183 protein-coding genes, 10 tRNA genes, 1 other RNA gene and 1 other annotated feature (1 of these 195 running past the window's edge) are annotated in these 207312 nt (G+C 51.1%); of the genes, 120 read left to right on the top strand and 74 right to left on the bottom strand.

Annotated features, from left to right (window positions below):
• The 4 genes in view from BZG72_RS07780 to BZG72_RS07795 are tightly spaced (at most 10 nt apart) and all read left to right on the top strand, a layout consistent with a single transcriptional unit that may run on beyond the window.
• A protein-coding gene (locus BZG72_RS07780; protein WP_046074025.1) for a protein-glutamate methylesterase/protein-glutamine glutaminase crosses the window boundary here: on the top strand, window positions 1–415 show its 3' portion. Its footprint begins 638 nt before the window's first position; only the last 415 of its 1053 coding nucleotides appear in the window; the start codon falls outside the window, past its left edge; it ends in the stop codon at window positions 413–415.
• A complete protein-coding gene (locus BZG72_RS07785) occupies window positions 405–1571 on the top strand; it encodes a methyl-accepting chemotaxis protein (RefSeq protein ID WP_077666498.1) in 1167 nt (388 codons plus the stop codon). Before BZG72_RS07780 ends, BZG72_RS07785 begins: the two co-directional genes overlap by 11 nt.
• A gap of 9 nt (window positions 1572–1580) precedes the next feature.
• On the top strand, window positions 1581–1880 hold the full coding sequence (locus BZG72_RS07790; RefSeq protein ID WP_046074027.1) for an STAS domain-containing protein: 300 nt from the start codon (window positions 1581–1583) through the stop codon (window positions 1878–1880).
• Between the two features lie 10 nt (window positions 1881–1890).
• Entirely contained in the window at window positions 1891–3579 is a 1689-nt protein-coding gene (locus BZG72_RS07795; RefSeq protein WP_077666499.1) for a SpoIIE family protein phosphatase, read from the top strand.
• A 60-nt stretch (window positions 3580–3639) separates the two neighbouring features.
• Here BZG72_RS07795 and BZG72_RS07800 read toward each other — a convergent pair.
• The 7 genes from BZG72_RS07800 to mutY form a co-directional block, all read right to left on the bottom strand.
• A tRNA-Asn gene (locus tag BZG72_RS07800) sits at window positions 3640–3715 on the bottom strand.
• 4 nt (window positions 3716–3719) lie between these two features.
• Window positions 3720–3795: transfer RNA gene (locus BZG72_RS07805), tRNA-Phe, on the bottom strand.
• Between the two features lie 2 nt (window positions 3796–3797).
• Window positions 3798–3873 (bottom strand) — tRNA-Thr (locus BZG72_RS07810).
• 45 nt (window positions 3874–3918) lie between these two features.
• Window positions 3919–3994, bottom strand: a tRNA-Phe gene (locus BZG72_RS07815).
• Between the two features lie 135 nt (window positions 3995–4129).
• Window positions 4130–5272, bottom strand: coding sequence for a membrane-bound lytic murein transglycosylase MltC (gene mltC / locus BZG72_RS07820; protein WP_108743034.1), 1143 nt, complete (start codon window positions 5270–5272; stop codon window positions 4130–4132).
• Between the two features lie 99 nt (window positions 5273–5371).
• Window positions 5372–5644, bottom strand: a complete 273-nt coding sequence (locus tag BZG72_RS07825; protein ID WP_046074030.1) for an oxidative damage protection protein — start codon at window positions 5642–5644, stop codon at window positions 5372–5374.
• The gene (gene mutY / locus BZG72_RS07830; RefSeq protein ID WP_077666500.1) at window positions 5641–6729 is read right to left on the bottom strand and encodes an A/G-specific adenine glycosylase; all 1089 of its coding nucleotides are present in this window, start codon (window positions 6727–6729) and stop codon (window positions 5641–5643) included. The genes BZG72_RS07825 and mutY overlap by 4 nt, the downstream gene beginning before the upstream one ends.
• 201 nt (window positions 6730–6930) lie before the next feature.
• On the opposite strand from mutY, the gene trmB reads away from it, so the two are divergent.
• Both trmB and glsB read left to right on the top strand, forming a co-directional pair.
• A complete protein-coding gene (trmB, locus tag BZG72_RS07835; protein WP_077606121.1) occupies window positions 6931–7647 on the top strand; it encodes a tRNA (guanosine(46)-N7)-methyltransferase TrmB in 717 nt (238 codons plus the stop codon).
• 88 nt (window positions 7648–7735) lie between these two features.
• Entirely contained in the window at window positions 7736–8656 is a 921-nt protein-coding gene (gene glsB, locus BZG72_RS07840) for a glutaminase B (RefSeq protein WP_077666501.1), read from the top strand.
• Between the two features lie 121 nt (window positions 8657–8777).
• Here glsB and hemL read toward each other — a convergent pair whose 3' ends face one another.
• Complete coding sequence (gene hemL / locus BZG72_RS07845; RefSeq protein WP_077666502.1) at window positions 8778–10070, bottom strand: glutamate-1-semialdehyde 2,1-aminomutase; 1293 nt, start codon at window positions 10068–10070, stop codon at window positions 8778–8780.
• Between the two features lie 213 nt (window positions 10071–10283).
• Here hemL and erpA point away from each other — a divergent pair, with 213 nt between their 5' ends.
• Complete coding sequence (gene erpA, locus BZG72_RS07850; protein ID WP_021022145.1) at window positions 10284–10625, top strand: iron-sulfur cluster insertion protein ErpA; 342 nt, start codon at window positions 10284–10286, stop codon at window positions 10623–10625.
• 77 nt (window positions 10626–10702) lie between these two features.
• Here the strand turns inward: erpA and BZG72_RS07855 are convergent, their stop codons facing one another.
• Entirely contained in the window at window positions 10703–12025 is a 1323-nt protein-coding gene (locus tag BZG72_RS07855) for a peptidoglycan DD-metalloendopeptidase family protein (RefSeq protein WP_077578759.1), read from the bottom strand.
• Window positions 12026–12269: 244 nt separating this feature from the next.
• On the opposite strand from BZG72_RS07855, the gene tyrS reads away from it, so the two are divergent.
• Window positions 12270–13457: a tyrosine--tRNA ligase gene (tyrS, locus tag BZG72_RS07860; protein WP_077578760.1), complete on the top strand. Its 1188-nt coding sequence runs from the start codon at window positions 12270–12272 to the stop codon at window positions 13455–13457.
• A gap of 114 nt (window positions 13458–13571) precedes the next feature.
• Here tyrS and BZG72_RS07865 read toward each other — a convergent pair whose 3' ends face one another.
• The 7 genes from BZG72_RS07865 to gltB form a co-directional block, all read right to left on the bottom strand.
• Entirely contained in the window at window positions 13572–14135 is a 564-nt protein-coding gene (locus tag BZG72_RS07865) for a flavodoxin family protein (RefSeq protein ID WP_077606124.1), read from the bottom strand.
• Window positions 14136–14236: 101 nt separating this feature from the next.
• Window positions 14237–14851 carry a TRIC cation channel family protein gene (locus BZG72_RS07870; RefSeq protein WP_046074211.1) on the bottom strand — a complete coding sequence of 205 codons (615 nt, stop codon included), beginning with the start codon at window positions 14849–14851 and terminating at the stop codon, window positions 14237–14239.
• 20 nt (window positions 14852–14871) lie between these two features.
• Window positions 14872–15720: a vitamin B12 ABC transporter substrate-binding protein BtuF gene (btuF, locus tag BZG72_RS07875; protein WP_108743035.1), complete on the bottom strand. Its 849-nt coding sequence runs from the start codon at window positions 15718–15720 to the stop codon at window positions 14872–14874.
• Between the two features lie 12 nt (window positions 15721–15732).
• Window positions 15733–16692: a cobalamin biosynthesis protein gene (locus tag BZG72_RS07880; RefSeq protein ID WP_046074046.1), complete on the bottom strand. Its 960-nt coding sequence runs from the start codon at window positions 16690–16692 to the stop codon at window positions 15733–15735.
• A gap of 12 nt (window positions 16693–16704) precedes the next feature.
• Window positions 16705–17400: a 5'-methylthioadenosine/S-adenosylhomocysteine nucleosidase gene (gene mtnN, locus BZG72_RS07885; protein ID WP_046074047.1), complete on the bottom strand. Its 696-nt coding sequence runs from the start codon at window positions 17398–17400 to the stop codon at window positions 16705–16707.
• Between the two features lie 137 nt (window positions 17401–17537).
• On the bottom strand, window positions 17538–18950 hold the full coding sequence (locus tag BZG72_RS07890; protein ID WP_046074048.1) for an FAD-dependent oxidoreductase: 1413 nt from the start codon (window positions 18948–18950) through the stop codon (window positions 17538–17540).
• A 12-nt stretch (window positions 18951–18962) separates the two neighbouring features.
• Window positions 18963–23429, bottom strand: coding sequence for a glutamate synthase large subunit (gltB, locus tag BZG72_RS07895; RefSeq protein ID WP_077666503.1), 4467 nt, complete (start codon window positions 23427–23429; stop codon window positions 18963–18965).
• 614 nt (window positions 23430–24043) lie between these two features.
• On the opposite strand from gltB, the gene BZG72_RS07900 reads away from it, so the two are divergent.
• Window positions 24044–25837 (top strand): GGDEF domain-containing protein, encoded by a 1794-nt coding sequence (locus BZG72_RS07900; protein WP_077578958.1) that lies wholly within the window; start codon window positions 24044–24046, stop codon window positions 25835–25837.
• A 9-nt stretch (window positions 25838–25846) separates the two neighbouring features.
• Window positions 25847–28201, top strand: a complete 2355-nt coding sequence (arcB, locus tag BZG72_RS07905) for an aerobic respiration two-component sensor histidine kinase ArcB (protein ID WP_077666504.1) — start codon at window positions 25847–25849, stop codon at window positions 28199–28201.
• A 127-nt stretch (window positions 28202–28328) separates the two neighbouring features.
• On the opposite strand, the gene arcA is transcribed toward arcB, so the two are convergent.
• Window positions 28329–29048 (bottom strand): two-component system response regulator ArcA, encoded by a 720-nt coding sequence (gene arcA / locus BZG72_RS07910; protein ID WP_046074051.1) that lies wholly within the window; start codon window positions 29046–29048, stop codon window positions 28329–28331.
• A 434-nt stretch (window positions 29049–29482) separates the two neighbouring features.
• Between arcA and BZG72_RS07915 the strand changes: the two genes are divergently transcribed.
• Window positions 29483–29905: a DUF3293 domain-containing protein gene (locus BZG72_RS07915; RefSeq protein ID WP_077666505.1), complete on the top strand. Its 423-nt coding sequence runs from the start codon at window positions 29483–29485 to the stop codon at window positions 29903–29905.
• A gap of 33 nt (window positions 29906–29938) precedes the next feature.
• Complete coding sequence (locus BZG72_RS07920) at window positions 29939–30421, top strand: putative 4-hydroxy-4-methyl-2-oxoglutarate aldolase (protein ID WP_077666506.1); 483 nt, start codon at window positions 29939–29941, stop codon at window positions 30419–30421.
• A gap of 13 nt (window positions 30422–30434) precedes the next feature.
• On the opposite strand, the gene BZG72_RS07925 is transcribed toward BZG72_RS07920, so the two are convergent.
• The gene (locus tag BZG72_RS07925; RefSeq protein WP_077666507.1) at window positions 30435–30908 is read right to left on the bottom strand and encodes a hypothetical protein; all 474 of its coding nucleotides are present in this window, start codon (window positions 30906–30908) and stop codon (window positions 30435–30437) included.
• A gap of 233 nt (window positions 30909–31141) precedes the next feature.
• Window positions 31142–32881: a bifunctional isocitrate dehydrogenase kinase/phosphatase gene (gene aceK, locus BZG72_RS07930; RefSeq protein WP_046074055.1), complete on the bottom strand. Its 1740-nt coding sequence runs from the start codon at window positions 32879–32881 to the stop codon at window positions 31142–31144.
• Window positions 32882–33046: 165 nt separating this feature from the next.
• Window positions 33047–33163: a sequence feature (Thr leader region), on the top strand.
• Between the two features lie 24 nt (window positions 33164–33187).
• On the opposite strand from aceK, the gene thrA reads away from it, so the two are divergent.
• From thrA to thrC, 3 genes are read left to right on the top strand one after another with little or no spacing between them, the layout of a single operon-like run.
• Window positions 33188–35647: a bifunctional aspartate kinase/homoserine dehydrogenase I gene (gene thrA, locus BZG72_RS07935; protein ID WP_077666508.1), complete on the top strand. Its 2460-nt coding sequence runs from the start codon at window positions 33188–33190 to the stop codon at window positions 35645–35647.
• A gap of 2 nt (window positions 35648–35649) precedes the next feature.
• Window positions 35650–36609: a homoserine kinase gene (gene thrB, locus BZG72_RS07940; protein WP_077666509.1), complete on the top strand. Its 960-nt coding sequence runs from the start codon at window positions 35650–35652 to the stop codon at window positions 36607–36609.
• Window positions 36606–37889: a threonine synthase gene (gene thrC / locus BZG72_RS07945; RefSeq protein WP_046074058.1), complete on the top strand. Its 1284-nt coding sequence runs from the start codon at window positions 36606–36608 to the stop codon at window positions 37887–37889. The genes thrB and thrC overlap by 4 nt, the downstream gene beginning before the upstream one ends.
• A gap of 96 nt (window positions 37890–37985) precedes the next feature.
• Here thrC and grcA read toward each other — a convergent pair whose 3' ends face one another.
• Window positions 37986–38363 (bottom strand): autonomous glycyl radical cofactor GrcA, encoded by a 378-nt coding sequence (gene grcA / locus BZG72_RS07950; protein WP_046074059.1) that lies wholly within the window; start codon window positions 38361–38363, stop codon window positions 37986–37988.
• A 597-nt stretch (window positions 38364–38960) separates the two neighbouring features.
• Here grcA and ung point away from each other — a divergent pair.
• The gene (gene ung, locus BZG72_RS07955; RefSeq protein ID WP_046074060.1) at window positions 38961–39644 is read left to right on the top strand and encodes a uracil-DNA glycosylase; all 684 of its coding nucleotides are present in this window, start codon (window positions 38961–38963) and stop codon (window positions 39642–39644) included.
• A 73-nt stretch (window positions 39645–39717) separates the two neighbouring features.
• On the opposite strand, the gene BZG72_RS07960 is transcribed toward ung, so the two are convergent.
• A complete protein-coding gene (locus tag BZG72_RS07960; RefSeq protein ID WP_046074061.1) occupies window positions 39718–39897 on the bottom strand; it encodes a DUF3545 family protein in 180 nt (59 codons plus the stop codon).
• Window positions 39898–40140: 243 nt separating this feature from the next.
• Between BZG72_RS07960 and BZG72_RS07965 the strand changes: the two genes are divergently transcribed.
• Window positions 40141–41565, top strand: coding sequence for an alanine/glycine:cation symporter family protein (locus BZG72_RS07965; RefSeq protein WP_077578952.1), 1425 nt, complete (start codon window positions 40141–40143; stop codon window positions 41563–41565).
• A 94-nt stretch (window positions 41566–41659) separates the two neighbouring features.
• Window positions 41660–42433 carry a peroxide stress protein YaaA gene (gene yaaA / locus BZG72_RS07970; RefSeq protein ID WP_077666510.1) on the top strand — a complete coding sequence of 258 codons (774 nt, stop codon included), beginning with the start codon at window positions 41660–41662 and terminating at the stop codon, window positions 42431–42433.
• Between the two features lie 71 nt (window positions 42434–42504).
• Here the strand turns inward: yaaA and serA are convergent, their stop codons facing one another.
• The 5 genes from serA to zapA form a co-directional block, all read right to left on the bottom strand.
• The gene (gene serA, locus BZG72_RS07975; protein ID WP_046074064.1) at window positions 42505–43737 is read right to left on the bottom strand and encodes a phosphoglycerate dehydrogenase; all 1233 of its coding nucleotides are present in this window, start codon (window positions 43735–43737) and stop codon (window positions 42505–42507) included.
• Window positions 43738–44090: 353 nt separating this feature from the next.
• Entirely contained in the window at window positions 44091–44750 is a 660-nt protein-coding gene (gene rpiA, locus BZG72_RS07985; protein WP_077666511.1) for a ribose-5-phosphate isomerase RpiA, read from the bottom strand.
• Window positions 44751–44806: 56 nt separating this feature from the next.
• A complete protein-coding gene (locus BZG72_RS07990) occupies window positions 44807–45406 on the bottom strand; it encodes a 5-formyltetrahydrofolate cyclo-ligase (protein ID WP_046074067.1) in 600 nt (199 codons plus the stop codon).
• A gap of 33 nt (window positions 45407–45439) precedes the next feature.
• A non-coding RNA gene (gene ssrS / locus BZG72_RS07995) (6S RNA) lies at window positions 45440–45622 on the bottom strand.
• A 3-nt stretch (window positions 45623–45625) separates the two neighbouring features.
• Complete coding sequence (gene zapA / locus BZG72_RS08000; RefSeq protein WP_046074068.1) at window positions 45626–45931, bottom strand: cell division protein ZapA; 306 nt, start codon at window positions 45929–45931, stop codon at window positions 45626–45628.
• 458 nt (window positions 45932–46389) lie between these two features.
• On the opposite strand from zapA, the gene BZG72_RS08005 reads away from it, so the two are divergent.
• The 4 genes from BZG72_RS08005 to gcvH all read left to right on the top strand — a co-directional run bounded on the left by BZG72_RS08005 (window position 46390) and on the right by gcvH (window position 49994).
• Window positions 46390–46965: a UPF0149 family protein gene (locus BZG72_RS08005; RefSeq protein ID WP_046074213.1), complete on the top strand. Its 576-nt coding sequence runs from the start codon at window positions 46390–46392 to the stop codon at window positions 46963–46965.
• A 57-nt stretch (window positions 46966–47022) separates the two neighbouring features.
• Window positions 47023–48213 (top strand): 2-octaprenyl-6-methoxyphenyl hydroxylase, encoded by a 1191-nt coding sequence (gene ubiH / locus BZG72_RS08010; protein ID WP_046074069.1) that lies wholly within the window; start codon window positions 47023–47025, stop codon window positions 48211–48213.
• The gene (locus BZG72_RS08015) at window positions 48210–49445 is read left to right on the top strand and encodes an FAD-dependent 2-octaprenylphenol hydroxylase (RefSeq protein WP_077606135.1); all 1236 of its coding nucleotides are present in this window, start codon (window positions 48210–48212) and stop codon (window positions 49443–49445) included. The genes ubiH and BZG72_RS08015 overlap by 4 nt, the downstream gene beginning before the upstream one ends.
• A 159-nt stretch (window positions 49446–49604) precedes the next feature.
• Complete coding sequence (gcvH, locus tag BZG72_RS08020) at window positions 49605–49994, top strand: glycine cleavage system protein GcvH (protein WP_321166657.1); 390 nt, start codon at window positions 49605–49607, stop codon at window positions 49992–49994.
• A gap of 99 nt (window positions 49995–50093) precedes the next feature.
• Here gcvH and BZG72_RS08025 read toward each other — a convergent pair whose 3' ends face one another.
• From BZG72_RS08025 to ygfZ, 5 genes are all read right to left on the bottom strand, one after another.
• On the bottom strand, window positions 50094–50339 hold the full coding sequence (locus BZG72_RS08025) for a DUF1107 domain-containing protein (RefSeq protein ID WP_077606136.1): 246 nt from the start codon (window positions 50337–50339) through the stop codon (window positions 50094–50096).
• A 118-nt stretch (window positions 50340–50457) separates the two neighbouring features.
• Window positions 50458–50994, bottom strand: coding sequence for a GNAT family N-acetyltransferase (locus tag BZG72_RS08030; protein WP_077666512.1), 537 nt, complete (start codon window positions 50992–50994; stop codon window positions 50458–50460).
• Window positions 50994–51965, bottom strand: a complete 972-nt coding sequence (locus BZG72_RS08035) for a LysR family transcriptional regulator (RefSeq protein WP_046074074.1) — start codon at window positions 51963–51965, stop codon at window positions 50994–50996. Before BZG72_RS08035 ends, BZG72_RS08030 begins: the two co-directional genes overlap by 1 nt.
• 8 nt (window positions 51966–51973) lie before the next feature.
• Window positions 51974–52477 carry an aminoacyl-tRNA deacylase gene (locus tag BZG72_RS08040; RefSeq protein WP_077666513.1) on the bottom strand — a complete coding sequence of 168 codons (504 nt, stop codon included), beginning with the start codon at window positions 52475–52477 and terminating at the stop codon, window positions 51974–51976.
• Between the two features lie 3 nt (window positions 52478–52480).
• Complete coding sequence (ygfZ, locus tag BZG72_RS08045) at window positions 52481–53458, bottom strand: tRNA-modifying protein YgfZ (protein WP_077666514.1); 978 nt, start codon at window positions 53456–53458, stop codon at window positions 52481–52483.
• 216 nt (window positions 53459–53674) lie between these two features.
• Between ygfZ and BZG72_RS08050 the strand changes: the two genes are divergently transcribed.
• The 3 genes from BZG72_RS08050 to BZG72_RS08060 all read left to right on the top strand — a co-directional run bounded on the left by BZG72_RS08050 (window position 53675) and on the right by BZG72_RS08060 (window position 56257).
• Window positions 53675–53938, top strand: coding sequence for an FAD assembly factor SdhE (locus BZG72_RS08050; RefSeq protein ID WP_046074077.1), 264 nt, complete (start codon window positions 53675–53677; stop codon window positions 53936–53938).
• 52 nt (window positions 53939–53990) lie between these two features.
• On the top strand, window positions 53991–54299 hold the full coding sequence (locus tag BZG72_RS08055; RefSeq protein WP_077578944.1) for a hypothetical protein: 309 nt from the start codon (window positions 53991–53993) through the stop codon (window positions 54297–54299).
• A gap of 125 nt (window positions 54300–54424) precedes the next feature.
• Window positions 54425–56257 carry a methyl-accepting chemotaxis protein gene (locus tag BZG72_RS08060; RefSeq protein WP_077666515.1) on the top strand — a complete coding sequence of 611 codons (1833 nt, stop codon included), beginning with the start codon at window positions 54425–54427 and terminating at the stop codon, window positions 56255–56257.
• A gap of 81 nt (window positions 56258–56338) precedes the next feature.
• Here BZG72_RS08060 and nadB read toward each other — a convergent pair whose 3' ends face one another.
• On the bottom strand, window positions 56339–57955 hold the full coding sequence (gene nadB / locus BZG72_RS08065; RefSeq protein ID WP_077578942.1) for an L-aspartate oxidase: 1617 nt from the start codon (window positions 57953–57955) through the stop codon (window positions 56339–56341).
• Between the two features lie 332 nt (window positions 57956–58287).
• On the opposite strand from nadB, the gene rpoE reads away from it, so the two are divergent.
• From rpoE to acpS, 11 genes are all read left to right on the top strand, one after another.
• On the top strand, window positions 58288–58869 hold the full coding sequence (rpoE, locus tag BZG72_RS08070) for an RNA polymerase sigma factor RpoE (protein WP_046074081.1): 582 nt from the start codon (window positions 58288–58290) through the stop codon (window positions 58867–58869).
• Between the two features lie 32 nt (window positions 58870–58901).
• Window positions 58902–59534 (top strand): RseA family anti-sigma factor, encoded by a 633-nt coding sequence (locus BZG72_RS08075; RefSeq protein WP_046074082.1) that lies wholly within the window; start codon window positions 58902–58904, stop codon window positions 59532–59534.
• Window positions 59531–60514 (top strand): sigma-E factor regulatory protein RseB, encoded by a 984-nt coding sequence (rseB, locus tag BZG72_RS08080; protein ID WP_046074083.1) that lies wholly within the window; start codon window positions 59531–59533, stop codon window positions 60512–60514. The genes BZG72_RS08075 and rseB overlap by 4 nt, the downstream gene beginning before the upstream one ends.
• Window positions 60511–61008, top strand: coding sequence for a SoxR reducing system RseC family protein (locus BZG72_RS08085; protein WP_077666516.1), 498 nt, complete (start codon window positions 60511–60513; stop codon window positions 61006–61008). The genes rseB and BZG72_RS08085 overlap by 4 nt, the downstream gene beginning before the upstream one ends.
• A 78-nt stretch (window positions 61009–61086) precedes the next feature.
• Window positions 61087–62883, top strand: coding sequence for a translation elongation factor 4 (gene lepA, locus BZG72_RS08090; protein WP_046074085.1), 1797 nt, complete (start codon window positions 61087–61089; stop codon window positions 62881–62883).
• A 14-nt stretch (window positions 62884–62897) separates the two neighbouring features.
• Window positions 62898–63794, top strand: coding sequence for a signal peptidase I (gene lepB / locus BZG72_RS08095; RefSeq protein ID WP_077578940.1), 897 nt, complete (start codon window positions 62898–62900; stop codon window positions 63792–63794).
• A gap of 12 nt (window positions 63795–63806) precedes the next feature.
• Complete coding sequence (gene rnc / locus BZG72_RS08100) at window positions 63807–64478, top strand: ribonuclease III (RefSeq protein ID WP_046074214.1); 672 nt, start codon at window positions 63807–63809, stop codon at window positions 64476–64478.
• Complete coding sequence (era, locus tag BZG72_RS08105) at window positions 64478–65383, top strand: GTPase Era (protein ID WP_046074087.1); 906 nt, start codon at window positions 64478–64480, stop codon at window positions 65381–65383. Before rnc ends, era begins: the two co-directional genes overlap by 1 nt.
• A gap of 43 nt (window positions 65384–65426) precedes the next feature.
• Complete coding sequence (gene recO, locus BZG72_RS08110; RefSeq protein ID WP_046074088.1) at window positions 65427–66122, top strand: DNA repair protein RecO; 696 nt, start codon at window positions 65427–65429, stop codon at window positions 66120–66122.
• A 2-nt stretch (window positions 66123–66124) separates the two neighbouring features.
• Complete coding sequence (gene pdxJ / locus BZG72_RS08115) at window positions 66125–66856, top strand: pyridoxine 5'-phosphate synthase (RefSeq protein ID WP_077638533.1); 732 nt, start codon at window positions 66125–66127, stop codon at window positions 66854–66856.
• A complete protein-coding gene (gene acpS / locus BZG72_RS08120) occupies window positions 66857–67237 on the top strand; it encodes a holo-ACP synthase (RefSeq protein ID WP_077666517.1) in 381 nt (126 codons plus the stop codon).
• Between the two features lie 47 nt (window positions 67238–67284).
• Here acpS and barA read toward each other — a convergent pair whose 3' ends face one another.
• Window positions 67285–70041 carry a two-component sensor histidine kinase BarA gene (gene barA / locus BZG72_RS08125; RefSeq protein WP_077666518.1) on the bottom strand — a complete coding sequence of 919 codons (2757 nt, stop codon included), beginning with the start codon at window positions 70039–70041 and terminating at the stop codon, window positions 67285–67287.
• 146 nt (window positions 70042–70187) lie between these two features.
• Here barA and rlmD point away from each other — a divergent pair, with 146 nt between their 5' ends.
• From rlmD to rpoS, 13 genes are all read left to right on the top strand, one after another.
• Window positions 70188–71519, top strand: a complete 1332-nt coding sequence (gene rlmD, locus BZG72_RS08130; RefSeq protein WP_077666519.1) for a 23S rRNA (uracil(1939)-C(5))-methyltransferase RlmD — start codon at window positions 70188–70190, stop codon at window positions 71517–71519.
• Window positions 71520–71595: 76 nt separating this feature from the next.
• Window positions 71596–73812: a GTP diphosphokinase gene (gene relA, locus BZG72_RS08135; RefSeq protein ID WP_046074093.1), complete on the top strand. Its 2217-nt coding sequence runs from the start codon at window positions 71596–71598 to the stop codon at window positions 73810–73812.
• 50 nt (window positions 73813–73862) lie between these two features.
• Window positions 73863–74660, top strand: coding sequence for a nucleoside triphosphate pyrophosphohydrolase (gene mazG / locus BZG72_RS08140; protein ID WP_046074094.1), 798 nt, complete (start codon window positions 73863–73865; stop codon window positions 74658–74660).
• 151 nt (window positions 74661–74811) lie between these two features.
• Window positions 74812–76446 (top strand): CTP synthase, encoded by a 1635-nt coding sequence (locus BZG72_RS08145; protein WP_046074095.1) that lies wholly within the window; start codon window positions 74812–74814, stop codon window positions 76444–76446.
• Window positions 76447–76522: 76 nt separating this feature from the next.
• Window positions 76523–77821 carry a phosphopyruvate hydratase gene (gene eno, locus BZG72_RS08150; protein WP_046074096.1) on the top strand — a complete coding sequence of 433 codons (1299 nt, stop codon included), beginning with the start codon at window positions 76523–76525 and terminating at the stop codon, window positions 77819–77821.
• A gap of 158 nt (window positions 77822–77979) precedes the next feature.
• The gene (ftsB, locus tag BZG72_RS08155) at window positions 77980–78258 is read left to right on the top strand and encodes a cell division protein FtsB (RefSeq protein WP_046074097.1); all 279 of its coding nucleotides are present in this window, start codon (window positions 77980–77982) and stop codon (window positions 78256–78258) included.
• A gap of 42 nt (window positions 78259–78300) precedes the next feature.
• A complete protein-coding gene (ispD, locus tag BZG72_RS08160; protein WP_046074098.1) occupies window positions 78301–79017 on the top strand; it encodes a 2-C-methyl-D-erythritol 4-phosphate cytidylyltransferase in 717 nt (238 codons plus the stop codon).
• Complete coding sequence (gene ispF, locus BZG72_RS08165; RefSeq protein WP_077666520.1) at window positions 79014–79496, top strand: 2-C-methyl-D-erythritol 2,4-cyclodiphosphate synthase; 483 nt, start codon at window positions 79014–79016, stop codon at window positions 79494–79496. Before ispD ends, ispF begins: the two co-directional genes overlap by 4 nt.
• Window positions 79493–80527: a tRNA pseudouridine(13) synthase TruD gene (gene truD / locus BZG72_RS08170; RefSeq protein ID WP_077666521.1), complete on the top strand. Its 1035-nt coding sequence runs from the start codon at window positions 79493–79495 to the stop codon at window positions 80525–80527. The genes ispF and truD overlap by 4 nt, the downstream gene beginning before the upstream one ends.
• Window positions 80511–81248 (top strand): 5'/3'-nucleotidase SurE, encoded by a 738-nt coding sequence (surE, locus tag BZG72_RS08175; protein ID WP_046074101.1) that lies wholly within the window; start codon window positions 80511–80513, stop codon window positions 81246–81248. Before truD ends, surE begins: the two co-directional genes overlap by 17 nt.
• Before the next feature lie 85 nt (window positions 81249–81333).
• The gene (locus BZG72_RS08180; RefSeq protein WP_046074102.1) at window positions 81334–81954 is read left to right on the top strand and encodes a protein-L-isoaspartate(D-aspartate) O-methyltransferase; all 621 of its coding nucleotides are present in this window, start codon (window positions 81334–81336) and stop codon (window positions 81952–81954) included.
• 34 nt (window positions 81955–81988) lie between these two features.
• The gene (locus BZG72_RS08185; protein ID WP_077666522.1) at window positions 81989–82891 is read left to right on the top strand and encodes a peptidoglycan DD-metalloendopeptidase family protein; all 903 of its coding nucleotides are present in this window, start codon (window positions 81989–81991) and stop codon (window positions 82889–82891) included.
• Between the two features lie 101 nt (window positions 82892–82992).
• A complete protein-coding gene (gene rpoS / locus BZG72_RS08190) occupies window positions 82993–83967 on the top strand; it encodes an RNA polymerase sigma factor RpoS (protein WP_046074104.1) in 975 nt (324 codons plus the stop codon).
• A gap of 126 nt (window positions 83968–84093) precedes the next feature.
• Here the strand turns inward: rpoS and mutS are convergent, their stop codons facing one another.
• Entirely contained in the window at window positions 84094–86697 is a 2604-nt protein-coding gene (gene mutS / locus BZG72_RS08195; RefSeq protein ID WP_443508080.1) for a DNA mismatch repair protein MutS, read from the bottom strand.
• Between the two features lie 87 nt (window positions 86698–86784).
• Here mutS and BZG72_RS08200 point away from each other — a divergent pair, with 87 nt between their 5' ends.
• The 22 genes from BZG72_RS08200 (at window position 86785) to BZG72_RS08310 (ending at window position 108116) form a co-directional block, all read left to right on the top strand.
• Window positions 86785–87270 carry a CinA family protein gene (locus BZG72_RS08200; RefSeq protein ID WP_077578961.1) on the top strand — a complete coding sequence of 162 codons (486 nt, stop codon included), beginning with the start codon at window positions 86785–86787 and terminating at the stop codon, window positions 87268–87270.
• Window positions 87271–87402: 132 nt separating this feature from the next.
• Complete coding sequence (gene recA, locus BZG72_RS08205) at window positions 87403–88452, top strand: recombinase RecA (protein WP_046074105.1); 1050 nt, start codon at window positions 87403–87405, stop codon at window positions 88450–88452.
• A 26-nt stretch (window positions 88453–88478) separates the two neighbouring features.
• The gene (locus BZG72_RS08210; RefSeq protein WP_077578960.1) at window positions 88479–88919 is read left to right on the top strand and encodes a regulatory protein RecX; all 441 of its coding nucleotides are present in this window, start codon (window positions 88479–88481) and stop codon (window positions 88917–88919) included.
• A gap of 128 nt (window positions 88920–89047) precedes the next feature.
• Complete coding sequence (alaS, locus tag BZG72_RS08215) at window positions 89048–91630, top strand: alanine--tRNA ligase (protein WP_077666523.1); 2583 nt, start codon at window positions 89048–89050, stop codon at window positions 91628–91630.
• A gap of 442 nt (window positions 91631–92072) precedes the next feature.
• On the top strand, window positions 92073–92270 hold the full coding sequence (gene csrA / locus BZG72_RS08220) for a carbon storage regulator CsrA (RefSeq protein ID WP_046074107.1): 198 nt from the start codon (window positions 92073–92075) through the stop codon (window positions 92268–92270).
• A 199-nt stretch (window positions 92271–92469) separates the two neighbouring features.
• Window positions 92470–92562: transfer RNA gene (locus BZG72_RS08225), tRNA-Ser, on the top strand.
• Between the two features lie 24 nt (window positions 92563–92586).
• Window positions 92587–92663, top strand: a tRNA-Arg gene (locus tag BZG72_RS08230).
• Between the two features lie 8 nt (window positions 92664–92671).
• Window positions 92672–92764: transfer RNA gene (locus BZG72_RS08235), tRNA-Ser, on the top strand.
• Window positions 92765–92795: 31 nt separating this feature from the next.
• Window positions 92796–92872: transfer RNA gene (locus BZG72_RS08240), tRNA-Arg, on the top strand.
• A 55-nt stretch (window positions 92873–92927) separates the two neighbouring features.
• Window positions 92928–93004 (top strand) — tRNA-Arg (locus tag BZG72_RS08245).
• A gap of 26 nt (window positions 93005–93030) precedes the next feature.
• A tRNA-Arg gene (locus BZG72_RS08250) sits at window positions 93031–93107 on the top strand.
• 511 nt (window positions 93108–93618) lie between these two features.
• On the top strand, window positions 93619–93873 hold the full coding sequence (locus tag BZG72_RS08260; protein ID WP_077666525.1) for an OadG family transporter subunit: 255 nt from the start codon (window positions 93619–93621) through the stop codon (window positions 93871–93873).
• Between the two features lie 32 nt (window positions 93874–93905).
• Window positions 93906–95696 carry a sodium-extruding oxaloacetate decarboxylase subunit alpha gene (gene oadA, locus BZG72_RS08265; protein ID WP_077666526.1) on the top strand — a complete coding sequence of 597 codons (1791 nt, stop codon included), beginning with the start codon at window positions 93906–93908 and terminating at the stop codon, window positions 95694–95696.
• Window positions 95697–95705: 9 nt separating this feature from the next.
• Complete coding sequence (locus BZG72_RS08270; RefSeq protein WP_046074111.1) at window positions 95706–96836, top strand: sodium ion-translocating decarboxylase subunit beta; 1131 nt, start codon at window positions 95706–95708, stop codon at window positions 96834–96836.
• A gap of 183 nt (window positions 96837–97019) precedes the next feature.
• Window positions 97020–97976 carry an NADP-dependent oxidoreductase gene (locus BZG72_RS08275; protein ID WP_077666527.1) on the top strand — a complete coding sequence of 319 codons (957 nt, stop codon included), beginning with the start codon at window positions 97020–97022 and terminating at the stop codon, window positions 97974–97976.
• Window positions 97977–98069: 93 nt separating this feature from the next.
• Window positions 98070–98492, top strand: a complete 423-nt coding sequence (locus BZG72_RS08280) for a YqaA family protein (RefSeq protein WP_077666528.1) — start codon at window positions 98070–98072, stop codon at window positions 98490–98492.
• A 10-nt stretch (window positions 98493–98502) separates the two neighbouring features.
• A complete protein-coding gene (locus BZG72_RS08285; protein WP_077666529.1) occupies window positions 98503–101352 on the top strand; it encodes a M16 family metallopeptidase in 2850 nt (949 codons plus the stop codon).
• 97 nt (window positions 101353–101449) lie between these two features.
• Complete coding sequence (gene gshA, locus BZG72_RS08290; RefSeq protein ID WP_077666530.1) at window positions 101450–103027, top strand: glutamate--cysteine ligase; 1578 nt, start codon at window positions 101450–101452, stop codon at window positions 103025–103027.
• A gap of 14 nt (window positions 103028–103041) precedes the next feature.
• A complete protein-coding gene (locus tag BZG72_RS08295) occupies window positions 103042–103659 on the top strand; it encodes a transglycosylase SLT domain-containing protein (RefSeq protein ID WP_046074116.1) in 618 nt (205 codons plus the stop codon).
• 29 nt (window positions 103660–103688) lie between these two features.
• Window positions 103689–104207 carry an S-ribosylhomocysteine lyase gene (luxS, locus tag BZG72_RS08300; protein WP_046074117.1) on the top strand — a complete coding sequence of 173 codons (519 nt, stop codon included), beginning with the start codon at window positions 103689–103691 and terminating at the stop codon, window positions 104205–104207.
• Between the two features lie 303 nt (window positions 104208–104510).
• Window positions 104511–105557, top strand: coding sequence for a substrate-binding domain-containing protein (locus tag BZG72_RS08305; RefSeq protein ID WP_077666571.1), 1047 nt, complete (start codon window positions 104511–104513; stop codon window positions 105555–105557).
• 3 nt (window positions 105558–105560) lie between these two features.
• Complete coding sequence (locus BZG72_RS08310) at window positions 105561–108116, top strand: LuxQ periplasmic sensor domain-containing protein (protein ID WP_077666531.1); 2556 nt, start codon at window positions 105561–105563, stop codon at window positions 108114–108116.
• A gap of 149 nt (window positions 108117–108265) precedes the next feature.
• Here the strand turns inward: BZG72_RS08310 and BZG72_RS08315 are convergent, their stop codons facing one another.
• Window positions 108266–109552 (bottom strand): HlyC/CorC family transporter, encoded by a 1287-nt coding sequence (locus BZG72_RS08315; RefSeq protein WP_077666532.1) that lies wholly within the window; start codon window positions 109550–109552, stop codon window positions 108266–108268.
• Window positions 109553–109653: 101 nt separating this feature from the next.
• Entirely contained in the window at window positions 109654–110451 is a 798-nt protein-coding gene (locus BZG72_RS08320; RefSeq protein ID WP_077578920.1) for a cytochrome C assembly family protein, read from the bottom strand.
• Window positions 110452–110632: 181 nt separating this feature from the next.
• Here BZG72_RS08320 and ffh point away from each other — a divergent pair, with 181 nt between their 5' ends.
• The 7 genes from ffh to BZG72_RS08355 all read left to right on the top strand — a co-directional run bounded on the left by ffh (window position 110633) and on the right by BZG72_RS08355 (window position 116363).
• Window positions 110633–112015 carry a signal recognition particle protein gene (gene ffh / locus BZG72_RS08325; RefSeq protein ID WP_046074121.1) on the top strand — a complete coding sequence of 461 codons (1383 nt, stop codon included), beginning with the start codon at window positions 110633–110635 and terminating at the stop codon, window positions 112013–112015.
• Window positions 112016–112220: 205 nt separating this feature from the next.
• A complete protein-coding gene (rpsP, locus tag BZG72_RS08330; RefSeq protein WP_046074122.1) occupies window positions 112221–112469 on the top strand; it encodes a 30S ribosomal protein S16 in 249 nt (82 codons plus the stop codon).
• A gap of 28 nt (window positions 112470–112497) precedes the next feature.
• A complete protein-coding gene (gene rimM / locus BZG72_RS08335; protein WP_077666533.1) occupies window positions 112498–113025 on the top strand; it encodes a ribosome maturation factor RimM in 528 nt (175 codons plus the stop codon).
• A gap of 25 nt (window positions 113026–113050) precedes the next feature.
• Window positions 113051–113806, top strand: a complete 756-nt coding sequence (gene trmD, locus BZG72_RS08340; RefSeq protein WP_046074124.1) for a tRNA (guanosine(37)-N1)-methyltransferase TrmD — start codon at window positions 113051–113053, stop codon at window positions 113804–113806.
• 28 nt (window positions 113807–113834) lie between these two features.
• A complete protein-coding gene (gene rplS / locus BZG72_RS08345; protein WP_046074125.1) occupies window positions 113835–114188 on the top strand; it encodes a 50S ribosomal protein L19 in 354 nt (117 codons plus the stop codon).
• 214 nt (window positions 114189–114402) lie between these two features.
• Window positions 114403–115827: a carbon starvation CstA family protein gene (locus tag BZG72_RS08350; RefSeq protein WP_077666534.1), complete on the top strand. Its 1425-nt coding sequence runs from the start codon at window positions 114403–114405 to the stop codon at window positions 115825–115827.
• A gap of 149 nt (window positions 115828–115976) precedes the next feature.
• Window positions 115977–116363 (top strand): DUF2799 domain-containing protein, encoded by a 387-nt coding sequence (locus BZG72_RS08355; RefSeq protein ID WP_077650551.1) that lies wholly within the window; start codon window positions 115977–115979, stop codon window positions 116361–116363.
• A 13-nt stretch (window positions 116364–116376) separates the two neighbouring features.
• Here the strand turns inward: BZG72_RS08355 and btsR are convergent, their stop codons facing one another.
• Both btsR and BZG72_RS08365 read right to left on the bottom strand, forming a co-directional pair.
• Window positions 116377–117093 (bottom strand): two-component system response regulator BtsR, encoded by a 717-nt coding sequence (gene btsR / locus BZG72_RS08360; RefSeq protein ID WP_077666535.1) that lies wholly within the window; start codon window positions 117091–117093, stop codon window positions 116377–116379.
• Window positions 117090–118787, bottom strand: coding sequence for a sensor histidine kinase (locus BZG72_RS08365; protein ID WP_077666536.1), 1698 nt, complete (start codon window positions 118785–118787; stop codon window positions 117090–117092). The genes btsR and BZG72_RS08365 overlap by 4 nt, the downstream gene beginning before the upstream one ends.
• A 180-nt stretch (window positions 118788–118967) precedes the next feature.
• On the opposite strand from BZG72_RS08365, the gene BZG72_RS08370 reads away from it, so the two are divergent.
• The 4 genes from BZG72_RS08370 (at window position 118968) to BZG72_RS08385 (ending at window position 122289) form a co-directional block, all read left to right on the top strand.
• Window positions 118968–120044, top strand: a complete 1077-nt coding sequence (locus BZG72_RS08370; protein ID WP_046074130.1) for a 3-deoxy-7-phosphoheptulonate synthase — start codon at window positions 118968–118970, stop codon at window positions 120042–120044.
• A gap of 3 nt (window positions 120045–120047) precedes the next feature.
• A complete protein-coding gene (tyrA, locus tag BZG72_RS08375; protein WP_077666537.1) occupies window positions 120048–121181 on the top strand; it encodes a bifunctional chorismate mutase/prephenate dehydrogenase in 1134 nt (377 codons plus the stop codon).
• A 419-nt stretch (window positions 121182–121600) separates the two neighbouring features.
• The gene (locus BZG72_RS16600; RefSeq protein WP_077666538.1) at window positions 121601–121831 is read left to right on the top strand and encodes a DUF3800 domain-containing protein; all 231 of its coding nucleotides are present in this window, start codon (window positions 121601–121603) and stop codon (window positions 121829–121831) included.
• On the top strand, window positions 121822–122289 hold the full coding sequence (locus tag BZG72_RS08385) for a DUF3800 domain-containing protein (RefSeq protein ID WP_198930061.1): 468 nt from the start codon (window positions 121822–121824) through the stop codon (window positions 122287–122289). The genes BZG72_RS16600 and BZG72_RS08385 overlap by 10 nt, the downstream gene beginning before the upstream one ends.
• 69 nt (window positions 122290–122358) lie before the next feature.
• On the opposite strand, the gene pheA is transcribed toward BZG72_RS08385, so the two are convergent.
• From pheA to BZG72_RS08405, 4 genes are all read right to left on the bottom strand, one after another.
• Entirely contained in the window at window positions 122359–123543 is a 1185-nt protein-coding gene (gene pheA, locus BZG72_RS08390) for a prephenate dehydratase (RefSeq protein ID WP_046074132.1), read from the bottom strand.
• 259 nt (window positions 123544–123802) lie between these two features.
• Window positions 123803–124153 carry a ribosome hibernation-promoting factor, HPF/YfiA family gene (gene hpf, locus BZG72_RS08395; RefSeq protein ID WP_046074133.1) on the bottom strand — a complete coding sequence of 117 codons (351 nt, stop codon included), beginning with the start codon at window positions 124151–124153 and terminating at the stop codon, window positions 123803–123805.
• Between the two features lie 394 nt (window positions 124154–124547).
• Window positions 124548–125579, bottom strand: coding sequence for a 2,3,4,5-tetrahydropyridine-2,6-dicarboxylate N-succinyltransferase (dapD, locus tag BZG72_RS08400; protein ID WP_074213325.1), 1032 nt, complete (start codon window positions 125577–125579; stop codon window positions 124548–124550).
• A gap of 223 nt (window positions 125580–125802) precedes the next feature.
• Entirely contained in the window at window positions 125803–126111 is a 309-nt protein-coding gene (locus BZG72_RS08405; RefSeq protein WP_046074135.1) for a YebG family protein, read from the bottom strand.
• 83 nt (window positions 126112–126194) lie between these two features.
• Between BZG72_RS08405 and BZG72_RS08410 the strand changes: the two genes are divergently transcribed.
• From BZG72_RS08410 to BZG72_RS08420, 3 genes are all read left to right on the top strand, one after another.
• A complete protein-coding gene (locus BZG72_RS08410) occupies window positions 126195–126878 on the top strand; it encodes a DNA-3-methyladenine glycosylase I (RefSeq protein WP_046074136.1) in 684 nt (227 codons plus the stop codon).
• 134 nt (window positions 126879–127012) lie between these two features.
• On the top strand, window positions 127013–130393 hold the full coding sequence (recC, locus tag BZG72_RS08415; RefSeq protein WP_077666539.1) for an exodeoxyribonuclease V subunit gamma: 3381 nt from the start codon (window positions 127013–127015) through the stop codon (window positions 130391–130393).
• A gap of 525 nt (window positions 130394–130918) precedes the next feature.
• The gene (locus tag BZG72_RS08420) at window positions 130919–133165 is read left to right on the top strand and encodes a CehA/McbA family metallohydrolase (RefSeq protein WP_046074138.1); all 2247 of its coding nucleotides are present in this window, start codon (window positions 130919–130921) and stop codon (window positions 133163–133165) included.
• 131 nt (window positions 133166–133296) lie between these two features.
• On the opposite strand, the gene BZG72_RS08425 is transcribed toward BZG72_RS08420, so the two are convergent.
• The gene (locus BZG72_RS08425; protein WP_077666540.1) at window positions 133297–134907 is read right to left on the bottom strand and encodes a methyl-accepting chemotaxis protein; all 1611 of its coding nucleotides are present in this window, start codon (window positions 134905–134907) and stop codon (window positions 133297–133299) included.
• 404 nt (window positions 134908–135311) lie between these two features.
• Here BZG72_RS08425 and recB point away from each other — a divergent pair, with 404 nt between their 5' ends.
• Together recB and recD are read left to right on the top strand one after the other, a co-directional pair.
• Window positions 135312–138893, top strand: a complete 3582-nt coding sequence (recB, locus tag BZG72_RS08430) for an exodeoxyribonuclease V subunit beta (protein WP_077666541.1) — start codon at window positions 135312–135314, stop codon at window positions 138891–138893.
• Window positions 138890–140728 carry an exodeoxyribonuclease V subunit alpha gene (gene recD, locus BZG72_RS08435; protein WP_077666542.1) on the top strand — a complete coding sequence of 613 codons (1839 nt, stop codon included), beginning with the start codon at window positions 138890–138892 and terminating at the stop codon, window positions 140726–140728. Before recB ends, recD begins: the two co-directional genes overlap by 4 nt.
• A gap of 15 nt (window positions 140729–140743) precedes the next feature.
• Here the strand turns inward: recD and argA are convergent, their stop codons facing one another.
• On the bottom strand, window positions 140744–142069 hold the full coding sequence (gene argA / locus BZG72_RS08440; RefSeq protein WP_046074142.1) for an amino-acid N-acetyltransferase: 1326 nt from the start codon (window positions 142067–142069) through the stop codon (window positions 140744–140746).
• A gap of 252 nt (window positions 142070–142321) precedes the next feature.
• On the opposite strand from argA, the gene BZG72_RS08445 reads away from it, so the two are divergent.
• Window positions 142322–142678 carry a DUF2850 domain-containing protein gene (locus BZG72_RS08445; RefSeq protein WP_046074143.1) on the top strand — a complete coding sequence of 119 codons (357 nt, stop codon included), beginning with the start codon at window positions 142322–142324 and terminating at the stop codon, window positions 142676–142678.
• Between the two features lie 30 nt (window positions 142679–142708).
• On the opposite strand, the gene BZG72_RS08450 is transcribed toward BZG72_RS08445, so the two are convergent.
• Window positions 142709–142933, bottom strand: coding sequence for a hypothetical protein (locus BZG72_RS08450; RefSeq protein WP_046074144.1), 225 nt, complete (start codon window positions 142931–142933; stop codon window positions 142709–142711).
• 235 nt (window positions 142934–143168) lie between these two features.
• Between BZG72_RS08450 and mltA the strand changes: the two genes are divergently transcribed.
• Window positions 143169–144248 (top strand): murein transglycosylase A, encoded by a 1080-nt coding sequence (mltA, locus tag BZG72_RS08455; protein ID WP_077666543.1) that lies wholly within the window; start codon window positions 143169–143171, stop codon window positions 144246–144248.
• 75 nt (window positions 144249–144323) lie between these two features.
• On the opposite strand, the gene BZG72_RS08460 is transcribed toward mltA, so the two are convergent.
• The 3 genes from BZG72_RS08460 to BZG72_RS08470 all read right to left on the bottom strand — a co-directional run bounded on the left by BZG72_RS08460 (window position 144324) and on the right by BZG72_RS08470 (window position 147632).
• Window positions 144324–145295, bottom strand: a complete 972-nt coding sequence (locus tag BZG72_RS08460; RefSeq protein WP_077666544.1) for a TAXI family TRAP transporter solute-binding subunit — start codon at window positions 145293–145295, stop codon at window positions 144324–144326.
• A 142-nt stretch (window positions 145296–145437) separates the two neighbouring features.
• Window positions 145438–146265 carry a 3-keto-5-aminohexanoate cleavage protein gene (locus tag BZG72_RS08465; RefSeq protein WP_077666545.1) on the bottom strand — a complete coding sequence of 276 codons (828 nt, stop codon included), beginning with the start codon at window positions 146263–146265 and terminating at the stop codon, window positions 145438–145440.
• A gap of 41 nt (window positions 146266–146306) precedes the next feature.
• Window positions 146307–147632 carry an aspartate aminotransferase family protein gene (locus tag BZG72_RS08470; RefSeq protein WP_077666546.1) on the bottom strand — a complete coding sequence of 442 codons (1326 nt, stop codon included), beginning with the start codon at window positions 147630–147632 and terminating at the stop codon, window positions 146307–146309.
• A gap of 99 nt (window positions 147633–147731) precedes the next feature.
• Between BZG72_RS08470 and BZG72_RS08475 the strand changes: the two genes are divergently transcribed.
• Complete coding sequence (locus BZG72_RS08475) at window positions 147732–148649, top strand: LysR substrate-binding domain-containing protein (protein WP_158075456.1); 918 nt, start codon at window positions 147732–147734, stop codon at window positions 148647–148649.
• A gap of 32 nt (window positions 148650–148681) precedes the next feature.
• Window positions 148682–149497 carry a tRNA cyclic N6-threonylcarbamoyladenosine(37) synthase TcdA gene (gene tcdA / locus BZG72_RS08480; RefSeq protein ID WP_077666548.1) on the top strand — a complete coding sequence of 272 codons (816 nt, stop codon included), beginning with the start codon at window positions 148682–148684 and terminating at the stop codon, window positions 149495–149497.
• Between the two features lie 7 nt (window positions 149498–149504).
• Here tcdA and BZG72_RS08485 read toward each other — a convergent pair whose 3' ends face one another.
• The 8 genes from BZG72_RS08485 to BZG72_RS08520 form a co-directional block, all read right to left on the bottom strand.
• Entirely contained in the window at window positions 149505–150284 is a 780-nt protein-coding gene (locus tag BZG72_RS08485; protein WP_046074150.1) for a substrate-binding periplasmic protein, read from the bottom strand.
• A 38-nt stretch (window positions 150285–150322) separates the two neighbouring features.
• Window positions 150323–151039, bottom strand: a complete 717-nt coding sequence (locus BZG72_RS08490) for a substrate-binding periplasmic protein (protein ID WP_158010031.1) — start codon at window positions 151037–151039, stop codon at window positions 150323–150325.
• A 179-nt stretch (window positions 151040–151218) separates the two neighbouring features.
• Window positions 151219–153042: a class I poly(R)-hydroxyalkanoic acid synthase gene (gene phaC / locus BZG72_RS08495; RefSeq protein ID WP_046074152.1), complete on the bottom strand. Its 1824-nt coding sequence runs from the start codon at window positions 153040–153042 to the stop codon at window positions 151219–151221.
• A 79-nt stretch (window positions 153043–153121) separates the two neighbouring features.
• Window positions 153122–153469: a phasin family protein gene (locus BZG72_RS08500; protein WP_046074153.1), complete on the bottom strand. Its 348-nt coding sequence runs from the start codon at window positions 153467–153469 to the stop codon at window positions 153122–153124.
• Window positions 153470–153527: 58 nt separating this feature from the next.
• Window positions 153528–154739: an acetyl-CoA C-acetyltransferase gene (locus BZG72_RS08505; RefSeq protein ID WP_046074154.1), complete on the bottom strand. Its 1212-nt coding sequence runs from the start codon at window positions 154737–154739 to the stop codon at window positions 153528–153530.
• A 15-nt stretch (window positions 154740–154754) separates the two neighbouring features.
• On the bottom strand, window positions 154755–155495 hold the full coding sequence (locus tag BZG72_RS08510; protein WP_046074155.1) for an SDR family oxidoreductase: 741 nt from the start codon (window positions 155493–155495) through the stop codon (window positions 154755–154757).
• Between the two features lie 504 nt (window positions 155496–155999).
• On the bottom strand, window positions 156000–156425 hold the full coding sequence (csdE, locus tag BZG72_RS08515; RefSeq protein ID WP_046074156.1) for a cysteine desulfurase sulfur acceptor subunit CsdE: 426 nt from the start codon (window positions 156423–156425) through the stop codon (window positions 156000–156002).
• Window positions 156426–156444: 19 nt separating this feature from the next.
• Window positions 156445–157656: an aminotransferase class V-fold PLP-dependent enzyme gene (locus tag BZG72_RS08520; protein ID WP_077666549.1), complete on the bottom strand. Its 1212-nt coding sequence runs from the start codon at window positions 157654–157656 to the stop codon at window positions 156445–156447.
• Window positions 157657–158012: 356 nt separating this feature from the next.
• On the opposite strand from BZG72_RS08520, the gene BZG72_RS08525 reads away from it, so the two are divergent.
• The 4 genes from BZG72_RS08525 to rlmM all read left to right on the top strand — a co-directional run bounded on the left by BZG72_RS08525 (window position 158013) and on the right by rlmM (window position 161126).
• A complete protein-coding gene (locus BZG72_RS08525) occupies window positions 158013–158918 on the top strand; it encodes a transcriptional regulator GcvA (protein ID WP_046074158.1) in 906 nt (301 codons plus the stop codon).
• Entirely contained in the window at window positions 158915–159553 is a 639-nt protein-coding gene (locus tag BZG72_RS08530; RefSeq protein WP_077666550.1) for an alpha/beta family hydrolase, read from the top strand. The genes BZG72_RS08525 and BZG72_RS08530 overlap by 4 nt, the downstream gene beginning before the upstream one ends.
• Window positions 159550–159930, top strand: coding sequence for a DUF423 domain-containing protein (locus tag BZG72_RS08535; protein WP_077666551.1), 381 nt, complete (start codon window positions 159550–159552; stop codon window positions 159928–159930). Before BZG72_RS08530 ends, BZG72_RS08535 begins: the two co-directional genes overlap by 4 nt.
• A gap of 119 nt (window positions 159931–160049) precedes the next feature.
• Window positions 160050–161126: a 23S rRNA (cytidine(2498)-2'-O)-methyltransferase RlmM gene (gene rlmM, locus BZG72_RS08540; protein ID WP_077666573.1), complete on the top strand. Its 1077-nt coding sequence runs from the start codon at window positions 160050–160052 to the stop codon at window positions 161124–161126.
• 85 nt (window positions 161127–161211) lie between these two features.
• On the opposite strand, the gene xni is transcribed toward rlmM, so the two are convergent.
• The 5 genes from xni to queF all read right to left on the bottom strand — a co-directional run bounded on the left by xni (window position 161212) and on the right by queF (window position 168480).
• Window positions 161212–162003 carry a flap endonuclease Xni gene (gene xni / locus BZG72_RS08545; protein ID WP_108743037.1) on the bottom strand — a complete coding sequence of 264 codons (792 nt, stop codon included), beginning with the start codon at window positions 162001–162003 and terminating at the stop codon, window positions 161212–161214.
• A gap of 116 nt (window positions 162004–162119) precedes the next feature.
• The gene (gene ppnN / locus BZG72_RS08550; RefSeq protein WP_077607288.1) at window positions 162120–163475 is read right to left on the bottom strand and encodes a nucleotide 5'-monophosphate nucleosidase PpnN; all 1356 of its coding nucleotides are present in this window, start codon (window positions 163473–163475) and stop codon (window positions 162120–162122) included.
• A 119-nt stretch (window positions 163476–163594) separates the two neighbouring features.
• Window positions 163595–165151 carry a GGDEF domain-containing protein gene (locus BZG72_RS08555; protein WP_077666552.1) on the bottom strand — a complete coding sequence of 519 codons (1557 nt, stop codon included), beginning with the start codon at window positions 165149–165151 and terminating at the stop codon, window positions 163595–163597.
• Window positions 165152–165228: 77 nt separating this feature from the next.
• Window positions 165229–167574 (bottom strand): tetratricopeptide repeat-containing diguanylate cyclase, encoded by a 2346-nt coding sequence (locus BZG72_RS08560; RefSeq protein ID WP_077666553.1) that lies wholly within the window; start codon window positions 167572–167574, stop codon window positions 165229–165231.
• Between the two features lie 57 nt (window positions 167575–167631).
• Entirely contained in the window at window positions 167632–168480 is an 849-nt protein-coding gene (queF, locus tag BZG72_RS08565) for an NADPH-dependent 7-cyano-7-deazaguanine reductase QueF (protein WP_046074164.1), read from the bottom strand.
• A 63-nt stretch (window positions 168481–168543) separates the two neighbouring features.
• On the opposite strand from queF, the gene syd reads away from it, so the two are divergent.
• Both syd and BZG72_RS08575 read left to right on the top strand, forming a co-directional pair.
• Window positions 168544–169092 (top strand): SecY-interacting protein, encoded by a 549-nt coding sequence (gene syd, locus BZG72_RS08570; RefSeq protein ID WP_077666554.1) that lies wholly within the window; start codon window positions 168544–168546, stop codon window positions 169090–169092.
• Entirely contained in the window at window positions 169089–169868 is a 780-nt protein-coding gene (locus BZG72_RS08575) for a Zn-ribbon-containing protein (protein WP_046074166.1), read from the top strand. The genes syd and BZG72_RS08575 overlap by 4 nt, the downstream gene beginning before the upstream one ends.
• On the opposite strand, the gene BZG72_RS08580 is transcribed toward BZG72_RS08575, so the two are convergent.
• From BZG72_RS08580 to BZG72_RS08595, 4 genes are all read right to left on the bottom strand, one after another.
• Complete coding sequence (locus BZG72_RS08580; RefSeq protein ID WP_077666555.1) at window positions 169865–170143, bottom strand: hypothetical protein; 279 nt, start codon at window positions 170141–170143, stop codon at window positions 169865–169867. The two genes, BZG72_RS08575 and BZG72_RS08580, sit on opposite strands and share 4 nt — an antisense overlap.
• Window positions 170144–170179: 36 nt before the next feature.
• Entirely contained in the window at window positions 170180–170413 is a 234-nt protein-coding gene (locus BZG72_RS08585; RefSeq protein ID WP_046074168.1) for a DUF2789 domain-containing protein, read from the bottom strand.
• A gap of 876 nt (window positions 170414–171289) precedes the next feature.
• Window positions 171290–171613 (bottom strand): DUF3301 domain-containing protein, encoded by a 324-nt coding sequence (locus tag BZG72_RS08590; protein ID WP_046074169.1) that lies wholly within the window; start codon window positions 171611–171613, stop codon window positions 171290–171292.
• Window positions 171603–172655 (bottom strand): DUF3549 family protein, encoded by a 1053-nt coding sequence (locus tag BZG72_RS08595; protein WP_046074170.1) that lies wholly within the window; start codon window positions 172653–172655, stop codon window positions 171603–171605. The genes BZG72_RS08590 and BZG72_RS08595 overlap by 11 nt, the downstream gene beginning before the upstream one ends.
• Window positions 172656–172794: 139 nt before the next feature.
• Here BZG72_RS08595 and BZG72_RS08600 point away from each other — a divergent pair, with 139 nt between their 5' ends.
• Together BZG72_RS08600 and truC are read left to right on the top strand one after the other, a co-directional pair.
• Complete coding sequence (locus BZG72_RS08600; protein WP_046074171.1) at window positions 172795–173112, top strand: YqcC family protein; 318 nt, start codon at window positions 172795–172797, stop codon at window positions 173110–173112.
• Entirely contained in the window at window positions 173109–173861 is a 753-nt protein-coding gene (truC, locus tag BZG72_RS08605) for a tRNA pseudouridine(65) synthase TruC (protein WP_227986324.1), read from the top strand. Before BZG72_RS08600 ends, truC begins: the two co-directional genes overlap by 4 nt.
• 60 nt (window positions 173862–173921) lie before the next feature.
• Here the strand turns inward: truC and BZG72_RS08610 are convergent, their stop codons facing one another.
• The 3 genes from BZG72_RS08610 to map all read right to left on the bottom strand — a co-directional run bounded on the left by BZG72_RS08610 (window position 173922) and on the right by map (window position 177845).
• Window positions 173922–174299, bottom strand: a complete 378-nt coding sequence (locus BZG72_RS08610; RefSeq protein ID WP_046074172.1) for a DUF3461 family protein — start codon at window positions 174297–174299, stop codon at window positions 173922–173924.
• Between the two features lie 78 nt (window positions 174300–174377).
• The gene (glnD, locus tag BZG72_RS08615) at window positions 174378–176996 is read right to left on the bottom strand and encodes a bifunctional uridylyltransferase/uridylyl-removing protein GlnD (protein ID WP_077666556.1); all 2619 of its coding nucleotides are present in this window, start codon (window positions 176994–176996) and stop codon (window positions 174378–174380) included.
• Window positions 176997–177050: 54 nt separating this feature from the next.
• On the bottom strand, window positions 177051–177845 hold the full coding sequence (map, locus tag BZG72_RS08620; protein WP_046074174.1) for a type I methionyl aminopeptidase: 795 nt from the start codon (window positions 177843–177845) through the stop codon (window positions 177051–177053).
• 446 nt (window positions 177846–178291) lie between these two features.
• On the opposite strand from map, the gene rpsB reads away from it, so the two are divergent.
• The 19 genes from rpsB (at window position 178292) to BZG72_RS08715 (ending at window position 200297) form a co-directional block, all read left to right on the top strand.
• Window positions 178292–179020, top strand: a complete 729-nt coding sequence (gene rpsB / locus BZG72_RS08625) for a 30S ribosomal protein S2 (RefSeq protein WP_046074175.1) — start codon at window positions 178292–178294, stop codon at window positions 179018–179020.
• A 132-nt stretch (window positions 179021–179152) separates the two neighbouring features.
• Entirely contained in the window at window positions 179153–179995 is an 843-nt protein-coding gene (gene tsf, locus BZG72_RS08630) for a translation elongation factor Ts (RefSeq protein ID WP_077666557.1), read from the top strand.
• 82 nt (window positions 179996–180077) lie between these two features.
• Complete coding sequence (gene pyrH / locus BZG72_RS08635; RefSeq protein WP_046074177.1) at window positions 180078–180806, top strand: UMP kinase; 729 nt, start codon at window positions 180078–180080, stop codon at window positions 180804–180806.
• Window positions 180807–180859: 53 nt separating this feature from the next.
• A complete protein-coding gene (gene frr, locus BZG72_RS08640; protein WP_046074178.1) occupies window positions 180860–181417 on the top strand; it encodes a ribosome recycling factor in 558 nt (185 codons plus the stop codon).
• A gap of 75 nt (window positions 181418–181492) precedes the next feature.
• Window positions 181493–182263: an isoprenyl transferase gene (locus BZG72_RS08645; protein ID WP_046074179.1), complete on the top strand. Its 771-nt coding sequence runs from the start codon at window positions 181493–181495 to the stop codon at window positions 182261–182263.
• Between the two features lie 15 nt (window positions 182264–182278).
• Window positions 182279–183130 (top strand): phosphatidate cytidylyltransferase, encoded by an 852-nt coding sequence (locus BZG72_RS08650; protein WP_046074180.1) that lies wholly within the window; start codon window positions 182279–182281, stop codon window positions 183128–183130.
• Window positions 183131–183148: 18 nt separating this feature from the next.
• On the top strand, window positions 183149–184345 hold the full coding sequence (gene ispC / locus BZG72_RS08655; protein WP_077666558.1) for a 1-deoxy-D-xylulose-5-phosphate reductoisomerase: 1197 nt from the start codon (window positions 183149–183151) through the stop codon (window positions 184343–184345).
• On the top strand, window positions 184342–185697 hold the full coding sequence (gene rseP, locus BZG72_RS08660; protein WP_077666559.1) for a sigma E protease regulator RseP: 1356 nt from the start codon (window positions 184342–184344) through the stop codon (window positions 185695–185697). The genes ispC and rseP overlap by 4 nt, the downstream gene beginning before the upstream one ends.
• 33 nt (window positions 185698–185730) lie before the next feature.
• Window positions 185731–188163: an outer membrane protein assembly factor BamA gene (gene bamA, locus BZG72_RS08665; RefSeq protein ID WP_077666560.1), complete on the top strand. Its 2433-nt coding sequence runs from the start codon at window positions 185731–185733 to the stop codon at window positions 188161–188163.
• A gap of 20 nt (window positions 188164–188183) precedes the next feature.
• On the top strand, window positions 188184–188693 hold the full coding sequence (locus BZG72_RS08670) for an OmpH family outer membrane protein (protein ID WP_046074184.1): 510 nt from the start codon (window positions 188184–188186) through the stop codon (window positions 188691–188693).
• A 14-nt stretch (window positions 188694–188707) separates the two neighbouring features.
• The gene (gene lpxD / locus BZG72_RS08675) at window positions 188708–189733 is read left to right on the top strand and encodes a UDP-3-O-(3-hydroxymyristoyl)glucosamine N-acyltransferase (RefSeq protein ID WP_046074185.1); all 1026 of its coding nucleotides are present in this window, start codon (window positions 188708–188710) and stop codon (window positions 189731–189733) included.
• Between the two features lie 83 nt (window positions 189734–189816).
• Window positions 189817–190269, top strand: coding sequence for a 3-hydroxyacyl-ACP dehydratase FabZ (gene fabZ, locus BZG72_RS08680; RefSeq protein ID WP_046074224.1), 453 nt, complete (start codon window positions 189817–189819; stop codon window positions 190267–190269).
• A gap of 2 nt (window positions 190270–190271) precedes the next feature.
• Window positions 190272–191060 carry an acyl-ACP--UDP-N-acetylglucosamine O-acyltransferase gene (gene lpxA, locus BZG72_RS08685; RefSeq protein ID WP_046074186.1) on the top strand — a complete coding sequence of 263 codons (789 nt, stop codon included), beginning with the start codon at window positions 190272–190274 and terminating at the stop codon, window positions 191058–191060.
• Window positions 191060–192214: a lipid-A-disaccharide synthase gene (gene lpxB / locus BZG72_RS08690; protein WP_077666561.1), complete on the top strand. Its 1155-nt coding sequence runs from the start codon at window positions 191060–191062 to the stop codon at window positions 192212–192214. The genes lpxA and lpxB overlap by 1 nt, the downstream gene beginning before the upstream one ends.
• Window positions 192207–192806: a ribonuclease HII gene (gene rnhB / locus BZG72_RS08695; RefSeq protein WP_077666562.1), complete on the top strand. Its 600-nt coding sequence runs from the start codon at window positions 192207–192209 to the stop codon at window positions 192804–192806. The genes lpxB and rnhB overlap by 8 nt, the downstream gene beginning before the upstream one ends.
• A 46-nt stretch (window positions 192807–192852) precedes the next feature.
• A complete protein-coding gene (dnaE, locus tag BZG72_RS08700) occupies window positions 192853–196332 on the top strand; it encodes a DNA polymerase III subunit alpha (protein WP_077578863.1) in 3480 nt (1159 codons plus the stop codon).
• A 55-nt stretch (window positions 196333–196387) separates the two neighbouring features.
• Window positions 196388–197347 carry an acetyl-CoA carboxylase carboxyl transferase subunit alpha gene (accA, locus tag BZG72_RS08705; protein ID WP_046074190.1) on the top strand — a complete coding sequence of 320 codons (960 nt, stop codon included), beginning with the start codon at window positions 196388–196390 and terminating at the stop codon, window positions 197345–197347.
• Between the two features lie 95 nt (window positions 197348–197442).
• Entirely contained in the window at window positions 197443–198753 is a 1311-nt protein-coding gene (tilS, locus tag BZG72_RS08710; protein WP_108743036.1) for a tRNA lysidine(34) synthetase TilS, read from the top strand.
• 194 nt (window positions 198754–198947) lie between these two features.
• On the top strand, window positions 198948–200297 hold the full coding sequence (locus BZG72_RS08715; RefSeq protein ID WP_046074192.1) for a sodium-dependent transporter: 1350 nt from the start codon (window positions 198948–198950) through the stop codon (window positions 200295–200297).
• Window positions 200298–200366: 69 nt separating this feature from the next.
• Here BZG72_RS08715 and BZG72_RS08720 read toward each other — a convergent pair whose 3' ends face one another.
• The 4 genes from BZG72_RS08720 to BZG72_RS08735 form a co-directional block, all read right to left on the bottom strand.
• Window positions 200367–200555 (bottom strand): DUF4250 domain-containing protein, encoded by a 189-nt coding sequence (locus tag BZG72_RS08720; protein WP_077666564.1) that lies wholly within the window; start codon window positions 200553–200555, stop codon window positions 200367–200369.
• A gap of 1 nt (window position 200556) precedes the next feature.
• Window positions 200557–200760, bottom strand: a complete 204-nt coding sequence (locus BZG72_RS08725) for a YaeP family protein (RefSeq protein WP_046074194.1) — start codon at window positions 200758–200760, stop codon at window positions 200557–200559.
• 62 nt (window positions 200761–200822) lie between these two features.
• Entirely contained in the window at window positions 200823–201677 is an 855-nt protein-coding gene (locus tag BZG72_RS08730; RefSeq protein WP_077578858.1) for a GGDEF domain-containing protein, read from the bottom strand.
• 120 nt (window positions 201678–201797) lie between these two features.
• On the bottom strand, window positions 201798–202928 hold the full coding sequence (locus tag BZG72_RS08735; RefSeq protein ID WP_077578856.1) for a patatin-like phospholipase family protein: 1131 nt from the start codon (window positions 202926–202928) through the stop codon (window positions 201798–201800).
• 165 nt (window positions 202929–203093) lie between these two features.
• Between BZG72_RS08735 and BZG72_RS08740 the strand changes: the two genes are divergently transcribed.
• Window positions 203094–203714, top strand: coding sequence for a superoxide dismutase (locus BZG72_RS08740; protein ID WP_077666565.1), 621 nt, complete (start codon window positions 203094–203096; stop codon window positions 203712–203714).
• A 67-nt stretch (window positions 203715–203781) separates the two neighbouring features.
• Here BZG72_RS08740 and BZG72_RS08745 read toward each other — a convergent pair whose 3' ends face one another.
• Both BZG72_RS08745 and tsaA read right to left on the bottom strand, forming a co-directional pair.
• The gene (locus BZG72_RS08745; RefSeq protein WP_077666566.1) at window positions 203782–205497 is read right to left on the bottom strand and encodes a proline--tRNA ligase; all 1716 of its coding nucleotides are present in this window, start codon (window positions 205495–205497) and stop codon (window positions 203782–203784) included.
• A gap of 44 nt (window positions 205498–205541) precedes the next feature.
• The gene (tsaA, locus tag BZG72_RS08750; RefSeq protein WP_046074199.1) at window positions 205542–206267 is read right to left on the bottom strand and encodes a tRNA (N6-threonylcarbamoyladenosine(37)-N6)-methyltransferase TrmO; all 726 of its coding nucleotides are present in this window, start codon (window positions 206265–206267) and stop codon (window positions 205542–205544) included.
• A 121-nt stretch (window positions 206268–206388) separates the two neighbouring features.
• On the opposite strand from tsaA, the gene gmhB reads away from it, so the two are divergent.
• Window positions 206389–206943, top strand: coding sequence for a D-glycero-beta-D-manno-heptose 1,7-bisphosphate 7-phosphatase (gmhB, locus tag BZG72_RS08755; RefSeq protein ID WP_077666567.1), 555 nt, complete (start codon window positions 206389–206391; stop codon window positions 206941–206943).
• Window positions 206944–207312 lie beyond the last annotated feature (369 nt).

A 207312-nucleotide genomic window follows, 5' to 3' on the forward strand; every position in this document is an offset into this window, starting at 1 on the left:
TTTGCAGGTTGAAGAAGTGACTTCGGAAAGGGTGCCTTTGGTACAAGGGCATGTCTATGTGGCGCCGGGAAACCAACACCTTACCGTCGTTAATCGACAAGGGCATTTGTATTGTCAGCTCTCTAATAGTGACCCGGTTGAGCGACATCGTCCATCGGTTGATGTGATGTTCTCATCCATCGCAGAGTCGGTGGGAGGGAAATCTATTGGTGTGATATTAACCGGGATGGGCAGAGACGGCGCAAATGGTTTGCTGCAAATGTATCAAACCGGTGCACTTACTGCTGCGCAAGACCAAGCGAGTTCTGTGGTATGGGGAATGCCAAGAGTTGCGATCGAACTTGGTGGCGTGGCAAAGACGCTGTGTTTAACCGAAGTGGCAAATTTTTTAGTGGAGGCCGTGTATGGACGCTAATCGCTACACATTTATTTGGCCACCTGCGCTGACGATGGTCAGTGTGGTTGCGTTAGCGCTTTGGTCAATGTCTTGGCAGACCATGGCGCTTGCTGGGCTTGTGCTCGTCAGCATGAGTTGGCACCTGTGGACATTACGCCACACAGCGCAATCTATCACTCAGCATGGCGCCTCTGACAGCACTGAGACGGGCGATGAGCCTCAGCAAATTTTGCGTCGTATCCACCATATTCTGTCTATTGAACTCGTCCCTATCCGTGAGCAACTCTCTCGCCAACGTGAGGTGATTGATCACTCGGTAGAAAGCCTTAACAACAGCTTTTTCACGATGCAAAGTGCTTGTCGTGAACAGGTCAACACTGCCACCAAAATGGCCAATGAGCTGCTCTATAATGATGAGAGTGAATACAGTCTCACCAAGGTATTGCCAGCCACTGAGAAAGCCATTGATGGCTATATCGACATCATGGTGAAGGTCAGTGATAAAAGCGTGGCGTCGATTTACATCATCGAAGAGATGTCCGGCAAGCTCAATGAAGTGTTCCAGCTGTTGGATGATGTGCAGGCCATGTCGGAGCAGACCAACTTATTGGCGCTTAACGCGGCGATTGAAGCGGCGCGAGCGGGGGAGAATGGGCGCAGTTTTGCGGTGGTGGCGCAAGAAGTGCGTTCCCTCGCGATTAAAGCGACCGATCTGAATACCGAAATTCACAAACACATCGATTTGGCCCAAGACAGCGTCGATAAAACAAAGTCGACAGTGGGGGAGATCGCCTCGCTCGATATGACCGAATCAATTCGCTCGAAAGACTATATTGATTCGCTCCTTGAAGGGGTTAAAGAGGTCAATGATGAAGTGGGTAAAGAGATAGAACGTGTTTCCTCTCTGGGCGAGCAAGTGCAAAGTGAAGTGAACACATGTATCAAAAACCTCCAGTTTGCCGACATTGTATCGCAACAAGGTGGGCACATACTCGATAACTTGCACATCTTAGAAGAATTGAACGAGCTCATTGTTAACACCATGGCGGACGATACCATCGACTGGCCGCAACTCAACCAACAGGTCAATGAGATAGAGGAAAAAGCGGGGTCTGCGGCGCGAGCGCCAGCGAAACAAGCCTCGTTAGACGAGGGTGACATTGAATTATTTTAAGGATGCTTCATGAATATCAAACGCGACATATCGAGTGATGAAAAACAAGCCGTTTTGCATGTAAAGGGCGAGTTTAACTTCGCTTTGGTTCAGGAAGTGCGTAACGCCTATGTGGATCTTAAAGGGAAGGACGTGATCGTCGATTTACGGGAAGCGACTTATATGGACAGTGCGGGACTGGGGATATTGCTCAATATGCAAGATTATCTCGATAAGCCTAATGGTGCGATCAAGCTGGTCAATTGCTCTGATGCGATAAAACGGGTGCTATTGATTGCCAAGTTTGAAAAGAAATTCCACATTGAGTGAGTAAGCGCCTATGAACGTCTTGGTAGTGGATGATGAACCGGCATTAGTACATTATATTGCCGCGGCATTAAAGAGCGAAACAGACAATATCAGTATGGCGATGAATGGCCAAGAAGCGTTATCGCTCCTCGAGAATATTGATCCTGGAATGTTTCCTGATCTCATCATTTCAGATGTGAATATGCCCAAGCTCAATGGCTTTGACATGGCGCAAGAGATAAGGAATCGCTATCCGCAAAAATTGCTGCCGATTGTGTTCCTTACCGGGGTGAGTGATCCTGATATCTTTGCTAACTGCTTAAAAGCAGGGGATGACTTTGTCAGCAAACCCGTTGACACCGCCGTGCTGATCGCCAAGGTGCGCACGCATTTGCGCCATGTTCGCTTATTCCGAGAAGTTAGTCACCAACGCGACCAACTCAAGCAATTCCAAGAAACCACCGTTTACGAACATGCCATGGCTAGCCAGATATTTGAACGCTTGATGTCGTTCAATGTTGATGGCGTGCCGGGTGTCGAGACGTTCTCAGGCGCATTTAGCCTTTTTAATGGTGATGTGACCATGGTTCTCCGCCGACCATTTGGTGGACTCTATATTATGATTGCGGATGCCACTGGGCATGGCCTACCCGCCGCTATCAGTACTATTCCTGCGGTTAAAACTTTTATCGCCACGGCAAAACGAGGGTTGCCTGTGGGTGATATGGCCATTGAAATAAATGAGCATATCTGTACTTTTATGCCTGTTGGCACCTTACTTGCCGGCGCGTTGGTGGAGGTGATGCCAGATGGTCTGACGGTTAACGTTTGGAGTGGCGGGCTACCCGATGCGTATTGTCTGGATAAACACGGGCAAGTACTCGCCGCATACCAAGGTCGGCATATGGCATTAGGCGCACAAGCAAAAGGGCAGTTTGATGCCACTATCACTCGATTAGCACTTCAGCCGGGCCAACGCTTGTTTTTTGCTACCGATGGCGTAACAGAAGCACGTAATAGCGCAGGTAAGCAGTTGGGCGAAGTAGGGCTGATTCGGACCTTAAGTGGCTGTCAAGGCAGTTTGATAGCACAAACCAAGCGTACCTTAACTGCCTTTGCCGGTGATAATGGTGTCACGGATGATGTGTCCATGCTCGAGCTGACCTTCCCGCTGATAGCCCCTCCTCGTGAGCCGCTTTCCGAAAAGGACGCGACTTATTCGGTCGTCCCTTCAACAACTCACATCGTGTTTGATACGGCTTTGCTAAAAGAAGCGGATATTGTTAGGGACTTGCGCGGCCGTGTAAAAGGGATGGTCGGCGAGAGTACTGACTTAGATTTGATTTGTACCGTGGCGTCAGAGCTTATCACCAATGCGCTGGACTATGGCATTTTAGGCATGCAGTCGGTGAGTAAAGACGATGTGGATGGCCTACTGCATTACTTTAGCGAGCGGCAAGCCAAGCTCAACGCGTTGAGCGGGGATTACGCCATTAAACTTGATTTGGTTTATCAGCCTGTAGAAGGCTTCTTTAACATGCGTTTGTCACACACTGGAGACGGGTTCGACTATCAGTGGCACTTACATGATAAAAATCATGATGCAGATAGCCTTTCCGGTCGAGGGATTACTCTGGTGCAATCAATCTGTGAGGAGGTCATTTACAGTGATGAAGGGCGTCAAGTCGATGTGGTATTCAAATTACAGATGAATGAGTGACATAGTTGGCGATAGCCAAACAAAAAAACGCTAACCTTTCGGCTAGCGCTTCTTTAAAGGTGGCTCCCCCAACTGGACTCGAACCAGTGACATACGGATTAACAGTCCGCCGTTCTACCAACTGAACTATGGGGGAATAATGGTGCCTCGAGGCGGAATCGAACCACCGACACGGGGATTTTCAATCCCCTGCTCTACCAACTGAGCTATCGAGGCAATGGTGCCGGCTGCCGGAGTCGAACTGGCGACCTACTGATTACAAGTCAGTTGCTCTACCAACTGAGCTAAGCCGGCACACAAATCGCGAAATACTGTGTGTCACACCATTATTTCATTATATGGTGCCCGGAGGCGGAATCGAACCACCGACACGGGGATTTTCAATCCCCTGCTCTACCGACTGAGCTATCCGGGCTAACGGGGCGCTATTAAACGGATTTTCCGTGTCACCGTCAACTGTTTTTTTGAAAAAAGTGCTGATATCGCATTGTTTGGATAAAAACCCAGCGAAGTGCGATAAAAACAAGCAAAAATCGGCGCTCACCACCCTTTATTGGGGGAGTTTAGAAAACGCTTTTTGATAGCGGGTGACCTTTTGCAAGTAGCGCCGAGACTCCGAAGAGGGGTGGCGGTGAGTCAATGCCCAATAGACTTGATTCGGGCGCAGCTTGTTTAAATCCTGCATGGCTCGGCGTCTATTGCTGTCAAACGTGCGCAGGACATTCCCTGTTCCGCCGTTATAAGCGGAGATCATGCTGTAGTGCAGAGACAGTGGATCGCGCACGGCTTTAAGATAGCGGTTTTTAAGAATGTAAAAATAGGCAGTGCCTGTATCAATATTTCGCTCAGGATCAAAAAGGTACTTAGGCGTAGGTTGACCACTACGCTTCTTTACCAGCTTGAATACATCGCGGCCAGCCGTTTTGGGAACCACCTGCATTAATCCATATGCATTGGCCCAACTCACTGCATAAGGATTAAAACTGCTTTCGGTTTTGATGATCGCATAAATCAGTTTTTCAGAGATGCCGTAACGCTTGGATGCACGGCGGACGATATCGGCATATTGATAACTGCGCTTGGCAACATGATCGTTCACCATGGGAATGGTGACGTAATACATGTTTTGAAAACGCACTTTTTTCTTTTTTAACCGCTTGTCAATTAGGTAGTTAGCAAAGCGATTGGCGCGCCACTCCCAAGTAATTGTTTTTCCTTCATGATCCACCACTTGTCCTTCGAGAAATGGGCGCCCATTGAGTGGCACTTTCGCTGCAGAATACAGATCGACGGAAGCCGGATCTCGGGGCGTGAGTAAGGTGGTTACGATGGCTTGTTTGAGGTGAGACTTCGGTGCATCAGTGGCGACGGTTTCCACGCGGATAACACCGCGTTCAAAATCAATGCGCGCCCGACTTTTGTAATTGTCCGTGTATTTGACGTAATCCCGTTTGCCTGACACGAACACTTGGTTTTCGCCCCAGCGCACCTCAATGTTGCCGGTGAACTGGCTAATCAGTTGATTCAGGGCGTCGATGTCTTTTTCGAACTGGCCGGGGATAGGCGCTAGATTTTTAGCAAACCGATTGGTGGTTTGATAATCCACGCCTACGTATTTTTCTACGCTTTCGCGGCTACAACCGGACAGCAAGGTGCTAAAACAGCACACCAACAAGCAAAGTATTCGCGTCATCGTTATTGCATTAGTATAAAAAACACCCGCACTGAGATTAACACAATGCGGGTGCTTTGTAGCCTCGGCGATGCCCGAGTGTGGACGGGGCCGCGTTAATTAGGCCTCGGGTGGCACATAACCGTCGATATGCACATCTTGGCCTTCGAATAGAAACTTCACCATTTCTTCTTCGATCACCTTACGGTGCTCAGGATCCATCATGTTGAGTTTTTTCTCGTTAATGAGCATGGTCTGCTTTTTCTGCCACTCAGCCCAGGCTTCTTTGGAAATGTTGTCATAAATGCGTTTGCCGAGCTCGCCGGGATAAAGCTGGAAATCTAGCCCGTCGGCTTCTTTTTGTAGACGTTGGCAAAATACGGTACGGCTCATAATCTAGGCTCCTTGTCATCGCCTGTGAGATGTTGTTGGCGCTCGTGTTCTACTAAGGTTAACAGCTTTTTCACTGGTGCCGCTAACCCAACTTTTGCTGGTTGCGACAAGTTATACCAAAGCCCTTGGTTCGCTTCCATGATGATTTGCGGCCGTTCATTAACACGCACCTTGACGGGGACAATATCGAGGTGAAAGTGGCTAAACGTGTGTCTAAACGCGGTGAGCACCTCAGTGTGAGTCGGTTTGATCCCCTGCAGCTTGTCGGTAATATCGACATCAAGTGTCTGCTCTGATGCTTCCGGTAAGCACCATAGCCCGCCCCATAGCCCACTGGGCGGACGCTGCTCTAACCAGATATCGTCTTGGTATTGAATGAGTAAAAAGCTGACTTGCTTTACGGGCAGAGTCTTTTTGGGCTTTTTACCGGGAAAATCAAGCTGACGACCTTGCGCGCGCGCTTCACAGCGCTCTGCGACTGGGCAAAGTTCGCACTTAGGCTTGCTGCGGGTACAGACCATGGCACCCATATCCATCATCGCTTGGTTGTATTTATCGGTATCCGTGGCGGGCGTGAGTGCCTCAGCGATGTCCCAAAGCTTGTTTTCTACCGGCTTTTTTCCCGGCCACCCCTCGATGGCATAGCAACGTGCCAAGGTGCGTTTGACGTTGCCATCCAAAATAGGGTGGGGCTGATTAAGCGATAATGATAGTACCGCGCCGGCAGTTGAGCGCCCGACACCAGGTAGCGCCATGACTTGCTCAAGCGTGGTAGGAAACACGCCGTTGTGTTCGCGTGCGATCACTTGTGCCGCTTTGTGTAGGTTGCGCGCGCGGGCGTAATAGCCAAGTCCTGTCCATAGGTGCAACACTTCGTCTTGTTCGGCATTCGCTAAATCGGTGACTGTTGGAAAGCGCGTCATAAAGCGCTCAAAGTATGGGATCACCGTGCTCACTTGGGTTTGCTGCAGCATGATCTCGCTGAGCCAGACCTTATACGGGGTTTTGTTTTGCTGCCAAGGCAGGGTTTTACGGCCATATTGCTCGTACCAGTTTAAAATGGCGTCGGAAAAAGATTGACTCACTGTGCTCTCTCTTATTGTTTTGCTCACACGTGCACAAAGGCAGGTCACAGGGTACACTAACCCGAGGGCGCACTAATAGGATCCGTGCTGCCAACTTGCGCAATGGCGAAAACTTTGCATAATGCGCAGTCCGTTTAGATTTCCAACAATCGATGGTCTTTTTCACCACCATCACTAACACTGCATCACAGGCACTCAATCATGACTGAAGTCACTAAAACCGAACTGACCGAGGATGGCAAAGTTATTCGTAAAGTACGCAGCTTTGTGCGTCGCGAAGGCCGTTTAACCAAAGGCCAAGAGCAAGCGCTCAACGAGTCCTGGCCGACCATGGGCATTGACTTCGAGGCGACCGAACTGGATTGGCAGCAGGTGTTTGGCAACGATAACCCAGTGGTGCTGGAAATCGGTTTTGGTATGGGCGCATCCCTGGTGGAGATGGCTAAAAATGCGCCTGAGAAAAACTTTGTGGGTATTGAAGTCCACACCCCAGGCGTGGGTGCTTGTTTGATGGCCGCGCGCGAAGCGGGCGTTAGCAATCTACGTGTGATGTGTCATGATGCGGTGGAGGTGTTTGAGCAAATGTTGCCGAAAGACAGCCTCGACACGGTTCAGCTGTTTTTCCCTGACCCTTGGCATAAAAAACGTCACCATAAGCGCCGCATTGTCCAATTGCCATTTGCAGAAATGGTACGCGACAAATTGAAAGTGGGCGGCGTTTTTCATATGGCGACCGACTGGGAAAACTATGCCGAACATATGATTGACGTGATGGAGGCTGCGCCTCACTATCAGAACGTGGCGCAAGATGGTCTTTATGTGCCACGCCCTGACGATCGTCCTCTCACTAAATTTGAGCAGCGTGGGCAGCGTCTTGGCCACGGTGTTTGGGATATCAAATACACGCGCACCGCATAAAAACGCGCGTGTGATTCGGTGTCACAGACACGCTTAAAGCCAACCTAGCGTTGGCTTTTTTGTCCTATGTTGTAGAAGGATCCTGCCGGTGAAACCCAGTGCGCAATTACTCGAGCAAATTCTTGCTGATGTTCGGCCATTAATTGGACAAGGCAAGGTGGCTGACTATATTCCGGCATTATCGGATGTGGCTAATCACAAGCTCGGTATCGCCGTGTGTTATAACGATGGCGATGTGATCCGTGCCGGTGATGCGGATGAGGTATTCTCTATTCAATCGATCTCCAAGGTGTTGAGCCTGACACTGGCGATGCAAAACTATCAAGCCGAGGAGATCTGGACGCGTGTGGGCAAAGAGCCCTCGGGACAAGCGTTTAACTCGTTAATTCAGCTTGAGATGGAGCAAGGGATCCCACGTAATCCCTTTATTAACGCCGGTGCCTTGGTGGTCAGCGATATGCTACACACGCGCCAATCTGCGCCGCGCCAACGTATGCTAGAGTTTGTTCGCCATCTCGCTGACAACCCGCACCTTTGTTATGACAAAGGGGTGGCGGATTCAGAAATGCTGCACAGTGACAGAAACGCGGCGATTGCGTACCTGATGCGCGCGTTTGGTAACTTTGATAACGATGTTGTGCCGGTATTAACCAACTACTTTCATTACTGCGCGTTAGAGATGAGCTGTGTCGATTTAGCGAAGGCGTTCTTTTATCTGGCCAATAAAGGGACACCGCTGTCTGACAGCGCCGCGATTTTAAGTCCTACACAAAGTAAACAGATGAATGCCTTATTGGCCACTTGTGGCTTGTATGATGGTGCGGGTGAATTTGCTTATCGCGTAGGCATGCCGGGTAAGTCTGGCGTGGGGGGAGGCATTATTGCCATTGTACCTGGCGAGATGTCGATTGCCGTCTGGTCGCCGGAGCTAGACCCTTCAGGTAATTCACTGGCAGGGACGGCCGCGTTGGAGCTATTGTCGGCGAGAATTGGTCGCTCGATATTCTAATGTGTCTCGATTGTTGTGCCGATCATAAGGACAATATTCACGCCGCTTTAACCTATAAAGGCCTCGCAGCACGCTGCGGGGCCTTTTTACTGGGCAAATACGCTCTGATGTCGTAATGAGTTTACGCGTCAGCCGCCAATGTCGCGAAAGCGTGATCGGCCGCGGCGAGCGTAGCGTCCACTTCTTTTTGACCGTGAGCTAAGCAGGTAAAGCAGGCCTCAAACGCGGAAGGTGCCAAGTAGACCCCTTGCTCGAGCATTAAGTGGAAGAAACGCTTGAAGCGCTCGGTGTCACACTGTTGCACATCTTTAAAGCAGGTGACGGTCTCTTGCTCGGTGAAGAAGAAGCCAAACATCGCGCCTGCTTGGTTGGTGGTCAGCGCAATACCGTGTTTGTCAGCCAAGGACTTAAACCCTTCTGCGAGCTGATTGGTAACATGGGTCAAGTAATCGTGGTTACCTGGCTGACGTAGCTCAGACAAACAGGCGTGCCCGGCCGCCATGGCGACGGGGTTCCCCGCCAGTGTTCCCGCTTGGTATACCGGACCTGTCGGTGCCAAGTATTCCATCACTTCGCGACGTCCGCCAAAGGCACCCACCGGCATACCACCACCGACAATTTTACCCAGTGTGGTTAAGTCAGGTTTTACGTCGTAGTAAGCTTGTGCGCCACCTAACGCCACGCGGAAGCCAGTCATGACTTCATCAAAAATCAGTAAGGTACCGAACTCGTCGCACAGCTCGCGCAGCCCTTGTAAGAAACCCGGTTGCGGCGGCACACAGTTCATGTTGCCCGATACCGGCTCAACAATGATACAGGCAACATCTTCAGGGTAGGTTTCGAATGTGTGGCGTACCGACTCAAGATCGTTATAGGTGCAGGTCAGTGTGTGCTTGGCAAAGTCGGCCGGCACTCCTGGCGAGTTGGGCTCACCGAGGGTGAGGGCACCAGAGCCCGCTTTGACCAGCAAGCAATCGCCATGGCCGTGATAGTTGCCCTCAAATTTAATGAACTTATCGCGTTTGGTAAATCCGCGCGCAAGACGAATAGCGCTCATGGTCGCCTCAGTGCCTGAGTTCACCATGCGTACCATTTCCATCGAAGGCACTAGCTCTGCAACCAGCTCCGACAAGGTTGTTTCACTCTCGGTTGGCGCACCAAAGCTGAGGCCACGCTGTGCGGCATCCACCACGGCTTCGCGGATAGCACTGTGATTATGGCCTAAGATCATCGGGCCCCACGAGCCGACAAAATCGATATAGGCTTTGCCGTCGGCATCAAAAATATACGCGCCGTCAGCACGCTCCATGAAGACAGGGTCGCCGCCGACACCGGCAAAAGCACGCACGGGAGAATTCACGCCACCGGGAATGGTGCGTCTAGCTTGTTGAAAAAGTTGTGCTGATTTGGTCATGACATATCCTGTTTGGTAAGGCTTGGCCTAAATTGCGTTGGCGTATTTTAACCAAAGATACGGAACACTGGCGAGGTAGAGTATGATTTCGTTAAGACAAGATTGGCAATTAATACGTACTGATCACAGTTGCGATCAAACGCGCAATACTTGAACACTTTACTCAGGTATTAGATAATCCCATACTTAGCACAAAGAGCATGTGAGGTAACAATGAGCGAAGCACCTTTGCCGTTAGAGTTTTCTGAGGCCGCGGCAACCAAGGTAAAGACGCTGATTCAGGAAGAAGAAAACCCCAACCTGAAGTTGCGCGTCTATATCACCGGTGGTGGCTGTAGCGGCTTCCAATATGGTTTTACCTTCGATGAAAACGTCAATGAAGGGGATATGGAGATCGAAAAAAGCGGCGTGATGCTGGTGGTTGATCCTATGAGCTTACAGTACCTGATGGGCGGTAAGGTCGACTACACCGAGGGCCTTGAAGGATCGCGCTTTTTCATTGATAACCCTAATGCCACGACCACCTGTGGCTGTGGTGCATCGTTTAGCGTCTAACCTTTTTATGGCGACGTTCAGCTTTTTGAGATAAAAAAACGGCGCCTTTGAGCGCCGTTTTTTATGCGCCAAGGCGATTAGCCACCTCGGTTGTAATGATTCAAGCTGCCCACGGTGGCCAGTAACTGATTAAACTTACTTAGCTGAGCCATACGCGATTCGGCCAGTCGCACAAACGCCTTTTTCTGTTCGCCTTGCAACGACTTCGCCTCAGGCAGCTTTACCGTCCGCGGGTTTTTGTGTACCCCATGGACGAGAAACTCATAGTGCAAGTGTGCGCCCGTCACGCGCCCTGTTGAGCCTAGCGTACCAATGATATCCCCTTGTTTGACTCGCTGGCCGGTTTTCACTTTACGCTTGGTCAGGTGCAAATATTTGGTGATATAGGTCGAGCTGTGGCGGATAAACACATAGTTGCCGTTGAAGCGGTTATACGAGGCTTTCATCACCACGCCGTCCCCAGCTGCTTTAATGGGGGTACCCACTGGCGCAACATAGTCGGTACCACGGTGAGGCTTTACACGACCAGTGACCGGGTGCAAACGACGTGGGTTGAAGTTTGAGCTAACATAGCGGAAGTTAACCGGTGAGCGTAAAAACGCTTTTTTCATCGCTTTACCACTCGGCGTGTAGTACTTACCATTTTTTGCGCGTACTGCCGTAAAGGTATCTCCTCGGTTAGTGAAGGTCGCGGCGAGGATATTACCACTGCCAATATGCTCCCCTTCCACAAACTCTTCTTCATACAACACGGAGAAGCTATCACCATTGCGAATATCAAGGGCAAAATCCACATCCCAACCAAAGATCCCCGCCAATTGCATGATCTGATTTGGGTTTAATCCAGCATCCGAGGCTGCTTGCCAGAAGTTTGACTTGATGGTCGCGCGCGCAAAGTTTAGCTGCGTATCCACGTGCTTGGTTTCAATACGTGATTGATAGCTATCATCAATTTTGTTGACGATCAGCGTTTCATTACTGCCTCGAGGCTGAATGAGCTGCACCAGTTCGCCGTCATCGTCTACCCCTAGGCGTACTTCATCGCCTGGATTTAAGTAAGCGAGGGTTTGCGTTCTTTCGTCGGCATTCACAAGGCGATAAAGGGTCGTTGGGCTTAACCCCGCACGGCTGAACAGTAGCGCCATGCTCTCGCCAGGCTGCACTTCATAGGTTTGCCAGTTGATATTGCGCTTAAACTGCGCGGGCATCTCTTCTTTGGGAGGCAGTAATGAGACCGCTTTAACCGGTAAAGGGTAATGTTTACCCGGTTCGAAATTAGGTTTAGGGCGCGGCGTATCGGCGCCGTCTGGTACCAAGATTAATAAGACAATGAATGCGCTCAATGCACCGATAACGAGTTTATGTAACTTAGGTAAGGCTGCGAGTTTATTTAACGGCATGAAGACTATGTTGAATCACTACGAATAAAGTTATGACAGTCAGACACCCAATCGGTTTTATTGGGGATGATGCCCTGAAGTAGATTTGACACGGCTGACACAAAGACCACAAACATCTTTTGACGGCAGCCGCTGCGCGCACCCTGTACACACTCTATCAGTTTAACTGGTTTCAAAAACTGTCGCTATTCGAGTAGTATGTCGGTTTATCACATTTTTGCCTATTGGGTAGGAGCAAGAGACTATGGCGAGCCTGGAAGCTGCGCTAGCAGAACTAAAACGTGGCGTAGATGAAGTAATCCCGGAAGACGAGCTGGTGGCAAAGCTGAAAGAGGATCGTCCTCTTCGCATCAAACTTGGCGCGGACCCCACCGCACCCGATATCCACCTGGGTCATACAGTGATCCTTAATAAGCTGCGAGCTTTTCAAGCGCTTGGCCACGAAGTGATCTTCTTGATTGGTGATTATACCGGTATGGTGGGTGATCCAAGTGGTAAAAATACTACCCGTCCACCATTGACACGTGAACAGGTGCTGCAAAATGCAGAGACCTATAAAGAGCAGGTGTTCAAAATTCTGGATCCGGCGAAAACGCGTATCGAATTCAACTCGAAATGGCTAGGGGAGCTGGGCACAGATGGCATGATCCGTTTGGCGGCAAGCTCGACCGTGGCTCGCATGCTTGAGCGTGATGACTTTAAAAAGCGTTATACCAGCAACCAAGCCATTGCTATCCATGAGTTTATCTACCCACTGCTTCAAGGGCACGATTCGGTGGCATTGGAAGCTGACGTTGAGCTGGGCGGCACTGACCAAAAGTTCAATTTGCTGATGGGGCGAGAGCTACAAAAGCAAGCAGGACAGAAGCCGCAAGTGGTGATGACCATGCCACTGTTGGTTGGATTAGATGGCGTTAAAAAGATGTCGAAGTCAGCACACAACTACATTGGTGTGAGCGAACGCCCGGATGATATGTTCGGTAAAATCATGTCGATTTCTGACGATCTGATGTGGGATTACTATGAGCTGCTGTCTTTCCGTCCCCTCGAGGAAATCGTCCAATTTAAGCAGGACGTACAAGCGGGTAAAAACCCACGTGATATTAAGATCCTGCTAGCCAAAGAAATCATCGCGCGTTTCCACTCCGAAGCCGACGCCGATGCCGCTGAGCAAACGTTCGTCAATCGCTTCCAAAAAGGCGCGATGCCGGATGAAATGCCAAGCTTCACCTTCGAGCAAGGTATGGCGATTGCTAACCTATTAAAAGAGGCGGGGTTGGTTAACTCCACCTCCGATGCGCTGCGTATGGTTCGCCAAGGCGCGGTGAAAATTGATGGCGAAAAAGTCGAAGATACCAAGTTAGTGCCTGCCGCGGGTGAAGCCGTTTACCAAGTGGGTAAACGCAAGTTTGCTCGGGTGACGCTCAGCTAAACCGCACCCTAGCTGGCGTATTCAGCAGCCACTGAGAGTGCAAAACCCTCGCATGACGCGAGGGTTTTTTTATATCAAATACTCAACACCGATAGTGGGACTGGCGCTTAGCCACTAGGTGTGCCAAACGCCTTTTAGTGCACGTACCATGTGTTGACCAAGATAAAACGCCGTTTGTAGGCAGGCTTCGTTAGGTTGATCATCGTCTGGCGTGTGTGCGGTCACTCCAAGGCTTGTGCCACTTGGATTAATCTTTTCCACCCCTATGTTGGCGCGACCTAGACTTAACCACAGCATGTCATGCTGGCTGGCTAAGGTTTGGAAATACTGCAGTGTCTGTGGCTGGTCACCTCCTGGGTAGGTGCCCACCGTAAAGCCAGCCGCGTACTTTCCTCGCCAGTCTTGGCGCTCCCAGGTGGGGCTAGAAGCGTCGGCAAACGCCTTAAATTGGGCGCTCGGTCCACCCATATAGGTGGGGGCACCAAAAATAATCGCATCAACGTCTTTAAGCTTTTCAAACACCTTGTCATCGACAAAGCGTCCGTTTTCAATCATGTCTGGCTCAATGCGGTAAACCACAGGTTCGGCATCGCCGGCATGAATGCCTTCCGCAATCGTGGTGGCTAGCGCATGAGTATGATCGTCGACAGAATGATAAATAATGGCAATGCTGATCATAGTGGCTCCTTTACTGAGACTGTACGTCAGACCTTAGGGTGTGTTGTCTAAATTTCAACCACTGTCTATTCAGGCTCGGCATACTGTCCCAATCATGGCTTTTAAGACCTGTCTAGCGCGAACGGTGGCAAGGACAAATGCCAGCGGATCGCCGCTAAGCGAATCAATAGTGTGGTGACCATACCCACAATAGAGGCAGTCACAGAGCCCGGGCTGACTTGAACGGCGAGCGTATGAACGATGCCGCCAGCAATACAGGCAGTGGCATACACTTCTGTTCTCAGCACCATAGGTACTTCGCGCGCGAGCACATCACGAATAATGCCGCCGCCACACGCGGTGATCACGCCCATGATCACCGCTACCAAGGGAGATGCGCCATAACTCAGGGCTTTATCGACACCGATACCCACAAAGACCGCCAACCCAATGGCATCGGCACAAGGCAGCACGTACCAGGGGAGACGACGAGGGTGACGGATAAGTAGCATAGTGGCCACACAGGTGGCTAAAATCACCCAGATATAGGTGGTGTCGGTGATCCAAAACGCAGGTGTGGCGCCCATCGCCATATCTCGCACTGTCCCGCCGCCAATGGCGGTTGCACAGGCGAGAACGACCACGCCAAAGGGATCCATACGCAGACGGCCCGCCACCAGCACCCCGGAAATTGCGAACACGGCCGTACCGAATAAGTCGAATAAATACAAAATCATGGTCTGAGTCATGCTAAATCCTATTGTGCCTGACGGACTTCATCGAGGGCGGTACAAATTTGCTCGGCGGCGTTTAATGCACGAGGGGTCGCGCGAGTCAGCCAATCCGGGTTAAGTGACCAAGTAAACTGGCGCGTCGCCTTAGGCAGCAACTCAGCCATTGAATGCCAACTGTCTGGTAGCTGCTCGCCTGTGTGGAAAAGCACTTTGGGGGCACGTGTGATGACTTGTTCCATATTGACTTGTGGATAGGCGGCGGGGCTGTCGGCGAAGATATTTTTCCCTCCACATAAACGAAATAACTGACTCGGCCAGGCTCGGTTACTGGCGGTCATCAGTGGCGTGTCACTGAGTAAGTAAAAGTAGGGAACGGGCTCTGCACTGCGGTACTGGGCGTTTAATTGCGCCAGCTTTTGATCAAAGGCGTTAGCATTGCGTGTGGCGATGTCTGGGTTCTCGCTATAATGACCCAGCTCGCGAATAAACTGACCAATATCACTGAGCGTGTCTGGGTTGAGGTAACGGATGGTAAAGCCTAATTCCGCCAAGGTTTCCAGAGGTTTGGGCGGATTCCCGCCGCGCCAAGCTAAAATAAGATCCGGTTGCAGGGCGATAATGCGTTCGAGTTTGACTCCCCGATAGTTGGCCACGCGCTCGAGCGACTGAGCCGGCTGCGGATAATCACTGTAGGCACTTGCAGCGACCATATTGGGGCCAAGCCCAGCGGCATAAGCCAGCTCTGTGGCGTGGGGGGCGAGACTAATCACTCGCAACGGAGTGGCGTGAGCAAAAGGCATCCATGTTAAGGCCAAGACAAGCCAACAGGCTTGCAAGCGAAAAAGGGTACAAAGGGCACGAAAACGTGGCATCAATCAGTGTCCTTAAACGATTAAAACCAAGGAGCATAACCCGAGCCAGATTAAAACACTGTGGGTTAACTTCAAGCGCAGCAATAAAAGGTGATAACAAGCAGGGGTGACCCCATAGCCAATTTTGGTTCTCAAGGTCTTAGTACCTTGATAAACAGCCGGGCCGCCTAGAGAGAGCTGGAAGCGACTACCTGCACACGCGAGTAGCCAACCTGAACCAGGCGTTCGCCAGCGTCTGCCCTGCTGCCAGCCGGTTTTTAGGTGTGACCAAGGTTGACGGCTCATTGCCACGATCACAGCAAACAGCCCCATTGGCACTATATCCAACAGGTTCAATAAGCGGGCGCTGGCGAGCCCAAACGGGTAATAGCTTAAGCGGCTTGGGGTCCAAACGCGGTGAAGGTGTACCAAGCTGGTGTATAGCAAGGCACCCACACCCCCTGCGAGCAGATAATAAAATATCACGCAAACACAGTGCCGCGCTGTGCCAAGAAGCAGTGTTTCCGCGCCCGCTTTCCCTATTCCGATCAATGACAGAGACTCGGTTTCACGGTTGACGCGTGTGGCGAGCAACGCGCGCGCTGCGCCCTTATCATGTTGGTCTATCGCATGGGCGATGGTGTGGCCAAACTTATCGATTGGCCGCCAATCAAGTGCGAGCCAGAGCAATATGGCATCGAACAGGGGACGCGACCAAACGAGCTCTCGGGTGGCGATTAAAAAAATGGCGAGGGTGCCACCCATCAACATTAAGGCGAGCGCACCGGCAAGCTTACGCTGGCGCTTAGGGTCTGTATCTTTGTTGACTTGGCTCGCGAGCAAGTCGGCATACTGTCGCCAGTATTGAAACGGAGAGTATTGACTGGGCAATGGGAGTAGCCAGTGCACTAATACCGCCAACCACAGCGCCCATAAGCGGCCTTGGTCGGCGGCGTAGATCATCCATTGTTGCGGATTGAGCAAATCATCCATGGGGTTGAGTGATCAGGCGTCGATCATTGCGATCATGTTTTCCACCATGGCCGATGAGCTTTTGGCCGCTAACGGCAGAAACTCTTCAAAGGTCATGGGTGACTCTTTTTCTGCCACGACATCGGAGATGGCGCGCACTACCACAAAAGGCGTGGCAAACTGGGCACACACTTGCGCGATCGCTGCCGCTTCCATTTCGGCGGCCACCGCATCTGGGAAGTGGGTATAGATATGTTGGCGGTGGGCATCGGTGTGCACAAAGGTATCGGCGGTACAGATCAAGCCACGCACCACATGTGTTTGGCTGTCCACTGCTTTTTCTGCGAGTTGCATTAATGCTTCATCGGACTCGAAGACCGCCGGTTGCTGCGGCACTTGTCCCATTTGATAGCCGAATGCAGTGGCATCCGCATCGTGATAGCAGACTTTGGAAGACACTACCACATCACCCAGATTGAGTGAGGGCTCAAACGCACCGGCCGACCCTGTGTTGATCACCCAGTCAGGTTTGAATTGTGATAGCAGCAAGCTGGTACCAACGGCAGCAGCAACCTTACCGATGCCAGACTGAAGTAACACGATATCATGGCCTTGCAAAGTGCCAGTATAAAAGGTGCAGCCGCCTTCTTGGTGCGTGGCGCTGTTTTCCAGCTTGTCGCGCAGTAGAGTGACTTCTTGCTCCATGGCGCCAATAATGCCGATTTTCATGCTGATAATCCTGTTCGTGTAAATGCCGTTAGTGTACATGAGGCAATAAAAAAGTGCCTCCCTGAGGCACTTCTGGATAGATAACATCGATGTCTACGTGAACGATGTCGGACGATGCCTTTGGTGCGTCGCCCGCGCTATACTTCTAGGTAGTCCATGATGCCTTCTGCTGCTTTGCGACCTTCATCAATGGCCGTCACCACCAAATCGGAGCCGCGCACCGCATCGCCCCCGGCAAAAATTTTGGGGTTCGTAGTTTGGTACAAGATATCACCTTTTGCGGGCGCTTGGATTCGTCCGCGCTCATCAAGGGCGACATCGTAAGGTTCTAGCCACTCCATCGCGTGTGGCTGAAAACCAAAGGCCATGATCACCGCGTCCGCTTCCAGCACATGCTCACTGCCCTCAATTGGCTCTGGGCGGCGGCGACCCGCAGCATCAGGCTCTCCGAGCTGGGTTTTCACCACAGTGACGCCGCTAACATTGCCATTACCGTCGACTTCAATCCCTAACGGTTGCAGGTTGAACATAAAGTTCACCCCTTCTTCGCGGGCATTTTTGACCTCACGGCGCGAGCCAGGCATGTTTTCCTCATCACGACGATAGGCACAAGTGACACTGGCGGCTTGTTGACGAATCGAGGTACGGACACAGTCCATCGCGGTATCTCCCCCTCCAAGCACCACGACACGTTTCCCCGCCATATCGATGAACGGTGGAGCGTTGTCCAGAGCCATCACCTTATAGGTGTTGGAGACTAAGAAGGGCAGCGCATCAAAGACGCCGGGCGCATCTTCATTGGCGAGGCCTGCACGCATATACTTGTAGGTGCCAACCCCTAAGAAAACCGCATCGTAGTCATCGACCAAGGTTTGCATGTCGATATCTTTACCTACTTCGGTGTTGAGGCGAAACTCAACCCCCATCTCGGTAAAGACACGCTGACGATGCCGCATCACATCTTTTTCCAGCTTAAAAGATGGAATGCCAAAGGTGAGCAAGCCCCCAATTTCTGGGTAGCGGTCAAAGACCACGGGTTTTACCCCGTTGCGGACCAGTACATCGGCGCAGGCGAGTCCTGCTGGGCCGGCACCAATCACAGCGACTTTTTTATCTGTCCACTCAACATGTGACATGTCAGGCTTCCAGCCCATCTCAAAGGCTTTGTCCGTGATGTACTTTTCGACATTGCCGATGGTGACGGCGCCAAAGTCGTCGTTGAGGGTGCAGTCCCCCTCGCAGAGACGGTCTTGTGGGCACACGCGACCACATACCTCGGGCAGGCTATTGGTTTGGTGCGACAGCTCAACCGCTTCTATAATCCGACCCTCGTTGGCGAGCTTGAGCCACTGCGGAATATAGTTGTGCACTGGGCACTTCCATTCACAGTAGGGGTTGCCACAGTCAAGACAACGATCCGCTTGTGCTGACACCTCTTTTTCAGTGAAGGGTTCATAGATTTCAACGAACTCAATTTTGCGCGTTTCAATCGCTTTTTTGCGCGGGTCAATGCGCTGCACATCAATAAACTGATAGATGTTCTGGCTCATGGGTCCCTCCTTTTACTGCGCCTGAACGCGCAGCTCAGCAGCGCTGCGACTTTGGTGGCCTAATAAGGTATTCACATCAGCGGCTTTCGGTTTGACGAGGTAGAAACGGTGTACCCAAGTGTCAAAGTCATCGAGCAGCTGTTGCGCACGATCCGAGCCGGTCAGCTCGAAGTGTTGGGCTATCAGGCCACGTAAGTGCTCTTGATGGATAGCCAAAGCCTCCAACGACAGGGCTTCAACCAACTCAGGGTTGATACGACCGTTAAAATCGCCCTCTTCATCCAGCACGTATGCGAAGCCACCGGTCATCCCAGCGCCAAAGTTGACCCCGGTGCGACCGAGAATGGCCACAATGCCTCCCGTCATGTATTCACACGCATTGTCGCCCGCGCCTTCCACAATGGCATGGACGCCTGAGTTACGCACGGCAAAACGCTCACCGGCTTTACCGGCCGCAAACAATTTGCCCCCAGTGGCACCGTATAGGCAGGTGTTACCCATGATGGTGGACTCATGGCTGGCAAATGCTGAGCCGATAGGGGGCCGGATCACAATCTGTCCGCCGCTCATGCCTTTTCCGACGTAGTCGTTAGCATCCCCAATAAGGGTGATGTTCACTCCCGCGGCATTCCATACCCCGAGCGATTGGCCGGCGGTGCCTTGCAGCTGCACATCCAGCGGGTTAGCAGCCATACCGGTATTGCCGTAACGTTTGGCAATCGCACCAGACAAGCTGGCACCGACTGAACGGTCGGTATTACGAACAGACTTGTAGACACTGGCACTGTGGTTGGCCGCAATAGCTTCACCCAGTTCACTAAGCAGGGCTTGGTTAAGTTCAGCCTTGTCAAATGGCGTGTTAGGCTCACTGCAATACAAGGTCTTACCTGGCCACGGCGTTGGTGCATCGAGAATATGGCTTAGGTCGAGCTTCAGTTGCTTGGCGGTAAAGCCATCAACTGCCTCAAGGAGGTCGGTTCGACCAATCAGATCGGTAAGCTTTTCCACCCCTAGTTCGGCCAGCAGCTCGCGCACTTCTTCCCCTAGGCCTTTGAAGAAGTTCATCACTTGCTCGGGCAGGCCTTTAAAGTACTCACTACGTAAGGTTTCATCCTGAGTAGCAACGCCAGTTGCACAGTTATTGAGGTGGCAAATACGAAGGTATTTACAGCCAAGTGCGACCATAGGGGCGGTACCAAAGCCAAAGCTTTCTGCGCCTAAGATAGCGGCTTTGACAATGTCTAAACCGGTTTTTAGGCCCCCGTCGACTTGTAAACGGATCTTATGGCGCAAGCCGTTTTCAACCAGTGCTTGCTGAGTTTCAGCGAGCCCCAATTCCCACGGGCTACCTGCATATTTTACCGAGGTGAGCGGGCTGGCACCTGTCCCACCGTCGTACCCTGAGATGGTTATTAGGTCGGCGTACGCTTTGGCCACCCCGGTGGCAATGGTGCCTACGCCCGGCTCTGAAACCAGCTTAACCGACACGAGTGCCTGCGGATTAACTTGTTTGAGATCGAAGATCAGCTGGGCTAAATCCTCAATCGAGTAAATATCATGATGCGGCGGTGGCGAAATCAAGGTCACGCCGGGGACGGAGAAACGCAGTTTAGCAATTTCTGCCGTCACCTTATGGCCAGGCAGTTGTCCACCTTCTCCGGGCTTCGCGCCTTGGGCAACCTTGATTTGCAGCACATCCGCATTGGTCAGATAGTGCGGGGTGACGCCAAAACGGCCAGATGCAATCTGCTTGATGCGTGAATTGCGTTCGCTATTGAAACGACGTGGGTCTTCGCCTCCTTCGCCGGAGTTTGAGTGGCCACCTAGACGGTTCATGGCAATAGCCAGCGCTTCGTGCGCTTCCGGGCTCAAGGCACCGATAGACATCGCCGCCGAGTCAAACCGTTTGAACAGCTCCGTTGCCGGCTCTACACGCTCGAGCGCAACCGGTGAGGCCGCTTTTTTCAGTTGCATTAAATCGCGCAAGGTTGCCACAGGACGCTCATTCACGGTTTTAGCGTAGGTCTTGTAATCCATGGCCTCGCCAGATCGCACCGCGCTTTGCAAGTTGGTCACCACATCTGGGTTATACGCGTGGTATTCACCATCGTGGACATACTTAAGCAGACCGCCATGTTCAAGCGGTTTACGCTTGATCCATGCTCGGCGAGATAGGTTGATCAAATCTTGTTGGAAATCATCAAAATTGGCCCCTTGAATGCGGCTAGCCACGCCTTTAAAGCAAAGCTCAATCACATCTTGGTGCAAGCCAACCGCCTCGAACAACTGCGAGCAACGGTAAGAGGCAATGGTCGAAATCCCCATTTTTGACATGATCTTGTAAAGGCCTTTATTAATGCCATTACGGAAGTTGACCATCACATCGCGATACGGCTTATCGACGGCGCCAATATCGACCAAGTTCGCCAGTGTTTCATAGGCTAAGTAAGGATAAACCGCCGTGGCACCAAACCCGAGTAACACCGCAAATTGATGGGGATCGCGAGCACTGCCGGTTTCGATAATGATGTTGGCATCACAGCGTAGGTTTTGGTTAACCAAGCGTTTTTGCACCGCACCGACCGCCATTGCCGCAGGAATCGGCAGCGTATTTTTATTGATACTGCGGTCAGAGAGCACCACAAGAACGGTGCCATCACGGACACAACGCTCGGCCTGATCGCATAAATCGAGGATGGCTTGATGAAGATCTTTTTCGTTCGGATCGTAATTAATATCTAAAATGCTGTTGCGATAATAGGTATCGTCCAGCTCAAGCAGTTGCACCAGATCCGAGAACAAAAGAACCGGAGACTTAAACGCGACCCGCTCGGCGTGCCCATCGGTTTCACAGAACACATTCATTTCACGGCCAATACAGGTGGCCAGAGACATCACGTGGTTCTCGCGCAGCGGATCAATCGGTGGGTTAGTCACCTGGGCAAATTTTTGCCGGAAGTAATCGCTCACACAGCGTGGACGCGACGATAATACGGCCATTGGCGTATCATCACCCATGGAGCCAGTGGCTTCTTGGCCAATATCACCCAGCACTTTGACGACTTGATCCACTTCCTCATTCGACATCCCAAACAGCTTTTGATAGGTCTTAAGCTGGGCATCTTTAAGGTTACGGCTGCCTTCACTGGTGTCAGGATCTAAGTCTTCAAACGGTGTGAGACGACGGACATGTTGGTCCAGCCACTCACGATACGGATGACGGCTTTTTAGCTCATCATCGATTTCACCTGAGTGCCAAATCTTCCCTTCGCGGGTATCGATCACTAAAAGCTCACCCGGGCCCACGCGGCCTTTTTCTGACACTTCGTCAGGTGCGTAATCCCAGATCCCAATCTCGGAGGCGAGGGTAATAAACTTATCTTTGGTAACCACATAGCGCGCCGGACGCAGGCCGTTGCGGTCAAGATTACAGGCGGCATAGCGGCCGTCTGACATCACGATGCCCGCCGGCCCGTCCCATGGCTCCATATGCATGGAGTTAAAGTCATAAAATGCGCGCAGTTCATCATCCATGTCTGGGTGATTTTGCCATGCGGGCGGCACCAGTAAGCGCATAGCCCGGAATAAGTCCATCCCACCGGCGAGAAAAACTTCCATCATGTTGTCGAGGCTTGAGGAATCAGATCCTGATTCATTCACAAACGGGGCGGCTTGATGTAAGTCAGGCAACAAAGGGGAGTTAAATTTGTATGCACGTGTGCGTGCCCACTGACGGTTCCCCTCAATGGTGTTGATTTCGCCGTTGTGGGCAAGGTATCTAAAGGGTTGTGCGAGCGGCCAGCGTGGTTGAGTATTGGTACTGAAACGCTGGTGGAACAAGCAGATAGATGACTCTAAGCGCAGATCCGCGAGATCGGTGTAAAAACGTGGCAGATCCGCTGGCATACACAACCCTTTGTAAACAATGGTTTGTGTGGATAGGCTGGTGACATAAAAGTCAGCATCGTCTGCCAAGGCTTGTTCTGCACGGCGACGCGCAATATACAGGCGTCGCTCTAAATCGCGTGCGCGCCAGCCTGCTGGACCATTGATAAACACTTGTTCAATGACCGGTTGAGACTGTTTGGCGATATCCCCGAGTACATCTGGGTTGGTCGGTACGGTTCGCCATCCCACCACTGATAGCGTTTCAGCGTTGATTTCTTGCTCGAAGCGTTGTTTGGCTTGTTGGGCTTTTGCCGGATCGGCACTGAGAAAAATCATGCCGACCGCATATAGGCGGCTCAGCTTCCATTGGTTTTGCTCAGCAATAAGGCGGAAAAAGCGGTCGGGCTTTTGCAGTAGTAGCCCACAACCATCGCCTGTCTTGCCGTCAGAGTTGATGCCACCTCGGTGGGTCATGCGGTCAAGTGCAGCGATAGCAGTACGAACCAGTTTGTGGCTGGGCTCCCCCTCTTGATGGGCGATAAGGCCAAAACCACAGTTATCTTTTTCCAGCATTGGGTTGTACAGCGACATTGCAATTCTCCCTTGCTACTGCGTTACGCGCAGTGATTGCATTTATTGTCGTGATCCTCCTGACCACTCTGAACAGATTCGCTTTGTGACTGTGCGCTCGTTATGTTGTGATTTTTTAACGAGAAAAGTCGGTGATTTACACTCTAACTCACTGTTTTATCGATGGATTGACAGAGAATACACAGGCAAAGCGCTATTCAGCGACCTTCCAAATTAACGGTAAACCTTGCAAAGGTCAAATTTTTATATGCATCCTTTATGCATGGCAATAGAAGTATGTCTTTATTGTAAATAACTGATATAAAAGTGTTTATTGTGGTTTTCTTGATGAATAATATCTATTCGCAATTATGCCATTTTGTTAAATAATTATTAAATAAAAGGCGAATTCGAGTAGATATTCTAGCTTTGATGATGAATAAAGAAGGGTGCGTTATATGCTTTCTCTTTCATAGCAAAAAGCACTGTCAATTGATGTAATAAAATAACAAATGATATTCGCAAAGCTGTGAACAGGACAATCACGCGTTCTATCAAAACTGTGGCAGAATACGTCGCCGGTAAGGTAGGGCGTGAATACGATCAAGGACAGTAATAAGGCAGACAGGAGTGGCATGGCGTTTTTTAGTTTTAGCTTGGTTTTCGTGTTAGGCGCTTTGCTTGGCTACGGTTGGCGCGCGCGTCGAGCGACACTGGCGTTATCCGATTGGCGGGTTTACATGGCCGGGTTAGACACGCCACATGCGATTGTCACGGCCGATGATGGTGATATCTTGTATGCCAATGCACCTTGTGTGGAGTCTTTTTCGCTGGTAGGTAGCCACAACCGGTTTAAAACCGCCAATGAAAAACAACAGCAAGCGGTGCGCGCTTTTATTGTGGCGCAGCGTTGGCCTCAGCCATTTTCTAATGTTGAAGCCAAAGTCAGAGCCCCGGGCGCGAATCGGGTGCGGGTTGAGGTGACCTTATCTGGCTTGCCGATCCGCTGTCGCGGCAAGCGTGCCTGGCTCATTTCATTTTCTGCCTCTGAGTCCAACACGCAATGGCACCTGCAGCAACAAGAACAAGGTGTGCTTTTAAGCGTGATTAATTCCTTGGCGGAGCTCGTATGCTTTCAAGATGTTGAGGGAAACGTGGTGGGTACGAACGCCGCCTTTGACCGCTTCTGGCAGGGCCGAGAGCAGGAAGCAGTGCTTTGGCAAGCCGGTGAGCCGCTTTCCGAGCCGCGAACAGTACGTACCTGGGCGACACAACATCATGATCAGAGCTGCTTATTGGAAACGAATATCACAACGCTTAAAAATGATAAGCAGGAAGTGATAGGCACATTGAGTATTAGCCATGATGTGACCAATTGGCACCAGATGCAGGAGCGGTTACAAAAAGAAGCACAACAGCGTCACTCGGTTGAGCAAGTGCTGGAGCAGCGAAGTAACTTGCTCAGTGCGATTTTCCAAGCGAGTGTCGACCCTATCGGTATTTTTGATCAAGACTATTATCACTTGGCGTGTAATCAAGCGTATGCCGATGCGCTTGGCACCACCATTGAAGCGCTCGAGAATGCACCGGCGCAATATGTGGTAGATCCGGAGATATTTGATCAACACAAAGCGCGTGATAAACAGGTGCTAGAAACGGGTGGAACCATTACCTATGAAGATGTCATTTTAACGGATACGGGTGAGCAAACTTGGTATGAGGTGACCAAGTCACGCATTCAAGATCCGGTCACGTTGGCACCGGCTGTGCTGCTGATGGCACGAGATATCACCGAACGGAAAGAGACACAACAACAGTTAGCCGATGCCATCATGGCACTGCAGGAGCTCAGCTTTGTTGATAGCCTTACTCAAGTGGCTAACCGACGCAGTCTTGACGAGCAATTGAGCACGCTGTGGCGTTCACACGCCAGAGAGCAGACCCCCCTGGCGTTTATTCTTTGCGATATAGATCATTTTAAGCTTTACAACGATCACTATGGTCACCAGCAGGGTGACTGGGCCTTACAGCAAGTGGCCAAGGCGCTAAAATCGTCCGTTCATCGCCCGATGGATATGGTTGCCCGTTATGGGGGGGAAGAATTTGCGATTGTCTTACCACAGACAGGGCTAAACGGCGCGATGGATGTGGCTGAACGGGCGAGGCAAGCGATATTAGCGGCGAACATCGAACACTTGGACGCGGCATCCACCCAGCAACTGACGATGAGCCTGGGGGCGGCGTGTATGATCCCAGCGCCGGATCAAGATTATGGCGATTTGGTACAATGCGCGGATCGTGCGTTATATCAAGCCAAGCGACATGGCCGCAATCGTGTGAGTGTGCTGCAAGGTGCCTCTCATTCTCGCCCATCAAACAAGCAACGAGCCTCGGTGGCTGAATCAATTCACTTCGAATCTGGCGGTTAATAAGCCTATATGAAACAACTTAAAGTCCTTGCCCAATATTACGTCGACTTGCTGGTCAAGTTAGGCATAGTGCGCTTTAGCATGCTACTGGCTTTGGCGCTCGTGGCGCTCGCGGTAGTGGTGCAAGTGGGGATTACCTTAGTCCTTGAGGGCACGGTTCAAAATATTGATATCATTCGCTCGGTTTTCTTTGGACTGGTGATCACGCCGTGGGCGGTTTATTTTTTGTCGGTGGTGGTTGATCAACTGGAGGAGTCTCGTCAGCGGTTATCAAAACTGGTTTCTAAGCTGGAAGAAATGCGTGCGCGTGATATGCGCCTTAACCGCCAACTCACCGAAAATATTGAGCAACTCAACTCGGAAATAGAAGAGCGTGAGAAAGCGGAGAGTGCGCGGCAGCAGGCGATTAAAGATCTTGAAAATGAAGTTTATCAGCGTGAAAAAGCGCAGTTGGAGCTGGCGGAGCAAACCGCCTTACTCCGCTCTTTCATTGATGCTTCCCCGGATTTGATTTATTACCGCAACGCTGATGGTCAGTTCTCGGGTTGTAACCGAGCGATGGAAGAGCTAACCGGTTATGACGAGAAAACGCTCAAAGGGCTGACACCTTGGGACGTTTATCGCGAAGATATCGCTGAAAAAGTGGTCGAAACCGACCAGCAAGTGTTTGACGCCAATGTGTCGATAACCTACGAGCAATGGCTTGAATATCAAGACGGGCGTAAAGCCTATTTTGAATTGCGCAAAGTGCCTTTCTTTGCCCGAGATGGGCGGCACCTTGGACTGCTTGGTTTTGGGCGAGAAATTACCGAGCGTAAGCGCTACCAAGATGCGCTGGAAAAAGCGAGCCGAGAAAAAACAGCGTTTATTTCCACCATTAGTCATGAATTGCGCACCCCGCTTAACGGGATTGTTGGCCTAAGCCGCATGTTGCTGGAGTCAAACTTGGATGATAAGCAACGTAATTATCTGCGGACGATTTATGTCAGTGCGATCACTTTGGGAAATATTTTTAACGACATCATCGATTTAGACAAATCTGATCGCAAACGTCTTTCTCTGCATCCCACCAGTGTGGATTTAAATGAATTTGTTACCGAAATCGACAATATTTCAGGGTTGATGGCCGAGCAAAAGGGCTTACGTTTTGAACTTGAGCGAGTGACCGAACTCCCTGACTATGTGGCGGTTGATACGACGAGGCTGCGGCAAATCCTATGGAATCTCGTCGGTAATGCGGTCAAATTTACCAAGCAAGGCTGTGTGATCATTACAGTCAGCGCGGAAGTGGACGGTGACCAAGTCCATTTATGCTTTGACGTTGAAGACAGTGGTATCGGGATCCCCGCGGATGAACAAGACAAGATTTTTGCCATGTATTACCAAGTTAAACAGGCAGGGGAAAACCTACATGCCGTTGGGACAGGTATTGGCTTGGCGGTATCGCGCAAATTGGCCCGTTTGATGGGGGGGGATATTACCCTCGACAGTGAAGAGGGCGAGGGGAGTACCTTTACGGTTACCGTCAAGGTGCCATTGAGTGAGCCTGGAGAAGACGAAACACCGGCACTCACCCCAGTGGAAAGCAGGCTGCGTATTTTATTGGTGGAGGATATTGAGCTCAATATTACTGTTGCTACCAGCTTGCTTGAGAGTTTGGGGCACCAGGTGACCGTCGCTCGCGATGGGCAGTCGGCGTTAGATGTGTTCTCGCCAGACGCGTTTGATCTGGCGCTGCTCGACATTCAACTGCCCGATATGACCGGTTTTGATATCGCGGCTACTTGGCGAGAGCAGTATGCGCAACTGCCACCTTTAGTTGCGCTGACCGCCAATGTTATTAATGACAAAAATAGCTATCTTGCCAACGGAATGGACGATGCGATCAGCAAACCCATTAGTGTGAGTGCGCTTAACCAGGTGATTGAGCAGTATGCTTTGTCATCAAACATGGTGACAGACGTCGAGAGTGTGAATGAGCCCGCGCCGAGCCGTCCTATCGCGAATGAACAAGCAGAGCGGTTACTCGATATGGATATGCTCACTGGGTATGTGGAGTTAGTGGGTATAGACCCTGTGAAACAAAGCATTGAGATGTTTGAGTCAACCATGCCAGAGTACATCGCCATCCTCGACTCGAATATGACGGCACGAGATCAAGAAGGCATTGTTTCTGAAGCGCACAAAATTAAGGGCGCTGCAGGATCGGTGGGACTCAAGCATATTCAAAAAGTGGCGCAAAAAGCACAGTCACCCGACCTCCCCGCGTGGTGGGAAAACATTGCGGATTGGATTGATGAAATCAAAGATGGTTATCAGCACGATCTGGATGTGCTCAAAGCATGGTTAGACGAGCAAGCGTAGCGCTTCTGGCTGGCGAGCCCACTGAGAAACCAGCAAGCGACAAAGAGAAAAAAGGCGCCTTAATCGGCGCCTTTTTCTTGAGTTCGACACGCAGTCATTAAACCATGCACTGTCTCTCAACGACTCTTTATTGCTCTTCGATTTCACCGCAGAAGCGATAACCTTCACCATGAATGGTCGCAATGATCTCTGGTGTGTCATTGTGCGATTCGAAATGTTTACGGATCCGGCGGATCGTGACATCCACGGTACGATCGTGCGGCTTAAGTTCACGACCCGTCATTTTCTTAAGCAGCTCAGCACGCGTCTGAATTTTGCCTGGGTTTTCACAGAAGTGAAGCAGGGCGCGGAACTCAGAGCGAGGCAGCTTAAAGGTTTCCCCTTCTGGGTTAATGAGCGAGCGACTGTTGATGTCGAGTGTCCAACCGTTAAAGACATACACGTCGACGTTACGCTTTTCTTCGCTGTCGTTGACACTGCTCATGGCACGTGTGAGCAGGTTACGCGCACGGATAGTCAGTTCGCGTGGGTTGAATGGTTTGGTAATGTAGTCGTCGGCACCGATTTCGAGCCCGAGAATCTTGTCGACTTCATTGTCACGCCCAGTGAGGAACATCAGCGCCATGTCACCTTGTTCACGCAATTCGCGCGCGAGCAACAAGCCGTTTTTACCTGGCAAGTTAATATCCATGATCACTAAGTGAACATGATGGTTAGACAGGACTTGATGCATTTCGTCGCCATCGCTGGCTTCAAACACATTGTAACCTTCCGCTTCAAAGATACTTTTCAGCGTGTTACGTGTGACCTGTTCATCTTCTACAATCAGAATTTGCGGGGTTTGCATTGGCGATACCTAATATCTAAATAGAATCCGGTTGCACTTCACAGTCTAGACCGTCTAGCCTGTGAAAAAAATTTACAAAAATGCGAGGAGTGTCTACCGCGAACCTCGCAACTAACATATGGCACGCCATCCATAGAGAAGTGTTCGTCGATGCTAGACAACGCACCGTGAGTTCCAGCTTAAGACGGGGCGTGGCAGTATGAGTGCACCACCAAGCCAATCACTCTGATATCCATTAATTATCGCCAATTGTATTCATTTAACAGCACGCTAACAATATATTAGGATAAGGGTTGATGATTTTTTTCATCCTTTATTGACCCCAATCAAAAGCATGTTAAATGTCAGTTAGCGACGCGTTTTAACTTAACTTTCTGAATAATGACGCATAATTAGTCACTAAGCATAGTATGCGTTACGAGTAGGTGTAAACAATGTGTGATCCTGATAACCAGCAAGAATTGTGGAAAACTTACCAATCTATCGCGTTTCACGCTCCTCAAGCGCCAGATGCCGAAGCATTTGCTATTCTTACCGCATTTAATCCGCGTAGCCAACCTTTATCTGAGAAAGAGAATCAATCGCGTAATGCTCAGCTTGAAAGTGCAATGACACAACAAGGGATACGCTATTGGCCAATGAATGGTGGGGCGCCGGATGGGAGTTGGTATGAGCCGGGTTTTGCGGTTGCTTTGGATAAGCACGAAGCCATGTTATTGGCGCAACAATGGCAACAAAATGCCATCTATTGGGTAGAGAATGATAGTTTATGGTTGTTGCCTGTTTTGATGGATGCGTTCACACCGCAATCACTGAACGTGCGTTTTTCATCCTTGTTCACGGCAGCCACACATTAACTCTTTCCCTCAACGAAAAAGGAGAAAGGCATCATGGACGATAAATTGCCGGACTTATGTGACAGCCACCCGGAGGCGGTGCAATGGATCCCACTGCAGTGGCAGGACTATGGGGCCCAGTGCTGCTTTGAAGGCCGAGTTCGTACAGTACGTTGCTATCACGATAATTCCAAAGTGAAGGCGATGCTGGCTACCCCAGGTGAGGGCCAGGTGCTGGTAGTGGATGGCTCTGGTGCGATGGATAGAGCCTTGCTGGGCGATCTTATCGCACAAAGCGCTGTTGATAATGGGTGGGCAGGCGTCGTCATCGTTGGGCCGGTTCGCGATACGGCGACGCTAGCGACCTTGCCGATCGGTATTAAGGCACTGGGTGTCTGTCCAATTAAAACGCAAAAACGCGATCAGGGCGATGTGGATGTTGCGTTAGCGTTAAACGGCGTATCTGTGAGAGCAGGTGATTATCTGTATGCCGATCAAAATGGCGTGATTGTGTGTGCAGAGCCACTGGTCAGTTAATCTGGGCGGCGGGTTAAAAGTGCAATCCAACCCCGAGTTGATAAATCGATTCGGGGGAGGTTTCGGGACGAAACTCGACATCTAGCCCGGCATTCACATCAATCGACTCACTCAACTGGTAGCGACTGCTGACGCCCCACTGATCGATCAGGGTATCGTCATTATCGCGGCTAATTTGGCTCGAAAGACGCAGCTTGTCGGTAAAACGGTACTCAATCCCGCTTAACAACCCTTGTTGCGTGGTGTGTTGGTCGTTTTCGCTTTTCAGTTGCGTGCCCATATAAACAGATACATTACTGAGTGGGTAACGATAGCCTGACTGAATGGTCCAACTGTCAAAACCTTGTGTGGCCGATGGGATAGACTGAATAAAGAAGTGATCAGCTGTCCCAGCTGGCAGCGTTTGCCAAGTTAACGGTTGGCCCCACGCAGGCGCTGCCACAGCTTGTAAGACGAGGGTCAACAGTCCTAGTTGTTTTATACTCAAATCCTGTGCCTCATTGTTCTTTTTAGGCTTAGCTCAGTCTTAGAAGACGCTGATGCGTTGCGATCAGTGTAGACAAAAAATAGATACTACTGCCGAATTTTGTCTCTCTCCTCACACGTGCCGATAAAGGTCGATAGACTAAGATGCCAATATATTGACGGTTTGCCACTTTATTGGCGCAAAAAGGCGGTAAATCGCCAGTGTGCGGTTAACACATGATGACTGAGCAAATATTAGGCCGTTTTTGGTGAGAGCGTCGCGTGTCCTAACCGGTTTTCTTCACTGTAGGGACGCACATCATGAAAATGCCCGGCCTTTACCTGGCTTTGCAGTTGCTGCCAGTAACCAGCTTCGAACAGCTCTGGGTGGAGGCGATCAAACTCGTCGGCAACGGTACGATTAACCAGTAAAAATGTGCGAAATTCTTCTGGGAATACGTCATTTTCGCCCACGCTGTACCAAGGCTCTGCAGCCAGTTCATCTTCTGGGTAGCGAGGTGGCGGAATATGGCGAAAGTTTACCTCAGTGAGATACGCTATTTCATCGTAATCATAGAAAATGACCCGATTGTGACGACTGACCCCAAAGTTTTTAAACAGCATATCGCCGGCAAAGATGTTGGCGGCGGCTAATTCTTTGAGTGCATCGCCATATTCTTGTACGGCTTGGGTGATCGCGTCCGGCTCGGCTTTTTCGAGATAAATATTTAACGGGATCATGCGCCTTTCCATGTAGAGATGGCGAATGCGCACTTCGTTGTCGGTGACGTTAACGCAGGAGGGGGCAACCTCGAGGAGTTCATCAATTAAGGCGTCACTAAAGCGGTCACGGGGAAAAATAAAGTTACGGTATTCTTGGGTATCGGCCATGCGTCCAACCCGATCGTGTTCTTTAACCAGGCGGTACTTTTCCCTTACTTGGGCGTGGGTCATTTGCTTTTGCGGGGCAAACTTGTCTTTGATGATCTTAAACACAAACCCATAGGAAGGCAGAGTAAATACTGACATCACCATTCCTTTGACCCCAGGCGCGATATCAAACAAGTCATCCGAGTTATCCAGGTGGTAAAGAAACTCACGGTATAACTCGGTTTTTCCGTGCTTTTGGCAGCCGATSGCGGTGTAGAGCTCKGCGGGCGTTTTGTTGGGCATCAGCTGGTTAAGGAAGTCCACCAACGCCGCCGGCACAGGGGCGTAGACCATGAAGTACGAGCGGGCAAAACCAAACACGATGCTGACATCATCACTGTCGGTAATACAGGCGTCGATGTACAGCTCCCCTTGCTCGGAGATCGCGAGCGGCAGCACCAAAGGCCGGCGCTGGTTAGCCATATCGAGTCGGCCGATAAGGTAAGCGCCTTTATTACGGAAAAAAGGCTGACGAACCATTTCGAGGGTAAAGCTCATGGTAAGTTGCGGGCCAAACCGCGCTTGGAGTATTTGTGTCACACGTTTGAGATCGCCGCTTTTATCCCGCCAAGGTAGGGTAAACGGGGTGCTATCGAGCATCCGCTCTAAGGTGGCGTAAATGCCGGCTTGCGATTGGAAGCGTCTTAATAAAGGGGTTGGATATTTGGGGATCCGCCCCCCTTGGGAGCTTTGCACGAACAGCTTATCGCGACGGATATTGCGGTGTTCAAAGATCCGGCAATACACAGAGTTAAAGAAACTCTCAGCGATATCGTAACGCGGGTAATCATCAAGCAAGGTGACATAAGCCGCTTTGACTGCCATCAAAAAGGAGCGTGTGGCGTGCGCTTTGCCGAGCATGGCTCCTAGTTGTTGACTGACCAAACCAACATGATGGTCGTAGAACTGGATACGCGTTTTAAGCGCTTGTTGAACACTTTTCCAGTCTTGTTGCTCAAAGCGCTCCTGCGCACCGGAGGTGACATCGAGAAACCGGCCATACATAGCATCCGAGCCTTGTAGTATGGTATTGGCGACTAACTGGGCCATCGCTTCTTGGGTCATTCGCGCTCCTTGCGATCTGGTTGCTCCCTTGTTCAAGCTCGCAGAGTTTTGTTGAAAAAGCAATCAGGATAACTTTTTTGTTGACCTAAGCAACATGATTCGATACACCTAGAGAGAATCAAACAAAACAAATGATATACGCAACACACATGCAACTAACGATCAGCACCCAGACCACCACAACCACCATTATTATTACTGGCACATCATGTGTTGGTGCGGGCTGATACGCACAGAATTTCCAAAAAAGCCCGTACCTTCCCAGGTACGGGCTTTTTTTTATCTTAAAAGAGAGGTCCCAAACGGATGCGAGTTTTAAAATTTGGTGGCACGTCGCTGGCCGATGCTGAGCGCTTCAGTCGCGCTGCCGATATCATTGTCAGTAACCAGGGGCAGAGCGAGGTGTCTGCCGTGTTATCCGCCCCAGCGAAGGTGACAAACATCCTCGTTTCAGTGGTTGAGAACACGGTCAAACATGGTGAAGCGGAATTGCCGCTTAAAGAGCTAGAGCAGCTTTTCGTCGGCTTGTTTCATGGCCTAGCGGAGCGTCAACCCAACCTCGATACCCAGCCACTTTTCGATAAATTAACGCGCAGTCTCGGCCAGCTTCGCCAATATGTGCATGGCATGAGCTTATTGGGCTTATGCCCAGATAGCACCTATGCACGTGTCGTCAGTAAAGGTGAGCGTTTGTCGGTCGCAGCGATGCATGCTCTACTCGAGGCGCGTGGGTATGCAGTGTTCGACATTGACCCGGTGGAATACTTTGCCGCGTCGGGCAGTCACTTAAGTGCTGAAGTCGACATCGAAGTCTCATCGCAACGCTTCAAACAATCGCCCATCCCGGCGAAACACATTGGTCTAATGCCAGGGTTTATGGCGGGGAATGAAAATGGCGAGCTGGTGACCCTAGGACGGAATGGCTCAGACTACTCTGCCGCGGTACTCGCAGCGTGTGTACGTGCCGAGTGTTGCGAGATTTGGACAGATGTCGATGGGGTGTACAACTGTGACCCTCGCCTCGTACCGGATGCGCGCTTGCTAAAATCGCTGAGCTATCAAGAAGCGATGGAGCTGTCTTACTTTGGCGCGAAAGTGTTACACCCCAAAACCATCGCACCGATTGCGCGCTTTCATATCCCTTGTTTAATTAAAAACGCGGCGAACCCGCAAGCAGAAGGCACCTTAATTGGTGAGGATAGCGGGGAGGACAAGCTTGCGATTAAGGGCATCACTACCTTAAGCGATTTGAGCATGGTCAACCTATCAGGCCCGGGTATGAAAGGCATGGTAGGGATGGCATCACGCGTATTTGGTGCGATGTCATCGGCGGGGGTGTCGATTGTGTTGATTACCCAATCCTCTTCTGAGTACAGCATCAGTTTTTGTATTCAAAGCCAGGACAAAGAAAAAGCCGACAAGGTGCTGAGTAATCATTTTGAGCTTGAACTGAAAGATGGTCTGCTTGAGCCTGTCGAGTTTATGGATAATTTGTCGATTGTCTCTTTGGTGGGCGATGGCATGCGCACATCGAAAGGTGTTGCCTCGCGCTTTTTCACCTCGTTGGCAGAAGTCAATGTCAATATCGTTGCGATTGCTCAAGGTTCATCGGAACGCGCTATTTCTGCGGTGGTGCCTTCAGAGCGAGTCTCTGAGGCGGTTAAAGCCTGTCATGAGAACTTATTTAATAGCCAGCATCATTTGGATGTGTTTATCGTCGGTGTCGGTGGTGTGGGGGGGGAGCTGATTGAGCAAATCCGCCGCCAACAAGCCAAGCTCCAGCAACAAGGCATTGTGATGCGGGTCTGTGGCTTAGCGAACAGCAAAGGGATGTGGCTTAACAGCCAAGGCATTGATCTAAATAGCTGGCGTGATGAACTCCCCAACCACCTGTCTACGTTCAGCTTAGCGGGGATGATCCAGCTAGTTCAGCGTAATCATATCATTAACCCTGTGTTGATCGATTGCACCGCTGATCAACAGGTCGCCGATCAATATGCTGATTTCTTGCGTGCAGGCTTTCACGTGATTACCCCTAATAAGAAAGCCAATACCAGCAGCATGGCTTACTATCACCAGTTGCGTCAGGCGGCCCGCGCGACGCACCGCAAATTTATGTATGAGACTACAGTGGGCGCAGGCCTGCCGGTAATTGAAAACCTACAAAACTTGATTGCGGCAGGGGATGAGCTGTCACGCTTTTCTGGGATCTTATCGGGATCGCTTTCCGACATTTTCGGCAAGTTAGATGACGGCGCCAGCTTTAGTGAGGCGACCAAGATCGCGCGTGAAAACGGTTTTACTGAGCCGGATCCGCGTGACGATCTATCGGGCATGGACGTGGCACGTAAGCTGTTGATTCTGGCACGTGAAGCTGGCATGGAGCTTGAGCTTGATGATGTTGAGGTCGAACCTGCGCTTCCGCCTGGCTTTGATCAGTCCGGTGATGTGGAAACCTTTATGGCGCGTTTGCCGCAAGCCGATGAATATTTTAAACAATGGTCCGAGGCTGCCGCCAAAGAAGGCAAAGTATTGCGCTATATTGGTGGTATCGAAGAAGGACGCTGTTTCGTCAAAATCCAAGCGGTATCTGACGATGACCCCATGAACAAAATCAAAGAGGGTGAGAACGCATTGGCTTTTTATAGCCGGTACTATCAGCCGATTCCTTTGGTGCTGCGAGGCTATGGCGCGGGAACCGCAGTGACCGCCGCCGGGGTGTTTGCGGACTTAATGCGTACACTGGGTTGGAAGTTAGGAGTCTAGTTATGGCAGTCCGTGTTTATGCACCTGCATCGATTGGTAATGTCAGTGTGGGATTTGATGTCTTAGGGGCAGCGGTGAGTCCTGTCGACGGCAGTTTATTGGGCGATGTGGTGGAAGTGGCAGACGGTGGAAACCACGCTTTTTCATTGCGCTGCCAAGGCCGCTTTATCGATAAGCTACCCGCTAATCAGCAGGATAATATCGTTTATCAGGCGTACTTGGCCTATGCCGAGGCGCTTAAAAGCCATGACTTGGCGGTGAAACCCGTTGCCATGGTGCTTGAAAAGAATATGCCGATTGGGTCAGGACTTGGCTCCAGTGCATGCTCGATTGTCGCCGCGCTCGAAGCGTTGAATCGCTTTCATGACCATGCGCTCGATGAGACTCGCATGTTAGCGCTGATGGGAGAAATGGAAGCGTCCATCTCCGGTAGCTTACATTATGACAATGTCGCGCCTTGTTATCTTGGTGGCGTGCAGCTCATGCTGGAAAGCCAAGGGGTGATCAGTCAAGCGGTGCCACACTTTGAAAACTGGTATTGGGTGATGGCGTATCCGGGCATCAAGGTGTCGACGGCAGAAGCACGCACCATCTTGCCCGCCCAGTATCGCCGGCAAGATGTGATCGCCCATGGGCGCTATCTCGGCGGCTTTATTCATGCGTGTCACACGCAACAGCCTAAGCTCGCGGCGAGTTTAATTTGCGATGTGATTGCTGAACCGTACCGACAAAAACTGCTGCCGGGGTTTGTTGAAGCGCGCGAGTATGCCGCCAGTTGTGGCGCATTGGCGACGGGGATTTCCGGTTCAGGGCCAACCCTATTTAGCATTTGTGACGATAGACAGGTGGCAGAGCGTGTCGCGCAATGGTTACGCGAGCACTATATACAAAATGATGATGGCTTTGTTCATGTATGTCGCATTGATGGACAGGGCGCGAAAGAAATAGGAAGTCAGGCATGAAGCTTTATAACATCAAAGATCACAGTGAAACCGTGTCATTCTCTCAGGCGGTCCAGCAAGGTTTAGGTCGTGGCCAAGGGCTCTTTTTTCCCGAGAGCTTGCCCCACTTCGAGGACATTGAGGCATTACTGGCCATGCCTTTGGTGGCGCGCAGTAGCGAAATTTTATCTGCATTAATTGGCGATGAGCTGCCTAAACAGCAAGTGAGTGAACTGGTTAAAAACGCATTTAGCTTTGCTGCACCGCTTACCCAGGTGAAAGATAATATTCACGCGCTAGAGCTTTTCCATGGCCCGACGCTCGCCTTTAAAGACTTTGGTGGCCGTTTTATGGCGCAGTCGCTGGCAGCGGTCTCTGATGGCAAAAAGATCACCATCCTCACGGCAACATCTGGGGATACCGGGGCGGCTGTTGCCCATGCGTTCTACGGTATTGATAATATCGATGTCGTCATCTTGTACCCGAAAGGCAAAATCAGCCCGCTGCAGGAAAAACTCTTTTGCACACTCGGCGGCAATATCCATACGGTCGCGATTAATGGCACCTTTGACGATTGTCAAAGCTTGGTCAAGCAAGCCTTTGATGATAGCGAGCTTCGTCAGGCCATTGGTCTTAACTCGGCTAACTCCATCAACATTAGCCGCTTAATGGCCCAGATTTGTTACTACTTCGAGGCGGTGGCGCAGCTCCCTCCGCATAAACGCGATCAGGTGGTGATATCGGTGCCAAGTGGTAACTTTGGTAACCTCACGGCCGGTTTGCTTGCTAAAGCGATGGGGCTGCCGATTAAGCGCTTTATTGCGGGTACCAATGCCAATGACACGGTACCGCGCTATTTGGACTCGGGGGAATGGTCTCCGCAGCAAACGGTCGCCACCTTATCCAATGCCATGGACGTGAGTCAGCCTAACAACTGGCCACGTATCGAAGAGCTTTTCCGCCGAGAGCAGTGGACGTTGAGTGAACTTGCCTCAGGGCGTGCTGACGATGAGGAAACGGCTGAGAGCTTAAAATCGCTCTCTCACGCGGGCTATTTGTGTGAACCGCATGGTGCGATTGCTTACCGTCTGCTGGCTGAGCAGCTTGAACCAGGAGAAGAGGGGATCTTCTTGTGCACCGCCCACCCGGCGAAATTTAAAGAGTCGGTGGATGCCATTTTGGATAAAGATATCCCCCTGCCTGGGCCGCTCGCGAAACACGCGAAAATGACGCTGCTTTCTCGTGAGCAAGAGGCGGATTTCCAAGTGCTACGAGACTACCTATTAGACATTAATGGCTAACGGGTAGAAGCAACGCACTCCAGCCTATGCCTGAAAAAAAACAGCCCGCGATAGCGGGCTGTTTCAGTGTAAGCGCTCTTGCGAAAAGCAATGCGCTTATAGTGAGCTGGTAAAGGTACGTGTAATGACGTCGCGCTGCTGTTCAGGCGTCAGTGAGTTAAAACGTACCGCATAACCGGAGACGCGAATGGTCAGCTGTGGGTATTTCTCTGGGTGCTTTGCTGCATCTTCCAGCGTTTCACGCTTCAATACGTTGACGTTAAGATGCTGGCCGCCTTCGTTGACCGCTTGTGTCTCGATATTCACCTCGCGGTAATCGAATTCACCCAAAGAAGATAGGGCAACTTCCTGATCCGCTTCAAAGCCTTGTTTAGCACAAACACAACGCGCTTGATCGGTGTCTTTATCAATCAACCAAATAGAATTAACGAGTTCATCATTGGCCGCTGAGGTTACTTGAATACCAGTGATCATGGCCTATCCCCTTTTATGATAGTGACTTTTATGATGTAAGATTTCATCATTTAGAGTGCCTATATATACCCTTTAAAGAGTGGGGTTTTATTGACCTAAATCAAGTTTATCTCATAATTAACATTATGATATTTATCTTATATCAATCTTTTTTGAACTACAGTGAGGACTGTAGCACGGCCGCTTCCGCACTGCGAGTCTTACGGGTAATTTTTGATTTGTAATGTAGTAATTAAATTACAAATGAAAGTGGCGTGTGCGCAAACAAGTGTGTGCAAAAAAGAGGCAAATTTGCACCACTTGTGCTCATTGTGTGACTTAGGCTGATCAGCTTATAGGCTAACACCATGAATTTGTTGCTTTTATAAAGTTGGCATTAAAATTTCATTGCTAATGATGAATCCACAATGATGAGGAATGCCCCATGATTAAGCCAACCATGACGCGTGCGAGCTTACCGACCCCTAACCGCGCGGTACAAGGCCGCTGTCAGCGTCATTACCACTCACACACCGAACGAACAAAAGATCGTTGCACACACTGATTTTGCCATGCTGCCTCGTTAGAATAGCGCCAATATAATCAAAAGGAGCAACCATGACTCAGGCGCAAACGTGGCAGCAAGTATTGGCTGATGAGAAACAACAAGCGTATTTCCGAGAAACCCTTGCCTATGTTGAACAAGCACGTGCCAAGGGGGTGACGGTTTTTCCTCCGAAGGAAGATGTGTTTAATGCCTTTCGTTACACCGAGTTGGGCGAGGTGAAAGTCGTGATTCTGGGTCAAGATCCTTATCACGGGCCGAACCAAGCGCACGGGCTGTGCTTTTCTGTGCGACCGGGTGTGAAAACACCACCGTCATTGGTCAATATCTACAAGGAGCTTGCCACCGATATTGAAGGCTTTACGCCACCTTCTCACGGTTACTTGAAAAGCTGGGCGGAACAAGGTGTGTTGTTGCTTAATACTGTGCTCACCGTTGAGCAAGGAAAAGCGCACTCACACGCCAAACTGGGTTGGGAAACCTTTACTGATCGTGTCATCGATGCGGTAAACCAGCAGTGCCAAGGCGTGGTGTTCTTATTATGGGGCGCGCACGCCCAGAAAAAAGGTAAAGCGATCGATCGTCAGCGCCACCATGTGCTCACCGCGCCTCACCCGTCACCGCTGTCTGCGCATCGTGGCTTTTTTGGTTGTCAGCACTTTTCACAAACCAATGCGTTGCTTCAGGCGCAAGGGAAGACGCCCATTGATTGGCAGCCTTATCTCGAGGCGGAGTAGGCGCAGTCGCTGAGGAGCGATGAAAAAAAGGTGCTCGGTGAGCACCTTTTAGCAATCCTATGTTGAGGGTGAGTTAATCGAGGTCCAGTTGAGAGAAATCGCCAAAAATATCGATTTCTTCCAATTCTTTTTTTAGCCGCTGTTTGTCTTTCAGCGCTTCAATTTCTCTCCATTTACGTTTGACTGGTTTCGCGCGTCCGTTGCGTTGTGGCTTGTCTTGCTCGAACAGATCGTTAAAGGCAATGTTTTCCATAGTCACCTCTTTTTCACCTTGCGGTCAGATTTTAAATACCACAGCTACCCCTAACGTAAAATTGAAGTATTTCTCATTTGTGGCAGTCCGATGAAGTTTTTATGAGACCGCAATCACTGATTTTTAAAATGAGTGACTGTTGCCCCAGCCGTGATGGGTTTGAATTGACCTAGAAGGTGGTTCACGCGAAGATTGCGCCGCATTGATCATTATCCTTACTTAATCACGACGAGGGACAGTCCATTGAGCCTACTCACTTTTATTAATGATCTGATTTGGGGGTCGGTGCTCATTTATGTGCTCATCGGTGGCGGGATCTTTTTTACCTTAAAATTAGGCGGCATTCAGTTTCGTCACTTTTCTCATATGTTTTCTGTCATGCGTCATAGCCGACGCCGTGAGGGGAGCAGCATTTCCTCTTTCCAGGCCTTGTGTACCGGGCTCGCCGCGCGTGTAGGGACGGGCAACATGGCCGGGGTGGCGGTCGCTCTGTCATTAGGTGGCCCGGGGGCAATCTTTTGGATGTGGCTGATGGCATTTCTCGGCATGGCCACGGCCTTTGCAGAGAGTACGCTGGCGCAAGTGTATAAGGTACGGGATCCGGACGGCTATTTTCGCGGTGGTCCTGCCTATTACATGGAACATGGCCTAGGAATGCGTTGGATGGGGGTACTCTTCTCCCTATTACTGATTTTGGCATTTGGGCTAGTGTTTAATTCGGTTCAAGCCAACTCTATCTCACAAGCGGCACAAGTGGCATTTTCATGGCCACCGGCCTATGTCGGCGCGGGGTTGGTGCTGGTTAGCGGGTTAATCATTTATGGTGGATTACGTCAGATAGCGCGCACGGCAGAAGTGATTGTGCCCGTGATGGCGCTGTTATACTTGTCCTTGTCTTTGTATGTGGTGTTAACCCATCTTGATAAAGTGCCAGCGGTATTTTCTTTGATCATAGAAAGTGCATTCGGTCTCCACGAAGCGGCATCAGGCGCTTTGGGCTACACCTTGGCACAAGGCATGATTCAGGGGATTAAACGCGGATTATTCTCTAACGAAGCAGGCATGGGCTCCGCGCCTAATGCGGCGGCTTCAGCGACGCCTTATCCTCCTCATCCTGTTTCTCAGGGTTACGTGCAAATGCTTGGCGTGTTTGTGGATACCTTGGTGATCTGCACTGCTACCGTGGCGATTATTCTGCTATCAGGTGAGTACATTCCCGGCGGCGAAATCACGGGGGTTGAGTTGACTCAGCGGGCGTTAAGCGCACAAGTTGGGGAATGGGGCGAACAGTTTGTGGCGGTCGCCATTTTCTTTTTCGCTTTTACCTCGATCATTGCCAATTATTCGTATGCAGAAACCAATCTGTTGTTTATCAATCATCGGTGTCGTCCGGCATTGCCGTACTTCCGTGCCTTAGTCTTGGGTATGGTCATGTTTGGGGCGCTGGCGGAACTGCCGCTGGTTTGGACTCTCGCGGATGCGTCTATGGGAATGATGGCGCTGGTAAACATGATTGCGATTTTTTTACTTTCGGGCATCGTCAAGCGGCTGGCAAAGGACTATCACACTCAGCGCTCATTGGGGCGGGTACCTGTGTTCGACAGTCGCCGCTTTCCCGAGCTGCACAGTCAGCTTGACGATAAGGCGTGGCCGCTCCCCAAACGTTAGTCACTGATACGCATGATGTGTGGTGGCGGGCGGTGGTTTTTTTATGCGGGAATGATAGGCTTAGCAAAAGATAAATAACAAAAGGGCGAGCAACATGCTGATAGTGGTTTCTCCTGCAAAAACCTTGGATTATGAAACGCCATTGCCGACAGACCGTTATACTCAACCTCAGCTTACTGAACACTCAGAGGCGTTGATTAAGGTTTGCCGTCAGCTTACACCGGCAGACATTGCCTCGCTTATGAAAGTCAGTGATAAAATCGCCAGTCTTAATGCTGTGCGTTTTTCTGAATGGTCTCCTTCTTTTACCCCAGATAATGCACGACCTGCGGCGCTTGCATTTAAAGGGGATGTGTACACAGGGTTAGATGCCAATTCGATGTCCGAGCAAGATTTTGATTGGGCACAAGATCATTTTCGTATGTTATCAGGCTTGTATGGGCTATTGCGGCCGCTCGATCTGATGCAACCGTACCGGTTGGAAATGGGGACCAAGTTGTCGACACCACGAGGCGACAACTTATATCAGTTCTGGGGCGATATCATCACAGAGGCACTGAATGATGATTTGGCGGCACAGGGCAGTGAGCTATTAGTCAACCTTGCCTCCAATGAATACTTTAAAGCGGTCAACAAGAAGGTGCTTAAAGGCGACATCATCACCCCAGTGTTTAAAGATTATAAAAACGGTCAATATAAGGTGATTAGCTTCTATGCCAAAAAAGCCCGTGGCATGATGGCGCGGTATTTGATTGATAAGCGCGCGAGCTCAGTGGCGGACATTAAAGCGTTTAATGTGGCAGGCTATTACTTTAGTGAAGCCGACTCGAAAGGCAATGAGCTGGTATTTCTGCGCGACGAGCAATAAGCGGCGCCAGTGATAAAACGCGAACAATTCGAAAAAGCCCCAACAGGGGCTTTTTTCATTTCTGGCTCGAATCAGTGCAATATCCGCGCGCGGATGGTGCCTTCGATCGCTTTAAGCTTTTTCAGTGCCTTGTAGGCATGATCACTGTCTTCAACATCAATCACCACATAACCAATTTGCGACGATGTTTGTAAGTACTGTGCGGCGATGTTGACACCTTCGTCGGCAAAGGTGGTGTTGATTTTGGTCAGCACCCCAGGTCGGTTGGCGTGTATATGCAGTAAGCGCGAGCGACCTTGATGTTCTGGCAGTGACACTTCAGGGAAGTTGACGCACGACAGCGTCGAGCCATTGTCAGAATACTTCACCAGCTTACCGGCTACTTCCAGGCCGATGTTTTCCTGTGCTTCTTGGGTTGAGCCACCAATGTGTGGTGTGAGTAACGCATTATCAAACGCTTGTAGCGGAGAGCTAAATGCGTCTTTATTGGTTTTTGGCTCAACGGGGAAAACATCGATTGCCGCCCCAGCCAAATGCTTGCTTTCTAGCGCGCCGCATAAAGCATCGATATCGACCACCGTACCGCGTGAGGCATTAATAAAGATCGCCCCTGGTTTCATGCGGGCAAAGGCCTCAGCATCAATCATGTTCTGCGTGCTTGGCGTCTCGGGGACATGAAGCGAGACAATATCACTGCGATTAAGCAGCTCTGTGAGCGAGTTAACTTGGATGGCGTTCCCTAACGAGAGCTTGTTATCAACATCGTAGTAATACACTCGCATCCCCAAGTTTTCTGCCAAGATACTTAGCTGGGTGCCGATGTGGCCATAGCCAATAATGCCGAGCACCTTACCGCGAGCCTCAAAGGAGCGATCAGCGGATTTTTGCCATTCACCGCGATGCGCTTTGGCATTTTTTTCGGGGATCCCGCGTAGGAGCAGTAGGATCTCACCTAAAACCAGCTCTGCGACACTGCGGGTGTTGGAGAAAGGTGCGTTAAAAACGGGGATCCCGCGCTTGGCTGCCGCATCAAGGTCTACTTGATTGGTGCCGATACAAAAACAGCCAACCGCGACCAACTTTTTCGCTTTTGCAAAGACGGCTTCCGTTAACTGGGTGCGAGAGCGTAGTCCCACAAAGTGTGCATCTTGGATAGCTTCTTCGAGATCCTCACCGGTGAGTGAGCCTTTATGGTACTCGATGTTGGTGTATCCGGCCTGCTTGAAGGCTTCAACAGCAGTGGGATGGACGCCTTCGAGTAATAGGATTTTGATTTTATTCTTGTCCAGTGAATAGTGTGACATGCGGGCTGTTCTCTTCCTTAGAAACAATAATGGTAGCAATGTTGCGCCTGAGTGCCGGGGCGCATCGTACCTTATTCCCGCGCACGATGGCGACGAGGAGATGCGGTTGATTGACCTGGTCATTAGGTTGATCTTTTACGTCAAAAGACCGCTGGGCATGCGATGTGCCGGTATCAGAACAGTGACCAAGATAACAAAAATTCACATAAGGGGTAAGAATTATCCGTTCTAGGCCATAAAAAAAGCACCTTAAAAAAGGTGCTTTTAACTTATTGATTACACTTAACGCAAACGTTTGGCTTTTCTGGTTACTCACCACCGCGTATAAGCCTCTGATTTGCGGTATTATGCACTCAGTTTGCTACTTTTTTCACACCGGTGTCGGTACCGGTTAACACAATATCTGCGCCGCGATTGGCAAACAGTCCAACGGTGACGACGCCAGGAATGGCATTGATGGCATCTTCTAATCCTTTGGGATCTTGGATTTTCATATTGTGTACGTCGAGAATCACGTTGCCATTGTCCGTGATCACCCCTTGACGGTAACACGGGTCGCCCCCTAGTTTGAGTAATTCACGCGCGACATAAGAGCGTGCCATGGGGATCACTTCAACGGGAAGTGGAAACTTACCCAGTACATCCACATGTTTAGTGTCGTCGATAATACACACAAACTTATCTGCGATCGCCGCGACGATTTTCTCACGCGTCAAGGCAGCACCACCGCCTTTAATCATATGATGACGCGCGTTAATTTCATCCGCACCATCCACATAGATGTCTAAGCTTGCCACTTCATTGGCATCGAGTACCTCAATGCCCAACGCTTTTAGTCGCTCGGTGGAGGCTTCTGAACTTGAGACCGCGCCTTTGATGTGCTCTTTAATGGGCGCAAGGGCATCAATAAAGTAATTAACGGTAGAACCGGTTCCCACGCCGATAATACTGCCCGGCTTGACATATTCCACCGCGGCTTCGCCCGTGGCTTTTTTCTTTTCGTCTTGGGTCATGATAACTCCTGAATCTAGGGGAATGGGCGTGATTATAGCGAAGCCAATAGATGGCGTCAGGGTTTAGGTCGCGAAATACGCGTCGGCCACTGCCAATGTTGGCTGGGGGTCAAAATATGTGGCAAAGGCACATCCCACTGTTCGGTGGGTAACGCTGGCCATTGCTGGCAGTCATGCGCGAGCCCAACCGCGACCGCATCAGGCGCACATAAGCCGAGCGTGCGATCGTAGTACCCCCCTCCCATGCCCAAGCGTTGTCCTTTCGCGTCAAACGCCACCAGCGGCGTCGCAATCACGTCCAGCTTTGCAGTTGGGATTAACGCATTGATATTGAGTGTCGGCTCGGCAATACCATAACCATTAACCCGCATTGGGGTGGTCGGGGTGTAGTGAAGAAACAGTAAGTGACCACGGCTAAAGGGATGAATGACGGGCAAGTAGACATTTTTGTTCGCTTTCCAGCACGCCTCAATGACAGGTGTTGTATCTAGCTCGCCATCAAATGAGAGATACAGGGCGATGTCCGTGGCTTGCTCAACATCAGCAAGCGCCGTAAATCGTTTGGCAACCGCGTCTGCGGCGAACGTTTGTTGCTCTGGAGAAAGCTGACGACGTGCTTCGCGAATAGCGTGTCGTATTTGTTGTCTAGGCTGCATAACTGTCCTTGATGCTAGCCGAAGGGTAGAGAAGAGGACCCCGGGGTGCCGTTGGGATCGATGGCCCTTGAACCCGCTGGTTCAAGGCGGGTGGGTAGTATAAGCCGTAGGCTTCTCGGTGCATGCCGAGCTTGCTCAGTAGCCTATAACAACGCACCCTTAGTTTTGCTTATCGGCTCAGGGACGTAGATCCGCTGACAAACACCCCAGGGAATTGGGTTATTCTTGCGATCCTTGCGCTGCCATTGCTTTGTCTAGTTGTGACGTCATCAGGGCGGTCCGTTGCGTGACCTGATCTTGCAATGTCTCTAACGACTGTTTGGCATCATTTAATTCGTGGCAAACATTGAGAGCGGCAATGGCAATTAGCTGCTCTGTATTGCTTACTTTAGTGCGCTCAGCCAGCCGATGCAACCGTTGATCGAACTCGCTTGCTGCATCTTTAAGCGCTTGCTCTTGCCCGGGTGGGCAATTGACGCGAACAAGACGATCTAGAATTTTGATTTCAACCGGTTGTGTGCTCATAGTCCCACGCTGGCTCCTCATCCGGCCCGATTTGTCGAGGGCCCAGTACACAATAATATGGCGCTATTCTAGCAATTATTCTGGTGAATACACTACATCGAAAATCATCTCTGCTACTTATGCAGGGAATTTGACCAAGACACGACAGCGACATCGCGTCTCGGTAAAGCGGTACCTAGGGCGTAGCGCTAGAGGCGTCGTGAGGTTTGCTCCTTTTCACGACCAAGCGCGCACATTTTTAGACACAAATGTGAGGCGGCTCGCTTGCGACAGTGGCTTCTCGCGGCCAGGGTTGATCCTTGTCATCGTGAGGGCGTCATCTGCACTTATACACTGTCTTGCGTCATCAGTCATGCGTGGTGGGGCATCATACCGTTTTTTATCGCGGTGATTCAGCCTGATGGTGTGAAATGCTAGACTGTGCTTCTTATTTTGATGGCACAGCAAGGGGCAAGATTGTGACTGATACCCGTTTACCCGCTTATGCGACAACAGCAGACACACTGAGGGCTGACAGTTTGGCGGTGACGCCTGCAGAGATGCACGGTTTAATCGCAGGCATGCTCAGTGGTGGACTAGAGCTGGAAGATGGTAGCTGGTTAACCATGCTTTATGATTACACCCACCAAGGGATGGGGTGGCCAACAGAGTCTAAGACGCTTGCCTTGCAAAGCTATCATCAGCTAAAAGCGCAGCTTACCGGCAGTGATCTTGATTTAGATATTTATGTCCCTGACGACGAGCAGTCGGGTGTCGTTGCCCGTGCCGAAGCGCTGGTGGAGTGGATTAACGCGTTTTTAGCGGGGGTGGGACTGATCGGAACCAAAGGGCGTACCTTATCTAAGGATGTGACAGAAGCATTGGGCGATCTCAAAGATGTTGCGCAGCTTGGTGTCGATGAAGATGGCGACATGCAAGAGCAAGCCGAATTACTTGAGCAGGTTGTCGAGCATGTACGCGTATGCAGCATGGTGGTGCACGCAGAACTTGGGGCGCGTCCGGACCGTGACGATACGCCTAAAACATTGCATTAATCTCAATGACGCGTTCAGATTGAGGCGTTAAGTGACTCAGGGTGAGGTAAAAGTGGGATGAAAGCCTATGACATAGTGATCGCAGGCGGCGCAATGGCCGGTGCGACTGCCGCATTGGCCTTAGACACATTGAGTGGCGGCACACTGCGTATTGCCGTGGTCGAGGCAATGGTGCCCGATCACCGCGAACACCCGGGTTACGATGCACGCAGTATCGCATTAGCACAAGGCAGCTGTGCAGCCTTTGCGAGCTTGGGACTGTGGGACTCACTCGCCCCTTTTGGCACGCCGATTCAGCACATTCATGTGTCTGATCGTGGCCACGCCGGACAAACCCATATTGACGCACAGTCGCAGGGAGTGCCTTATCTTGGCCAAGTTATCGAACTAGCGGATGCCGGTGCGGTGCTTCACCAAAAGTTACAACACCGCGAGGCGATCGATGTGTTTTGCCCAGATGCCGTGATGGCGATTGAGCGAACGCCGGCGGCGGTAACGGTGAGATTAAAACAGGGGGAGTCACTGACCGCTTCGTTACTTATTGCGGCTGATGGTGGGCGCTCGTCTTGTTGCGCGCAGTTGAAAATGCCACGCATGCAACACAATTTTGGCCAAGTGGCGGTGATTGCCAATGTCTCGACCGCACTTCCTCATCAAGGACACGCCTTTGAGCGCTTCACGCAAACAGGCCCTGTGGCGCTGTTACCCATGTCGCAAGGACGGTGTTCGTTAGTGTGGTGTGTCACCGCAGAGCAAGCTGATGCGCTGATGCAAATCAGCGATGACGCCTTTCTTCAGCGCCTGCAGCAGGTGTTTGGCTGGCGTTTGGGCAAATTGCTGCATGTTGGAGAGCGCCATGCGTATCCATTGACGCTTAACCAAGTGGTTCGTCCGGTCAGTCATCGTGTGGCCGTGGTGGGGAATGCGGCACAAAGCCTACATCCTATTGCCGGACAAGGCTTTAACCTTGGTTTGCGAGATGTGATGACGTTAGCGCACACGCTGACGGAGGCGGTAAGGCGTGGCGATGATATCGGTGCAATGCCAACATTAATGGCGTACGCCAAACAACGAACACCAGACCGAGATGCCACAGTGGCATTGACATCAGGGTTGGTTCACCTCTTTTCCAATGATAGTCCGCTTCTGGCGGGGGCACGTAATGCCGGGTTAGGGCTGATGTCAGCATTAGAGAGTATGAAGCAACCGCTTGTGCAACGCACCATAGGATGGGTAGAACCGAGATGAAAATGATCAATGCCGACGTGGCCATTGTCGGTGGCGGCATGGTGGGGCTGACACTCGCCGCCTCCCTTGCCGACACGGATTTACGGGTGGTGGTGATAGAAGGTAAAGCGCCTGAAACGACCTTAAACGACATACCAGAGAACCGCGTCTCGGCGTTGAGCCGAGCGAGTGAGAACATACTGCGCACCCTGGATGTATGGCCGGGCATCGCCTCACGTCGCGCGGCCAGTTACCAGCAGATGCGGGTGTGGGAGAAAGACAGTTTTGCCGATATTCACTTTGATGCGCAGGCGTTTGGCCAGCAAAACCTCGGCCATATTGTTGAAAACCGTGTGATTCAGTTGGCTTTGCTCGATAAAGTACAAAAGCAGGACAATGTGACTGTGTTGATGCCGGAGCAATGCCAATCCATGCTACAAGGAGAGAGCGAAACTTGGTTACAGCTCGCATCTGGGGGCGGTGTGACGGCGAAACTGGTCGTGGGGGCCGATGGGGCGCGCTCTTGGGTGCGTGAGCAAGCACATTTTCCCTTGGTACAGCGCGACTATGGCCATCATGCGGTGGTGGCGACGGTGCGCACGGTGGAGCCGCACCGGGGCGTTGCGCGTCAAGTGTTTACGCCGGACGGGCCGCTTGCATTCTTACCGCTTTCCGACTCGCATCTGTGCTCGATTGTTTGGTCTATCCCCCCAGAACAAGCGACGGATTATGTCGCGATGGAATCAGCGTCTTTTAACCGCGCCCTAACCGCTGCGTTTGATGCGCAACTTGGCCTTTGTGAGGTGGTAGGGCCGCGCGCCAGCTACCCGCTTACCATGCGTTATGCTCAACACTTTGCGGCGGAGCGCCTGGCTTTAGTCGGTGATGCGGCGCACACCATCCACCCTTTGGCTGGGCAAGGGGTGAATTTAGGTATGCTCGACGCGGCCGCCTTGGCGCAAACATTGGCCTCACTCGCCGACAAAGGGAAAGACATCGGGCATTATGCCGGTTTGCGCCAGTATGAACGTTGGCGCAAAGCGGAAGCGGCGCAGATGATTGCAGCGATGCAAGGCTTTCGAAGTTTATTTGCGGGCGATAATCCGGTCAAAAAGCTCGTCCGTGGCGTGGGCATGCGCGCCGTCAATCATTTGCCTGGCGCCAAGCAGCCATTTATGGCGCGTGCGCTAGGCCTTGTGGGGACGTTACCCGAGCTGGCTAAGCCGTGTGAGCGAGGCGCGACTTTTTGGTGATTGCGTGATGGCTGAATTGGCGAAAAATAGAGAATATGCTAAATACCACAAAGACCCTCGCCGAGCAGGCAACGGTTGAATGGTGAGTATGATGTTGAATTTACCGACTGACGGTGCGAGTTGTCATTGGGTGTAACAAGGAACAAGACTATGAGTGATATCCCATCTGAATTAAAATTTACCGCGACACATGAGTGGGTTCGCCCTGAAGGGGAAGGCCTATTTACCATTGGCATTTCTGACCACGCCCAGGCGCTGTTAGGGGACATGGTGTTTATCGATTTGCCTGATGAAGATGACACCTTTGATGCGGGTGACGATTGTGCGGTCGCAGAGTCGGTAAAGGCGGCGTCAGATATCTATGCGCCCATCTCTGGTCAGGTCGTGGCCGTCAATGAAGAGTTAGATAGTGCCCCTGAACTGGTTAACAGCGATCCCTACGGTGATGGTTGGTTGTTCCAGATTCAAGCGACAGATGAGTCTGAAATCGATAGCCTGCTTGATGCGCAAAGCTATGAAGAAACGTTAGGCGATCAAGACGCAGACTAAAACGGTCAGGGGGTAGCACCTGTGCTATCCGTGTCTTTTTGCTCCCGATAACAAACAGGGGCCCGTCCAACGGGCCCCTGTTTGTATTGTGCGGCCAAGTCAGTAAGTGGTCCGCAACGAGCCAGATTGTTCTGGTTCTCGCAGCCCTTCTTGATACACATCTCGAATCAAACCGTTAACTTCCTTCACGGTTTGGTAGTGACAGATAGTGGCGTGATCGGGGGCGCTTAACCAACCATTATTAAAATCAAACCGACCGCGTCCGGCGATATATAGGCGCCCTGAGAATAAGCGTGTGACATGTTTGGCGACAAGCTTGGGTGAGTAGCGATTAAAAACGCGCATAACCTCTTCTTACTCATGTTGGTGGTCGTCACCCGGTAGGGGTGTGAAAACGGCACCGATTGTGAAGTGGGTTTATGTCGCCGTGATGACAATGCCTAAAAAAACATTCACTTTATCCTTACCATAAATCCGCCTGGTTGAAGGCATCGACGCAGCACGGTTTGGAGCCTAATGCCGGCAAGTCACTGTCAGTAAGCGACTGGGCCAGCCAACCGTGTGGGTAGCTTAATGTATGTGGTGGCACGATCTCGGTAGGGTCGGCAGCGCGAAACCCTAGCTGGGTGTAGAAAGCAGGATCCCCGTAGGTCATCACCGCCTGATAACCCAAAGTGCGTAGCTGTTGCAGCCCGGCGTTGATTAATGCTTTTCCATGCCCTTGGCGCTGATAATCCGGGTGGATAGCCATCGGAGAGAGCAGCGCTATCTTATCGGTATGCGGGTAGGTCAGCCGTGAGAAAAAGACAGCGCCCACTAAGCTCTCACCCTCAAGGTATCCCCAGCCATGACAGTCTTCACGGGGCGTTTCACCGAGCAGCTTATCCACCAGTTGTCGGATGACTTCACCGGTGTCGGCCCCCTCACTATGCGTGAACGTTTCACTGACCCGTTGCGCCACGTAATCGGGATTAAGGGTCGATAGAGAGACGATGTTCATTAGGTTTCCTTTTGCGAGTGAGACAGGGTTGATGACGTTTTTAGGGAAGCCACGCGCTTGTCGACAATGGTGGTGATCTGATCAATGAGCCACTGCATTTTGGGGTGACCGCTCGCTTGATGTCGCCATGCCAAGCCAATATCAAACCCTGGCACATCAATAGGGGGAGGGCTGAATGCCAGATGGTTAGCATCGTTAAAGGTATCTAATCGCGCCATAAGCTCTGGGACGGTACAAAGCAGCTGTCGCCCTTTGAGCAGTTGCCTCACCGTGAGAAACCGCTGCGATCCCATCACCACTTGTCGATGATAGCCGAGTGCTGCCAAACGCGCATCTATCGGGCTGGAGAGCTGGCCATATGTGCTAACCAGTGCATGTGGTGTAGCGACAAAATCGGCGAGGGTGATGGGTGTGCCGAGCCCGGTGCTGTGTGGATCAAATAAGCACACATGCTGCTCATGGTATAATACCTGACTATCAAGAATCTCGGTGTTGTCGGGGATCACGCCGATCACCGCGTCGACATCATCGTTTTTAATCGCGTCCAGACAGTGGCGACGGTCAACCGGGCGCAAGCTAAGTTGTGCTAAAGGAAGTTGCTGGTTGAGGGTGTCGAACAGTGCAGGGGCGAAGATAAGCTCAGCGTAGTCGGTGAGCCCAAGGCGGATCTGACCATCAAACAGGACAGGCTCAAAAGCGGGCGGGGTCAGCACGTCCGTGGCGAGGGTGTCGAGTAGCGCCTCAATTTTAGGGGCGATATCCAGTGCGCGAGCAGTGGGTACCATTTGGTGTCCACGCCGCTCAAAAAGGGGATCGTCAAGCATGGTACGCAGACGTGCCAAACTATGGCTCATGGCTGACTGACCCAGTGATAGGCGCTGTGCAGCCCCAGTCACGCTGCGTGTTTCCATTAAAGTGACAAAGGTCACCAACAAGTTGAGATCGTATTTCCGCCAGTGTTTTTGTGCCATCCGTTGGGTCATTCCTTCATTTGATGTGCCCGATTACGACATATTTCGGCACGCAGCGGCTGGCAAAGTGCGAGAAGATCCTTCACGCTCACCCATAATCCGGCATGGGGATCACCGCTGCTAATAGTGACAGTTTCATAGTCCCAGATCTGCTCATCAAAGACCAAGGCCAGATCCGGAGAGAGCCCTAGTGGCGCGACAGTACCGCGTGCGTAGCCGGTAGTGCTTTGCACTTGTTGGGCACTGGCAAGTGTCATCCGTCGCCAGCCGAGTCGTTGGCGCACTTTGGGTGGGCTGACTTGCTGATCGCCTGGGACACAAGCCACTGCATAGCGCCCTCCCATATCACGCAACACCATGGTTTTGAGCATTTGAGAAGGATCAATACCACGTTGTTTCGCGGTTTCCTCAATCGATTGTGTCGCGCGTGACTGCCACAGTATTTGGTAGCGAATATGGGCGCTATCGAGCGCGGCAGTCACCGGGGTTTGCCAATTAGGATCCGCGTACACGGCTCAATCATCGTCCTCAAGTGAATAAGGAAGTGGCTCACGCTGCCATGCGTACGAAGGAGACTCAGCAAGGCGGAAAGCGGTGTCGTCGTCCAAGTTGTTTGGCAGCACGGCTAACACGCTCGCATTGCCATTCACATCGCGATAACCAGCGATCACTGTCCCGCCTGCGCGCCAATTATCACCCACCGCACGTTCGATTTTGTCGCCTGCAACAGGTGTGTGCTCGGCGTGGCCGCTGAGCGTGTACATGGCGCGCTTATTCATGCCTCGATACTTGGCTCGTGCCACGGTTTCTTGTCCGGTATAACAGCCTTTGGTGAAACTGATCGCGTCCAGCGCCTGAAGATTTAGCGATTGCGGGATAAATTCACCGCTGGTCGCTTGCTCGATGCGGGGTAATGCCGCGTCAATATCCCACTTGTCCCAATACTCATGGGTGAGCAATGCGGCTGAGTATTGATGGGTAAGCTCTGTGGCTTTGGCCGCGTCAACCACCAGCAACCAGCGATGTGGTTCAATGTATACAGCGGTGCCTTGTTGCCCTTGGCGAACGTCACCGTGCGCGCCAAAGTGATCAGCCACTACCTTGTCTGCCTGTGTACCAATGACACCGAGCAACACGGCATCGACCTTTTCAAACGCAATCTTGGAAAAAATGGCGTACTTTTTTACTTCTTGAAGCTGGGTGGCTTCAATCGACGCCGGTTGCACCATGGCGAGCCCGTCTTGGTAATGGAAAAAACGCAGTACTGACCAAACTTTACCTTTTGGATCGCAATGGGCGGCGAGGGTCGATTTATCTTCTGCGAGGTTCGCAATATCGCAAGTGAGCTGGCCTTGTAAGTAGCTTTTCGTATCATTGCCGCTCACTTTAGTGATTGCCCAGTTATCAAGGGCAACCATCGCCAGTTCAGGTTGTGGATCACTGGGGTGTGTATCCGCAGGCTCAAAGGCTACGGTTTGATACCATTCACTCATAACACTCACGCTCTCTGTTGAGAAAACATAGACTCTGCCCCGTATACTAATAGGGAGCATAAAGCTTGTCAGCCTTTGTCTTGTCGGGCGATTGCTGTATAAACCGAATTAACGCTAGAGAGCTCTCAGATTCGTGGTTTGTTGCTCAGCAAAAGTAGTCGCCCGATAACGGCATTGATAGTATGCGAGTACTGACATCATCGATAGAGGTAAACAATGGTTAATACCGAGGATAAAGCGCGGGTTCGTTGGGCATGTCGTCGCGGCATGTTGGAACTGGATGTGTTGGTTATGCCGTATTTTGAAGCCTGCTACGACACGCTTAATGAAAAAGAAAAACAGGATTTTGTCGCATTTTTGGAAAGCGCGGATCCTGACTTGTTTGCCTGGCTGATGGGGCATGGTAAACCTGACGACCCGAAGATGAAATCTGTTGTCGATAAGGTCGTCGCTTATAACCGCAGTAAGTTACGTACATAGTCACCTACATTGCCCGCGTTATGTCACTGTCTGTCTGCTTTTGCTAGGAACGATGGTGGCTTGGCTGGCCGTGTCGCATGTTTCCCTTCCTTTGAGTGCTCGTGCTGTGCTAACCGTTTGGGCGGTACGAGACTTGCTCCGCTTCCATGCTCACCTCATCGCTAACGAAGGCCCCTTTCGCTTTTCATCTGACGCTTGGGCGGTCATGCCTAATGGGCAGTATCGAAAACTGACCTGTGTTTATGCGACCCCATGGCTGCTGGTGCTCGCCGCGCGTGCGGATGCCCAATACCTTTATATTTGGCGTTATGGCCTTCCAGACTATCATTTTCGTCTGATTTATCGGCATTGCTGTCAGTAAAGCTGGGATAGCATGTGACATATTTGTGACAAACCGATTGCGTGGCTTTACTTTTTCACGTTATCTCCGATATTCAAGGAACACGGGTTCAATCCATTCTGCTCAGATAACGCTGTAGGGTCGCTATGAATATTAAACAAAAACTCTTGTCACTCACCTTGATGTCGGTGTTGGCGCTACTTGCGGTTGCCGCCGTTGCATGGAAAGCGGAAACGCGACTACAAAAAATGCACAGTCAGCTAACCACGGTCTCTGATCTTGAGGTGATCTTGCTCAATCTACGCCGCAATGAGAAAGACTTTCTCGCGCGCATGGACCCCAAATATCTCTCCCGTTTTGATAACAATGTCGACGCGTTCAATCAGCTGCTGAGTGATTTTCGCGCCCGCAGCGCTTCGTTGGGGCTAGAGACTGCGACCATTGATAAAGTGCAGCGAGCAATGACAGCGTATGCCAACGGCTTTCGCGATCTGGGTAAGGGTTACCAAACATTGGGGTTAACCCCTGAGCAGGGGATCCGAGGACAGATGCAAAACGCGAGCAAGAAAATGGTGGCAGCGACCAAAAATGACATTGTGCTTGAGAGTAGCGCCCGCTTATTAGCCGCAGATGCCAAACTGTTTGTGCAAAGCAGTAACCTTGACTACATCGACGAATATCAAAGCCAAATGCAAGAGCTTGAAGATTACCTTCGCGGTGACCTGCTCGCTTTATTTCAAGCGCATCAGGCGCAAGTGGACAAGATTGTCGCGCAGAAAAAGACATTAGGGCTAGCGGCAGACAAAGGCCTACTGGGGCAAATTCGGGGGAAAACCCACCAAGTTGAGGAAATGTTCGATGTGCTCAGTAAAGAGTATGAGCAGGCCATTTCGCAAGCCTTAAGACAGACCGTGATGATGACCGGATCGGTGGTGGTGATACTGGCACTGGTGATGACAGCGATTTCGTTGTGGATGAACCGTGGCATTCAACAGCGTATTTACCGATTTAGTGAGCAAATGGCCGCCATCACGCAGCAGCGGGATCTGACCTTGAGAGCTGACGAAAACGGTCGTGATGAGATTGCCCTCATGGCGAAAGACGTTAACCAGATGCTCGGCAGTATCCAAACCATGGTTTTGGATGTGAGTCGCGCCATACAAGCGCTTAATCAAAGTGCAGAGCAAGTTGAATCCCGTACTGAAGCCACTGGGGCCGCCATGGCTACCCAGTTAGATGAAACCACTCATGCCGCGACTGCGATGAATGAGATGGAAAGCACCATTCGCGATATTGCGGGTAATACCGATCAGGCCGCGGAGAATGCGCGCACCAGCTTAAGCCGTGCGGAGAACGGGCAAAAAGTGGTGGATGACACTAAAGCGATGATCATGACACTGGCAGAAACCCTCAGTGATACCAGCAACGAGGTGCTTGAACTGAGTAAGCTGTCTGAAACCATCGGCTCAGTATTAGATGTGATTAAAGATATTTCCGAGCAAACCAACTTATTGGCACTGAACGCGGCGATTGAAGCGGCGCGCGCTGGTGAGCAAGGACGTGGCTTTGCGGTCGTGGCTGATGAGGTGCGCCAGTTGGCGACCCGTACGCGTGAATCAACCGATGAAATATCTGGCATTATTACGTCGTTGCAAGCGCAAACTCAGTCGGTTTCTGAGCGTATGGAGCAAAGCCGAGAAGACGGGGAAACATCCGTGGGTAAGGTGGAAGCGGCCTCGCAAGAGCTCTCGCAGATCATGGAAGATATGCAAAACATCATGGATATGAGCACCCACATTGCCACGGCGATCGAGCAGCAAAGCTCGGTGGCAAAAGAAGTCAATCAAAACGTGCACAATATTCAAGATATTGCGCAAAACAGTACTGAACGCGCCAACCAGAACCGCGAAGCGGCACACAAGGTGGCCGAAGAAGCCGCACACCTTGAGCGTGCGGTGAGCGAGTTTAAAAGCGAATAACCGCGATGATATCCAGTAAAAAGGCCAGCCTCGTGAGGCTGGCCTTTTTCATTTCAGGGCTTAGGGAGCAATCAAAACCCGCTAACAGGGCTGATCCGGCGTTAATACGGTGGGACCGGATTGCTCGTTAGGCTCAGGGTAATCAATGGTGTAGTGAAGGCCTCGGCTTTCTTTACGTTGCATGGCACAACGAACCATGAGCTCTGCCACCTGTAAAAGGTTACGCAACTCCAGCAGATTGTTTGAGACCCGGAAATTAGCATAATACTCATGTGTTTCTTGCTTGAGCAGTTCGATACGGCGTAGCGCACGCTCCAAACGTTTGGTTGAGCGGACAATGCCCATGTAATCCCACATAAACAGGCGTAACTCATGCCAGTTATGCTGGATCACCACTTCTTCGTCGGAACAAATTACTTGGCTCTCATCCCAAGGGGGGAGCGCAGTATGCGGCTCGATATGGTCTGAGTGCGCTTTTATATGTTCAGCAGCTGACCATGCATAAACCACACATTCGAGTAGCGAGTTAGATGCCATACGGTTCGCGCCATGCAAGCCGGTGTAGCTCACTTCCCCGATGGCGTATAAGCCGGGTAAGTCTGTGGTGCCGTTTTTATCCACCATCACGCCACCGCACGTATAATGGGCGGCTGGGACAATAGGGATCGCCTCTTTAGTCAGATCGATGCCGTATTGCTTGAGCTTTTCGTAGATGGTGGGAAAGTGTTTGATCACAAATTCAGGGTCTTTGTGGCTGATGTCGAGATACATACAGTCGGCGCCAAGGCGCTTCATTTCGTAGTCAATCGCACGGGCAACCACATCACGCGGGGCAAGCTCGCCGCGTGAATCGAATTCCGCCATAAAGCGCGAGCCATCTGGGCGTTTAAGGTGAGCGCCTTCACCGCGCAGTGCTTCAGTGAGCAAAAAGTTGCGCGCGTCTGGATGGTACAGACACGTTGGATGAAACTGATTAAATTCTAGGTTGGCGACACGACAACCTGCGCGCCATGCCATGGCGATGCCATCACCGGATGACACATCGGGATTGGAGGTGTATTGATAAACTTTCGAGGCCCCTCCGGTGGCGAGTACCACATAGTTGGTGCGCACGGTCTCAACCACTTCTTGGTTTCGGTTCCAGATGTAGGCGCCGAGGACGTGGTTTGGACCACCTAATCCGACTTTTTTACGGGTGATAATATCCAGCGCATTGTGTCGTTCAAGCAGGGTGATATTAGGGTGTTGGCGCACATTGTCTTGAAGCGAGTTTTGCACGGCCATTCCGGTCGCATCGGCGGTATGCAAGATACGGCGGTGGCTATGGCCGCCTTCACGGGTTAAATGATACCGAGGGGTGTCGTCGTCGCTATCTTCTTGATCGAACGGGACACCGCCATCAATTAACCACTGCACACAATCTTTAGCATTGCGGGCAATAAAGTCCACGACCTGGGTATCGCAGATACCTGCGCCCGCGATTTGGGTATCCTCGACATGAGATTCTACCGAATCTTGTTCGTCAAACACCGCGGCAATACCGCCCTGTGCGTAAAGCGTTGCCCCTTCGCTGAGCGGGCCTTTACTTAATACAATCACCTTGTGGGTCGGCGCTAAGCGGAGCGCCAGTGACAAGCCTGCGGCACCACTGCCGATGACTAGCACGTCACATTGATGTTCCTGAGTTGTGGTCGTCATGATCCCTAATCCTCTTTCTGCGCCCCCAATGTTACACCAATTTGACGTGGCTGCGCGCGGTAAGATCAAATCCCGTCTCGCTTGGGTGAAAGTTTGCAACCATGGTATGGTTCGGGCGACAATGCCCTCAGTCAAAGAGACATTCTTTGACCATTCCGTCACAGTAATGTGATTCAACGCATAATAAAACCAACATGGTGAGGAACTTTTCGCCGGCTGGGTTATCGAATCGTGTGCGAAAGCTCGCAAGCGGGTTTAACCGCGCTCTGACAACGTCGGGCCTAGAATTTCGATAATCGGGCGGAAAGATCAACCAAGGAGTAAACGCTCGAATGGGCGAGCAGCTAACCGACCAGGTTCTAATAGAACGTGTACAGAATGGTGACAAGCAAGCTTTCAATCTGTTAGTCGTCAAATATCAGAATAAGGTATGTAACCTTATCGCCCGCTATGTCGGTACACACAGTGGTGATATTCCAGATATTGCGCAAGAGGCGTTTATCAAAGCGTATCGCGCATTGCCGGGATTTCGTGGCGAGAGTGCGTTTTATACTTGGCTGTATCGCATTGCTGTGAACACCGCGAAAAACCATTTGGTGGCACAAGGACGACGTCCGCCAGGCAGTGATATTGATGCCGACGAAGCAGAAAATTACGAAAGTGGGGGTTCTTTAAAAGAAATATCGAACCCTGAAAACTTGATGTTGTCAGATGAATTGAGACAGGTGGTATTTTCGACCATAGAAACACTGCCTGACGACTTAAGAACCGCAATTACCTTACGGGAGCTCGATGGGCTCAGCTATGAGGAAATTGCACAGGTAATGGATTGTCCAGTCGGTACGGTGCGGTCGCGTATTTTCCGAGCGCGTGAAGCGGTTGAAAAACGCATCCGGCCACTGATGAAACGGTAACGAGTTTTACTGGCTGCATGACGGTGACTTGAATGACGGATAGAGAAAAAATTTCAGCGTTGTTAGATGGCGAACTGGTGGATACGGCAGTCATCCACGAGATTGAGCGAGATGATAACGCGCAACAGGCTTGGGGGAGTTTTAGCACCATTCGCGATGTGATGCGTGGTGAGGCACCCAGCTCGTTGCAATGGAACATTGCCGATTCTGTAGCGTCCGCGCTGGAAGCAGAACCTGCTTATCAAGGCGATCACCTTGATAATAACGTGCTCCCCATGCACGAAGCACAGCCGCGTCCTGAAAAGGCGCGTCGTCACTTACCAGGGTGGCTGCAGCAGCTGACACAGGTAAGCGTTGCCGCGTGTGTCTCGTTGGCCGTGATCGTGGGTGTGCAGCAATATAATCAGTCTGATGCGAGTTCGCCGGTGGCCAGCACGCAAACCCAACCGCCAGTACTAGAAACGATTCCTTTTGCAGGGGCTGCGGAGCCGGTCAGCTTAAGCCGTGACGATCTACGTGCCACACCTTCTGAGGCCGAGTTGATGGAGCAGCGTCGCCGCGTCAATGCCATGCTCAAAGACTATGAATTGCAGCTGCGCTTGAATAAGGATAGGCTGTCTAACCATCAGACAATGGCACCGTCGACAAGCAGTAATAATCAATGAAAAAAATTCTGATCGGTGCGCTTGCGCTGGTCAGTTTGATGTCTGCGCAAGCCTCGGCCGAACCTTCTGCCGAGGCTTTGTTACATCAAATGGATACCGCAAGCGACACCCTAGATTATGAAGTGTCCTACATCTTGGTAGGTAAAAATAGTCTCGAACCCCTTCGCTTTCGTCATGCCCAAGTTGGGGATGATGCCTACGGCCACCTCATGTATTTAAGTGGCCCGCCGCGAGAAGTCATCCGTCGAGGCGGTGAAATCAGCTATTTTGAACCAGGCTACGACCCTTTCACCATTGCCAGTGATCATATGGTTGCGCCTTTGCCAACGCTTATCCAAGCCGATATCGATGTGCTGGCTAACCATTATGATTTTGTCTCTATGGGGCACGCGCGTGAAGCGGGGATGGATTGCCAAGTGGTTCGGATTACCCCGAAAGACGGAGAGCGTTATTCGTACGTATTATGGTTAGATGAGAACAGCAAACTGCCTGTCAGGGCGGATTTGCTCGACCGTGATGGCGATCCGCTTGAGCAATATCGTGCGTTGTCGTTGGTCGTCTCCTCACAAATCAGTACCTCAATGCAAAAGCTGGCTGAGCTGGCATTGCCACCGGTACTGACCTTGCCACAAACCACGCAGCGCTCCGACTTAGATTGGCAGGTCACCGCGTTACCTGAGGGGTTTGAACCTGTATACAGCAATCGTCACCGTTTGATGATGACTAAACGTGCGGTCGAGAGTCAGATGTTTAGTGATGGTTTGTTCAGCTTTTCTGTGTATCTTGCCAAAGCCGATGATGTCTCGGTGCGTAAGCAAATTGTTCGCCAAGGTCGGCGCACACTGCATAGCGTGACCAGTGGCAATGCAGAAATCACGGTGGTCGGCGATATTCCTCCTGAGACAGCTAAACGGGTGGCGGAGTCTGTCCGTATTACTGATATGCCTGCGAGTAAGTCAGAACAGAAGGTTGAACCATGATCAAAGCATTGGCAGAAGTTACCAGTTACCAAGATGGTTGGTTGTCATTGGCCTGCCAGCAGCAAACCAGTTGCGGTAGCTGCCAGTCACAAAGTCAATGTGGTACCGGTATTGTGTCCAAAGCCCTTCCTGGTAAGGTGAAACACCTTAAAGTACGTGCCCCAAACCCCCTGCCGGCCGGCACCTTAGTTGAAATCGGCTTAGGTGAGGCGACCTTATTACGCTCCGCGTTACTGGTCTACATGGTGCCTTTAGTCATGATGCTAACGGGGGCACTGCTCGGGCAATTTTTGTTCGCCACGCTCGCCGGCAGCGGGGAGGGTGGCGTTATCGCGCTAAGCCTAGGGCTGGGAGCGGTTGGTGTGGGCCTAGCGCGTCATCTTGCACCGCGTATCGGTACCCAAGAGCAGCAACAGCCTCAACTGTTACGCGTGATGGGGGAGCCCGTCTCTGACTTGGCGGTAATAAATACCACACAGCAGGATAGCGACTAGCCACTATTTTCGGTAGAATCCCGCTCACTTGATCTTAGGATCCCATTCTTATTGATAACGAGTAAGTCACACCAACACATGAAGCATATTCGTAACTTTTCGATCATCGCCCATATTGACCACGGTAAGTCGACACTTTCTGACCGACTGATTCAAGTATGTGGCGGCCTAACTGACCGGGAAATGGCAGATCAAGTTCTTGATTCAATGGATCTGGAACGTGAACGCGGTATCACCATCAAAGCACAAAGTGTGACACTGAACTACAAAGCCAAAGATGGCGAAGTGTATCAGCTCAACTTCATCGATACGCCAGGACACGTTGACTTCTCTTATGAGGTGTCACGCTCGCTCAAGGCGTGTGAAGGTGCTTTGCTGGTGGTCGATGCAGGACAAGGGGTTGAAGCACAGACGCTCGCCAACTGCTACACCGCCATTGATATGGATCTGGAAGTGGTTCCTGTTCTGAATAAGATTGACTTGCCGGCCGCTGATCCTGATCGCGTCGCGCAAGAAATTGAGGACATCGTCGGTATTGAGGCCATTGACGCCACTCGCTGTTCGGCGAAAACCGGCATGGGTGTTGATGATGTCCTTGAAGACATTGTACGCCAGATCCCGCCACCTGAAGGCGATCCTGACGCGCCAACGCAAGCGCTGATTATTGACTCCTGGTTTGATAAATACCTCGGCGTGGTCTCTTTGGTGCGCATCCGTGAAGGGTCGCTGAAAAAAGGCGACAAAGTGAAAATCATGAGCACGGGCCAAGAATGGAACGTGGACAGCATTGGTATTTTCACGCCTAAGCGTAAAGAGCTTAATGGTCTGCAAACCGGTGAGGTTGGTTGGGTGATCTGTGGGATCAAAGATATCCTCGGTGCGCCAGTGGGCGATACCATCACTCATGCTAAAAACGGCTGTGAAAAGCGCATTGAAGGTTTCCAACAAGTGAAGCCGCAGGTTTATGCGGGTCTGTTCCCCATCTCATCGGATGATTACGAAAGTTTTCGTGATGCCTTGGATAAGCTGAGCCTTAACGATGCTTCCTTGTTCTTTGAGCCGGAAAGCTCTGCGGCACTGGGCTTTGGTTTCCGTTGTGGTTTCCTTGGCATGCTGCACATGGAAATCATCCAAGAGCGGTTGGAGCGCGAGTATAACCTCGATCTTATCACCACTGCACCGACCGTGGTGTACGAGGTGACCCAAAATGATGGCGAGGTCATTTACGTCGACAGCCCATCCAAACTGCCACCTATCAATGACATAGAAACCATTGGTGAACCGATCTCGCGGTGTAATATTTTGGTGCCGAGTGAGTTTGTCGGTAACGTCATTTCACTGTGTGTGGAAAAACGTGGTGTGCAGGTCGATATGGTCTATCACGGCAACCAAGTGGCACTGACCTATGACATTCCGATGGCCGAAGTGGTTCTCGATTTCTTTGACCGGATTAAATCGACCTCACGTGGTTACGCGTCGTTAGATTATAACTTCGAGCGCTATGAAGTATCTGACATGGTGCGGGTGGATATCCTCCTAAACGGTGAACGCGTCGATGCGCTGGCGATTATCACTCACCGTGCTCATGCACAGCCGCGTGGTCGCGAGCTGGTGGAAAAAATGAAAGAGTTTATTCCTCGTCAGCAGTTTGATATTGCCATCCAAGCTTCGATTGGCAATCACATTATTGCGCGCTCGACGGTGAAACAGCTACGTAAAAACGTGACCGCGAAATGTTATGGCGGTGACGTGAGCCGTAAGAAAAAGCTTCTGCAAAAGCAAAAAGAAGGTAAAAAGCGAATGAAGCAGGTCGGTAATGTCGAGCTGCCGCAAGAAGCCTTTTTGGCCATTTTGCACGTGGGCAAAGATAAATAACGACGGATTCCATTATGGCCAATACGTTTTCTTTGATTTTAGTGCTGGTGACCTTGGTCACCGGCATTGTTTGGGCGTTAGACAAATACCGTTGGGCACCGCGCCGCCGCCAAGCGGCAGGGGAAACCCTCAAGGTGTCAGCGCGTGAACTGGATGCCGAACAAGTTGCTAAAGTGGCGCCTCAACCGAGCTGGGTTGAAAATATGGCGTCTATTTTTCCAGTGATCGCGGTGGTACTGGTGTTGCGATCATTTATTTATGAGCCGTTTCAAATTCCATCCGGATCGATGATGCCTACCTTATTGGTCGGGGATTTTATCTTGGTGGAAAAGTTTGCCTATGGCTTACGTGATCCTGCCTTCCACACTGAAATTGTCGAGACAGGTAAACCAGAGCGCGGTGATATCGTGGTATTTAAATACCCGCCTCAACCCAATATCGATTACATTAAGCGCACGGTCGGGCTGCCGGGCGATACGGTTGTGTATGAAGATAAGCGCCTATGTATTCAGCCCAAGGGCGAATCTCAGTGTCAGCCGGTGCCGATTGACGATATTCAGCCGAGCCAGTTTATTCAAGCGGGCATCAACCTTGTGCAAGCGCAGGAGCAGTTAGGGGAGCAGTCGCATCAGATTTTGGTGCACCCTAAAAAGCAAGATCGGGTGAGCGCGTATCAGCCACGTCCGGGCGTCAACCGCTGGGTCGTGCCAGACGGGCACTATTTTATGATGGGTGACAACCGTGATAACAGCGCGGATAGCCGCTTCTGGGGCTTCGTCCCTGAACGCAATCTCGTGGGCAAAGCGGTTGCTATTTGGGTTAGCTTTGAATTTGAGCGCCCCAGTGATAGCTGGCTACCATCGTGGGTACCGACAGGCATTCGCTTTAACCGTATTGGTGGAATTGATTAATTCTGGACTATGATGACAAAACTAACAGATAAGTTGCAGCGTGATATCGGCTACCAATTTAGCAACGCTGCATTACTCGAATTGGCGTTAACGCACCGCAGTGCCAATGGCACCCATAACGAGCGTCTCGAATTTTTAGGCGACTCGATTTTGAGCTTTGTGATTGCCGAGGATCTTTACCACCGTTTTCCGAAAGTGGACGAAGGCGACATGAGCCGAATGCGCGCTACCTTGGTGCGTGGTAACACCTTGGCGGAGATCGGACGTGAGTTTTCTCTGGGCGAAGTGATGCGCCTTGGCCCAGGAGAACTTAAAAGTGGCGGGTTTCGTCGTGACTCGATTCTCGCTGACGCCGTCGAAGCCTTGATTGGCGCGATTTTTTTGGACAGTGATATCAACCGAGTGCAGGAGATTATCCTGCAGTGGTATCAACACCGCCTCGAGACCATTGAGCCTGGCGCGAGTCAAAAAGATCCGAAAACCCGACTGCAAGAACACCTACAGGGTAAACGCAAACCCTTGCCGTCTTACACGGTGATGAAAGTGCGTGGTGAGGCACACAACCAAGAATTTACGGTAGAGTGCCAAGTATCAGGACTGGAGAGTTCTGTGATTGGAAAAGGCAGCAGCCGTCGCAAGGCAGAGCAAGCGGCTGCAGAACTCGCATTACAGAAGTTAACATAATGACTGATACACAGCGCTGTGGCTTTATTGCCATTGTAGGCCGTCCGAACGTCGGCAAATCAACATTACTGAACCGCTTAGTGGGGCAAAAGCTGTCGATCACTTCGCGGAAACCGCAGACCACACGTCACCGCATCATGGGGGTGGATACCCGTGATAACTATCAAGCGGTATACGTTGACACCCCAGGGCTGCACATCGAAGAAAAGCGCGCGATCAACCGCTTGATGAACCGTGCGGCGAACAGCTCATTAACCGATGTCGAACTGGTGTTATTTTTGGTCGATGGCACCCATTGGACCAAAGACGACGAGATGGTGCTCAACAAGTTAGCGCGCTCTGGTTTGCCAACGGTCTTGTTGGTCAATAAAGTCGATAATGTGAAAGAGAAAACCGAGCTCTTTCCACACCTTCAAACCTTGTCGGAAAAGATGGAGTTTGTTGACGTGATCCCGGTGTCCGCGAAACACGGCACCAATATCGATGTGGTTGAACAGAAGGTGCGTGACGCGTTACCGGAAAGTGAGTTTTACTTCCCTGAAGAATACGTCACAGACCGCTCTCAGCGCTTTATGGCCTCTGAAATTATCCGCGAAAAACTGATGCGCTTTACCGGTGAGGAGCTGCCTTACTCGGTCACCGTCGAAATCGAGCGCTTTGACTACAACCCAGAAACGGACGGGTTTCATATCAATGGTTTGATCTTGGTTGAGCGCAATGGCCAAAAGAAAATGGTCATTGGTAAAGGCGGCGAAAAGATCAAGCGCATTGGCCGTGAAGCGCGTCTAGACATGGAAGAACTGTATGAGCGCAAGGTTTACCTTGAGCTTTGGGTAAAAGTGAAGTCAGGTTGGGCCGACGATGAACGCGCGCTACGCAGCCTCGGTTATATCGACGATCTCTAAGTGACCCACTGATTCAGGTACCCATGCCAGGAGGAGAGAGTGAGTGGACGGGTTTCAACGCGGCTTTGTATTGCATACGCGCCCTTACAGTGAATCCAGTCTGCTTTTGGATATCTTTTCTGAGCACGAGGGGCGCGTGACTCTGCTTGCCAAAGGGGCACGTCGGCCACGCTCGGCGATAAGAGGTGCCTTGCAGCCTTTTACCCCTTTGCTGCTCAAATGGGGGGGACGTGGTGAACTGCGCACTTTACGCAGTGCCGAAGCCACAGGCCTCGCCCTACCGCTATCAGGCAATGCCTTGTATTCCGGTTTTTACCTCAATGAGCTGGTGATGCGTGTGCTGGAGCCTCACACGCCTTACCCGGCGTTATTTCATGACTATGTGACCGCATTGACCCAGCTGGCTCGCTACAATAATCCTGAGCCAGCCCTGCGTTGTTTTGAACTCGCGTTATTAGAAGCCTTGGGCTATGGGGTTGATTTTCTTCATTGTGCTGGCAGCGGTGACCCGATTAACGATAACATGACGTACTTGTATCGCGAGCAGCAAGGCTTTGTGGCATCGATCATGAAAAGCCAACACCGACAATTTACGGGGGCCGATCTGCGTGCGTTGGCGACGCGTCACTTTGAGACGGTCGCTCAGTTACGTGCCGCAAAGCGTTTTACGCGTATGGCGCTCAAGCCATATCTTGGCCCCAAGCCGCTCAAAAGCAGAGAATTGTTTAGAAGGAAATAATCATGGATAAAATCTACTTAGGTGTGAACATCGATCACATCGCGACAGTGCGCAATGCGCGTGGCACCGCGTATCCGGATCCTGTTCATGCCGCTGAGTTGGCAGAGCGTGCAGGCGCGGCTGGGATCACGGTTCATTTGCGTGAAGATCGCCGCCACATCACTGATCGTGATGTTCGCTTGCTTAAAGAAACCTTGCAAACCCGGATGAATTTGGAAATGGCGGTCACCGATGAAATGGTCGAGATAGCCTTGGAGACGCAGCCTGAGTTTGTATGTTTGGTGCCAGAAAAGCGTGAAGAGCTGACGACCGAAGGGGGCCTCGATGTCGCGGGCCAGTTGGATAAAGTCAAAGCCGCCACGCAAACGTTGAGCGAAGCGGGGATTAAGGTTTCCTTATTTATCGATGCCGACCGCACACAAATAGAAGCCGCTCACCAATGTGGCGCACCGTTTATTGAACTGCACACCGGGCATTACGCCGATGCCGCCAATGACAATGATCGCCAAGCCGAGTTGAAGAAAATCTCAGCGGCGGCCAGTTATGCGGTCGATTTGGGGATCAAAGTGAATGCGGGCCACGGCTTAACCTATCATAACGTCACGCCGATAGCGGCGATGCCAGAAATGCATGAGCTGAATATTGGTCACGCGATCATTGGCCGTGCCATGTTTGATGGTTTGCAAAAAGCCGTCGCGGATATGAAAGCGATCATGGAAGCGGCGCGTCGCTAAATGGCCATTGCTGGAATTGGTACTGACATTGTTGAGATTGCGCGTGTTGAAAAAGCCCTCGCGCGCCAACCACGCTTTGCTGCCAGGATCTTAACCGAGCCTGAGCAAGCCAATCTGGCGCGCCATCACGCGCCTGGACGTTTCCTCGCCAAGCGCTTTGCCGCCAAAGAAGCCGCCGCCAAGGCGCTTGGAACCGGCATTGCCAACGGGGTAACGTTCCACGACTTTATTATCACCAACCAGGCCTCGGGCCAACCAACCTTGAGCTTGTCGGGCCGAGCCGCGGAACTGGCGCAGGTGCGTGGCATTACACAGTGTTGGCTCACCCTCTCTGATGAAAAAGCGTATGCCATCGCGTATGTGGTGCTAGAAACCGCATAAGCTTACTGCTGTATGGCTGCACCTCACGCGGTGTGGCGTTCGATGTTTTATGAGGTACCCAAGTATTGTGGTGCCAATTGCTCAATGTGCGCAATTTCATCTTGCAGCTCTAACAGCTCTGGCTCGATAGCAGCCATATCCGCGCCTGCTTTTAGTTGGGTTTCGAGCTCATGACACAAGCTTTTTAGCTGCGGGACACCGCTATACGCGCAACTCCCATGGAGCTTGTGAATAGCGTGCCATAACTGATCAGTCTCTAATTCTCCGGCCAATGCTTGCTCAACGGCCTCTTTCACCGAGTCAAACGAGGCCAATAACATGGTTAGCATCTCTTTCGCCAGATCCGTTTTGCCTGCCGCTTGATTGAGCGCGCGCTGCCAATCTAGGTGTCGCACACTTTGATCTTGGTTGGCTGACGGGCTTGGCGATGGGACGCTTTGCACTTGAGAGGCCGCCTCATCAAGATGCAGCCAGCGTGCGAGGGTACTCTCTAACATGGCTTCTTCAATTGGCTTGGTCAGGTAATCATCCATCCCCGCTTCAAGGAGACGCTCACGTTCACCGGGCATCGCGTGGGCGGTCACCGCAATAATCGGTGTTTGCTGATTGAATCCTGCTTTGCGAATTTCTTGGCTAGCGGTGACACCATCCATCTCTGGCATTTGGATGTCCATCAAAATAATATCAAACGCTTGTTGGTGGGCAAGCGCGACCGCTTTCACCCCATCTTCTGCGGTGATCACCTTCTCGACCCGTTCGGCCAGCAAGGCAGTGATCAGCTTTAAGTTGGCTGGATTATCATCGACGGTCATTACCGTATAAGGCGCTTTTTGTGATGCACTTGGCTTAGGCAAGGGTAAAGGCGTAGCCTCAGGGGACCCGATTAATGCCTCCAGCAGTTTACGTTGAGGGATAGGCTTGGCAATACAGGCGCTGACCCCGGCTTTTAATAGATGCTCAGAGGCTTCTAGCTCAGTGGTTGGCAAACACACCACCACTGATTGCGCTTGCTGCTCGCAGACCTGCACCGCTTGTTGCATGGCATCAAGACTCGGCATGCTTCCCGCGTCGAAACAGAGCAAGGCAAAGTGATAGTGACGGCCCGTCAGCACATTGGTGCCAGATGCAGTGTCGACATTCAGCCCCACTTGCGTCAGCCGCTTACGCAAAATCTCGCGAGTGCGCGCATTCGGCTCAACGATCACGATGTCGCGACCCACCAAAGGTTCAATGTCGAGCGGTTGTGAAACTGGCAAATCGGTCTGCGTGAGCTGCAGGGTAAACCAGAAACTTGAGCCTTGGTGAAGGCGACTGGTAAAGCCAATGTCACCGCCCATTTGTTGGACCAGTTTTTGTGTGATCACTAGGCCAAGGCCAGTACCACCATAGCGACGCGAAATGCTGGCGTCCGCCTGCCTAAAGGCTTGGAAAAGCTGGGCTTGCTGGCGTTCGGAAATGCCAATGCCAGTATCTTTAACCATTAACTGTAGCTCAACGGTTTCATCGTGAAGCTGCTTGAGATCGACACTGACATCAATATTCCCGCGCTCAGTAAACTTGGCGGCATTCCCAATCAGGTTTATCAGCACTTGTTGGATACGGAGTGGATCGCCCACGGCCCCTGCAGGAATACGCGCATCGGTCCGCAAGGTGAGCTCTAGTCCTTTCTCGTGCGCCATCGGTGCAAGCAGTCGCATCACTTCATCGAGCATGTCTTGAACATCAAACGGGATGTTTTCCAACAGCAGTTTGCCTGCTTCTAACTTAGAGAAGTCGAGGATGTCATTAATGATGGTGAGCAGGTTATTAGCCGACTTTTCAATGGTGAGCAAATAGTCACGCTGGCTGCTGCTGAGCTCGGTTTTGAGCATTTGACGCGTAAAGCCAATCACCCCGTTAAGTGGGGTACGTAGCTCGTGCGACATGTTGGCCAAGAACTCAGATTTAACCCGCGCCGCTTCTTGCGCATTTTTCTTGGCGATATCGAGTTCAACATTCTGAATTTCCAATTGCTCGAGGGTTTCGCGCAGATCACAGGTCGCCTGGTCAATACTTTGCTGCATTTCTAAATGGTATTCCGACAACGAAATAGCCATCGCATTGATACCGTTTTTCAAGGTGTCGAGCTCACCGAGTAACTCACCCTCAATCCTGACATCAAGATGGCCGCGCCGAATTCTATCGACTAAGGTCACCATGTTACCAATCGGATGGGTGACATCCGCAATTAAGCGATAGGCAAAGAAGCATGACAATATTCCGCCCAAAGCAACCATCACCAGTGCGGTGATCATCTCCTGGTATTGCTTTAACCGCACCGAGCTCAAATCTAGCTCCATGGCAATATAGCCCAGCGGTCGCTCAACATTGAGGCCAGGGGTAAACCGACCAATCTCCAAAATAGGGGCGCGCAGAATCAAGGTATCCTGCTGTTGGCTTACCTGCAGTTGTGTGGGGATAGGTTGGCCACTGTTAACCGAGAGCATGGCAAGATCGCGATGATAGTTCGAGGTGACAAATAGCTCGTTACGTCGGTCGAACACGGCAATACTGCGCACAAACTGTGAGTGCTGGCGGTGCGCAAAGCCAATTAGCCGGCGTACGTTTTCACGGCTATCATTTTTCAATCCGACTTCGCTGGCAATCGCCAGTGGCTCGATGATCGCAGAGCCGGTGACCGTCAGTTGCTGTTCAAGATCTTGGTAGCGGGTGCTGGTAAAAAACGCGCTCAGTAATAGGCCGACAATCAACGTTGGGGCAATGGTGAGAACAGAGACACGGGTGCGGAGGCCATATTTGGTCATGCTAGATAAACTATGGGAAAATAATCACGACATTTAGCCGTCAGTGTACATGATTCAATCACAAAATAGTCAGCGAACTATCACAACTCCCACTGGCAGGATCTCTTGACTGGCTTGGCGACAAGCTTTTAACACTGGAATCGATAATGGCGCGCTTTTTTAAGCCTGAGAAAAAGAAAAAGGTTGAGCAAAAGCATCAACTGCTGACCATAGAACGCTTGGACCATCATGGTGACGGGGTGGGTTTTTTGCAGAAAAAACCTGTTTTTGTCCCGGGAGCCTTGCCCGGCGAACAAGCCTTGGTGCAATTGACCGAACAAAAGCGTCAATATGCGCGCGGTCAATTAATTAAGTTGGATAACCAGGCCGCGCAGCGTATTGAGCCTGGTTGTCCTCTTTACCAGCAGTGTGGGGGCTGTAGCCTTCAACACCTGGATCACCAAGCACAGGTCGCACACAAGCAGCAAACGCTCAATGAGTTGATGCGAAAATTTGCAGGTGATGAGATAACGCTGTCAACGCCGATAGAAGATGCGGCTTGGCATTATCGTCGTCGTGCGCGGATCAGCTTGCAGGTGGATAAAAAAGGGGCATTGGCGATGGGATTTCGCGCTCGTCAACGAAGCGCGATCATCACAGTGAATCAGTGCCCGGTGTTAAGCGCACCACTCAACCGCCTCCTGTCAAGCTTACGCCCTTGTTTAGAAAGCCTGCGTGGCCGTCGTATATTGGGACACTTAGACGTCATTGACGCTGACAACACATCTGTGGTCTCACTGCGTACCACTAAGGGCTTGCACAACGACGATCGCCACGCGTTAATGGCGTGGGCACAGACGCAAGACTGCACACTGTATTTGTATCAAGGCGACATGGCACCGGAGCGTCTTGTCGGGCCTGCGCCCTATTATAATGTGGCAGGTTGTCAATTGGCGTTTGCGCCCAGCGACTTTATTCAAGTCAATGCGAAGGTCAACCAAGAAATGGTAGGGCAAGCACTTGACTGGCTTGCCCTTGAGCAAGACGATCGTGTGTTGGATCTTTTCTGTGGCTTGGGTAACTTTAGCGTGCCAATGGCTAAGCGTGTGAAACACGTGGTAGGCATTGAAGGTGTGCAAGCTATGGTGGACCAAGCAGCGGATAACGCGGCAAAAAACGGCTGTGAGAACGCCGAGTTTTACCAAGCTGACTTGAACAGTGACGCGCTGATGGGTGAATGGGCGCAACAGGATTTTACCAAAATCTTACTCGATCCGGCACGTGCGGGGGCTGCTGGTGTCATAGACTTTGTGGCACAATCTAAGGCTTCACATATTGTGTATGTGTCTTGTAACCCTGCCACGCTAGCACGTGATGCGCGCGTATTGCTCGATAATGGCTATCAGCTGGTCACGCTTGGTATGTTGGATATGTTTCCACAAACAGGACACATGGAGTCGATGGCTTTGTTCATGCCTGTCACCAAACGGTTGGCATAATACAAGTTTGGCCCTCGTGGCCTGTCGATACGGATACGCCTCTCTTGTCACTCGAGAGATAAGGATAGGAACGGTTATGGTTGCGGTACGAGAAGCCCACCTACACGAAGACGAAGCGTTTGATCTCAATACCTGGGTTCAACGGTTAGGGCAAGATCCCTCAACCACTCAGGCGTTGGTAGATGGTTATCAATACTGCCGAACATTGAGCGACGATGAAGCCGTGCTCAGCCAGCCACTATGGCGTGGCCGGGAGATGATTGAAATCCTCGTCACCTTGAGCATGGATGCTGATACCTTATTGGCAGCCCTGTTTTTCCCCGTGGTTGAGGCGGAGCTTATCAGCCTAGATACCCTTGCGGACGCTTACTCAACCTCTATCGTCAAACTGATAGAAGGGGTACAACAGACGGCGGCTATTCGCCACTTAAATACCCAAACAGAGACAGAAGCAACCTCGTCTCAGGTTGATAACGTACGTCGTATGCTGTTATCGATGGTGGAAGACTTTCGCTGCGTGGTGATCAAGCTGGCGGAGCGCATCTGTCATTTACGCGAAGTGAAAGAGGCGGAGGAATCTGTCCGCCAACAAGCGGCAAAAGAGAGCGCCAACATTTATGCCCCCTTGGCTAACCGGTTAGGTATTGGTCAGTTAAAGTGGGAGTTGGAAGACTACGCGTTCCGTTACCAGCATGCGCAAACCTACAAACAAATCGCTAAGCAACTCGCGGAAAGACGGATTGATCGCGAAAACTACATCACTGATTTTGTCGACGATCTGCAGCAGGCGATGGAAGCGTCCAACATCAATGCGCAAGTCTATGGTCGCCCCAAACACATTTACAGCATCTGGCGTAAAATGCAGAAAAAGAACCTGCAGTTTGACGAGTTGTTTGACGTGCGTGCGGTACGCATCATCGCAGAAGAGCTACAAGATTGTTACGCCGCGTTAGGAGCCGTGCACACCAAATTCCGCCATCTACCCAAAGAGTTTGATGATTACGTCGCCAACCCGAAACCCAATGGTTATCAATCCATTCATACTGTGGTGCTGGGGCCGGAAGGTAAACCGGTAGAAATTCAAATCCGCACCAAACAAATGCACGATGATGCAGAGCTTGGGGTCGCTGCACACTGGAAGTATAAAGAAGGGGCGGCCAGTGGGCGCAGTGGGTACGACGAGAAAATTACCTGGCTGCGTAAACTGTTGGCATGGCAAGAAGAAATGTCAGACTCGGGTGAAATGCTTGATGAGCTGCGCAGCCAAGTGTTTGACGACCGGGTTTATGCCTTTACCCCGCGCGGCGATGTCGTGGACTTACCCAGCGGCGCCACGCCGTTGGATTTTGCTTACCATATTCACTCCGAGGTAGGGCATCGGTGTATCGGAGCGAAAGTGGAAGGGCGTATTGTCCCGTTCACTTATCACCTTCAAATGGGCGACCAGGTAGAAATCATTACCCAAAAAGAGCCCAACCCCTCGCGAGATTGGCTAAACCCCAGCCATGGCTTTGTGAATTCGAGCCGGGCACGCGCCAAAATCAATGCTTGGTTCCGCAAACAGGATAAAGATAAGAACATTGCCGCGGGTAAAGAGATTTTGGATACCGAGCTGCAAAAAATCGGTGGTACCAGCAAAGACGCTCAACTCGCGCTCAAACGCTTTAATGTGAATACACTGGATGAGCTCTACGCGGGAGTTGGTAGCGGTGATTTGCGTATTAATCAGGTGGTTAACCATATCAATGGCCTGATTAACAAGCCAAGTCTTGAAGAAGAAGAGCAACAGCTTTTAGAGAAGCTGCAACAAAGTGAGCAAAAGCCGAATACGGGCAAGGCGCACCGTGATGCTGTGGTTGTGGAGGGTGTTGATAACTTAATGACTCACCTTGCGCGTTGTTGTCAGCCATTACCCGGTGATGAGATCAAAGGTTTTGTCACCCAAGGGCGGGGTATCTCTGTGCACCGCGCTGATTGTGAGCAACTCAACGAACTGAGTCATCACGCGCCCGAGCGCATTATTGCCACGGTTTGGGGTAAAGGGCACATTGGTCAGTACCATGTGCGGATCCGCTTATCTGCCAATGAGCGTACCGGGTTGGTCAAAGACATCAATACCGTGCTCAGCAATGAAAAAGCACGCGTAGCGGGCATGCAAAGTCGCGTGGATTACAAAAAACAAATGTCTATTATGGATTTTGATTTAGAAATTTCCGATCTCGACACCCTGAGCCGCGTGGTTAACCGGCTTGAACAAGTAAAAGATGTGGTTGAGGCCAAACGTCTTCGCTAATCATCCTTCGCCCTGTCTCGACAGGGCGTTTTTTTAGAAGGAACGCTTTTATGGCTCCTATCGAGCAATTACTGACCATTATGGCGACCTTACGTGATCCCGACAAAGGTTGTGATTGGGACAACGCGCAACACTTCGCCTCCATCGTGCCTCATACGCTAGAAGAAGCCTATGAAGTGGCGGATGCCATTGAACGTGAAAACTGGTCAGACCTAAAAGATGAGCTCGGTGACCTACTTTTTCAAATTGTGTTCTACAGTCAACTGGGGCGGGAAGAAAACCATTTTGATTTTGAGGATGTGGTGCGCGGCATTTGCGACAAACTCATCCGTCGTCATCCTCATGTTTTTGGTCCCAAAGATGCGCAGGGAAAGCCTTTAATGGCACCAGATTGGGAAGGTATCAAAGCGAAAGAGCGCGCCGAGAAATCGTCCTCTGTGCAACCGGAAAGTGTGCTCGATGGGGTGACACAAGGCTTACCCGCCTTAATACGAGCGTATAAATTGCAAAAGCGTTGTGCACGTGTGGGCTTTGATTGGCCGACTGTCGCCCCTGTGATAGATAAAGTGCGGGAAGAGATTGAAGAAGTCGAGCAAGAGCTGGCGCAAACTTCTGTCAACCAGGCACGTGTGGAGGAAGAAGTCGGGGACTTGTTATTCGCGGTGGTAAATTTGGCTCGCCACCTAGGGACAGATGCCGAGCAAGCCCTACGCCGTGCCAACCAAAAATTTGAATCTCGCTTTCGTAAGGTTGAAAACCACTTACGTGATAATGAAAAAAACATTCAACAATGTCAGCTAGATGAACTAGAATCGGCATGGCAGGCCGTCAAAAAGGCGAATAAGTAAATATCCTGTAATTGGCATAATTGATTTGTGACAATTAAAAACACCAGGGTGTGTGGTAGCTTTCACATTGTGGGAGTCAATGGGGTCTGGTATCATAATGTCCCGTCCAGAACTTCATTAATTTCCTCTAAATCCAACTCTCAGGTTTAGCATGACGACGAACTACATTTTTGTTACGGGCGGTGTTGTATCCTCCCTCGGTAAGGGTATTGCTGCAGCCTCATTGGCAGCCATTCTTGAAGCGCGTGGCCTTAACGTCACCATCATGAAACTCGACCCTTATATCAACGTGGATCCAGGGACAATGAGCCCTACCCAGCACGGGGAAGTATTCGTCACGGAAGACGGCGCAGAGACCGACCTTGATCTCGGCCACTACGAGCGCTTTATCCGCACCAAAATGACCAAGCGTAATAACTTTACCTCTGGTCGTGTGTATGCGGATGTACTGCGCAAAGAGCGCCGTGGAGATTACCTGGGAGCCACCATTCAGGTGATTCCACACATCACCAATTCGATCAAAGACCGCATCATCGCCGGTGGTGAAGGTCACGATATTGCCATTGTCGAAATCGGCGGGACAGTGGGCGACATTGAGTCGCTGCCGTTTTTAGAAGCGATTCGCCAGCTGACCGTTGAAGTCGGCCGCGAACATGCCATGTTTATGCACTTGACTCTGGTCCCTTATTTGGCGGCCGCGGGTGAAGTGAAAACCAAGCCAACGCAACATTCGGTGAAAGAGCTGCTATCGATTGGTATCCAGCCTGATGTACTGGTGTGTCGTAGTGAGCGCCCGATCCCGGCTAATGAGCGCGCGAAAATTGCGCTGTTCTGTAATGTGGCAGAAAAAGCCGTGATCACCATGAAAGACGTAGACTCTATCTACAAAATCCCATCACTCATCCGCTCTCAAGGCTTGGATGATCTGGTTTGCAGCCGCTTTGGCATTGAAGCGGCGGAAGCTGACCTGTCAGAATGGGAACAGGTCAGCTACGAAGAAGCCAACCCAATGGGCGAAGTGACCATTGGTATGGTGGGTAAATATATCGAGTTGCCGGATGCGTATAAATCTGTCAACGAAGCGTTGAAGCACGGTGGGTTGAAAAACCGTCTCACCGTCAACATCAAGTATGTAGACTCGCAAGATCTTGAAACACGTGGCACGGAAATGCTGCAAGACTTGGATGCTATCTTGGTACCAGGTGGATTTGGTGACCGAGGTGTAGAGGGCAAGATCCTGGCGGCACAATATGCGCGTGAAAATAAACTGCCGTATCTCGGCATTTGCCTAGGAATGCAGGTTGCCCTGATTGAATACGCGCGTAACGTCGCGGGTATGGAAGGCGCAAACTCGACCGAGTTTAACAAAGAGAGTAAATACCCAGTGGTGGGTCTGATCACCGAGTGGGTGGATGAAGAAGGCAAAGTGGAAGAGCGCAGTGAAACCTCTGATCTGGGCGGTACCATGCGTCTTGGCGCACAGCTTTGTCATCTTACGGAAGGGTCTAAAGCACACCAGCTTTATGGCAACACGCAGATCCACGAGCGCCATCGCCACCGTTATGAAGTGAACAACTTATTGCGTCCGCAGCTAGAAAAAGCGGGGCTTTCAATCTCAGGCTTGTCTGCAGATAAAAAGCTGGTGGAGATCATCGAGAACCCTGAGCACCCATGGTTTGTTGCGTGCCAGTTCCACCCAGAATTCACGTCGACACCACGTGATGGCCACCCACTGTTTGCCGGGTTTGTTGCGGCGGCAGGCAAAAAACAGCGCGGTGAGCTATAAACGAGATTCGAGCGGTCGCCTGAACGTAGGCAGCCGCTTTTATTTTTAAAAACAATGACAGACGAGAGGAATCACAATGTCTAAGATCGTTAAAGTTCTAGGCCGTGAAATCATCGATTCACGCGGTAACCCAACCGTTGAAGCTGAAGTACACCTAGAAGGTGGCTTCGTTGGTATGGCGGCAGCACCTTCAGGTGCATCAACGGGTTCTCGCGAAGCGCTAGAACTGCGTGATGGTGACAAGTCACGTTTCATGGGTAAAGGCGTTCTAAAAGCGATTGAAGCGGTTAACGGCCCAATCGCCGAAGCCCTACAAGGTAAAGACGCGAAAGCCCAAGCCGATATCGACCAAGTGATGATCGATCTCGACGGCACTGACAACAAATCTAAATTTGGTGCGAATGCTATCCTGGCGGTGTCTCTTGCTAACGCAAAAGCAGCCGCGGCTGCGAAAGGCATGCCTTTGTTTGAGCACATTGCTGAACTAAACGGCACGGCTGGTCAGTTCTCAATGCCTCTGCCAATGATGAACATCCTTAACGGTGGTGAGCACGCGGATAACAACGTTGATATCCAAGAGTTCATGATCCAGCCTGTTGGCGCGAAAACCCTGAAAGAAGCACTGCGCATTGGTGCGGAAGTATTCCACAACCTCGCAAAAGTACTGAAAGCCAAAGGCCTAAGCACTGCCGTGGGTGACGAAGGTGGTTTTGCACCGAACCTAGAATCAAACGCTGCTGCACTGGCTGCGATTAAAGAAGCGGTTGAGCAAGCGGGCTACGAGCTGGGTAAAGACATCACGCTTGCGATGGACTGTGCGGCGTCTGAGTTCTATGACAAAGAGCAAGGCATCTACAACATGAAAGGTGAAGGTAAAACCTTCTCTTCAGAAGAGTTTAACCATTACTTGGCAAAACTGGCTGAAGAATACCCAATCGTGTCTATCGAAGATGGCCTAGACGAGTCAGATTGGGATGGCTTTAAGCACCAAACTGAACTGCTGGGTGACAAACTTCAGCTAGTGGGTGATGATCTGTTCGTAACCAACACCAAGATCCTCAAAGAAGGTATCGATAAAGGTGTGGCGAACTCTATCCTGATCAAATTCAACCAGATCGGTTCTCTGACCGAAACGCTGGCGGCGATCAAGATGGCGAAAGACGCAGGCTACACAGCCGTGATCTCTCACCGTTCAGGTGAAACAGAAGACGCCACCATCGCTGACTTGGCGGTTGGTACGGCTGCAGGCCAAATCAAAACCGGTTCGATGAGCCGTTCTGATCGTGTGGCTAAGTACAACCAGCTAATCCGTATTGAAGACGCGCTGGGTGAAAAAGCACCATTTAATGGTCTAAAAGAAGTGAAAGGCCAATAATCGGCACTTAAGCACTTTTTGCCAAAAAGCCGTCCCGTTTAACGGGGCGGCTTTTTTCGTTTAGGAAAACCATGACACCAGCCAGCGGATCCGCTAGCCTATGCGGTTAGTCAATCAGGGTGTGAATACCCTGAGCCGATATTGGAAGGAGTACAGGTATGAGGCTGCTATCGGTTGCACTGTTTCTCACGCTAGTGTGGCTGCAGTACGAACTGTGGCTGGGTAAAAATGGCGTGACAGACTATTGGCAAATTGAAGCCAATGTCGCCGTACAGCAACAAGCCAACCAAAAACTCGTTAAGCGTAACCAGCAAATGTACGCAGAAATTGCGGATTTGAAGCGTGGGCAAGAAGCGATTGAAGAGCGCGCACGCAATGAGCTGGGCATGATAAAGCCGGACGAGACATTTTTCCGATTAGTCGATAAATCCCAGTAACTGACAGCCGTTGACTGGCGGTACAACCAAAGAAGATAACTTGTGGTCGAACAACCCCCTTTGCAGCACAACACCGCTTTACAGCCCGGAATAAGCGCCGTGGTACCTGCCGCAGGTGTCGGCAGCAGGATGCAAGCTAGCTGCCCGAAACAATACCTCCCTCTAGCCGGCAAAATGTTGATTGAGCATACCGTTGAGCGTTTACTCTCTCACCCTGCCGTCGCTGACGTGATCATCGCCATTGGTGCTGACGATAGCTACTTTGCGCACACTCGCTTGAGTGAGCGTCCGAATGTGCGTGTGGTCTTGGGTGGAGCGACGCGTGCCGCGTCGGTGCAAGCTGGACTCGATGTGGTCAATACGCAATGGGTGATGGTGCATGATGCCGCACGCCCTTGTGTGTCGCATGCCGATATCGACGCCTTGATTAGACAGGCGCAATCTCACCCGGATGGCGCCTTACTCGCGGCGCCGGTTAGAGACACCATGAAGCGTGCGGACGCGCAAGGGCAGGTGGCTCACACTGTCGAGCGTGAGGCGCTTTGGCATGCATTGACCCCACAAATGTTTTTAACCCAAACGCTAATCCAGGCACTTAATGTGGCAGGCGATCAGGTGACTGACGAAGCGTCTGCCGTTGAAGCGCTTGGGGGGAAGCCTGTGCTGGTCCCTGCCAGTGCCAGCAACATAAAAGTCACCCACCCTGAGGATAAGTGGCTGGCCGAGTTTTACCTTTCACAACAAGAAGGCAAATCATGATTCGAATTGGACATGGGTTTGATGTACACAAATTTGGTGGTGATGGCCCGGTGATCATTGGTGGTGTGGCTGTGCCTTATGAACAAGGGTTGCTTGCGCACTCGGACGGTGATGTGGCACTCCATGCACTGTGTGATGCTCTGTTGGGCGCGATTGCTGCCGGTGACATTGGCCAGCATTTCCCAGATACCAGTGATGAGTGGAAAGGCGCCGACAGCCGTATGCTGCTGCGCGACGTTTACCGCAAAGTACAAGACAAAGGCTATCGCTTGGGCAATGCAGATATCACTATCATCGCGCAAGCGCCTAAAATGGGCCCACATATCGACGCAATGCGTGAAACCATCGCCAGTGATTTGTGTGTGACGGTGGATGCGGTTAACGTCAAAGCCACCACCTCAGAGCGTTTGGGGTTTACCGGACGCAAAGAAGGCATTGCCTGTGAGGCGGTGGTGCTATTAAACAAAGAGGCCGTATGACAGACTTACTCGCGCCCTTGGCTTACTTACATGGCCAACCGACACAGTCAGGAACGTTAAAAGCGTCACCGGACGATTTTATTGTCTCAGAATCCCTGGGTTTCACCCCATCAGGTCAAGGTGAACACTTTTTAGTGCGAATTAAAAAGCGTGGTGAAAATACCAAATACGTCGCCAATGAGCTGGCAAAAGCCTGTGGGGTTAGCTCGCGGCAAGTGAGCTGGGCGGGCCTTAAAGATCGTCACGCCGTGACTGAGCAATGGTTCAGTGTGCATCTGCCAGGCAAAGCGGATCCGGACTTAGCGGCGTTTGTTCAAAATCATCCAGGCGTTGTGAGCATTGAAGGGACAGCCCGGCATCAGCATAAATTGCGTCCTGGCGATCTGACCGGCAATCAGTTCACGCTCTGCATTCGTGATCTGGCGTCGCCACAGGCTTTAGTGCCGCGCTTAGCCGCGATAGCCGAGCAGGGCGTGCCCAATTACTTTGGTGCACAGCGCTTTGGCCGTGATGGCAATAATGTTGAGATGGCACGCGCTTGGGGACGTGGAGAGAAAAAAGTCCGTGACAAAAGCAAACGTAGTTTTTATCTCTCAGCAGCCCGGTCGCTGCTGTTTAATCAAGTCGTCTCTGCACGAATAGAGGCGGATGCCTTTACCTCTACCTTGGCGGGTGACCTGTGTCTCGACGCGCATCAGCAAACGTACTTGGTTGAGCTGGCAGGGCAGTGTCATTCTGCGATCACCGGCCCTCTGACCGGCGATAATGCGTTGCCCACTGAGGGGCAAGCACAGCACTTTGAGCAAGCGGTGGTCGACAAAGAGCCTGAGCTATTAGCCGTGATCCGTGATAATCGCATGCGCCATGACCGTCGTGTGTTGTGTTTACTGCCGCAAGCGATGACCTGGACACACGATGCTGACACCTTAACCGTGAGTTTCTTTTTACCCGCGGGCGCATTTGCCACCGCGGTGATGCGAGAGTTAGTCGTCGCGAGCCCACAAGGAGAGCACAATGCGAATATTGATTAGTAACGACGACGGTTACCATGCCCAAGGGATCCAAACCTTGACCGAAGCGTTATCGACCATCGCAGATGTGGTGGTGGCCGCGCCGGATCGTAATTGTTCAGGCGCGTCAAATTCACTCACATTGGAAAACCCCTTACGCGTGCGCGAACTTGGACCTCAGCGTTATGCGGTTCAGGGGACCCCCACAGACTCGGTGCATTTGGCGCTACGGCAATTGGTACCCTGGGAGCCTGATTTTGTGATCACTGGGATTAACCACGGTGCTAACCTCGGTGATGATGTGCTTTACTCGGGGACAGTGGCCGCGGCGACAGAGGGCTTTTTCCTGGGCGCGCCAGCTATTGCCGTCTCACTATGTGGTCACCAACACTTTGAGACAGCTGCGCATGTAGTGAAACAATTCTTAGCCAAGAACCAGCGCCATGCCGCGCCCAGCCACCGCCTCATTAATATTAATGTGCCCGATGTGCCAATCGATAGCCTAGAGGGGTGGAAAGTGACACGTCTTGGCGCCCGTCATCATGCCGAAGACGTGATAAAACAAAGCGATCCGCGGGGCAAACCGATATACTGGGTCGGTGCGCCAGGTCAAACCCAAGATGCAGGGCCGGGAACCGATTTTCACGCCATTGCGGCGCAGTACGTTTCTATTACGCCACTGCAGGTAGACTTAACCGCCCATGATACCCTAGGCGTGTTTTCACAATGGTTAAGTGAGTAGACGGCAAGTACGTCATCGTTGGTGAGCCGCATTGAGGCGGCAACCGTTTCAATAGACTTATACTCAGTGATAAAGGAAGCAGACGTTGAGTCAAGCGCAATCACTTATTCAATTTTTGCAGCAACAAGGTGTGACTGACACCGATGTGCTAAACGCCATGCAGGCGGTGCCTCGGCATTTATTTGTCTCTGAAGCCATGACCCACCAAGCTTACGGTAACAATGCGTTACCTATTGGATGGGGACAAACTATTTCACAACCTTATATTGTGGCTAAGATGACATCATTGCTCAATTTGCGACGCGATAGTCGCATTTTGGAAATTGGCACCGGATCGGGTTATCAAACAGCGGTCCTCGCTAACTTGGTTGATCATGTTTATTCTGTCGAGCGGATCAAACCATTACAAATGCTGGCCAAACGGCGCTTAAAGCAGCTAGATATTTATAATGTGTCGACAAAACATGGAGATGGTTGGCAAGGGTGGCCGTCGAAGGGCCCTTATGATGCGATCATGGTAACAGCGGCCGCGGCCCACGTGCCCGACGCGTTGTGCGATCAGCTCAATGATGGCGGCGTGATGCTTATTCCGATTGGTGATGATGAGCAAATATTGATGCGCGTCACTCGCCAAGGCACCACTTTTCACACCGAGACGGTTGAATCGGTTAAATTTGTTCCCCTGGTGGCAGGTGAGCTGGCATAAACTGTCTCAGAGATGGAGCTGTGTTTAAAAACAGATGAAAATCGCGCTTTTTCTGTCACTGTTAGTGGTTATATCTGGTTGTTCCTGGCGAGGGCCGGCACCGGTATCCAGCGTGACACCAGACTATACCAGCGTTGATAGAGGCAGCTATCGCGGCAGTTATTACGAAGTGAAGAAAGGCGATACCCTCTACTATATCGCTTATATCACGGATCGTGATATCGACGACATCATCGAACACAACAATCTACAGCCTCCCTATACCATTTATCCCGGGCAGACACTGGCTTTGTGGAAGCCCGCCTACCAACGCCCTGACGTGGCCCAATCCACATCAGGCGCGACAAATGTGGCCTCTGCCACAACGTCAGCTGCAAGCGCGAGCGTGGCAGCAGCATCTTCTAGAAAAAGCGCCAACCCTAGCAAATTCGAGGAAAAAAAGAAGTCTAAAACCGCGACTGAACGCGCAAAAGGCGTTGAATCGGGGTCATCGTCGAGGTACAGTCAAACGAAAGAAAAAAGTAAACAAGCTGTTAACAAGCGGACCGTCAGCCCATCTAACCAACAGATAAGCTGGCAATGGCCAACCAGAGGCCGGATGGTGTCCCGATTTTCTAGCACAGAGCGAGGCAATAAGGGCATAGATATTGCTGGACAACGAGGACAGGGCATTCAGGCAGCGGCAGATGGAAAAGTCGTGTACGCCGGCAGTGCGCTTCGGGGTTACGGTAAATTAATAATAGTGAAACACAATGATGATTATCTAAGCGCCTATGCGCATAACGATAGTTTTTACGTTTCAGAAGGCCAAGCTGTCAAAAAGGGGCAGAAAATAGCTTCCATGGGCAGTTCTGGTGCAAACAGTGTTCGGTTGCATTTTGAAATTCGCTACAAAGGAAAATCGGTCAATCCGTTACATTATCTGCCAAAGCGGTAGCACAGGGTAACCAAGGTGATATCGCCGCAGCCACCAATGTGACGGGGCCGGTATAAGCAGAAATGCGTTCTGCTTAGCTGCTACGTCATAAGGGAGGCGCTATGAGCCAAACAAATACCGCAAAGAAACTGGACGGCTTGAACCAAGACGTTGAATTCGACACTGTGGAAGCACAAGCTGACGAGGTGCTCGAAGAAGTCGAAGAGGCAGTACAGCAACAAGCGGCCACTTCAAAGGCCTCTGATGCCACCCAACTCTACCTCAGCGAAATTGGCTTTTCACCGCTGCTTACCGCTGAAGAAGAGGTGCTCTACGCACGTCGAGCGCTGCGCGGTGACGAGGTTGCTCGCAAGCGTATGATTGAGAGTAATCTTCGCTTGGTGGTGAAAATCTCGCGTCGCTATTCTAACCGTGGTTTAGCGCTGCTCGATTTGGTCGAAGAAGGAAACCTCGGCTTGATCCGTGCGGTGGAGAAGTTTGACCCTGAACGCGGCTTCCGCTTTTCAACCTATGCAACCTGGTGGATTCGTCAAACCATTGAACGTGCCATCATGAACCAAACGCGTACCATTCGCCTGCCTATTCACGTGGTGAAAGAGCTGAATGTGTATCTGCGCACGGCGCGCGAGCTGGCGCAAAAGCTTGACCATGAACCGACCGCTGAAGACATCGCGGCGCAGCTTGATAAGCCAGTGGAAGATGTGAACCGGATGCTTCGTCTTAACGAGCGTATTGGCTCTGTGGATAACCCAATTGGCGGCGATTCAGAAAAAGCCTTGCTAGACATCATTCCAGATGAGAAGCAAGACGGCCCAGAGTACACCACACAAGACGATGACATGAAAAAGTCGATTGTGCAGTGGCTACAAGAGCTTAACCCTAAGCAGCGAGAAGTGTTATCACGTCGTTTCGGACTTTTGGGTCACGAAGCGTCAACGCTGGAAGATGTGGGGCGTGAGATTGGTTTGACTCGCGAGCGAGTACGTCAAATCCAGGTGGAAGGGCTACGCCGCTTGCGCGACATGCTGACGCATCAAGGACTGAGCATTGAATCGCTCTTTAACGTTGAGCAATAAACGCGCTGTCAATCTCGCATCAGTCATAGCGCGAGACTGACAATCATAGACGCAAATGAAGGGACAGCGATGGCTGTCCCTTTTTATTGACGGTCATGATGGTTCGCAAGATGACGGCGCGGCCGATTAGCGAGATTGCTGTAACGCCTTGAGGGCATAGAGGGCGTCTAAGGCTTGCCGCGGGGTCATCTCATCAGGGTTTAACGCATCGACTGCGTTATCCAGCTCGCTAGGTTCAGGCAGTAAGGCGAGCTGAGCGGGGACTGGATCACCGACCGTTTGTTCAGCATGAATGGTATGTTGGCCGCTTTGCTCTAGTTGTGCCAGTTTATGCTTGGCGCGCCGAATCACCGGCTTGGGAACGCCAGCGAGGCTCGCCACGGCCAGACCATAAGATTTACTGGCCGCCCCTTCCTGCACCGCGTGCATAAACGCAATGTCATCGCCATGCTCCATGGCATCAAGGTGCACATTCACCAAGCCTTCCATTTGCCCTGGCAGTTCAGTGAGTTCGAAATAATGGGTGGCAAACAAGGTCATTGCTTGGATTTTCTCTGCCAACCATTCCGCGCTGGCCCACGCCAAAGATAAGCCATCGTAGGTGCTGGTACCGCGGCCAATCTCGTCCATCAACACCAAGCTGTTAGCAGTTGCATTGTGGAGAATATTGGCGGTTTCTGTCATTTCCACCATAAATGTGGAGCGGCCGGAAGCGAGATCATCAGAGGCACCAATACGAGTGAAAATGCGATCGACGGGCCCAATGGTTGCACGATCGGCGGGCACATAAGCACCAATATGACTCAGCAAGGTGATCAACGCGGTTTGGCGCATATAAGTGGATTTACCTCCCATATTAGGACCGGTAATGATCAACATTCGGCGCTCAGGACTTAAGGCGATGGGGTTGGGAATAAAAGGGTCAGTCATCACTTGTTCAACCACAGGATGGCGACCGGCTTCAATATTGATCCCCGGTTTGTCGCTAAGGGTGGGGCGGTGATAATTGAGTGTATCTGCTCGCTCGGCGAGATTACATAGTACATCGAGCCCAGAGAGCGCTTCAGAGGCATGTTGCAGCTGGGCCAAGTGTGGCAGTAACAAATCAAACAACTCTTCCCACAAACGCTTCTCTAACGCTAACGCATTAGAGCGAGAGCTTAAGACTTTATCTTCGTGCTCTTTTAATTCGGGGATAATGTAACGCTCTGCATTTTTAAGCGTTTGCCGGCGGACATAGTGTGTCGGCACCCGATCGCTTTGCGCGCGGCTGATTTGGATGTAAAAGCCATGGACTTGGTTATAACCCACCTTCAGGGTATCGATGCCATATTGCTCGCGCTCGCGGGTTTCTAGTTCTTCTAAGTAGCGTGATGCGCCTTCCGATAAGTCGCGCCATTCATCCAGTTCCGCGTTGTAACCTGGCGCAATCACACCGCCATCACGGATCACCACCGGCGGGTTCTCGACCACTGCACGGGTGAGCAAATCTTGCAGCTCTGGCATCGGTGTGGTGGCAGTGAGGTAATCGGAAAACGCACCGTGATCCAGCTCGGTGAGCAGTGTCTGTACCTCGGGCAGCTGTGCTAATGCGGTGCGCAGCCTTGCCATATCACGCGGACGGGCGGATCGCATTGCCAAGCGAGCCAGTACACGTTCAATGTCGCCAACCGGTTTGAGTGCTGCACTTAATTCCGAGTGTAGGCCACTATCAAGCAATGTCCCGATTGCATCCAAACGTTGGTTGAGTACATGGCTATCGCGTAGAGGTTGATGGAGCCAGCGCTTCAGTAAGCGACTACCCATCGGCGTTGTCGTCCGATCCAAAACGTCAGCCAGCGTATTGTCGGTGCCGCCAGCGAGGTTTTGGGTGATCTCTAAATTACGCCGTGTGGCAGCGTCTAACACCACAGCGGTGTCTTGCTGATCTTTGATGATGGCACGAATATGGGGGAGCGCGGTGCGTTGGGTTTCTTTGGCGTACTGCAACACACAGCCAGCGGCACAGAGCCCCAGCGTACAGTCTTCCACGCCAAAACCGACTAAATCGCGCGTGCCAAATTGACCGGTCAGTTGACTGCGAGCAGTGTCGAGATCGAACTCCCAAATGGGGCGACGCCTTGCGCCGCGGCTCACCGCAAGTAAATCAGGGTAGGGAAAGTCTTCGGGGTAAAGCAGCTCTGCCGGTTGCGTGCGTTGCAGCTCCGCTTGCATTTGCTCGTAGGTGGCAGGTTCAGTCAGCACGAAGCGCCCTGATGTGATATCTAGGGTGGCAAAACCAAATTGGTCGTTATGACAGGTCAGTGCGGCGACCAAGTTATCAACCCGCTCGCTAAGCAGCGCTTCATCCGATACCGTACCGGGGGTGACGATTCGCACCACCTGGCGCTCAACCGGGCCTTTACTCGTGGCGGGATCGCCGATCTGTTCACAAATCGCCACCGGCTCTCCTAGCTGCACCAGCTTGGCTAAATATCCCTCTACGGCATGAAAGGGCACACCCGCCATGGGGATCGGTTCACCGCCTGAGCTGCCGCGCTTAGTCAGCGAGATATCCAAAAGCTGAGAGGCACGTTTGGCATCGTCGTAAAAGAGTTCGTAAAAATCCCCCATGCGATAGAACAGCAGTTCTTCAGGGTGCTGCGCCTTGAGTTTGAGGTACTGTTGCATCATAGGGGTGTGCTTTTCGAGCGCTTGTACTGTCACGACTAGACCTGCAAAATGGAACATTGAAAAGGGTAGGTAGAATACGTGATCGTACGGCAAAGGGTAAAGTTGCGGTACCGGTTTCTTCACCCTAAACAAAAGGAGTGAATGGTGGAACAGTTATTCTCGCTAGCAAAGCAACTCGGCGACGCCTTATTGGATGCGGGCTTAACGGTGACCACCGCAGAGTCTTGCACCGGTGGCGGTATTGCTTACTGCTTGACGGACGTGCCGGGTAGCTCGCAGTGGTTTCAGCAAGCTTGGGTCACCTATAGCAACCAGGCTAAGCATCAACAGGTGCATGTGCCAGACGATTTATTGACCCAATACGGCGCGGTCAGTGAGCCTGTGGTAACGGCCATGGCAGAGGGCGCACTTAATGAGGCTGCCGCTGACTTGGCGATTGCCGTTAGCGGTGTCGCTGGTCCGAGTGGAGGCAGTGCGGATAAACCTGTTGGCACCGTGTGGTTCGCATGGGCTTGGCATGGCGGCGAAACCGACACTGAAGTGTGTCATTTTGAGGGTGATAGGCGCGCGGTCCGTGAACAAACGGTCGTGCACGCGTTGTCACATGCTCTCACGCGCTTGTCTCCGTAAATGGAGGCGTGTCGCATCACAAAGATTTTTTCTATACAGGGCTAGACACTGTATAAATGGACAGTATACTTAGCCCCAATTACTGATAGCTTTCATCGCATAGCGATAGCGTTTTATTTCCTGGAGACTGAAATGGACGATAACAAAGAAAAGGCGCTCGCAGCCGCACTCGGACAAATCGAAAAGCAATTTGGCAAAGGCTCAATCATGCGTCTGGGTGATGACCGCACTATGGACATCGAAACCGTATCGACCGGCTCTTTGTCTCTCGATATCGCCCTAGGTGCAGGTGGCCTGCCTTTTGGTCGTATTATCGAAATCTATGGCCCAGAGTCATCAGGTAAAACGACGCTGACGCTAGAAGCGATTGCCGAAGCACAAAAAATGGGTAAGACCTGTGCCTTTATCGACGCTGAGCATGCCCTTGACCCTATTTATGCGCGCAAGCTGGGTGTGGATATCGATAACCTTTTGGTCTCTCAGCCAGATACCGGTGAGCAAGCGTTGGAAATCGCTGATGCACTGACACGCTCGGGCGCTGTCGATATGATCGTCATTGACTCGGTAGCGGCATTGACACCTAAAGCTGAGATTGAAGGCGAGATGGGCGACTCACACATGGGTCTGCAAGCGCGTATGTTGTCACAAGCGATGCGTAAGCTCACAGCCAACATCAAAAACAGCAATACCATGATGGTATTCATCAACCAAATTCGCATGAAAATTGGTGTGATGTTTGGTAACCCAGAAACCACGACTGGGGGTAACGCGTTAAAATTCTACGCCTCGGTTCGCCTGGATATTCGCCGCATTGGTGCGATTAAAGAAGGTGACGAAGTGGTGGGGAACGAAACCCGCGTCAAAGTAGTAAAAAACAAAGTCGCTGCACCCTTCAAACAAGCCGAGTTCCAAATCCTTTACGGCCAAGGCATTAACTTGCAAGGTGAATTAGTGGACTTGGGCGTAAAACACAAGCTGGTAGAAAAAGCTGGTGCTTGGTATAGCTACAAAGGCGATAAAATTGGCCAGGGCAAAGCAAACGCATGCAAATACCTAAAAGAAAACCCACACGTCGCTGAAGAAATCGACACCACCTTGCGTGAGATGCTATTGCAAACCGCGCTAAATAACGAAGCGGTCGACGCGAACGCGGAAGCAGAAACCGAGGACGACCAACTGTAATGGCCGCGTCGTGCCAAGAGGTTGCGGTGGGTTTATTGGCCCGCCGTGACCACTCTGTTCACGAACTGCAGCAAAAACTGTCGCAACGCGGCTTTGACCAAGACACCATCGACATCACACTGGAGCAGTGTCTGGCGCGTGGGTGGTTGGATGATGCCCGCTTTGCGGCCAGCTTGTTGCGCCAAGGTGTAAGTAAACACCATGGCTGGTTACGTATTTGCCAAGACGCCAAGCGAAAAGGTATCGACACTGAGTTATTATCACGCGCCGAACAGGAGCAGGAGGTTGACTGGTATGCGCTAGCCAGAGAGACCGCAGAGCGTAAATATGCCGATCTCGATGGTCGCCTTCCGCCTGCCGAGCAAAAGGAAAAAGCCAAACGCATGCGCTTTTTACAGTCACGTGGCTTTAACTTTGATCAAATCCAATACGCACTCAGTCACGACGATCCGGACACGCATTTCTAAACCAATCCCACTCTGTCTCTTTTCCGCACGCGATCGGTTGTTTACAATGGCGTAAATAAAACCATGCTTCCATCGCGTCACGACCATATCTGGTTGCTAACGCAATATTCGATTATCAGGATTAGCCAATGTATATGAGCACTGATGAGATCCGTACAGCGTTTCTCAAGTTCTTTGAAAGCAAAGGGCACCAGATTGTGCCTAGCTCGTCGCTCGTGCCTGCCGATGACCCAACGCTTTTGTTTACCAACGCAGGAATGAACCAGTTTAAAGACACCTTTTTAGGGGTTGAAAAGCGTGACTACACGCGTGCAACGTCAGCACAGCGTTGTGTGCGGGCGGGCGGCAAACACAACGACCTTGAAAACGTCGGTTTTACCGCGCGCCACCATACCTTCTTTGAAATGCTCGGCAATTTCAGCTTCGGTGATTACTTCAAGCAAGATGCGATTCAGTACGCGTGGACGTTTTTGACTGAAACGATTGGCTTGCCAAAAGAAAAGCTACTGGTGACTGTTTACAAAACCGATGACGAAGCGTTCGATATTTGGCACCAGCAAATTGGCGTGCCTGCGGATCGCATTGTGCGTATTGGTGATAAGGAAGGCGGTAAGCCTTACGAGTCAGACAACTTTTGGCAAATGGGCGATACTGGGCCATGCGGACCATGCAGTGAGATCTTTTATGATCACGGTGAGCATATCTGGGGCGGTCCTCCAGGGACGCCAGAAGAAGACGGAGATCGCTTCATTGAGATCTGGAATATCGTCTTTATGCAATTCAATCGTCAAGCTGACGGTACGATGGAGAACTTACCTAAGCCATCAGTGGATACCGGCATGGGGATTGAGCGGATTGCGGCCATCAAGCAGGGCGTCCATTCCAACTATGAAATTGATGTTTTCCAGCAATTAATTAAGCAAGTCGCGGAGATCATCGGGGTTGAAGATCTGACTAACCAGTCTTTGCGCGTGGTGGCAGACCATATCCGCTCTTGTGCGTATTTGATTGTTGATGGCGTGATGCCATCGAACGAAGGGCGGGGCTATGTGTTGCGCCGTATTATTCGCCGCGCGGTTCGTCATGGTAACAAGCTCGGCAGTAAAGACGCGTTTTTCTACAAGTTGGTTGGTCCTCTCGCCACCATCATGGGGACGGCAGGTGAAGACTTGCGTGCGCAGCAAACCATGGTGGAAAAAGTCCTTAAGATTGAAGAAGACAACTTTGGCCGCACGCTTGAGCGTGGCATGTTGATGTTGGAAGAGGCTTTGGACAAGGTTAAGGGTGACGAGTTGGATGGCGAAACTGTCTTCAAACTCTATGACACATACGGCTTCCCAGCAGACTTAACTAACGATGTTGCGCGTGAGCGCGGTTATCGTATTGATGAAGCCGGCTTTGAAGCGGCGATGTCAGCTCAGCGTCAGCGCGCGCGGGAAGCCGGGCAGTTTGGCACCGACTACAACCAAGCGATAAAAGTGGAGCATGGCTCGGATTTTTGTGGTTACACAGGGACAGAAGGCACCGGTCAGATCACTGAGATTTTTGTCGACGGAGATACCGTTGATAGCCTGGTATCAGGCGATAAAGCGGTCGTGATCCTTGACCACACCCCTTTCTACGCCGAGGCTGGTGGCCAGTGTGGTGATACAGGGGTGATAGAAACAGACCAAGGGCAATTTACCGTGACGGATACCCAAAAAGCGGGGCAAGCCATTGCGCATTACGGTAGCTTGTCGGAAGGGCAACTGAGTGTCGGGACACAAGCAACCGCCCGCGTCGATGCAGAGCGTCGTCACGCGGTAGCGATGAATCACTCCGCCACCCACTTACTGCACGCCGCGCTGCGTGAGGTACTGGGGGAGCACATTGCGCAGAAAGGCTCGCTCGTCCGGCCTGATGGTTTGCGTTTTGACTTCTCACACCTTGAACCTGTCACCGCTGACGAACTCAAAGCGGTTGAGCGGATCGTGAATCAGCAAATCCGTGAAAATAGCCCCGTGCAGACTGAGGTGATGGATATCGAAGCTGCCAAGCAAAAAGGGGCGATGGCACTGTTTGGTGAGAAGTACGATGACCAAGTGCGCGTACTGAGCATGGGCGACTTCTCTATCGAGCTGTGTGGCGGGACACACGCGACGCGTACGGGTGACATTGGGATGTTTAAAATCGTCTCGGAAGCGGGTATCGCGGCCGGTGTGCGTCGTATTGAAGCCATTACCGGGCAAGCGGCCATTGATAGCGTTTATCAGCAACAGGCGGACTATGAAGCCAAGCTTGACGATGCCCAGAGCAAAGCGAAAGCGTTAGAAAAACAAATTCAGCAGCTTAAGCAGAAATTGGCCGCACAAGAAAGTGCTGGGCTGATCAATCAAGTCCGTGAGCTAAACGGGGTAAAAGTGTTGATTAGCCAACTTGATGGCGCGGATAACAAAGCACTACGTAGTATGGTTGATGATCTGAAAAACCAAATGGGTAGCGGTATCGTGCTGCTCGGCAATGTGGCCAATGACAAAGTCGGCCTGATTGCGGGTGTCACCAAGGATTTGACCGGCAAGGTAAAAGCGGGTGAACTGGTCAATCTTGTCGCGCAACAAGTGGGTGGCAAAGGCGGTGGTCGTCCTGATATGGCGCAAGCGGGGGGCAGTGATGTGAGTGCACTGCCTAGCGCGCTAGCCTCAGCAGAGACATGGCTCACTGAGCAGTTGTAATACACTTTTGTTTTTATTGAAAAGTCAAGAGGGTCGCGTATTGCGACCCTTTTTTGTGATCTAGATTAATAATTGCACTTTTTTTCTGATTCTGTATAGTGCAACGCCTTAAGCGCTGTGTCAGCGGTAAGACGTGATATTGGTTAGATTTTGTCGCCACGCTGGCCAATGCAGTACAGATTTCTCTTACACTGTTATCTCAGGTCAATCGCCTCCACGGCTAACGGCATGATGATAAAACAGTAAATTTCTCTGCCCTTTTCTGGATATGGTGTGATAATTCGGCCATAGTGTGGAATACGGACGCGAGTAAGCGCCCGTATTGGCATCATGAGCAGGGAAAGAATCCAACGATCACAGGTAACGGGCCGATACGCTGGCGGGTTATCTGGCTCAGACACTAATTGAATAAGTAAAAGATTGATACTCAAGGAGTAGAAGCATGCTGATTTTAACTCGCCGTGTGGGCGAAACCTTGATGATTGGTGATGAAGTCACTGTCACTGTATTGGGTGTAAAAGGTAACCAAGTCCGTATTGGTGTGAATGCACCGAAAGATGTTTCGGTTCATCGTGAAGAGATCTACATGCGTATTCAGGCCGAAAAAGGCGCGCCTTCAGGTGGTCAGAGCGACTACTAACAAGGCAAGAAGAGGTCGACCACAGGTCGGCCTTTTTTATCGCCGCTTTTCCCATAAAATCAGAATGAAACGGCGATAAATCCAACAATAAAATCGGGCTGTGGGTGATAATTGTCCATTTGTTGGTGGCAAGACGATTTTTGCCAGAAAAGTGTTTGACATATATGTGGCTCAAAGTAATATGTGCACCCGCAGCGACGGTGAGGTGGCCGAGTGGCTGAAGGCGCTCCCCTGCTAAGGGAGTATACGGTTTGTAGCCGTATCGAGGGTTCGAATCCCTCCCTCACCGCCATGTTGTTGCAAGCAAGATAGATGCGCGTCCGTAGCTCAGCTGGATAGAGTACCTGGCTACGAACCAGGCGGTCGGAGGTTCGAATCCTCCCGGACGCGCCACTACTTGCGGTGAGGTGGCCGAGTGGCTGAAGGCGCTCCCCTGCTAAGGGAGTATACGGTTTGTAGCCGTATCGAGGGTTCGAATCCCTCCCTCACCGCCATGATTTACAAGCCTGCCTTGTAGTAAGATGTGCGTCCGTAGCTCAGCTGGATAGAGTACCTGGCTACGAACCAGGCGGTCGGAGGTTCGAATCCTCCCGGACGCGCCATCTCTTCACGGAAGACCCGCAAGATTGTTCATGATGAACGTAAGATTGACGACACGCGCTCGTAGCTCAGCTGGATAGAGTACCTGGCTACGAACCAGGCGGTCGGAGGTTCGAATCCTCCCGAGCGCGCCATCTTCAATCTTAGCCAATCCGTCAGCGCGTCCGTAGCTCAGCTGGATAGAGTACCTGGCTACGAACCAGGCGGTCGGAGGTTCGAATCCTCCCGGACGCGCCATTTTGGCTCCCCTTCGCACATCGCCTCGCGGCATGACTTGTCGCCAATCGGGCAAAACCGACCGTTTTCGCGTCTTCATCCTCGTTTCTGTGACGTCCTCTTATTTCAACACGTTTACCTTCTTGCTGTTTATCATCCCGGAATGTTTGTCGTGCCCGGCTTTCAACGATCTTGGTCGCTTTCGGAAAAACGCTTTTTCCATAAGTGCTACAGTCGTGAGGCTGGCATTGCTTTTCTTTACAGTCGCGCTCTGCCGCTCGCCGTTGCTACTCGCCTGCTGACCGTGAGTTTGCATAAACATCCCGTTGATCCGTCTTTTTTAATCAGTGAGTGAAAATGCCCATTAACGGACGTTATGAGGTAACAAAAACGCAATAGTCAGATTGTCATTTATGCGAATTGTTAGTATTTTGAACGCCGATGATGAATTTGCCACCAAGATAAATGGATAATAACGGGGGCAATCACTGCTTCGATGTAAGCAAGAGTGAGTGTGACAAGGAAGAAAATCATGGATTTAGGCCCGCTTTTAGAACAGGCAATGATGCTGATGTTAACTGGCATGGTTGTTGTGTTTGTATTTCTCTCGATATTAATTTTTTTGGTCCGCCAACTGGAACGTTTTGGCGACCCTATCCCACCTGCCGCGGCGAACGCGGCCGCTCAGCCCAAAGCCCAAGCTGCACCTGACGCATCACAGCCGTCATCGGATGTGATTGCCGCTATTACTGTGGCTGTTCAGCAGTACCGCCAACGTCACCGTTGAGTGGTCAGGCACATATAAAAAAGGAGTTTGTTATGTCTACGCCGTTAGCTATTACCGATGTGGTATTGCGCGATGCCCATCAGTCGTTGTTTGCCACACGTCTGCGTTTGGACGATATGTTGCCAATTGCTGCCGAGCTGGATCAAATTGGTTTTTGGTCATTGGAAACCTGGGGTGGGGCGACCTTTGATGCTTGTATTCGCTATCTGGGTGAAGATCCTTGGGTACGCTTGCGAGAGCTCAAAAAAGCGATGCCAAATACCCCGATGCAGATGCTGCTACGTGGTCAGAACCTGTTAGGTTATCGCCACTACGCTGATGATGTGGTGCATAAGTTTGTTGAGCGCGCACATGCTAATGGCATGGATGTGTTCCGAATTTTTGATGCCATGAATGATGTCCGTAACTTCCAAGCAGCAGTGGGGGCGGCGGTGGATGTCGGTGCGCATGCGCAAGGCACGATCTCCTACACCACCAGTCCAGTGCACACCATGGACACTTGGACAGATTTGGCCAAACAGTTGGAAGATCTTGGCTGCCACTCGTTATGCATTAAAGACATGTCTGGTTTATTAAAACCTTATGAAGCGCACGAGCTTGTAAGCCGCATCAAAGCAGCCTGTGATATCCCCCTATCCTTGCATTGTCACGCCACCACGGGATTATCGACGGCCACGGCCGTCAAGGCGGTTGAAGCAGGCTTGGATGTACTCGATACTGCCATTTCTTCAATGAGCCAGACATACGGACACACGCCGACGGAAACCGTGGTGGCGATGCTCGAAGGCACTGAGCGTGACACGCAGCTTGATCTGAACAAGCTAGAGTCGATTGCGGCTTATTTCCGTACTGTGCGCAAAAAGTACGCGCAATTTGAAGGGCAGCTCAAAGGGGTCGACTCACGTATTTTGATAGCACAAGTGCCCGGTGGCATGCTGACCAATATGGAGAGCCAGCTCAAAGAGCAGGGGGCGGCCGACAAAATGGACGAGGTGTTAGAGGAAATTCCTCGGGTTCGTGAAGATTTAGGCTATATCCCCTTAGTCACCCCGACCTCGCAAATTGTCGGCTCTCAGTCGGTCATTAACGTGCTAACCGGTGAGCGCTACAAGAGCATTACCAAAGAAACGGCGGCCCTTTTGAAAGGGGAGTATGGGAAAGCCCCCGCGCCGGTTAATGCCACCCTCCAGGCTCGCGTGTTAGACGGCGAAGAGGCGATCACTTGTCGTCCTGCCGATAAACTGGCACCGGAAATGGATGCCCTGACCCAAACACTGACCGACAAAGCCGCGGCCGAGAATGTCACCTTGGCGGAGCAGACCATTGATGATGTGCTGACTTACGCCCTGTTCCCGCAGGTGGGATGGAAGTTCTTACAAAACCGAGGTAACCCTGAAGCATTTGAACCGGCACCAACCGGGGAGCCAGCCTCTGCGCCCGCCGCTCCTCAGCCATCAGGCAGTGGCGACGTGGAAACCTATAGTGTGCGTGTTAACGGCCAGGTCTATCAGGTAGATGTAGGGCCAGATGGGGCGCTGGGTGACATTCAGCCAGTGAGTCAGGTGTCAGCGTCGGCGAGTGCGCCAGCCCCTCAAGCCGCACCAAGCAACCTTGAGCCGGTAACGGCACCTTTGGCAGGCAACATCTTTAAAGTGATGGTGACCCCTGGTGAGCACGTGCAGGAAGGTGATGTCCTAATCATTTTGGAAGCGATGAAGATGGAAACCGAGGTGCGGGCAGCCCATGCGGGCACTGTCCAAGATGTACAAGTGAAAGAAGGCGATGCCGTGACCGTTGGCATGCCGTTATTGCACTTAGGATAAGAGGGCAGCATGGAAGGATTAATGATCCTGTGGTCGGAAACTGGACTGGCAAACTTCCAGTGGCCACAGCTTGTAATGATTGCCGTGGGCTGCCTATTACTCTTTTTAGCGATTCGGCGCGGCTTTGAGCCCTTGCTTTTGTTACCTATCGGTTTTGGGGCGATATTAGCGAATATTCCCAATGCGGGCTTTAACGAGCCGGGCGGCCTGCTTTACTACGTCTATCATGTCGGGATTGATACTGGCGTGTTCCCCCTCCTGATCTTTATGGGGGTGGGGGCGATGACCGATTTTGGCGCGCTGATTGCTAACCCGCGCACCTTGTTGCTAGGTGCGGCGGCACAGTTTGGTATTTTTGCCACTTTGTTTGGTGCCATTTTACTTAACTTGGTGCCAGGCATGGCGTTTAGCCTGCAAGATGCGGCCTCCATCGCGATCATTGGTGGTGCGGATGGGCCGACGGCTATCTTCCTCGCCAGTCGATTATCGCCGGACTTGCTCGGGGCCATTGCCGTGGCGGCGTACAGCTATATGGCATTGGTACCGATTATTCAGCCCCCGATCATGAAGTTGTTCACCTCTGCAAGTGAACGCAAGATTGAGATGAAGCAACTTCGTCATGTGTCGAAAACCGAGAAAGTGCTGTTTCCGTTGGCGGTACTGATGATGACCATCTTATTTTTGCCCTCGGCAACGCCGCTGGTTGGTATGTTCTGCCTCGGTAACTTGATGCGAGAGTGTGGCGTGGTGGATCGTTTATCGGGCACTGCCCAGAATGAGCTGATCAACATTGTTACCATTTTTCTCGGTCTGGCTGTGGGCTCCAAATTGGAAGCCGACAAGTTCCTCCAGTTTGAAACCCTTGGCATCTTGGTATTGGGCGCAGTCGCGTTCAGCATCGGGACGGGAACAGGCGTACTGATGGCTAAACTCCTTAATCGCTTTAGCCGCGACCCTATCAATCCATTGATTGGTGCGGCTGGGGTGTCGGCGGTTCCCATGGCCGCCCGTGTGGTTAACAAGGTCGGATTGGATGCTAACCCGCATAACTTCTTACTAATGCATGCGATGGGGCCAAATGTGGCTGGTGTCCTGGGGTCTGCGGTGGCGGCCGGTATTTTGTTGGCGCTGGTTGGCTAATCGTCAGTGATTTGACACCGAGCAGATAAAAAGAAAATAGCGGTAGGCATTGAGTCTGCCGCTTTTTTTGTTAAGACTAGAGGTTTACGCTTTGCAATGGCTCTGTGCTTAATCTCTTCGTTAAGGCAAGTACCATTACTGTATACGCCAGCATAAGCACAATGGCATGCGAAAGGAGTCAATATGTCGAACAATCTCTCTCTTGCAATCACTGAATTTGGCGCGCCAGAGGTACTTACTCCGGTCAACCGTTCGATTCCTTCTCCCTCTGAAGAACAGGTGCTGATTCAAGTGAAGGCTGCAGGCGTTAACCCCATTGATGCGAAAACGCGTGCCGGACTCGGCTGGGCCGCTGAGCATAATCGCGATCATTTGCCTTGGGTGCCTGGCTATGATGTTGCAGGTGTTGTGGTGGCGAATGGCACCAATGAAAGCAAGTTTGATGTTGGGGATCGTGTCGCTGGGATGATTGGCTTTCCGACCGAAGGCGGGGGATACAGCCAATATGTGGTCGCTGATGCCGGGTTATTATCAACAGTACCGCCAAGTGTGCCAATGGTGGATGCCGCTGCAGTGCCATTGGCTGGGCTGACGGCTTGGCAAGCGCTTGAGCATGGTAAACTGGTGCGTGATGAAAAAGTATTGATTTTAGCGGGCGCCGGCGGCGTCGGGCACCTTGCGGTCCAGTTGGCCGTGCGTCTCGGGGCGCAGGTTTATGCCACTGCCTCTGAAAACAATCATGCCTTTCTACGTCAACTGGACGCGACCCCGATCGATTACCATCAAGCGCATTGGGCCACCGCCAATGGTGAATTTGATCTGGTGATTGATTTGGTGGGAGGGGACACCGCCATTGATGCATTAGCAAGCCTAAAAACAGGTGGGCGTATCGTCACAGTCCCCACCAATACGCGCGATACCATTACCTCCGCCGCTGCCGAGCGAGGGCTGAAGGCGACAGGTATGTTGGTTGATCCAAATACTTGGCAGACCCAGCGCTTGCTCGATATGCTGGACCAAGGTGAACTTAAGATCGATATCGCTGCGGTCTACCCGCTTGAGCAGGGCGCGCAGGCACATTACGCACTCGAGGCAGGCCATACTCGCGGTAAACGTGTGTTGGAAATGCCTTCGTCTTAACCTCAGGGCTTCGTCTTCCGGCTCTCGTCGGGTTGATGAGGCCGTGGCGTCGTAGGGAGCTCGCGCTGAACCAATGATAATACATGGGGTCGAATGGACGATTGGGTGCTGCTGGCAACGCTGTTTGCCACCAGCTTTTTAGGTGCGACCTTATTGCCAGGTGGCTCTGAGGCCAACTTGGTGTATTTATTAACTCAGCACTCATTCGCGGATGGGATCCTTGTGGCGATTGCCACGGTAGGCAACACACTCGGTGGCATGACCAATTACGCCATCGGGCGTTGGCTGCCTGATTATCAACCGCATCAATCATGGCACCGCCGAGCGCTCGCTGGGCTGCAGCGCTATGGTTATGCTGCCTTGCTATTAAGCTGGGTACCGATTATTGGTGATCCGCTCTGCGTGGTTGCCGGTTGGCTGCGCCTTCGGCAATCTTGGTGCTGGCTGATTATCTTTGTTGCAAAAGCATCGCGCTACCTAGTGATTGTCATCTCAATCCGTTGGGTAGCGGGTTAGGAACTATCATATGCCACGTTTATTGCTTGCCACGTTTTTCTTTCTATCAGTGTTGTCTGGATGCCAGTTGACTGGCTCAGCCCCAACCCAAACACCTGAGGGCGTCACTTGGATTAAAACCGTCGCGCCTCCGCCAGGGAGTGCGCAAGTCCCGTATCAGCAATTTGAATTAGATAATGGACTGACGGTGTTGTTGCATGAGGATCACTCCGACCCTCTTGTCAATGTTGATGTACGTTACCATGTGGGCTCTGCCCGAGAAGAGCCGGGAAAATCAGGCTTTGCGCATTTTTTTGAACATATGATGTTTGAAGGCTCTGAGCACGTAGATGATCACGGAAAACGTATTAAAGAGGTGGGGGGCTATAACAATGGCTCGACCAATCGCGACACCACCCAGTATTACCAGACCGTACCGGCCAACGAGCTTGAGCGTGTCCTTTGGCTTGAATCTGATCGCATGGGCTTTTTGCTGGATGCGGTCTCTCAGCGCAAATTTGAAGTGCAGCGTGACACGGTGAAAAACGAACGGGCATTTCGGATAGACAATGTCCCGTATGGCCGCGTTAACGAGACCATTAATCAAGCACTCTACCCTGAGGGTCACCCATACTCATGGCCGGTGATTGGTTATGTTGAGGACCTTAACCGTGTCGATGTTGGCGATCTCAAGCAATTCTTCCTGCGCTGGTATGGGCCGAACAATGCCACCTTGACCATTGGTGGCGACATTGATGTTCAGACAACCTTAGCGTGGGTGAAAAAATACTTTGGTGATATTCCTCAAGGCCCATCAATACCAGAGGCGAAACCGCAACCGGTCACGCTGGACGGCTCTCGCTTTGTGACATTGGAAGATAAGGTATCGCAACCGGTATTGGTGATGACCTTTCCTACCAGTGTGCCTGAGACGGACACCACGACGCGCCTGGGGGTACTGGCCAATGTATTGGGGCAAGGGCGTGACAGTGTCCTTTATCAATCCCTCGTACAAACGGGGCAGCTGTTAAGTGCAGGCGCATCGCACCAGTGTGGTGAGCTAGCTTGTACGTTTGAGGTTTACGGTGTCGGTCGCCAAGGTCAATCTCTGGCTGAGATCCGTACCTTGTTAGCGCAAACCATGACGCAGTTTGAGGCAAAAGGCGTCAGTGACGAGGATATCAACCAAATCCAATCCATGGTGGAAGCCGATAATATCTTTGCGCTACAAAGTGTCGACGGTAAGGTCTCACAGCTGGCCAGTGATTATACGCTCTACGGTGATGCAAACCGTATGAATCAGCGCCTTTCACGCCTGAATGCGGTGACCCCTGACAAGGTGATGGAAAGCTATCGGCAGTGGATAAAAGATCAGCCCGCAGTAAACACCAGTGTGGTCCCTATTGGACGGACGGACTTGGTCGCTGCGCCCGCGAATTTTATCTATCAACGTCCAGAATATGAACAGACACAGACGCAAAACCAGCACGACACGTTAGCACGACGTGAACCCCCAGAAAATTTCGATCGCACCCAGATCCCGGCTCCTAATGGGAGTGTCACGGTTAATGTGCCACGCATTTATCGGGCCGACTTGGACAATGGGATGCATCTRGCAGGCACAGTGAGTCGCGAGACACCCACGGTCACCTTGCAGCTTCGTTTACCTGCCGGCACCTTGATGGAGCCTAACGATCAGCGAGGTATCGCTAACTTAACGGCAACCATGGTGACCGAGGGCGCGGCAGGTATGTCAGCTGCTGAGCTCACTCGAGCCCTAGACAAGCTGGGCAGTCAAGTCAATATCGACGCGGACAGTTACCATACACAAATCACGGTAACATCACTGAAAAAGCATCTGGGTGAGACCCTGAAACTCGTGAATAAAACCTTGCGCGCGCCGACCTTTGCAGAAGAAGATTTTGACCGTGTTAAAGCACAGTTGTTGGAGGGTCTGGCATCTCGCGCCGATGATGCAGGCTGGCTAGCCAGCCAAGCGACAAACCAGCTGTTATATCAAGATGCCACCTTCCGAGCGCCAGAGGGCGGCGTCGCGGAAGATATTGCAGCGATGACACTTGACGATGTTAAACACTTCTATCGCCAGCACTACGTATTGCGAGGCAGCCAATTGATTGTGGTGGGCGACCTTTCTCGTGAACATGCGATCAATCTCGCCAACCGGATCACACCGTGGCAAGCGCAAACGCAGCCTACGGCTCAGGTGGCGCGTGCTGTCCCGAAAGACTACGACCAGGCACAAATTTGGCTGGTAGATAAACCGCAAGCCCCACAAACCAGTATTCGTATGGTGCGCCATGGTATGCCATACGATGCCACCGGCCCGATGTTTAAAACCCGCTTGGCCAACTTTAATTTAGGGGGCAATTTTAATGCGCGCCTGAATCAAAACTTGCGTCAAGATAAAGGTTATACCTATGGCGCGCACAGTGGTGTTTATGGAGGCCGGCAGACAGGCACCATAGAAGTCAGTACCGATGTACGTGCTGATGCGACGCATGATGCGATTAAAGCGCTATGGCAAGAGATGGCGCATGCACAAGAAAATGGCTTTTCGGCACAAGAATTGGCCTATCTGCGTCAATCGAGTGGGCAGCGTGATGCGCTGAGTTATGAAACGCCATGGGAAAAAGCAGGCTTGATAGCACATATTGAAGCCTTTGATTTAGACGACAACTACCGAGAGGCACAAAAAGCCTTATTGCAATCAATCTCATTGCAACAGCTGAATGCCCAGGCGGCACGTTGGTTTGATCCTAACGACTATCAAATTATTGTGGTCGGGGATGCCTCTCGTCTTGGTGATAGCTTACGTCAACTTGGCTTGCCAGTGCGCACGTTAGCGCTCGATTACCGATAAGCCTATTTGGATAAACTTACTCCGCTGCGTGATGGCTTTTGAGTAATAGCTTGTTTATATTGACCGCCACGCAGCTTAAAAAAATAAGAGATACATTTTGACTGACTTTACCCAACGGTTAGCGCGTTTAGCGCAAAACCCAGATGCATTAAAGGGGATTGGCCGCGGATTGGAGCGCGAGGCATTACGCATTACGCCAGCAGGTCATTTAGCGCAAACGGCGCATCCAGAGACACTTGGATCCGCGCTGACACACCGTTGGATCACGACGGATTTTGCTGAATCACTGTTGGAGTTTATTACGCCGGTTAACACGTCGGTGAAAGGGATGCTGGATGAGTTGCAGGATATCCATCGCTTTACCTATCAGCAAATGAGCGACGAACAGTTGTGGCCTATGTCAATGCCGTGCGTGGTGGCATCCGAAGACGATATCACCTTAGCGCAATACGGCAGCTCAAATGTTGGGCGGATGAAGACCTTGTATCGCCAAGGGCTCAAGCATCGCTATGGCAGTGTGATGCAAGTGATCTCAGGGGTGCATTTTAACATCTCTTTGCCTGAGACATTTTGGCAGCATCTGTACCACTCAGACACGGTAAGCCAAGCGTCAGTCACCCAAGGTTACTTTGATCTTATTCGTAATTATTATCGCCATGGTTGGATGATCCCTTATCTATTTGGTGCGTCACCTGCGTTATGTGGCTCGTTTATCAAGCATGCACAAAGCCAGTTGCCCTTTGAGCATATGCCGTCAGGTACGTGTTACTTACCCTATGCAACGTCGCTGCGCTTGAGTGATTTAGGGTATACCAATAATGCGCAAGCGGATCTGAAAATTGGTTTTAACACCCTAGAGCAATACCTTGAAGGTTTAAGAAGCGCGATTCGTACTCCCTCAAAGGCGTTTGCCAAGCTAGGTATTCGTGATGGCGAGACGTATCGTCAGCTCAACACCAATGTGCTGCAAATTGAAAACGAGCTCTATGCGCCTATACGCCCCAAACGGAATGCCGAAAGCGGTGAAAAGCCGACCGAAGCGCTTGAGCGAGGCGGTGTCGAGTACATTGAGGTGCGCTCTTTGGACGTCAACCCATACAGCCCGGTGGGGATTGAAGAGGATCAGATCCATTTTCTTGATCTCTTTGTCTCCTGGTGTGCGTTATCGCCTTCTGAGCCGATGACCGACCCTGAACTCAATTGCTGGCGTGACAATTGGAACAAGATTGTACTCGAAGGCCGCAAACCAGGATTAACCCTAACAACAGGATGTGAGGGCGAGACCCTGACGCAAGCAGAGTGGGGGTTACAAGTGATGGGGGAGCTTAAGCAGTTGGCGAAAGTCATGGATCGCGCGGTCGACGACCATCGCTATGAAACCGTATGTGATAAAATGATCGCCTGTTTTGATAACCCAGAACTCACGCTATCTGGTCGTGTTCTGGCAGACGTGATCGCGCAAGGCGGTATCGGCGGCCTAGGGCTAAGCCTTGCCCGTGACCATAAAGCGGCGCTAGCGGATGTGCCTTACAAGATCCACAGTGATGCCGACTTTTTACAAGAAGCCAAAGAGAGCGTCGCGCGTCAAAAAGCGGTCGAAGAAAGCGATACACAAAGCTTTGAAGCTTTTTTGAATGCTTATTTTAAAGACGTGCCCATGGCCGAAAGCTGGTAATTGGACGGACGACGATGAGCAGGAAGCGCTTTTTCCGTCATATTGGCGCATTCTTCACCGTGGTGATGGTATCAGGATGTGCCACGCCACCACCGGATAATCCCAATAACCTCTGTGAGATATTCGACCAACACCCAGATTGGTTTGAAGCAGCGGTTGAGATGGAAGCGGATTGGGGAACGCCCATCCAAGTGGCCATGGCGTTCGTCAAGCAAGAGAGCGCGTTTGTGCATGATGCCCTGCCACCCCGTGATTATGTGTTAGGCATCTTGCCGTGGGGGCGTGTTAGCAGTGCCTATGGCTATGCGCAGGCGCAAGACCCGGCTTGGTCTGATTATCAAAAAGCCACAGACAATGGCGGCTCCCGCACTGACTTTGCCGATGCGTTGCAGTTTATTGGTTGGTATACCGATGCAACCTACCGCCAACTCGGGGTGTCTAAATGGGATGTGTATCGCCAGTATTTGGCTTACCATGAAGGTAGAGGTGGATTTCAGCGCGGCTCGTTTGAGGGGAAACCCGGGTTAAAACGCGTGGCGCGTAAAGTCGAACAACAAGCAAAGGACTACGGTTGGCAGCTAAAAGGTTGCCGACAACGACTCGAGGATAATCTGAGCTGGTGGCCATTTTAAGGGGCACTGCGAGGAATAAAGGAGGTAAGATGCCACTACTAGATAGTTTTACGGTTGATCATACACGTATGCATGCGCCAGCAGTGCGGATCGCCAAAACGATGCAAACACCCAGCGGTGATACGATTACCGTTTTTGACCTTCGTTTTTGTCGCCCTAACGAAGAGCACTTGACGGAAAAAGGGATCCACACGCTCGAGCACCTGTTTGCCGGCTTTATGCGTAAGCACCTTAACAGCGATAAGGTCGAGATCATTGATATCTCTCCTATGGGGTGTCGTACTGGCTTCTACATGAGCCTGATTGGGGAGCCCCAAGAGCCTGAGGTGGCGAAAGCATGGGAACTGGCGATGGAAGATGTGTTGGTTGTGCCATCGCAAGACAAGATCCCTGAGCTCAACGAGTATCAATGCGGGACGTATGAGATGCACTCACTCAGCGAGGCAAAAGATATCGCTCGTGCCATCATAGATGCAGGGGTGACCGTGAATAAAAACGATGATCTTTCCTTGCCTGAGTCCATGCTACAAACGTTGCGCGTTGACTAGTGTGCCTCTGTCTTGAACGTTAACGGCAGTCCATATTGGGCTGCCGTTTTTCTTGGTATTCATGGCTTTCTCCCTTTTTTGTCTTGATTGCTAGATAAATGCCTGGGAAGTGTAGGCTTTGTTGCATCTTTTTTGCCTCATCAAGCACGCTTCTCGCTTTTCTCGCTGCGTCCGTGCACGGGTTTCGCTAAGCTGACACTGACTTGGAAACAAAAAGGCTGTGGGATAAAAGTGAGTTTACGCACCAGACACCTAAATGACGCGATCCGTTTTTTCCGTTGGTTGACTGGGCTCACCTTGCTGATGGTGATGTCCAGTGCCCACGGATCACTCAATGGCTTTTGGTCTTACGATGAGTACCTTGCCCTGCACCCTGAGCAAAAAAGCTTAACCACCGAATTGGACGCTCAGGTACAAGCAGAGCCGGTGCCTTTTTTAGGTGCCATGGAGCCAATAAAAATCTCTGTGGTGGTGCCAGGCGAGCAAATATCCGATTACTGGCAACGTAACGTACGTGCTTTCGAGCGGCGGCTGAATGCACTCAATATCCCTTACCAGCTCCAACAAGTCACGACGCGCCCCAATACCGATATTCGTGAACAAAGCGCCTCGTTGTATGCGGCGCTACGTGATGGGGCCGATTACCTCATTTTTACCTTGAACAGTGTGCGCCATCGTAAGTTTATTAACCATGTGTTATCCCAGAACAAAACCAAGCTTATTTTGCAAAACATCACCACGCCCGTAAAAGCGTGGCAAGATAATCAACCATTCTTATATGTGGGGTTTGATCACCAACGTGGTAGTCGTGCATTGGCAACCTATTACCAAGAGCGATATCCTGAAGGCGTGAATTATTCGGTGCTTTATTTTTCGCAAGGTTATGTCAGTGATGCACGGGGGGATACCTTTATTGAGGCCATGAGCTCGCACGCTGATAGCAACTTGCTGTCTGCCTATTACACCAAGGGTGACCGAGAGTCGGGTTACCAGGCGGCCAAAGCGATGCTAAACAATAATCCAACGCTCGACTTTATTTATGCGTGTGCAACCGACGTCGCGTTTGGCGCTGTCCAGGCCCTCGATGAGCTAGACCGTGACACGGTTGGACTCAATGGCTGGGGAGGTGGCTCAGCAGAGCTTGACGCGATTGCCGCCGGTCAACTTGATGTGACTGTGATGAGAATGAATGATGATACAGGTATCGCCATGGCCGAGGCGATCAAACGTGACATTGAGCATCAACCTGTGCCTGTGGTCTATTCTGGGCGGTTTGAAGTGGTCACTCGCTACGATGATCCCAAGCGAATAGAGGCACTTAAGAAAAAAGCATTTAGGTATTCGGACTAAAAAATGGCCATATCGGGTTCGCCCAAGCTGTCACTGTCTCAATTACTGACCCGTTTGATCGTGGTCTTTTTCCTCTTTGTGACGGCCGGGGTGTATATACAGAGTTATCAGCTTACTTTGGCGGGGATTAATCAAGAAATCACCCGCACGCTGACGCAGACGTCTCGCCTGTTGCAAAATGTGTTTGACAGTCGTCTCACATCACTACAAATCCACCAAAATACCAATGCGGCGAGTGTGACACTGCAGTCAATGGTGGCGAATGAGAACAGCGCGGCGTTGGATGACTATTTTATCGAACAAGAGCAACAAGACGTGGCCAACACCCCCGATTTCCGCTTTATCGCCAAAGACGATCGGGTGCTTTGGCATGATGGCAGCAGCTTGTTTCATGGGATTGATGGTGACGAGCTGGAGCAGTTACGTCTGCAACTCAGAGGCGTTAACCGCTGGACGTTAACCACCATCACCACAGAGGTAGAGCAGAGCTATTTGTTAATGCGGCGAACGCCAATCGTGTTTCAGTCTAGTGGCAAGCTGGGTGGTTACTTATATGTGGTGGTGATGCTTAATGGTAACTTCTCGTTTGTCAAAAGTTTGCAGCGCGCGAGCGGTACGYAAGCGGTGTGGTTGTCTGCAGATAATGTCACTCTCGCCTCGACGCTGAGCAGCAACGATGAGATTGGGCGCGATCTTACGCTGCCCTCGCCAGGAGAGAGCCAGGCGTTTCGCCACTATTTGGTGAGCCAAGCCAAGTTACGCATCGCCGGTGAGCCTTCAAAAATTGCTCTGTTGTCGGCACAGCAAAATGACAATGTGGTGGCACTGCAACGGCAAATGGGGATTAACCTGCTGCTGACCACGATGGTGATTATCGTGGCAGCGATCTGGGTTAACCGATTTGTGCAAACGCGCATCGCGGATTCATTGGAAAAATTGATGCGTTATACCCAAGGCGCGCGCTCGCGACAGCGCACCTTGCCTTTTGCGGGCTCGGATATTGAAGAGTTTAACCATATCGGTAAGACGCTGGAGTCCACATTTGATGCCTTGTATGAAAAAGAGCGCTCCCTACAAGACCTGTTTGACTATGCCTTGTCGCCCATCATCGTTTGGGACACCCACTTTGATATCACACGTATTAACCCCGCGGCCAAACTAAAGCTTAATTATGACGAGCAAATCCATGCCTCTAGTTGGCTCTACGACCAGTTTATGTATGCCATTACCCCTCACCTACAACGCGCATTAAACGGGACGATTTTAAAAGGGGTGAATATCGAGATTGATCGTCGGGTTTACCGTTGGAACTTAGCGCCGTTGATGGTCGACAACCAAGTGAAAGCGGTGATTGGGCAGGGGCAAGAAATCACTTCTTTGATTGAAGCGGAGCAACAAAGCCAACGCGCTAAAGAAGCGGCAGAAGCCTCTGCCCGTGCCAAGTCTGAGTTCTTGGCTAAGATGAGCCATGAAATTCGAACGCCGCTCAATGGTATCTTAGGTATAACCCAGATATTGAGTGATAAGGCGAAAGAAAAAGAGCAAAAAGAGCTGCTAGGGAGTCTCTATCAAAGTGGTGAGCACTTACTTACTGTGTTAAATGATGTGCTTGATCTTTCCAAAATTGAACAAGGAAAGATGACTATCGAGCACGGCGACTTTTATCTGCACGACATGATTCGCACGGTTGAGAATATCTATACCCCGATTTGTGAGAGCAAACAAATTGCATTGACCATTGATGCTCCCGTCGCCGATGACACCATGGTGTGCTCTGATCAATCACGTCTGACTCAGATCCTGTTCAACTTGATGAGCAATGCGGTGAAGTTTACCCATGTTGGCAAGGTGGGGATGACCATCAAATTAGTCGAGTCGGGTGAGCAAACACGCTTACATATAGAGGTTAGTGACACGGGGGTGGGGATGAACCAACAAGCGCTATCATCCTTGTTTGATCCCTTTGTACAAGCCGATTCCAGCGTCACGCGCACATACGGAGGCAGTGGCTTGGGCTTATCTATCGTGAAAAGCTTACTCGACTTGCTCGGGGGAGAGATTGATGTGACCAGTGAGCCGGATAAAGGTAGCCGCTTTATGGTCACTGTGCCTGTGGCTGTGACACACGCTAAACCGGCGCAAACCGTAGAGGCCGACCCCTTTGACCCCGCGTCTTTGGGCATAGAGCGGTTGTTGCTGGTCGAGGATAACAAAATCAATGCCATGGTGGCTCAAGCCTTTTGCAAAAAATACCAGATTGAAGTTGATTGGGTAAAAGATGGGGAGCAGGCCCTCGAGCGTCTCCAACAAGCGCATTATGATCTGGTATTAATGGACAATCATATGCCGAAGCTTGGCGGTATTGATGCGACAAAAGCGATTCGTAAAACGTTGGGCCTCGATGTCCCCATTTATGCATGCACGGCCGATGCGTACGGTCACGTTCATGAGGCTTTTTATCAAGCAGGTGCCGACTATGTGATTGTGAAACCGATCAAAGAGGCCAGCTTTATTGAGGCATTACGGCATTATACCTGTACGGAAAACAGCTCTTCATGATGGCAGTGGTAACGGGCGATCAGGTGATGACCTAAAAAGGGCAAGCACAAAAAAGGTGGGGAATGCCCCACCTTTTTTGTGCGTTGATCTCATGGTATGGCTTTTGCAGCGTGCTAGTGCCGTGATATGGCTGATGCGAAGGTGCCCAACTAGCTGTTTACACTCGCTTGTGGTTGCTTAGCCGGCAACACCTTCACTTGCTTAATCATATTGTCTGCGACATCGACAATTTCAATATGGTGGCCATCAATCTCCACACTTAAGCGGTTGTTAGGGATATCTTCCAAATGTTCGAGGATGAGCCCATTGAGGGTACGCGGCCCATCGGTCGGTAAAGTCCAATTAAGGCTCTTATTCAAGTCGCGAATATTGGCGCTGCCCTCAATCAGATACCCACCGTCGGTCAGTGGCGTAATTTCTTCTGCCAAGCTCGGTGACAATGAGGTGGTAAATTCACCCACGATCTCTTCGAGAATATCTTCCAAGGTCACTAACCCTATCATGTCGCCATATTCGTCAACGACCAAACCAATACGTTGCTTGTTGCGTTGGAACTTCAGCATTTGCACGTTCAGTGGTGTGCCTTCAGGAATAAAGTAAACTTCGTCGGCGGCACGAAGCAGCGTTTCTTTGTTAAATTCGTTTTTCTCAACCATTAAGCGGTACGCTTTGCGCACGCGCAGCATGCCAACGACTTCGTCGATGGTGTCGCGATAGAGTACCATCCGTCCATGCGGAGCATGAGTGAATTGGCGCATGATCGACTTCCAGTCATCATTGATATTGATCCCGGTGATTTCATTACGGGGTACCATAATGTCATCCACGGTCACTTCTTCTAGCTCAAGAATCGACAGCAGCATATGCTGGTGACGGCGAGGGATCAGACTCCCTGCCTCATTAACAATCGTGCGCAGTTCCTCGGTGCTTAAGCTGTCTTTGCCATCCGCCTTGGCGCCTAATCCCAGTATCCGTAAAAAGCCATTGGTAATAAAGTTCACCAAGCTGACCAACGGATAGAACACTTTCATCAGAATGGTCAGTACAAAACTGCTGATAAAAGAGACCCGTTCCGGGTAGAGGGCGGCGAGGGTTTTAGGGGTAACCTCAGCGAAGACCAAAATCACCATCGTCAGTACCCCGGTGGCGATCGCAATACCGGCATCGCCATAAAGACGCAACCCCAATACGGTCGCGATTGACGAGGCAAGAATATTTACCAGGTTATTGCCGATCAGGATAAGCCCAATCAATCGGTCTGGCCGAGTGAGCAGTTTTTCGACCCGCTTAGCGCCGCTATGGCCTGATTTAGAAAGGTGGCGTAACCGGTAGCGGTTAAGGGCCATCATGCCTGTCTCAGACCCGGAAAAATAACCGGAAATGACGATAAGCAATACCAAAAGGGAAATTAAAATTCCCGTCGATATGTCGTCCAACGAACTGTTCCTTACGTTTGTTTTAAAATCAGAGCCTATGCTCGAGTGTATACTACCGCCACGCGCTGGGGCCGGTTGCCCTCTGTGATGCGCGCGCTGTCTTAACCCGCGATCAGAATCTCACGGACAAAACGGCTGCCAAAATAGGCTAAAGTGAGTAGAAAGGCGCCCACAATACTAAACCAGACCACCCGGCGTCCACGCCAGCCTGATTGATAATGCCCCCAAAGGAGAACGCCATACACGACCCAAGCGGCCATAGAAAGGAAGGCTTTGTGCGCTTTCCCTTGCGCGAACATATCATCGACAAAAATAAATCCTGTCATTAGAGTGAAGGTTAATAGTACCTGACCCACCAAAATGATGTTGAAAAGCTGTCGTTCCACCATCATTAAAGGAGGGACATTGTGATTAATGACCTGGCGTTTTTTATGTTTGAGTTGATAATCCAACCAGGCCAACTGCAGCGCATAGAGCGTAGCGATCATCAAGGTTGAATAGGCGAACAGCGCCAGAGAAATGTGCAATAGCACCTCTGGGTGCGATTCGAGATGGGTAATAAAGGCACCGGGCAGCAGGGTCGCGCTCGCCAAGTTTAGCCCAGCGAAGGCATAAACCACCGGGAGCAAGAACCACAGCCGCAATCGAAAAATTAGCCCTGTGGTCATCATCGCAATGATAAAACTCACCAAGGAGGCGACGTTGAGCATGCTAAGATTCTGTCCTGTGCCGGATAAAATCAGGTCTTTTAACAAATAAGCATGCAGCGCCAGCGCAGCCACGGCGGTGAAAAAGACCGGCTTCGCACTAATTTGATTGTTGCTGGACAAGCCGGGGATGATCTGCAAAATGGCGGCCAGATAAAGCATTGATGCGAATAAGGCTGTCAGAATTTCCATCGTCACCGATCAGTCAGTTAATCAATAAGAATGAAGGTGTGAGTATACCTTGCCTCAATCTTCGTCGCTATCGATACATGCAAGCGATGGGGGGATTGCGGTATAATCTCAGTAATTTCGCGACAGCGATTGCACCCAGATGAAAAATCATGGGCCAATAGGACGAGTGGGCGAGTAACGCATGTTTGAAAACTTATCAGAACGTTTATCCCGGACGCTCAAAAATGTGAGCGGCCGTGGTCGGTTAACGGAAGACAATATCAAAGAGACCCTACGCGAAGTGCGTATGGCGCTGCTGGAAGCCGATGTCGCGCTCCCTGTGGTTCGTGATTTTGTCAAACGCGTCAAAGAACGCGCCGTTGGCATTGAAGTGTCTAAAAGCCTGACCCCAGGGCAGGAATTTATCAAGATTGTCCAAGCCGAGTTGGAAGCGGTGATGGGCGATGCCAATGAAAAATTGGATCTCGCGGCCCAACCGCCCGCAGTGATTTTGATGGCAGGCTTGCAAGGGGCGGGTAAAACCACCAGTGTGGGCAAGCTGGGTAAAATGCTTACCGAGCAAGAAAAAAAGAAAGTCTTGGTGGTGTCTGCGGACGTGTATCGCCCTGCGGCGATTAAACAGCTGGAAACCTTGGCGGGTGAAGTCGGGGTGGATTTCTTCCCCTCGAGTGCTGACCAAAATCCCGTTGATATTGCTAAAGCGGCGGTTGATCACGGCAAGCTGAAGTTCTACGACGTGGTGATTGTCGATACCGCGGGTCGCTTGCACGTTGACGACGCCATGATGGACGAGATCAAGGACGTTCATAGTGCGGTCAACCCAGTAGAGACCTTGTTCGTGGTTGACGCGATGACAGGTCAAGATGCGGCAAATACCGCCAAAGCCTTTAATGACGCGTTGGCGTTAACGGGTGTGGTATTGACCAAAGTTGATGGTGATGCCCGTGGCGGTGCGGCATTATCGGTGCGCCATATCACCGGCAAGCCGATCAAATTCCTGGGTGTGGGTGAAAAAACCGACGCACTGGAGCCTTTCCATCCTGACCGGGTGGCATCCCGTATCTTGGGGATGGGCGATGTCTTGTCGCTTATCGAAGATCTCGAGCGTAATGTCGATAAAGACAAAGCCGAGAAAATGGCCAAGAAGTTTAAGCAGAAAAAAGGCTTCGACTTGGCCGATTTTCGCGACCAGCTTGAGCAGATGAAGGGCATGGGTGGCATGATGGGCATGATGGATAAGTTGCCTGGGATGTCGAATGTGCCCGACAACGTGAAAGATAACGTTGATGATAAAATGTTCTTGCAGATGGAAGCGATCATCAACTCGATGACACCTCGTGAGCGCCAGCGTCCAGAAATCATCAAAGGGTCGCGTAAAAAGCGGATTGCTGCGGGTTCAGGTACCCAAGTACAGGACGTGAACCGTCTTCTTAAGCAGTTTACCCAAATGCAGAAAATGATGAAGAAGATGCAAAAAGGTGGCATGCGCAACATGATGCGCCAAATGAAAGGCATGATGCCACCGGGTGGTGGCCCAGGTGGGCCTGGCGGATTCATGGGCTAATCAGATAGCGGACTTGCCTGTCAGCCCAGTGCTGGCAGGCAGATCAACTCGCTGTGAGGCTTGGGACAACTGGTGGAAATTTGACTAAACCAGTTGCATTCACAGCAATAAAGAGTAAAATTCCCGAGCTTTATTTTGGCACGAGGCCCCGCATTGCTTACGCGAAACGGGGCCAATTTTATTAAGTAATGCAAATGAGGACGATATGGTAACCATTCGTTTGGCACGTCATGGCGCGAAAAAACGCCCATTTTATCAAATCGTTGTAGCTGACAGCCGCCAGGCGCGCGACGGTCGCTTCATCGAGAAAATCGGTTTCTTTAACCCTGTAGCTCAAGGCCAGGAAGAGAAACTACGCCTTGACCTGGATCGCGTAAACCACTGGGTTAGCGAAGGCGCAACGGTTTCTGACCGTGTGGCTAAGCTAGTTAAAGACGCCGCGAAAGCAGCGTAAGTCTCCAGTGTCAGGGTTAAAAGAAGAAATGAGTGAGCAAGATACTATCGTGGTTGGCAAGCTAGGCGCGTCATACGGTATTCGTGGCTGGCTCAAGATTTTTTCTTACACTGAAGAAGCTGAGAGCATTTTTGCCTACTCTCCTTGGTTTATCCAGGTGCGCGGGCAGTGGCAACGTTTCGAGTTAGAAGACTGGAAACGCCACAACAAGGGGTATGTTGCCAAGCTCAAAGGGCTGGATCAGCGCGAAGACGCGCAGATGCTGACCAATGCTGAGATTGCAGTAGGGACTGAGTCGCTGCCTGCTTTATCAGATGAAGAGTTTTATTGGCGTGAGCTGTTTGGCATGGACGTGGTGAATGCGAAAGGCTACCACCTCGGTACGGTGACTGACATGCTCGAAACCGGCTCTAACGACGTACTTGTCGTCAAAGCTAACCTCAAAGATGCTTTTGGCAAAAAGGAACGCTTAATTCCGTTCCTTGAAGAGCAGGTTATCAAGTCAATTGATCGCACTGCTCAACGGATCGAAGTTGACTGGGATCCTGGTTTTTAAACTCCAACGGTAAGCGAGCGGAAATATGTGGGTTGGCATTATTAGCCTGTTTCCTGAAATGTTCCGAGCGGTCACTGATTTTGGAGTCACGGGCCAAGCGGTAAAAAAAGGGCTGTTAAACGTCGAAACGTGGAATCCGCGTGATTTCACCCACGACAGACACCGTACGGTTGATGATCGACCCTACGGCGGTGGCCCCGGTATGTTGATGATGGTTGAGCCGTTGCGCGATGCTATTCACGCTGCCAAACATGCCGCAGGCGATAAAGCGAAAGTGGTTTACCTCTCTCCGCAAGGGCGCAAGCTCGACCAAGCGGGGGTTGAATCACTGGCTAGCAATGACAAACTTATTTTGATTTGCGGCCGGTATGAAGGGGTAGATGAGCGCATTATTCAAACCCATGTAGACGAAGAATGGTCGGTGGGAGATTTTGTGCTCAGTGGGGGCGAGCTGCCCGCAATGACGTTGGTGGACGCGGTTGCTCGGTTTGTACCGGGTGTACTCGGCGACATGGCGTCAGCAGAGGAAGACTCCTTTGCTAACGGGTTGTTAGACTGTCCACACTACACACGTCCAGAAGTGTTAGACGGGTTGGGGGTACCAGAGGTGCTAAAATCCGGCAATCACAAGGACATTCGTCGCTGGCGATTAAAGCAATCGCTAGGTCGCACTTGGCTACGACGACCAGAGCTCCTGGAAAACCTAGCTCTGACTGACGAACAGGAATCACTACTTGCCGAGTTCATAAAAGAACACCGTGCAAGTGCCGAATCAAATTGAGTTTCAGTTTATTCTAGGGTTATAAACAATGAGTAACATCATCAAGCAGCTCGAAGAAGAGCAAATGAAAAAAGACCTGCCTGAGTTTCAAGCAGGTGACACTGTCCTGGTACAGCTTAAAGTAAAAGAAGGTAACCGTGAGCGTCTGCAGCCATATGAAGGTGTGGTTATCGCTAAGCGCAACCGTGGTCTACACACTGCATTTACCGTACGTAAAGTATCAAGCGGTGAAGGTGTAGAGCGTACTTTCCAAATCCATTCGCCAGTTATCGACAGCATTACTGTTAAACGTCGCGGTGCAGTACGTCGTGCCAAACTGTACTACCTGCGTGAGCGTTCTGGTAAGTCAGCTCGAATCAAAGAGCGTCTTAACAAGAAGTAATCGCCCTCGGCGTTTATTGCTCAAAAAGCCCGTCCACTTGGACGGGCTTTTTTATTGTCCTCAACTAACCGCTCAACCGTTCTTACAACCGTTTACTCGGCCATGCGACCACTCACCGACAAAGCAGATGAATGTGGCGGCTATGTAGGCAAAATGACATCTGTACCCTACTAAAAGATTGACAGCTTAGCTGCTAACGACACGGAGAACAGCGATGTCCTGGTTTTTATTATGCGTGGTGACCTTGATTGTGGGCTATTTCACTTACGGCACCTTCATTACCAAAATTTTTGGGCCTAAGCCGCAGAAAGCGACACCGGCCATGAGCATGAACGATGGCGTGGATTATGTGCCGCTGTCGGACAAAAAAGTCTACCTGATTCAGCTTTTGAATATTGCTGGGTTAGGCCCCATCTTTGGCCCGATTCTCGGTGCCTTGTACGGTCCTGTAGCCATGTTGTGGATTGTGTTTGGCTGCATTTTTGCGGGGGCTGTCCATGATTATTTCTCAGGCATGCTAAGTGTCCGCGCAAATGGCGCTTCTGTGCCTTCTGTGGTCGGCGAGCATCTGGGTAACTTCGCTAAACACTTTATGAACTTCTTTGCGGTGTTGCTCTTGATGTTGGTCGGCGTGGTATTTGTGCTCGGTCCCGCCAAGTTGTTGGGTAGCTTGTCAGAGATGAGCGTGGCGATGTGGGTGGGTATTATCTTTGCCTATTATGTGCTGGCGACAGTGGTACCCATTGATAAAATCATCGGCCGTTTTTATCCCGTGTTTGGTGCCTTGCTTGTCTTTATGTCGGTCGGCTTGATTATTGGCTTGGCCGTGAGCGATCACAGCTTCTACAGCCAAGGGCTAAACTTTGCGACTAACTTCCACCCAACTGATCTACCACTGTGGCCATTGCTGTTTATTACTATCGCTTGTGGAGCAGTATCCGGCTTCCATGCCACCCAGTCGCCATTGATGGCGCGCTGCATGCAAAATGAAAAGTCAGGGCGTTTTATCTTCTATGGCGCGATGATCGGTGAAGGTGTGATTGCACTTATCTGGTGTAGCCTGGGCTTGAGCTTCTATGAGTCGAGTGAGGCGCTTAATCAAACGCTGGCTAACGGTGGCCCGGCTGCGGTGGTGCATGAGGTTTCTACCTCGCTACTTGGCACCGTGGGAGGCATTATGGCGGTCTTAGGCGTGATAGTGCTGCCGATTACCTCGGGTGATACCGCTTTCCGCTCTGCGCGTCTGATTATCGCCGACTTTCTGAAAATTCAGCAAAAACCAATGGTGAAGCGCCTGATGATTGCAATCCCCATGTTTGTGGTGGGCTTTTTGATCACCAAAGCGGAGTTTGGCGTGATTTGGCGTTACTTCGGCTGGGCCAACCAAACCACCGCGATGATCATGCTATGGGCTGCGGCGGCTTACCTGATTAAACGTGATAAGTTGCACTGGGTGTGCACGATTCCGGCGATGTTTATGACCGCAGTGACTGTTACCTACTTAGCTAACGCTGAAATCGGGTTTAGCCTACCGATGAATATCGCTACCATCATCGGTGTGGGGGCGACAATTGCTGCCACTATTGCTTTCTTTGTCGGCTACAAACCGAATCCACAGTTGATCGCGGATGAGAAATGATGGTCATGTCATCAGAGCGACTAGCGTGTATGCCCATGGATTGATTTTTATCTAAATGATTGGTCTTACGGCAATATCTGCGCAAATACGCTAAGATCTAAGCCTCAGCTTCTGCTGGGGCTTTTTATGTAGGGGAAGGGTTTAGCATGATAAAAACGTTTTTTGCACTATGGGGTGTCGTACTGTTGGTCGGATGCGCCGCATCGACTACCCAAGGCTTGGTTGATGAGCAGAACTGGTATGGACTTGGCGAGCAAGATGGACAGCGCGGATTGCCACAGCGCTCGTTAAGCGATTTGCGGACGTTAGCCTCTGAGGCTGGCGAGACCATCAATGCCAACTATCTCGATTACGAGCAAGGCTATATTCATGGTATTGACGCCTATTGCGATCCCAAGCATGCCTACCAACTGGGATTAGATGGCAACCCCTATATGGGCGTGTGTGAAAGTCGCCCTGGCTCTCAGCGTTTTAGAATGGAGTGGCAGCGCGGCTACAACGACTTTCAAAGCCAAGCAAATGGGCTTTTCTACTAACGCGCGGTGAGAGTTACTGGCACAAGCCCAGCTTGTCTTTCAGTGTTTTGAGATAGCGGCGGCTCACAGGTACCACATAGGCAGATTGCGTGATCACTTCGGCAAGGCCGTTGTCGAGTAACTGGATTTCGCGGATAGTGGCCGGATGCACTAAGTATTGGCGATGACAGCGTATTAAGGGGGTTTTGTCTTCCAAAACCTTGAGTGAAAGGTGCGTGGTAGACTCGCCTTTTGCTGTGAGTAGCGCGACCCCACTTAGCGCGGTACGTGCGACCTCCACCTCTTGGTGAGGGATCAACGTAATTCGATTGTGTCCGGCGCAAGGGAGCAAATCCAACGCGGGCGTGATCACTTGGTAGTCGTGTTTCTGGCTCAGCTCACGGGTGAGTTTTTCCAGTGATTTCTTTAATCGTCCAGTTTCGACGGGTTTGAGCAAATAGTCGAATGCATTTTCCTCAAACGCTTGTACGGCGAATTCATCATAGGCGGTCACGAACACCACTTTGGGCATGGTGTCGGGGTCGAGCATCGCGAGTAGCTCTAAACCGGTCACGCGAGGCATCTGAATATCTAAAAACACCACATCGGGGCGGGTTTGATTGATGGCTTTCAGCGCGTCGATGGCATTGTTGCACTGTCCAAGCACCTCAACGCCACCGAGTGCCAGTAACTCATCTTCCAAGGCTTCACGTGCATGAAGCTCATCATCAACAATCAATGCCTTGATCATCCCTGTCTCTCCTTGTTGGGGGCTTGATAGGTTAAGGGAAGAGTGACGGTTGCCCGCGTCCACACATCGGGCTGACAGGTCATTTTCAGCGCGTATTGGCTACCAAACAACCCGCGCACGCGCTTATCGACAATACGCATTCCTAGTCCTGAGTGTTGTGCTGCCGGTTGATAAAGCCCGGCATTATCTTCCACTTGTAAATACAGGCATTCGCCTTCTTGCCAGCCACGGATCACAATTTTACCGCCTGCCATCAATTGACTGATCCCATGCTTCACGGCGTTTTCAACCAAAGGTTGTAAGGTAAAGCTTGGGATCACCGCGTGTAAGATAGCCGGGTCAATCTGTTTTTCAACACTCATACGATCGGCAAAGCGGGCATGTTCTAGCTCTAAGTACGCATCAAGATGACTCAGCTCTTGCTCAAGCGACACCGTTTCGCGGTTTTGCTTGAGGTTGCTGCGAAAGAAGGTTGATAAGTGCTGGATTAATTGGCGAGCACGTTCCGGCTCACGCCTGACCACCGCACTAATGGTATTTAAGGCATTGAACAAAAAGTGCGGATTCACTTGGGCGCGCAACAAGTTTAACTCGGCTTGGGTGAGCAAGCTTTGTTGGCGCTGATAACGCCCGGTCAAAATCTGGTTGGAGAGGAGTCGCGCGATCCCCTCACCCATGGTGACATTGATCGCCGAGAAGAGTTTCCGTTTAGGCTCATAAAGTTTCACCGTGCCTAGCACATAACCATCACCGCCGCGCAATGGGATCACCAGCACGGAACCGAGTTTGCAGTAAGGTGATAGCGAACAGCAGTAGGGCGTATCGGCGCCATCGATATAAATTAATTGATCATCGGCAATCGCGCGACGGGTGTAATCTGAGGCAATAGGCGTACCGGGCAGGTGGTGATCATCGCCAATCCCGGTAAAGGCGAGGATCTTTTCGCGATCGGTAATTGCGACGGCCCCGACCCCTGTCTCTTGCTGAATAATGGCAGCCACTTGTTCACTGCTTTGCTGATTAAAGCCGCTACTTAAAATACCGACCGATCGTTCAGCAATTTTTAGCGCCTTACTGGAAAACGCTGCTGAATAACGTTCGAACAAGGTTTTTCGGTCGACAATAATACTCATAAACATCGCGGCACCGACTGAGTTAGCGATCACCATGGGCGCAGCAATCGCGCTGACTAACTCGTATGCACGGCTAAAGGGCTCAGCCACCGCGAGAATAATCGCCATTTGCACCAGCTCGGCGACAAACGTCACCCCTAACACTACGGTAGGGGAAAATAAACGGCTGGTTTGGTTGCGGGACACTAAGTAGCGGTGCATTAAACCACCAATTAACCCTTCGGCGGTCGTCGATATAGCGCAGGCGAGATCGGTAAAGCCGCCTAAACTGTAACGGTGCAGCCCGCCTGTCAGCCCAACCCAAAAACCCACGACCGGCCCGCCCAGTAATCCCCCCATCACCGCGCCAATTGCGCGAGTATTGGCAATCGCATCTTGGATACTTAAACCAAAGTAGGTGCCGAGAATACAAAAGCCTGAGAAGAGGAAATAACAAACGACTTTATGCGACAGCCGCCCTGAGATACTCAGTAGTGGCATAAACGCCGGCGTTTTACTCAGCAAATAGGCGATCACTAGATAAACGCTCATTTGCTGCAAGAGGGAAAGAACCAGGGCCATAACCACCCACACAAAAATGACGGATAGGTTATAGTAACGATTGACGGTTTAAGACTCTATCTTAAATTCGAGTGTAAACTTAAATTTACTAAGTAAATTAAATGATACACTCACTATTGCTTTTAGAATAGAGCCTGGTATTGTCTGTGTAAAACCTAATGAACAACTCAAGGCAAGGCTATGCAGCAAGACTCGGTAACCAATATCCACATTCGTGACGAGCAGGTGCTTCTCACACCAGAGCAGCTCCGTGCCCAGTTCCCGATTGAAAAAAGTACTCGTGCGGCGATCAGCCAAGCACGACAAACCGTGGCGGATATTATTCACAAACGCGATCACCGCTTGTTAGTGGTGTGTGGCCCTTGCTCCATTCATGATGTTGAGGCGGCCAAAGATTACGCGCGTCGTCTGAAAGCCTTGTCGGATGAGCTGAGTGATCATTTGTTTATTGTAATGCGGGTTTACTTTGAAAAACCACGCACCACCACTGGCTGGAAAGGCTTAATCAACGATCCGCATCTGGATGGCAGCTTTGACGTGGAGTCTGGCTTAAAGCAAGCGCGTGGTTTGCTCACGGATTTAGCGCAAATGGGGATCCCGCTGGCCACCGAAGCACTGGATCCGATCAGCCCGCAATACATAGGCGATCTGTTTAGCTGGGCGGCGATTGGTGCGCGCACCACCGAGTCGCAAACCCATCGTGAAATGGCCAGTGGACTGTCGATGCCAATCGGCTTTAAAAATGGCACGGATGGCAATCTAGCCACCGCCACCAATGCGATGAAAGCCGCTGCGTCTGGGCACCGGTTTATGGGGATCAACCAAGCCGGCCAAGTAGCGTTATTGAATACCCAAGGTAACCCAAACGGCCATGTGATCCTGCGCGGCGGCAAGCAAACCAACTACGACTCAGTGTCTGTCGCTGAATGTGAACAGCAAATGGAAGCGGCGGGACTAAATCCGTCTCTCATGGTGGATTGTAGCCACGCTAACTCACGTAAAGATTATCGTCGCCAACCGCTGGTGGCGGAAGATGTGATCCATCAAATTAAACAAGGTAACCGCTCTGTGATTGGCTTGATGATCGAAAGTCACCTCAATGCTGGCAACCAATCAGCGGATCTGCCGAAAGATGAGATGGCGTACGGTGTGTCGATCACCGATGCGTGCATTGATTGGGCGTCTACCGAACAATTGTTGCGTCATGCTCACCAAGAGCTGGCAACCTCTCTTCAACAACGTATTCAACAGGGCTAAATCATGGTGGCAGAACTGAGCCGATTGCGCGATCAAATCGATGATGTCGACAAGCAAATGGTGAGCTTGCTCGCGCGCCGTTTAGAACTGGTCGCAGAAGTGGGAGAGGTAAAAAGCCAACATGGCTTGCCCATTTATGCGCCGGACCGTGAAGCAGCGATGCTCGCTTCGCGTCGTCAAGAAGCACAGTCGCAAGGCGTGCCACCAGACTTAATTGAAGATGTGCTGCGTCGTACTATGCGTGAATCGTACAGCAGCGAAAACGACTCTGGCTTTAAGTGTCTAAACCCGGATTTACGCCAGGTCGTAGTCATTGGCGGTAAAGGGCAGCTAGGGGGGGGGTTCGCGCGCTTGTTTGCGCTTTCTGGCTATCAGGTCACTGTGCTGGATAAAGACGATTGGGAGCATGCGGATACCTTGCTGGCTGACGCGGGTATGGTGGTGGTGTCGGTACCCATTGACGTTACGGAAGCGGTCATTAATCAATTGACCCAACTGCCAGATGACTGCTTATTAGTGGATCTCACCTCCATCAAATCAGGTCCGCTACAAGCGATGTTAGCCGCGCATTCAGGCCCAGTGGTTGGTCTACACCCGATGTTTGGCCCCGATGTGGCCAGCCTTGCCAAGCAGGTGATTGTTTATTGCGACGGCCGACATCCTGAGGCATACCAATGGTTGTTGGAACAGTTTAGGATTTGGGGCGCTGGGCTACATCGGATCAGCGCCATCGAGCATGATGAAGGCATGACGCTGATCCAAGCGCTGCGCCACTTTACGTCGTTTGTTTACGGGGTCCATCTAGCAGAAGAAAACCCCAATTTAGATCAGCTTACCGCGCTAAGCTCACCGATTTATCGCTTAGAGCTTGCCATGGTGGGGCGCTTGTTCGCCCAAGATGCGGGTCTGTATGCGGATATTATTATGTCCTCGCCGCAAAACCTGGCGATGATCAAACGCTTTTATCAGCGTTTTGGGGAAGCGATTGATTTGCTCGAGCAACATGATAAGTCCACGTTTGTCGATGCCTTCGCGCAAGTGGAAAACTGGTTTGGCGACTATGCCCCACGCTTTTTACAAGAAAGCCAAGGCTTGTTGCGACAAGCCAACGACGCCACCCACCGCACCGTGACCTAGTCAAGGCTCACCTTTTCAAGGGGGCAGGAGGGTAGAGAGCCACACAGATAAAGTGAGATAGCGTGTATATCGATATGAGGGACTAAGAACTGGATCGCATGGATAAAGTGATAGGGTATTTATAATCAGGCTCGCACGTGGAAAAGTGAGTCTTTGTAGTAGTCTAAGCGGATTCGAAAGTATTATTTCGTCGCTATGAGATGTACGGTTATTGCGTGTTTGAGGCTACAGCAAGCGGTCGAAAGCGTATTAGAACTATCGTTGCAGAGTCTGTGATTTAGGGATATAGTTATCGAGCGGTTGGAAACAATCTATGGTGTGCTGCCTTGTTGTAGTGCGCTGAGCTCGTAGCTCTTTCCGCCGCCTTCTTTCCCCCATTTCCTTTCGTAGCGACTCTCTATTATCTTAGGGGTTCGTATATGTTTTTGTTGTACGCAGATGAATCCGGCACGCCTGGTGGCGCAGACCAAGAGCATTTTGTTCTCGCTGGCTTTAGTGTGTTCGAGCGCTCTGCACATTGGCTTTCTCTTGAGTTAGATAAAATCGCGGCAATCTTCAATCCACAAGACCCCCACGCTGTTGAACTCCACGGCGCCCCACGCTTGCGGGGCGAGGCTTTTGGCGGAAGTTTGATAAAGAGTTGCGCCTAGAAGCGATCAAACAGGCTCTTAGCTTAATTGATGGGCGTAAATTTAGAATATTTGCATCAGTTGTAAGAAAAGGTGCCATCTCTCCAAATGATCCGGTTCATTATACCTTTCAACAAATTGTAACCCGCTTCGATCATTTCTTAGCCAGACAACATGTTCACTTCAATAATACCCAAAGAGGTCTGATTCTTTTTGACAAGAGCAGCAAAGAAGCACCGATTCAAGCACTCGCTAAAGCGTTTAAACTCGATGGTCATGACTGGGGGCGGCTGAGGAATATGGCAGAAGTCCCTGCCTTTATCGATTCTGAAGCAACAAGATTGATTCAACTCGCGGACCTGATTGCTTACGCGTTGTTTCGTTATTACGAAAAAAAGGACGGTCAGTTTTTCGACCTTATTGAGCGAAAATTTGACTATTTTGGGGGTGTTCAGCATGGACTTCACACGGTGGTTTAAGCGATATGATAATGATTAAAGCGCCAAAAGCCCACATCGTGGGCTTTTGGCGTTAATGGCTACTCGCGATTATTCGTTGCTGTCCGGCAGCGATACTTCGGTGGGGGAAATAGTCTCTGACGGGTAGCATCCGAGCACTTTTAGATAACGGGTCAAAGTGGTGAGCTCGTCCAGCGCACTTTGCATCAGGTTGCTGGCCATATTGGCTTCAACATCGACGTAAAACATCTCTTCCCATGGGTTGCCAAGCACTGGCCGAGATTCGAGCTTGGTCATATTGATGCCACGCTCGCGCAATACCATTAAACACTCCACCAAGGAACCCGCTTGCTGAGAGGTCGACATGATAAAGGTGGTCTTGGCAGGGGTCAGTGACGACACTTTAACCGGCTTGCGGGCCACGACAATAAAACGGGTGTGATTTTGCTGTTGGTTGGCTATCTCGCTCTTAATCGCGGTTAAACCGTAAAACTCACCACTTGCCGCATGACCAATCGCGGCGACGTTGGGCTGGTTTAAATCCGCCACTTGTTGCATGGCTTCAGCGGTGCTGGAGCAATAAATCTTCTTCACTTTACCCAAGGTGTCAATGTATTCGCTGCATTGCTGGTGCGGCTGCGGGTGGGCATACAAGGTATCAATTTGGCTTGGGTCTTGGTCACCGACGGTAAGCAGGCAGTGGTCGATAGGCAGCGTGAGCTCACCGACAATCGATAAACGCGTGTGCTGCAGCTGATCGTACACTTCATTGATTGAGCCAGAACTGGTGTTCTCTACGGGTAAGATGCCGTAATCGGCATGGCCGGTTTCTACCGTTTCTACCACCTTTTTAAAGCTGTCGCAGGCCATTTCCACCAGTTCGGTTTGCTTGCGGCTAAAGTATTGGCGCGCGGCGAGATAGGAATATGAGCCTTGGTTGCCCAGGAAAGAAACCCGTGCCACTGGACGCTGATTGTCTGGGTTGGCTAGGTTTTGCAGATAGCGCTGCTGGATAAGTACCGAGTCTTCGATAATGGTGTGAAACAGACTCAATACATAGTGGGCGTCTAGCTGGTGATCTTGCGCTTTGGTCACCAGTTTTTCTAATAAGGCTTGTTCACGGGCTTGATCGCGAATCGGTTTTTGCACGGCGACTTTGTTTTTGGCGACATCTAGGCTTAAGCGACGGCGCTCGGCCAATAGTGTCAGCAGCTCTTGATCAAGCTGGCTTATGCGCGTGCGTATCTCATCCAGTGGGCGTGGTGTGTCTGGCATACATTATCCTTGTTCTAATACAAAAAAACCTCCCGGTTGGGAGGTTAGTGCGCCAGGCTGATCAGGCTTAGCACGCTTCCTCCCGCGTTGGCGAGATAAAAAAGAAGCGAAAAAAACGAACGAGAATCAGCATTGGGCGTTGTGTTGTTATGTTTGCGTATGGATTAACCATATGGGGCGCAGGCAGGCGTGTCAAGGATCAAAAAGCCCCGCGAGGGCGGGGCTAACATGTTTAGCGAGTTAGGTGTTGCGCTGAGGGTTAGATTTCCTCATCGGCTGGATTTTCTTCCATCGCAACCGTCGCGGCTGACTTATCGTTACGGCGCGCTTCGCCTTTGTGTTGGACCTTATTCAGTTGCTTCTCGAGTTTTTGGCCTACCTCGTTAATCGCTTTGTACATGTCGTCGCTTTCGGCAGAGGCAACCAGTGTTGAACCTGGTAGCCCAGCTTTCGCTTCCACTTTGAACTGGTGGTTTGGCTCCTTACTGATCACAGCATGAGGATTGATGAGTGCCACCTGCCACTTGGCCAGCTTTTCAAAGCGGCTTTCGATGCGCTCACGGATGGCGGGAGTGATTTCGATGTTTTTGCCTGCAATTTCCACTCTCATACTCTTTCCTCTTTGTTCCCCTGTATTAGGTTCATCTTCAGACTACCGCTTTCCATTATTGATAACGTGACTTAGCTCATGTTTAAAGGGGAGAAGGATATCGATAGAAGGATCTGTGAGCACCTGCGAATCCTGACATCGAAAAGACCGGAAAAGCCTTGAACTCAATGCCAAAAATGCTACGTTGGGAGAGGTCACGAACGCTGATTTACCCGCCAGTCAGGGTCGCCTCGCGCCTGTTTATTTTCCTAGTTTTCGCTTGTGGTTAAAATGTACCACAAACCTGCTTGTGCTTTTTGGCGCATTGCGGAGACGCGATAGTGATTCAAGCAAAGTAAACATAAAAAAGGCGACCAAATTGGCCGCCTTTGAACAGAACTAAAATTGGGCTTGATTAGTTATTCGCGTGTAGCTCGTGGTTGAGCTCGACCGCCGTTTTGTTGGTTAAGCATTCAACCGCTCCCGTTTTTGAGTTGCGGCGTAGCAATAGGTCCGACTTACCGGCCAAATCACGTGCTTTGATGCTTTCGACCACATTGCCGTCAGCGTCGAGCATGGTAACTTTGGTGCCTGCGGTGACATATAGTCCTGACTCGATGGTGCAACGATCGCCTAATGGGAAGCCAAGGCCAGCATTGGCACCCAACAGTGAGTTCTCACCAATTGAGATCACAATCTGGCCGCCGCCACTCAGCGTCCCCATAATGGATGCACCGCCGCCAATATCGCTACCTTGACCGACCATCACACCCGCAGAGATACGGCCTTCAATCATGCTCTTGCCTTCGGTGCCGGCATTGAAGTTGATAAAGCCTTCGTGCATCACCGTAGTGCCTTCACCCACATGGGCGCCCAAGCGAACACGGGCGGTATCAGCAATACGCACGCCAGCAGGCACCACGTAATCGGTCATTTTCGGGAATTTATCCACGCACTCAACGGTCAATGTTTCGCCTTTCAGACGCGCTTCCATCTGACGCTCAGGCAGTTCCGGCAAGTCGATTGGGCCTTGGTTGGTCCAAGCAATGTTGTGCAGCAGGCCAAAGAGTCCGTCTAGCACCACACCGTGTGGTTTGACTAAGCGGTGCGAGATCAGCTGAAGCTTGAGGAAGCCTTCAGCCACCGATGCGGGTTTGCTGTCGTTTTCTAGAATAACCAGCACCAGTGGCTGTGTGGTTTGTTGAGCCTTGCTCGCAAAGTTAGCTGCCTTTTGGGCGCCAGCGGCGGCGAAGGCTTCACTGATTGCAGCGCAGGTTTCTGGTGCAACCTCTAGTACCTGATTACCGGCGCTATAATCGGTTAGCGCGCTTAGGGCACTTACCAGATCATCACTAGGATTAAGCAGGGGCGCTGGGAAATAGGCTTCAATGATTTTACCGTCCTGGTTTTGAGTGGCGGTACCGAGTGCCAGAGCAAAGCTTGCCATTGGGGGGAATCTCCTTGTGTCGTTGGGCTTAAAACATCAAACACTTCATCTTAAAGACAAGCGGCGGCGGTTGGAAGCGCTTAACGGCTGGCGGAGGCAAAAACCGTTACAGGTCAGCGCACCGATTCATGTTGATGCATAGTCATCAGGAGACAGGCATAAAAAAAGCAAGCCAAATGGGCTTGCTCTTTCGCGGATGCTAAAAGGGTCAGCAATCACAACTTTAGGCCGCATCGGCGTCTTTGTCGTCGCGACTCTCGTCCGCTTTGTTCTCGCTTTTTGCCGGCTTTTTCTTTGCCGCCTTGCGTTTTGCGCCCAGTGCTTCAAGCACCGAGTCTTTGTGTTGAGCAAGGTATAGCGACAAGGCTTCACGCTTTTCTTCGTCGTCTACCAGTTCGCTTTCTCCAATCAGATCGAACATGGCATCCGCCATATCCAACATTTTGTCGTAGGCGTCGGCTTCAGCTTTGGAGGTAAATGTCATCTTTTCTTCTCCCTCGCGTTCGACCACGTACTTGACGATAACGGCCATAATTACCCTCTCTTCGTTGATTTACTGTCTTTTTATACAGTAGGATAAGGGCCATTGTCCACTGACCCGGCCATGATTGTGACATGAGAGAAAAATTTAGCACCATTTATCAACGTGCCGCTGAGCGCAAAGGCGGTCAACGCGAGGTAGAGCGCATGTTGGTGGCACCGCTTGCGCCTCATGCCTTGTGTGAGATACCGGATGATCGCTGGTTAGCGGCGTTTAGTCAGAAGGTGTTTCAATCGGGCATTAGTTGGCAGGTCGTCCGTAAAAAGTGGCCGGGGTTCGAAGAGGTATTCTGGGGCTTTGATATTGAGAAAATGCTGCTGATGCCGCCGGAAATGTGGGAAGAAAAAGCCACCAACCCAGCGATTATTCGTCACCTTACCAAGGTGATGACGATTCCGCACAACGCGGAAATGATCCACCGCGTGCAGCAATCGCACGGCAGTTTTAGCCAGTTTGTCGCCGATTGGCCCAGCGAGGATATTGTCGGTTTATGGCAGTATTTAAAAAAACACGGTAAGCGTTTAGGCGGTAATACCGGTGCTTATACCTTGCGCCGAATGGGCAAGGACACCTTCTTGTTCACCCGTGATATCGAGCACTACCTGCGCGCAACTAAAATCGTTGATAGCGGTCGAGAGACCAAGCGGGCGATGCAAGCAGCGCAACAGGCATTTAATGAGTGGCAGCAAGAGTCGGGCCGTTCACTGAACCATATCAGCCAGCTGATCGCATTCAGTGTGGGTGATAATCGCGTGTAATCGCTCAGCGATTTGCTGTGCCATCACACGGTTAGCAAGCCGTGTGCGAGGTCGCGGTGTGTCGGTAGCGGTTTGCGCTTAGTTCGGCAATCGGCCACAATCGATGCCAGTTATCTTTCCCATGTGAGCGCCTTGTGTTTACTGTTTATCACTCTAATCAGCTCGATCTTTTGAAGTCCTTGTTGGTCTCCCTGATCCAGCAGCGTCCGCTGTCTGACCCCTTTCAAAAAGAACTTATTCTGGTGCAAAGCCCCGGCATGGCGCAGTGGTTAAAAATGGCACTCGCCAACGAGCAGCAGATTGTTGCAAACGTCGAATTCCCACTTCCCGCCACCTTTATCTGGCAGTTGTTTGTGCGGGTGTTGGATGGCGTGCCTGAGCGCAGTGATTTCAATAAAGAGGCGATGACATGGAAGCTAATGGACATCTTACCCAGCTGTCTGGATGCGCCAGAGTTCGCTGATTTAGCCGCGTATTTGGAAGATAGCCAGGATCAGCAACGCGCTTACCAGCTGGCCGAAAAAGTGGCCGATATTTTCGACCAGTATTTGGTCTATCGCCCCGAGTGGGTGCTGGCATGGGAGCAAGAACAACCGGTACCCGAGCTTGACGATGTGCAGCCTTGGCAGCAAAAACTGTGGCGTCGCTTATACGATCACACATTGGGGCTGGGCCAATCGCCTTACCATCGCGCCAACTTGTATCAAGAGTTTATCGATACCTTAACCAGCCATCAGCACAAACCTGAAGGGCTGGCTGATATTGAGAGGGTGTTTGTATTTGGCATATCCGCGCTCCCACCACGCTATCTGGATGCGTTGCAAGCACTGGGCGAGCATGTGGAAGTGCATTTTATGTTCACCAACCCATGCCGTTACTATTGGGGCGATATTCGCGACAAGCGCTATCTGGCTAAACGTGCCGCATTGGCGCGGGATAAAATCAGCCGAATTGAAGACATCCCCGCCGAGAGCCAATTGGCACTCGGACTTGATGAGCCCGAGCACGGTGAAGTAGGGAACAGCTTGCTGGCGTCGATGGGAAAACTGGGGCGCGACAACTTACTGCTGCTCTCGGAAATGGCCTGCAATGAGATTGATAGCGGCTTCGTTGAGGTCAACCGCGATAATCTGCTGCATCACATCCAAGCCGATATTTTGGATTTGAATGAGCCGGGCGATCCCAAGCAGACTGAAACCAGTACGGCGAAAACAGAAATCGAGCCAGATGATGCTTCGATCGCAATCCATGCCTGTCACAGCCCGATGCGCGAAGTCGAAGTGCTGCACGATCAGCTACTCGCGATGTTTGAGGCCAACCCATCACTGAGCCCCCGCGATGTGATTGTGATGGTGGCGGATATCAATGCCTACAGCCCCGCCATTCAAGCGGTGTTTGGTAATGCTCCGAGTGAGCGTTTTATTCCGTTTTCCATCTCAGATCGCAGCGCCGATCAAGAAAGCCCAGTGTTAGCCGCCTTTTTGCGTCTGCTCACCCTACCTGATAGTCGATGCAGTTCGGCGGAGCTGTTGGAAATTCTTGAGGTGCCGGCGGTGTCGCGCCGTTTCGCCATCGACAGCCAACAGTTTGATCAGATTAAGCAGTGGGTGGAAGAAACCGGCATTCGCTGGGGGCTTGATACCCATACCGCGAGTCAATTTGCCTTGCCCGAGCAGTATCAGAATACGTGGCTATTTGGCCTGAAACGTATGCTACTCGGCTACGCGATGCCGAGTGAGGCCGGCTTGTTTGCAGACACCGTCCCTTATGATGAAGTCCAAGGGCTTAATGCGGAGCTGGCGGGGCGGTTAGGGCTGTTTATCGACACCCTGATCCACTACCAGCAACAACTGGCGATTGAATGCGATGGCAAGGCGTGGGTGGCGCGGTTGACTCAAATGCTAGATGATTGCTTCGCCATTGAAGGGGATGAAGAGTTAGCAGTCAAATTAATCCGTACCCAGTTAGACAGTTGGCTGACACAGCTTAGCGATGCCGCCTTTACCCACACGCTAACCTTGCCCGTGGTGCGCGATTACTTTAATGGTCGCCTCAACAACGAGCGAGTCAGCCAGCGCTTTTTGGCCGGGCAGGCCAACTTTTGCACCTTGATGCCGATGCGCTCTATTCCCTTTAACGTGGTGTGTTTGCTTGGGATGAATGATGGCGTGTACCCGCGCACTGTGCCTAGCGTCGGTTTTGATTTAATGGTGGGCCGCACGCGGGCAGGGGATCGCTCGCGTCGCGACGATGATCGTTACCTGTTTTTAGAAGCGCTGCAGTCAGCACAGCAGCGTTTATATATCAGTTATGTCGGGCGCTCAGTGCAAGATAACAGCTTAAAAGTCCCGTCGGTGCTGGTTACCGAGCTGCTTGAATATTGTACCCAAGGCTACTGTTTGGCCGGTGACCGCGACTTACCCGAAGTCCAGTCACGTCAGCGGCTGGAAGAGAGGCTTATCCAGACGCATCCACTCACTCCCTTTAGCCCAGAGGCGTTTGCTCATGATGGTAGCTACGCGCAAGAGTGGCTACCGGCTGCCAAAGGGCAAGGGACGCAACTACCGGCATTTATGGATGATGCATTAAGCCCAGATCCGGATAGCCATACTGATCCTGTGATTGAATTGGCAGAGTTGCAGCGCTTTTGGCGGTTGCCCGTGCGCTACTTTTTCCAACGCCGCTTGAAAGTCTTCTTTGAGCAGTTAGAAGCGCCGTTAGAAGAATTTGAACCCTTTCGCTTAGATACCTTGCACCGCTTTCAGCTGCGCGATCAGCTATTAGCCCACTTTATTGAAACCGATGACAGCCCCCAAAGTGTGCAGGACTTTATGGCCCGACAGCGAGGACAGGGCAAGTTGCCCTTAGCGTACTTTGGCGAATTGACCTTGGATACGCAAGTTACGGTGATCCGTGACATGTACCAACGCTTGACGCCGTTGCTCGCCGCGCCGCGCCCCGATCTTGAACTCAATCTGACCCTTCCTACTGCCTTGGGTGAGGTACAACTGCAAGGTTGGCTCAATCGGCGTTATCAAGACAGCTTGGTTCGCTTTCATTGTGGCGATCTGACTGTACGTCATCAGCTTGCGGTATGGATTGATCATTTATGCCAATGCGCAATGGGCGAAGCCGTGCCGAGTACGCTGGTGGGAGTGAAAGAAACCATCGAGTTTTCCCCACTCAGCAAAGATGACGCGCGAGCACACTTACAAGCCTTGGTTGAAGACTATCAACAGGGCCTGAATCAGCCACTTACCTATCTGCCAAGCTCAGTCGGGGCGGGGATAAAAGCCCGAGATAGTAAAAAAGGCTTTGATAACAGTGAAACCGGCCAAGACAAAGCGCTGAAATCGATACGCGATGCCTTTGTGGGAGGCTTTAATCCTGGCGAAGGACAAGACCCTTACGTTTACCGTGTTTGGCCGCAATGGCGTGAAAGCCTCGGCCAAGCGCTGTTAGCAACAGGCGATCGCCACTTAATGCCGATGTTAGCGCAGCGACAAAAACACTAGCATGCAGTGAAGTCCACATCATAGGCGCGATGTGGCCTCTGTCTCTTCCTCTCCACGCTTCCCCCTGTTAGCCAAGTTGATGCTTGGCTTTTTATTGTGCATCGATTGTCTTTAAAAGCATGATTTTTGATGTTCTTCTTGTGTTTTTATTCATAATAGCTGAGTAAATATCTAAATGTGCGCGCTAAATATCATTAAAGAGTGAGCAGGAGGTGCGTCAATACGTCGGCGTTTAGTGCGACAATTGTTATCAATTTGTTGGTCAAAGATTGCGCGACTTGCGCCTCGTTAGGGGTCAATCTATTTGGGGTCTAAATATTTTTTAAACGATCATTTGAATGGTGGGTTTCAAAAAAAGTCATAACAATATCAGTATTTTGTGGTTTTTTAATTTGTTAGTGGACGTATTAAATGTGTGGTTTTGTAGGGTTTTTACGATGTTTTTTATTTGAACGTGTAATTAACTTAACGCACAATGTCATCGAAAATTCACATAACAAACCATGAAAAAAAGGAAGTGCCTTCATGCATAAATTCTCAAAAAGCGCAGTGGCAACCTTAGTCTCTGGCCTTTTGTTGGGTGCCTCAGCGCACGCCGACGTCAGCATTACTCAAGGTAAGACTGCAATCCCAGATGGCGAGGCAACGCATGCCCAAGACATCACGGTAAAAAATGAGCATGTCGCGTTCGCATTGGCGGTTGAGTCTGCGCCACCATGGGGCGTGCCACGTGGTACCTTGGTGGACCTCGCGGCGGTGAAAAATGGCAAAATTGATCTAGACCGAGTCGCTTTTGCAGATTTCATCCCTAATAGCTGGTCGGCTTGGCCGAACGATCGTAAGTCGATTGACATTGTGGAAGACAGCGATGAAAAAGCGGTGATCAAAGTGAGCCGTAACTTCGACAAGGTCGACATTACCACTTGGTACACCTTAGAAGCGGGCTCTGATTCGATTGGACTCAAAACCGTGATGAGCAACCAAGGCGAAGACGACCTTGAGCTAGAATCAGGCCACACGATTTGGCCGGATACGGGCTATCAGTTCGCGGTACCAGGCCTTGAAGGCAATGAAGAAGCGATGGCCGATAATGCCCTAGCCGATCGCATGGTGGCGTATGACCGTGATTGGGCGTTCGCACTGCATGCGCCTTATTTTGATCGCATCAAATATAACGGCCGCGATATGTATTTGGGTCACACGCTTAAAGCGGGCGAGACCCGTACCTTTGACTCAAAGCTCCAGGTTGTTCCCAACGGCGATATGGCACCGATTGTCAAAGCGGAAGCTGAGCGTCATGGCGAAGCGACGGGCACCATTAGCGGCCAATTGCGCGCCGACAACGGTAACGTGCCAGCCGATGCGATTGTGATGATTGAAAAAGACGGTCACCCTTACGCGTGGACCCTTGCTAAAGAGGGTCAGTACAACATGGCATTGCCAGAAGGCAAGTACCAAGTCTATGGCACGGCGACCGGCCATGCGAATAGCCAACCTCAATCCATTACCGTCAGTGCTGACAGTGAACAAACATTGGACTTCACATCGCTGAAAAGCCCAGCGACGCTTGCACTTAACGTGGAAGAAGCGGCCTCTGGTGTCGCCAAAGATGCGCGTGTGACTATCATTGAAGGCCAAGCGCCACCGGTTGAATTTTTGGGTAAGCGTACCTTCTTCACTGATTTACTGCCTGCAGGCCATGCCGAGCTAAAACTGGCACCGGGTGAATACAAACTGGGCATTAACGCCGGTGCGGGCTTTACTGCAGAATCACAAACTTTGGATGTAACGCTCGAGTCGGGCAAAACCAACCAACAAGTGGTGAAAGTGCCTCAGGTGACTTTCCCGAACCGTAACCATTGGTATGGCGCTGACTTGCACCACCACGGCAATGTGCTGGAAGGGGTAACACCTCCAGAAATCGTAGTGCGTGCTCAGTTGGCAACTGACTTGGATCTGACCTTTATCAGCGATCACGATTCCACCATTAATCACAAAGTGTTTGCTGACCTATCAGCAAAACGTGGCGTACCTTTCATTCCATCGATTGAGATCTCGCCATCGTGGGGACACATGAACCCATTCCCCATCGACAATGGCGCTGCGCTGACGGTCGATCCGGGTACTGATGACGTGCACACCTTGATTGATGCTGCGCATGAGATGGGCGCAGAAGTGGTGCCGATGAACCACCCATATAACGATTATGGCTACTTCACCAATATCGCTAAGGATGCGGTGCCGGGTGGTAAGACCGATCGTTTCGACCTGATGGAGCTCAACGCACGTGTCGATAACGAGCCGACCCTTGAAAAAGCGCACAAGCTTTGGGATCAAGGCGAAGCCATGTACCTCACAGCCGGTACCGATACTCATGATGCGTGGAACCAGCTTACCGGTCGTATTCGTATGATGGCCAATGTTGATGGTGAGCTAACGCCTCTTGCCTTTGCCAAAGCGTTGAAAGCGGGTCACGGCTATGCCACCCAGGGGCCCATTCTGTACCCACAAAACATCATGTTTGGTGAAACCGCCAAGGCCGGTGATAAATGGGATATCAATGTAGTCGCCGCTGATGGTCTCAAAGAAGTGCGCTTAATCGGTCAAGGTGGTGAGGTGCTAAACAGCATCACCATTAACCCCGAAGAGAGTACACAGCGCCTTGAGCTATCACTGCCTATTCCTGCGGATGCAGAAGGTTGGATCAACCTAGAAGTGGAAGACAAAGACGGCAGCACGGCATGGACCAACCCAGTTTGGCTTCAGTCGTAAGCGTTACGTCTCAATCAATGAACCAAGGCCAGCCATGCTGGCCTTTTTAATGTTCGCTTTTTAGGGAGTCATCGCTCACCGCCAAGGAGCCACCAAGTCGTCTTGGTGATCCTTTCACTGTTAGGGCTTTATCAGTGTGAAAATAGCGAGAGACCTTGCTTTACACGCTGGCTGAGTGACAGTGCTTTATCGGTCAGTTCACGGGTATCATCGCTGGCTTGGGCATTTTGATGAGACACTTCGGTGATAGCTGCTAGGTTCTTGGCCACTTCCTCGGCGGCAGCTGCTTGCTGAGTGGTTGAAGTCGCCACTTGGCCATTCAAAGCGGCGAGTTCTTGAACCTGAGTTTGTAACGCGGCCATATCACGACGCGCCGCCTGTGCGTCATTGACACATGTTTGTGTTTGTTGTTGACCATCCGCCATACTGCTGACTGCATTGTCGGCCCGAGCTTGCAGTGTGCCGACAATATCACTGATGCGTGTGGTCGACTCTTGCGTGGATTGCGCTAATTGGCGAACCTCATCGGCAACCACTGCAAATCCACGTCCCGCTTCACCCGCTCGTGCTGCCTCAATCGCTGCGTTAAGGGCAAGTAGGTTGGTTTGCTCGGAAATGGTGTTAATGACGGTAGTCACATCACTGATTTGTTGGGTGGAGTCGGCGAGTTCACGTAAGATCTCAGACGTATCGTCGACGCGTTGCTGCACGGTTTCCATCGCGCTGGTAGCGCGTTGCAAACTGCTATCGACATCGTTGATGAGCTGTGTGGCGCTATCGGTTTGAGAAGCATTCGACTCGGTAAGGTATTGCACGTCACGTACGGCGGTAGAAAGCTCTTCGACGGCACTTGCCACAGAGTCGAGAGTGCGATTTTGTTCTTCAACCGCACGAGCGGTGCTGGCAGCCAGGCTTGCGACTTCTTCACTACCTTGATGCTGCTCGCTTACATTGGTATCTACCTGCGAGATCAGCCGCTGCAGCGCATCCAAAGCTTGGTTGGTATGCTGACTCATGTCGCTAATCTCATCGCGACCATACACGGTCGCGCGTTGAGTAAGATCGCCCTCAGCGAGTGAAGATATGACATGGCGCAGCGCCATGAGCGGTGTCAGCATCGCTCGGGAAAGGGCACTGGCAAGTACAATCATCACCGCGCTAATCAGAGCTGTCACTCCTGCTGCGTTGAGCGCTTGCTGCCACGCCTGTGCGCGTAGGTCATCCAAGTAGAACCCTGAACCAACCATTAAATCCCAAGGACCAAAACGCTTTACCACACTGAGCTTTTCTACCGCTTGATGACTACCGGGCTTTTGAAACGTATACCGCGCGATCCCCCCATTAGCTTGATTAGCGGCCTGGGTCAGAGCGGGTAAAATCGATTGGCCATCGGCATCAAAAATTTGCCGCGTGTTTTTGCCTACTGCACTTTCGGCACCAGCAATCATCACATTATTGCGATCGACGATAAAAAAGTAGCCGGTTTGGCCATATTTGAGTGCGCTGACAGCATGAAGAACGGATTCGGGGGGCGTGTCTTGGTTGGGGTATTGTCGGTGCATAGCATCAAGATAGTGCCATGCCATATCGACCTTTTTGTGCATCTGGGCGATGCGCTCTTGCTTGATGGCCTCAAAATGGGAAAAAGAAAGGTAAGCGGCCAAACTGACGAGACTTAATACGGCTAAGCCAACTAAAAGTAAGAGCTTATTACGCACCGAGAGTCGGTGGATGAGTGGCATGGTGATACTCCCTGTATGAGTTTTATATGAGTGATAGTTATAAGCAGTCCATTATTAATAGAATTAAAACTAAATATCAAGTCATGATAATGAGTATTAATATCATTTGAGAGGTGTGAGCATGAAAAAAAGTCAATGAGTCGGGCAGGAAAATCTTAGCGAGCTCAGCACGGTTGTCTCGGCCAGAATATGTTTTCCCCCAAGGGGTTGCTACAATAGCGAGCAGACTAGGCGATGAAATAATGAATGAGTATTAATATCATTTGAGAGGTGTGAGCATGAAAAAAAGTCAATGAGTCGGGCAGGAAAATCTTAGCGAGCTCAGCACGGTTGTCTCGGCCAGAATATGTTTTCCCCCAAGGGGTTGCTACAATAGCGAGCAGACTAGGCGATGAAATAATGATATGGAACCGCAGATCCTCAATCCGCTCACCTTGCCACTTGATGGTGTCCGATTAATCGAAGCCTCCGCTGGCACCGGTAAGACGTTTACCATTGCTGGCTTGTACCTGCGATTGTTGCTTGGGCATGGCCGCGCAGCGCCGTGTCGGGTCGAGCAAATACTGGTGGTGACGTTTACCGAAGCGGCAACCCAAGAGCTAAAAGACCGTATTCGGCGTCGCATTCATGAGGCGCGTTTTGCCTTTATGCGCGGTGAGAGTGACGATCCTATCATTGGCCCTTTGCTTGCAGAGGTAAGCGATCATAAAACCGCGGCGCAGCGACTGTTAGAGGCCGAGCGTCAGATGGACGAAGCGGCTATCTATACCATTCACGGTTTTTGTCAGCGGATGCTGACCCAAAATGCGTTTGAATCGGGCAGCCTGTTCAGTCATGAATTTGTCACCGACGAGCGACAGATCAAAGCGCGCGCGGCGGCCGATTTTTGGCGTCGTCGTTTTTATCCGTTGCCTAAATCGTTAGCCGGTGTGGTGAGCAGCTACTGGCCCGCACCAGAGGCCTTATTAAAAGAGGTTGCGCCCTATTTATCCGGACCGGCTGTCACGGTCAAGGCGCCTGATCTCGGCGAAGATCTCATAGCGGCACACCAAGCGGCGATTGCCAAGATTGATGCGGTGAAGCGCGCATGGCGCGAGGCGGGGGAACAGATCACCGACCAGCTCAGCGCCGCCAAGCTCGATGGCCGCAGTTATCGCAAAGACCATCTGGCGAACTGGCTTAATGCGATGGAACAATGGGCCAATGCCGAGACGCTTGATTACCAATTGCCCGACAAATTAGAAAAATTCGCCCAACAAACCTTGGCGGCCAAGAGCAAAGCCGAGCCACCGAGTCTGGCGCTATTTGATCAGATTCAGGCATTGGTTGATCAGCCGCCGACGTTAAAGCCGGGATTGACCGCACTGGCGATTAAAGACGTGCGGCAGCTGCTCCGCCAAGAAAAACGCCGCCAAGGGTGGCTCTCATTTGACGATCTCCTCTCTCAACTTGCCAGCGCACTAGACCAAGATAGCCAAGGCCAGTTGGCTGCGCGTATTCGCAGCTTATATCCGGTGGCAATGATTGATGAATTCCAAGACACCGACCCACTGCAATATCAGATTTTTAGCACTGTCTATCAGCCGCCAGTGGCGGACGATGCCCCTGTATTCGAAGAGCAAGAAGAAGGGGGTGAGCGCACCGGTTTAATGATGATTGGCGACCCTAAGCAGGCGATTTATGCCTTCCGTGGTGCCGACATCTTCACCTATATTCATGCCCGTGCGCAGGTGAGTGATCACTACAACCTTGCCACTAACTGGCGCTCGACAGATGGTATGGTGCGCGGGGTCAATGCCTTGTTCTCACGTGCTAAGGCGCCGTTTGTCTATCAAGACAGCATTCCCTTTTTAGCGGTGGCCTCTTCGCCTAGCGCCAAACAAAAAGCGCTGGTGGTGGAGGGAAACGAGCAGCCCGCGCTCACCTTTTGGCATCACAGCCCGGATGAATTGTGTGGCAAGCAAGATTTTGAACAGACCTTAGCTGTGAGTACCGCACAGCATATCACGCAAGTGCTCAACCAATCGGTGGCGGGCAATAGTTATCTACAAACGCCTTCCGGCCAAGCCGACATTCAGCCGCACAATATCGCTGTGTTGGTGCGCACCGGACGCGAGGCACAGCTGATCAAGCAAGCGCTGGCCGAAAAAGGCGTGGCGTCTGTCTATCTTTCCAACCGTGATAATGTGTTCGCCAGCCCCGTCGCCAGCGATATTGAGCGCATTTTAGTGGCGGTGATGCAGCCTGAAAACGAGCGTAAGTTGCGGGCGGCACTAGCCAGCCCCTTATTTGGCCTGACCGCCGAGCAGTTGGCGTTACTCAATCAAGACGAAGCCTTGTGGGAGCAAGAGGTGGTGGCCTTTAGCCATTACCGTGATACCTGGCAGCGCCGTGGGGTGATGCCGATGCTTCGCCAAGTCGCCAGTGCCCGCCAAGTGGCAGAAAACTGGTTGGCGATGCCGCAAGGTGAGCGCTGTGTGACCGACTTTTTGCATATCGCGGAGTTGTTGCAAAGTGCCAGCCAGCAATTGGACAACCCACACGCGCTGATCCGCTGGCTACAAGAGCGAATGGCCGAGCCGGCTCAACAATCGGAAGAGCAGCAGGTGCGGTTGGAGTCGGAGCGTGATTTGGTGCAAATCGTCACCATCCATAAATCGAAAGGCTTGGAATACGATCTGGTTTACTTGCCGTTCGCTTGTCAGTATCGCGAAAGCAGCCAACCGTTTTATCATGATGAACAGTATCAGCCGGTGCTGGCGCTGGATAATGTCGATGAAGGGAAAGAACGTGCTGAAAAAGAGCGGCTGGCTGAAGATATCCGCTTGCTATATGTGGCGGTGACGCGCGCCGTGTATGGGTGTTTTATCGGCTGTGCGCCCCTTAAACAAGGTAATAGTCGGCAAAAAGACTCGGCTTTGCACTTAACGGCCCTCGGTTATTTGCTCCAGCATGGAGAAGCCGGTGATGCTAGCCTGCTGGCTGAGAGTTTGGCTGGATTAGCAAGCGCGAGCGATGCGGTGACGGTGGTCGCCCCGCCTGAGCCGGATGATAGCCGTTATGCCCCTCAAACGGGCGCGCACGAGGCGCTAAGCGCGCGTCACTTCGACGGCAAGATTGACCGTCAGTGGCGCTTAACCAGTTACTCAGGGCTGTTAAAACAAAGCCATCACATCAGCGCTTTACCAACATTGGCTAGTTATGACTTGGACGCGGACGATGATCTCGCTGACGAGGAGACGGCGGATGTGGCGGTGGATCCTTGGTCGGTTTTTGCATTTCCCAAAGGCGCGCGAGCCGGTACCTTTTTACACACCTTATTTGAAGAAGTGGACTTTACCGCCGACCTGATGAGTGAAGAAGTCGCTGAGCTTATTACCCATCATCTTAGCTTGGAAAACTATGACCCACAGTGGTGCCCGATATTGCAGCAGTGGATGACACAGGTATTGAAACACCCGCTCAATGAGCACGGGTTGATGCTCAACCAAATTGACAACGCCAGTCGATTAACGGAGATGGAGTTCGTGATGCCTTTGGCTGCACTAGACTGCCAGCGACTGAACCGACTCGCCGCGCGATACGATGCGCTATCAGCGCGTGCTGGCCAGCTCACCTTTGACACGGCGCGCGGGATGCTAAAAGGCTTTATCGACTTAACCTTCCGCGCCGATGGCAAGTATTACGTGCTGGATTGGAAGTCGAACCATTTGGGGGATAGCGTGGCCGATTACCATCCTGAGGCGCTCAAAGAGGCGATGATCGCACACCGATACGACTTTCAGTACCAGATCTATACCTTGGCGTTGCACCGCTTTTTGCGCCAGCGGATCCCAGATTATGACTACGACACTCATGTGGGGGGCGTGTTTTATTTCTTTTTACGGGGCACCAGCGATAGCGGCGAGACCGGCGTATTCGCGCACCGTCCCGATAAGGCGCTGATTGACGCCTTGGACAACCTCTTTGCTGGAGAGTCGGTATGAAGCAAGCATTAATGGCGCTTTACCAGCGTGGGGAATTGCGAGCGATTGATGTGCAATTTGCTTGTTTGATGGGGGAAGAAGAAACCCAATTAGATAAAGCGGCTATCACAGTATGGGCGGCACTGTTGAGTCGCGAAGTGGGGAAAGGCCATGTCTGCCTTGACTTGCACCAGTGGCAGCCACCCAGCGATGTCGCGTGGCAGCCCTTGCTGGAACATATTGATAGCCAAGCGCCAAGCGAGCAATTGGCGCAGGCCTCAGTCGTGTCCGATGGGATGCAGTCAACGCCCTTGGTGCTTGCCGGACACCGACTGTATTTGCATCGCTACTGGCATGCCGAGCAGCAAGTGGCAGAGCACATTCGCCAGCGCCTCACGGCGCTATCGGTACCGGATGAGGCCAGACAAACCCTAGATAGCTTATTTGCCGCCTCACAGGCGGAGATTGATTGGCAAAAAGTGGCGGCAGCCACCGCGTTGACCCAGCCGTTTGCGGTGATTTCGGGAGGACCGGGCACGGGTAAAACCACCACTGTTGCCCGTTTGTTGGCGGCGCTGGTGGCGTCGCACCACGCTGAACGCGTAACGTCTGCAGCGCTCACTATCAAACTGGTCGCTCCGACCGGTAAAGCCGCTAACCGATTGACTGAATCACTAGGGCGGGCGATTGCCGCCTTGCCTGTTGATCATGACGTAAAAGCGGCGCTGCCGACCCAAGCCAGTACCATTCACCGATTATTAGGGGCGATTCCGCAGCGGGTGGCGTTTCGCCATCATAAAAATAACCCCGTGCATGCGGATGTGTTGATTGTCGATGAAGCCTCGATGGTGGACTTGCCCTTGATGGCACAGCTGTTCGATGCCTTGGCGCCCTCAACACGCATTATTTTGTTGGGGGATAAAGATCAGCTTGCCTCTGTGGAAGCGGGGGCGGTGCTAGGGGATATTTGTCAGTACGCCGAGGCGGGCTATCCAGCGGCGCAGGCGGCGCGTTTAAGCCATTTAACAGGCTTTGACGTACCCGAAAACCCGCACGCGCCAGCGATTGCCAGTGCCCTGTGTCTGCTGCGCAAAAGTTATCGTTTTGATGCCCAATCCGGCATTGGCCAGCTCGCCTTTGCGGTGAACCGAGGAGAGATGGCCGAGGTGGGGGCGGTGTTAAAACGCGGCTATGGCGATATTACCCACCATGTGCTGAGTGATGACAGCTATCAGACCCTGATGCAACAAGCGGTGGCAGGATATCGCGATTACTTAACGACACTCGATAATGCGAGGCTCGAAACCCCGTCATCAATGGTGGATGTGCTGAGTGCCTTTAGCCAATTTCGATTGTTATGCGCATTGACTGAAGGTCCGTTTGGCGTCGCTGGGCTCAACCAAGCCATTGAGCAGCACTTGGCGTCGGCAGGACTGATCGCCAAAGAGCGTGACACCTGGTATCACGGCCGACCAATCATGATTTTGCAAAACGATCATGCTCTGGGGTTGTATAACGGTGATATTGGGATTGCGGTGCAGCATGAAGGGATCACGCGTGTGGCGTTTGAAACCCACGATGGCGAGGTGCGCTATTTGCTTGCCAGCCGTCTGCCTGCCCATCAAACCGCGTTTGCGATGACGGTGCATAAATCACAGGGCTCGGAGTTTGCGCACACAGTGCTGGTGTGTCCGCCCACCATTTCACCAGTGGTAACCCGCGAGCTGATTTACACCGGCATCACGCGGGCGAAGCGCCAGCTTGATCTTTACGCGTCTTGGCCGGTGCTGCGCCACGGTGTGGGCGCACGCACCGCCCGTTATAGTGGCTTGCCGGATGCCTTGTTGGCCTCTTGAGCGTGGCGAAACCCGCTAAAGCGCTAAAGTCAGCACCTTAGAGCGACGCTGATAGTTGTACAGCTCTTGGCGAGTGTTGGGGAGTGCCGACACATCAGAGAGCAAAAAGCCTTGTTCCAAAAACCAATGCAGACTGTGGGTGGTGAGCACAAAAATGGTTTCGAGCCCTTTGGCTTTGGCGCGTTGTTTGAGGTGATTGAGCAGCATGACGCCGCGGTCGCCATCACGATAATCCGGATGAATGGCGACGCACGCCATCTCGCCGGTGCGCGCTTCACTAAATGGGTAGAGGGCAGCGCAGCCTATCACTAATCCATCCCGTTCGATGATGGTAAAGCGGGGGATTTCTTGCTCCAATTGTTCTCGCGAGCGGCGCACTAGGATCCCTTGTTGCTCCAACGGGCGGATCAAATCCAAGATCCCACCGATATCGTCAATCTGGGCTTGGCGCACTTTTTCGGCACGCTCCATCACGATCTGGGTGCCGATCCCTTCAATCGAGAACAGCTCTTGGATCAAGGCGCCGTCTTTTTTATAGCTGATCAAATGACTGCGGGTGACTCCCGCGCGACACGCGGCAATCGCGCCTCGTAAAAAGCGACTGGTGCCAGAGCCAGTATCGCCAGCGGCTTCTCTCGCTTCTAAAAGCGGTTGGGCTTGGGTGGGCAGTAACTCAGAAATCACCTCATTGTCTTGGTTTAAGACCCCTTGCTCGGAGCAAAAGCCAATCAACTTATCTGCGCGTAATCGAATCGCGACTTGAGTCGCCACTTCTTCGGAGGTGAGGTTAAAGCATTCCCCCGTCACTGAGCTGGCTACCGGCCCCATCAGCACAATCGCGTTTTGATCGAGCTGGCGCTGAATGCCGTCAATGTCGATGCGGCGAATTTTGCCACTATGGCAGTAATCAATGCCCTCGTCGACGCCCAACGGTTGAGCAATAACAAAATTGCCACTGATCACATTAATTTGAGCGCCCGCCATGGGCGTATTGTTGAGCCCCATGGATAAACGCGCCGTAATGTCGAGCTGCACTTGGCCGGCGGCTTGTTTGACCACTTCAAGCGCGTGGCTGTCGGTGATGCGTATTCCTTTGTGATACGGTGTTTCCAGTCCGTACTGATTTAAGGTGCGATTGATTTGCGGGCGGGCGCCAAACACCAATACCAGCTTCATGCCTAGGCTATTGAGTAGCGCGATATCATTGACGATATTTTGAAAGTTCTCATCCGCCATGGCCTCGCCGCCAAGCATGATCACCGCGGTTTTATCTCGGTGAGCATTGACATACGGCGCCGATTGGCGAAATCCTTTAACCAGGGCGGTACTTCTTATTTTCACGCGCTCATCCGTTTAATTATTCACTAATATTGCCTTTTTATTCTTTTTGTTCGGTGCGTGTCAACCCCCAAGCAAGTAGATAATTGCAGAGGAGAGGCAAGGATGTACTCTGCATCGTGATGTTTTTTGCACTACGTTTATCATTATTCGCGCAATGTTTGGGAACTATCTCTCAAGATTCGCAAGTGGTTTATCAATGTGGGTCAGTTAGTTCGTTAAAATCACAATAAAACCAATAAGTGAGGTTGTAGCGTGCGGTTAACCAAACAATTTATCATGCTGGTGATTGTTCTCGTACTGGGCTGGGTGAGTTTTACCGTGGCCACCCGCCCAGAGCTGTTTGCGCCACATATGACAGACAAACAGCTTTATGGCGAATGGGTAGAACAAGATGTGGCCCCTTATGCAGCCGACCGATTTGAAATACGTCCTGATGGTGTCTACACCAATGGGAGTCGCGCCACCACTGAGTACCAGTTTGATGGCGATCAGCTTAAATACACGATAGGAACGGAAACCTACCTGTATCGGGTTGAAGACGCAAAGACGCTCGAGCGTATTGAACCTGCTCACTACACATCTTTTTTTGCTAAAGATAAACGCTCATAAGAGGAAGTGTTATCCCCAATGCGACCTGGATCAGTAGTGCTGTGATTCCAACGTGGTGAGCAGCTCGTTGACCGAGCACTGTTTCGTCGCCACCTTTCGCAAGAGATCGGCGGTTTGCGCATCACCACCTAGACAACGCTGAATACTGGCATTAATCACCTGGCGTGTGCAGCCTTCGCTGGCCATCATCCGGATCCATTGGTACTCCACTGCATCACTATCAAGTAGCGTTGAACGCCCAACTTTTAAATCCATCGCTGCTTTACTCCTTTATGTTGCACTTTCTATGCAGTTTTGTTGCAAGGACAGTACATAATAATTATATGACACTTTGATGAATGTCGCCTTGGTAAAGGAAGTAAGCTGAATAGGGTCACAATAAATCTGTATTGGTTTGCAGACAGTTACAAACTTAACGTTGAGAACTGATTGCGAAGCGGGGCGGTTTTTGCGAGCCTTAGCGCTATTAACTCACTGATTGGAATATGGTGTGAAAAAAGCGTTAGTCGTGATGGCGTGTGTGGCGGCACTCGCAGGGTGTATGCGTCCCACTGACCGGGGCCAACAATATGTGGATGGGCGATTTGAATCGATACTCACCCCGGTACCACAAGTGGTTTCTGAAAGCCCGCGAGACTTTAGTTTATTCAATGAGCAATTAGCGGAGGTGACTGCCAACTCACCCTCGTTAGTGGCTGAGCATCAAGCGGTTTATCAGCGTTTGCGAGCCTGGTTGGACGCGGGAGGCGAGATTGAGGCACTTGCGGATTATGGCTTAGGGGTGAACCAAATGGCAGGGGGAGATGATTTTGGTAACGTGATGTTTACCGGTTATTTTTCTCCTGTGATAGAGATGCGTCACCAACCGGATGCCCTGTTCCGCTATCCTGTCTACGCCAAGCCCCCTTGTGGTGATGACTGTCCAGACCGTGCTGCTATCTATGCTGGGGCGTTGGATGGGCAGGGCTTAGAGCTGGGCTACAGCGCCTCCCTTATCGATAGTTTTATTATGGAAGTACAAGGCAGCGGCTTTGTGCATTTTGGCGATAACGACCAACTGGAGTATTTTGCCTACGGTGGCAAGAATGGTCACCCTTATGTCAGCATTGGAAAAGTACTGATCGAGAGGGGGGAAGTGCCGCGCGAAGAAATGTCGCTGAAAGCGATCCAAGAGTGGGTGGCTGCCCACAGTAAAGATGAAGTGCGTGAATTACTCGAGCAAAATCCCTCTTATGTTTTCTTTACCCCTAAGGCAGCTGATCCTGTCAGTGGTACGGCAGGTATTCCATTGAAAGCCGGGGCGTCAGTGGCGGCGGATAGACGTTATTTACCCATGGGCTCTGTGTTACTGGCTGAAGTGCCTCAGTTGGATGAGCAAGGCAAATGGACGGGCGAGCATGTATTAAAGCTTCTGATGGCATTAGATACCGGTGGCGCGGTGAAAGAGAATCATCTGGACTTGTATCATGGTATGGGCCGTAAAGCAGGCGAGCAAGCCGGGCATTACAAGCACTTTGGTCGGGTTTGGAAACTGGACGCCTTAGCGCCACAAATGGTGAGCCAGCCATAATAACGGGTTAGGTGAGGCCCTTAGAAAATAAAAAAGCGAGCGTCTAACGCTCGCTTTTTGGTAAGCGGGGTTTGATTATTCAATCAACCCGGCTTCACGGTAGTAACGCGCTGCACCTGGGTGAAGGGGAGCAGACAGGCCGTCTTTTACCATCTCTTCTTTCTTCAGGTTAGCGAATGCAGGGTGGAGACGGCGGAAGTCGTCAAAGTTTTCAAATACCGCTTTAACCACGTTGTAGATAACGTCTTCTGGAACTTGTGTGGAAGAAACGAATGTCGCACCCACACCAAAGGTGGTGACGTCGTTGTCGTTACCGCGGTACATACCGCCAGGGATAGTGGCTTGGCGATAATAGTCACGATCTTCAATCAGCTGTTTAGCTGCATCGTTCGCGACTTCAACCAATACGCTGTCACATGCGGTAGTCGCTTCCTGGATAGCACCACTTGGGTGACCCACGGTGTACACCATGGCATCAATTTTGTTATCACACAGCGCTTTGGATTGCTCGGCCGCTTTTAGCTCAGAAATTTGGCCGAACTTGTCCATATCCCAGCCCATTTGATCCATCAATACTTCGATGGTGCCACGTTGGCCCGAGCCAGGGTTACCAATGTTAACGCGCTTGCCTTCCAGATCATCAAAGGTTTTTACGCCCGCATCGGCACGTGCTACCACGGTAAACGGTTCTGGATGAATAGAGAAAACGGCGCGAAGCTCTTTGAATTCGCCCTGATCTTTAAATTTACTGGTGCCTTTGTAAGCATGGTACTGCCAGTCAGATTGGGCGATACCCATATCGAGCTCGCCAGCACGAATGGTGTTGATGTTGTAGATTGAACCGCCTGTACTCTCTACCGAGCAGCGGATGCCGTGGTCATCTTTGCTCTTATTGACGAGACGACAAATAGCGCCACCTGTTGGGTAATAAACACCAGTCACACCGCCAGTACCAATGGTCACAAACTGGTTCGCTTGCGCGCTTGCCGCGGTTCCTAGTGCGGCAGAAAAGCCGAGCGCAATCAGGGTAGGTTTCATCGCTTTCATGCTTAAGATTCCTTTTTAAGTTAGAGGTTGCTATCCGGGCGCACCCTCGAAGTTGTATAACACTCAATGACAATATGACAAAAAAGTGTCACCGCGCTATTTTTTCAATCTTTTAACAATATTTGCAAGCAATTGTATTGGGTTAAAACGATTGGGTCATGGTTTGCCTTAGTGCTTGTACAGGTTTAGTACAATATCCCAGCTTTTCCAGTGTGTTGCGTAAATCTGTGATCTGAGCTGCGTTATCTATGGCCTGGCGTTGATCAACGCGTTGGGTGTTGTTTTCAAAGCCGATTCGTATGTCTCCTCCTAGGAGCGCGGCGGTCGTTAGACAGCGGATCTCATGGTGGCCAAATGCACAGGCTGACCATTGCAGGTTGTCATGGTCGGGGAGCGCTTGCCACATGGCGATGATGTCTTCTGGGTGGCCAAATGGGGGGCTTTGATCCCGGCCTGCGACGAACAATAAATGGTGCCCCTTTGGCGGGATAATGCCGGAGTGACGTAGCTGACGATAGCGCGCCACATCTTGGGGGTGATAGAGAATAAACTGCGTGTAAACAGCATGGTGATGTAGCCACGCAAAAAATGTTCTGGCCTCGGCCGTTTCGGAGGGACCAGGTACCAGCTCTCTTAGCGCAATGGAGACGGCCTCAGGCTTTACGGCTTTCACTAACGCGATTTGCTCTGAGGGGCGATAGCGACCCACGGCTTCGGTCGTGAGTTGGATGACCATGCGATCACCGACCGCATCTTGGACTTGCTGATAAAGCCGATGATTGAGAATGGGATCCAAACTATGCGCGCCAGACTCATCTCGTGCATGAATGTGCGCCATGGCGGCACCGGCGTCAGCGCATGCTTGCAGGCAGTTAATCAGTGATGGCGTATCAATGGGGACGGCATGATGCTGGGAAGGCTGCAGTCGCGCGCCATTGGGGGCAACCATGATGGTGCGTGTATCGGTCATCTTTTCTCCTTAAGCCTGGGTTGAGAGCAAGACAGACTTGCTTAGTGTGGCAAACAGGTGTCTAAGGTTATCCTTAGTTTTTCGGCTATCTCATCAATATGTGGCTGTTTAATGATGTAAGGAGGCGCCAATAAAATATGGTGTCCTTGTTTGCCATCAATGGTGCCGCCCATGGGATAGCACATCAGGCCGTTTTCCAGCGCGGTTTGTTTGATTTGTTTCGCTAGCGGCAATGTAGACGAAAAAGGCTGCTTTGACGCTTTATCTGCCACCAACTCAAGCGCGAGAAAGAGTCCTCGGCCACGAATGTCGCCGACAAAAGGATGGGAATGAAAATGATGAGTGAGGGTGGCTTTTAACGCCTCTCCCTGCTGGCCGGCGGCGTCTATTAGACTATCTTGCTGGATTGCTTTTAATGTGGCGAGCCCTGCAGCACAGGCAGTAGGGTGTGCCATAAAGGTGTGGCCATGTTGGAAAAAGCCCGAGCCGTTAGCGATCGCGTTGTAGATAGGGTCAGCCACAAGCGTCGCGCCAATAGGCTGATAACCGGCGGCTAGCCCTTTGGCGATAGCCACTATATCTGGAACGATATGTTCATGCTCAAAGGCGAAAAAGCGCCCAGTGCGTCCCGTACCGCACATTACTTCATCGAGGATCAGCAAAATATTGTATTGGTCGCAGATCTCACGAATACGCGTAAAGTAGCCTGCTTCCGCCGTCAATGCGCCAGCTGTCGCGCCAACGACAGGCTCAGCCACAAACCCGATGACATTCTCCGGACCTTTTTCTAACAGCATGGCTTCAAGCTCGTTGGCCACCCGCTGACCATATTCGTAAGCGGTCTCATCGGGACGCTGATCGCGATAGGCGTAACAGGGAGCAATCAGACTGGTATCCATTAATAAAGGTGCAAAGGGCGCGCGACGCCATGCGTTACCTCCCACGGACAGCGCGCCAAGTGTGTTGCCGTGGTAGCTTTGGCGTCGGGCAATAAAGTGTTGGCGCTGCGGCTGGCCAACTTCCACCCAATATTGACGTGCCAGTTTTAATGCCGCTTCCATCGCCTCTGATCCGCCACTGACCAAGTAGGCATGATTGATCGTCGCCGGTGCTAAGTCAGTGAGTATGTCGGCCAGTGCTTCACTGGTCTCGGAGGTAAAAAAGCCAGTATGCGCATAGGGAATAGCCTCGAGTTGGGCGCGAATCGCATCCAATACCGCAGGATGATGATGACCAAGGCAAGATACCGCGGCACCGCCACATGCATCTAGGTAGCGCTTTCCCTGCGTGTCAGTCAGATACATGCCGTGACCGCTCGCGATAGTAGGAAGCTCGTGATGACAGTGGCGATGAAATACGTGGCTCATACGATTGCCTCATAGTGACGTTTGCACATGAGTATGAACCGATTGTATTTTGCGCGACAAAGGATATATTTTCACCAGGCATGAAAAAAAGGAATGGGAATGGAAGCGCGTTTGCCATCGATGCGAGTGTTACAAGCGTTTGTAGTGGTCGCCCAGCAAGGCAGCTTTTCGGAAGCGGCTAAGGTATTGCATGTCAGTCAAAGTACTATCAGTAAACAAATCCAACAGCTAGAGCAGTGGATTGGACAACCCTTGTTTGCGCGGACTGCGTATGGGGTGGTGCTCAATGCCATTGGAGAGAATTATCTTCAATCAGTCTCCTCAGGGATCCATGAAATTGCCAACGCGACGGCTTACGCACGTCAACAGAGTGTCCAGCAAGAGTCGGTCAGCTTGCTGGTGCCGCCATCTTTTGCCAGTCTGTGGTTAATCCCGCAACTACAAGACTTTAAAGCTCGTTATCCGTCGGTATCGGTGACGGTCAGCGCGAGTGATTCTATTCCGCAGGGGAAAGAAAAAGAGGTTGATATCCTCATCCGTTGCCAGCCACATCAACAAGCAGGCTCCCAGTCAATCTGTCTGGCTAATGAACACCTATCTTTATTAGCCGCTGCCGCTATTGTCCCTCAGCCTATTGAGCGTGCGGCGCTACTTGCTACGGTGCCGGTGCTTTCTCACCTGACCAGGCCGACACTGTGGGAACATTTTTGGCAGCAATTTGGCTTAACGGATAGCAACCCGCAGTATGGCGCGGGGTTTGAGCACTTTTTTATGGCATTGGAGGGGGTGCAGCAAGGCATGGGGATGGCATTAATTCCTACCTTTATGGCGACAACCAGTCTGCGACAAGGAAAAGTCGTGAATCCTTTGGGGCTAGGTATTGATAGCGGCTATGGTTATTACCTCTACAGTGCAAGCTACAAGCAGCGCGCCGCAGGCGTTAGCCAAGTTGTGCATTGGCTTTGTGACCGCTTTGCGCGGGATCCCGCTAGACAATTATCGAGCAAGTCGGTATAACGCCCCTCGGTTTGATGAACAAAGAGACGGGTATGACACGCCAGTTATCAGATGCCTATTGGCAACGTTTTGGAGGCACCGCAAGGCTCTACGGCCAGCGTGCGCTCGAAGTATTTAGTCAAAGCCACATCTGTGTGATTGGCATTGGTGGTGTTGGCTCGTGGGCGGCAGAATCGTTAGCGCGAACCGGTGTGGGGGCAATGACATTAATTGATATGGATGATGTGTGTGTCACCAACACCAATCGTCAAATTCATGCTTTGAAAGAGACTATCGGCCAAAGCAAAAGCGAGGTGATGGCTGAGCGTGTCGCGGCGATCAATCCAGAATGCCAAGTGACTGTGATTGATGACTTTATCTCGCCGGATAATATTGCTGAGTACATCGACAAGCGCTTTGATTATGTGCTTGATGCTATTGATAGCATCAAGCCCAAAACGGCTCTATTGGCTCACTGCAAGCGGCACAAAATCAAAGTCATTACCGTGGGTGGTGCGGGTGGACAGATCGACCCCACTCAGATCCAAGTGGCGGATTTGACTAAAACGATTCAAGACCCGCTCGCGGCGAAGCTGCGTAACAACCTTCGTCGTTTTCATGGCTTCACGAAAACCCAGGGACGTAAGTTTGGCATTGATTGCGTGTATTCTACCGAGCAGCTCAAATACCCTCAGCCTGATGGCAGTGTGTGTGAAAGCAAAGTGTCAGCCGAGGGACCCAAACGCATGGACTGTGCCAGTGGTTTTGGGGCGGCAACCATGGTGACCGCGAGTTTTGGTTTTGTCGCTGTCTCGCGCATTTTACAAAAGCTAATCGCTGCTGATCAGCGTCGCGATCAGGCTAGCTGAGTCTGCTTTACTCTGGGGGAAGGGCGCGTAAGCCAAATTCGCCCATACGAAACGCACTCCATGCTCTTTGGTAATCGCCACTGCTTTTGAGTTGATGAATACCACGGTTTAAGCGTTCTACCCAGCGTGTGCTCTCAGGATGCTGGCGACTCAGTAGAACATGAAGGGGGGTGACACGCAGAGGGGTAGGGTGAAAAGTAATGTGCTGACGCGTGTCATCAGGCATCACAGTGCGTAGGATATCCATCACTACATATTGGTTACCAATAATCACATCGGTTTCGCCAGTGAGTAAGCTGCGCAGCTTCTCGACTTCGTTAGGATAGCGGCGTATCACCACGTCGCCACCTTGCTGATTAAAGTTTGCCAGCATGGCATCTTCTATATAGCTCTCGCTGATCCCGACGCGTAAGCCGTTTAGGCTGGCTAACGACTGCCAATCAAAGTGTCGGTTTTTGAGATGAAAAAACACCACGGTTTCGGTATAAATGGGAGCAGAGTAAACAAAGTCATTTTCACGTTTTGGGGTGTAGCCCCAGCCAACGGTCCCATGAACCGCGCCTTCTTGCGCCTTCATTTTTGCTTGCTGCCAAAGTGTAAACGCGATCTCTATCTCTAGTCCTTGTCGCTTCCCTGCTTCTTTAACGATATAGGCAATCACCCCTTGATGCGCTAAGCGATCTGAGAGGAAAGGGGGGTAATCGCCTGCCAACAATTTTAGCTGAACCTGTGCGGCGGCGATGGAAGGTAAATAAAGGAGCAGGGTCACGAGCAGTATTCGCCGCATAACACCTCCAAGATATAAAACGTCGTTACGGCCAAGGCCTAATGATTGTAGTGGGCGTGGCGAAAATGACTCCAGATCATTTGATACCGCCCATCCGCTTTGAGTCGCCGTAATGCTTTGTTAAAGCGCTCTGCCTGATCATAGCTTTGCTTTGTTTGTCGGCTAAATAAAACGTACAGCGGGGTAATTCTTATTGGTCGCGGATGATGGGCAACGTTTTGTTTTTGGCTGGGGGCCACCTCTTGTGCGATCACCCTTTTGAGTACGTCTATGTTGCCTAACGCCAAGTCGATTTGCTGAGCGAGTAGCGCATCGATTTTTGATTTTTCATCAAGGAATTCTTGGATTTTAACGTCGACGCCTGACTTTTGCAGTTCAGTCAGTGTCTTAACGTCAATAAAGCCTTTGGTCACCCCGATGGCAAAGCCATCAAGATCTTGTGGGGACTGCCAATCAAACTCGCGTTCGGTAAGGTAGAAAAAGCCAACGCTTTCGGTATAAATTGGGTCCGAGTAGATGAAGTTATTCGCACGTTCTTGTGTGTAGGCCCAGCCTATGGTGCCGTCCCATTCGCCGGTTTGAGCGAGATTCATCGACTGATGCCATGGGAAATAACCCAGTGATACCGCGATGTCTGCCTCTTGCGCCGCCTGCATCACGATTTCAGTGATCGGGCCTCCATCAGGCACAGTCTGAGTAATAAAGGGGGCATATTCACCCGATGTCAGGCGCAGTGTTTGAGCCTGTACGCTCATCGAAATGAAAAGAAGAGTGGTTAATAGACAGTACCATGCCCATCTCATATTGACGCTACACCGTTTTGCTTCCATGGCTTTGAGTGTAGTTCAATCATATAAAAAAAGGTGCACCTCAGCGTTTACCACCGAGTGTGCACCACTATTCTCAATATTGAGACGCAGGCTGTGACGTTTGATCAGGCCTGTTCTTCTTCAGGGGTTGGCGTTGCCTGAGCTTGCTGAGCCTCCGCTTCAATAGGCAGGACGTGGCGAACATATTCGCCGGGCGCCGTATCAAGCACAGGATAGGTCTCAGAGCCTATTGAGTATGGCTCCACTTGTTCTTCTGGACTGTAGCTACGTAACCATTTTTCCCAGTGGGTCCACCAAGAGCCAGTGTGATGTGACGCATTATCGAGCCACTCATCGGCACTATCAGGCAAGCTATCGTTGGTCCAAAAACCGTATTTTTTCTTCACGGGGTGGTTCACGATACCGGCAATATGCCCTGACTCGCCCAGTACAAAGGTTTTATTCCCGCCAACATTCAGTGCACCACGATAGGTGCCTTGCCAAAGCGCGATGTGATCTTCTTTGGTTGAAATGAAATAGCTGGGCACTTTGATCTTATTGAGATCAATCCAGACACCTCCAACTTTCACCCCCTTGTCCTGCACCAGTTTGTTTTCAAGGTACAAATCGCGCAGGATAAAGTTATGTGTCTTCGCGGCGACATTGGTGCTGTCACTGTTCCAATACAGCAAATCAAAGTCGACAGGACTGTTACCTTTGAGGTAATTCTCAATATAGTAGTTCCAGTACAAGCTGTTTTCACGAAGTAGGCTGAAGGTGACGCTGAGTGAACGGCCATCCATATAACCACGCGCCGTGTTTTGCGCTTCAATGGCTCGAATCAAGCTGTCATTGATATAGGCACCAATTTCCCCCGGCTGCGAGAAGTCGAGTAAGGTGGTGAAGAAACTCGCCGATTTAATCCGTGCTTTCATGCGCTTCGCGGCATAGTAGGCGATAGTACAAGCCAGAACGGTACCACCGATACAGTAACCCACACCGTTAATCTGTGATTGGCCGGTAATGTCTTCGATGGCACTGACCGCCTTGACGGTGCCTTGGGTCACGTAGTCTTCGAAACCAATTTCGGCTTGTTCGGCAGAGGGGTTACGCCAGGACATCAAGAATACCGTATGCCCTTGTTCAACCAACCAACGAACCAGTGAGTTTTTCTCGCGTAAGTCGAGAATATAGTATTTGTTGATGAACGGAGGCACGACCAAGATGGGGGTGGTATGCACTTTTTCCGTCATCGGACGATACTGAATGAGTTCGAATAACTCATTTTTATACACCACGTCGCCAGGTGTGTTGGCGACATCATCACCCACGCGAAACGCGTTATTATTGGTCATGCGCACTTTAAGAATATCCGCACTAGACTCCATATCCTGCTTAAGCTGTTCCATGCCGCGCAGTAGATTTTCGCCCTGAGACTCCAATGTCATTTTAAGCAGTTCAGGGTTAGTCGCAATATAATTACTCGGGGCCATGGCGTTAATCGCTTGGCGTGAGAAAAATGAGAGACGTTCACGGGTTTTATCATCAAGGCCTTCAATGGCATCGATGGTTTCCATATAGGTACGCCCAAACAGCAGATAGGACTGTTTGATAAAGTTGTAAAGGACATCTTCCTGCCAAGCCTTATCCTTAAAACGTTTATCGTCGCTGCCTTCGCTCACTACCTCTCCCGTGTTATCACGCGCGAGCATGGCGTTCTGCCAGATTTGCATCTGTTGTTCCCACCACTGCATTTGCACTTGTAGAAGTGCAGCGGGTTGTTGAGCCGCGCCTTCCAGCAACTGAGCAGTGTCTTGCAGGCTGACTTCCTGCATGGCTTGATTGAACGGTGTATTTACGGCTGCCTTGCCCTGCTCAAGATCCTGCCACCATTGCTGGTTTTGTTCTTGCAGCCTGGCAAGGTAGTCCGAAAAGAAGTGATGAAACATAGTCTTGCCCTCTTGATCGGATAAGCACTACAAAGGCCTGCCGTCAATGACAGCAGGCACTAGTGCAAAAACCCTGCCTTTAAGCTGGGGTGCCGGCTTTCATATTCTCAGCCGTGAGTTTGTCGATATCTTCTTTAAACTCTTTGGCGATGTTTTGCAGCTTGGCGCTGTCATCCATCATTTGCTGAGACAGCTTGGTCAAAGCGGCCAGCTGTTGGCTGCTGAATGACGTCATACTTGAGACATCTTTCACTTCGCTGGCTGCTTTCATTTGCTCTAGACCGAGCTCGCTATAGGTGCGCATAGCATTCATTTGTAGCTCAGTCAGCGTCTCAACATTTTTGGCTACCAACTTGTTGAAATTAACATAGGGAGCCAGGGCTTTTTCAGATTGCTCAGAAAACGCTTTAAACATATCTGTGTACATGGTGTATCTCCTGATAGTGTTGTGTATGGGTTTCTAACCCAAGGTCGCAAGTGTCCGTTTATGCTTGTGTACGCTTAACAATTAAAGCTGTACCCATGCCGCCGCCAATACACAAAGAAGCCACCCCGTGGGTTTCGCCTCTTCGCGCGAGCTCGTGTAGCAAGGTCACCACAATGCGGTTACCTGATGCCCCGAGCGGATGACCGAGTGCAATGGCACCGCCGTTGACATTGGCACGCGCCAATATCGCATCAGGTGTTGTTTTGTGGTGCTCCGCCAATTGGTGTATGACCCCCAGTGCTTGTGCTGCAAATGCTTCATTAAGCTCAAATAAATCAATGGTGTCGAGAGTCAGGTTGGCTTTCTCCAATGCCGTATTGACAGCCCCCACTGGGCCTAAGCCCATGATGCTCGGATCGACACCGTGCTGAGCGTAGGCGGCAACTTCTGCGAGTGGTGTCAGCCCGTGTTCTTTGACTGCGGACTCAGACGCGAGGATCACCGCACTCGCGCCATCATTGATACCCGAGGCGTTACCGGCCGTTACTGAGCCTTCTTTATCAAATGCTGGGCGCAACTTGCTGAGGCCCTCTAGCGTGGCGTCTGCTTTTGGGTACTCATCGGTATCAAAAGTAATGGTTTGCTTGCGCTGCTTAATCTCAATCGGGATGATTTCATCTTTAAACCGACCCGCTTCAATGGCTGAAACGGCTTTTTGTTGGCTGCTAAGCGCAAAGCTATCTTGTTGCTCACGGGTAATCCCGACTTCTTTGGCAACGTTTTCGGCGGTGACTCCCATGTGATATTGGTTGTACACATCGGTAAGCCCGTCATTAATGAGCAAGTCTTTCATGGCGAAGTTGCCCATTTTTTGCCCAGTGCGGAGGTTACCCGCTGCCGCAAATGGGATTTGTGACATGTTTTCAACCCCAGCCGCGACGACAACCTGTGCATCGCCGGCTCGGATATGGGTGACAGCATCCATGATACTTTTCATGCCGCTACCACAGACCATATTGATTGAATACGCAGGGACATGGGTCGGGATATCCGCGTAAATCGCAGCTTGACGGCCGATCCCCATCCCTTGTCCTGCGCTGACCACGTTACCCACGATGACTTCATCAATCGCGGTTGGGGCAAGTGATGTTTCACTTAGCGCGCCTTTAATGGCGTAAGCGGCCAGTTGCCCCGTTGGGACGTCTTTGAGCGTGCCTGAGAAGGCACCGATGGCGGTGCGTTTTGCCGCCACAATAAAAATACGTTCCATCAATCTATCCTTGATTTATTGCATGTAGAGGCCGCCGTTTACCGACAGCGTCTCACCCGTAATGTAAGCGCCTGCGTCGCTGGCAAGGTAAGCCACCGATGCCGCAATTTCTTCTGGCTTGGCCAAGCGCTTCATCGGGATCTGGTTGGTGATTGACTCCAACACATCGTCGCGCATGGCGGTAACCATTGGTGTCGCGGTATAGCCTGGCGCCACGACATTGACAGTGACACCGGCCCGCGCCCCTTCTGCCGCGAGTGACTTACTGAAGCCCATCATGCCGGCTTTGGCGGCGGCATAGTTGGCTTGGCCAAATTGGCCTTTTTGGCCATTGACGGATGAGATATTAATGATGCGTCCTCCTCCTTTTTCGCACATGGCGGCGAACAAGGGCTGAGTGACGTTAAAGAGGCTGTTGAGGTTGGTATTAATGACATCATGCCATTGTGAGGCATTCATTTTCTTGAACACACTGTCGCGGGTAATACCAGCATTGTTTACCAGTACATCCACCGTGCCTTCTTCCTCGAGTAGCTTAGCAATCCGTGAGGCGCATTGTTCGGTATCGGTGACATCAAGCTCAAACAAACGAACTTGGTCGTGGTTAAATTTCTTTTCGTCAAACCACTCTTGGGCGCACTCCGCTCCCCCTGTAAAGTGGGTCGCGATGACGCGGTATCCATCTTCCACCAATTTCTCGGTAATTGCTGATCCTATCCCGCCTTTCGCGCCGGTTACTAATGCCAGTTTTTTCATTTATGACTCCATTCACTACAACAAGCAAACTAAACGAGATGCCTGAAGCCGCATCTGGAACCACTTCAAACCAGAATTACAGTCATCTTTTTCTCACAGCAGCAATAGTTGTGCCAAAAATCAACTTATCATTCTGCCGATATTGTTAGGCAGCCTAACGGATTGGTGTGACCCTTTTATGACTGCCTGCTTCTAAGCTAACGAATCTAGACAAATACGCAAAGTATAAAAACCCCATGTTCCGCATTCGAGATCTTGGTCATACTAATGAGGAAACACTGCAATCAATTGTTAAAATAATGTTTGTTTTGTGTTTGTTTTTGTTGATTTTAAATCGAATTGCCCACTGCTTGACTAAGTCCATGAAATGGATTGCATTAATGGTCAGGTTGGTGGCTTTATGTTGAAAACTGCCTTTTTAAATGGACAGTGTGGTCAGAAAATGATCACTGTTTGTGCGTTGAGTGGAGAGCGGTGGCGACACGCCACCACGTGGATAAAGAACTAACGAGTGACCTGATGAATGTATTCAATGATAGCGTGCAAGCCATTGGTGCGTGACTCACTTAAATGGTGCGCCAGTCCCGCTTGCTGGAAAATGCGGTCTATATCGAGGGTATGAATGGCATTACCGTGTTGACCGTGAACACAGGCAAGCACGATCGCTAATAAGCCTTTAACAATTCTGGCGTTGGAGTCGGCGGCAAAGTAATGGGTGTCCCCCTCTGCCTGATGGAGAAACCAAACCGCGCTCTCACAGCCGTGTACTTGGCTTGCTGTTTGTTTTTGTGCATCAGTAAAGGTTGGTAGCCGTTTTCCCCACAAAATCAATTGTCGGTATTTATCTTCCCAGCTGGTGTGTTGCGCGAGCATCTCGGTGACCGTCGCTTGGTTAAGCTCGGTGCCAAAAGGGTGATGGGGTAACGCCATTGTCTATCCTGCCTTATGATTAAATGTCGAGTAGATCCAGGGTCTTATCTAATGCTGCAATAAACTGTGCGATATCCTGGTGTGTATTGTAGGCCGCTAGAGAGACCCTGATGGTGCCATCGACCCCAAGCGCCTTAATAAAAGGATGGGCACAATGATGGCCAGAGCGAACAGCAATACCTTGCTGGGCCAACAATTCAGCTACATCGGCATGATGCTCGTCACGCACGACAAAAGAGACCATAGAACTGGTCGCCTGTGGCGCGATCAAATGAATGCGCGGCCTCGTGCGTAAAGCTTCTATAAGTTGTTGGTAACAGCTTGCTATGTGTGCCTCCACTGCTTGGCTGTCTTGTTGTTGGAGCCAATGAATGGCAGCGGCAAAGCCAATTGCGCCGGCGGTGTTAGGCGTGCCTGCTTCAAAACGAGCGGGAACGGGGGCGAGAGTATGATGGTCAAACGACACGTCTGTGATCATCTTCCCACCCCCGTGGAAAGGCGAGAGCGCGCTCAGCGCTTCTGATTTTCCATACAAGACGCCAATTCCTGTGGGACCATAAAGTTTATGGCCAGAAAAAACATAATAGTCAGTGTCCAGTGTTTGCATACTGACAGGCTCATGGACGATACCTTGTGCGCCATCAATGATCACGGTGGCACCAACTTTGTGCGCCAGCTGGGTCATTTCCTCGATAGGATGGCGGGTGCCGGTGACATTGCTGACATGACTGATCGCAACAATGCGTGTCCGTACGGTTAAGCGTTGCTGATATACCTTCATATCTAAGTGCCCCGTGCGAGGGCAGCAGGGGATTTTTACCAATTGAGCGCCCGTGCGTTGTGCCATCAATTGCCAAGGGATCAGGTTGGCATGGTGCTCCATTTCGCTGACCAGGATCTCGTCTTGTGGGGTAAGCGAGTGGCTTAGGCCATAGGCGATCAGATTAATGGCTTCTGTCGCGCCCCGGGTCCAGACGATATTGTGTGGGTTGGCACCGATAAAATGTGCTACATCTCGTCGCGCTTGCTCAAACTGTTCGGTTGCGGAGAGGGACGCTTGGTGCTGGCCTCGATGGACGTTTGCAACCGGCATCATATAGCTGCGACTGATCGCATCAATCACTGACTGCGGCTTTTGGGCAGTAGCAGCACTGTCTAGATATACCCAGCCTGGCGTATCAAAAGCGGGAAACTGGGCGCGTAGGAAATGGGGATCAAAACCGTCGGTCATAGTTATCGTCCGAAATAAAATCCCGTCTATGATCGCTATCTCGTGGATGTAACTCAAGTCTGTTGTTGGTTCGCGCCTTATTACAGACAAAAAAAAGCACTGAGCGACGCTCAGTGCCAACAAATATGTAATGACAGACAATGTCAAAATACAGGAAGTTAAAAGTGGTAGATACGACTACCTGTCTAACCAGTGTTAGACAAATGCAAACACAACATCGCAACCACGGAAACAGTCTAAATAGAGAGACGTCACAAGTGGATGCGGGGAGCACTATAGGAGTTTGCTGGTATATCAGCAATCGACAATTTATAATGCCAACGATTAGAAAAATTAATGCATAGAGGTGTCAGCATATGGCGAGGCGTCTTCCCCCACTCAACGCGTTGCGTGTGTTTGAAGCAGCCGCACGACATTTGAGCTTTACGCGAGCGGCAGAAGAGCTGTTTGTGACTCAAGCGGCAGTCAGTCATCAAATCAAGGCATTAGAGGAGTTTCTTGGTTTGAAGCTTTTCCGCCGGCGTAACCGTTCGTTACTATTGACCGAAGAAGGACAAGGATACTTTCTTGATATAAAAGATATTTTCTCTGAGCTTTCCTATGCGACGGATAAAGTGCTGGAACGCAGTGCTAAAGGGGCGCTGACGATTAGTTTGCCGCCCAGTTTTGCGATTCAATGGCTAGTACCTCGATTAGCTGATTTTAATACAGCGCACCCTGATATTGATGTTCGGATAAAAGCGGTTGATTTGGAAGAAGGGTCTCTGACCGATGATGTCGATGTTGCCATTTACTATGGCCGGGGACACTGGACGGGATTGCGCTGCGATCTTTTGTATCAAGAATGCTTATTGCCTGTGTGTTCTCCACTGCTACTGGAGTCAGGGCAGCCTCTACAAACCCCAGATGATTTGGTTCATCATGTTTTATTGCATGACCGCTCGCGTAAAGAATGGAAAGCATTTGCGAAAGCCCATCAACTTAGTGAGGTGAATGTTGAGCATGGGCCGATTTTTAGTCACTCATCCATGGTGTTGCAGGCGGCGGCACATGGGCAAGGTGTCGCGCTAGGAAACAATGTGCTTTCTCAACCAGAGTTAGCATCTGGGCGCTTGGTTCAGCCTTTCGAGCAAGTACTAAAGAGCGATAATGGCTTCTACTTGGTCAGCCAGCAACGCGATGCGGATACCGGACGTATTACCGCATTCCGAGAATGGATGTTGGCGACGGCAGCGAAAGAACAAGAGAAAATGAATTTATGACAGGTTTAGAGGTTGACGGGCCGGAAACGGCAACAGACTGGGTGATTTTTGCCCATGGTGCGGGCGCTGGAAAGGATCACGAGTTCATGGCTGATATGGCCGCGCGGATAGGGAAACACTGCAAAGTGGTGCGATTTAACTTTCCCTATATGGAAAAGCGCGAGCAAGAGGGAAAAAAGCGCCCGCCCGATCGCGCTCCAAAATTACTTGCCCATTTTGAGTCTGTGATTGAGCACGTGGATGGTTTGCGCCCTGCTGGGAGCCGATTATGGTTAGCTGGTAAGTCGATGGGTGGGCGTATGGCGAGTCATTTGACTGGTCATGCCTCTGTCAGTGGGGGGATTTGTTTGGGCTTTCCATTCCATCCCCCAGGGAAGCCGGAAAAGTATAAAGGAGCGCATCTGGCGACCGTTGAGCGTCCACTGCTGATTATACAAGGTGCACGCGATACGTTCGGCCGTGAAGACGAAGTGATGCATTATCCGCTGTCTCCCTCGGTTCAAGTGATTGTTGTCCCGGATGGCGATCATAGCTTTAAGCCTCGTAAAGCCTCAGGGTATACAGAGTCAGGCAATCGCCAGTGGGCGGTGGATAGCCTACATCGGTTTATTGAACAACAAGGTCAGCAAGGATGAAATTACATCATTGGGTGTGTGTAGCGGCGATCGGCGCAGGGTTAGCCGTGGGGCTAGGCGCTTTTGCCGCGCATGGATTAAAAGCGGTGCTGTCAGATTATCAGTTAGCCATTTTTAAAACGGGCGTAGACTACCAAATGTGGCACAGTCTCGCCTTATTGGGGATTTGCGGTGTCGCCTCCCAGGTTTCTTCTCGCTGTTTTGCCATTGTAGCTTGGGCTTGGCTTATCGGTGTTGTGGCGTTTAGTGGTAGCTTATACCTCCTGGCGCTGACATCTTGGTATTGGCTTGGGCCCATTACCCCAATGGGAGGTGTGAGCTTTCTGATCGGCTGGGTGGGGCTAGCCATAGGAGCCTGGCGTTCTTATCAGCGCTGAGTCCGCTGACATGAATAAAAGCCTCGCGGGCATTTCTTTCTGGTCTGGATGGCAGATATAATGCGCAGCTTATTTTTACCGCCACACAGCGTGGTGATATGTTCGAGCCAGAGGGTGTTATGAATCAGGTTCTGCTTTATTGTCGTGCGGGGTTTGAGAAAGACTGTGCCGCAGAGATCCAACAAAAAACCACCGACATGGGGGTATATGGGTTCCCGCGCGTGGTCAATAACAGTGCGTATGTCCTGTTTGAGTGTTACCAAGAGGGCGATGCCGAGCGTGTTGTTCGTGATCTCCCGCTAGACTCACTGATTTTTGCCCGGCAAATGATCGCTATCACCGCGTCTCTTTCTGAGCTTGACCCTGACGATCGTATTTCACCGATTTTGGCAGTGGGCGAGCGTTTACCCAAAGGCGGCGACTTACGGGTGGAAACCCCAGATAATGATGAAGCGAAAGCCCTGTTGAAATTCTGTCGCAAGTTCACCGTGCCATTGCGTCAGGCGCTACGTAAGCAAGGCGTGATGCTGGCAAAGGATAACCCGAAAAAGCCGGTGATCCACGTGTGCTTTACCGCCCCAGGCACCTGTTTGATCGGCTATTCACTGACAACCAATAACTCCCCGCATTATATGGGGTTACCACGCATGAAGTTTCCGGCTGATGCGCCGAGTCGCTCCACCTTAAAATTGGAAGAGGCGTTTCATCACTTTATTCCCAAGCAAGAATGGGAGACGCGTTTAGCGCCCGGCATGTGGGCGGTCGATTTAGGTGCGTGTCCGGGAGGTTGGACCTATCAATTGGTCAAGCGCTCGATGTTTGTCCACGCGGTGGATAACGGGGCGATGGATGAAAAGCTCATGGATACAGGGCAAGTGTTTCATCACGCCGAAGATGGATTTAAATTTGAGCCTACGCGAAAAAATGTCACTTGGCTGGTGTGCGATATGATTGAAAAGCCTTCTCGTGTGGCCCAATTGATGGGTGAGTGGCTGATTGAAGGGTGGGCAAAAGAAGCAATATTTAATTTGAAATTGCCCATGAGCCGCCGCTATGAGCAGGTGACGGAGAACCTCGACACCTTAGGTGCATTTCTTGATGACTACAAGGTGGCGTATGAAATGCGCGCGAAGCATCTGTACCATGATCGCGAGGAAATCACGGTGCACTTACGGCGGGTAAAACGTCAGCGCTAGATGCAGCAGTGTGGGCCTATCTTAGCACCGCATACCGGCTTTATACTTATTCATCACCACTGAACTTCATCACCACTGAATACGGTTACGAGGGTTGGCCCTCAGCGGCAGGTTCAAAACGGATATCTTGTAGGTTAAAGCCTAGTGGGATATCCGTTTTTAGTTGCGCGACCTTTTTACAACGTTGAGCCAGCTCATAATGACCGTTGAGTTTTTTTTGCCACTTTGGTGCCAGATCCTCAGCAGCGAACACTGCATCGATAGTGGCATAGTCGCTCAGCAAGCTGGCGGCCGTTTTGGGACCGATCCCTGGCACGCCACTGATCTCACTACTGCTGATCCCTGCGAGCCCCCAAAAATCGCAAAGCTGCTCTGGACGAACGCCGAATTGTGATTGGACGAAGGCGAGATCTAACCAGCGCTGCTGAAAGTAATCGCGGATCCTGACTGTCGGTTGCAATAGCTGACAGTAGCCTTTGTCAGTCGATACGATTGTGACATCTTGCCGGCGCTCGGCCACTTTTAAAGCCAGGGTGGCAATCATGTCGTCAGCTTCATCGCCTTGAGAAAGCAACGAGTCGACGCCGTGCTGCCAAAATGCATCTTGAATCGCATCTAACCCTTGCTCGAGTACTGCAGGCATTGGTTTACGGTGTTGTTTGTATGCCGGCAAGATCTCTGCGCGCCAGCCACGATCATTACCCAGGTGATCAAAGACAGCAATAATATGGCTCGGCTGGCTATGATTGATGATTTTATTGAGGGTTTTGAGGCAGGCATTCACCGTGGTGTCGATGGCATCGCCTTCAGGCTGAGCCGCGTGGACACGGCGAATGAGGTTCATTGCATCGATAATGACAACATGGAGGTTAGACATAATAAAAACCAGTAATAACGCGCAGCATGAGCCGCGCATTATACCTGTGTTAGTGGCATAACGCAGTGTGCGAGATGCAGGTTATCGACAGCTCGCCGGCTCAGTGCGCGTTCGGGCTAGGAAACAATCTCATAGCACGGCACATAGGCGGTGCCTGGCAGCTTCATCCGTTGTTGGTCGACGAAGCTTTGTAACAGTTTGTCCATTTTTGCCATCAAATACTTGTCCCCATCAATTTTAAATGGGCCGTGTTGCTCGATATTGCGCATCCCCTCGTCTTTAACATTCCCTGCCACAATGCCCGAGAATGCCTGACGTAACGCTGAAGCGAGTAACTCTGGGCGCTGATTCATGTGCAAGTTGAGGTTAGCCATGTTTTCGTGTGTTGGCGCAAAGGGATGTTGGAAGTCCGGCTCGATTTTCAATGACCAATTGTACGAGTAGGCATCGCCGGTGGCTTTGCGATGCTCTTTGACGGCAGGCATGGCATTTTTCATTAATCGTGCGGCTTTGGCTGGATCGTCAATCACGATTTCATAATATTGGGTGGCTTCCTCGCCCAATACATCACGAATAAAGGCATCGATATCGCGAAAGTAATCTTCACTTTCTTTCGGGCCGGTTAACACGATAGGCAAAGGCTGTGAGCGGTTATCAGGGTGCATCATGATGCCAAGAATATACAGCAGCTCTTCCGCTGTCCCTGCGCCACCTGGGAAAATGACAATCCCATGCGCGATACGGACAAATGCCTCTAGGCGCTTTTCAATATCTGGCATGATCACCAGCTCGTTAACCATAGGGTTCGGCGGCTCAGCAGCGATAATAGAGGGCTCGGTTAAGCCAATAAAGCGGCTGTCATACGTGCGCTGCTTGGCATGGCCGATGGCTGCGCCTTTCATTGGCCCCTCCATCGCACCAGGGCCACACCCCGTACAAATATCTAGTTCACGCAGACCAAGCTCATGACCCACTTCACGCGTGTATTGATATTCGATGTCGTTGATTGAATGCCCCCCCCAGCAAACCACTAAATTAGGATCGACTCGCGGACGGAGCGTTTTCGCATTACGCAAGATACCGAATATTAAGTTAGTGATATGCGGTGAGCTATCGAGGTTGAGGGCAGGACTATGCTCGAGCTGCACATTGACGTGAATAATGTCGCGTAGTACCGAGAACATATGCTCTTGAATGCCGCGAATGATCTTACCGTCGACAAAGGCATGATCCGGTGGATTAACCAGCTCGAGTTTGATGCCCCGCTCTCGGCGCAACACGCGAATTTCAAAGTTGGCGTGTTTTTCAAGAAGTGCTTTGGAGCTGTCTGTATGGCTGCCTGAATTTAAAACGGCCAATGAGCAGTTGCGGTATAAGCGGTACAGATCACTGCTGGCGCTGGCTTTTAAACGATCGACCTCGATTTGAGAAAGCAGATCCATCGTTCCAATCGGACTAATGTGTGTGATCATAGCGACAACCTCTTACACGCCGACATCCTGTTTAACGCAAGCCAGGCTGCCGAGCGGTGCTATAAAAATCAGTGTGTTAATTAAAAATACACACGCTAGCCACAATTGACCAGTAAAAATTAACACCAGATGATTTGGTTGCGACCACTGTTTTTCGCTTGATAGAGCGCTTGGTCAGCACGCTCTAGCACCGGTGTGGGGGTGTCCTCACCTTGGAAGAGGGTGGCACCAATTGAGACGCTAATTGAAACGCGCTCGTTTTTAAACTTCAGCGGGAGTTTGCGAATGGTGTGGCTAATATTGGCCAAAATATCGGTCCGCGTTTCATCATCCGCATCAGGCAGTAAAATGACAAACTCTTCGCCACCAAAGCGGGCAATAAAGTCGGTGTCGCGCAGACATTGGTAGATGCTGCGCGCGATAATTTTCAACGCTTTATCACCGACTTCGTAGCCAAATTGCTGATTCACTTGTTTAAAGTGGTCAAGATCAATGACGGCAAGGCAAAACTCACGCTGGTACTTTTTCCATAACCGGTACTCATGCTCCAAACGATCGTTAAGGGCGGCACGGTTGTAGACGCGGGTCAGCGGGTCTAACAGGCGTTTACGTTCTTGGTCGCCGACGCGACGATGTTGATCGAGGGTTTGCTCTGCTAAGGCGCTAAGTTGGTTCTGATTGTGTGCCAACTGCTCTTCCAAGGCTTGTTCGCGATTTTTGAGCGCTTTGTTTTCTTGCGCGATCACTTTCAGCTCTGCAAGCGCTTGGGTTAATGCGGCTTCTGGGTTGGCTTTTGCCGCGCCTTTCCGTTTGAGTTCGTGTTCAATATCGTTAATGGTGCGGTCGAGGCGCTGATCGACACCTTGATGTGCCAGCCGTAGTTGTGTCGCATGATCATGCGCACGGGTATTTTGTTGGCTTATTGAGACGAGGTCATCATTGACTTGACTGAGAAATTGCTGCGAAGCCCGCCGCTCAGATTGGGTGGCTTCCAGAATCAGCTTGAGTGCCGCTAACGTCAAAGACACCACGGTAGCCGGTGATATATCGGTCAGCAGTTTACGGCGGATTTCAAGCAACTTATCGCCTGCTTGACCGTTGATATCGAGCTCTGTAATCAGGTTTTGTAGTTCATCAGCGACGCGACGTATCTGATCGTTGTCGATGTCTGGTGTTTGTTGGGTGCGGGGCCTAGCAACTTGCAAGGTCACGGCGCGTTCGTAAAGCTGAAGTAACTTAATGAGGTGTTGTGTGCGTTCGGTATCACCGTTCGCCGGTTGCGCTAATAGATCTCGCAAGTCACGTTTCAATTGAGCGGGGAGACCTGTCACTCGCTGTAGTGTTTCACCACTGGTGTGAAATTGCTCATCGAGGTGTGACTGTGCTTTTGCTTGTGTCATGTTTTGATGACCCACCATGCGTTCAATAACGGCTAAACGCGGAAGCAACGCGCTAACATCCTGCGTTGAATACAATACGTCACGGAACTCGGCCAGTTTTTGGTCGACCAAGTTATTTTTACCCGAGCACGTGGCGATAAAGCGCGAAACCAGCCGTTTAAGGCTATGGATTTCTCGACGCGACTTAAGCGCCAGCTCCCGATACGTTGAGGGCGACGCATTATTACCCGCCTGAGCGGGCTGGGCCGACAACGGTGATGGGGTGGACTTAGTCATTTTATCGAGGAAATACCTGATTATATTCGCGTTTTGGCGCCATTGGTAGCGAAAACAGTTTCACTAACTACCTGTAGCTATACCGACTTATTGCTCTGATCATCAATAACTGACGATGGCTTTTTATCAGATTCGTGATCCTTCTGCCAGTTCAATAAGTCGTTCGCTGAAGATTTAACCTTTACCAATCCAGAGTCAATCCCTTTCAAGCAAGCATGACGTAAGTTGGTGTTCACGAAGCTCGCGGCGGGCGCTGTGTTAATCGCGCTAAAGTGTACCCAATGACTTTCTCCGGTCTGTTGCGCGAGATCACTGGCTTGATGAGTAGCCGTTAATAAAATCTCGATTAACTCTTGGTCATTAATCGATGTGTACGCGCGCGGTAAAAAAGGGTATTCCGCGAGACCAATGGCGACTTGCGGCGTGAGCGCTGGAGGTTGGTCACCTGCATTCACCGTTTGTGCCTGACAGCTTTGGTAGTGGCTGACAAAGTCTGCGATCAAAGACTGCACAAAATGAGCAAGCGCATCAGGCTGGGTATCTTGATCCCAATTGGTCTCGATATAAATAAACAAGGTATCGGCGAAATGATATAAGCGGCCAGATTGAGTGACACGCTCGGACAAATAGTCGCCAAGCTGACGCTCGATATCTTGCGCCCTTTGATAGCCGAGACGCAAAAATAGCGCTTTTAGAAAGGCTACATCGAACATGGCAAAGCGTAGCCGATCACTGAGTGGCTGGTGGATCATGTCGTTCAGATACCATTGCTCAAAGTTGGCGTTACTTTTTTCCAACGAACGCGGTAACTTGGCATTCAGCATGCGTAAGTTCCTCAGCCCGGTGCGTGGGTGCGTATAAAAGTCATCACGCAGCTCTTCGAGTTCTCCCTGACGCATCACCGCGGCACGATGACGAAGGTAAACAATGGCCACTAACACCCCAAGGCTGCCTAGTAGGAAATAGTTGACCTTTTGTAGGTGGAGCTGCTCTTGGTGTGCGCTATCTAGCTGGCGCTGCAATTCATCCATCTGTAGCTGTCGCTCGACCACACGCTGTTGTTGTTTAAAGGTATCGGCTTGTTGCTGTTGCTCTGATTGTGTTTGCTGTGCGCGCAGCTTTTCATAATCACGTTGCATCATCAGAGCCGCTTGATACTTGCCTTGCGATTCCAAGGCTTTGGAGAGGGCGTGATGCGCCATCGTCATGGTTTTGCGGTCTTTTTCTACCTCTGCTCGCTCCAGTGCGGTGCGAATTTCTTTCTCTGCTTGCTTTGGTTGAGACAGTGCAAGATGAATACGTCCTTGTAACAACATTGCCTGTGTGGTCAGCGGCGAGTTGGGTAGGCTACCGACCAGTCTTAACGCATCTTGAATGTATCTGTCACTGAGCGGGAAATGCTCTAGCTGATAATAAGTGCGAGCGATGGCTAAGTGGACTTGCGCAAGCGGTTGGAGGCGACCGAGTGCTTGCTCAATTTCAAGCGCATTAAAATAATGCACCAAGGCAAAATTATAACGGGCTTGCTGCTCATAAATGGTGGCTAATAGGCGCTGTGACGCTGATAAACGTCGGCTTAATGAGAAGTGCTCAAAAAAGGCAGCGGCTTGGTTCGCGTGCTCAAGGGCTTGATTGAGCACGCCTTGCTGGTTATACAGCTTGGCCAGCTTCATATTGGCATCCGCAATCAATGCCGTGTATTCGTTCTCGCTTGCTATCCAGAAAGCACTGAGTAACTCGGTCAGGGCACTTTCATGTTGCTTTTGGTCGAGTAAAAAGCCGCCCAACGAGAGCTGAAACTCGACTTTATCCCGCAAGTCTTGGGGATCATTGCTAAGCTGGCTTCGCGCATTCTCATAGGCGACAAGCGCGGTTTCACTGTCTGCGGTCGCCGCGAGAATATTGGCACGCAGTAAAGCGCTTTTAAAGCGGCTTGCTTGGCCGTTTAAGCTGTTTTCCGGCAAGGTTTCAATCGCTTTTTGGGCGGCATCGAGTGTCGCTAAGGCGCGCGTCGAGTCGCGATCAAGGTGCCAGATAAGAGAGGCCTCGGTCAGTAAAACTTGCACTTGTACGTGTTTTAAGTCGTATTCATCGACCACTTGATACGCTTTTTGTAGCGCGGCTTTAGCCTCTATGGGTTGATCGAGATACGCATAGGCTCGGGCACTGATCAAATAGGCATACACGGTATGCAATGGCGTGCGAATCGAGCGATCCGTGTCGTTATTGACGTGTGAGCGGTTGGCACCTGTGGTTAGGCGGCGTTGGGCTAAAAACCGATTGCTGATTTCCAACGATTGCGCTGGAGAGGTCTCGAGAAGCTTTTCGGCATTGGTTAGCACAGGTGAGGAGTGGATAGCGGCAAACGCCGTTATCGACGTTAACCAAAAAAGCAGGCCTACGAGTAGTCGGCTGATGCGCATGCGCCATCCTCTAAATAAAGCGATGAGAGAAAGGCTGCCCGCAGGCAGCCTGTGGTGTTATTGTCTTGCCAAACGGTTGTTTTCGCTTGGTGTTTTACCCATGTTCGTACGGTATGGATTAATATCTAAACCACCGCGACGCGTGTAACGGGCATAAACGGTGAGCTTTTCTGGCTGGCAAAAACGCATGATATCCATAAAAATGCGCTCCACACATTGCTCATGAAACTCATTGTGCTCACGAAATGACACCAAGTAGCGAAGCAGCTTCTCACGGTTTATCTTGTTGCCTTTATAGGCGATTCTCACCGAGCCCCAGTCTGGCTGATTGGTAATCAGGCAATTTGATTTGAGTAAATGGCTGTGAAGGGTCTCAGACACAACCGCGCCTTGAGCGGCCCCGTCGAGCCAGTCTGGGTTAAATGTGTAGTCATCGATGCTGATATCTTGGTGATCGATGCATTCACCCGCTAGGCCAGCGATGGTTTCTCCCTCTAACTCACTGAGCGGTGATAAGGTGACATCCACCTCTTCGCCCGCACAGGCGGATAAATCGGTTTGCAATGCGTTAGCTACCTGTTGCCAGTTATCAAAGCGGGTTTGATTAAAGCTATTGAGGTACAGCTTAAATGATTTTGACTCGATCAAGTTGGGGCTAGAGGCCGGTAGACGGACTTCGCCAATCGCGACCTGGGGCAAACCATTTTTGTTGAGCCATGACAGCTCATACAAGGTCCAGGTGTCGTAACCGGTAAAGGGCATCGGCGCATTATCTAGTCCGATGGCCTGACGATTTAGCGCGCGAGGGACCGCACGCAGTTGTGACGGATCGTACTGGGTTGGATAATCTGTTTTTTCGCCAAGCGATAAATTGGCGAGGGCATCGGCATCTTGATAATTGCTCATACGGATCTGCTATTGATTCAAGTAGAATGGGTAAAGTTTACTGAATCTTGCTATAGGTTGCGAATGGAGAACACAGTACATCGTGCCCTTTGGGCGCTAACACAGAATTATATGGCGGTATGGCAGAGTCATTATCAACATTTACCCTGTACAGATGCCTACATTGGCTTGCCATCTCCCTGTGTCGTGAGCGAAAACGATCACCAACTACAATGGCAACCGGTCAAGCGCGACGCTTTGGCCGATTTTTCCAATGTAGAACAAGCAATTACGTTGCGTTTGCATAGCGATATTAAAGATTTTTACAACGCATTTTATTGTGCAGATTTATCGGTTCGTTATCAGGGGGAGTCGATAAGCTTGCTTCAGGTATGGAGTGATGATGACTTGGCGCGCTTACAAGAAAATATCTTGGGGCATCTGATGATGCAGCGTCAGCGCAAGCTTACACCGAGTGTCTTTATTGCGACCACAGCCGATGAAATGGTGATCATTGCAATTGATAACATGAGCGGAGAAGTGATCAGAGAAACCCTTAATAAAGGGACGCGTGATGTGATTGCCCCCAACCTGGAAACATTTCTCGCGGCATTAGAGGTTGATGTGGCATGATTCTCACGGAACTGACCTTTGAGTGCTTTGATAATACCACCGTTAGTGCGGTCGACCGTACTATCAACGGCCTCATGGATGCATTACGTTATAATGGCCAGGTGCTTGGACGCGAGTTTCCGATCTTGATGCAAGAAGGCCAGTTTCAGCTTCGTGTTGTCTGCCCAGATGAAGACGCCTTGCACCCACGCTTTCACAGCCCACAAGTGAAACGGGCCTTACAGCAGCTAGCCGATGCGTGCTTAACCCAACCGAAAGTGCGTGTGCTGGGGCGCGATTTGAACTCAGAACAAGCCGCTCCAAGTGTCTCACCGACCTGGCAAGTGCTCTACACCACCTTTGTTCACACGTGTTCGCCGCTGCGTTGTGGCGATACCCTGCTCCCCATCCCGCTTTATCGCTTACCCGCCACCTTTAACGGTGATCACAAAGCGGTCATTAAATGGCAAACAGAATGGCAAGCCTGTGATGAGTTACAAATGGCCGGTGCCAGCGATGCCGAATTTGCAGGCTTGAATGAAATTGGGTGTCCCAATACGCGCCTATTTCAGCGCGGTTGGGATTTACGTGGGCGGATAGAGTACTTAACAGGCACGCCGACTTACTACTATCAATATCGCGTTGGCGGTAAAGATAAAGAGAGTGAGCTTCATCGCCCATGCCCTCAGTGTGGCGAGCCTTGGCGGCTTGAGGCCCCGTTACACGATATCTTTCTGTTTAAATGCGACCGTTGCCGGCTAGTATCCAACCTTTCTTGGGACTTTAAACTGGCTTAGCGGCTTGAATACTGGGCTTCTAGCGTCGCTAATCGCTCGCTTAACTCGGCCACGTGTTGTTCGAGCTGGCTGATACGCTCAGCATTAGATAGCTTGATGTCATCGACGGGTATCTCGGGTAGCGGTGTATTGGTCTTCGCGCTCTTCACCGCTTGAATAATCAAGGGGAGGGGGACTTGCGTTGTCAATTGGGCTTTCACCTTTGCCACGGTGACGGTTTGCCCTTTTGCGTCGAGCACCTTGAGTGCTCGCGCCAGCTCAGCTTGATAGCTCATCAGTTAATCCTAGCGACATAACAGGAGAGAGAAAGATTAGGGCTTTCTCAGCAGCGCATCAAGCATATCAACCTGTTCCGCCCAATCCGCGTCTTCCTTTATGGCTTCATCAATAAACGCCCGTTGTGCCGCGTTCCAAAATGGGGCATCGACCAGTGTTTGCCCTTCAACCAAACAGTGGCTGGATAGGAAGTGCTCAATTGAGGCCTTATCGGTTGCTAAGCCCAGCTGCTCAAACAGGTGCTGTAAGTCGTGTTGAAAGGTTTCCATTGTCCCTCCTGGCTGCTCGATACGCGTCTATACTCACTATAATAGCAGCCTCCGCCCCATGTTGTGATGAAAGCGGTGCCTGTGAGCATAGGACAATGCATAGAAAAGGTCCCTGCTCCGTGTGAGATATCTCTTACAAGAGCGTGGGATAAAAGCAGAATCTTGCTACGAAAATTGACCCCCTTGTTTTTATTTTTTCTTCTATTACAAGTGCTTACTGTTTATTCTTTGGTTTAAGATAAAAAATGAGAGATTGAGCAGGTGAGAATGGCTTGTACCAAACGCTCAGTCGCGTAATCTTATCGGTGTCGGAAGGGAACTGACACAGGGAACAGGAATCACCAAGGACTTGGTACCTCAGGATGAGGCAGTACTTCAGGAAGAAGCGCTGGCATGGATTGCAAAAAGGACAACGGATGGAGCCGTTCTCTACAAGCAGGAAGCTTGTACGTCAGGAAGACTTAGGACAACCCAGGATGGGGGCTTAAGGACTACTTCAGGACGAAGTCATGGACATCTCCAGGATGGAGAGCTTATCGAAAACGGGAATTTCGGTTTGTCAGGATGACGAAAGGACACCTCCAAGACGGAGAGACATGGAACGACGCTGAAGGATTCGGCGACTGATCAAGGAATGATGCAGGGAGCACCTTTTAGTAGCAGGATGGCTGCAAGTAAAACTCTAGGGCGCGGCGCAAGCTGCGCCCTTTCCTTTTTTCTGGCCGGTTAAACCGACACCGGTGACTCCCTGTCACGCACCGTTAGCACTAACCTTGCGTGTGCACCATACTTCTAATCTAGTACAGCTTTTCACGTCGCGCGAATAATTATCCCCGCCTTTTTAGTATCAACATGGTTGGCGTTGTCGGGTGACATCTAACCGTCGGTTTGGCTTGCTCTTGGCATCGCATGAACCGGTGTGTCTATAGCCTTTAATCTTAATCCTCGAAGATGAGCGTGACCGATATAATGATCATCCCCGGTGGCAGAAAACTCGAACCAGTATTGAGTGAGCCATTGCCACCCTTGCTCGGTTCTCCGTATGGTGTGACGGCCTCGTGCGATAGACAATAATTGCAACTCCATCCGCTGGCAGTATTGGCGAATGTACTGGTGCGCTTGCTCGGATTGTCGCCGCTGTTGCCAGAACAGTAAAGCGGCGACAACAACCAAGAGAATGGTGAATAGATCAGTGATCATGGTGGGTTTGCTTCACCGCTTGCTGCATGCGTGCCATTGCTTGAGTCAGGGCGGGTGATGTATGGCCATGTAAACGACCCAATAGCGCGCCACGAAGGGGAGGTAACATCACCAGATCCGCATAAACCTGTTGAAATAACGTCGCATCGTGCTGATCGGCGAGAGCAATCAAAAAGCGATCCAGAGCAGCATCATCGGTCAAGTGATGCCAGCAGCGACCGGCTATCGCGACAAAAATCTCGCGATGGTGTAATTCAGCGCGATCAAGTACCGCATCAATCAGCTGATGCCGAGTGGCTGATGGGGCGCCCGCATGTGCGCGGATTAATGCGCTGACCAAAAAAATATCAACCTCTTGCGTCTGACACATTTGCTGAAACATATCGCGCAAGCTTGCCGCGAGTTTGTCATTGATTTGGCAGTGCTCCAAGCACCCGAGAAGGGCGTACAATGGTGTGGTCGGTAGATGATTGAGCGCTTTGCGGACGCGAGTGGCATTGTTTTGCTCGGCCATGCGTACACAGGTATCAGCGAGCCCTTGTAGGCCCACCCCTTGCCAATTATCCCAGCCAAGCTCGCCATTTAAATAATGCTGTGCATGATCATAATACTGGCTAGCTGGCCGGCCCAGTTGATAGGTCAATGTGGCATGAAACATCGCCATTTTGTCGTCGGTGGGCGTAAACGTATAGGGGTTATTGGCCAGTTTCTCACGCTGCTCTTTATTCGGTGTGGCGGTTAAGCGCTCTCCCATGGCCGCGCTGACATACTGTAAAAAGTCTCCCATCGCGGTGTGATTGAGGAGGCCGCGTTCATCGAGAGGCATTTTTAAGAACCATACCCAAGGAGCGCCGCCTGGCGGCCAAAAGGCGATAGCCATATGCGCGTGTTGACGCAAGGGGTAAGGGTAAGGTTGTTGATTGGCCTCAACCGCACGAAAGGCCGTTTCATCCAGTTGACAAACACGACGGCCTAGGTCGTAAATACTGAATTGACAACCGGCGTGGTCGAATAGGGCGCTGAGGGCGTGAACCGTTTCCATGATGTCCGCTCTTAGTTATCGCTTGATGCGCGCGAGTATATCAGTTTTTCCCGGCTAGATGCTTGTCTTGTTGATGTTGTCTTTGTCGGGATCATGCTATGCTTCGCGGTTTCTAATTTGAGTAATGATGGGATTGTCAATGACACTTTACCAACAGTGTGAGCAACTTCTGGATGAGCTTGAGCAAGTGTTAGATGCCTGTGACCTGCTCCAGTCCGAGCCACCATCACCTAAACGACTGGCCAGCCGCGAGCCGTTTGCGGTGGATACGCTTGATTGCCATGAGTGGTTACAGTGGATATTTATACCCAAAATGCGTGCCTTGGTGGTTGCTCGCCAGCCGTTGCCAAGAAATTTTGAAATCGCCCCCTATGTGGAAGAAGCGATGAAAGAGCAGCAAGGGGCGACGGCGGTGGTCAAAGTGACTTATCGTATTGATGCGCTTTTAACCCAATGATGAGTGAACAACCATTATCCATTTTATACCGCGATGAGTCATTGGTTGTGGTGAACAAGCCTGCAGGGATGCTGGTCCATCGTTCGTGGCTGGATAAAGGGGAAACGCGTTTTGTTATGCAGACACTAAGGGATCAGATTGGTCAGCATGTTTACCCTTTACACCGACTCGATAAACCGACGTCTGGTGTGTTGGTGTTTGCGCTGTCGAGCGAGGTGGCGTCCTTGATGATGCCTCAGTTTGCGCAAGGGCAGATTAAAAAAGCCTACTATGCGGTGGTCAGAGGCTGGATCACAGAAGCCAGTCGACTCGATTACCCACTGGTGGAAGAACAAGACAAAATAGCAGATAAAAAGGCGAGCCAGCCGCCCACGGCCAAACCGGCCGTGACGGATTATCAACCGCTGGCATCGGTGGAGCTGCCTATCGCAACAGGACGGTATGCGACCAGCCGCTATAGCCTCGTGGCGATGCAGCCGCAAACGGGAAGAAAACACCAATTGCGTCGCCACATGCATCACCTCAGTCATCCGATTATTGGCGATACTACGCATGGCGACGGAAGGCACAATCGTGTTTTCCGCGAGCATTTTCACTGCCATCAGCTTTTACTTCATGCCAATGAGATGCAGTTTATCCATCCCGTTAGCGCTGAGACGGTCAAGGTACAGGCGCCGCTCGATACCACGTGGCAGCGTGTCCTGTCGGCATTGGAGTGGGATGTGCCTTGCACAACCTCCTTGGCGTAAACAGCCCGCTGCAGGCCGCACCTTGCAGGCCGCACCTTGCAGGCCGCACCAATATACGTGTTAGAGCTTATCTAGCTCGGCTTCGATTTCGGCAATCTTACTGGCGACCACTTTTTCCAGATGACGGAGATCGGTGAGTACTTTTTGCTTCACGTCTTGTTCGGTGTGCTCGTGCTGAACGATACGATCCAGTTCATCGATCACCAGAGACAAGCTGCGGTTGATCTCAGTGACCTCTCGAGAGCGTCCGGTGCCACTGTCGACAACCACATTTTTCCGCTGGCGTGGATACTTAAATTTCATGCTTCGCGCAAAAAGGTCGCCCTTTTGCTTGCTGAAGTACACTTTGAGCGTGTCATAACTGGCTTCTTGACGCAGAGAATAACGCTCAATCTTTTCCGGATGTTCAATACCGATATTTTTCAACTGCTGATACATAGCCACCTCATGGTTGAATGTTTTCTCTATTAAGCGACGAACTCACCGTCGCTTAGCATAGTTGATGGGGGTTGCTTGTTACTTGGCGCGAGCGAGCGCTTTCTCCAGTGCCGCTTTTAACTGTTCCTGATGCTCGGAAGTTAATGCTTGGTTCTCTGCGTCGGTGACGATAAAAAAGTCTTCGGCGCGCTCGCCAATGGTGGTGATTTTAGCGGCATGGACACTGACATTTTGGCGCGCAAAGACGGCCCCGACCCGAGCCAGTAGTCCAGGTGTGTCGAGTGCTACTAGCTCCATCAATGTGCGACGACCGTTTTTCGTGGGTAAGAAAAGTACCTGGGTTTTAACCGAAAAATGCTGAAGTTTTTGCGGTGCTCGCCGTTTGGGGATAGTCATTGTCCCGGTTTCTCCGAGCGCCTTGCTGACCCCTTTGATAATGCTCGGGTGACGGTCAAGAGGAATGGCATCGTCATTTTGGTCTAGCACCATAAAGGTATCGAGAGCGTGACCATCTTTACTGGTCATCACTTGTGCATCATGGACGCTCAGGTTTTTCTTATCGAGAGCCGCTACCACGCGCGCAAACAAACTGGGCCGGTCTTGGCAGTAAACAAAAATCTCGGTCCCGCCACGGGTTGCTTTTTTACTTACCAGCACCAGTGGGGCGTCGCCGGTGTGATGAAGGAGATGCTCACTGTGCCAAGCAATTTGTTTATGGGTATGGCGCAGAAAGTAGTCCGCCTTGAAACGCTGCCATAACACTTCTATATTCCTCGGGCTATGGCCTTGTTTACGTAACATTGCAGCCGCTAAATGTTTGTTATGACGAATGCGTTCACGCACATCTGGCGGGTTTTCTAAGCCTCGGCGGAGCGCTTTTTGTGTAGAGTAATACAGCTCTGCGATCAGTGTGCGCTTCCAACTGTTCCATAAGTCTGGGTTGGTGGCATTAATGTCTGCGACGGTGAGACAAAGGAGAAGGTCCAGTCGTTCTTCGTCGCGCACTTCTTTGGCAAAATCGGTGATAACATCAGGATCGTATATATCGCGGCGCTGTGCGGTGACGGACATCAATAAGTGATTACGGACGAGCCAGCTAACAATATTCGCTTCTGGTTTTGACAAACCATGCTCTAAACAAAAATCATGCGATTCAATGGCGCCAATTTCGCTATGATCCCCGCCACGTCCCTTGCCAATGTCATGGAAAATGGCTGCAATCAATAAAAGCTCACGGCGTGCTAAACGGGGGAAGACATCACAACAGATCGGATGGCGGTCTCGGTTGGCCTCGTCATCAAATAAGCGCATATGTTTGAGCAGTCGGATCGTGTGCTCATCAACCGTGTAGACATGGAATAAGTCAAACTGCATCTGCCCAACAATTTGACTCCATTGTGGTAAGTAGGCCGACATCACCCCGTGGCGATGCATTAAGCCAAAGGCCTTGTGCAGCGCATTGGGGTGACGAACCAGGGCCATGAATTTTTCGCGCGCGTCTTCTTGCTGACACAAAAAGTGATTGAGTCGACGTCTTGCTGTACGCAACTGCCGCAGGGTAGGCGCTGCAATCGCTTCAATCGACGTGTCATTGGCAATATGTAGCATCATGTCGAGAATGGTTTCCGGTCGCGCTTGAAATAGCGCGGGTTTGCGCGCTTCGATGGTGCGTCCGCAGCGCTGAAAATCATCACTTAAGACGTCGATTTCTCCGGCGCGACCATTATCGATGATCACTTGATCAAAGATTTGTAGCAGCATTTTGTTGAGCTCACCGACCCGCCCAAGTGTGCGGAAGAAGTCTTTCATCATGGTTTCGACCGCACGATTCCCTTCACCGCGGTAACCGAGTAGTTCCGCGACCGATGTTTGATGCGCGAAGGTGAGGCGATTGTCGTAACGGCGCAGCTCAAGGTGAAGCGCAAAGCGAATTCGCCACAATACATTTTGACACTCATTGAGCTCGCGATATTCCGCGTCGGTTAAAAAGCCAAAATCACTCATCTCTCGTAAGCTGGTGGCACCAAAGTGACGGCGCGCAATCCACGATAGGGTGTGAATATCGCGCAGGCTGCCAGGACTGAGTTTCAGATCAGGCTCAAGCTTATAGGCGGTGTCATGATAGCGGCGGTGGCGGGCTTTTTGTTCTTCAACTTTGGCTTGATAAAACCGTTCGCTGGGCCAAAAGCTGTCATCATGCACGCGCGTTTCAAGCGCATCAAAAAGCTGCGCGTCACCACATAATAAGCGAGATTCTTGTAGGTTGGTGGCGACAGTCAAATCGTCCAGCCCAACCCGAATGCACTCGTCGACGGTGCGTACACTGTGGCCGACTTCGAGCTTTAAATCCCATAAAAGGGTAAGCAGATCGCTTAAACTTTGTTGCTGGTGAGCATCTAATGGGGCCTGGCAGAGCAGGAGTAAATCGATATCCGACAGAGGGTGCAGTTCGCGCCGACCATATCCCCCCACCGCGACTAAGGCAAGTGAGGTGTGTGCGAACCCAAAGTGATGCCACAAGCGTGCCAGTAAGGCATCCATATAATCGGTGCGCTGGTACACCAATTCCGCCACAGGAACATTGGCCAAAAAGTCCTGTTTTTGCTGTTCAAGCAATTGCTGAAATTGGGCTTTGAGGGTGATGGGGTCGAGCTGATCATCCTCAAGGTGTTGTGGCGTAATCACTGTGTCTGTCATGGCGATCCTTTGCGCAAAAAAAAGCCGGAGCGAAGCCGGCTTTTAAGGGTTGGATTAGTGGTTGATGTAACGCGGGAGGTTTTCTTCCTCTCTCAACGTTAATACCTCGACGCCCGTCTCGGTGACCAGCAGGGTGTGCTCCCACTGGGCCGATTTTTTACCGTCGATGGTGTATACCGTCCAGCCGTCGTCTTCATCGAGCACGGTACCGTATTTACCTGCATTAATCATAGGCTCAATGGTGAAGCACATGCCAGGTTTGAGTACAGTGCGATCATTATTTTTGTAGTGCACCACTTGAGGGTCTTCATGGAAGCTCGCACCAATGCCATGCCCACAGTACTCTTTCACGATAGAGTAGCGTGTATTGCTATTTTTAATGAATTTTTGAATGGCGGTCCCGAGCTCACCCACGGTAGCCCCCGGTTTTACCTTTTTGATCGCGTGATAGAGACTTTCTTGTGTCACACGACAAAGACGTTTGTCTTCCAAAGAGACCTCTCCGACTAAAAACATCTTTGAGGTATCGCCATGGTAGCCATCTTTAATCACGGTCACATCGATATTGACAATATCGCCATCCTGCAACACATCATTATCATTCGGAATGCCGTGACAAACCACATGGTTAATCGAGGTGCACATTGACTTTGGAAAACCGTGGTAGTCCAAGGTAGCCGGCGTGGTGCCTTGCACTTCAGTCATGTATTGGTGGGCAATGTCATCCAGCTCACGCGTAGTGATACCGGGTTTTACATGGTCGCCAAGCATGACGAGCACGTCGGACGCCAAGCGGCCAGCGACGCGCATTTTTTCAATTTCTTCTTCTGTTTTAATCGGGATTGTCATTTTGCTTTCTCACTTTAATTTGGGTCGCTCAATGATGACGATAAGAACGAGAGCCGGATCTTTTCACGCTCGGTATCATCGAGCACAGCCGCCCAGACCTGCTACGCTTGTCGCAGTGACTGAGGTGATCAGCCGTATGATGTGGCGCTATGGTACCAAGCCATCTGCATTCTGGAAACCAAAAGGGGCAGGATCCCGATGAGATGCAGTGGCAACCACGCTTGACCGAATGCGCAATATTGCTGGATTTTGCTGGTGTTTTTGTGGTATAAAGCGCGCCGAAAACCGTCATTGTGATCAATCTAGCCGAGCTGGGTTTCAGTTTGATGGTCTTCACTCAATACTTTTTATTTTAAATCACACACATATCGACACATTAACCGGGGTGCCCTCAAGCGGGTCGGTGAATGGGATATGTGGAGGCCTAACCCCAAGAGGAAATTATCATGGCTACTGTTTCAATGCGCGACATGCTCAAGGCGGGCGTACACTTCGGTCACCAAACTCGTTACTGGAACCCAAAAATGAAGCCTTTCATCTTTGGTTCACGTAACAAGGTGCACATCATCAACCTTGAGAAAACTGTACCAATGTTTAACGATGCTTTGGCTGAACTGTCAAAAATCGGTGAGCGTAAAGGTAAAGTCCTGTTCGTTGGTACTAAGCGCGCAGCAAGCGAAGCGGTAAAAGCGGCAGCAGAAAACTGCGAGCAGTTTTATGTAAGCAACCGTTGGTTGGGCGGCATGCTCACTAACTGGAAAACCGTTCGTACATCTATCAAGCGTCTGAAAGACCTGGAAACTCAGTCTACTGACGGTACGTTTGAGAAGCTGACCAAGAAAGAAGCACTGATGTACACCCGTGAGATGGAAAAACTCGACAAATCACTGGGTGGTATCAAGAACATGAACGGCCTGCCTGATGCAATGTTCGTTATCGATGCGGATCACGAGCACATTGCCATCAAAGAAGCGAACAACCTGGGTATCCCAGTATTTGCAGTGGTAGATACTAACTCTAACCCAGACGGCGTTGACCACGTCATTCCAGGTAACGATGACGCAATCCGCGCTATCCAGCTTTACCTGAATGCCGCGTCTGACGCTTACAAAGAAGGCCGTAGCCAAGACATCGTTGCGCAAGCAGAAGACGAGCTGGTTGAAGTCGCTGAATAAGACGACAGCTCCTTGTGAGCGTTCTTAGCCATCAGCGTGTCATCTTTCATGCTGTAAGCTAAGTATGGTTAGCAGGGGCCGATTTCGGGCCCCTGTTTTTTACCCAAATAGTTTCGAATCGAGGATTGAACAATGGCAACTGTTACCGCTGCCCTGGTTAAAGAACTTCGCGAGCGCACTGGCGCTGGCATGATGGAATGTAAAAAAGCACTGGTTGAAGCGAACGCAGATATCGAAGTGGCAATCGAGAACATGCGTAAGAGCGGTGCGGCAAAAGCAGCGAAAAAAGCTGGCCGTGTTGCTGCTGAAGGTGTGATCCTAGTGAAAGAAAACGAAGGCAAAGCAGCGATCGTTGAGATCAACTGTGAAACTGACTTCGTTGCAAAAGACGCAAACTTCGCGGAATTTGCTGATCAAGTTGCTGAAACTGCACTGGCTGAAGGCCTTGACATCGACGCACTGAAAGAAAAATTTGAACAGCAGCGTGCTGATCTAGTCGCGAAAATCGGTGAAAACATGGATATCCGTCGTGTTTCATTCATCGAAGGCGAGAAAGTGGGTTCTTACCGTCACGGCGGTCGCATCGGTGTTATCGTTGCGGCAAAAGCGGACGAAGAAACCATCAAGCACGTGGCTATGCACATTGCAGCGTCTAAGCCTGACTATGTTAACCCTGAAGATGTACCTGCCGACGTGGTAGAGAAAGAGAAGCAAATTCAGGTTGATATCGCAATGGAATCAGGCAAGCCTGCTGACATCGCAGAGAAAATGGTTGCTGGCCGCATGAAGAAATTCACCGGTGAAATTTCTCTGACGGGTCAAGCATTCGTCATGGACCCATCACAAACTGTGGGCCAAATGCTGAAAGAGAAAGGTGCCGAAGTGACCGACTTCATCCGCTTTGAAGTGGGCGAAGGCATCGAGAAAGAAGAAGTAGACTTTGCTGCAGAAGTTGCTGCGGCACAACAAAGCTAATTTTTCTGACTCAGACCGCGGTGCTCGCCGCGGTCTTCCATAACCTTCTTCCCTAACTAGTGCCTAATAGAAAGGTAGTGAAATGACTACAAATCCTAAGCCAGCTTATCAACGAATTTTACTTAAACTTAGCGGTGAAGCCCTGCAGGGCGATGATGGATTCGGGATTGATCCCGCCGTGCTAGATCGCATGGCACAAGAAATCAAAGAACTGGTCGAGCTGGGTGTTCAAGTGGGTTTGGTTATCGGCGGCGGTAATCTATTCCGTGGTGCTGGTCTTGCTGAGGCGGGAATGAACCGTGTTGTGGGCGATCACATGGGTATGTTAGCCACCGTGATGAACGGATTGGCAATGCGTGACGCACTTCATCGTGCCTATGTGAACGCGCGAGTGATGTCAGCCATTCCCTTGAATGGTGTGTGTGATAGCTACAATTGGGCAGAAGCGATTAGCCAGCTTCGCAATGGTCGCGTGGTGATATTCTCCGCCGGGACAGGTAACCCTTTCTTCACCACGGATTCGGCGGCGTGCTTACGCGGTATCGAAATTGAATCTGATATCGTGATTAAGGCAACCAAGGTTGATGGTGTTTACAGTGATGACCCAACCAAAAACCCGGATGCAACGCTTTATGACTCGCTGACATATCAAGATGTTTTAGAAAAAGAGTTGAAAGTGATGGATTTGGCCGCATTTACGTTAGCACGCGATCATAAGTTGCCACTTCGTGTCTTTAATATGAACAAGCCAGGTGCATTGCGCCGTGTCGTGATGGGCGAGGCAGAAGGCACTTTGATCACTAACAGCTAAGCCGGTATTGGTGGCATAATCTTACAAACTAATTCAATCGCAAGGATACTCCCGTGATTAATGACATAAAAGACGACGCGAAAGCGCGTATGGATAAAAGTGTAGAGGCGCTAAAACACACGCTAGGTAAATTGCGCACAGGCCGTGCTCACCCCAGTTTACTGGAGGGGATCACTGTCGAGTATTATGGGGCTCCAACGCCACTTAATCAGCTCGCCTCTATCGTGGCTGAAGATGCGCGTACGTTGGCGATCAGCGTATACGACAAGCAAGTGACTCAAGCGGTTGAAAAAGCAATCATGACCTCAGACTTGGGTCTCAATCCAGCCTCAGCCGGCACCGTGATCCGTGTCCCTTTGCCGCCGCTGACCGAAGAGCGTCGTAAAGACATGGTGAAAGTAGTGCGTGCCGAAGGCGAGCAAGGCCGTGTGGCTATTCGTAACATTCGCCGTGACGCTAACAATGAGCTTAAAGCGCTGCTTAAAGACAAAGAAATCTCTGAAGATGACGAACGTCGTGCGCAAGATGATATTCAAAAGTTGACTGACGAAGCGGTCAAGAATGTTGATGCACTTCTTGATGCAAAAGAAAAAGAGTTGATGGAAGTCTAAATCTCATTAGACTTTACCGCCGATGCTAAAGCGCTGTGCGTGCAGTACAGCGCTTTTTATTTGCCAAGGAGAAACATGAGTTCCCAGTCTCTTGATGCGCAGCTCGAATCTGCCGCTTTACCGCAGCACATTGCCGTAATCATGGACGGTAATGGACGCTGGGCCAAGGCACGAGGCAAAGCCCGTGTGTTTGGACATAAAGCGGGTGTGAAAGCGGTGCGTAAAACGGTGAAAGCAGCGTCTGAAATCGGGGTCAAAGCCCTCACCTTGTTTGCATTTAGCAGCGAGAACTGGCGTCGCCCTGAAGACGAAGTGAGTGTATTGATGGAGCTGTTTATCAATGTGCTTTCTCGTGAAGTCAAACGACTCGACAGTCATGGGGTGCAACTACGTATCATCGGTGATACCTCTCGCTTTAGCCCGTCACTGCAAGCCAAAATAGCCGAAGCCGAAGCCCTAACGGCCGACAATGACCGTTTAGTGCTCAATATTGCTGCCAATTATGGAGGGCAGTGGGACATCACTCAGGCCACACGCCGTGTGGCTGAAGAAGTCGCGGCAGGACAGTTGCAGCCCAATGATATTGGCGAACAAGATATTGCGCGCCATCTCATGTTGGCCGACTTGCCGGATGTGGACTTGATGATCCGCACCAGCGGGGAGTGTCGCATTAGTAACTTTATTTTATGGCAAGCCGCTTATGCCGAGCTGTGTTTCACCGAGCAATATTGGCCGGACTTCAACGAACAGAGTTTGTATGATGCTGTGGCTTGGTACGTCAACCGGGAGCGACGGTTTGGTTGCACGGGCGAGCAAATCAAAGCCATGATAACAACGGATAAGTAACCACGAGGAATCAGTTTGCTCAAACAACGAGTTTTAACCGCGGCTTTATTAGTCCCGTTAGTGGTCGCGGGCGTCTTCTACTTACCCTTTCCTGCCTTTGTGGCAGCGATAGCGGTCGTCACGCTTATTGGGCTATGGGAGTGGACGCAATTTGTTTCAGCGTCTTCACGCCTGCTGACTTTTATCATTCCCGCTGCTGCGTTGGCATTGTCTCTGTTTGCTCTCCCTTTTGATGCCATGGCATTGGGGCACGTACGTTTTCCGCCTTTTGCGGTTGCTGCTGCGGGGGCGGCGTGGTGGCTGTTTGCCACCGTTTTAGTGCTCGCGTTCCCGCGCTCGGGTAACTATTGGACTCACAGCAAGCTACTCCGTCTTGTCTTTGGCCTGCTTACTATGCTGCCGTTTATGTGGAGTGTGTTGTTATTGCGGGCGGCGGACTATCAGTTTTCGACCTATTACGGTGCGAAGCTAGTCTTGCTGGTCTTTGTTTTGGTGTGGTGCGCCGATAGTGGCGCTTACTTTGCCGGCAAGAAATTTGGCAAACACAAAATGGCGCCGGCGGTAAGCCCTAATAAAACCCTCGAAGGGTTGCTGGGTGGACTTTCCGCAGCGGTCGGTGTGACCTGGCTTGGCGCCCATGTTCTCGAGCTTCATTTTGCCAACCTCGGTATCTTGTTGGCGATTGCAATGGTGACGGCCCTTGCGTCGGTATTGGGGGATCTCGCGGAAAGCATGTTTAAGCGTGTGGCAGGGATTAAAGACAGCGGGAACCTGCTGCCCGGTCACGGCGGCATTCTCGATCGTATTGATAGTCTGACGGCGGCATTCCCTGTTTTTACCGTGTTGTACTTCGCGTTTGCGAATTAAGTGAAACGAGTCGTTGAAATGCAAAAAATCACCGTGTTAGGCGCGACAGGTTCGATTGGTTCAAGCACATTGAAAGTGGTTGAAGCGAACCCTGAGCAGTATGAGGTAGTGGCACTGGCTGCCCATACCAATGTGGAAAAAATGACCGCTTTGTGTCTTTATTGGCAGCCCGTTTATGCGGCGATGGCCGACCACGATGCGGCTCAGCAGCTTAGAAAAAGACTCGCGAGCAAAGGCTTAGCTACCGAGGTGCTTGCTGGAGAGGAGGGGCTGTGTCAACTGGCTTCGCTACCTGAGGTAGATATGGTGATGGCTGCCGTGGTTGGGGCGGCAGGGTTATCCTCGACCATGGCGGCGGTGAAGGCGGGCAAACGTGTTCTGCTTGCCAATAAAGAAGCCCTAGTGATGTCTGGACAGTTCTTTATTGACGCCGTTTACCAGTATGGCGCCGAGCTGCTCCCTATCGACAGTGAACACAATGCCATTTTTCAATGCTTGCCGCAGGCGGTTCAACACACACCTGGGCGTTGCGATCTTCATGCCGCGGGGGTCAGCAAAATCCTGTTAACCGGCTCTGGTGGCCCGTTCCGTTATCGCGAACCGCAAAGTCTTACCAATGTGAGCGTCGAAGAGGCAGTCGCACATCCGAACTGGTCGATGGGCCCTAAAATCTCAGTCGACTCAGCCACCATGATGAATAAAGGCTTGGAATACATAGAAGCGCGTTGGTTATTCAACGCCAAGCCTGAACAGCTGGAGGTGGTGATCCATCCTCAGTCAGTGATCCACTCCATGGTGCAAATGTGTGACGGCTCGGTGTTAGCACAATTAGGGACGCCAGATATGTGTACCCCTATTGCTCATGCGATGGGGTACCCTGAGCGTGTTCATGCCTCCGTTGCGCCGCTGGATTTTACCCAAATTGGCGAATTTACCTTTATGGCACCGGATGCTCGACGATATCCCTGCTTATCGCTCGCGATCGCGGCCTGCGAGCAAGGACAAGCGGCGACGACGAGCTTGAATGCGGCCAACGAACAGGCGGTGGCAGCCTTTTTGGCAGGAAAAATCGGGTTTATGGATATTGCGCGTATCAATGAACAGGTTTTGACCCAGTCCTCGCTTCCTACGCCAACAAGCTTGGATTGCTTATTTGAGCTGGATAGAATAGCGCGCATCACTGCAAATGAGCAGATTGCTAAGGTGACACCATGAGCGGGTTTCTATGGAATGCAGCGGCGTTTATCGTCGCGTTGGGCATACTGGTTGCGATTCACGAGTTCGGCCATTTTTGGGTGGCTCGCCGTTGTGGCGTGAAAGTGGAGCGCTTTTCCATTGGTTTTGGTCGCGCATTGTGGCGAAAATTTGGTAAGGATGGCACCGAATATGTGATTGCCGCCATCCCCCTTGGCGGCTATGTCAAAATGCTGGACGAGCGCATCGAAGCGGTGCCGGATGCCGATAAACCACGCGCATTTAACAACCAGCCTTTGTGGCAGCGCAGTGCTATTGTTGCCGCTGGCCCCATCGCTAATTTCGTATTTGCCGTTTTTGCATACTGGCTGGTGATGATGATAGGTGTTCCTGCCGTCAAACCTGTGATTGGTGAAATTGCACCCAATTCGATCGCGGCAGAAGCGGGAATTGAACCAGGTATGGAACTAACCCAGGTTTCAGGCGTCGAAACCGCTGATTGGCAAGCTGTTAATTTTGCGTTGATGGGTCACATTGGTGATGAGAGCATGACCCTCACCGCCAAACCGAGCCCAACGTCTAGTTATGGCAGAGACTATCAACTGGATTTACGCCAATGGCAGTTTGACCCAGAGCACCAATCACCTCTGACGACGCTGGGGATCACCCCCTATCGCCCTGCGATTACTTTATCGATCGCGCAAGTGGTAGAAGGAAGCGCGGCAGAGCAAGCGGGTCTCAAGCAAGGCGACAAAATTATTGCAGTGGCTGATACCGAGCTGTCGTCATGGCAGCGCTTGGTCGAGGTGATTAAAGCGAGCCCAGACCAACCCCTGTCGCTGACAATATTGCGACAGGGACAGCGTCAATCTGTGGTATTAACGCCGGATGCGCGTCGCAGTCATGGTGAGGTCACAGGCTATGCTGGCATTGCGCCACAAATGGACGAGTGGCCCGAGTCATATCGATTCACCCAACAGTATGGACCATTCGCAGCGATACCGGAGGCAGTGGGGAAAACAGGCCAAGTGATCAGTATGACGGTCAATATGATCAAAAAACTGATTACCGGCGATGTTGGGGTGAATAATTTGAGTGGCCCAATATCGATAGCAAAAGGCGCGGGGATGACCGCGGAGATCGGGCTGATCTCATTTTTAGGGTTTATGGCACTGATTAGTGTGAACCTAGGCATTATCAATTTACTCCCTCTGCCCGTATTGGATGGCGGCCATTTGCTGTTCTTTGGGATTGAGGCTGTCACACGGCGACCGGTATCGGAGCGTGTGCAGGACTTTGGGTATCGAATCGGCGCTGCCGTGTTGATGATGGTAATGGCAGTGGCATTGTTTAACGACTTCGCCCGACTTTAAACGGTTAGTATTCAAGGATAAGTCAGATAGCAGATGGCGATGAAAAAACTATTAATAGCGTCTCTTTTAGTAAGCAGTAGTATGGCGCATGCTGACACATTTCAAGTCAGCGATATCCGCTTTGAGGGACTGCAACGAGTCAGTCTAGGGGCCGCTTTGTTGTCAATGCCAGTGCGTGTCGGCGACAAAGTGGACGACGACGATGTGGCTGACATTATCAATGCACTTTTTGCCTCTGGTAACTTTGAGGATGTGCGAGTTTACCGCGATGACGAAGCACTGCTGGTCAAAGTGGTAGAGCGTCCGACCATTGCCAGTATTTCCTTTTCAGGGAATAAGGCGATTAAGGAAGAGCAGCTAAAAGAGAACCTGACATCGTCAGGCCTTCGTGTCGGTGAAGCGCTCGATCGCACCCAACTGAGCAAAATCGAAAAAGGTCTTGAAGACTTTTACTACAGCGTCGGTAAGTACAGTGCGTCGGTGAAAGCGGTGGTTACTCCCTTGCCGCGTAATCGTGCCGATTTGAAATTTGTTTTCACTGAGGGCGTATCGGCCAAAATTGAGCAAATTAACTTTGTCGGCAATGACGTGTTCAGTGATGAGCAGCTGCGTGATAATTTTGATTTGCGTGCCGACGTGCCGTGGTGGAACTTCCTCGCCAACGAAAAGTACCAAAAACAGGTTCTTGCAGGCGATCTTGAAAAACTACGCAGTTTTTATCTCAATCGCGGTTACCTTAAGTTCCGTGTTGAGTCGACACAAGTGGCTATCTCACCTGACAAAAAAGGGGTCTACATCACCTTGAATGTCAACGAAGGCAAGCCTTATCAGGTCGCTGATTTGGACTTTCGTGGTGATCCACAGAATGAAGAGATTTACCGTTCATTAGTCACCTTCACCCGTGGTGATACCTATAACGGTGATAAAGTGACTGCACTTGAAGAGGCGATCAAACGCCACTTAGGCGAGACGGGCTTTGCCTACCCCAAAGTGAACACCTTACCCAGCTTTGATGATGACAATCAGCAAGTGTCGTTAACGGTCAATGTCGAGCCAGGAAAGCGTATTTACGTGCGCAATGTCCGTTTTTCAGGCAACACCACCACCAAAGATGAAGTGTTGCGCCGTGAAATGCGACAGCTTGAAGGCACTTGGCTTAACTCAAAAGCGGTCACCCGCGGTAAAGAGCGTCTCAGTCGAACCGGCTTTTTCCAGAATGTTGAAGTGGACACTCAGCGCGTACCAGGCACTGATGATCAAGTCGACGTTAACTACAAAGTTAAAGAAGCTAACTCAGGTAGTATCAACTTTGGTATCGGTTATGGCACCGAGTCAGGCGCAAGCTTACAGCTCGGCTTACAGCAAGATAACTTTGCGGGCACTGGGAACCGGTTCGGTATCAACGCCATGGTCAACGACTATCGCAAAAACCTGACGCTTGAGTACCGTGATCCTTACTTTACGCTCGACGGTGTGAGCCTGGGCGGTAAGGTATTCTATAACGAGTTTGAAGCCCGTGACGCTAACATCGTTGAGTATACCAACCAAAGTTACGGTACCAACCTCACCTGGGGTTTTTGGACTGATGAGCTGAACTCGATTGATTTCTCGCTAGGGTACACGCATAACAAGATTGAGAACCTCGGCCGTTATTATCAAATTGATGAGTTTTTGGAGCGTCATCAGGATAACCTGAATCACAATGAAGGCCTGGAAGTTGACGACTTTGATATTTCAGTATCCTGGACGCGCAATAACCTCAACCGCGGCTATTTCCCAACCGCAGGTAACTACCAACGTGCCTCGTATCGGATGACGGTACCCGGCTCGGATGTACAGTACTTTAAAATGCAGTATGACATCCGCCAATACGTGCCGCTGACACAAGAGCACGAGTTTACGCTGTTGATGCGTGGCCGACTTGCGTATGGTAACGGTTATGGGCAAACCAATGGCCAAGATCACATGCTGCCGTTTTATGAGAACTATTACGCGGGGGGCTTCTCGTCACTGCGTGGCTTCCGCTCGAACTCGGTGGGACCGAAAGCGGTGTATGAGGACGGTGGTTCCACGCAGCCTGGTAGTGACGATGTTGAGAAAAATGAAGGGGATTACGGCTCTTCAGACTCCGTCGGTGGTAACGCTATGGCACGCGCCAGTGCTGAGCTGATTGTGCCAACGCCGTTCGCCTCAGAGGAAGCGCGCGAACAAATCCGTACCAGTGTGTTTATTGATGCTGCCTCAGTGTGGGATACCGAGTATGACGTATCCGCTGCTGCTAATTACAGTGGCCGAGATAACATTAAGGATTATTCAGATCCATCCAATATCAGTGCCTCTTATGGTATGGCACTGCAGTGGATGTCCCCGATGGCACCTTTGGTATTTTCCATCGCAAAACCTATTACAAGCCAGCCTGGCGACGATGAAGAGTTCTTTACCTTCACGATCGGGCGCACATTCTGATGATCAGAAAGGAGACTATTGTGAAATCATTTTTGAAAGCAGCGGGACTGAGTGTCGCGGTATTGACGACGTCCATGTACGCATCAGCGGCTGATGCTGCACAGAAGGTGGGCTATGTATCAACCGGGGCCGTGATGTCGCAATTGGCGAAGAAAAACAACCTCAATGAGAAGCTACGCGGTGAGTTTAAAGACCGAGTGGCCGAAATTGAGCGCTTGAAAGAGAAGCTCTCTGAAGGCGTGGAAAAGCTCAAACGTAATGGTGAGTTGATGAGTGAAGACGAGCGCGTAACGCTTCAGCGTAAACTCCAATCAATGGAGTCCGATTACAAGCTGAAAGTGAAAGCGTTACAAGAAGATCAACGCAAGCGTGGTGGTCAAGAAGAGTCTAAACTGGTCAAAAAGCTGAAGACAGCGGTCGATCAAGTGGCTGAGCAAGAAGGCTACGACATGGTGATTGACGCCAATGCCGTTTTATACGCCAACCCAAGTGATGACTTGTCTGAAAAAGTGATCAACGCAGTTAAATAACAGTCGAGGAGCCCATGGTTTCGATTACTCTCGCTGAATTAGCGGATAAACTGGATGCACAGCTCCACGGAGATGGCGCTGTAACGATAACCTCGCTTGCAGGGATGAATTCAGCGGGAGAAGGGCAAATCACCTTCTTATCCAGCCCTAAATACCGTAAAAATTTGGCACTCTGCCGCGCCAGCGCTGTGATGCTAAAAGAGGGCGATCTATCGTACTGCCAAGGCAACGCCTTGGTGGTGTCAGACCCCTACTTGGCTTATGCCCACGTCGCGCAAATTCTCGACTCGACGCCAGCTTGCGCCACCGACATTGCCCCATCCGCGGTGGTGGCCGATGATGCAGTGTTGGGAGAAGGTGTGGCGATTGGACCGAATGCGGTGATTGAATCCGGCGCGCTCATTGGTGATGGTGTGCAAATCGGTGCGGGTTGCTTTGTCGGCAAAGGGACAAAGGTGGGCGCTCGGACCAAGCTTTGGGCGAATGTCACCCTTTATCATGAGGTAGTGATAGGGCAAGACTGCTTGATTCAAGCGGGTACCGTGATCGGTGCGGACGGCTTTGGCTATGCCAATGACAAAGGCAAGTGGGTTAAAATCCCTCAGCTTGGCCGCGTTGTGATTGGGGATCGGGTCGAAATTGGTGCGTGCACCACCATTGACCGGGGTGCACTGGATGATACCGAAATTGCCGATGGGGTGATTATCGACAACCAGTGTCAGATTGCGCATAATGTGTCGATCGGTGAGAACACGGCAATCGCCGGCGCGACTGTCATGGCAGGCAGCCTCAAGGTAGGTAAACACTGCATCATTGGTGGCGCCAGCGTGTTTAATGGCCATATGGAAATCACAGATAACGTGACCATCACGGGAATGGCGATGGTGATGCGGCCAATCACTGAGCCGGGCATGTATTCGTCCGGCATTCCGTTGCAGCCCAACCGCGAGTGGCGGAAGACTGCCGCGCGTGTACTCAAGATTGATGAGATGCACAAGCGGCTCAAAGAGCTGGAAAATCAGCTCGAAAAACAAGATTAACGCCGAGATGACAGGCCCGCCTTAGCAACGCGGGCCGTTTTGCGTTAATGAAGTCAGTATTGGATTTGAACGGGAATACTACCTTGACTCGCGAAAACAAAGTTCTACATATCAACGAAATCAAAGAGCTGTTACCACACCGCTATCCTTTTTTGTTGATTGATCGCGTTATCGATTTTGAAGAAGGGCAATACCTTCACGCGATTAAAAACATCACTGTCAATGAGCCTCAATTTACGGGTCATTTCCCGCAATTGCCTGTTTTCCCAGGCGTACTCATTTTAGAGGCCATGGCGCAAGCAACAGGCTTGTTGGCGTTTAAGACCTTCGGTAAGCCGAAAGACAACGAGCTATACTACTTTGCAAGCATTGATAATGCGAAATTCCGCCGTCCGGTCTCACCGGGTGACCAATTGGTGCTTGAGGTGGAATTTATTAAAGAGCGTCGAGGTATTGCGGCCTTTAATGGGGTGGCGAAAGTAGACGGCGAGGTTGTCTGCTCGGCGGAACTGAAGTGCGCAAGAAGAGAGATCTAATTGTGATCCACGAAACGGCTTACATTCACCCCACTGCGGTTGTCGAAGACGGCGTCGTATTGGGCGAAAACGTAAAAATCGGCGCTTTTTCTTATATTGGCGAAGGGGTTGAAATCGGTACAGGTACCGAGGTGATGACACATGTTGTGATCAAAGGCCCGACCCGTATCGGCGCAGACAATCGCATTTATCAATTCGCTTCCATTGGTGAAGCGTGCCAAGATCTTAAATATGCTGGGGAGCCAACCACGCTAGAAATCGGTGATCGTAACACCATTCGTGAAAGCGTGACGATGCACCGTGGTACGGTCCAAGATAAAGGCGAAACCAAAGTTGGCAGCGACAACCTGTTTATGATTAATGCCCACGTCGCCCATGATTGTGTGGTCGGTAATCATTGTATTTTTGCCAACAACGCTACCTTAGCGGGCCACGTTCATGTCGATGATTATGCGATTGTCGGTGGCATGTCAGCCATTCACCAGTTCTGTGTGATTGGCAGCCATGCCATGCTCGGCGGTGGCTCGATTGTGGTTCAAGACGTCCCCCCTTATGTGATGGCACAGGGCAATCATTGCGCGCCATTTGGTATTAATGTGGAAGGCCTGAAGCGACGCGGGTTTGAAAAATCAGCGATTCGCGCCATTCGGGCGGTATATAAAAATATGTACCGCTCCGGTAAAACCTTAGAAGAAGTGAAAAAAGAGCTTGCAGAGCAAGCCGAGAGCGAGCCGGCGCTGGCTCTTTTCATTGACTTCTTTGAGCGTTCGACGCGAGGCGTTATTCGTTAATGTTACCGAGTGAACGTCCATTACGCGTTGGAATCGTCGCCGGAGAAATCTCCGGCGATGTTTTAGGTGAAGGCCTGATCAAAGCGATGCGAGCTCAACACCCTAATGTTGAGTTTGTCGGTATCGGTGGCCCAAGAATGATGGCTCAAGGCTGTCACAGCTTGTTCGATATGGAAGAGCTTTCTGTGATGGGGCTGGTGGAAGTGCTAGGACGACTGCCACGTTTGCTGAAAGTAAAAACGGCGTTGGTCAAGCATTTTACCGTCAATCCGCCGGATGTGTTCATTGGTATCGATGCCCCAGATTTTAATTTACGTCTCGAGGCATCATTAAAAAAAGCGGGGATCAAAACCGTTCACTATGTCAGCCCATCAGTGTGGGCATGGCGGCAAAAGCGGATTTTTAAGATTGCTGCAGCCACTGATCTGGTTCTGGCTTTTTTGCCCTTCGAGAAAGCGTTTTACGATAGGTTTAATGTGCCTTGTGCGTTTGTTGGCCATACCATGGCCGATAGCATTCCGATGCAGGTGGACAAACTCGCCGCGCAGCGTGCTCTTGGGTTAGATAGCCAAAAACGTTGGTTAGCAGTGCTGCCTGGCAGCCGTAGCAGTGAAATGTCGATGTTAGCTCCGCCGTTTTTACAAGCGTGTCAGCAACTGGCGGCGCGATATCCGGACTTGGGGTTTGTGGTCGCGCTCGTTAATGAAACCCGGCGACAGCAATTTGAGCAGGCTTGGCAAGCGATCGCGCCAGAGCTTTCATTTACCCTGGTTGATGATACGGCGCGCCAAGTGATTAGCGCCGCCGACTCGGTGCTGCTCGCTTCTGGCACCGTAGCGTTAGAGTGCATGTTACTTAAACGCCCGATGGTGGTGGGATACAAGGTCAAGCCGGTCACGGCATGGCTTGCCAAACGCCTGCTTAAAACGCAGTATGTTTCCTTACCCAATATTCTCGCTGACGCGCCTTTAGTGCCGGAACTGCTGCAAGAAGAGTGTGAGCCAGGCGCACTGGCTGACGCGGTCAGTGCGCAATTAGACAGTGATAACCAGGCATTGTTGACCACCTTTACTGAGTTGCATCACACCATCCGCAAAGATGCGGATACGTCTGCAGCCAATGCCGTATTAAATTTATTAGATAGCCATGACTGAACACCCTTTTCACTACCCTGACGCACAGCTTATCGCGGGGGTCGACGAAGTCGGACGTGGGCCCTTGGTCGGTGCCGTGGTCACTGCCGCGGTGATTCTCGATCCGGCTCAGCCTATTGCGGGTCTAACGGACTCGAAAAAGTTGAGCGAGAAAAAACGGCTCGCGCTCTATGATCAAATCAAACAAAAAGCATTGGCTTGGTCAGTGGGGCGCGCAGAGCCTGATGAAATCGATTCGCTGAATATCTTAAATGCGACCATGCTGGCGATGCAGCGTGCGATTGATGGCTTATCGGTCACCCCTGATTACGCATTAATTGATGGCAACCGGGTACCACCCTTGCCGATGCCGGCACAAGCCGTGGTAAAAGGGGACCTGCGGGTAGCAGAAATTAGCGCTGCCTCGATCTTGGCGAAAGTCGATCGCGATCATGAAATGGCCATGTTGGATGCCGCTTACCCGAACTATGGGTTTGCTCAACACAAAGGCTATCCCACTAAGGTCCACATGGCGGCGTTGGCCGAGCATGGCGCTCTGCCAATGCATCGCAAAAGTTTTAAACCTGTTAAGCGCGCACTGGGCATTGACTAGTGCGTGTGGTGAATTCCAGCCCTATTACCGTTAAGTAACGAGCCGTATGTCTGAGCCACGTTTTGTCCATTTACGCATCCACAGTGACTTTTCCATGGTAGATGGGTTGTCCAAAGTGCCGCCACTGGTAAAAAAAGTGGCGGAAATGGGCATGCCCGCCATGGCGCTGACCGATTTCAGTAACCTTTGTGGGTTGGTCAAATTCTACAACACGGCCAATAACGTTGGTGTTAAGCCGATTATCGGCGCTGACTTTCTGGTCCAGTCTGACGCCTTTGGCGAGGAGCTTTGCCAGCTTACCCTGTTGGCGACCGATAAAGCCGGCTACAAGAACTTGACCTTGCTGATCTCCAAGGCCTACCTCCGAGGCCATATTCAGCACCGCCCAGTGATCGATCAGCAGTGGTTGGTTGAGCATGCACAAGGATTGATTGTGTTGTCTGGTGGCTGCCGCGGTGACTTGGGGAAAGCCTTACTCAAAGGCAATCAAACACTGGCTAAGGAATGCGCCCGTTTCTATCAAACCTATTTTCCCGATGCCTACTACATGGAGCTGGTGCGGACCGGGCGGCAAGATGAAGAAGTGTATCTCCATTTTGCGGTTGATTTCGCGACCGAGCATGACTTGCCTGTGGTGGCGACCAATGAAGTCTGCTTCATTTCATCTGAGGAGTTTGATGCGCATGAGATCCGGGTTGCGATTCATGATGGTTTCACTCTCGATGATCCTCGCCGTCCCAAGAAATACAGCGCCGAACAGTATTTGCGTACCGAGCAAGAGATGTGTGAGCTCTTCGCGGATATTCCCGAGGCACTGACCAATAGCGTAGAAATCGCCAAGCGATGTAACGTCCCGGTGCGGCTGAATGAGTACTTTTTGCCTAACTTCCCGACTGAGGGAATGGAAATTGATCAATATTTGGTTAAGCGCTCACAAGAAGGCTTGGAAGAGCGTCTCGCCTTTCTCTTTCCTGACGAAGCGGAAAGAACGCGCCGACGCCCCGACTATGATGCTCGGCTAGAGCGCGAGCTTGGGGTCATCAACCAAATGGGGTTTCCCGGCTACTTTTTGATCGTCATGGAGTTTATCCAATGGTCAAAAGATAATGATATCCCCGTGGGCCCAGGACGCGGCTCAGGGGCTGGCTCTTTGGTGGCGTACGCCCTAAAAATCACCGATCTCGACCCGCTACAGTTTGATCTTCTGTTCGAGCGCTTTTTGAACCCCGAACGTGTCTCTATGCCTGACTTCGACGTCGACTTCTGCATGGACAAGCGGGATCTGGTGATCGATCACGTCGCTGAAATGTATGGCCGTGATGCGGTATCTCAGATCATTACTTTCGGTACCATGGCGGCGAAAGCCGTGATCCGCGATGTGGGCCGTGTGTTGGGCCATCCTTATGGTTTTGTGGACAGGATTTCCAAGCTGGTGCCACCAGACCCAGGTATGACCCTCGAGAAAGCCTTCGACGCCGAACCTCAGCTGGTCGAGGTTTATAACAACGATGAGGAAGTCAAAGCGCTGATTGACATGGCGCGGATGCTTGAAGGGGTAACCCGAAATGCGGGTAAGCACGCGGGCGGGGTGGTGATATCACCCACCACGATCACCGATTTCGCCCCCCTTTATTGCGACAGTGAAGGGCATCATCCGGTCACGCAGTTTGATAAAAACGACGTTGAAACCGCCGGTCTCGTGAAGTTTGACTTCTTGGGTCTGCGGACGCTGACCATCATCGACTGGGCGCTGGGGATGATAAATCCGCGCTTACAGCGTCAAGGGAAAGATCCTATTGATATCGCCGCAATTCCCATGGCGGACCAAGCGTCATTCGAGATGCTGCGTAAGGCAGAGACGACTGCGGTATTCCAGCTTGAATCACGTGGCATGAAAGAGCTGATTAAGCGCCTTCAGCCTGACTGCTTTGAAGACATGATCGCATTGGTGGCTTTGTTCCGGCCTGGGCCATTGCAATCTGGGATGGTGGATAACTTTATCGACCGTAAGCATGGCCGTGAAGTCGTGTCTTACCCGGATGAAAAATGGCAACACGACTCGTTGAAAGAAACGCTTGAGCCGACCTATGGCATCATTCTCTATCAAGAGCAGGTGATGCAGATTGCTCAGACACTCGCAGGCTACACCTTGGGTGGGGCGGACTTGTTGCGCCGGGCAATGGGTAAGAAAAAGCCAGAAGAAATGGCCAAGCAGCGAGACATCTTTGAAAAAGGGGCGATTGCCAACGGCATTGATGGCGAGCTGGCAATGCGGATCTTTGACTTGGTAGAAAAGTTCGCCGGCTATGGCTTTAACAAGTCGCACTCAGCCGCATACGCGCTGGTCTCTTACCAAACCTTGTGGTTGAAAGCTCACTACCCGGCGGAGTTCATGGCGGCGGTAATGACCGCGGATATGGATAACACCGACAAAGTGGTTGGCTTGGTCGAGGAGTGTCGGCGAATGAAATTGACGGTGTTACCGCCGGATGTGAATGCGGGACTGCACCATTTTACCGTCAATGAGCAAGGGGAAATTGTTTACGGTATTGGGGCGATAAAAGGGGTCGGTGAAGGCCCTATCGACACCATTGTCGCCGCGCGAGAGCAAGACGGTTATTTCCGCGACTTGTTTGATTTTTGCGCCCGCATTGATACCAAAAAAGTCAATAAGCGCGTGATAGAGCGCCTGATCCGCGCTGGTGCCATGGACAAACTCGGCCCTCATCGTGCGGCGATGATGGCCTCGGTCGATGAAGCTATTCGTGCTGCGAGCCAACATCACCAAGCGGAAGCCTACGGGCAAACCGATATGTTTGGGGTGTTGACCGACGCCCCCGAAGAAGTCGAGCATGCCTATGCGCATGCCAACCCGTGGCCAGATAAAGTATGGTTAGAAGGGGAGCGGGAAACACTGGGCTTGTATCTGACCGGTCATCCGATCAACAGTTACCGCAAAGAGCTAAAAAACTATATCACGTGGCGGCTCGAGGATGCTCATGCAACGAAACGCGATGTGGTGTCGACGGTGGCAGGATTAGTGATCGCAGCTCGGGTGATGACCACTAAACGAGGGTCTCGATTAGGGATCCTCACACTAGACGATCGCTCAGGGCGTATGGAAGTGATGCTTTTCTCTGATGTGCTCGACAAATATCTCGATTTAGTGGAGAAAGATCGAATTTTAGTGGTCTCAGGACAGGTCAGCTTTGATGACTTCAACGGGGGGCTTAAAATGACCGCCCGTGAAGTGATGGACATTAGTCAGGCGCGGGAAAAATATGCGCGTTGTTTAGGGATATCGATGACATCTGAGCAGGTCGATGCGCCCTTTTTTGAACGGTTTCATGATGCACTGGCACCCTACCGATCCGGTACCGTTCCTGTGAATCTTTACTATCAGCGCGACGATGCGCGCGCGCGGTTACGCTTAGGCGCAGAGTGGCGCGTAACGCCAACCGATGAATTAATCGACACCTTGAAAGGCTTGCTCGGTAACGAGCAGGTCGAATTAGAGTTTAACTAAGCCAGGCTGGTGACGTAACGCGTACACTGGCGGTGACCAATAGGATTCTCTTGGTATGAGTCTTAATTTTTTAGAGTTTGAACAACCTATCGCAGAACTAGAAGCCAAAATTGAGGCCCTTCGCGCTGTCTCTAAGCGGGGTGGAGAAGACGCGGTTAACTTAGATAAAGAAATTGAGCAACTGGAAACAAAAAGCCTTGAGCTGACGCGAAAGATTTTTGGTGATTTAGGCGCATGGCAGGTGGCACAACTGGCGCGTCATCCTCAACGTCCTTATACCTACGACTATCTGGATCGCATTTTCCATGAATTTGATGAATTGGCTGGCGACCGCGCCTATGCTGACGATAAAGCATTGGTGGGAGGAATGGCGCGATTAGAAGGGCGTCCAGTGATGGTGATTGGTCATCAAAAAGGACGAGACACCAATGAAAAGGTTAAGCGTAACTTTGGTATGCCCAAGCCTGAGGGCTATCGAAAAGCGCTGCGTCTGATGAAAATGGCCGAGCGTTTTAATATGCCGGTGATTACCTTTATCGATACCGCAGGCGCTTACCCAGGTGTCGGTGCAGAGGAGCGAGGCCAATCAGAGGCGATTGCACGTAATCTCAAAGAAATGGCAGGCCTAACCGTGCCGGTAATTTGTAATGTGGTCGGTGAAGGTGGTTCAGGTGGCGCGTTGGCGATTGGCGTGGGTGACTATGTCAATATGCTGCAGTACTCCACCTACTCGGTGATCTCCCCCGAGGGTTGTGCATCTATTTTGTGGCGTGATGCTGCAAAAGCGCCGCAAGCGGCTGATGCGATGGGGATAACCGCCCCACGCCTCAAAGAGCTTGGCTTGATTGATAGTGTGATCACTGAGCCACTGGGGGGCGCACACCGCGACATTAACGCGATGGCTGAGAGCATTAAGCAAACACTGCTTACCCAGCTAAGCGATTTAGACAGTCTTGATACCGAAAGCTTGCGGGATCGCCGCTATCAGCGCTTGCTCAATTACGGTTACTGCTAATCGTGATGGAATGAACTGCGATAAAGGGCCTGCGGGCCCTTTTCTTTTACGTAAAGGGCAGTAACAATGACACATTATATCAATGATGAATGGCTATGCTTTACCATCAACTGAGTGACACATTAGCCCCGCTGACATCGGCACCGCGACAGGTGGTGCTAGCGCTCAGTGGCGGGTTAGACTCTCGCGTGTTGCTTGAATTATTGACGCAGTATCGCGACCAGCACCCCCAACATGATTACCTTGTGGTTCATGTTCATCACGGTTTGCATCCCGACGCAGATAGATGGGCGGAACAGTGCCAAACGTGGGCGGACAACGCCGGATTTCGCTGTTGCATGGAAAGGGTAAGATTGGATACGTCGCTCAGTGTGGAACATGCGGCAAGACAAGCAAGGTATCAGGCAATCGCGCACCTGCTTGAGCCCAATGGACTGGTGTTAACCGCTCAGCATAGCGATGATCAGGTTGAAACCTTTTTCCTCGCGCTAAAACGCGGCAGTGGTTTGGAAGGTTTAGCAGGGATGCCAGCGGTGCGAGCTCTGGGGCAAGGCTATCTAGTGCGTCCTTTTTTGACGCAATCACGGGCGAGCCTCGAGGCGTATGCGCGCCAACATCAACTCGATTGGGTAGACGATCCGAGCAACCAAGACACGCGATTTGATCGCAATTTTTTGCGTCAGCACTGGTTACCGCAAGCGGATACGCGCTGGCCAGGGTTTCGTAAAGCGGTACAACGGACCCAACTTCTGTGTGCCGAACAAGCTTCGTTATTGGCACGTTTGATTGAGCCTATGGTGACACAGGCGGAGACAGAAGCAGGTAGCCTGCCTATTACCGCATTACCACAAGACGATTTAGCACTCACGCAGGCTATGCTGCGCCATTGGCTAAAGCGTCACAGTATTACCTTAACGCAAGCACAGTTACAGGCATTGCTCTCAGATGTCATCAACGCTAAACCGGATGCCAACCCAAGCTTGAGCGTGGGAACGGTGAGCATTCGCCGCTTCCAGCAACAGCTTTATATCGTGATGCCTTATGCAGATTTATCTCAATGGCAGGGCACATTGACGTCAGAATCGCCGTTAGTGCTGCCAGATGGACTGGGTACCTTATACTTACTGCCTTATTCGTCGACAGCGAAAGGACTCGCGCTGGGAGATCTCGCGTCGCGGGCACTGCATGTACACTTTAACCCTCGTGGCTTGTCGATTCATCCTGCTGGCCGACAAGGGCGTCGAAAGCTAAAAAAACTTTACCAAGAAGCGGGGATCCCCAGCTGGTTGCGCCGACGCCAACCGATTATTTGCGATGGCGAGACAGTGGTGGCCATTGCCGATAGGTATGTTAGCCAGACCGCGAGCGGTAAACAATGGCGGCTTGTTTGGCAGCATGAGTCTTAGTCTCCTTGTCACCTGTGCGATTAGCTCACTTAACATCGCTCGCTCACAAGGTGCCAGAGCAAACGTCGGGCGAGCTGGATGAGATCAGAACACTGAACTGGTGATGATTAATTGAGCAGTTAGGCTATCTTGTCTTGCTTAATCGTGATGAATTACTTAATGTACTAGTCTAATGATACATAAGGTAAGCAGTAATGGCATCAAGTCGCGAATTATTCGGTACTAGGATTGGCTTTGTTCTTGCTGCAGCAGGTGCTGCAGTTGGACTGGGTAATATTTGGGGATTTCCCACTCAAGCGGCCAGTAATGGCGGAGGCGCCTTTTTACTCGTCTACTTGTTGATGATTTTGCTGGTTGCATTTCCCATGCTGGTGGTGGAAATGGCGATTGGCCGTCATGGGCGTGCGAATCCACTGGATAGCATGCGTGCACTGAGTGATAATCCTTTGATGAAGCGCTTAGGAAGCGGTGTGGGTTTAGTGGGACTGGCCGTTCCTTGTATGGTGCTAGCGTTCTATAGCATTGTTGGAGGCTGGTTAGTGTCATTCCTCCTCGCGGCGGTTGCAGAGATCTTGCACTTTACCGACGTGGCAGCATGGTTAAAAGGCTTCTCGGCTTCACGTAACTTGTTTGGCGCCATCCTCTTTTATGTGTTGACTATCTTTATTGTGCAAGCAGGTGTGAAACAAGGTATTGAGCGTTGGTCAACCCGTTTGATGCCAGCGTTATTCGTGTTGTTTGCCGCGATGTTCCTCTACATCATGACGTTACCTGGGGCAACAGAGGGTTTAAAGCACTACCTTATTCCTGACTTCTCCAAGATCATGGACAGAGATCTGCTCTTGGCAGCGATGGGGCAAGGCTTCTTCTCGTTGACCATTGGTGGATGTTCGATGCTGATCTACGGCTCTTACCTGAGTCAGAAAGAAAACCTGCCTAAGATGGCATTGAGTGTCACGCTGGTAGATACCGCGGTGGCAGTCATTGCCGGTCTAGTGGTTCTGCCCGCGATGTTCGTGGCGATGAATCAGGGCGTCGAAATCTATGCTCAAGATGGCAGCTTGCTGAGTGCCGATACACTGGTATTTACCGTGTTACCTTTGTTGTTTGAAAGCTTGGGCGCTGCAGGGCCTTATGTCTCTTTGGTCTTTTTCTTGTTGATGACCATTGCGGCGCTGACTTCTTCTATCTCGATGCTCGAGTGCCCGGTCGCGCTCGCCAGTGAACGGTTAGGCTCAAGCCGTAAAATCACCAGTTGGGTACTGGGTGGACTGATTGCTGCATTCAGTGCCGTTATCGTGTTTCATTTTGGCACTTTATTTGGACTTGTCGCGAAAGTGGCAACACAGTACTTCCAGCCTTTTGCTGCCTTGCTATTCTGCTTGTTTGGTGGGTGGATTTGGTCGCGTGACCGCAAATTGTCAGCCTTGCGTGAAGGGTACGAGGATATTGAGCAGGGGATGTTTTGGAAGGTATGGCCTGTCTACGTCAAGTTCGTTTGTCCTGTCTTAGTGGCAACCGTCCTTTGGGTTTCGTTGGGTTAACAAGCGTACTGGGAAAGTCAATGCAGACAAAAAGCGGACTATGTGTCCGCTTTTTCCGTAGGTATGGGCTTAGCGAAATTGGTTGGCGTCTTCGATATACGTAAAGCCTGCTTCTTCGAGCCGCGTGCACAACACGGCTTTGTCGATATCATAATAACGAACCAGAACCTCTAAGCTGTCAAACTCGTCACGTAGCTTCATATTGACGATGCTCATCAGCATGACAGGGTCCATGGTGGCGTAATTGTTTAAATCCATCTTAGTCCTCGTGATCGCTGATCAACAAGTTGGCCGCGGCAAATGCGGCTTGCTCTCGACGCGCTTGCTGGATCTCAGTGTCTTGTGCAATATCGTTGAGGGCTTTTAATGCGCAATGGATCGCCGCCGGTATATAGCCTTGTTCGCCACTGCCAATTTCTGCATAGCGTTGGCGAATTAAGTCACAGCAGTCTGCTATTTTCATGGTGTTCTCCTCAAGTAATGATGAGGATCACTATACCCAATCTCGTTGGGGAGAGGAAAGCGCTAACGTGCGCGTTTTTGCCGGTACATACTTTGGTCGGCGCGCTCATAGAGCGACAAGTTATTATCACCTTGTCGATAGACAGAGAAACCCACTGACGCGCTGATCTGGTGACTTGATAACAAATGATCTTGGCTAACTAAGCTCTTCACTCGTGAGGTCACGTGTTTCACTGAGCTCTTACTGGCAGGTTGCAAGATAACGGCAAACTCATCGCCACCGAGTCGATAACAACGATCGCTGCCACGCACGGCTTCTTTGACCAGCAATGAAAAACGACGTAGTACCTTATCACCATCCAAATGGCCATAGGTATCATTGACTTGTTTGAAATTGTCCATATCGAACATCACCATGACCAGACCAATATTTTCCCGTTCACAGACTGCGACGGCATGCTGAAGGTCTTGTTCAAAGCTGGTGCGGTTATGTAGGCCAGTGAGGCCATCGAGCAATGCCATGTTTTTCACTCGCGTATATTCAACGGCATTATTCAGCGGGCCGGCGAGCAGCTTGTGATAGGTATGGAGCAAGCTGATTTCATCTGGGTCGAGCTTGTAAGGGGTAGAGTATTGCAACACACCCAATGGCTGCTTATTGAACTTGATGGAAAACGTCTGACGAAATGTGTGTTGTGCGCCACGACGAATGATGTTGGAGATATCATCATGCTCCCAAATAATTCGCCCAATATCGATCTGCTTTTCTAGTTCACGCGCATACACTTCAAACAACACTTTGATATCAAGGTGGCCTTGCAGCTTTTGTAACAACAACAAACGTTGATCGGCACCGAGCGGGACAATCCGCGGGGCGCGATCAGAGTTTGTATATTGTTTGATGTGCGAGGCATTCATGCGTGATCAACTACTCAGTAACAACGTCGGTTTCAATCTATGAAGCAGGTATCGTGCCAGTCTATATATTTTTGCGAATGGCGATGGGTGGATGCGAGTGAGGATACTGTTTTAAAGTAACTAATCTGTCAATAAAGAAAGGATCTCAGACTGATGATTGTGTGCATCACGGTAACCAATGTCAATCAACTGGCGAAGGTATGCCGGCTCAAATAATAGATAACTGGCAAAGGTGGCATCTTGACTGGCATTAATCCCCAAAAGTTTAAGCAAGCTGCGCAATGCGAGTGGCATATGGCTGTAGTAGCGGTTCGCCATGGGTTCAAATGGCTCTGAAGGCCGAAGGTGGAGAACATCAATGTGGCGCAGCCCTAGACGCTCTTTTTGGTCGGGAGATAAAGCGCTGGCAACATGATTAAGCCGTTGTAAATGCTCTAAGTCTGCCGAGAGCGTATCGGCAAAGATCGCATTCATTAAATGACCGCCGAGCATCGCTAAACCTGGCGCGGTGTGTTTAATTTGTTCAGGCCGCCGTATCCCTGTGGTCAGATCTAGAATTAAAATCCGCTCCGCGTCCATTTTGACAGCGGGACGCAACGGGGAAATTTGGTGAATGGCGCCATCACCATAAAATTCGTGACCAATCCTGGAGGCGGGAAAAATGAAAGGAATGGCAGAAGAGGCCAGTAAGTGTTCGGTGGAAATTTGACTTCGTTTTCCCACTGCACGGGCTCTTTCCCATGGTTTGATATGTGATGCGCCTTGAAAGAAGCTCACCGATTGCCCCGTTTGGTAGTTTGAGGCCGTGACAGACAAGCCATTCAAATGACCAGCCAGTAATTGATAGTTAAGCTTGTTAAAGCTGATCGTTTGATTCAGTAATTCTCTTAATGGCCGGTTATTGAGCAACCCGAAAGGCTGAGTGGGCTGGTAGTGAGATTGAAAGCGTTGCCCGGTTTGCGACAAAAGATGGCCGATAAGTGCACTGGGCTGACTGGCGAGCACCCGAGAGGTGTTCAACCGATGCCATAGCCAAGACAATTTTTTGACGCCTAGTCGAAAACATGACGCATAGCTTGCCAAAGATACCGCGTTGATAGCACCGGCGGATGTGCCGCAATAAATGGTAAATGGACTCGTGTGCACACGCGGATACCAGTGAGCGATGGCCGATAAGACACCCACTTGATAAGCCGCTCGTGCGCCGCCGCCGGTGAGTACCAAGGCAATTTTAGGTTTGTTTTTTGACATAGGGCTACCATTATTACCGCGCTAACAGTTTGATTATAGATGCTCTTTTATCTCACGCGCGGCGGTATATCACAGACCCTAAATATCATTAATGATAATGAGGTTGAAAATTGTTATCAATTCGATCTAGGCTGGTGGTGTCTTAATCATCGATGGAGCAACACCATGACTTACTCTTTTCCCGATCTTCCTTATGCTTATGATGCGCTAGCGCCCCACATTGATGAGGCGACGATGCGCATTCATCATCAGCGTCACCACAAAACCTATTACGATAAATTTGTTGCGGCGATCGAAGAGACGGCGCGTAATGGTGAATCGCTTGAGGCTTTGTTTGCTGAAATTTCAACTCTGCCTGCTGCCATCCGTAATAATGGCGGTGGTTATTACAATCATTTGGTGTACTGGCAATCAATGACACCTAACCCTAAGGGGGCACCAGAAGGGCCGCTCTACGATGCCATTGTAGCGACGTATGGCTCACTTGATGCGTTTAAAGAGGCCTTTAGTCAGGCGGCCATTGGTCAGTTTGGTTCCGGCTTTGCGTGGCTGGTGGTGAAAGAAGATGGACAGCTTGCGATTACATCGACACCTAATCAAGACAATCCATTGATGGATGTTGCTGAGGTGAAAGGGGAGCCTCTGCTAGGTTGCGATGTGTGGGAGCATGCTTATTATCTTAGTTATCAGAATAAGCGGCCAGATTATGTCAATGCTTGGTGGCAAGTGGTCAACTGGGATTTTGCCGAAAAGGCATACCAAAAAGCACTTGAGACGATTAGCTGATGCAACATTAGCTGATATAAAAACGCCCCGCAGAGCGGGGCATTAAAATGGTACTGTCAGTTCCGGCTTAGCTAAGCTTGGATTGAATAAACGTCAGTGCATCGTCGATAGCAAAAGGCACTTTTTCGCCCTCTCGACGGTGTTTATATTCGAATACACCGTTGTCCATGCTGCGTTCACCAATCACTACCGTGTGAGGCACGCCGACAAGATCAATATCAGAGAACATTACACCTGGACGCTCTTTACGGTCGTCAAAGAGTACATCGATACCTGCCGCTGAGAGATCGGCGTATAGCTTTTCAGCCGCTTCACGCACACGTTCAGATTTGTGCATGTTCATGGGGACAATGGCCACCTTGAAAGGCGCGATAGCGTCAGGCCATATAATTCCGTTTTGGTCATGGTTTTGCTCAATGGCTGCAGCCACAACACGCGTAATACCAATACCGTAACAGCCCATTTCTAACAAGGCGTTCTTACCGTCTTGGCCTAGCACGCCTGCATTCATCTTTTGTGAGTAATTATTGCCCAGCTGGAAGATATGGCCCACTTCGATGCCACGCTTAAACATCAATGTGCCGTTACCACAAGGGCTAGGATCGCCTTCAATGACATTGCGCAGGTCGGCGACTTGACCCAGCTGTACATCGCGTTCCCAATTTATTCCGAAGTAGTGTTTGTCGTCGGTGTTTGCACCGGCACCAAAGTCACTCATCACTGCAACACTGCGATCAACGATGAAAGGTGCGGGTAGGTTTACCGGGCCCAAAGAGCCAGGACCGGCACCGACAAGTGCACGTATTTCTTCTTCGGTGGCGAAAGTCAGCGGGGCGGCAACCTCTGGTAGGTTTTCTGCTTTCACTTCGTTGAGTTCATGATCACCACGGATGATTAGCGCGATAAGATCAGACTCGACCTGTTCAGACGCTTTGACGAAAAGCGTCTTCACCGTTTTTTCAATGGGAAGATCAAACTGCTCAACCAGTTCAGCGATGGTTTTTGCATTTGGCGTATCGACCAATTCCATCGCTTGGCTTGGCGCATCAGCCTGATCTTTGGGCGCGAGCGCTTCAGCTTTTTCGAGATTGGCTGCGTATTCAGACTCAGTCGAGAAAGCAATCAGGTCTTCACCACTGTCTGCCAAAACATGGAACTCGTGTGAGGCGGAACCACCAATTGCGCCGGTATCAGCCAGGACCGCGCGATAGTCTAATCCCATACGGTCAAAGATGGCGCAATAAGCGGCACGCATCTTTTCGTAGCTCTGCTCCATGCCTGCTTTATCAATATCGAAACTGTAGGCATCCTTCATGGTAAATTCGCGAGAGCGCATGACGCCAAAACGTGGGCGTACTTCGTCACGGAATTTGGTTTGGATTTGATACAGGTTGAGCGGCAGTTGCTTGTAAGAATTAATTTCGTTACGCGCCAAGTGCGTAATCACTTCTTCATGCGTAGGACCCAAGACAAAATCGCGTTGGTGGCGGTCAGCGATACGCAGTAACTCAGGGCCAAATTTTTCCCAACGTCCCGTTTCTTGCCATAAATCTGCTGGTTGCACGACAGGCATCATGGTTTCGACGGCACCGGCACGGTTCATCTCTTCGCGGACAATACGCTCAACATGTTGAAGGACGCGAACACCTGTGGGGAGCCAAGTATAAAGGCCTGAAGCGAGTTTTCGAATCATACCCGCGCGCAGCATCAGCTGATGGCTGACAATTTCTGCGTCGCTAGGGGTTTCTTTCAAAGTAGAAAGCAGATATTGACTGGTACGCATGTAAAGTTATCCGTTGATATTGGCGATCAATAAGTCCAAGCATATTAACAGCGTGGGGGAGTTTCGACAAAAGCTTCTATGGAAGCCACTTCGATTTGCTCGTTTTGAACGTAAAACGTGACGTTAAAGTCGAACAGATGAACCGCATAGCGGCGATTATCCGGTTGACCTTTTCTGTAAGCCGGGCGTGGATCTTGCGCTAAGACTTCAGCAATCACGCTTTGATAGTATGCTTGCTGAGGATATGGAGATAATGCCAATAAGGCGCGGTCAGAGAAATGAACATCGAGCGGAGTAGGTTTGGTTTGAGCAAATCCGCCTTGGGCGTCGGCAATACTGTCAGAGTAAGGAATATATGGCTTAATATCGACAATTGGAGTTTGGTCAACAAGATCACACCCTCGTAATACCAAGATGACTTGCCCGCTATCTTGAGTGACATCAACCAGCTCTACGGCTGACATACCAATGCCATTAGGACGAAATGTAGCTCGGCTAGCAAACACACCCATTCTCTCATTCCCCCCCAGTCGAGGTGGACGGACGGTAGGGCGCCATCCCCTATCTAGGTTCTGATCAAAAAGAAAAAGTAACCAAAGGTGGGAGTATTGTTCAATGCCTCGCACGGCGTCGATCTGATTGGCATCCCCCTGCAAGTAAAGATAAGCGAGTGCGTTAGGCGCTAACCCAGGTTGACGAGGTACCGCAAATTTCTCTTTAAAAGGAGAATGAAGTGTGCCAATCGGCGTGATAGAAAACTGGGAACACATAACCAAATAAACCGAAAACAAAGTGGGTATACTTTAGCATGTGATAGAAGAGGGGAGTATGGATGCAAGTCAGTCTTGGGCGTGACATAATCCCAACATTATTTACCGAGGGGAACAACGCGTGAGTCTTCCAGCCGTTTTTATCGATCGTGATGGTGTCGTTAATGTCGATCACGGTTATGTGTTTAGTATCGATAGCTTTGAATATATTGAGGGCGTGTTCGACGCATGTAGGGCGCTGAAAGAAAGAGGCTATTTACTCGTCCTCGTGACCAACCAAGCCGGTATCGCGAGAGGTTACTACACTGAGCAAGATTTTTTGCAATTGACTGAATGGATGGACTGGAACTTTGCTGACAAAGGTGTCGATTTTGATGGGATATACTACTGCCCCCATCATCCCAGCGAAGGAAGCGGGGAATACCGCATCGAGTGTGAGTGTCGCAAGCCTAAGCCTGGAATGCTTCTAGATGCAGCGAAAGAGCTCAATATCGACCTCGTCCACTCTGTCATGGTGGGAGATAAAGCGGATGACATGATAGCGGCAGAGGCTGCGGGCATTACTACGCGTTTTCTTGTTCGCTCTGGTAAACCTATCACCGAGCAGGGCGTCGCATTAGCCACTGAGGTGGTTAATTCGATCGCGGATATACCCACGTTACTCGCTCGCCGCTAAAAAGCTGTCTTTATAGAGTGAGTTGGCGATTATTTGCTCGGTTAGATTTTTTTGAACAAAAACGCTTGCATCCAAAAATCTACCCTCTATAATTCGCTTCTCGTTGGCACGGCAAGCCGCGCTAACAACGGCAAAACAAAACGCTTGACTTGTTGCCAAAGTGGCGTAAGATGCCACTCCCGTTCAAGATTGAGCGGCGCTCTTTAACAATTTGACCTATGCAATCTGTGTGGGCACTCGTTGAGAATAGACAAAAAGATTTATTCGATGAACTGAGTGACCAAACGACAACTTTTACAGTTGTTCGGCACAGTCAATTCGTTTTTCTCTTCGGAGAGAAACAGTAATCAGTATTCATTGAGCTGAAAC

The sequence above is a fragment of the Salinivibrio sp. PR6 genome (genome assembly GCF_001995955.1).
GTDB classification, from domain to species: Bacteria; Pseudomonadota; Gammaproteobacteria; order Enterobacterales; family Vibrionaceae; genus Salinivibrio; species Salinivibrio siamensis.

Bases quoted from the DNA above. Each gene is read 5' to 3' on its own strand.
- BZG72_RS08030 (WP_077666512.1), bottom strand. From the start codon at position 50,994: ATGAACATCGTCTCTCTATCGACCCTTAATCCCGATTACGTGGCGCAA.
- BZG72_RS08500 (WP_046074153.1), bottom strand. From the start codon at position 153,469: ATGTACACAGATATGTTTAAAGCGTTTTCTGAGCAATCTGAAAAAGCC.
- trmB (WP_077606121.1), top strand. From the start codon at position 6,931: ATGACTGAAGTCACTAAAACCGAACTGACCGAGGATGGCAAAGTTATT.
- rpoS (WP_046074104.1), top strand. From the start codon at position 82,993: ATGAGCCAAACAAATACCGCAAAGAAACTGGACGGCTTGAACCAAGAC.
- BZG72_RS07920 (WP_077666506.1), top strand. From the start codon at position 29,939: ATGGACGATAAATTGCCGGACTTATGTGACAGCCACCCGGAGGCGGTG.
- BZG72_RS08590 (WP_046074169.1), bottom strand. From the start codon at position 171,613: ATGATCACTGATCTATTCACCATTCTCTTGGTTGTTGTCGCCGCTTTA.
- oadA (WP_077666526.1), top strand. From the start codon at position 93,906: ATGTCTACGCCGTTAGCTATTACCGATGTGGTATTGCGCGATGCCCAT.
- BZG72_RS08610 (WP_046074172.1), bottom strand. From the start codon at position 174,299: ATGTATCAGCAGTTGAAAAATATCGGTATTGAACATCCGGAAAAGATT.
- BZG72_RS08260 (WP_077666525.1), top strand. From the start codon at position 93,619: ATGGATTTAGGCCCGCTTTTAGAACAGGCAATGATGCTGATGTTAACT.
- arcA (WP_046074051.1), bottom strand. From the start codon at position 29,048: ATGCAAACCCCGCAAATTCTGATTGTAGAAGATGAACAGGTCACACGT.
- era (WP_046074087.1), top strand. From the start codon at position 64,478: ATGACTGATACACAGCGCTGTGGCTTTATTGCCATTGTAGGCCGTCCG.
- rimM (WP_077666533.1), top strand. From the start codon at position 112,498: ATGAGTGAGCAAGATACTATCGTGGTTGGCAAGCTAGGCGCGTCATAC.
- BZG72_RS08740 (WP_077666565.1), top strand. From the start codon at position 203,094: ATGACTTACTCTTTTCCCGATCTTCCTTATGCTTATGATGCGCTAGCG.
- surE (WP_046074101.1), top strand. From the start codon at position 80,511: ATGCGAATATTGATTAGTAACGACGACGGTTACCATGCCCAAGGGATC.
- BZG72_RS08505 (WP_046074154.1), bottom strand. From the start codon at position 154,739: ATGGAACGTATTTTTATTGTGGCGGCAAAACGCACCGCCATCGGTGCC.
- BZG72_RS08075 (WP_046074082.1), top strand. From the start codon at position 58,902: ATGACGGATAGAGAAAAAATTTCAGCGTTGTTAGATGGCGAACTGGTG.
- BZG72_RS08305 (WP_077666571.1), top strand. From the start codon at position 104,511: ATGGTGATGTCCAGTGCCCACGGATCACTCAATGGCTTTTGGTCTTAC.
- BZG72_RS08735 (WP_077578856.1), bottom strand. From the start codon at position 202,928: ATGTCAAAAAACAAACCTAAAATTGCCTTGGTACTCACCGGCGGCGGC.
- BZG72_RS08530 (WP_077666550.1), top strand. From the start codon at position 158,915: ATGACAGGTTTAGAGGTTGACGGGCCGGAAACGGCAACAGACTGGGTG.
- rlmM (WP_077666573.1), top strand. From the start codon at position 160,050: ATGAATCAGGTTCTGCTTTATTGTCGTGCGGGGTTTGAGAAAGACTGT.
- tyrS (WP_077578760.1), top strand. From the start codon at position 12,270: ATGGCGAGCCTGGAAGCTGCGCTAGCAGAACTAAAACGTGGCGTAGAT.
- pdxJ (WP_077638533.1), top strand. From the start codon at position 66,125: ATGGATAAAATCTACTTAGGTGTGAACATCGATCACATCGCGACAGTG.
- BZG72_RS08055 (WP_077578944.1), top strand. From the start codon at position 53,991: ATGGTGGCTTGGCTGGCCGTGTCGCATGTTTCCCTTCCTTTGAGTGCT.
- BZG72_RS08745 (WP_077666566.1), bottom strand. From the start codon at position 205,497: ATGCGTACCAGTCAATATCTGCTTTCTACTTTGAAAGAAACCCCTAGC.
- bamA (WP_077666560.1), top strand. From the start codon at position 185,731: ATGGCGATGAAAAAACTATTAATAGCGTCTCTTTTAGTAAGCAGTAGT.
- BZG72_RS08350 (WP_077666534.1), top strand. From the start codon at position 114,403: ATGTCCTGGTTTTTATTATGCGTGGTGACCTTGATTGTGGGCTATTTC.
- luxS (WP_046074117.1), top strand. From the start codon at position 103,689: ATGCCACTACTAGATAGTTTTACGGTTGATCATACACGTATGCATGCG.
- lpxD (WP_046074185.1), top strand. From the start codon at position 188,708: ATGGTTTCGATTACTCTCGCTGAATTAGCGGATAAACTGGATGCACAG.
- BZG72_RS08575 (WP_046074166.1), top strand. From the start codon at position 169,089: ATGATTCTCACGGAACTGACCTTTGAGTGCTTTGATAATACCACCGTT.
- grcA (WP_046074059.1), bottom strand. From the start codon at position 38,363: ATGATCACTGGTATTCAAGTAACCTCAGCGGCCAATGATGAACTCGTT.
- BZG72_RS08485 (WP_046074150.1), bottom strand. From the start codon at position 150,284: ATGCGGCGAATACTGCTCGTGACCCTGCTCCTTTATTTACCTTCCATC.
- mltC (WP_108743034.1), bottom strand. From the start codon at position 5,272: ATGACGCGAATACTTTGCTTGTTGGTGTGCTGTTTTAGCACCTTGCTG.
- thrC (WP_046074058.1), top strand. From the start codon at position 36,606: ATGAAGCTTTATAACATCAAAGATCACAGTGAAACCGTGTCATTCTCT.
- BZG72_RS07890 (WP_046074048.1), bottom strand. From the start codon at position 18,950: ATGAGCCAGAACATCTATCAGTTTATTGATGTGCAGCGCATTGACCCG.
- BZG72_RS08295 (WP_046074116.1), top strand. From the start codon at position 103,042: ATGAGCAGGAAGCGCTTTTTCCGTCATATTGGCGCATTCTTCACCGTG.
- BZG72_RS08185 (WP_077666522.1), top strand. From the start codon at position 81,989: ATGAAAATCGCGCTTTTTCTGTCACTGTTAGTGGTTATATCTGGTTGT.
- BZG72_RS07870 (WP_046074211.1), bottom strand. From the start codon at position 14,851: ATGATTTTGTATTTATTCGACTTATTCGGTACGGCCGTGTTCGCAATT.
- btuF (WP_108743035.1), bottom strand. From the start codon at position 15,720: ATGCCACGTTTTCGTGCCCTTTGTACCCTTTTTCGCTTGCAAGCCTGT.
- hemL (WP_077666502.1), bottom strand. From the start codon at position 10,070: ATGACCAAATCAGCACAACTTTTTCAACAAGCTAGACGCACCATTCCC.
- lepA (WP_046074085.1), top strand. From the start codon at position 61,087: ATGAAGCATATTCGTAACTTTTCGATCATCGCCCATATTGACCACGGT.
- ppnN (WP_077607288.1), bottom strand. From the start codon at position 163,475: ATGATCACACACATTAGTCCGATTGGAACGATGGATCTGCTTTCTCAA.
- BZG72_RS08470 (WP_077666546.1), bottom strand. From the start codon at position 147,632: ATGAGCCACGTATTTCATCGCCACTGTCATCACGAGCTTCCTACTATC.
- BZG72_RS16600 (WP_077666538.1), top strand. From the start codon at position 121,601: ATGTTTTTGTTGTACGCAGATGAATCCGGCACGCCTGGTGGCGCAGAC.
- rseP (WP_077666559.1), top strand. From the start codon at position 184,342: ATGAGCGGGTTTCTATGGAATGCAGCGGCGTTTATCGTCGCGTTGGGC.
- BZG72_RS08535 (WP_077666551.1), top strand. From the start codon at position 159,550: ATGAAATTACATCATTGGGTGTGTGTAGCGGCGATCGGCGCAGGGTTA.
- rpsP (WP_046074122.1), top strand. From the start codon at position 112,221: ATGGTAACCATTCGTTTGGCACGTCATGGCGCGAAAAAACGCCCATTT.
- BZG72_RS08410 (WP_046074136.1), top strand. From the start codon at position 126,195: ATGAGAGAAAAATTTAGCACCATTTATCAACGTGCCGCTGAGCGCAAA.
- alaS (WP_077666523.1), top strand. From the start codon at position 89,048: ATGTATATGAGCACTGATGAGATCCGTACAGCGTTTCTCAAGTTCTTT.
- lepB (WP_077578940.1), top strand. From the start codon at position 62,898: ATGGCCAATACGTTTTCTTTGATTTTAGTGCTGGTGACCTTGGTCACC.
- csrA (WP_046074107.1), top strand. From the start codon at position 92,073: ATGCTGATTTTAACTCGCCGTGTGGGCGAAACCTTGATGATTGGTGAT.
- acpS (WP_077666517.1), top strand. From the start codon at position 66,857: ATGGCCATTGCTGGAATTGGTACTGACATTGTTGAGATTGCGCGTGTT.
- BZG72_RS08460 (WP_077666544.1), bottom strand. From the start codon at position 145,295: ATGAAAGCGATGAAACCTACCCTGATTGCGCTCGGCTTTTCTGCCGCA.
- eno (WP_046074096.1), top strand. From the start codon at position 76,523: ATGTCTAAGATCGTTAAAGTTCTAGGCCGTGAAATCATCGATTCACGC.
- tyrA (WP_077666537.1), top strand. From the start codon at position 120,048: ATGGTGGCAGAACTGAGCCGATTGCGCGATCAAATCGATGATGTCGAC.
- pyrH (WP_046074177.1), top strand. From the start codon at position 180,078: ATGACTACAAATCCTAAGCCAGCTTATCAACGAATTTTACTTAAACTT.
- ffh (WP_046074121.1), top strand. From the start codon at position 110,633: ATGTTTGAAAACTTATCAGAACGTTTATCCCGGACGCTCAAAAATGTG.
- BZG72_RS08730 (WP_077578858.1), bottom strand. From the start codon at position 201,677: ATGAATGCCTCGCACATCAAACAATATACAAACTCTGATCGCGCCCCG.
- barA (WP_077666518.1), bottom strand. From the start codon at position 70,041: ATGACCAAATATGGCCTCCGCACCCGTGTCTCTGTTCTCACCATTGCC.
- BZG72_RS08510 (WP_046074155.1), bottom strand. From the start codon at position 155,495: ATGAAAAAACTGGCATTAGTAACCGGCGCGAAAGGCGGGATAGGATCA.
- phaC (WP_046074152.1), bottom strand. From the start codon at position 153,042: ATGTTTCATCACTTCTTTTCGGACTACCTTGCCAGGCTGCAAGAACAA.
- BZG72_RS07790 (WP_046074027.1), top strand. From the start codon at position 1,581: ATGAATATCAAACGCGACATATCGAGTGATGAAAAACAAGCCGTTTTG.
- BZG72_RS08475 (WP_158075456.1), top strand. From the start codon at position 147,732: ATGGAAGCGCGTTTGCCATCGATGCGAGTGTTACAAGCGTTTGTAGTG.
- truC (WP_227986324.1), top strand. From the start codon at position 173,109: ATGATGAGTGAACAACCATTATCCATTTTATACCGCGATGAGTCATTG.
- BZG72_RS08425 (WP_077666540.1), bottom strand. From the start codon at position 134,907: ATGCCACTCATCCACCGACTCTCGGTGCGTAATAAGCTCTTACTTTTA.
- rpsB (WP_046074175.1), top strand. From the start codon at position 178,292: ATGGCTACTGTTTCAATGCGCGACATGCTCAAGGCGGGCGTACACTTC.
- pheA (WP_046074132.1), bottom strand. From the start codon at position 123,543: ATGCCAGACACACCACGCCCACTGGATGAGATACGCACGCGCATAAGC.
- BZG72_RS08645 (WP_046074179.1), top strand. From the start codon at position 181,493: ATGAGTTCCCAGTCTCTTGATGCGCAGCTCGAATCTGCCGCTTTACCG.
- trmD (WP_046074124.1), top strand. From the start codon at position 113,051: ATGTGGGTTGGCATTATTAGCCTGTTTCCTGAAATGTTCCGAGCGGTC.
- BZG72_RS08580 (WP_077666555.1), bottom strand. From the start codon at position 170,143: ATGAGCTATCAAGCTGAGCTGGCGCGAGCACTCAAGGTGCTCGACGCA.
- recA (WP_046074105.1), top strand. From the start codon at position 87,403: ATGGACGATAACAAAGAAAAGGCGCTCGCAGCCGCACTCGGACAAATC.
- queF (WP_046074164.1), bottom strand. From the start codon at position 168,480: ATGAGCAATTATCAAGATGCCGATGCCCTCGCCAATTTATCGCTTGGC.
- relA (WP_046074093.1), top strand. From the start codon at position 71,596: ATGGTTGCGGTACGAGAAGCCCACCTACACGAAGACGAAGCGTTTGAT.
- yaaA (WP_077666510.1), top strand. From the start codon at position 41,660: ATGCTGATAGTGGTTTCTCCTGCAAAAACCTTGGATTATGAAACGCCA.
- BZG72_RS08275 (WP_077666527.1), top strand. From the start codon at position 97,020: ATGTCGAACAATCTCTCTCTTGCAATCACTGAATTTGGCGCGCCAGAG.
- map (WP_046074174.1), bottom strand. From the start codon at position 177,845: ATGACAATCCCGATTAAAACAGAAGAAGAAATTGAAAAAATGCGCGTC.
- BZG72_RS08015 (WP_077606135.1), top strand. From the start codon at position 48,210: ATGAAAATGATCAATGCCGACGTGGCCATTGTCGGTGGCGGCATGGTG.
- BZG72_RS08035 (WP_046074074.1), bottom strand. From the start codon at position 51,965: ATGGCACAAAAACACTGGCGGAAATACGATCTCAACTTGTTGGTGACC.
- nadB (WP_077578942.1), bottom strand. From the start codon at position 57,955: ATGACGACCACAACTCAGGAACATCAATGTGACGTGCTAGTCATCGGC.
- xni (WP_108743037.1), bottom strand. From the start codon at position 162,003: ATGTCTAACCTCCATGTTGTCATTATCGATGCAATGAACCTCATTCGC.
- mtnN (WP_046074047.1), bottom strand. From the start codon at position 17,400: ATGAAAATCGGCATTATTGGCGCCATGGAGCAAGAAGTCACTCTACTG.
- syd (WP_077666554.1), top strand. From the start codon at position 168,544: ATGGAGAACACAGTACATCGTGCCCTTTGGGCGCTAACACAGAATTAT.
- ubiH (WP_046074069.1), top strand. From the start codon at position 47,023: ATGAAAGCCTATGACATAGTGATCGCAGGCGGCGCAATGGCCGGTGCG.
- gltB (WP_077666503.1), bottom strand. From the start codon at position 23,429: ATGTCGCTGTACAACCCAATGCTGGAAAAAGATAACTGTGGTTTTGGC.
- rpiA (WP_077666511.1), bottom strand. From the start codon at position 44,750: ATGACCCAAGACGAAAAGAAAAAAGCCACGGGCGAAGCCGCGGTGGAA.
- BZG72_RS08585 (WP_046074168.1), bottom strand. From the start codon at position 170,413: ATGGAAACCTTTCAACACGACTTACAGCACCTGTTTGAGCAGCTGGGC.
- rpoE (WP_046074081.1), top strand. From the start codon at position 58,288: ATGGGCGAGCAGCTAACCGACCAGGTTCTAATAGAACGTGTACAGAAT.
- recD (WP_077666542.1), top strand. From the start codon at position 138,890: ATGAAGCAAGCATTAATGGCGCTTTACCAGCGTGGGGAATTGCGAGCG.
- BZG72_RS08715 (WP_046074192.1), top strand. From the start codon at position 198,948: ATGGCATCAAGTCGCGAATTATTCGGTACTAGGATTGGCTTTGTTCTT.
- rnhB (WP_077666562.1), top strand. From the start codon at position 192,207: ATGACTGAACACCCTTTTCACTACCCTGACGCACAGCTTATCGCGGGG.
- thrA (WP_077666508.1), top strand. From the start codon at position 33,188: ATGCGAGTTTTAAAATTTGGTGGCACGTCGCTGGCCGATGCTGAGCGC.
- truD (WP_077666521.1), top strand. From the start codon at position 79,493: ATGACAGACTTACTCGCGCCCTTGGCTTACTTACATGGCCAACCGACA.
- zapA (WP_046074068.1), bottom strand. From the start codon at position 45,931: ATGAGCACACAACCGGTTGAAATCAAAATTCTAGATCGTCTTGTTCGC.
- BZG72_RS08420 (WP_046074138.1), top strand. From the start codon at position 130,919: ATGCATAAATTCTCAAAAAGCGCAGTGGCAACCTTAGTCTCTGGCCTT.
- BZG72_RS08370 (WP_046074130.1), top strand. From the start codon at position 118,968: ATGCAGCAAGACTCGGTAACCAATATCCACATTCGTGACGAGCAGGTG.
- BZG72_RS07785 (WP_077666498.1), top strand. From the start codon at position 405: ATGGACGCTAATCGCTACACATTTATTTGGCCACCTGCGCTGACGATG.
- BZG72_RS08595 (WP_046074170.1), bottom strand. From the start codon at position 172,655: ATGGAAACGGTTCACGCCCTCAGCGCCCTATTCGACCACGCCGGTTGT.
- serA (WP_046074064.1), bottom strand. From the start codon at position 43,737: ATGTCACACTATTCACTGGACAAGAATAAAATCAAAATCCTATTACTC.
- BZG72_RS08525 (WP_046074158.1), top strand. From the start codon at position 158,013: ATGGCGAGGCGTCTTCCCCCACTCAACGCGTTGCGTGTGTTTGAAGCA.
- BZG72_RS08560 (WP_077666553.1), bottom strand. From the start codon at position 167,574: ATGCGCATCAGCCGACTACTCGTAGGCCTGCTTTTTTGGTTAACGTCG.
- erpA (WP_021022145.1), top strand. From the start codon at position 10,284: ATGAGCGAAGCACCTTTGCCGTTAGAGTTTTCTGAGGCCGCGGCAACC.
- ygfZ (WP_077666514.1), bottom strand. From the start codon at position 53,458: ATGAGTGAATGGTATCAAACCGTAGCCTTTGAGCCTGCGGATACACAC.
- btsR (WP_077666535.1), bottom strand. From the start codon at position 117,093: ATGATCAAGGCATTGATTGTTGATGATGAGCTTCATGCACGTGAAGCC.
- BZG72_RS07990 (WP_046074067.1), bottom strand. From the start codon at position 45,406: ATGCAGCCTAGACAACAAATACGACACGCTATTCGCGAAGCACGTCGT.
- BZG72_RS07900 (WP_077578958.1), top strand. From the start codon at position 24,044: ATGGCGTTTTTTAGTTTTAGCTTGGTTTTCGTGTTAGGCGCTTTGCTT.
- tsf (WP_077666557.1), top strand. From the start codon at position 179,153: ATGGCAACTGTTACCGCTGCCCTGGTTAAAGAACTTCGCGAGCGCACT.
- BZG72_RS07880 (WP_046074046.1), bottom strand. From the start codon at position 16,692: ATGGATGATTTGCTCAATCCGCAACAATGGATGATCTACGCCGCCGAC.
- ung (WP_046074060.1), top strand. From the start codon at position 38,961: ATGACTCAGGCGCAAACGTGGCAGCAAGTATTGGCTGATGAGAAACAA.
- rseB (WP_046074083.1), top strand. From the start codon at position 59,531: ATGAAAAAAATTCTGATCGGTGCGCTTGCGCTGGTCAGTTTGATGTCT.
- BZG72_RS07865 (WP_077606124.1), bottom strand. From the start codon at position 14,135: ATGATCAGCATTGCCATTATTTATCATTCTGTCGACGATCATACTCAT.
- BZG72_RS08600 (WP_046074171.1), top strand. From the start codon at position 172,795: ATGACACTTTACCAACAGTGTGAGCAACTTCTGGATGAGCTTGAGCAA.
- arcB (WP_077666504.1), top strand. From the start codon at position 25,847: ATGAAACAACTTAAAGTCCTTGCCCAATATTACGTCGACTTGCTGGTC.
- BZG72_RS08060 (WP_077666515.1), top strand. From the start codon at position 54,425: ATGAATATTAAACAAAAACTCTTGTCACTCACCTTGATGTCGGTGTTG.
- ftsB (WP_046074097.1), top strand. From the start codon at position 77,980: ATGAGGCTGCTATCGGTTGCACTGTTTCTCACGCTAGTGTGGCTGCAG.
- rnc (WP_046074214.1), top strand. From the start codon at position 63,807: ATGACAAAACTAACAGATAAGTTGCAGCGTGATATCGGCTACCAATTT.
- BZG72_RS08270 (WP_046074111.1), top strand. From the start codon at position 95,706: ATGGAAGGATTAATGATCCTGTGGTCGGAAACTGGACTGGCAAACTTC.
- mutS (WP_443508080.1), bottom strand. From the start codon at position 86,697: ATGTTCCATTTTGCAGGTCTAGTCGTGACAGTACAAGCGCTCGAAAAG.
- tilS (WP_108743036.1), top strand. From the start codon at position 197,443: ATGCTTTACCATCAACTGAGTGACACATTAGCCCCGCTGACATCGGCA.
- accA (WP_046074190.1), top strand. From the start codon at position 196,388: ATGAGTCTTAATTTTTTAGAGTTTGAACAACCTATCGCAGAACTAGAA.
- BZG72_RS08320 (WP_077578920.1), bottom strand. From the start codon at position 110,451: ATGGAAATTCTGACAGCCTTATTCGCATCAATGCTTTATCTGGCCGCC.
- lpxB (WP_077666561.1), top strand. From the start codon at position 191,060: ATGTTACCGAGTGAACGTCCATTACGCGTTGGAATCGTCGCCGGAGAA.
- ispC (WP_077666558.1), top strand. From the start codon at position 183,149: ATGCAAAAAATCACCGTGTTAGGCGCGACAGGTTCGATTGGTTCAAGC.
- mazG (WP_046074094.1), top strand. From the start codon at position 73,863: ATGGCTCCTATCGAGCAATTACTGACCATTATGGCGACCTTACGTGAT.
- BZG72_RS08405 (WP_046074135.1), bottom strand. From the start codon at position 126,111: ATGGCCGTTATCGTCAAGTACGTGGTCGAACGCGAGGGAGAAGAAAAG.
- BZG72_RS07915 (WP_077666505.1), top strand. From the start codon at position 29,483: ATGTGTGATCCTGATAACCAGCAAGAATTGTGGAAAACTTACCAATCT.
- BZG72_RS07855 (WP_077578759.1), bottom strand. From the start codon at position 12,025: ATGCCGTTAAATAAACTCGCAGCCTTACCTAAGTTACATAAACTCGTT.
- BZG72_RS08450 (WP_046074144.1), bottom strand. From the start codon at position 142,933: ATGGATTTAAAAGTTGGGCGTTCAACGCTACTTGATAGTGATGCAGTG.
- glnD (WP_077666556.1), bottom strand. From the start codon at position 176,996: ATGACAGACACAGTGATTACGCCACAACACCTTGAGGATGATCAGCTC.
- BZG72_RS08085 (WP_077666516.1), top strand. From the start codon at position 60,511: ATGATCAAAGCATTGGCAGAAGTTACCAGTTACCAAGATGGTTGGTTG.
- hpf (WP_046074133.1), bottom strand. From the start codon at position 124,153: ATGAGAGTGGAAATTGCAGGCAAAAACATCGAAATCACTCCCGCCATC.
- csdE (WP_046074156.1), bottom strand. From the start codon at position 156,425: ATGGCGTTACCCCATCACCCTTTTGGCACCGAGCTTAACCAAGCGACG.
- thrB (WP_077666509.1), top strand. From the start codon at position 35,650: ATGGCAGTCCGTGTTTATGCACCTGCATCGATTGGTAATGTCAGTGTG.
- tsaA (WP_046074199.1), bottom strand. From the start codon at position 206,267: ATGTGTTCCCAGTTTTCTATCACGCCGATTGGCACACTTCATTCTCCT.
- tcdA (WP_077666548.1), top strand. From the start codon at position 148,682: ATGACACGCCAGTTATCAGATGCCTATTGGCAACGTTTTGGAGGCACC.
- BZG72_RS08050 (WP_046074077.1), top strand. From the start codon at position 53,675: ATGGTTAATACCGAGGATAAAGCGCGGGTTCGTTGGGCATGTCGTCGC.
- BZG72_RS08725 (WP_046074194.1), bottom strand. From the start codon at position 200,760: ATGAAAATAGCAGACTGCTGTGACTTAATTCGCCAACGCTATGCAGAA.
- recB (WP_077666541.1), top strand. From the start codon at position 135,312: ATGGAACCGCAGATCCTCAATCCGCTCACCTTGCCACTTGATGGTGTC.
- BZG72_RS08280 (WP_077666528.1), top strand. From the start codon at position 98,070: ATGGACGATTGGGTGCTGCTGGCAACGCTGTTTGCCACCAGCTTTTTA.
- BZG72_RS07960 (WP_046074061.1), bottom strand. From the start codon at position 39,897: ATGGAAAACATTGCCTTTAACGATCTGTTCGAGCAAGACAAGCCACAA.
- BZG72_RS08465 (WP_077666545.1), bottom strand. From the start codon at position 146,265: ATGACCGATACACGCACCATCATGGTTGCCCCCAATGGCGCGCGACTG.
- BZG72_RS08365 (WP_077666536.1), bottom strand. From the start codon at position 118,787: ATGGCCCTGGTTCTTTCCCTCTTGCAGCAAATGAGCGTTTATCTAGTG.
- BZG72_RS07795 (WP_077666499.1), top strand. From the start codon at position 1,891: ATGAACGTCTTGGTAGTGGATGATGAACCGGCATTAGTACATTATATT.
- BZG72_RS07825 (WP_046074030.1), bottom strand. From the start codon at position 5,644: ATGAGCCGTACCGTATTTTGCCAACGTCTACAAAAAGAAGCCGACGGG.
- ispF (WP_077666520.1), top strand. From the start codon at position 79,014: ATGATTCGAATTGGACATGGGTTTGATGTACACAAATTTGGTGGTGAT.
- dapD (WP_074213325.1), bottom strand. From the start codon at position 125,579: ATGGCAAGCTTTGCTCTGGCACTCGGTACCGCCACTCAAAACCAGGAC.
- rlmD (WP_077666519.1), top strand. From the start codon at position 70,188: ATGGCGCGCTTTTTTAAGCCTGAGAAAAAGAAAAAGGTTGAGCAAAAG.
- BZG72_RS08720 (WP_077666564.1), bottom strand. From the start codon at position 200,555: ATGGATTTAAACAATTACGCCACCATGGACCCTGTCATGCTGATGAGC.
- BZG72_RS08025 (WP_077606136.1), bottom strand. From the start codon at position 50,339: ATGCGCGTTTTTAATCGCTACTCACCCAAGCTTGTCGCCAAACATGTC.
- rplS (WP_046074125.1), top strand. From the start codon at position 113,835: ATGAGTAACATCATCAAGCAGCTCGAAGAAGAGCAAATGAAAAAAGAC.
- dnaE (WP_077578863.1), top strand. From the start codon at position 192,853: ATGTCTGAGCCACGTTTTGTCCATTTACGCATCCACAGTGACTTTTCC.
- BZG72_RS08520 (WP_077666549.1), bottom strand. From the start codon at position 157,656: ATGACCGACGGTTTTGATCCCCATTTCCTACGCGCCCAGTTTCCCGCT.
- BZG72_RS08555 (WP_077666552.1), bottom strand. From the start codon at position 165,151: ATGACTAAGTCCACCCCATCACCGTTGTCGGCCCAGCCCGCTCAGGCG.
- BZG72_RS08490 (WP_158010031.1), bottom strand. From the start codon at position 151,039: ATGAGCGTACAGGCTCAAACACTGCGCCTGACATCGGGTGAATATGCC.
- BZG72_RS08145 (WP_046074095.1), top strand. From the start codon at position 74,812: ATGACGACGAACTACATTTTTGTTACGGGCGGTGTTGTATCCTCCCTC.